227 protein-coding genes, 4 tRNA genes and 3 pseudogenes (2 of these 234 only partly in view) are annotated in these 225,082 nt (G+C 68.5%); 120 read left to right on the forward strand and 114 right to left on the reverse strand.

What is annotated here, in order from left to right; genetic code table 11:
• The 11 genes from G6N45_RS09480 to G6N45_RS09530 form a co-directional block, all read left to right on the forward strand.
• Positions 1–929: the 3' portion of an aromatic ring-hydroxylating oxygenase subunit alpha gene (locus G6N45_RS09480; protein WP_163721856.1), read on the forward strand. 427 nt of this gene lie to the left of the window's left edge; 929 of the gene's 1,356 nt are visible here — the last part of the coding sequence; its start codon lies off the left edge, out of view; the stop codon is at positions 927–929.
• Between the two features lie 63 nt (positions 930–992).
• Positions 993–2,840 carry a flavin-containing monooxygenase gene (locus G6N45_RS09485; protein WP_163721857.1) on the forward strand — a complete coding sequence of 616 codons (1,848 nt, stop codon included), beginning with the start codon at positions 993–995 and terminating at the stop codon, positions 2,838–2,840.
• On the forward strand, positions 2,833–3,756 hold the full coding sequence (locus G6N45_RS09490; protein ID WP_163721858.1) for an SDR family NAD(P)-dependent oxidoreductase: 924 nt from the start codon (positions 2,833–2,835) through the stop codon (positions 3,754–3,756). Before G6N45_RS09485 ends, G6N45_RS09490 begins: the two co-directional genes overlap by 8 nt.
• A gap of 10 nt (positions 3,757–3,766) precedes the next feature.
• Positions 3,767–4,906, forward strand: coding sequence for a CaiB/BaiF CoA transferase family protein (locus G6N45_RS09495; protein WP_163728142.1), 1,140 nt, complete (start codon positions 3,767–3,769; stop codon positions 4,904–4,906).
• Positions 4,906–6,060, forward strand: a complete 1,155-nt coding sequence (locus G6N45_RS09500; protein WP_163721859.1) for an acyl-CoA dehydrogenase family protein — start codon at positions 4,906–4,908, stop codon at positions 6,058–6,060. Before G6N45_RS09495 ends, G6N45_RS09500 begins: the two co-directional genes overlap by 1 nt.
• Positions 6,057–6,974, forward strand: coding sequence for an acyl-CoA dehydrogenase family protein (locus G6N45_RS09505; RefSeq protein WP_163721860.1), 918 nt, complete (start codon positions 6,057–6,059; stop codon positions 6,972–6,974). The genes G6N45_RS09500 and G6N45_RS09505 overlap by 4 nt, the downstream gene beginning before the upstream one ends.
• A complete protein-coding gene (locus G6N45_RS09510; RefSeq protein ID WP_163721861.1) occupies positions 6,971–8,122 on the forward strand; it encodes an acyl-CoA dehydrogenase family protein in 1,152 nt (383 codons plus the stop codon). The genes G6N45_RS09505 and G6N45_RS09510 overlap by 4 nt, the downstream gene beginning before the upstream one ends.
• Positions 8,119–9,108 carry an acyl-CoA dehydrogenase family protein gene (locus tag G6N45_RS09515; protein WP_163721862.1) on the forward strand — a complete coding sequence of 330 codons (990 nt, stop codon included), beginning with the start codon at positions 8,119–8,121 and terminating at the stop codon, positions 9,106–9,108. Before G6N45_RS09510 ends, G6N45_RS09515 begins: the two co-directional genes overlap by 4 nt.
• Positions 9,109–9,110: 2 nt before the next feature.
• The gene (locus G6N45_RS09520; protein WP_163721863.1) at positions 9,111–10,817 is read left to right on the forward strand and encodes a thiamine pyrophosphate-binding protein; all 1,707 of its coding nucleotides are present in this window, start codon (positions 9,111–9,113) and stop codon (positions 10,815–10,817) included.
• Positions 10,818–10,845: 28 nt separating this feature from the next.
• Positions 10,846–12,270 (forward strand): aldehyde dehydrogenase family protein, encoded by a 1,425-nt coding sequence (locus G6N45_RS09525; protein ID WP_163721864.1) that lies wholly within the window; start codon positions 10,846–10,848, stop codon positions 12,268–12,270.
• A gap of 67 nt (positions 12,271–12,337) precedes the next feature.
• On the forward strand, positions 12,338–13,234 hold the full coding sequence (locus tag G6N45_RS09530; protein ID WP_163721865.1) for an amidohydrolase family protein: 897 nt from the start codon (positions 12,338–12,340) through the stop codon (positions 13,232–13,234).
• 69 nt (positions 13,235–13,303) lie between these two features.
• On the opposite strand, the gene G6N45_RS09535 is transcribed toward G6N45_RS09530, so the two are convergent.
• Genes G6N45_RS09535 through G6N45_RS09550 form a run of 4 tightly spaced genes read right to left on the reverse strand, consistent with a single transcriptional unit; the run spans position 13,304 to position 15,815 of the window.
• Complete coding sequence (locus tag G6N45_RS09535; protein WP_163721866.1) at positions 13,304–13,663, reverse strand: DUF3140 domain-containing protein; 360 nt, start codon at positions 13,661–13,663, stop codon at positions 13,304–13,306.
• The gene (locus tag G6N45_RS09540; protein WP_163721867.1) at positions 13,660–13,872 is read right to left on the reverse strand and encodes a hypervirulence associated TUDOR domain-containing protein; all 213 of its coding nucleotides are present in this window, start codon (positions 13,870–13,872) and stop codon (positions 13,660–13,662) included. The genes G6N45_RS09535 and G6N45_RS09540 overlap by 4 nt, the downstream gene beginning before the upstream one ends.
• 52 nt (positions 13,873–13,924) lie before the next feature.
• Positions 13,925–14,821: a cyclopropane mycolic acid synthase family methyltransferase gene (locus G6N45_RS09545; protein ID WP_163721868.1), complete on the reverse strand. Its 897-nt coding sequence runs from the start codon at positions 14,819–14,821 to the stop codon at positions 13,925–13,927.
• 46 nt (positions 14,822–14,867) lie between these two features.
• Positions 14,868–15,815: a cyclopropane mycolic acid synthase family methyltransferase gene (locus G6N45_RS09550; RefSeq protein WP_163721869.1), complete on the reverse strand. Its 948-nt coding sequence runs from the start codon at positions 15,813–15,815 to the stop codon at positions 14,868–14,870.
• 201 nt (positions 15,816–16,016) lie between these two features.
• Here G6N45_RS09550 and G6N45_RS09555 point away from each other — a divergent pair, with 201 nt between their 5' ends.
• On the forward strand, positions 16,017–16,742 hold the full coding sequence (locus G6N45_RS09555) for a 3-keto-5-aminohexanoate cleavage protein (RefSeq protein ID WP_163721870.1): 726 nt from the start codon (positions 16,017–16,019) through the stop codon (positions 16,740–16,742).
• On the opposite strand, the gene G6N45_RS09560 is transcribed toward G6N45_RS09555, so the two are convergent.
• Positions 16,732–17,178 carry a cupin domain-containing protein gene (locus G6N45_RS09560; RefSeq protein ID WP_163721871.1) on the reverse strand — a complete coding sequence of 149 codons (447 nt, stop codon included), beginning with the start codon at positions 17,176–17,178 and terminating at the stop codon, positions 16,732–16,734. The two genes, G6N45_RS09555 and G6N45_RS09560, sit on opposite strands and share 11 nt — an antisense overlap.
• A gap of 25 nt (positions 17,179–17,203) precedes the next feature.
• On the opposite strand from G6N45_RS09560, the gene G6N45_RS09565 reads away from it, so the two are divergent.
• Both G6N45_RS09565 and G6N45_RS09570 read left to right on the forward strand, forming a co-directional pair.
• Positions 17,204–17,662, forward strand: coding sequence for a hypothetical protein (locus G6N45_RS09565; protein ID WP_163721872.1), 459 nt, complete (start codon positions 17,204–17,206; stop codon positions 17,660–17,662).
• Positions 17,659–18,255, forward strand: coding sequence for a GNAT family N-acetyltransferase (locus G6N45_RS09570; RefSeq protein WP_163728145.1), 597 nt, complete (start codon positions 17,659–17,661; stop codon positions 18,253–18,255). Before G6N45_RS09565 ends, G6N45_RS09570 begins: the two co-directional genes overlap by 4 nt.
• Positions 18,256–18,264: 9 nt before the next feature.
• On the opposite strand, the gene G6N45_RS09575 is transcribed toward G6N45_RS09570, so the two are convergent.
• Positions 18,265–18,714, reverse strand: a complete 450-nt coding sequence (locus tag G6N45_RS09575; RefSeq protein ID WP_163721873.1) for an Hsp20/alpha crystallin family protein — start codon at positions 18,712–18,714, stop codon at positions 18,265–18,267.
• Positions 18,715–18,911: 197 nt separating this feature from the next.
• On the opposite strand from G6N45_RS09575, the gene G6N45_RS09580 reads away from it, so the two are divergent.
• Positions 18,912–20,183 (forward strand): GGDEF domain-containing protein, encoded by a 1,272-nt coding sequence (locus G6N45_RS09580; protein ID WP_163721874.1) that lies wholly within the window; start codon positions 18,912–18,914, stop codon positions 20,181–20,183.
• 4 nt (positions 20,184–20,187) lie between these two features.
• Here the strand turns inward: G6N45_RS09580 and G6N45_RS09585 are convergent, their stop codons facing one another.
• Genes G6N45_RS09585 through G6N45_RS09600 form a run of 4 tightly spaced genes read right to left on the reverse strand, consistent with a single transcriptional unit; the run spans position 20,188 to position 24,369 of the window.
• The gene (locus G6N45_RS09585) at positions 20,188–20,748 is read right to left on the reverse strand and encodes an isochorismatase family protein (protein WP_163721875.1); all 561 of its coding nucleotides are present in this window, start codon (positions 20,746–20,748) and stop codon (positions 20,188–20,190) included.
• A complete protein-coding gene (locus G6N45_RS09590) occupies positions 20,745–21,599 on the reverse strand; it encodes a winged helix-turn-helix transcriptional regulator (RefSeq protein WP_163728148.1) in 855 nt (284 codons plus the stop codon). The genes G6N45_RS09585 and G6N45_RS09590 overlap by 4 nt, the downstream gene beginning before the upstream one ends.
• Before the next feature lie 26 nt (positions 21,600–21,625).
• Positions 21,626–23,155, reverse strand: a complete 1,530-nt coding sequence (locus tag G6N45_RS09595; RefSeq protein WP_163721876.1) for a carotenoid oxygenase family protein — start codon at positions 23,153–23,155, stop codon at positions 21,626–21,628.
• Positions 23,152–24,369, reverse strand: a complete 1,218-nt coding sequence (locus tag G6N45_RS09600; RefSeq protein ID WP_163721877.1) for an acetyl-CoA acetyltransferase — start codon at positions 24,367–24,369, stop codon at positions 23,152–23,154. The genes G6N45_RS09595 and G6N45_RS09600 overlap by 4 nt, the downstream gene beginning before the upstream one ends.
• Before the next feature lie 193 nt (positions 24,370–24,562).
• Here G6N45_RS09600 and G6N45_RS09605 point away from each other — a divergent pair, with 193 nt between their 5' ends.
• Positions 24,563–25,249, forward strand: coding sequence for a GAF and ANTAR domain-containing protein (locus G6N45_RS09605; RefSeq protein WP_163721878.1), 687 nt, complete (start codon positions 24,563–24,565; stop codon positions 25,247–25,249).
• A 73-nt stretch (positions 25,250–25,322) separates the two neighbouring features.
• On the opposite strand, the gene G6N45_RS09610 is transcribed toward G6N45_RS09605, so the two are convergent.
• From G6N45_RS09610 to G6N45_RS09625, 4 genes are all read right to left on the reverse strand, one after another.
• A complete protein-coding gene (locus tag G6N45_RS09610; RefSeq protein WP_163721879.1) occupies positions 25,323–26,495 on the reverse strand; it encodes a PP2C family protein-serine/threonine phosphatase in 1,173 nt (390 codons plus the stop codon).
• Entirely contained in the window at positions 26,492–27,292 is an 801-nt protein-coding gene (locus G6N45_RS09615; protein WP_163721880.1) for an alpha/beta fold hydrolase, read from the reverse strand. Before G6N45_RS09615 ends, G6N45_RS09610 begins: the two co-directional genes overlap by 4 nt.
• Positions 27,293–27,324: 32 nt before the next feature.
• Entirely contained in the window at positions 27,325–27,639 is a 315-nt protein-coding gene (locus G6N45_RS09620; protein ID WP_163728151.1) for an STAS domain-containing protein, read from the reverse strand.
• Between the two features lie 189 nt (positions 27,640–27,828).
• A tRNA-Arg gene (locus G6N45_RS09625) sits at positions 27,829–27,901 on the reverse strand.
• Positions 27,902–27,950: 49 nt separating this feature from the next.
• Between G6N45_RS09625 and G6N45_RS09630 the strand changes: the two genes are divergently transcribed.
• The 3 genes from G6N45_RS09630 to G6N45_RS09640 are packed head-to-tail and all read left to right on the forward strand — an operon-like array spanning position 27,951 to position 29,531.
• Positions 27,951–28,697: a hypothetical protein gene (locus G6N45_RS09630; RefSeq protein ID WP_179965304.1), complete on the forward strand. Its 747-nt coding sequence runs from the start codon at positions 27,951–27,953 to the stop codon at positions 28,695–28,697.
• On the forward strand, positions 28,694–29,260 hold the full coding sequence (locus G6N45_RS09635; RefSeq protein WP_163721882.1) for a cytochrome c oxidase subunit 3: 567 nt from the start codon (positions 28,694–28,696) through the stop codon (positions 29,258–29,260). The genes G6N45_RS09630 and G6N45_RS09635 overlap by 4 nt, the downstream gene beginning before the upstream one ends.
• A 1-nt stretch (position 29,261) precedes the next feature.
• The gene (locus G6N45_RS09640; protein WP_163721883.1) at positions 29,262–29,531 is read left to right on the forward strand and encodes a cytochrome C oxidase subunit IV family protein; all 270 of its coding nucleotides are present in this window, start codon (positions 29,262–29,264) and stop codon (positions 29,529–29,531) included.
• Between the two features lie 6 nt (positions 29,532–29,537).
• On the opposite strand, the gene G6N45_RS09645 is transcribed toward G6N45_RS09640, so the two are convergent.
• Positions 29,538–30,362, reverse strand: coding sequence for an LLM class F420-dependent oxidoreductase (locus G6N45_RS09645; protein WP_163721884.1), 825 nt, complete (start codon positions 30,360–30,362; stop codon positions 29,538–29,540).
• A 129-nt stretch (positions 30,363–30,491) separates the two neighbouring features.
• On the opposite strand from G6N45_RS09645, the gene G6N45_RS09650 reads away from it, so the two are divergent.
• Positions 30,492–31,589 (forward strand): glutamate--cysteine ligase 2, encoded by a 1,098-nt coding sequence (locus tag G6N45_RS09650; protein WP_163721885.1) that lies wholly within the window; start codon positions 30,492–30,494, stop codon positions 31,587–31,589.
• Here the strand turns inward: G6N45_RS09650 and G6N45_RS09655 are convergent.
• From G6N45_RS09655 to G6N45_RS09720, 13 genes are all read right to left on the reverse strand, one after another.
• Entirely contained in the window at positions 31,586–32,302 is a 717-nt protein-coding gene (locus tag G6N45_RS09655; RefSeq protein ID WP_163721886.1) for an anti-sigma factor, read from the reverse strand. The genes G6N45_RS09650 and G6N45_RS09655 overlap by 4 nt on opposite strands.
• Positions 32,299–32,907, reverse strand: coding sequence for a sigma-70 family RNA polymerase sigma factor (locus tag G6N45_RS09660; RefSeq protein WP_163721887.1), 609 nt, complete (start codon positions 32,905–32,907; stop codon positions 32,299–32,301). Before G6N45_RS09660 ends, G6N45_RS09655 begins: the two co-directional genes overlap by 4 nt.
• 16 nt (positions 32,908–32,923) lie before the next feature.
• Entirely contained in the window at positions 32,924–33,709 is a 786-nt protein-coding gene (locus tag G6N45_RS09665) for a DUF1365 domain-containing protein (protein ID WP_179965305.1), read from the reverse strand.
• Positions 33,710–33,766: 57 nt separating this feature from the next.
• Positions 33,767–34,831, reverse strand: a complete 1,065-nt coding sequence (locus G6N45_RS09670; RefSeq protein WP_163721888.1) for a poly-gamma-glutamate hydrolase family protein — start codon at positions 34,829–34,831, stop codon at positions 33,767–33,769.
• Positions 34,832–36,058 carry an Nramp family divalent metal transporter gene (locus G6N45_RS09675; protein WP_163721889.1) on the reverse strand — a complete coding sequence of 409 codons (1,227 nt, stop codon included), beginning with the start codon at positions 36,056–36,058 and terminating at the stop codon, positions 34,832–34,834.
• Between the two features lie 92 nt (positions 36,059–36,150).
• Positions 36,151–36,381, reverse strand: coding sequence for a hypothetical protein (locus tag G6N45_RS09680; protein ID WP_057148518.1), 231 nt, complete (start codon positions 36,379–36,381; stop codon positions 36,151–36,153).
• 31 nt (positions 36,382–36,412) lie between these two features.
• Complete coding sequence (locus G6N45_RS09685; RefSeq protein ID WP_057148517.1) at positions 36,413–36,661, reverse strand: hypothetical protein; 249 nt, start codon at positions 36,659–36,661, stop codon at positions 36,413–36,415.
• 25 nt (positions 36,662–36,686) lie between these two features.
• Positions 36,687–37,763: an NAD(P)H-dependent amine dehydrogenase family protein gene (locus G6N45_RS09690; RefSeq protein WP_163721890.1), complete on the reverse strand. Its 1,077-nt coding sequence runs from the start codon at positions 37,761–37,763 to the stop codon at positions 36,687–36,689.
• A gap of 9 nt (positions 37,764–37,772) precedes the next feature.
• Positions 37,773–38,564 (reverse strand): SDR family oxidoreductase, encoded by a 792-nt coding sequence (locus G6N45_RS09695; protein WP_163721891.1) that lies wholly within the window; start codon positions 38,562–38,564, stop codon positions 37,773–37,775.
• Between the two features lie 93 nt (positions 38,565–38,657).
• The gene (locus tag G6N45_RS09700) at positions 38,658–39,110 is read right to left on the reverse strand and encodes a hypothetical protein (protein WP_163721892.1); all 453 of its coding nucleotides are present in this window, start codon (positions 39,108–39,110) and stop codon (positions 38,658–38,660) included.
• An 18-nt stretch (positions 39,111–39,128) separates the two neighbouring features.
• Entirely contained in the window at positions 39,129–39,491 is a 363-nt protein-coding gene (locus G6N45_RS09705; protein ID WP_163721893.1) for a heme-binding protein, read from the reverse strand.
• A gap of 669 nt (positions 39,492–40,160) precedes the next feature.
• The gene (gene ku, locus G6N45_RS09715; RefSeq protein WP_163721895.1) at positions 40,161–41,072 is read right to left on the reverse strand and encodes a non-homologous end joining protein Ku; all 912 of its coding nucleotides are present in this window, start codon (positions 41,070–41,072) and stop codon (positions 40,161–40,163) included.
• Positions 41,072–42,007 carry a carbohydrate kinase family protein gene (locus tag G6N45_RS09720; RefSeq protein WP_163721896.1) on the reverse strand — a complete coding sequence of 312 codons (936 nt, stop codon included), beginning with the start codon at positions 42,005–42,007 and terminating at the stop codon, positions 41,072–41,074. Before G6N45_RS09720 ends, ku begins: the two co-directional genes overlap by 1 nt.
• A 41-nt stretch (positions 42,008–42,048) precedes the next feature.
• Here G6N45_RS09720 and G6N45_RS09725 point away from each other — a divergent pair, with 41 nt between their 5' ends.
• Positions 42,049–44,313 (forward strand): ATP-dependent DNA ligase, encoded by a 2,265-nt coding sequence (locus G6N45_RS09725; RefSeq protein ID WP_163721897.1) that lies wholly within the window; start codon positions 42,049–42,051, stop codon positions 44,311–44,313.
• A gap of 1 nt (position 44,314) precedes the next feature.
• Here G6N45_RS09725 and G6N45_RS09730 read toward each other — a convergent pair whose 3' ends face one another.
• On the reverse strand, positions 44,315–45,307 hold the full coding sequence (locus G6N45_RS09730) for an NAD-dependent epimerase/dehydratase family protein (RefSeq protein WP_163721898.1): 993 nt from the start codon (positions 45,305–45,307) through the stop codon (positions 44,315–44,317).
• Between the two features lie 72 nt (positions 45,308–45,379).
• On the opposite strand from G6N45_RS09730, the gene G6N45_RS09735 reads away from it, so the two are divergent.
• Positions 45,380–45,850: a MarR family winged helix-turn-helix transcriptional regulator gene (locus tag G6N45_RS09735; protein WP_246228933.1), complete on the forward strand. Its 471-nt coding sequence runs from the start codon at positions 45,380–45,382 to the stop codon at positions 45,848–45,850.
• Here G6N45_RS09735 and G6N45_RS09740 read toward each other — a convergent pair.
• The 4 genes and pseudogenes from G6N45_RS09740 to G6N45_RS09755 form a co-directional block, all read right to left on the reverse strand.
• Positions 45,847–46,826, reverse strand: a pseudogene (locus G6N45_RS09740) (NAD(P)H-quinone oxidoreductase). The gene G6N45_RS09735 and the pseudogene G6N45_RS09740 overlap by 4 nt on opposite strands.
• Before the next feature lie 31 nt (positions 46,827–46,857).
• Positions 46,858–47,415 carry a hypothetical protein gene (locus tag G6N45_RS09745; RefSeq protein ID WP_163721899.1) on the reverse strand — a complete coding sequence of 186 codons (558 nt, stop codon included), beginning with the start codon at positions 47,413–47,415 and terminating at the stop codon, positions 46,858–46,860.
• 141 nt (positions 47,416–47,556) lie between these two features.
• On the reverse strand, positions 47,557–49,044 hold the full coding sequence (locus tag G6N45_RS09750) for a serine hydrolase domain-containing protein (RefSeq protein ID WP_163721900.1): 1,488 nt from the start codon (positions 49,042–49,044) through the stop codon (positions 47,557–47,559).
• Between the two features lie 41 nt (positions 49,045–49,085).
• Entirely contained in the window at positions 49,086–49,739 is a 654-nt protein-coding gene (locus G6N45_RS09755; protein ID WP_163721901.1) for a VOC family protein, read from the reverse strand.
• Positions 49,740–49,789: 50 nt separating this feature from the next.
• Here G6N45_RS09755 and G6N45_RS09760 point away from each other — a divergent pair, with 50 nt between their 5' ends.
• Positions 49,790–50,437 (forward strand): hypothetical protein, encoded by a 648-nt coding sequence (locus G6N45_RS09760; RefSeq protein ID WP_163721902.1) that lies wholly within the window; start codon positions 49,790–49,792, stop codon positions 50,435–50,437.
• A 10-nt stretch (positions 50,438–50,447) separates the two neighbouring features.
• Here G6N45_RS09760 and rnhA read toward each other — a convergent pair whose 3' ends face one another.
• Both rnhA and G6N45_RS09770 read right to left on the reverse strand, forming a co-directional pair.
• Positions 50,448–50,903, reverse strand: coding sequence for a ribonuclease HI (gene rnhA / locus G6N45_RS09765; protein ID WP_057148486.1), 456 nt, complete (start codon positions 50,901–50,903; stop codon positions 50,448–50,450).
• Between the two features lie 80 nt (positions 50,904–50,983).
• Complete coding sequence (locus G6N45_RS09770; RefSeq protein WP_163721903.1) at positions 50,984–51,604, reverse strand: TetR/AcrR family transcriptional regulator; 621 nt, start codon at positions 51,602–51,604, stop codon at positions 50,984–50,986.
• A 71-nt stretch (positions 51,605–51,675) separates the two neighbouring features.
• On the opposite strand from G6N45_RS09770, the gene G6N45_RS09775 reads away from it, so the two are divergent.
• A complete protein-coding gene (locus G6N45_RS09775) occupies positions 51,676–52,848 on the forward strand; it encodes an aromatic ring-hydroxylating oxygenase subunit alpha (RefSeq protein ID WP_163721904.1) in 1,173 nt (390 codons plus the stop codon).
• 5 nt (positions 52,849–52,853) lie between these two features.
• On the opposite strand, the gene G6N45_RS09780 is transcribed toward G6N45_RS09775, so the two are convergent.
• From G6N45_RS09780 to G6N45_RS09790, 3 genes are read right to left on the reverse strand one after another with little or no spacing between them, the layout of a single operon-like run.
• Positions 52,854–53,156: a hypothetical protein gene (locus G6N45_RS09780; protein ID WP_163721905.1), complete on the reverse strand. Its 303-nt coding sequence runs from the start codon at positions 53,154–53,156 to the stop codon at positions 52,854–52,856.
• Positions 53,157–53,185: 29 nt separating this feature from the next.
• Entirely contained in the window at positions 53,186–54,394 is a 1,209-nt protein-coding gene (locus tag G6N45_RS09785; protein ID WP_407664314.1) for an MFS transporter, read from the reverse strand.
• A gap of 5 nt (positions 54,395–54,399) precedes the next feature.
• Complete coding sequence (locus G6N45_RS09790; RefSeq protein ID WP_246228934.1) at positions 54,400–55,062, reverse strand: ketohydroxyglutarate aldolase; 663 nt, start codon at positions 55,060–55,062, stop codon at positions 54,400–54,402.
• 86 nt (positions 55,063–55,148) lie between these two features.
• On the opposite strand from G6N45_RS09790, the gene G6N45_RS09795 reads away from it, so the two are divergent.
• A complete protein-coding gene (locus tag G6N45_RS09795; RefSeq protein WP_163721908.1) occupies positions 55,149–56,330 on the forward strand; it encodes an ROK family transcriptional regulator in 1,182 nt (393 codons plus the stop codon).
• A gap of 6 nt (positions 56,331–56,336) precedes the next feature.
• Here the strand turns inward: G6N45_RS09795 and G6N45_RS09800 are convergent, their stop codons facing one another.
• The 4 genes from G6N45_RS09800 to G6N45_RS09815 form a co-directional block, all read right to left on the reverse strand.
• Positions 56,337–57,047 (reverse strand): class I SAM-dependent DNA methyltransferase, encoded by a 711-nt coding sequence (locus G6N45_RS09800; RefSeq protein ID WP_163721909.1) that lies wholly within the window; start codon positions 57,045–57,047, stop codon positions 56,337–56,339.
• A gap of 58 nt (positions 57,048–57,105) precedes the next feature.
• Positions 57,106–57,978: an LLM class flavin-dependent oxidoreductase gene (locus G6N45_RS09805; protein WP_163721910.1), complete on the reverse strand. Its 873-nt coding sequence runs from the start codon at positions 57,976–57,978 to the stop codon at positions 57,106–57,108.
• Between the two features lie 66 nt (positions 57,979–58,044).
• The gene (locus tag G6N45_RS09810) at positions 58,045–58,758 is read right to left on the reverse strand and encodes a DUF4873 domain-containing protein (RefSeq protein ID WP_163721911.1); all 714 of its coding nucleotides are present in this window, start codon (positions 58,756–58,758) and stop codon (positions 58,045–58,047) included.
• Complete coding sequence (locus tag G6N45_RS09815; RefSeq protein ID WP_163721912.1) at positions 58,755–59,663, reverse strand: AurF N-oxygenase family protein; 909 nt, start codon at positions 59,661–59,663, stop codon at positions 58,755–58,757. Before G6N45_RS09815 ends, G6N45_RS09810 begins: the two co-directional genes overlap by 4 nt.
• Positions 59,664–59,788: 125 nt before the next feature.
• On the opposite strand from G6N45_RS09815, the gene G6N45_RS09820 reads away from it, so the two are divergent.
• The 4 genes from G6N45_RS09820 to G6N45_RS09835 all read left to right on the forward strand — a co-directional run bounded on the left by G6N45_RS09820 (position 59,789) and on the right by G6N45_RS09835 (position 62,791).
• On the forward strand, positions 59,789–60,172 hold the full coding sequence (locus G6N45_RS09820) for a phage holin family protein (protein ID WP_163721913.1): 384 nt from the start codon (positions 59,789–59,791) through the stop codon (positions 60,170–60,172).
• A 5-nt stretch (positions 60,173–60,177) separates the two neighbouring features.
• The gene (locus G6N45_RS09825; RefSeq protein WP_163721914.1) at positions 60,178–61,044 is read left to right on the forward strand and encodes an Fpg/Nei family DNA glycosylase; all 867 of its coding nucleotides are present in this window, start codon (positions 60,178–60,180) and stop codon (positions 61,042–61,044) included.
• Positions 61,045–61,170: 126 nt separating this feature from the next.
• Entirely contained in the window at positions 61,171–61,920 is a 750-nt protein-coding gene (locus tag G6N45_RS09830) for an SDR family oxidoreductase (protein ID WP_163721915.1), read from the forward strand.
• Positions 61,921–61,957: 37 nt separating this feature from the next.
• Positions 61,958–62,791, forward strand: a complete 834-nt coding sequence (locus G6N45_RS09835) for a glycoside hydrolase family 16 protein (RefSeq protein WP_057148473.1) — start codon at positions 61,958–61,960, stop codon at positions 62,789–62,791.
• Positions 62,792–62,840: 49 nt separating this feature from the next.
• Here the strand turns inward: G6N45_RS09835 and pgi are convergent, their stop codons facing one another.
• Positions 62,841–64,502 (reverse strand): glucose-6-phosphate isomerase, encoded by a 1,662-nt coding sequence (pgi, locus tag G6N45_RS09840; protein WP_163721916.1) that lies wholly within the window; start codon positions 64,500–64,502, stop codon positions 62,841–62,843.
• Positions 64,503–64,552: 50 nt separating this feature from the next.
• Between pgi and G6N45_RS09845 the strand changes: the two genes are divergently transcribed.
• Positions 64,553–66,001: an NAD-dependent succinate-semialdehyde dehydrogenase gene (locus G6N45_RS09845; RefSeq protein ID WP_163721917.1), complete on the forward strand. Its 1,449-nt coding sequence runs from the start codon at positions 64,553–64,555 to the stop codon at positions 65,999–66,001.
• A gap of 72 nt (positions 66,002–66,073) precedes the next feature.
• A complete protein-coding gene (locus G6N45_RS09850) occupies positions 66,074–68,089 on the forward strand; it encodes an acyltransferase family protein (protein WP_179965306.1) in 2,016 nt (671 codons plus the stop codon).
• Between the two features lie 55 nt (positions 68,090–68,144).
• On the opposite strand, the gene G6N45_RS09855 is transcribed toward G6N45_RS09850, so the two are convergent.
• Entirely contained in the window at positions 68,145–68,453 is a 309-nt protein-coding gene (locus tag G6N45_RS09855) for a chorismate mutase (RefSeq protein WP_170312433.1), read from the reverse strand.
• A gap of 201 nt (positions 68,454–68,654) precedes the next feature.
• On the opposite strand from G6N45_RS09855, the gene pcrA reads away from it, so the two are divergent.
• Entirely contained in the window at positions 68,655–70,970 is a 2,316-nt protein-coding gene (gene pcrA / locus G6N45_RS09860; RefSeq protein WP_163721919.1) for a DNA helicase PcrA, read from the forward strand.
• Here the strand turns inward: pcrA and G6N45_RS09865 are convergent.
• Both G6N45_RS09865 and G6N45_RS09870 read right to left on the reverse strand, forming a co-directional pair.
• Positions 70,967–71,557, reverse strand: a complete 591-nt coding sequence (locus tag G6N45_RS09865; RefSeq protein ID WP_163721920.1) for a hypothetical protein — start codon at positions 71,555–71,557, stop codon at positions 70,967–70,969. The two genes, pcrA and G6N45_RS09865, sit on opposite strands and share 4 nt — an antisense overlap.
• Positions 71,558–72,601: a M23 family metallopeptidase gene (locus G6N45_RS09870; protein ID WP_163721921.1), complete on the reverse strand. Its 1,044-nt coding sequence runs from the start codon at positions 72,599–72,601 to the stop codon at positions 71,558–71,560.
• A gap of 268 nt (positions 72,602–72,869) precedes the next feature.
• Here G6N45_RS09870 and sucC point away from each other — a divergent pair, with 268 nt between their 5' ends.
• Positions 72,870–74,033, forward strand: coding sequence for an ADP-forming succinate--CoA ligase subunit beta (gene sucC / locus G6N45_RS09875; protein ID WP_163721922.1), 1,164 nt, complete (start codon positions 72,870–72,872; stop codon positions 74,031–74,033).
• Between the two features lie 12 nt (positions 74,034–74,045).
• The gene (sucD, locus tag G6N45_RS09880; protein WP_163721923.1) at positions 74,046–74,948 is read left to right on the forward strand and encodes a succinate--CoA ligase subunit alpha; all 903 of its coding nucleotides are present in this window, start codon (positions 74,046–74,048) and stop codon (positions 74,946–74,948) included.
• Positions 74,949–75,045: 97 nt separating this feature from the next.
• On the opposite strand, the gene G6N45_RS09885 is transcribed toward sucD, so the two are convergent.
• Positions 75,046–75,228 carry a hypothetical protein gene (locus G6N45_RS09885; protein ID WP_057148463.1) on the reverse strand — a complete coding sequence of 61 codons (183 nt, stop codon included), beginning with the start codon at positions 75,226–75,228 and terminating at the stop codon, positions 75,046–75,048.
• 91 nt (positions 75,229–75,319) lie between these two features.
• Between G6N45_RS09885 and G6N45_RS09890 the strand changes: the two genes are divergently transcribed.
• Entirely contained in the window at positions 75,320–76,849 is a 1,530-nt protein-coding gene (locus tag G6N45_RS09890) for an acetyl-CoA acetyltransferase (protein WP_163721924.1), read from the forward strand.
• On the opposite strand, the gene G6N45_RS09895 is transcribed toward G6N45_RS09890, so the two are convergent.
• A complete protein-coding gene (locus tag G6N45_RS09895; RefSeq protein WP_163721925.1) occupies positions 76,846–77,421 on the reverse strand; it encodes a hypothetical protein in 576 nt (191 codons plus the stop codon). The two genes, G6N45_RS09890 and G6N45_RS09895, sit on opposite strands and share 4 nt — an antisense overlap.
• A gap of 61 nt (positions 77,422–77,482) precedes the next feature.
• Positions 77,483–78,331 (reverse strand): LLM class F420-dependent oxidoreductase, encoded by an 849-nt coding sequence (locus G6N45_RS09900; RefSeq protein WP_163721926.1) that lies wholly within the window; start codon positions 78,329–78,331, stop codon positions 77,483–77,485.
• Between the two features lie 132 nt (positions 78,332–78,463).
• Between G6N45_RS09900 and G6N45_RS09905 the strand changes: the two genes are divergently transcribed.
• From G6N45_RS09905 to G6N45_RS09965, 13 genes are all read left to right on the forward strand, one after another.
• Positions 78,464–78,991 (forward strand): hypothetical protein, encoded by a 528-nt coding sequence (locus tag G6N45_RS09905; protein WP_163721927.1) that lies wholly within the window; start codon positions 78,464–78,466, stop codon positions 78,989–78,991.
• Complete coding sequence (locus G6N45_RS09910; RefSeq protein ID WP_163721928.1) at positions 78,960–80,117, forward strand: type III PLP-dependent enzyme; 1,158 nt, start codon at positions 78,960–78,962, stop codon at positions 80,115–80,117. Before G6N45_RS09905 ends, G6N45_RS09910 begins: the two co-directional genes overlap by 32 nt.
• Positions 80,118–80,317: 200 nt before the next feature.
• On the forward strand, positions 80,318–81,886 hold the full coding sequence (locus G6N45_RS09915; RefSeq protein ID WP_246228935.1) for a glycosyltransferase: 1,569 nt from the start codon (positions 80,318–80,320) through the stop codon (positions 81,884–81,886).
• Positions 81,883–84,558, forward strand: coding sequence for a glycosyltransferase family 39 protein (locus G6N45_RS09920; protein ID WP_163721929.1), 2,676 nt, complete (start codon positions 81,883–81,885; stop codon positions 84,556–84,558). The genes G6N45_RS09915 and G6N45_RS09920 overlap by 4 nt, the downstream gene beginning before the upstream one ends.
• Positions 84,555–85,745 (forward strand): glycosyl hydrolase family 8, encoded by a 1,191-nt coding sequence (locus G6N45_RS09925; RefSeq protein ID WP_163721930.1) that lies wholly within the window; start codon positions 84,555–84,557, stop codon positions 85,743–85,745. Before G6N45_RS09920 ends, G6N45_RS09925 begins: the two co-directional genes overlap by 4 nt.
• 39 nt (positions 85,746–85,784) lie before the next feature.
• Positions 85,785–86,915 carry a dimethylsulfone monooxygenase SfnG gene (gene sfnG, locus G6N45_RS09930; protein WP_163721931.1) on the forward strand — a complete coding sequence of 377 codons (1,131 nt, stop codon included), beginning with the start codon at positions 85,785–85,787 and terminating at the stop codon, positions 86,913–86,915.
• A 143-nt stretch (positions 86,916–87,058) separates the two neighbouring features.
• Entirely contained in the window at positions 87,059–87,928 is an 870-nt protein-coding gene (locus G6N45_RS09935) for a DUF5336 domain-containing protein (protein WP_163721932.1), read from the forward strand.
• A gap of 60 nt (positions 87,929–87,988) precedes the next feature.
• Positions 87,989–89,401: a cell division protein PerM gene (locus G6N45_RS09940; protein WP_163721933.1), complete on the forward strand. Its 1,413-nt coding sequence runs from the start codon at positions 87,989–87,991 to the stop codon at positions 89,399–89,401.
• A 10-nt stretch (positions 89,402–89,411) separates the two neighbouring features.
• Positions 89,412–90,041: a phosphoribosylglycinamide formyltransferase gene (purN, locus tag G6N45_RS09945; protein ID WP_163721934.1), complete on the forward strand. Its 630-nt coding sequence runs from the start codon at positions 89,412–89,414 to the stop codon at positions 90,039–90,041.
• Positions 90,038–91,615: a bifunctional phosphoribosylaminoimidazolecarboxamide formyltransferase/IMP cyclohydrolase gene (purH, locus tag G6N45_RS09950; protein WP_163721935.1), complete on the forward strand. Its 1,578-nt coding sequence runs from the start codon at positions 90,038–90,040 to the stop codon at positions 91,613–91,615. Before purN ends, purH begins: the two co-directional genes overlap by 4 nt.
• Positions 91,616–91,737: 122 nt before the next feature.
• The gene (locus G6N45_RS09955; protein WP_163721936.1) at positions 91,738–92,661 is read left to right on the forward strand and encodes a type IV toxin-antitoxin system AbiEi family antitoxin; all 924 of its coding nucleotides are present in this window, start codon (positions 91,738–91,740) and stop codon (positions 92,659–92,661) included.
• A 101-nt stretch (positions 92,662–92,762) separates the two neighbouring features.
• Positions 92,763–94,154: a sigma 54-interacting transcriptional regulator gene (locus G6N45_RS09960; RefSeq protein WP_163721937.1), complete on the forward strand. Its 1,392-nt coding sequence runs from the start codon at positions 92,763–92,765 to the stop codon at positions 94,152–94,154.
• Complete coding sequence (locus G6N45_RS09965; RefSeq protein ID WP_163721938.1) at positions 94,147–96,168, forward strand: VWA domain-containing protein; 2,022 nt, start codon at positions 94,147–94,149, stop codon at positions 96,166–96,168. The genes G6N45_RS09960 and G6N45_RS09965 overlap by 8 nt, the downstream gene beginning before the upstream one ends.
• A gap of 13 nt (positions 96,169–96,181) precedes the next feature.
• Here G6N45_RS09965 and G6N45_RS09970 read toward each other — a convergent pair whose 3' ends face one another.
• The 7 genes from G6N45_RS09970 to G6N45_RS10000 all read right to left on the reverse strand — a co-directional run bounded on the left by G6N45_RS09970 (position 96,182) and on the right by G6N45_RS10000 (position 105,251).
• Positions 96,182–96,763: a DUF1707 SHOCT-like domain-containing protein gene (locus tag G6N45_RS09970; protein ID WP_163721939.1), complete on the reverse strand. Its 582-nt coding sequence runs from the start codon at positions 96,761–96,763 to the stop codon at positions 96,182–96,184.
• A 91-nt stretch (positions 96,764–96,854) separates the two neighbouring features.
• Positions 96,855–97,655, reverse strand: a complete 801-nt coding sequence (locus tag G6N45_RS09975) for an enoyl-CoA hydratase family protein (RefSeq protein WP_163721940.1) — start codon at positions 97,653–97,655, stop codon at positions 96,855–96,857.
• Positions 97,655–98,815, reverse strand: coding sequence for an acyl-CoA dehydrogenase family protein (locus G6N45_RS09980; RefSeq protein ID WP_163721941.1), 1,161 nt, complete (start codon positions 98,813–98,815; stop codon positions 97,655–97,657). Before G6N45_RS09980 ends, G6N45_RS09975 begins: the two co-directional genes overlap by 1 nt.
• Positions 98,812–100,776, reverse strand: a complete 1,965-nt coding sequence (locus G6N45_RS09985) for an acetyl/propionyl/methylcrotonyl-CoA carboxylase subunit alpha (RefSeq protein ID WP_163721942.1) — start codon at positions 100,774–100,776, stop codon at positions 98,812–98,814. Before G6N45_RS09985 ends, G6N45_RS09980 begins: the two co-directional genes overlap by 4 nt.
• A gap of 10 nt (positions 100,777–100,786) precedes the next feature.
• Positions 100,787–102,412: an acyl-CoA carboxylase subunit beta gene (locus G6N45_RS09990; protein WP_163721943.1), complete on the reverse strand. Its 1,626-nt coding sequence runs from the start codon at positions 102,410–102,412 to the stop codon at positions 100,787–100,789.
• Positions 102,409–103,569: an acyl-CoA dehydrogenase family protein gene (locus G6N45_RS09995; protein WP_163721944.1), complete on the reverse strand. Its 1,161-nt coding sequence runs from the start codon at positions 103,567–103,569 to the stop codon at positions 102,409–102,411. Before G6N45_RS09995 ends, G6N45_RS09990 begins: the two co-directional genes overlap by 4 nt.
• Positions 103,566–105,251, reverse strand: a complete 1,686-nt coding sequence (locus tag G6N45_RS10000; protein WP_163728169.1) for an acyclic terpene utilization AtuA family protein — start codon at positions 105,249–105,251, stop codon at positions 103,566–103,568. Before G6N45_RS10000 ends, G6N45_RS09995 begins: the two co-directional genes overlap by 4 nt.
• 263 nt (positions 105,252–105,514) lie before the next feature.
• Here G6N45_RS10000 and rpmF point away from each other — a divergent pair, with 263 nt between their 5' ends.
• From rpmF to G6N45_RS10045, 10 genes are all read left to right on the forward strand, one after another.
• The gene (gene rpmF / locus G6N45_RS10005; protein WP_048420022.1) at positions 105,515–105,688 is read left to right on the forward strand and encodes a 50S ribosomal protein L32; all 174 of its coding nucleotides are present in this window, start codon (positions 105,515–105,517) and stop codon (positions 105,686–105,688) included.
• 85 nt (positions 105,689–105,773) lie between these two features.
• Positions 105,774–106,460, forward strand: coding sequence for a response regulator transcription factor (locus G6N45_RS10010; protein ID WP_057148510.1), 687 nt, complete (start codon positions 105,774–105,776; stop codon positions 106,458–106,460).
• Positions 106,460–107,908 carry a HAMP domain-containing sensor histidine kinase gene (locus tag G6N45_RS10015; protein ID WP_163721945.1) on the forward strand — a complete coding sequence of 483 codons (1,449 nt, stop codon included), beginning with the start codon at positions 106,460–106,462 and terminating at the stop codon, positions 107,906–107,908. Before G6N45_RS10010 ends, G6N45_RS10015 begins: the two co-directional genes overlap by 1 nt.
• Positions 107,909–108,066: 158 nt before the next feature.
• Entirely contained in the window at positions 108,067–109,416 is a 1,350-nt protein-coding gene (locus G6N45_RS10020; protein WP_163721946.1) for a S1C family serine protease, read from the forward strand.
• Positions 109,417–109,445: 29 nt separating this feature from the next.
• Positions 109,446–109,991 carry a MogA/MoaB family molybdenum cofactor biosynthesis protein gene (locus G6N45_RS10025; RefSeq protein ID WP_179965359.1) on the forward strand — a complete coding sequence of 182 codons (546 nt, stop codon included), beginning with the start codon at positions 109,446–109,448 and terminating at the stop codon, positions 109,989–109,991.
• A 160-nt stretch (positions 109,992–110,151) separates the two neighbouring features.
• On the forward strand, positions 110,152–110,310 hold the full coding sequence (locus G6N45_RS27675; protein WP_170312434.1) for a hypothetical protein: 159 nt from the start codon (positions 110,152–110,154) through the stop codon (positions 110,308–110,310).
• Positions 110,311–110,702: 392 nt separating this feature from the next.
• On the forward strand, positions 110,703–111,347 hold the full coding sequence (locus G6N45_RS10030) for a porin MspA (protein WP_163721948.1): 645 nt from the start codon (positions 110,703–110,705) through the stop codon (positions 111,345–111,347).
• A gap of 85 nt (positions 111,348–111,432) precedes the next feature.
• Positions 111,433–112,074: a porin MspA gene (locus G6N45_RS10035; protein ID WP_163721949.1), complete on the forward strand. Its 642-nt coding sequence runs from the start codon at positions 111,433–111,435 to the stop codon at positions 112,072–112,074.
• Positions 112,075–112,400: 326 nt separating this feature from the next.
• Positions 112,401–113,045 (forward strand): porin MspA, encoded by a 645-nt coding sequence (locus tag G6N45_RS10040; protein ID WP_163721950.1) that lies wholly within the window; start codon positions 112,401–112,403, stop codon positions 113,043–113,045.
• A gap of 38 nt (positions 113,046–113,083) precedes the next feature.
• Positions 113,084–113,596: a hypothetical protein gene (locus tag G6N45_RS10045; RefSeq protein ID WP_246228936.1), complete on the forward strand. Its 513-nt coding sequence runs from the start codon at positions 113,084–113,086 to the stop codon at positions 113,594–113,596.
• A gap of 61 nt (positions 113,597–113,657) precedes the next feature.
• Here G6N45_RS10045 and mscL read toward each other — a convergent pair whose 3' ends face one another.
• On the reverse strand, positions 113,658–114,119 hold the full coding sequence (gene mscL, locus G6N45_RS10050) for a large-conductance mechanosensitive channel protein MscL (RefSeq protein WP_163721951.1): 462 nt from the start codon (positions 114,117–114,119) through the stop codon (positions 113,658–113,660).
• A 162-nt stretch (positions 114,120–114,281) separates the two neighbouring features.
• Between mscL and G6N45_RS10055 the strand changes: the two genes are divergently transcribed.
• Positions 114,282–114,578, forward strand: coding sequence for a hypothetical protein (locus G6N45_RS10055; protein ID WP_163721952.1), 297 nt, complete (start codon positions 114,282–114,284; stop codon positions 114,576–114,578).
• Positions 114,579–114,584: 6 nt separating this feature from the next.
• Here G6N45_RS10055 and G6N45_RS10060 read toward each other — a convergent pair whose 3' ends face one another.
• From G6N45_RS10060 to G6N45_RS10070, 3 genes are all read right to left on the reverse strand, one after another.
• Positions 114,585–115,244: an SAF domain-containing protein gene (locus G6N45_RS10060; protein ID WP_163721953.1), complete on the reverse strand. Its 660-nt coding sequence runs from the start codon at positions 115,242–115,244 to the stop codon at positions 114,585–114,587.
• Positions 115,245–115,309: 65 nt separating this feature from the next.
• Positions 115,310–115,651: an FmdB family zinc ribbon protein gene (locus G6N45_RS10065; RefSeq protein ID WP_163721954.1), complete on the reverse strand. Its 342-nt coding sequence runs from the start codon at positions 115,649–115,651 to the stop codon at positions 115,310–115,312.
• Positions 115,652–115,741: 90 nt separating this feature from the next.
• Positions 115,742–116,332 (reverse strand): 5-formyltetrahydrofolate cyclo-ligase, encoded by a 591-nt coding sequence (locus tag G6N45_RS10070; protein ID WP_163721955.1) that lies wholly within the window; start codon positions 116,330–116,332, stop codon positions 115,742–115,744.
• Between the two features lie 65 nt (positions 116,333–116,397).
• Between G6N45_RS10070 and G6N45_RS10075 the strand changes: the two genes are divergently transcribed.
• The 5 genes from G6N45_RS10075 (at position 116,398) to G6N45_RS10095 (ending at position 120,595) form a co-directional block, all read left to right on the forward strand.
• Positions 116,398–117,321 carry a UTP--glucose-1-phosphate uridylyltransferase gene (locus G6N45_RS10075; RefSeq protein WP_057148437.1) on the forward strand — a complete coding sequence of 308 codons (924 nt, stop codon included), beginning with the start codon at positions 116,398–116,400 and terminating at the stop codon, positions 117,319–117,321.
• Between the two features lie 63 nt (positions 117,322–117,384).
• The gene (gene glp / locus G6N45_RS10080) at positions 117,385–118,653 is read left to right on the forward strand and encodes a molybdotransferase-like divisome protein Glp (RefSeq protein WP_163721956.1); all 1,269 of its coding nucleotides are present in this window, start codon (positions 117,385–117,387) and stop codon (positions 118,651–118,653) included.
• A gap of 20 nt (positions 118,654–118,673) precedes the next feature.
• Positions 118,674–119,327: a GNAT family N-acetyltransferase gene (locus tag G6N45_RS10085; RefSeq protein ID WP_163728174.1), complete on the forward strand. Its 654-nt coding sequence runs from the start codon at positions 118,674–118,676 to the stop codon at positions 119,325–119,327.
• Between the two features lie 153 nt (positions 119,328–119,480).
• Positions 119,481–120,467: a divisome protein SepX/GlpR gene (gene sepX, locus G6N45_RS10090; RefSeq protein WP_163721957.1), complete on the forward strand. Its 987-nt coding sequence runs from the start codon at positions 119,481–119,483 to the stop codon at positions 120,465–120,467.
• A gap of 55 nt (positions 120,468–120,522) precedes the next feature.
• Positions 120,523–120,595, forward strand: a tRNA-Ala gene (locus G6N45_RS10095).
• 84 nt (positions 120,596–120,679) lie between these two features.
• Here G6N45_RS10095 and G6N45_RS10100 read toward each other — a convergent pair.
• A pseudogene (locus G6N45_RS10100) lies at positions 120,680–122,187 on the reverse strand (HNH endonuclease signature motif containing protein).
• 40 nt (positions 122,188–122,227) lie between these two features.
• On the reverse strand, positions 122,228–123,709 hold the full coding sequence (locus G6N45_RS10105; RefSeq protein WP_163721958.1) for an MprF family protein: 1,482 nt from the start codon (positions 123,707–123,709) through the stop codon (positions 122,228–122,230).
• Positions 123,710–123,829: 120 nt separating this feature from the next.
• On the opposite strand from G6N45_RS10105, the gene G6N45_RS10110 reads away from it, so the two are divergent.
• Positions 123,830–124,648, forward strand: coding sequence for a rhomboid-like protein (locus tag G6N45_RS10110; protein WP_163721959.1), 819 nt, complete (start codon positions 123,830–123,832; stop codon positions 124,646–124,648).
• Here G6N45_RS10110 and G6N45_RS10115 read toward each other — a convergent pair.
• The gene (locus tag G6N45_RS10115) at positions 124,582–124,998 is read right to left on the reverse strand and encodes a DUF5313 domain-containing protein (RefSeq protein WP_163721960.1); all 417 of its coding nucleotides are present in this window, start codon (positions 124,996–124,998) and stop codon (positions 124,582–124,584) included. The genes G6N45_RS10110 and G6N45_RS10115 overlap by 67 nt on opposite strands.
• Before the next feature lie 22 nt (positions 124,999–125,020).
• Positions 125,021–125,506, reverse strand: a complete 486-nt coding sequence (locus G6N45_RS10120) for a MarR family winged helix-turn-helix transcriptional regulator (protein ID WP_163721961.1) — start codon at positions 125,504–125,506, stop codon at positions 125,021–125,023.
• Positions 125,507–125,611: 105 nt separating this feature from the next.
• Between G6N45_RS10120 and G6N45_RS10125 the strand changes: the two genes are divergently transcribed.
• Together G6N45_RS10125 and G6N45_RS10130 are read left to right on the forward strand one after the other, a co-directional pair.
• Entirely contained in the window at positions 125,612–126,610 is a 999-nt protein-coding gene (locus G6N45_RS10125; protein WP_163721962.1) for an acetyltransferase Pat, read from the forward strand.
• Positions 126,607–127,449: a shikimate 5-dehydrogenase gene (locus G6N45_RS10130; RefSeq protein WP_163721965.1), complete on the forward strand. Its 843-nt coding sequence runs from the start codon at positions 126,607–126,609 to the stop codon at positions 127,447–127,449. Before G6N45_RS10125 ends, G6N45_RS10130 begins: the two co-directional genes overlap by 4 nt.
• A 4-nt stretch (positions 127,450–127,453) precedes the next feature.
• Here the strand turns inward: G6N45_RS10130 and G6N45_RS10135 are convergent, their stop codons facing one another.
• Positions 127,454–128,158 (reverse strand): envelope biogenesis lipoprotein LpqN, encoded by a 705-nt coding sequence (locus G6N45_RS10135; RefSeq protein ID WP_163721967.1) that lies wholly within the window; start codon positions 128,156–128,158, stop codon positions 127,454–127,456.
• 156 nt (positions 128,159–128,314) lie between these two features.
• On the opposite strand from G6N45_RS10135, the gene G6N45_RS10140 reads away from it, so the two are divergent.
• Genes G6N45_RS10140 through G6N45_RS10150 form a run of 3 tightly spaced genes read left to right on the forward strand, consistent with a single transcriptional unit; the run spans position 128,315 to position 131,189 of the window.
• The gene (locus G6N45_RS10140; RefSeq protein WP_163721969.1) at positions 128,315–129,793 is read left to right on the forward strand and encodes a PE-PPE domain-containing protein; all 1,479 of its coding nucleotides are present in this window, start codon (positions 128,315–128,317) and stop codon (positions 129,791–129,793) included.
• 45 nt (positions 129,794–129,838) lie between these two features.
• On the forward strand, positions 129,839–130,486 hold the full coding sequence (locus G6N45_RS10145; protein WP_163721970.1) for a DUF5642 family protein: 648 nt from the start codon (positions 129,839–129,841) through the stop codon (positions 130,484–130,486).
• Positions 130,487–130,514: 28 nt separating this feature from the next.
• Positions 130,515–131,189 carry a DUF5642 family protein gene (locus tag G6N45_RS10150; RefSeq protein ID WP_163721972.1) on the forward strand — a complete coding sequence of 225 codons (675 nt, stop codon included), beginning with the start codon at positions 130,515–130,517 and terminating at the stop codon, positions 131,187–131,189.
• Here G6N45_RS10150 and G6N45_RS10155 read toward each other — a convergent pair.
• Together G6N45_RS10155 and soxR are read right to left on the reverse strand one after the other, a co-directional pair.
• Entirely contained in the window at positions 131,174–131,782 is a 609-nt protein-coding gene (locus G6N45_RS10155) for an alpha-ketoglutarate-dependent dioxygenase AlkB (RefSeq protein ID WP_163721973.1), read from the reverse strand. The two genes, G6N45_RS10150 and G6N45_RS10155, sit on opposite strands and share 16 nt — an antisense overlap.
• Before the next feature lie 34 nt (positions 131,783–131,816).
• Entirely contained in the window at positions 131,817–132,251 is a 435-nt protein-coding gene (gene soxR / locus G6N45_RS10160) for a redox-sensitive transcriptional activator SoxR (protein WP_163721974.1), read from the reverse strand.
• A gap of 45 nt (positions 132,252–132,296) precedes the next feature.
• Here soxR and arcA point away from each other — a divergent pair, with 45 nt between their 5' ends.
• Positions 132,297–133,505 carry an arginine deiminase gene (gene arcA / locus G6N45_RS10165; RefSeq protein WP_057148421.1) on the forward strand — a complete coding sequence of 403 codons (1,209 nt, stop codon included), beginning with the start codon at positions 132,297–132,299 and terminating at the stop codon, positions 133,503–133,505.
• A 78-nt stretch (positions 133,506–133,583) separates the two neighbouring features.
• Here the strand turns inward: arcA and G6N45_RS10170 are convergent, their stop codons facing one another.
• Positions 133,584–135,134, reverse strand: coding sequence for a dolichyl-phosphate-mannose--protein mannosyltransferase (locus G6N45_RS10170; protein WP_163721985.1), 1,551 nt, complete (start codon positions 135,132–135,134; stop codon positions 133,584–133,586).
• A 24-nt stretch (positions 135,135–135,158) separates the two neighbouring features.
• On the opposite strand from G6N45_RS10170, the gene rsmI reads away from it, so the two are divergent.
• Complete coding sequence (gene rsmI / locus G6N45_RS10175; RefSeq protein WP_163721987.1) at positions 135,159–135,995, forward strand: 16S rRNA (cytidine(1402)-2'-O)-methyltransferase; 837 nt, start codon at positions 135,159–135,161, stop codon at positions 135,993–135,995.
• Here rsmI and G6N45_RS10180 read toward each other — a convergent pair.
• The 6 genes from G6N45_RS10180 to metG all read right to left on the reverse strand — a co-directional run bounded on the left by G6N45_RS10180 (position 135,951) and on the right by metG (position 143,118).
• Positions 135,951–137,207 carry an aminodeoxychorismate synthase component I gene (locus G6N45_RS10180; protein WP_163721989.1) on the reverse strand — a complete coding sequence of 419 codons (1,257 nt, stop codon included), beginning with the start codon at positions 137,205–137,207 and terminating at the stop codon, positions 135,951–135,953. The two genes, rsmI and G6N45_RS10180, sit on opposite strands and share 45 nt — an antisense overlap.
• 7 nt (positions 137,208–137,214) lie before the next feature.
• Entirely contained in the window at positions 137,215–138,123 is a 909-nt protein-coding gene (locus tag G6N45_RS10185; protein WP_163721991.1) for an RNA polymerase sigma-70 factor, read from the reverse strand.
• Positions 138,120–139,301 (reverse strand): NAD(P)/FAD-dependent oxidoreductase, encoded by a 1,182-nt coding sequence (locus G6N45_RS10190; RefSeq protein ID WP_163721993.1) that lies wholly within the window; start codon positions 139,299–139,301, stop codon positions 138,120–138,122. Before G6N45_RS10190 ends, G6N45_RS10185 begins: the two co-directional genes overlap by 4 nt.
• A gap of 101 nt (positions 139,302–139,402) precedes the next feature.
• Positions 139,403–140,305: an RNA polymerase sigma factor SigJ gene (sigJ, locus tag G6N45_RS10195; protein WP_163721995.1), complete on the reverse strand. Its 903-nt coding sequence runs from the start codon at positions 140,303–140,305 to the stop codon at positions 139,403–139,405.
• Positions 140,302–141,519 carry an NAD(P)/FAD-dependent oxidoreductase gene (locus G6N45_RS10200; protein ID WP_163721997.1) on the reverse strand — a complete coding sequence of 406 codons (1,218 nt, stop codon included), beginning with the start codon at positions 141,517–141,519 and terminating at the stop codon, positions 140,302–140,304. Before G6N45_RS10200 ends, sigJ begins: the two co-directional genes overlap by 4 nt.
• 63 nt (positions 141,520–141,582) lie before the next feature.
• Complete coding sequence (gene metG, locus G6N45_RS10205; RefSeq protein ID WP_163721999.1) at positions 141,583–143,118, reverse strand: methionine--tRNA ligase; 1,536 nt, start codon at positions 143,116–143,118, stop codon at positions 141,583–141,585.
• Between the two features lie 17 nt (positions 143,119–143,135).
• Between metG and G6N45_RS10210 the strand changes: the two genes are divergently transcribed.
• The 5 genes from G6N45_RS10210 to G6N45_RS10230 all read left to right on the forward strand — a co-directional run bounded on the left by G6N45_RS10210 (position 143,136) and on the right by G6N45_RS10230 (position 149,164).
• Positions 143,136–143,999 (forward strand): TatD family hydrolase, encoded by an 864-nt coding sequence (locus G6N45_RS10210; protein ID WP_163722001.1) that lies wholly within the window; start codon positions 143,136–143,138, stop codon positions 143,997–143,999.
• 78 nt (positions 144,000–144,077) lie between these two features.
• Positions 144,078–145,205: a resuscitation-promoting factor gene (locus G6N45_RS10215; RefSeq protein ID WP_163722008.1), complete on the forward strand. Its 1,128-nt coding sequence runs from the start codon at positions 144,078–144,080 to the stop codon at positions 145,203–145,205.
• Positions 145,202–146,146 carry a 16S rRNA (adenine(1518)-N(6)/adenine(1519)-N(6))-dimethyltransferase RsmA gene (gene rsmA, locus G6N45_RS10220; RefSeq protein ID WP_246228937.1) on the forward strand — a complete coding sequence of 315 codons (945 nt, stop codon included), beginning with the start codon at positions 145,202–145,204 and terminating at the stop codon, positions 146,144–146,146. Before G6N45_RS10215 ends, rsmA begins: the two co-directional genes overlap by 4 nt.
• 127 nt (positions 146,147–146,273) lie before the next feature.
• Positions 146,274–147,242, forward strand: a complete 969-nt coding sequence (locus G6N45_RS10225; protein WP_163722010.1) for a 4-(cytidine 5'-diphospho)-2-C-methyl-D-erythritol kinase — start codon at positions 146,274–146,276, stop codon at positions 147,240–147,242.
• 287 nt (positions 147,243–147,529) lie between these two features.
• Positions 147,530–149,164 carry a fatty acyl-AMP ligase gene (locus G6N45_RS10230; protein ID WP_163722012.1) on the forward strand — a complete coding sequence of 545 codons (1,635 nt, stop codon included), beginning with the start codon at positions 147,530–147,532 and terminating at the stop codon, positions 149,162–149,164.
• Positions 149,165–149,221: 57 nt separating this feature from the next.
• Here the strand turns inward: G6N45_RS10230 and G6N45_RS10235 are convergent, their stop codons facing one another.
• A complete protein-coding gene (locus G6N45_RS10235; protein ID WP_246228938.1) occupies positions 149,222–150,658 on the reverse strand; it encodes a lipase maturation factor family protein in 1,437 nt (478 codons plus the stop codon).
• 76 nt (positions 150,659–150,734) lie between these two features.
• Here G6N45_RS10235 and G6N45_RS10240 point away from each other — a divergent pair, with 76 nt between their 5' ends.
• From G6N45_RS10240 to G6N45_RS10260, 5 genes are all read left to right on the forward strand, one after another.
• Positions 150,735–151,691 carry an efflux ABC transporter ATPase subunit, DrrA-related gene (locus G6N45_RS10240; protein ID WP_163722014.1) on the forward strand — a complete coding sequence of 319 codons (957 nt, stop codon included), beginning with the start codon at positions 150,735–150,737 and terminating at the stop codon, positions 151,689–151,691.
• Positions 151,688–152,542 carry an ABC transporter permease gene (locus G6N45_RS10245; protein ID WP_163722015.1) on the forward strand — a complete coding sequence of 285 codons (855 nt, stop codon included), beginning with the start codon at positions 151,688–151,690 and terminating at the stop codon, positions 152,540–152,542. Before G6N45_RS10240 ends, G6N45_RS10245 begins: the two co-directional genes overlap by 4 nt.
• A 32-nt stretch (positions 152,543–152,574) precedes the next feature.
• A complete protein-coding gene (locus G6N45_RS10250; RefSeq protein ID WP_163722017.1) occupies positions 152,575–153,615 on the forward strand; it encodes an epoxyqueuosine reductase in 1,041 nt (346 codons plus the stop codon).
• A gap of 100 nt (positions 153,616–153,715) precedes the next feature.
• Positions 153,716–154,135, forward strand: coding sequence for a hypothetical protein (locus tag G6N45_RS10255; RefSeq protein ID WP_163722019.1), 420 nt, complete (start codon positions 153,716–153,718; stop codon positions 154,133–154,135).
• Positions 154,136–154,176: 41 nt separating this feature from the next.
• Positions 154,177–154,413, forward strand: coding sequence for a hypothetical protein (locus G6N45_RS10260; protein WP_163722021.1), 237 nt, complete (start codon positions 154,177–154,179; stop codon positions 154,411–154,413).
• Between the two features lie 4 nt (positions 154,414–154,417).
• Here the strand turns inward: G6N45_RS10260 and pth are convergent, their stop codons facing one another.
• From pth to G6N45_RS10315, 11 genes are all read right to left on the reverse strand, one after another.
• A complete protein-coding gene (gene pth, locus G6N45_RS10265; RefSeq protein WP_163722023.1) occupies positions 154,418–154,996 on the reverse strand; it encodes an aminoacyl-tRNA hydrolase in 579 nt (192 codons plus the stop codon).
• Positions 154,997–155,008: 12 nt separating this feature from the next.
• Entirely contained in the window at positions 155,009–155,674 is a 666-nt protein-coding gene (locus tag G6N45_RS10270) for a 50S ribosomal protein L25/general stress protein Ctc (RefSeq protein ID WP_163728180.1), read from the reverse strand.
• Positions 155,675–155,813: 139 nt separating this feature from the next.
• Positions 155,814–156,683, reverse strand: a complete 870-nt coding sequence (locus G6N45_RS10275; protein WP_163722025.1) for an oxidoreductase — start codon at positions 156,681–156,683, stop codon at positions 155,814–155,816.
• A 46-nt stretch (positions 156,684–156,729) separates the two neighbouring features.
• A complete protein-coding gene (locus G6N45_RS10280; RefSeq protein ID WP_246228939.1) occupies positions 156,730–157,404 on the reverse strand; it encodes an LpqN/LpqT family lipoprotein in 675 nt (224 codons plus the stop codon).
• The gene (arsC, locus tag G6N45_RS10285) at positions 157,401–157,742 is read right to left on the reverse strand and encodes an arsenate reductase (glutaredoxin) (protein WP_163722027.1); all 342 of its coding nucleotides are present in this window, start codon (positions 157,740–157,742) and stop codon (positions 157,401–157,403) included. The genes G6N45_RS10280 and arsC overlap by 4 nt, the downstream gene beginning before the upstream one ends.
• Positions 157,739–158,719: a ribose-phosphate diphosphokinase gene (locus G6N45_RS10290; protein ID WP_043412017.1), complete on the reverse strand. Its 981-nt coding sequence runs from the start codon at positions 158,717–158,719 to the stop codon at positions 157,739–157,741. Before G6N45_RS10290 ends, arsC begins: the two co-directional genes overlap by 4 nt.
• A 116-nt stretch (positions 158,720–158,835) precedes the next feature.
• On the reverse strand, positions 158,836–160,314 hold the full coding sequence (gene glmU / locus G6N45_RS10295; RefSeq protein ID WP_163722029.1) for a bifunctional UDP-N-acetylglucosamine diphosphorylase/glucosamine-1-phosphate N-acetyltransferase GlmU: 1,479 nt from the start codon (positions 160,312–160,314) through the stop codon (positions 158,836–158,838).
• 91 nt (positions 160,315–160,405) lie between these two features.
• A tRNA-Gln gene (locus G6N45_RS10300) sits at positions 160,406–160,477 on the reverse strand.
• Positions 160,478–160,518: 41 nt separating this feature from the next.
• Complete coding sequence (locus G6N45_RS10305) at positions 160,519–161,016, reverse strand: GreA/GreB family elongation factor (protein WP_163722032.1); 498 nt, start codon at positions 161,014–161,016, stop codon at positions 160,519–160,521.
• Positions 161,017–161,107: 91 nt separating this feature from the next.
• Positions 161,108–162,364, reverse strand: coding sequence for an NAD(P)/FAD-dependent oxidoreductase (locus G6N45_RS10310; protein ID WP_163722034.1), 1,257 nt, complete (start codon positions 162,362–162,364; stop codon positions 161,108–161,110).
• Positions 162,365–162,478: 114 nt separating this feature from the next.
• Complete coding sequence (locus tag G6N45_RS10315; RefSeq protein ID WP_163722036.1) at positions 162,479–163,987, reverse strand: PucR family transcriptional regulator; 1,509 nt, start codon at positions 163,985–163,987, stop codon at positions 162,479–162,481.
• A gap of 87 nt (positions 163,988–164,074) precedes the next feature.
• Here G6N45_RS10315 and G6N45_RS10320 point away from each other — a divergent pair, with 87 nt between their 5' ends.
• Genes G6N45_RS10320 through G6N45_RS10330 form a run of 3 tightly spaced genes read left to right on the forward strand, consistent with a single transcriptional unit; the run spans position 164,075 to position 169,362 of the window.
• Positions 164,075–164,668 (forward strand): TetR/AcrR family transcriptional regulator, encoded by a 594-nt coding sequence (locus tag G6N45_RS10320; RefSeq protein WP_043412005.1) that lies wholly within the window; start codon positions 164,075–164,077, stop codon positions 164,666–164,668.
• Between the two features lie 54 nt (positions 164,669–164,722).
• On the forward strand, positions 164,723–168,355 hold the full coding sequence (mfd, locus tag G6N45_RS10325) for a transcription-repair coupling factor (RefSeq protein ID WP_163722037.1): 3,633 nt from the start codon (positions 164,723–164,725) through the stop codon (positions 168,353–168,355).
• Positions 168,352–169,362, forward strand: a complete 1,011-nt coding sequence (locus tag G6N45_RS10330; RefSeq protein WP_163722039.1) for a nucleoside triphosphate pyrophosphohydrolase — start codon at positions 168,352–168,354, stop codon at positions 169,360–169,362. Before mfd ends, G6N45_RS10330 begins: the two co-directional genes overlap by 4 nt.
• Before the next feature lie 297 nt (positions 169,363–169,659).
• On the opposite strand, the gene efeB is transcribed toward G6N45_RS10330, so the two are convergent.
• Genes efeB through efeU form a run of 3 tightly spaced genes read right to left on the reverse strand, consistent with a single transcriptional unit; the run spans position 169,660 to position 173,010 of the window.
• A complete protein-coding gene (gene efeB / locus G6N45_RS10335) occupies positions 169,660–170,958 on the reverse strand; it encodes an iron uptake transporter deferrochelatase/peroxidase subunit (RefSeq protein ID WP_179965308.1) in 1,299 nt (432 codons plus the stop codon).
• Positions 170,939–172,090: an iron uptake system protein EfeO gene (gene efeO / locus G6N45_RS10340; RefSeq protein ID WP_246228940.1), complete on the reverse strand. Its 1,152-nt coding sequence runs from the start codon at positions 172,088–172,090 to the stop codon at positions 170,939–170,941. The genes efeB and efeO overlap by 20 nt, the downstream gene beginning before the upstream one ends.
• Positions 172,087–173,010 carry an iron uptake transporter permease EfeU gene (efeU, locus tag G6N45_RS10345; protein ID WP_163722042.1) on the reverse strand — a complete coding sequence of 308 codons (924 nt, stop codon included), beginning with the start codon at positions 173,008–173,010 and terminating at the stop codon, positions 172,087–172,089. Before efeU ends, efeO begins: the two co-directional genes overlap by 4 nt.
• 178 nt (positions 173,011–173,188) lie before the next feature.
• Here efeU and G6N45_RS10350 point away from each other — a divergent pair, with 178 nt between their 5' ends.
• The 5 genes from G6N45_RS10350 to G6N45_RS10370 all read left to right on the forward strand — a co-directional run bounded on the left by G6N45_RS10350 (position 173,189) and on the right by G6N45_RS10370 (position 177,396).
• Entirely contained in the window at positions 173,189–173,938 is a 750-nt protein-coding gene (locus tag G6N45_RS10350) for a lytic transglycosylase domain-containing protein (RefSeq protein ID WP_163722044.1), read from the forward strand.
• 68 nt (positions 173,939–174,006) lie between these two features.
• Positions 174,007–175,296, forward strand: a complete 1,290-nt coding sequence (eno, locus tag G6N45_RS10355) for a phosphopyruvate hydratase (RefSeq protein WP_163722045.1) — start codon at positions 174,007–174,009, stop codon at positions 175,294–175,296.
• A 3-nt stretch (positions 175,297–175,299) separates the two neighbouring features.
• Entirely contained in the window at positions 175,300–175,977 is a 678-nt protein-coding gene (locus G6N45_RS10360) for an FtsB family cell division protein (RefSeq protein ID WP_163722047.1), read from the forward strand.
• Positions 175,970–176,464 carry a DUF501 domain-containing protein gene (locus G6N45_RS10365; protein WP_163722049.1) on the forward strand — a complete coding sequence of 165 codons (495 nt, stop codon included), beginning with the start codon at positions 175,970–175,972 and terminating at the stop codon, positions 176,462–176,464. Before G6N45_RS10360 ends, G6N45_RS10365 begins: the two co-directional genes overlap by 8 nt.
• A complete protein-coding gene (locus tag G6N45_RS10370) occupies positions 176,452–177,396 on the forward strand; it encodes a Ppx/GppA phosphatase family protein (protein WP_163722051.1) in 945 nt (314 codons plus the stop codon). Before G6N45_RS10365 ends, G6N45_RS10370 begins: the two co-directional genes overlap by 13 nt.
• Positions 177,397–177,400: 4 nt before the next feature.
• On the opposite strand, the gene G6N45_RS10375 is transcribed toward G6N45_RS10370, so the two are convergent.
• Together G6N45_RS10375 and G6N45_RS10380 are read right to left on the reverse strand one after the other, a co-directional pair.
• Complete coding sequence (locus G6N45_RS10375) at positions 177,401–177,868, reverse strand: DUF4383 domain-containing protein (protein WP_163722052.1); 468 nt, start codon at positions 177,866–177,868, stop codon at positions 177,401–177,403.
• 84 nt (positions 177,869–177,952) lie between these two features.
• Positions 177,953–179,824, reverse strand: a complete 1,872-nt coding sequence (locus tag G6N45_RS10380; RefSeq protein WP_163722054.1) for a propionyl-CoA synthetase — start codon at positions 179,822–179,824, stop codon at positions 177,953–177,955.
• Positions 179,825–179,861: 37 nt separating this feature from the next.
• Here G6N45_RS10380 and G6N45_RS10385 point away from each other — a divergent pair, with 37 nt between their 5' ends.
• On the forward strand, positions 179,862–180,734 hold the full coding sequence (locus tag G6N45_RS10385) for an alpha/beta fold hydrolase (protein ID WP_163722056.1): 873 nt from the start codon (positions 179,862–179,864) through the stop codon (positions 180,732–180,734).
• A gap of 2 nt (positions 180,735–180,736) precedes the next feature.
• Here the strand turns inward: G6N45_RS10385 and G6N45_RS10390 are convergent, their stop codons facing one another.
• Genes G6N45_RS10390 through G6N45_RS10415 form a run of 6 tightly spaced genes read right to left on the reverse strand, consistent with a single transcriptional unit; the run spans position 180,737 to position 183,739 of the window.
• Complete coding sequence (locus tag G6N45_RS10390) at positions 180,737–180,964, reverse strand: hypothetical protein (RefSeq protein WP_163722058.1); 228 nt, start codon at positions 180,962–180,964, stop codon at positions 180,737–180,739.
• A gap of 55 nt (positions 180,965–181,019) precedes the next feature.
• Entirely contained in the window at positions 181,020–181,370 is a 351-nt protein-coding gene (locus G6N45_RS10395) for a PRC-barrel domain-containing protein (RefSeq protein WP_163722060.1), read from the reverse strand.
• Positions 181,357–181,746 carry a PRC-barrel domain-containing protein gene (locus tag G6N45_RS10400; RefSeq protein WP_163722062.1) on the reverse strand — a complete coding sequence of 130 codons (390 nt, stop codon included), beginning with the start codon at positions 181,744–181,746 and terminating at the stop codon, positions 181,357–181,359. Before G6N45_RS10400 ends, G6N45_RS10395 begins: the two co-directional genes overlap by 14 nt.
• Complete coding sequence (locus G6N45_RS10405) at positions 181,743–182,972, reverse strand: NRAMP family divalent metal transporter (RefSeq protein WP_163722063.1); 1,230 nt, start codon at positions 182,970–182,972, stop codon at positions 181,743–181,745. The genes G6N45_RS10400 and G6N45_RS10405 overlap by 4 nt, the downstream gene beginning before the upstream one ends.
• Entirely contained in the window at positions 182,972–183,436 is a 465-nt protein-coding gene (locus G6N45_RS10410; protein ID WP_163722065.1) for a hypothetical protein, read from the reverse strand. The genes G6N45_RS10405 and G6N45_RS10410 overlap by 1 nt, the downstream gene beginning before the upstream one ends.
• Positions 183,437–183,463: 27 nt before the next feature.
• Positions 183,464–183,739 (reverse strand): DUF4235 domain-containing protein, encoded by a 276-nt coding sequence (locus G6N45_RS10415; RefSeq protein WP_163722067.1) that lies wholly within the window; start codon positions 183,737–183,739, stop codon positions 183,464–183,466.
• 85 nt (positions 183,740–183,824) lie between these two features.
• Here G6N45_RS10415 and G6N45_RS10420 point away from each other — a divergent pair, with 85 nt between their 5' ends.
• Both G6N45_RS10420 and G6N45_RS10425 read left to right on the forward strand, forming a co-directional pair.
• Positions 183,825–184,325, forward strand: coding sequence for a DUF6328 family protein (locus G6N45_RS10420; protein ID WP_163722069.1), 501 nt, complete (start codon positions 183,825–183,827; stop codon positions 184,323–184,325).
• A 62-nt stretch (positions 184,326–184,387) separates the two neighbouring features.
• The gene (locus tag G6N45_RS10425) at positions 184,388–185,242 is read left to right on the forward strand and encodes an SDR family oxidoreductase (RefSeq protein WP_163722071.1); all 855 of its coding nucleotides are present in this window, start codon (positions 184,388–184,390) and stop codon (positions 185,240–185,242) included.
• A 7-nt stretch (positions 185,243–185,249) separates the two neighbouring features.
• On the opposite strand, the gene G6N45_RS10430 is transcribed toward G6N45_RS10425, so the two are convergent.
• Positions 185,250–185,816, reverse strand: a complete 567-nt coding sequence (locus tag G6N45_RS10430; protein WP_163722073.1) for a hemerythrin domain-containing protein — start codon at positions 185,814–185,816, stop codon at positions 185,250–185,252.
• A 156-nt stretch (positions 185,817–185,972) separates the two neighbouring features.
• On the opposite strand from G6N45_RS10430, the gene G6N45_RS10435 reads away from it, so the two are divergent.
• The 3 genes from G6N45_RS10435 to G6N45_RS10445 all read left to right on the forward strand — a co-directional run bounded on the left by G6N45_RS10435 (position 185,973) and on the right by G6N45_RS10445 (position 188,542).
• Positions 185,973–187,154: a zinc-dependent alcohol dehydrogenase gene (locus tag G6N45_RS10435; RefSeq protein ID WP_057147864.1), complete on the forward strand. Its 1,182-nt coding sequence runs from the start codon at positions 185,973–185,975 to the stop codon at positions 187,152–187,154.
• Positions 187,155–187,195: 41 nt separating this feature from the next.
• Positions 187,196–188,215 carry a DNA topoisomerase IB gene (locus G6N45_RS10440; protein WP_163722075.1) on the forward strand — a complete coding sequence of 340 codons (1,020 nt, stop codon included), beginning with the start codon at positions 187,196–187,198 and terminating at the stop codon, positions 188,213–188,215.
• Between the two features lie 69 nt (positions 188,216–188,284).
• On the forward strand, positions 188,285–188,542 hold the full coding sequence (locus G6N45_RS10445; RefSeq protein ID WP_057147866.1) for a DUF7218 family protein: 258 nt from the start codon (positions 188,285–188,287) through the stop codon (positions 188,540–188,542).
• Between the two features lie 7 nt (positions 188,543–188,549).
• Here G6N45_RS10445 and G6N45_RS10450 read toward each other — a convergent pair whose 3' ends face one another.
• On the reverse strand, positions 188,550–188,732 hold the full coding sequence (locus G6N45_RS10450; RefSeq protein ID WP_057147867.1) for a hypothetical protein: 183 nt from the start codon (positions 188,730–188,732) through the stop codon (positions 188,550–188,552).
• A 291-nt stretch (positions 188,733–189,023) separates the two neighbouring features.
• On the opposite strand from G6N45_RS10450, the gene G6N45_RS10455 reads away from it, so the two are divergent.
• The 6 genes from G6N45_RS10455 (at position 189,024) to G6N45_RS10480 (ending at position 195,741) form a co-directional block, all read left to right on the forward strand.
• Positions 189,024–189,647, forward strand: a complete 624-nt coding sequence (locus G6N45_RS10455; protein WP_163722077.1) for a flavodoxin family protein — start codon at positions 189,024–189,026, stop codon at positions 189,645–189,647.
• 26 nt (positions 189,648–189,673) lie between these two features.
• The gene (locus G6N45_RS10460) at positions 189,674–189,985 is read left to right on the forward strand and encodes a DUF4282 domain-containing protein (protein WP_163722079.1); all 312 of its coding nucleotides are present in this window, start codon (positions 189,674–189,676) and stop codon (positions 189,983–189,985) included.
• An 81-nt stretch (positions 189,986–190,066) separates the two neighbouring features.
• A complete protein-coding gene (locus G6N45_RS10465) occupies positions 190,067–191,755 on the forward strand; it encodes a CocE/NonD family hydrolase (protein ID WP_163722081.1) in 1,689 nt (562 codons plus the stop codon).
• 109 nt (positions 191,756–191,864) lie between these two features.
• A tRNA-Leu gene (locus tag G6N45_RS10470) sits at positions 191,865–191,938 on the forward strand.
• A gap of 486 nt (positions 191,939–192,424) precedes the next feature.
• Positions 192,425–194,641 carry a hypothetical protein gene (locus G6N45_RS10475; RefSeq protein WP_163722083.1) on the forward strand — a complete coding sequence of 739 codons (2,217 nt, stop codon included), beginning with the start codon at positions 192,425–192,427 and terminating at the stop codon, positions 194,639–194,641.
• Positions 194,641–195,741: a LamG-like jellyroll fold domain-containing protein gene (locus G6N45_RS10480; protein ID WP_163722085.1), complete on the forward strand. Its 1,101-nt coding sequence runs from the start codon at positions 194,641–194,643 to the stop codon at positions 195,739–195,741. The genes G6N45_RS10475 and G6N45_RS10480 overlap by 1 nt, the downstream gene beginning before the upstream one ends.
• Before the next feature lie 487 nt (positions 195,742–196,228).
• Here the strand turns inward: G6N45_RS10480 and G6N45_RS10485 are convergent, their stop codons facing one another.
• Entirely contained in the window at positions 196,229–199,066 is a 2,838-nt protein-coding gene (locus G6N45_RS10485; RefSeq protein WP_163722087.1) for a class III lanthionine synthetase LanKC N-terminal domain-containing protein, read from the reverse strand.
• A gap of 294 nt (positions 199,067–199,360) precedes the next feature.
• On the opposite strand from G6N45_RS10485, the gene G6N45_RS10490 reads away from it, so the two are divergent.
• On the forward strand, positions 199,361–200,524 hold the full coding sequence (locus G6N45_RS10490; RefSeq protein WP_163722089.1) for an ABC transporter substrate-binding protein: 1,164 nt from the start codon (positions 199,361–199,363) through the stop codon (positions 200,522–200,524).
• 626 nt (positions 200,525–201,150) lie between these two features.
• Positions 201,151–202,011 (forward strand): peptidoglycan recognition protein family protein, encoded by an 861-nt coding sequence (locus G6N45_RS10495; protein ID WP_163722091.1) that lies wholly within the window; start codon positions 201,151–201,153, stop codon positions 202,009–202,011.
• Positions 202,012–202,157: 146 nt separating this feature from the next.
• On the opposite strand, the gene G6N45_RS10500 is transcribed toward G6N45_RS10495, so the two are convergent.
• Positions 202,158–203,516, reverse strand: coding sequence for an alpha/beta hydrolase-fold protein (locus G6N45_RS10500; RefSeq protein WP_163722094.1), 1,359 nt, complete (start codon positions 203,514–203,516; stop codon positions 202,158–202,160).
• A gap of 345 nt (positions 203,517–203,861) precedes the next feature.
• Between G6N45_RS10500 and sodC the strand changes: the two genes are divergently transcribed.
• Entirely contained in the window at positions 203,862–204,725 is an 864-nt protein-coding gene (sodC, locus tag G6N45_RS10505) for a superoxide dismutase[Cu-Zn] (RefSeq protein ID WP_163722097.1), read from the forward strand.
• A gap of 44 nt (positions 204,726–204,769) precedes the next feature.
• Here the strand turns inward: sodC and G6N45_RS10510 are convergent, their stop codons facing one another.
• Together G6N45_RS10510 and G6N45_RS10515 are read right to left on the reverse strand one after the other, a co-directional pair.
• The gene (locus tag G6N45_RS10510; protein WP_163722098.1) at positions 204,770–206,239 is read right to left on the reverse strand and encodes a hypothetical protein; all 1,470 of its coding nucleotides are present in this window, start codon (positions 206,237–206,239) and stop codon (positions 204,770–204,772) included.
• A gap of 112 nt (positions 206,240–206,351) precedes the next feature.
• Positions 206,352–206,759 (reverse strand): helix-turn-helix transcriptional regulator, encoded by a 408-nt coding sequence (locus tag G6N45_RS10515; RefSeq protein WP_163722100.1) that lies wholly within the window; start codon positions 206,757–206,759, stop codon positions 206,352–206,354.
• A 367-nt stretch (positions 206,760–207,126) separates the two neighbouring features.
• On the opposite strand from G6N45_RS10515, the gene G6N45_RS10520 reads away from it, so the two are divergent.
• Positions 207,127–207,810 (forward strand): hypothetical protein, encoded by a 684-nt coding sequence (locus tag G6N45_RS10520; RefSeq protein WP_163722102.1) that lies wholly within the window; start codon positions 207,127–207,129, stop codon positions 207,808–207,810.
• A 480-nt stretch (positions 207,811–208,290) separates the two neighbouring features.
• On the opposite strand, the gene G6N45_RS10525 is transcribed toward G6N45_RS10520, so the two are convergent.
• Positions 208,291–208,923, reverse strand: coding sequence for a GIY-YIG nuclease family protein (locus G6N45_RS10525; RefSeq protein WP_163722104.1), 633 nt, complete (start codon positions 208,921–208,923; stop codon positions 208,291–208,293).
• Positions 208,924–209,088: 165 nt separating this feature from the next.
• Between G6N45_RS10525 and G6N45_RS10530 the strand changes: the two genes are divergently transcribed.
• Together G6N45_RS10530 and G6N45_RS10535 are read left to right on the forward strand one after the other, a co-directional pair.
• Complete coding sequence (locus G6N45_RS10530; RefSeq protein WP_246228941.1) at positions 209,089–209,799, forward strand: hypothetical protein; 711 nt, start codon at positions 209,089–209,091, stop codon at positions 209,797–209,799.
• Positions 209,796–210,182: a hypothetical protein gene (locus G6N45_RS10535; protein WP_179965309.1), complete on the forward strand. Its 387-nt coding sequence runs from the start codon at positions 209,796–209,798 to the stop codon at positions 210,180–210,182. Before G6N45_RS10530 ends, G6N45_RS10535 begins: the two co-directional genes overlap by 4 nt.
• 34 nt (positions 210,183–210,216) lie before the next feature.
• Here the strand turns inward: G6N45_RS10535 and G6N45_RS10540 are convergent, their stop codons facing one another.
• From G6N45_RS10540 to G6N45_RS10550, 3 genes are all read right to left on the reverse strand, one after another.
• Positions 210,217–211,104, reverse strand: a complete 888-nt coding sequence (locus G6N45_RS10540) for a universal stress protein (RefSeq protein WP_163722106.1) — start codon at positions 211,102–211,104, stop codon at positions 210,217–210,219.
• Positions 211,101–212,924 carry an amino acid permease gene (locus tag G6N45_RS10545; protein WP_163722108.1) on the reverse strand — a complete coding sequence of 608 codons (1,824 nt, stop codon included), beginning with the start codon at positions 212,922–212,924 and terminating at the stop codon, positions 211,101–211,103. The genes G6N45_RS10540 and G6N45_RS10545 overlap by 4 nt, the downstream gene beginning before the upstream one ends.
• Positions 212,925–213,054: 130 nt before the next feature.
• The gene (locus G6N45_RS10550; RefSeq protein ID WP_246228942.1) at positions 213,055–214,179 is read right to left on the reverse strand and encodes an AraC family transcriptional regulator; all 1,125 of its coding nucleotides are present in this window, start codon (positions 214,177–214,179) and stop codon (positions 213,055–213,057) included.
• A 3-nt stretch (positions 214,180–214,182) separates the two neighbouring features.
• On the opposite strand from G6N45_RS10550, the gene G6N45_RS10555 reads away from it, so the two are divergent.
• Together G6N45_RS10555 and G6N45_RS10560 are read left to right on the forward strand one after the other, a co-directional pair.
• Positions 214,183–214,458 carry a DUF4242 domain-containing protein gene (locus G6N45_RS10555; RefSeq protein WP_057147886.1) on the forward strand — a complete coding sequence of 92 codons (276 nt, stop codon included), beginning with the start codon at positions 214,183–214,185 and terminating at the stop codon, positions 214,456–214,458.
• Positions 214,459–214,696: 238 nt separating this feature from the next.
• A complete protein-coding gene (locus tag G6N45_RS10560; RefSeq protein WP_163722110.1) occupies positions 214,697–215,158 on the forward strand; it encodes a hypothetical protein in 462 nt (153 codons plus the stop codon).
• 166 nt (positions 215,159–215,324) lie between these two features.
• Here the strand turns inward: G6N45_RS10560 and G6N45_RS10565 are convergent, their stop codons facing one another.
• Entirely contained in the window at positions 215,325–216,185 is an 861-nt protein-coding gene (locus G6N45_RS10565) for an alpha/beta fold hydrolase (protein WP_163722112.1), read from the reverse strand.
• 148 nt (positions 216,186–216,333) lie between these two features.
• On the opposite strand from G6N45_RS10565, the gene nthB reads away from it, so the two are divergent.
• The 3 genes from nthB to G6N45_RS10580 are packed head-to-tail and all read left to right on the forward strand — an operon-like array spanning position 216,334 to position 217,921.
• Entirely contained in the window at positions 216,334–216,996 is a 663-nt protein-coding gene (nthB, locus tag G6N45_RS10570; protein WP_163722113.1) for a nitrile hydratase subunit beta, read from the forward strand.
• On the forward strand, positions 216,993–217,586 hold the full coding sequence (nthA, locus tag G6N45_RS10575) for a nitrile hydratase subunit alpha (protein WP_163722115.1): 594 nt from the start codon (positions 216,993–216,995) through the stop codon (positions 217,584–217,586). The genes nthB and nthA overlap by 4 nt, the downstream gene beginning before the upstream one ends.
• Positions 217,583–217,921 (forward strand): nitrile hydratase accessory protein, encoded by a 339-nt coding sequence (locus tag G6N45_RS10580; protein ID WP_163722117.1) that lies wholly within the window; start codon positions 217,583–217,585, stop codon positions 217,919–217,921. The genes nthA and G6N45_RS10580 overlap by 4 nt, the downstream gene beginning before the upstream one ends.
• A 28-nt stretch (positions 217,922–217,949) precedes the next feature.
• Here the strand turns inward: G6N45_RS10580 and G6N45_RS10585 are convergent, their stop codons facing one another.
• Complete coding sequence (locus G6N45_RS10585; RefSeq protein ID WP_163722119.1) at positions 217,950–218,861, reverse strand: NAD(P)H-binding protein; 912 nt, start codon at positions 218,859–218,861, stop codon at positions 217,950–217,952.
• A 51-nt stretch (positions 218,862–218,912) separates the two neighbouring features.
• Complete coding sequence (locus G6N45_RS27680) at positions 218,913–219,050, reverse strand: hypothetical protein (RefSeq protein WP_170312435.1); 138 nt, start codon at positions 219,048–219,050, stop codon at positions 218,913–218,915.
• A gap of 171 nt (positions 219,051–219,221) precedes the next feature.
• On the opposite strand from G6N45_RS27680, the gene G6N45_RS27685 reads away from it, so the two are divergent.
• From G6N45_RS27685 to G6N45_RS10600, 4 genes are all read left to right on the forward strand, one after another.
• A complete protein-coding gene (locus G6N45_RS27685; RefSeq protein WP_170312436.1) occupies positions 219,222–219,380 on the forward strand; it encodes a DUF6307 family protein in 159 nt (52 codons plus the stop codon).
• 4 nt (positions 219,381–219,384) lie between these two features.
• Positions 219,385–219,579 carry a hypothetical protein gene (locus G6N45_RS10590; RefSeq protein ID WP_057147893.1) on the forward strand — a complete coding sequence of 65 codons (195 nt, stop codon included), beginning with the start codon at positions 219,385–219,387 and terminating at the stop codon, positions 219,577–219,579.
• Between the two features lie 55 nt (positions 219,580–219,634).
• Positions 219,635–220,933, forward strand: a complete 1,299-nt coding sequence (locus G6N45_RS10595) for an HNH endonuclease signature motif containing protein (protein ID WP_163722121.1) — start codon at positions 219,635–219,637, stop codon at positions 220,931–220,933.
• Between the two features lie 90 nt (positions 220,934–221,023).
• A complete protein-coding gene (locus G6N45_RS10600) occupies positions 221,024–221,299 on the forward strand; it encodes a hypothetical protein (protein ID WP_163722123.1) in 276 nt (91 codons plus the stop codon).
• Between the two features lie 9 nt (positions 221,300–221,308).
• On the opposite strand, the gene G6N45_RS10605 is transcribed toward G6N45_RS10600, so the two are convergent.
• Together G6N45_RS10605 and G6N45_RS10610 are read right to left on the reverse strand one after the other, a co-directional pair.
• Complete coding sequence (locus G6N45_RS10605) at positions 221,309–221,578, reverse strand: hypothetical protein (protein WP_163722124.1); 270 nt, start codon at positions 221,576–221,578, stop codon at positions 221,309–221,311.
• 10 nt (positions 221,579–221,588) lie between these two features.
• A pseudogene (locus G6N45_RS10610) lies at positions 221,589–221,945 on the reverse strand (MFS transporter); the annotation flags it as partial.
• 68 nt (positions 221,946–222,013) lie between these two features.
• Between G6N45_RS10610 and G6N45_RS10615 the strand changes: the two are divergent.
• The 3 genes from G6N45_RS10615 to G6N45_RS10625 all read left to right on the forward strand — a co-directional run bounded on the left by G6N45_RS10615 (position 222,014) and on the right by G6N45_RS10625 (position 224,420).
• Positions 222,014–222,943 carry an NAD(P)/FAD-dependent oxidoreductase gene (locus tag G6N45_RS10615; protein ID WP_163722126.1) on the forward strand — a complete coding sequence of 310 codons (930 nt, stop codon included), beginning with the start codon at positions 222,014–222,016 and terminating at the stop codon, positions 222,941–222,943.
• 3 nt (positions 222,944–222,946) lie between these two features.
• Positions 222,947–223,945 (forward strand): MOSC domain-containing protein, encoded by a 999-nt coding sequence (locus G6N45_RS10620; RefSeq protein WP_163722128.1) that lies wholly within the window; start codon positions 222,947–222,949, stop codon positions 223,943–223,945.
• A 103-nt stretch (positions 223,946–224,048) separates the two neighbouring features.
• On the forward strand, positions 224,049–224,420 hold the full coding sequence (locus tag G6N45_RS10625) for a WhiB family transcriptional regulator (RefSeq protein ID WP_246228944.1): 372 nt from the start codon (positions 224,049–224,051) through the stop codon (positions 224,418–224,420).
• On the opposite strand, the gene G6N45_RS10630 is transcribed toward G6N45_RS10625, so the two are convergent.
• Complete coding sequence (locus tag G6N45_RS10630; RefSeq protein WP_156394839.1) at positions 224,389–224,586, reverse strand: hypothetical protein; 198 nt, start codon at positions 224,584–224,586, stop codon at positions 224,389–224,391. The genes G6N45_RS10625 and G6N45_RS10630 overlap by 32 nt on opposite strands.
• 37 nt (positions 224,587–224,623) lie before the next feature.
• Positions 224,624–225,082: the 3' end of a LysR family transcriptional regulator gene (locus G6N45_RS10635; RefSeq protein ID WP_163722131.1), read on the reverse strand. It continues 477 nt past the right edge of the window; 459 of the gene's 936 nt are visible here — the last part of the coding sequence; the start codon falls outside the window, past its right edge; it ends in the stop codon at positions 224,624–224,626.

The following is a 225,082-nucleotide window of genomic DNA, read 5'->3' on the forward strand; positions in this document are numbered from 1 at the left end:
CCGTCCGCGTGGACACCTGGGGCGGTTGGCTTTTCATCACCATGGACCCCGACTGCGAACCGCTGGCCGACTACCTGTTCCCGGCCGCCAAGATCCTCGACCCGTTCGGGTTGGAGAACATGCGCTACAAGTGGCGCAGATGGCTGGCCTTCGACTGCAACTGGAAGGTGGCGCTGGAGGCGTTCAACGAGACCTACCACGTGTTCACCACGCATCCGGAGTTCAACAGGTTCGGTGAGTTCAAGGGCTGGGCGAAAGCCCAAGGGCGGCACAGCAACATTGGCTACGACGCACCGAAGGGCATGGACGAGACCAAGTCCAAGATCCGGCTCGGCACCGGTGACCCGCGCGTCTCGACCGCCGAGATGCAGGTCTACACCATGGAGGAGACCAACGCGACCACCACCCAGACGCTGGTGAACGCGGCGAAGCGACTCGTCGACGAGTTGCCAGAGGGCACCCCCGCCGACAAGGTGCTCGAACACTGGCTCGCCTCGGCCCGCCGCGACGACGAGGCCCGCGGCGTGATCTGGCCGACGATCCCCGCCGACGTGCTGGGGCAGAGCGGCACCGCCTGGCAGATCTTCCCGAACTTCCAGATCGGCCAGGGTCTGACGAGCGCCCTGTGTTACAGCGCCCGGCCCGATCCGGGCTACAACCCGAACCGGTGCATCTTCGAGGTCGCCGTGTTCGAGCTGTACCCGAAAGGGCAGGAGCCGGAGACGGAATGGGTCTACACGCCCAAGGATTCGCCGGGCTGGCGCTCGGTGCTGCCGCAGGATTTCTCGAACATGGCCGCCGTGCAGCAGGGCATGAAGTCCGCAGGCTTCCCCGGTACGCTGCCCAACCCGTACCGCGAACGCAGCACCGTGAACCTGCACCACCAGCTGGCGAAGTACATGGGCACCGGCGCCCCCGAGCAGTTGTGATTTCGGCGTGAACATCTGCGCTCAGCGACGACAACCACGCCGAAATCGCCACGGAGGAGGATCGTGAAACCCTGCGGGCCCACCGACACCCCCGACGACATCGACATCGAGGCGCTGCGGCAGAAGTACGCCCAGGAGCGGGCGAAGCGCCTGCGCCCGGAAGGCTCCGGGCAGTACCTGGAACTCACCGACGACTTCGCCGACTTCTACGAGATCGATCCGTACACCCCGCTGACCGAGCGAGACCCGGTCGTCGAGACCGCCGAGGTCGTGATCCTCGGCGGCGGGTTCGCCGGGTTGCTGGCCGGGGCGTATCTGAAGAAGGCCGGCGTCGAGGGCGTGCGGGTGGTCGAGATGGCCGGCGACTTCGGCGGCGTGTGGTACTGGAACAGATTCCCCGGAATCCAGTGCGACAACGACGCGTACTGCTACATCCCGCTTCTCGAGGAGCTGGGGTTCATGCCGTCGAAGAAGTTCGCCGACGGCGCGGAGATCTTCGGTCACTGCCGCGCGATCGGCAAGCACTTCGGGCTCTACGACGGGGCGCTGTTCTCGACTCAGGTGCGCGACATGCGGTGGGACGACGACGCCGCCCGGTGGCGCATCGGCACCGACCGTGGGGACGACATCGCCGCGCGGTTCGTGGTCATGGCGCAGGGCTCCTACAACCGTCCCAAGCTGCCCGGCATCCCCGGCATCGACGACTACCGGAACGCGGGAGGGCACTTCTTCCACTCCGCGCGCTGGGACTACGACTACACCGGCGGCGGCGCCGGCGGTGGCCTGCACAAGCTCGCGGACAAACGCGTGGCTCTGGTCGGCACCGGTGCGACGGGAGTTCAACTCGTTCCGCACCTGGCCCGGGATGCCCAGCACCTCTTCGTGTTCCAGCGGACCCCCTCCTCGGTCGACGAACGCTCGAACACCCCGACCGATCCGCAGTGGGCCGCCTCGCTGCAGCCGGGCTGGCAGGAGGAGCGCAAACGCAACTTCCACAACTGGTCGCCGTTCGTCGGTGTGGTTTTCGGTGAGCCCGATCTGGTGTGTGACTTCTGGACCGAGCTGGGCCGCAACATGTCCGCGCGGATCGCGGCGAGCGAGGATCCGGCGTCGCTGGGCATCGAACAGATCATGGCGATCCGCGAAGAAGAGGACTTCAAGATCATGGAGCGCCTCCGCCGCCGCATCGACACTCTGGTCTCCGATCCCGGCACCGCGGAGGCACTCAAGCCGTACTACCGGTTCATGTGCAAGCGGCCGTGCTCGAGCGAGGAGTACCTGCCGGCGTTCAACCGCCCGAACGTGACGTTGGTCGACGTCGCCGAGTGCAAAGGGGTGCAACGGTTGACGGCGAACGGAATCGTCGCCAACGGCGTCGAATTCGACGTCGACTGCGTGATCTTCGCCAGCGGCTTCGAGATCTCCACCGAGATCAGCCGGCGCTACGCGATCGACGTCATCGAGGGCCGCGACGGGCTTTCGCTGTTCGACCACTGGCGCGACAGCTACCGGACGCTGCACGGGATGACCAGCCGGGGCTTCCCCAACATGTTCTTCACCGGCTTCATCCAGGGCGGCGTGTCGGCGAACACCACCGCGATGTTCGAGCAGCAGGCCGCTCACATCGCCTACATCCTCGCCGAGGCGCAGAACCGCGGCGCCAGAACCGTCGAGCCGAGCGAGCAAGGCCAGCAGGACTGGCTCGGAACTGTCGCAGAGCTGTCCATCGACAACTCCGCATTCGAACTGAGCTGTACGCCCGGCTATTACAACAACGAGGGCCGCGGCAGCGCCGAGGGCAACGGATCCTTCCTCGGCGACTTCTACGCGCCCGGGTTCTACGCGTTCGACGACCTGCTCGCCCAGTGGCGGGCCGCGGGCACCCTCGAAGGGCTCGAACTCCGTGGCTGAGCTGAGGTTCGACGGCCGCGTCGCGGTCGTGACCGGCGCGGGCCGCGGGCTGGGCCGGTCCTACGCGCTGATGCTGGCCGAACGCGGGGCCGCGGTCGTGGTCAACGACTCCGGCGCCGGCCTCGACGGTGAGGGTGCTGACGCCGGCCCCGCGCACCGGGGGGCACAGGAGATCATCGAGGCCGGCGGGCGCGCCGTCGCGAGCACCGACTCCGTCGCGACCCCCGGGGGCGGGCGGGCCGTCATCGACACCGCGGTGCAGCGGTTCGGCCGCGTCGACATCCTGGTGCACAACGCGGGCATCGTCCGGCGGGCACCGTTGCGGGACATGAGCTCCGGCGACTTCGACGCCGTGCTCGATGTGCACCTGCGCGGGGCGTTCCACGTGGTGCAACCCGCGTTCGGGCCGATGTGCGACGCCGGATACGGCCGCATCGTGCTGACGTCGTCGATCGGCGGCCTCTACGGCAACCACGACGTCGCCAACTACGCCGCCGCCAAGGCAGGCGTGCTCGGGTTGGCCGACGTCGCGGCGATCGAGGGCGCCGCCCACGGCGTCACGGCCAACGTCATCGTCCCTGGCGCCGTCACCCGCATGGCCGCGGGCATCGACACCGCGGCCTATCCTCCGATGGGTGCGGACCTGGTGGCCCCCGTCGTCGGCTACCTCGCTCACGAAACCTGCACTCTGAGTGGGGAGATCCTCGTGGCTCTCGCCGGCCGGGTCGCGGTCGCCGCGATCACCGAATCGCCGGGTGTCCACCGCTCGTCCTGGACCGTCGAGGACGTCGCCGAGCGGCTGCCACAGATCCGGGACATGTCGGCGCCGGTCCGGTTTCCGGTGCTGCCCGACGGGCACGCCGACCATCTGCGCCACAGCTTCGCGATGGCCGGACACGGAGCCGACCGTGGCTGACACCGGACCACTGGCCGGGCTGCGCGTCGTCGATCTCACCGCGATGGTGATGGGCCCCTACTGCACCCAGATCATGGCCGACATGGGCGCCGAGGTGATCAAGGTCGAACCGCCGCAGGGGGACAACACCCGCTACATCTCCGTCGGTCCGGTACCCGGAATGAGTGGGGTGTTCGTCAACGTCAACCGCGGCAAGCGCAGCGTCGTGCTCGATCTGCGCTCCGACGACGGCCGGGCCGCGCTGCGAGCGCTGATCGAGCGCGCCGACGTCTTCATCCACTCCATGCGCGCCAAGGCGATCGCCGCCCTCGGCTTCGGTTACGACGACGTCGCCGCGATCAATCCCGCGATCGTCTACACCAACTGCTACGGCTACGGCAGGCGTGGCCCGCACCGCGACCGGCCCGCCTACGACGACACCATCCAGGCCGAGTGCGGGCTGCCCGCGGTGCAGAAGCAACTCACCGGGCAGGCCGACTATGTCGGCACCATCATCGCCGACAAGGTGGCCGGTCTGACGGCCCTGTACGCGACGACGATGGCGCTGTTCCACCGCGAACGCACCGGGCAGGGACAGGAGGTCGAGGTCGCCATGTACGAGACCATGGCGTCCTTCATGCTGGTCGAGCACGCCAACGGCGCCATGTTCCACCCCCCGCTGGGGCCCGCCGTGTATCCCCGCACCGTCGCACCCAACCGCAGGCCCTACCGCACGAAGGACGGCTACCTCGCGGCGCTCATCTACAACGACAAACACTGGGACGCCTTCATCGGTGCCGTCCGGCCCGCCTGGGCCTCGGAGCTCTACGCGACGCTCGAGGCGCGCGCCCACCACATCGACACGGTCTACGGGCTGGTCGCCCAGACCATGGCCGAACGCACCACCGCGCAGTGGCTGGCGCTGTTCGGTGAGCTGGAAATCCCTGCCGCACGGCTGAACTCACCCGACGCCCTGTTCGACGACCCGCATCTCAACGCGGTCGGGCTGTTCGAGACCGTCGACACCCCGCAGGGTCCGGTGACGTTCCCCGGCGTGCCGACATGGTTCTCCCGCACACCGGGACGGGTGCGGGGGCCCGCGCCGGAACTGGGCGCCGACACCGCCGACGTGCTGGCCGAGCTGGGGCTGACCGCGGGCGGGCCGCGCTGATGGACTTCGACATGGGCACGCGTGCCGCCGAGCTGCGCGCGGAGTTGCGCGATCTGGTGCGCGAGCACATCCCCGAGCACTTCCTCGGCGCGTTCACCGATGATCCGGCGGATCTCGCGACGGCGCAACGGTTCTGCCGGACACTGGCCGACCGCCGTCTGCTCTGCTCGGCCTGGCCGACGGAGTTCGGGGGCGGGGGAGCGTCGGTCTGGGAGCAGACCGTGGTGCGGGAGGAGATGTGGGCCCACCACGAACCGCGCGGCGCGCAGTACATGGGTGTCAACTGGGTCGGCCCGATCATCATGCGCCACGGCACGCCCGAGCAGCAGCGCCGGCATCTGCCGCCGATCGCCGCGGGTGAGGTGATCTGGTGCCAGGGGTTCTCCGAGCCCGAGGCCGGATCGGACCTGGCGTCGCTGCGGACCTCGGCGCGGCGTGACGACGACGGATGGCTCGTGAACGGGCAGAAGATCTGGACGTCCTACGCCACGATGGCGCAGTGGTGCTTCCTGCTGGCCCGGACGTCGCGCGGCGACAAGAAACAACAGGGCCTGACGATCTTCCTGGTGCCGATGGACGATCCAGCGATCACGGTGCGACCGATCGACACGATGCTGGGGCCCCATCACCTCAACGAGGTGTTCTTCGACGACCTGCGGGTCACCGACGCCGACGTGCTCGGCGCCGTTGATGGGGGCTGGTCGATCGTGGCCGACGTGATGGCGTTCGAACGGGTCGGCATCGCCCGCTACGCGCGCTGCGAACGGCTGCTGGTGGCCGCGCCCGGCGTGCTCGGCGACCGGTGGGGCGGCCTGCCCGCCGAGCTGCGGACGCGGTGGATCCGCATGCTGAACCATTGCCGGCGGGCCAGGCTGCTGGCCTATCGGGTGGTCGAGGCGCAGAGCAGCGGCCGCATCGCCCCCACGGACGCGGCCGCCTACCGGATCGCGGTGACGACGCTCGACCAGGACAGCGCCGAGGTGCTGATGGACATCGCCGCCGAGGTGCGCCACGACGACAGCCGCGCCCGATGGTTCCTCGGCGAGGTCGACGACCACTGGCGCTACGCGCAGGCCGCCACGGTGTCGTCGGGAAGCATCGAGATGCAACGCATCCTGTTGTCGCGCGCGATGCTGGCAGGTGAGCGCCGGTGAAGCTCGACCTCGACGCCGACGCGCAGGAATTCGGTCGCCAGGCGCGCCACGCGATGGGTGCCGCCGGTGGTGACCGGCTTATCGTGCAGGCACACGCCGCGCCGCAGACCCGCGAGGCCCTGGTGGGCCCGCTGCTGGCTGCCCTCGGCGCGTGGGAGCTGGACCCGCGCGGTGACGCCGCCGATCTCGAGGCCGCGGCCGCGCTGTGCAGAAGCGCCGGCTACTGGGCCCTGCCGTATCCGATCGCCGAGCGGCTCTCCGCGTCTGCCGACCTCGACGTCGACGGGCTGATCGTCGTCGGCGGTGCGCGGCCCGCCGGTGCCGTGGCCGGCACCGAATCTCGTTGGGCTGCTGTCACTGTCGAGGGCCTTCGGTATCGGGTTACCGGCCTGGGCGACAGGCAGCCGGGTCTGGTCGTCGACCTGGAGCTGTCGCCGCTCGACGAGGCCGGCGCGGATGATGTGCCCCTGGGCCTGGTGCTGCCGTGCTGGACGCTGCTCGGGATGCTCGACCGGGCCATCGAGCTCACCGTCGCCCACGTCAGCCTCCGCACGCAGTTCGGCCGGCCGCTGTCGGCGTTCCAAGGGGTGCAGTTCCAACTCACCGACGCCGAGGTGGAACGCACGGGCCTCGACATCCTGGCCAAACACGCGCTGTGGAGCATCGCGACCGATCAGCCCGGGGCGGTGGAAGACGCCTTGGCACTGCGGATGTCGGCATTGGAAGCGGCCGACGTCGTGTTCCGGGTCTGCCACCAACTGCACGGCGCGGTCGGCTTCTGCGACGAGACCACGCTGTCGTGGCTGTCGCGGGCCAGCCGGCCCCTGCGCAGGCTGCCGTTCGGGCTCTCGGGTACTCGCGACCACCTGACCCGGACAGCGGGCGACCGCGGGCTCGCAGGATTGTTCACATGAGCCTCGACGACTTCCGCTCCGAGGTGCGGGCCTGGTGCCGCGACCACATCCCGAAAGACTGGCGCGCCGGCCAGACCGGGGTCGGCGACGACGAGTTCGTCCGCTTCCAGAAGGACTGGTTCACCACGCTGCACCGCGCGGGATACGCCGTGCCGCACTGGCCGTCGGAGTGGGGCGGCGGCATGAGCGTGGACCGGCAGGTGGTGCTGTACCAGGAGTTGGCCGCCCACGACGCGCCGCGGCTGGTACTGGCCTTCGTCGGCATCCACCACGCCGCGGCCACGCTGCTGGTCGCCGGCACCGAGGAGCAGCGCCGGCGCCACCTGCCCGCCATTCTCGACGGCGAGATCTGGGTGCAGGGTTTCTCCGAACCGGAGGCCGGATCCGACCTCGCCGCGCTGCGCACCACCGCGCGCCGCGCGGGCGAGGAGTTCATCGTCAGCGGTCAGAAGCTCTGGGCCAGTGGCGCTCTGCACGCCGACTGGTGTCTGTTGCTCGCCCGCACCGACCCCGATGCCCCCAAGCGGCACGGCATCTCGTATTTCCTGCTGGACATGACCACTCCCGGTGTCCACGTGCGGCCCATCCGCAACGCGACAGGCGACTCACATTTCTGCGAGATCTTCCTCGACGACGTCCGGATCCCCGCGGCCAACCTGATCGGCGGCGAGAACGCCGGCTGGCAGGCCGCTCAGTCCACGCTGGGCGCCGAGCGCGGGATGACGATGCTCGAACTCGCCGAGCGGCTCGGCAACGCGGGATTCCGGTGGCTGGTCGAGTCGGCCCCGCTCGACGATCCGGTGGTCGCCGACCGCCTCGCGGCCTTCGACACCGAGATCACCGGCCTGCGGGCGCTGTGCCGGCGCCTCGTCGAGAACGGTGCGAGCGGGCCGGCCGACGCGTCCATCGTCAAGCTGTACTACAGCGAGCTGTTGCAGCGGTTGACCGACTTCGGCGCGGAGGTCGGCGGTCTGCAAGCCCACACCGTGGTGGCCAAACCGCTGTCGAGCGGATGGGAATCCCGTTCGTGGGTCCTCGATTTCGTCGGCTCCTGGGAGTGGACCATTCCCGGGGGCACCAGCGAGATCCAGCGCACCATCATCGCCGAACGCGGTCTGGGCCTGCCCCGAGAACCGAGCGTGGCGTGACGACGTCCTTCGCCGACCACCACGACGACCTGCGGGCCGTGGCCGCTCGGCTGCTGGGCCGGGGCGCCGCACCGGACTGGGGTGCGCTCGTCGACGCCGGGTGGACCGGTCTGGAAGTGCCCGAACATCTCGGCGGCGCCGGTGCGACCTTCGCCGAGACCGCGATCATCTGCGAACAGATCGGACGCGCAGCCGCCACCACCGACTTCCTCGGCGGTGCCGTGCTCGCCGCCGGTGTGCTCACCGCGCTCCCGCCGACCGACGCCCGGGACCATTTGCTCGGCGCGGTCGCCGCAGGGCCGGCCCGGCTCGCCGTGGCGGTCGGCAGTTTCCGCCTCGACGGCGGAGTCGTGTCGGGCCGCGCCGACTTCGTTCCCGACGCTCTCGGCGCCGACCAGATCCTGATCCCCGTCACCGGCGGCGTCGCGGTCGTCCAGTCGACGGACGTCACCGTCACCGCGCAGCCCGTCGTCGACCAGACCCGACGCCTGGCCACCGTCACGGCCGACGGCGCCCCCGCCGACACCGTCCTGTCCGCATCGCCGGGCGCGCTCCACGACCGCGCCGCGGTCGCGATCGCGTGTGACAGCCTCGGCGTCGCACAGGAGATGCTCTCGCGCACTGTGGAGTTCGTGAAGGTGAGGCACCAGTTCGGCCGGCCTGTCGGGTCGTTCCAGGCGGTCAAGCATGCCTGCGCCGACATGCTCGTCGGCATCGAGGTGTCCCGTCAACTGGTCGCCGAGGCGGTGACCGCCCTCGCCGCCGGTGCCGACGGCGGTGTCGCGGCCGCCATGGCGAAATCCCACGCCTGCTCGACCGCCGTCGCCGTCGCCGGCAAGGCGATGCAGCTGCACGGCGGCATCGGCTACACGTGGGAAGCCGGCATCCACACCTACCTCAAACGCGCTGCACTGAACCGATCACTGTTCGGATCGACTGCAGCACAACGACGTCGCATCGCACAGAGATATCCGAAAGGGACATGACCATGGGCGTACCCGTGTACGAACGCATCCTCGACCTGTTCGAGGCCGAGGGCGTCAACACGCTGTTCGGCATTCCCGACCCCAACTTCGTGCACCTGTTCACCGAGGCCGACGCCCGCGGCTGGTCGGTTGTCGCGCCGCACCACGAACTGTCCGCGGGTTTCATGGCCGAAGCGGCGTCGCGGATGACCGGGAAGCCGGGACTGTGCATCGGCACCCTGGGACCCGGCGTCGCCAACATCGCCGGGGCGATGATGTGTGCGCTGGTCGAGAACTCGCCTGTCATCTTCCTCGGCGGCCAGCGGGCCCGCATCACCGAGCGCCGGGTACGCCGCGGCCGCATCCAGTTCGTGCAGCAGGAACGGCTTTTCGCGCCGGCGGTCAAGTTCAGCAGCTCGATCGAATACGCCGACCAGACCGACGAGATCATCCGCGAAGCCATCCGCCGCTCGCTGTGCGGTACGCCCGGACCGTGCTACATCGAATATCCGTCGCATGTGATCCTCGAGGAGCTCGACGTGCCGGATCCCCTGCCGCCGCACCGGTATCGGCTCGTCAACCAGGGGGCGGGCGAACACGAGGTGGCCAGGGCAGCGACCCTGATCCGCGAGGCCGCGAGCCCGATCCTGCTGGTCGGCCACGGCGTGCACACCTCACGCACCCAGCAGCACGTCAAAGAGCTGGCCGGCCTGATGAACTGCCCGGTCATCCAGACCTCCGGCGGCACCTCGTTCATCCCGGGACTCGAGGACCGGACGTTCCCGTACCTGTTCTCCCCGGCCGCCAACCAGGCAGTCGAGGAGTCCGACCTGTGCGTCGCGCTGGGCACCGAGCTCGGGGAACCCATGCACTACGGACGGACCCAGCACTGGGCGGCCAACGATGCCCACCGCACCTGGGTGTACGTCGAACAGGACCCGGCTGCCATCGGAGTCAACCGCCAGTTCGACGTGCCTCTGGTCGGTGATCTCCGCGGAGTCGTGCCGCAACTGGTCGACGCACTCAGAGACACCCCGCGCACACCGTCGGCCAACCTGGAGACGCTGATCCGGTCCGACGCCGAGGAACTCGCCCAGCTCGCCGAGACCGCACCCACCGGGCGGACGCCGGTGCACCCCGCGCGGTTCGTCGTCGAAGCGACGAAAGCGTTCCCCGAGGACGGGATCATGGTCCGCGACGGCGGCGCGACCGTCATCTTCGGCTGGACCTACTCGCAGGCCAAGCCGCGCGACGTGATCTGGAACCAGAACTTCGGTCACCTGGGCACCGGTCTGCCCTACGCCGTCGGCGCGTCGGTCGCCGACGGGGGCAGACGCCCGGTCATGCTGCTGACGAGCGATTCGGCGTTCCTGTTCCACATCGCCGAGTTGGAGACCGCCGCCCGGCAGAATCTCCCGCTGGTGTGCGTCGTCGGCGTCGACCACCAGTGGGGGCTCGAGGTCGGGGTGTACAAGCGCACGTTCGAGCAGCCCTCGCCGCAACCCGGCGTGCACTGGAGCAAGGACGTCCGGATGGACAAGGTCGCGGAGGGCTTCGGCTGCCACGGCGAATACGTCGAGAAGGAGGACGACATCGGACCGGCGATCGCCCGCGCCTACGCCAGCGGCAAGGTCGGTGTCGTGCACGTGTGCATCGACCCGAAGGCCAACTCCGAGGAGATGCCCAAGTACGACCGATTCCGGACCTGGTACGCCGAAGGCACCCAGTAGACACGGCCATTGAGGGAGAGTGGAAAGCATGCGCGAATATCTTCAGTTCTACATCGACGGGCACTGGGTCGACCCGATCCGGCCCAACACCCTCGACGTCGACGATCCGACCACCGAAGAGGTCTCCGGACGGATCGCCCTGGGGTCGTCGGCCGACGTCGACGTCGCGGTTCAGGCGGCCCGGCGCGCGTTCGCGACGTGGTCGCAGACCACCCGGGAGCAACGGCTCGACGTGCTCTCGGCCATCCTGACCGAGTACCAGAAGCGCGCGGGCGACCTGGCCGACGCCGTCCACGAGGAGATGGGCGCACCGGCGTCGCTGGCAGCAGGGCCCCAGGTGAATCTGGGCCTCGGGCACCTGGCCACCGCGATCGACACGCTGAAGAACTTCGAGTTCGAAGAGCAGCACGGCAGCACGCTGGTGGTCAAGGAACCGGTCGGCGTGTGCGGGCTGATCACGCCGTGGAACTGGCCCATCAACCAGATCGCCTGCAAGGTGTTCCCGGCGCTGGCCACCGGCTGCACCATGGTGCTCAAACCCTCGGAGGTCGCGCCCTACTCGGCGCAGATCTTCACCGAGATCCTCGACGCCGCAGGCGTTCCCGCCGGTGTCTACAACCTCGTCTACGGTGACGGCCCCGGCGTCGGCGCCGCGCTGTCGAGCCACCCCGACATCGACATGGTGTCGTTCACCGGTTCGACCAGGGCCGGTGTCGACGTCGCCAAGAACGCGGCGGCCACCGTCAAGCGGGTGACCCAGGAGCTCGGCGGCAAGAGCCCGAACATCGTGCTCGACGACGACACCTTCGCCCAGAGCGTCGCCGCCGGCACGTCGGTGATGATGATGAACAGCGGGCAGAGCTGCAACGCGCCGTCGCGCATGCTGGTGCCCGCTGCGCGGATGGACGAGGCGATCGCCGTGGCGCGGGAGACCGCCTCGGCCGTCAAGGTCGGCGATCCGAACGACAAGAAGGCGATCGGGCCGGTTGCGTCGCGGGCGCAGTTCGAGAAGATCCAGGGGCTGCTGCAGAAGGGCATCGACGAGGGCGCCACACTCGTCGTCGGCGGTCCCGGCCGCCCGGACGGCATGGAGACCGGTTACTACGTCAAGCCGACCGTGTTCGCCAACGTCACCAACGACATGACGATCGCGCGGGAGGAGATCTTCGGGCCCGTGCTGTGCATCCTCGGCTACGACGATCTCGACCAGGCTCTCGAGATCGCCAACGACACCGATTACGGTCTGGCAGGCTATGTTTCAGGCGCCGACCTCGACCAGGCCCGGTCGGTGGCACGGCGCATCCGCGCCGGCTCGGTCGCGATCAACCACGGGTTCGACATGAACGCGCCGTTCGGCGGCTACAAGCGCAGCGGCAACGGCCGCGAGTGGGGGCAGTTCGGCTTCGACGAATATCTCGAGATCAAAGCCGCCCTGGGCTACGCCCCCGCCTGAGGTCGCCGAATGCACGGTTTCTGACGGATTTCGGCAGGATTCCGTCAGAATCCGTACTCTCGGCGCTGTGGCGAGCGAAAAGTACACCTACGGAATCGATTTCGACCGCATCGAGGCTGTCGACATCCACACGCACGTCGAGATCGACAGCCACGGGCACCGGGCCTACGACGATGTGCTGGTCGACGCCACCGCGCGGTACTTCAAGATGCCGTCGGGCATCGTCGCGGCCGTGGACGCCGTCGCGGACCTCTACCGGCGGCACAACACCGCCGCGGTGGTGTTCACCATCGACGCCCGCCACGGTATGCGTCACGCGCCCAATTCGATCGAGGATCTGGTCGCGGGCGCGGCGCGCAACAACGACGTGCTGATCCCGTTCGGCAGCGTCGATCCGTGGCAGGGCCGCCACGCGGTGCACCGCGTGCAGGAACTCGTCCGCGATTTCGGGGTCAAGGGTTTCAAGTTCCATCCGAGCATGCAGGCCTTCGAACCCAACGACCGGTCGTACTACCCGATCTACCACGCCATCGCCGAGGCGGGCGTGCCTGCGCTGTTCCACACCGGTCAGACCGGCATGGGTGCGGGCCTGCCCGGCGGGCACGGCATCAAGCTGCGCTACTCCGACCCGATGCTGCTCGACGACGTCGCGGCTGACTTCCCTGAGCTGACGATCGTGATGGCGCACCCGGCCGTGCCGTGGGTCGACGCGCAGATCGCGATCGCCGGCCACAAATCGAACGTGTACATCGACCTGTCCGGGTGGAGCCCGAAGTATTTCCCGCCGCAGCTGGTCCACGCGATGACCCGCCAGTTGCGCACCAAGGTGCTGTTCGGGACCGACTATCCCTACATCCAGATCGACCGGTGGCGCCGCGACTTCGACACCCTCGACGTCGACCCGGCCGTGCTCCCGCTGATCTACAAGCAGAACGCGCTGCGGGTCCTAGGGGTCACTTCCTGACCGCGAGCAGACGCGAACTCGCGCGATTCGGGCCCGATCCGCAAGAGTTTGTGTCTGCTCGCGGGGAGATCAGGACTTCTTCTGAGGGTCGTGGCCCCAGTTCATCAGCGAGTACCGCCACTTGCTGTGCTCGACGTCCTTCGACGGCCCCTGTGCGCGGTGGCGCTTGACGTATCCCACGACCTTGCGCATGTGCGCGTAATCGTCGTCGGACAGGTCGGCCTTCTTCGCCTGGAGGATCTCGATGATGCGCCGCCCGCTGTGATGGCCGGTCGACTCACCGCCGGCGGACGACTTCTGCCCCACGGCCTTCGACTCGTCGGTGTCCAGCCACTTCTTGAGCTCTGACGCGGTCATGTTGACCGCGTCAGAGAACTCGGCATGGGTGTCGGTGGCGGAGTCGGCGTCGGTGTCCCCGCTGCCACTCATGATTTCTTCTTGAGCGCGTCCGGCTTGTGCACCGCGTCGCCACCGCTCTTGTCACTGACCACCCGGTACTGCGGCTCGTCCTTCGACGCGCGCACCGTCCGGCCGGCCGACTCGGTGTCAGAGGTGATCTTCTCCTCGACCGTGCCCTCCACGGTGTTGCCGTGGCTCTGCCAGGTGACCTTGTCGCCCTTGGTGAATTCCTTGCTCATGGCCGACGAATACCCGGCGGCCCGGCGATGACTCTGACCGAAATCTGACGCGTCAGGCCTTGACGAGGGTGAACTGGCCGAGCTCGCTGACGCCGCGGTTGAAGAAATCGCTGCAGCCCACCAGGTACTTCATGTAGCGCTGGTACACCTCTTCCGACGTGGCGGCCACCGCGGCGTCATGGTGGGCCTCCAGCGCCTCGGCCCACGTGTCGAGGGTGCGCACATAGTCCTGGTTGAGGAACTGCGTCTGCTCGACCGTGAACCCGGCCTGCGCGGACAGCTCGACGATGTCCTGCTCGCCGGGCACCGATCCGCCCGGGAAGATCTCCTTGGCGATGAACCGCATGAACTTCAGGTCGGTCATCGTGATCGGGATGCCCAGCTCGGGCCACTTCTTGAGCGGATGGCCGAGGATCGCCTGCAGCAGCATCCGTCCGTCGTCGGGCAGCACGCTGCCGCACATCTTGAAGAACGGTGCGTACCGCTCCTGCGGGAACGCCTCGATCGCCTCGATGCTGATGATGCGGTCGACAGGCTCGTCGAACTGCTCCCAGCCCCGCAACAGGATCCGGCGCGAACGCTCGGTGTCGAGGCCGTCGAGCAGCTCCTGGGCGAACTTGCGCTGGTTGCGGCTCAGGGTCAGCCCGACGACGTTGACGTCGTAGCGCTCGATCGCGCGCTTGAGCACCGACCCCCAGCCGCACCCGATGTCGAGCAGCGTCATCCCCGGCTCGAGGTTCAGCTTGCCCAGCGCCAGATCGATCTTGGCCATCTGTGCCTCTTCGAGCGACATGTCGTCGCGCTCGTAGTAGGCGCAGCTGTAGGTCCGGGACGGATCCTGGAACAAACCGAAGAAGTCGTCGGAGAGGTCGTAGTGCGCCTGCACCTCCTCGAAGTGGGGCGTCATGTCCTTGCCCGACCCGGGCGGACCCACCGCACTCTCAGCCATACCCCGACCGACCTCCATCCGACTCCGTCACGAAGTGCCCAAATTACTACACCGACGTCAATGCCTGCTTCTCACATGTGAACTGCGCGACGTCGGTGTAGCCGTCGCGGAACAGGTTGGCGCAGCCCTGCAAATATTTCAGGAAGCGCTCGTAGATCTCCTCGGACGTGATCTCGATGGCCTCGTCCTTCTTGTTCTCGAGGTTCGACGCCCACGTGTCGAGGGTCTTCACGTAGTGCGGCTGCAGGTGCTGCTCGCGGGTGATCGTGTAGCCGGCCTTGACAGCGTGATCGCGCACCATCGACGCCAGCGGCAAACGGCCGCCCGGGTAGATGTAATCCATGATGAACTTGATGAACCGCACGTTCGACATGGTCAGGGGCAGTCCCTTGGCCTTGATCTCCTCATCCTCGGGGATGATGATCGTGTGCAGCATCATGACGCCGTCCTCGGGCATCCAGCTGTACGTCTTCTTGAAGTAGTCGTCGTACTTGTTGAATCCGAAGTGCTCGAACGCGCCGATTGACACGATCCGGTCGACCTGGCCCTCGAACTCCTCCCAGGGCTGCAGCCGGACCTCCATGGACCGCTTGCTGGTGGAGTTGGCGAACCAGTGGTTCTCGATGTGCTCCTTCTGGTTCTCCGACAGCGTCAGGCCGATGACGTTGACGTCGTACTTCTCCACGGCGCGCATGATGGTCGCGCCCCAGCCGCAGCCGATGTCGAGCAGCGTCATGCCGGGCTCGAGCCCGAGCTTGCCCAGCGACAGGTCGATCTTGGCCATTTGGGCCTGCTCGAGGGTGTAGTCGTCCTTCTCGAAGTAGGCGCAGCTGTAGACCTGGTTCGGGTCCTGCCAGAGCTTGAAGAAGTCGTTGGAGATGTCGTAGTGGAACTGCACCTCCTTCTTGTCCGAGCCGCGCGTCTCCGACGCGGACTTCGACAGCCACTTCGACTGGGCCTCGCCCTTCGGCTGCTCGGTTTCCGTGTTCGACATTCGCCCCATCCTTCTGCGGTCATCACCGACCTGCGTGCGAGCAGGCCGGCCTCTTGGTATTCACCTGCGGCGCACGGCGCGGGTACGCTGCTGACCCGCCCGGCCACGAGAACTGGCTTCGCCGACCATACCTTTCCTCGCCGCGCGGCGGCAGGCGGCGTGCGGAGGAAATCCTTCGCGGACCGCGCGAAGATGGTGAGCATGCCCGGCTCGACGATCTATCTCAAGGCCTGTATCAACGGGGCGCGCACGCCCGACGAGCACGCCGCGCTGCCCGTGACCCCGGAGCAGCTGGCGGCCGAGGCGGTCGCCGCGCACGTCGCCGGCGCCAAGGCCGTACACCTGCATCCGAAGGATGCCGAGGGCGTCGACTCGCTGCTGGCGTCCGACGTCGAGGCCGCGGTGGCCGCGGTGCGGGACGCGGCACCGGGGCTGCCGATCGGGGTCACCACGGGCTACTGGGCGCTCCCCGACGCCGAGCAGCGCCTGCGCGTGATCGAGAGCTGGACGGTGGCGCCCGACTTCGCATCGGTGAACTGGCACGAACCGGGCTCGCGGGAGCTGGCCGAGCTGCTGCTGGGCCGCGGTATCGGCGTGGAGGCCGGCATCTTCCATGCCGAGGCGGCCCGGTCGTGGGCCGCGTCCGGGGTGGCGGCGCACTGCCTGCGGGTGATGGTCGAACTCGGAGCTGACGGTGACGTGGCCACCGCCGACGAGGTGCTCGCGCTGGTGTCCGCGGCGGAATCGCCGGCGCCGATCCTTCTGCACGGGCTCGACGACAGCTGCTGGCCGCTGCTTCGGCACGCAGGTGCTCGCGGGCTGCAGGCGCGCATCGGGATGGAGGACACCCTGGCGCTGCCCGACGGGTCCGTCACCGACGGCAACGCCGCGCTGGTGTCGGCCGCGGTCGAGCTGCTCAGTCGGTAGGTGCGCCGAGCGCGAAGTCGGCGAAGTCGAAACCGGGAACGACGACGCAGCTGACCAGGCAGGGCTGGTCGTCGCGCGGGCGGGCGCGCTGCCAGTGGCCGGGCGGCACCACGAACTGCGGGGTCTCCCCGGCCACGATGTCTGCGCCCAACACATGAGTGGCGGCGCTGTCCTGTTCGGCGCCGACCTCGAGCAGCAACGGGCCGCCTGAGTGGTACAGCCACAACTCGGCGCTGCGCACTGTGTGCCACGCCGACTGCTGACCGGGCATCAGCAGGAAGAGGATCGCCGTTCCCGCGTTGCGGCTTCCCGAGTAGTCCGGCGGCAGAGCGGACTCCGGCACCGTCAACTCGCTGCGCCACGTCTCGGTGTACCAGCCGCCCTCGGGGTGCGGGGAAAGGTCCAGCCGACGCGCCCATTCGGGAAGATCGCTCATCGGCCCACCCTAGTAGTCTTTGCCCATGTCTCGCGCCCGTCCCGGCTGGCTGGTGGCGCTGTGTGCGCTGGTGGTGGCCGTGAGCGCGTGGCTGCCGTGGCTCACGTCGTCGGCCGACGGGGGTGGCCGGGCCAATGCGATCGGAGGCGTGGCGGGCGTGATGCCGGTCCCGCCGCCGGGTTTCGGGGTGGGTCAGCTGGTCGTGCTGTTGGCGCCGTGTCTGGTGGTGGCCGGCGCGATGGCGGCGCGCGACATCTCCGCCCGGATGGCTTCGACTGTGGCGCTGGCGATTTCGGTGGTCCTGGTGGTTCTCGCGGTCTGGTACTACCGGCTCTACGTGTATCCGCCGGTATCGGCCGGCTACGGCCTCTACGTCGCAGGCGGGGTCGCGGTGGCTGCGGCTCTGCTGTCGGTGTGGACGATGCTGGCGGCATGGAGAGCGACGGGGTCGCGATCGGCGCCGGCCACCGGCGGGCTCCGGTGAGCGGCTTCGTCGAACCTGTCACGTTGGCAGGGGAGCGTTGGGTGACGCTGGAACCCGTGCGCGACGACCATCTCGCGGAGATCGAAGCGCTTGCGGCCGACGGCGAACTGGGTCGCCTCTGGTACACCGGTGCGCCGAAAGCCGGTGCGGCCGCGGAGTGGCTGCGGATGCGACTGGCATTGCAAACGCCCCAGACCGGGCTGACGTACGTGGTGCGCGGCCGCGACGGCGCGATGATCGGTTCGTCGAGCTACATGAACGTCGACGGCCCCAACCGCAGGCTCGAGATCGGGAACACCTGGTATGCCGCCGCGGCCCGGCGCACTGGCGTCAACACCGAGACCAAACTACTGATGTTGGGCCATGCGTTCGACGAGCTGGGTTGTGTCGCAGTGGAATTCAGGACGCACTTCTTCAACGCCGCCAGCCGGGCCGCGATCGAACGGTTGGGCGCCAAGTGCGACGGCATCCTGCGCAGCCATCAGCTGCTGCCGGACGGCTCGCGGCGCGACACGGTGGTGTACTCGATTCTCGACATCGAGTGGCCCGCCGTGCGGTCCAACCTGCGATTTCGGTTGGACCGCAACAGCTGAGCCGTCGGACTACTCGGCGTCGACGGTGGTCGGCGAAATGGACGCCTGGCTGCCGGAGTGGGTGATCTCCACCTTGCGGGGCTTCGCGCGCTCCGCAACGGGGATGGTCACCGTCAACACCCCGTTCTCGTAGGTTGCCGAGATCGCGCCGGCGTCGACTCCGTCGCCGAGCGCGAGCTGTCTGCGGTAACCGCCGAAGAACCGCTCGTTGGCCAGCCACTGGGCCGATTCGTCGGACCGCGCGGTGCGGTGGGCGGAGATCGTGAGCGTGCCGTTGTCGACGTTGACGTCGACCGAACCGGGGTCGACGCCGGGCAGATCGGCGGTGAGCACGTAGTGGTCGTCGATCTTGCAGAGGTCCATCGGCATGAAACGGGGAACGCGGTTCGATCCGGTCTGGCTGCTCAGCAAGCCCCGGGTCAGAGCGTCAAGGTCACTGAACGGATCAAAGCGGAGCACAGCAATCCACCTCCTACGTCACTCAGGGCCCGCCACCCTGGCGGGCGACTAAATCACTGTGCACCTGCGAGGTTAGCACTCAGTATTTGGGAGTGCCAACAACTTTGGGCGGTTTTCTTCTCCGAATTCCGGGCCCGGCCCGGGATGAGGGTCCAATGGCCCTCCCCGCGTGCAGCGAACTGCGTTAGACCGGAGTGGTGCACCGAGACGTCGTCGCGGATCTCGCGACCGGAGCCCTGCATCCGGGGTCCGACGAGACGTCCCAGCTGCGCCGTTTCATCGACAGCCTTCCTGCGATGGTCGGCTACTGGGACCACGAGCGCCGCAACGTCATCGCCAATGCCGCCTACGTCGAGTACTTCGGGATGACCCCCGGCCAGATCAGGGGTCAACACATCAGGGAAGTGCTGGGCGAGGCCGTGTATGCGCTGAACCTTCCCCACATCGACGGCGTGCTGGCCGGCCGCGAACAGCTCTTCGAGCGCACCTTGGTCGATCGGCACGGGATGACCCGGCATACGCAGGCGTCCTATGTGCCCGACATCGTCGACGGCAGGGTCTGCGGCTTCGTCGTCCAGGTCACCGACGTGACGGCCCGGGTGGAGGCGGAGAGGGCGCGCGACGAGGCCGTGCGACTGTTCGAGATCAGCATGGCCCACGCGCCGGTCGGCAAAGTGGTGGTCGACACCGCCGGCTTTGTGCTGCAGGCCAATCCGGCTGTGTGCACGTTGCTGCGCTGCACCGAGCAGGACCTCGTCGGCAGCGATTTCCGCCGGTTCGTGCACCCCGACAACCTCGACTCGGGTGAGACGGAGTTCACCGCGCTGGTGAACCGGACGGCGGCGCATCTGTCGTCGGAACGCAAGTACCTCAGGGCAGACGGCACGGCGGTGTGGCTGCAGCGGGACTTCGTGCTGGTGCCCGCAGCCCGCAACGGTCAGGACGTGGCCGTCGCCCAGTTCCAGGACGTCACCGCGCGCAGGGCGGCCGAGGCGGAGTTGGCCCGCCTGGCGGTCACCGATCAGCTGACCGGACTGCCGAACCGGCGTGCATTGGTGGAGCGCCTCGAGCGGCACCACGCAGAGTCCCCGGACCAGCCCATCGGCGTGTTGTTCATCGACCTCGACGGCTTCAAACACGTCAACGATGTGCACGGCCACGCCGTCGGCGACGCCGTGTTGTCCGCCGCAGCGCAGCGGCTCGCCGAGTTCGTCGACCCGCCGAACGGGGCCTACCGCCTCGGCGGCGACGAGTTCGTCGTCGTGACCCCCGCCGGGCCGGAGTCGGACGGGCAGCCCGCGCTACTGGCGCGTCTCACCGCGGAACTGTCCGCGCCGTATCGAACCGCCACCACGCCGGTGCGGCTGGCCGCGTCGGTGGGTTACGCGCAGGGCATCGTCGACGACGTCGAAGCGCTCCTGCGCGCCGCTGATGCCGAGATGTACCGGCACAAGGCCCGGTCACGCTGACTGCTCAGCCGAGCCCGCTGAAGTCGACCTCGTCGGTGGCGACGACGGCTGCGGTCCGGCCGGGTGCGGCCTGATGGGCCCAGTAGAGGTTGGTGTGGTCGATGACGGCCGGAACCGGGGGTGCGCCCCACGCGGTCTTGTCGCCGGCGGTGTGGGCGTCGGCCACCAGGACCACGTCGTACCCGCGGGTGAACGCCCCGTGCAGCGTACTGCGCACGCACGCATCGGTTTCCGCCCCGGTCACCACGAGTCGGCCGACCTCCCGGTCGGCCAGCGTCTGCTCCAGTGCAGTGTCCTCGAAGGCGTCGCCATAGCTCTTGTCGATGACCGGCTCTCCGTCGGCGGGCGACAGTTCGGGCACGATGTGCCAGCCGTCGCTGCCGTAGGGGAGCCCGTCGTCGTGGTGGCGGACCCAGACCACCGGGGTGTCCTCGCGTCGTGCGCGCTCGACCAGATCGGCGATGTTGGCCACCACGGCGTCTCGCCGGTAGGCGCCGTCGACGACGACGTTCTGCACGTCGACGACGAGCAGGGCGGCGGCCGAACGGTTCTCGAGCGTGGTCATGCCGTCATTATCCCGGACCCGCGCAACCGCCCGCAGCACTGATCGCACACGAGGGCCGGGTGGAACCGCCGCCCGCAGCCGCGGTGCGTCACCAGCACCGCCGGGCCTTCGGGATCCGGATACCAGCGCTGCGCCCACTCCAGCGCGCACACCAGCACCGGCAGGAACGCCCGGCCCTTCTCGGTCAGCCGGTAGCGGCCGCCGGTGTTGTGCAGGATCCCTTCGGCGGTGAACGTGGCGAGGCGGTGGGCGATCGTCCCCGGTGGGGCGCCCAGTTCCGTCTGAAGATCGGTGAACCTGTCGATGCCGACGAACGCGGCGACCAGCAGCGCGAAACCCCACCGGTCGCCGATCACGCTCATCGTCTGGGGAAACAGCGCGCCCGCTCCCAGTCGGCGGCCACCCGACCGGCGCCGGTGGTTCGTCGACGGCGTGGACCGGGCCCAGGATCCGCTCGGACCCCATTGCGCCACAACGTCTTTCTCGGTCACCGCGGCCTCGCAGGCGCGGCAGGTCAGCGTCGGCGAGAAATCGGCGCCGCACGAGGTGTGCCGCATCGCGGGCAACGGCGTGACATGCTCGGTGACCCAGGTACGCTCCCACTCCCAGATGGAGGTGAGCATCGGCCACAGCGACCGGCTCTTGGATGTCACCGGGTATTCGGCGCGGGACGGCCTGGTCTGGTATTCGCGCCGGGTCAGCAGATCCTCGGTGACCAGGGAACGCAGCCGCGCCGACAGCACGGAGTGCGACACCGGCAGCGCGTCGGTGAAATCCCCGTACCGCGTGGCGCCCAGCAGTGCCTGCTGGACGATCAGCAGCGTCCACTCGTCGCCGAGTGTTCCGAGCATCCGTGCGACGGCGTTCGGAGCGCCCGTCACAGGCCGATCGCGGCGGAAGCGGAGTCGGTCTCCCGCCAGCGGGGGAGGTCCGCTCCGGCCGCCCACGTCGAGTGCGTGCCGCTGGAGATCCGTTCCGGCAGCGCGAGGGTGCATACCGGACCGTCGCCGACGCGGGCCGCGTCGAACACCAGGCAGTAGGAGGCGTCGGCATTCATGTCCGTGGTCAGCGTGACGAGGTAGCCGTCGTCCTCGGCGCCACCGCCGGTCCGTGGCGCCATCGCGGTCTCGCTGCCGTACACGCCGTCGCCGAACGCGAAGCGCTCCTCGTCGCCGGTGTGCAGGTCGTGTTTGAGGAGGCCGTCGAACAGGAACCAGCCGGGTTTGCCCGTCGCGGCGTAGGTGTAGCGGTAGCTGCGTCCGGCGTGGTCCGGATTTATCATGCCGAATTCGCTGATGCTGTCGGTCAACTGCTCTTCGCGGACCTCGCCGGTGACGAGGTTGAACCGCCAGCGGTGCAGCCGGGCCTGCATCCGGTCCAGCGCCAGAAACCGGAAGGCGCGCTGCCACTTGTTGCCCATGCCGTTGTCGGCGGGCTCGGGATCGCCCTGGAAGAAGCCGTCGAGCACGATCTCGTCGCCGTCCTCGTAGGCGTTGGGGAAGTGCAGCACGTAGGTCGGGTCGGCTTCGAACCACATGATCTGCGAAACGTCACCCCTACGCGGGATGACCGCGAACCGCGAAGGGGTGTCGCGGTGGAACCGCGGCAGGTGCACGTTGTGCTCGAGCAGTCCGGGCTCCCAGAACAGCGGAAAGTCGTTGAGGATCACGTAGTTCTCGGTGAACGCCATGTCGTGGGGCAGCCGCGGGCCGGGCAGCTCGACGTCCACGGCGTGGACGACGTCCCCGGCGTCGCTCACCACGCCGTAGCGCAGATACGGGGCCTGCTTGCTGTAGGTGAAGTAGAGGAGTTCACCGGTGCGGGCGTCCACCTTCGGGTGCGCCGACACACCCCAGTCCGAGGGGAAGCCGCCGTTCCAGTCCTCCTTGCCCAGCGTGTCGCCGGTGCACGGGTCGATGCGGTAGAGATCGCCGCACTGGTAGTGACTCGTCAGCGCGAGGCCTCGGTGCACGATCACGTCGGTCGACGACGCGTCCTTCATCAATGTCCTTGCGCCCCAGCCGTAGTCGCGACGGGAGAGTTCGACCGGTTCGGCGATGCCCGGCCACAGCGGTCCTCCTGCCTCGTTCTCCGCGAGCAATCCGTCGGTGCGCACGAACCTGTTGCGGTAGAACGCTTTTCCGTCGCGGAAGCCGACGATGTGGAGCATGCCGTCACCGTCGAACGGGTGGTAGTTCTTCAGCGCCGGGTGCAGCGGGTTCTCGGTGTTGCGCAGATAGACGCCGTCGAGGTCGTCGGGGACGCTGCCCGCGACGACGGTCAGATCGTCGGCGTCCCACTCGGTGGTCTGCGGCCGCCAGGGTCCGGTCCGGTAGGGGTGGTCGTCGTCGGCGGGAAGTGTCGACAGGTAGGTGGCGACGATCTCCGGATGGGTGCGCAGACTCATGGGTGACTCCCGACGACGAAGGTGACCGTGGTGGCGGTGCTGCCACCGAAATTGAGGGTGCCGAACGTCTGCGCCCCGTCGACCTGATAGGCGCCGGCGGTTCCGCTGACCTGTCGGGCGGCGTCGAGCAGCATCCGGACCCCGGACGCGCCGACGGGATGGCCGCCTCCGATCAGGCCGCCGCTGGGGTTGATCGGGCACCGGCCGTCGAGGTCGATGTCGCCGCTCTCGACGGCCTTCCACGATTCGCCAGGCGGCGTCAGCCCGATGTGGTCGATGGCGAGGTACTCGCTCGGGGTGAAGCAGTCGTGCACCTCGAAACCGTCGATGTCGTCGAGGCGCTTCTGCGCGCGATGGAACGCGTCGTGCACCGCGGAGCGCACATGGGGCAGGACGTAGGGCTGACCGGCGGAGCGGTCGAGTTTCTGCTGCAGGCCCAGACCGACGGTGCGGTGACCCCAGCCGTCGATCCGGCCCAGCGGCCGCGCAGTCGGATGGTCACGCAGCCAGTCGTCGCTGACCAGGACCAAACCTGCGCCGCCGTCGGTGATCTGGCTGCAGTCGAACCGGCGCAGTCTGCCCTCGACGGTCGGGTTGCTGACGTCGTCGTCGGTCAGCGGGTCGGGGACGGCCCAGGTGCGGGTCTGCGCGTTCGGGTTGACGCGCGCGTTGGCGAGGTTGCGTGCCGCGATCGCCCGCAGGTGGGTCTCGTCGAGGCCGTAGCGCCGGTCGTATTCGGCCGCGACCGCCTCGAACATATGCGGCCACATGTATTTCGCGTCGGCGCCTTCGTGGCCCGTCCACGCCGCGGTGCCCAGGATGGAGGTCGCTGCGTCGCCGGGCACCGTCTTCTCCAGCTCCACCCCGATCACCAGCGCGGTGCGGTAGGCGCCCGAGCGCAGGTCGGCCATCGCGGCGAGCGTCGCGACGCTGCCCGACGCGCATGCGGCCTCGTGCCGGGTCGCGGGCACGTCCCAGAGACCGTCGCACACGGTGGCCGGCATCGCGCCGAGGTGGCCCTGCCGGGCGAACAGTTCACCGAAGGCGTTGGCGACGTGCACGACGCCGATGTGGGCGGCGTCCAGCCTGGCTGCGGCCAGCGTCGCGTCGACGACCTCGGCCGTCAGCCCCGAGAAATCCAGCCCCTCCCGATCGAAGTTGCGGGCGAAGTCGCTCTGGTACCCGCCGAGAATCCACACACCGGGCGTGCTCATCTCCGGCACGCTACTACAACTAACGGAGTGACTGAAGCAAGTGCGGTCCCGCCGGCTTCAGGTCTGAACCGACGAGACCTAACAGGGGCCTTGGTCGACCGAGGCACCTGTCTGCGGGCCTGCATTGCCCGCAAGTCAGCAGGGCAAACCCCCGCCGGTGTACGTTCACCTCGATGAGGGAACTATCTCGGTCATGACGGAGCCGACAAATCAAGAGCTCGCTCAGCGAATGGCTGAGCTGGCCCGGGCGGCGGCGGCGCCGCGCAGCGTCGACGACGTGTTGAACGACGTCACGCGCGAAGTGATGGAGTTGATCCCGACCACCGACGCGTGCGGTGTGCTGTTCGTGGGCAAGGCGGGCCGGTTCGAATCAGTCGCGGGGACCTCCGAGTTGCCCCACGAACTCGACCGGCTGCAGATGACCTTTCAGGAAGGTCCGTGCCTGGAGGCCGCGCTCGACGAGCCCATCGTGCGGGCCGACGACTTCGCCGCCGAGCAGCGGTGGCCGCGGTACTCGGCCGCGGCAGCCGAGCTCGGCGTGCGCAGCGGCCTGTCGTTCAAGCTCTACACCAGCTCGCAGACTGCCGGTGCGCTGAACCTCTTCGCGCTCAAGCCGAACGCCTTCGAGGGCAAGGACGAGAACATCGGGGCGATCCTGGCCGCCCATGCCGCGGCGGCGATCATGGCCAGTCGGCAGAACGAGCAGCTGCAGTCGGCGCTGTCCACTCGCGACCGCATCGGGCAGGCCAAGGGCATCATCATGGAGCGCTACAACGTCGACGACGTGGCGGCGTTCGACATGCTGCGCAGGCTGTCGCAGGACAGCAACACCAAGCTGACCGACATCGCGCAGCGGGTCATCGACACCCGCGGTAAATGACGCGCCGAACGTACGGTTTGTGACGCCGCCACTCGCGCGATGCGTCAGAAAGCGGACACTCGGCGCTGCGACCTCACAGGTGCTCAGGCGCGTGAGGTGGCACGCCGAAGGCAAGCAGCGCGGTGTCATCCTCGACGCCTGACCCCATGCCCTCCAGAAGCGTGCTCACCGCCTCGACGATCGAGGCTGCGGACGCCGGTGAATGTGCCTTGGCGAAACTGAGCAAGGCCCCGTCGTCGTCGTAGCGCTCACGACCCGTGCCGGTGCTCGCTTCGGTCAACCCGTCGGTGTAGAGCACCAGGGTGTCCCCAGGCCCCAAGTGAAATCGACTCGCCACGAAGTGCGGCGTCACCGTCATGCCGACGGCCTGACCTCCGACGGTGTCTGCGTAGTGAGCGCTGCCGTCACTGGCGAGCAGTAGCGGTGGCGGGTGGCCGCCGCTGGCCAGTTCGACGTCGAAACCGTCGCCCTGCTTGGTCAGATTGCCGTATATCAGGGTGCACAGCCTGCTTCCTCGGACGTCCACCTTCTGCTCGAGCACCGAGTTCAGATTGTGGAGCACCCGAACGGGATTCTGGTCCGATACTGCGGCAGATCGGAGCACGTACCTCGCCAGCCCGGTGATGACGGCAGCGTCGACGCCCTTCCCGACGACGTCTCCCAAGAAGAACCCCCATGTCGCGCTGGACAAGGGGAACAGGTCGTAGAAGTCGCCTCCGATGTCGTCGACCGATGCCGCGTAGTAGTAGTCGGCGGCGTCCAGTCCAGTCGGCGGTGCGAGGACCGGCGGCAGCAGCGAACGGCGCAAGGTGTCGGCGAACAGCGCGACACGCGCCCTGTCCGCTTCGGCCTGCTTGCGCTGAGCCAAGAGTTCGCGTTCGTATGAGCGTCGGTCCGTCGCGTCGACCGCAGTGACTCGGACCAGTTCCGCGCTCCCGTCGGCGCCGGTCCTGATGTTGGCGGTGAGGAACATCGGCAGACGATTCCCGCTGGGGCCAACGAAATCGACTGTCACACCGGCGAGTTCACCGCTCATACGGAGTAGGGGACCGAAGTGCGTGTCGTAGTGGATGCGACTGCCCGGTGTCAGCAGGTCACCGATCGACTTGCCGTCCAGCGCACCCGGCTTGACGCCGAGCCATCGGATCAACCTGTTGTTGGCGCGGATGATGCGACCGTCGATGTGGGTGACCAGGTGACCCGACGGGGCGTTGTCCCAGAAGTCTTCGGCCTCGGAGGCGGTCACGTCGCTCGAACGAAGTCCGCGATGGCCGCCGCGGTGGCGTCGGGGTCACTGACGTGGGGGCAGTGCCCCGTCGCGTCCAAGGTCGTCAGTTGACTGCCGGGGATGTGTTGGTGCACGTAGGCACCGACGGCGCGGGGTGCGATCGCGTCGTGGAGGCACTCGATGATCATGGTGGGCAGCGAGATCTGGGCGAGATCGTCGCGGTTGTCGGAGAGGAACGTGGCTCGGGCGAACACGCGCGCGTGGTCGGGGTTGGTCCGGCAGAACGATGCTTCAAGCTCCTCGTGCAGGTCGGGGCGGTCGGGGTTGCCCATGATGACCGGCGCCATGGCATGTGACCAGCCAAGATAGTTCAACTCGAGTGACTCGAGGAGTTCGTCGATGTCGCCTTTTGAGAAACCGCCGCGATAGTCGCCGTCGTCGACGTAGCGCGGCGAGGGCGTTAGCATCACCAGCTTGGCGAACCGAGATGGGTCTTTGATGGAGGCCAGCGCGCCGATCATCGCCGCGACGGAGTGGCCCACGATGTTGACATCACTGAGATCGAGGTCGTGCAGGATCTCGACGACGTCATCGGCATAGCCGTTCAACGACGAGTATTTGTCGGGATCCCAGGCAGCGGGATCGGATGCCCCACAGCCGACATGATCGAAGAGAACCAGTGTGAAATCGTTCTTCAGCCGCTCGACGACGGGACGCCACAGATTCTGATCGCAGCCGAAACCGTGGGCGAGAAGCAGAACGGGCGCGTCATCGACACCGGTGATCGTGACGTTGTTCCTGGTGCGGCTGTTCACGGCTGACTCCTAGAACCGAACCGTCGGCGCCGTCAGCGGAAGTCCGAGAGCGCGTCGGACAGGGTGGCGTGGAGGCTGAGTTCTCGGTCCAGGCCCATCAGCTTCATGGGCCGGCTCGTTCCCCGGCCATCGGCGACGACGCCGAACCGCTTCTCGGATCGGCGAGCGCTCTGATGTCCCTCGAGCAGGACCGTCATGCCCGCCGAGGCCAGGAAATCGACGTTCGAGAGGTCGACGATGAGGCCGTACGGCGCGGCGGCGAGATGGCTTGCGATCGCGTCGGCGAGCACCGGCGCGGTGGTGAGGTCGACCTCGCCACGGGCGGCCAGCACGACGACGCCGTCCATGGGGATGGCGTCGAGTGCGAAGAGGCGGTCGGAGGGAAGAGCGGTATGCCCGTCGGCTTGTGTGGTTTCGTCAGACACAACTATCACCTGATGCGGTTCCTCATGGGTTGCTGGTGCAGTAGTGCGAGGGCTGAACACGTACACCTGACGGCGAATCTACTAGTTCGGCTCGACAAGTTCGACGTGAAGTGCCCCCGGCAGGATTCGAACCTGCGACACCGGCTTTAGGAGAGCCGTGCTCTATCCCCTGAGCTACGGGGGCGACGGTGGGAGCTTACCGGGCTGCGGCGCTCCACCTCACCCCGCCGCATATGGCAAAAATGTCAAAACATCGGTCGGCCGCCGGTAGCGTGCCGACCGTGGAGCTGACACTGCAACGCATCGGCGCCTGGTCGGGCAGCATCATGATCCTCCTCTACGGCGCCAGCTTCTCCGGCGTCGCGCAGCTCTTCCCGCCGCTGTCGCCCGCAGCGCCGGCTGACGAGATCGCCGCGTTCTTCGTCGACCACAAGCTCTGGATCCGGTTCGGCGTGTCCGGCGCGCTGCTCAGCGCTGCGCTGGCACTGCCGTTCCTGGCGGCGATCGTGCTGCGCATCCGGCGCGCCGAAGGCGGCTGGGGCATGCTCTCGATGACCCAGCTGATGGCCGCCACCGTGTTCGTGCCTGCGCTGCTCTTCCCGCAGTTCTTTCTCGGCGTCGCCGCCTACCGCCCCGCGGAACGGTCGGCCGAACTCACCCAGGCCCTCAACGACGTGTTCTGGCTGTGGTTCATCGGGATCGTCGGCACGATCATCGTCCAGAACATCACCCTCGCGATCGCCGCGTTCACCGACACGGCGGAGACGCCGACGTTCCCGCGGTGGTACGGCTACCTCAATCTGTGGGTGGCGACGCTGTCGCTGCCCGGCTGCGTCGTGGTGGTCTTCAACGACGGGCCGCTGGCGTGGAACGGTGTTTTCGCGTTCTACATCCCCGGGCTGGTGCTCGTCGTGTGGCTCTTCGCCACGACGGCGGTCATGCTCAAGTCCATCACTGCCGAGCAGGCCGTCTCGGCGTGACGACGACCGTGCGGCGGGTGCCCGGCGAAAGCGGCACCTGGGTCTTCCTGTTCGGCGACATGGCTGTCTTCGGCGCCTTCTTCGTCACCTTCCTGGTCGAACGTGCCAGTGCACCAGAGGTTTTCGACGCCGCACGGACGACACTTCACATCGGCGTCGGAGTCGTCAACACCCTCGTTCTGCTCACCAGCTCGCTGCTGGTGGTGCTCGCGCTCAATGCGGTGCGCGCCGGGCACCGCGCCGTGGCGACCCGCGCCGTCGTAGCGGCCATCGCCTGCGGCATCGGATTCGTCGCGCTGAAGGTCACCGAGTACGTCGCCCTCGCCGCGGCGGGACACGGACCGGGCGCCAACCACTTCTACCTCTACTACTTCATCCTGACCGGTCTGCACCTGTTCCACGTCTGCCTCGGGCTGGGCGCGCTGACCTTCGTCCTCACGCAGACCCGACGAGCCGAGCGCAGCGCCACCCGGACCGCGCTGGTCGAAGGCGCGGCGTGCTTCTGGCATCTGGTGGACCTGCTGTGGATCTTCCTGTTCGCACTGCTGTATCTGGTGAGCTGACATGTCCGCCCTGAGGCTGCTGAAGAACCGCGCCGGCGTCAGCTGGTTGATCCTGGTCGCCGCGACACTCGTGTCCTGGGCGGTGGGCGCCGAGCACGGCACCGGCTCAGCGGTGGGCGTCGTGGTGCTCGGCATCGCCGCGATCAAGGTGCGTCTGGTCGGGCTCGACTTCATGGAGTTGCGGCACGCCCCCATCGCGCTGCGGGCAGCGTTCGAGGGCTACTGCGTGGGCATGTGGGCGCTGCTCTCGGCGCTCTATCTCTGGCTGTAGCGGGGGCTACCCCAGTGCCGCGATGACGTGGCCGAACGCCTCGGCGTGCCGGTCCTGGACGATGACGTAGCCGATGCCGTACCGCTCCCGGTAACCGCGGATCCGCTCGGCCATGTCCGCGGTCGATCCCGACAGCACGCCGGGGTGGCGCAGCAGCTCCTCGTCGGACAAGCCCGGCAGGAAATGGCGCGGGATCGTCAGGTCGGGCATCCCCGATCCGTCCAGCGGCATCGCGGTGATCGCGATGTTCAGTTCGAGTGCGTCGAAGCGGTCGCCGGCGGCGTCGCGCACGAACGCGATGCGGTCGGCCAGCGGGTCCTCCCCGGCGCCGGGCGCGCGGTCGCCCCCGGTGAGGCCGACGATGTCGGCCGCCTGTGCCGCAAGGCGCAGCACCCGGTCACCGTTACCGGCGATCATGATCGGCACGTCGGGCAGGTGCTCGGCCATGTATTCGCACGTCTGCCGGAGGTGGTCGACGCGGGCACCCGCGGTCGGGAACGGAATGCCGGCCGCCTCGAACTCCTCCTTCATGTACCCGGTGCCCAGGCCGAGGTCGAACCGGCCGCCCGACAGGTCGCGCAGCGCGGCGACGTCGCGCGCCAGCAGCGCAGGCCGGTAGAACGCCGCGTTGAGCACGAAGGTGCCCACCCGCAGCGTCGAGGTCGCCATCGCGATCGCCGTCATCACCGGGAACGGCGCCGGTCCACCGAGGTGGTCGGGCACGTGCAGCACGTCGTAACCGAGATCTTCGGCCCGACGGGCGGATTCGGTCAGCTTCTCCCGTGAGGTGCCGCGCATGACGCCGATACCGAATCGAAACTTCGTGGCCACGATCCGATCGTAGGGACAGGTTTGGATCAGAGACCGCGCGGGCATGAACGCTGCAGTCTTTTCCGCGAAGATCCGGCCCGTCGTCGAAACAATCCGACGGGCCGGATCAAAATTTTTCAAGGCCGCATGATGGCAGACATCCCCACGCTCGGCGTCGAAGAGGAGTTCCTCCTCGTCGATCCGGGATCCGGCGCGCCCGTGGGCCGCAACCGGGAGGTCGCCGGCCATGCCGCCGAGCAGGGCGTCGACCTGCAGCTGGAGCTGACCAGCTGTCAGGTGGAGACCGCGACGGAGGTGGTCGACACCACCGATGGCCTGCGTGATCAGCTGTTCCATCTGCGGCGCACTGCCGCGGACGCCGCACAGCGCGCGGGCGCGCGTCTGCTCGCGGTGGGGCTGCCCCCGACCTTGCCGCGGGAGTTCCCGATCACCGACAAGCCGCGCTACCGCGACATCGGCGAACGCTTCGGCATGATCGCCCACGAGCAGGGCATCTGCGGATGCCACGTGCACGTCGCGGTGCCCGATCGCGATGCGGCGGTCGCGGTCGCCAACCGGTTGCGGCCGTGGCTGCCGATGCTGCTTGCACTGACCGCGAACTCGGCGATCTACCGCAACGCCGACACCGGCCACTCGAGCTGGCGCAGCGTGCTGTGGGCGCGGTGGCCCAGCGCCGGTCCGCCGCCGCACTTCGACTCCGCCGACGAGTACGACGCCGCGGTGCAGATGCTGTGCCACACCGACGTGATCCGGGATGACGGCATGGTCTATTGGGACGTGCGGCCGTCGGCGGATTTCCCGACGGTCGAGGTCCGGGTCGCCGACGTGCCGGCGACGGTGGCGGAGACCGTGCTGTTCGCCTCTCTGGTGCGGGGTGCGGTGATGACGGCGCTCGCCGACGAGGAGCGCGGCGAACCGATGCCGCCGCTTCCGCCGTGGGTGCTCAAGGCCGCCTATTGGAAAGCGGCCCGCGACGGGTTCGACGGTGCAGGCGTCGACCTGGACGACCAGACGACGGTGCCGATGCGGGCGCTGCTCGAGCGGCTGGTCGAGCGGGTGCGGCCCGCGCTCGAGGCGGCCGGCGACCACGAGTTCGTCAGGTACGGCCTCACCGCCGTTGCCGAGCGCGGCAACGGTGCGATGCGGCAACGACAGGCCTGGCGACGACGTCACGACGTCGCCGACGTGCTCGCCGAGGCGGCCGCGGCGACGCTGGAGACCAGCTAGACCAGGGGCAGTTCAGCGAAGGCGGGGCTGGTCGGCTCCGTTGAGCCGCCGGGCGGCTCGACGGTGAACGCCAGGGAGCGCGACGACCCGAGGTCCGGCAGCACGGCCGTCGTTGACGGTGCCACCGCCTTGGCGTCCATGGTGCCCGCCGAGTGCGGACCGTCCGCGGCGACCAGCCACATCTGGTAGACGGTTCCCGGCTTGGGCGGCGGCACGTTGTTCATCACGAGCACGCCGGAGTCCCGCTCGCGGGAGAACACGACGGTCGCGGTGCCCCCTCCGGGAATCTCACCGGACACCGTGCGCACATCGGGGGCGGCGAACACCTGGTCGGCGGTCGACGTCGAAGCGCTCGGGCGCAGCGCGAGACCGACTCCGAGCGTTCCGAGGCCGACGGCCACCACGGCCGCGGCGGCCAGCATGGACGTCGTCCAGCGCCGACGCTTCGGGGTGCCGGGGCGCAGGGTGCGCACCGGGTCGCCGGCGATCTGCGCGAGCACCTGCGCGCGCAGTTCGGCGGGCGGCTCGACCGAGGTCGCCTCGGCGATCACCGCCATGGTCTCCCGCACGGCGCGGACTTCGGAGCTGAACGCCTCGGCGACCCCCGTTGGTGCGTCGCGCAGTCGGCGGTCGATGTCATCGACCTCGGCGTCACTGAGCGCATGCAGCGCGTAGGGCGTCGCGAGCGACATCAGATCTTCTGGGCTGGTCATGTCACCCCCAGGCATCGGCGAAGGCCGCGGATGGCGTCACGCATCCGCGACTTGATGGTGGCAAGGTTGGTCGCAAGTCGCTCCGAAACCTGCACATAGGTCAGACCGTCGTAATACGCGAGTTGGATGCACTCGCGCTGGGTGTCGGTCAGGGAGCCCAGGCAGTCGGCGACCTGACGTCGTTCGTCATCGAGGATCACCTCGTCGGCGACGTGATCGGCAGGCGGTTCGACATTCGCGGCGCCGTAGCGGGACTCGCGGGTGCTCGCCGCCTGTTCGGACCGCACCCGGTCCACCGCGCGGCGGTGCGCCAACGTCATCAGCCACGCCAGCGGAGAGCCGGCGGCCGGATCGTAAGTGTGGGCGTTGCGCCACACCTGCAGGTAGACGTCCTGAGTCGTCTCTTCGCTGTACCCCGGATCCCGCAGCACGCGGGTGACCAGACCGAACACCCGGGATCGGGTCTGGTCGTAGAACGCGGCGAAGGCGTCCACATCCTGGCGGGCCACCTGGCGCAGCAATGCGTCGAGTTCGGCGGTCACGAGCGGTAGCCTAGCGGCTGCCGTCAGCCTGGCCTCGGAAGCGACGTCGAGCGTACTGGTCATCCGGTGTCACCGGCCCTCATGAGTGATACACCTTCTCCCGCTCCAGGCTGGGATGGGGCACCACCGGGACGCGGCGTAACCGCAGCAGGGTGCCCTGCACCCGCATGCTCAACGCATTGCTCAGCGGGGCCAGCGGGGCGACCAACTGCATGGCGACGATCTGGGGGATCCCCGCGGACTTGCGGTGCCCGCGCAGCGTCGCGACGAACGCCGGATGGTGGTCACGGTGCAGTGAGATCCGCACGTCGAGGTTGTCGTCGGGCTGCGGCGCACTCACCAGGTAGTGGCCGTCGACGTCGTTGAACGGGGAGGCGTAGAGCTTCTTGGTCACCATCGCGGGCCGGTCGGCGGACGGCGGAAGCAGGTACGCGTGGCGGCCGCCGCAGCTGTTCTGCACCTCGGCGATCACGTAGCGCAGCAACCCGGACGCGTCGTGGCACCAGTACAGGGTCAGCGGATTGAACACGAACCCGAGCACGCGCGGCTGCAGCAACGCGGTGATGCGGCCGCCGCCCAGGTCGATGTCCTTGTCGGCAAGGAACGCGTCGACGCGGCCGCGCAAGGTGTCGTTCGGCGCCTCCCACAGGTGATCGGCGGGGTCGAAGGTCGCGAACGGCCGGAGCCAGCGCGGCAACCGCGGCATCCGGTCGAGGTCGACGAACCAGCTGTAGCTGCGGTGCTCGAAGTAGTGGTGCACCGGCGCGCGACGCAAATGGGTGATGCGGGTGCGGTAGAGCGCTGAGGCTCCGCTTTCGCCGCGGGCGAGCGCGCCCGGCCGATCAGCTGCACACTGTTGAGTCACATCCTGTATTCGGAGCGGTGAGGGATGTGGATTGTTCCGCGGCGCCTGGATGGCGACTCAGCGAAGGTCCCACGAGCGGGCCGCGGTGGCCAGCCCCTGTACCAGCGCCGACGTCGCAGGCGCCAGACCGTCGTCGCCGGGCAGGCCGCTGCGCGGGCTGATGCCCCGCACCCGGGACGACAGCTCGAGCTGGGCGCCGCCGCCGCACACCCGGTTGACCGGATTGTCCGGGTGCAGACCGCGCAGCTCGCGCGGGATCGCGTCCAGGTCGGTGATGATCTGGTAGCCCGGAACGGTGACGTGCGCGGCCAGGTGCCGGGCGAGTTCGCGGTGCTGCCCACCGGCGAGCAGATGGGTGCTGCGGCCCACCCGACCGTAGCCGTGCAGCGACACGGCCACCTCGACGTGGGCCAGGAAAGCGGCCAGCCGCTCGGACTGGGCGGGGTCGTAGCGCGCCGACGCCAGGTGGTGCGGGTAGCGGTCGGGGTGCGCGACGACATAGAGCGAGGCACCCGCCGCGTCGGCGGCCCGGCGGGCGATGACGTCGGTCATCTGCTCCAGTCCGCCGCCGTGGATGGCCAGGAAGCCGAACCGCGACCGCAGCTCGCAGTCCTCGGTCACCCCGGGCGTCTGCAACAGCTCGGAAAGAGATTGTGGCGCAATCGAATCCGGTTGATTGCGGCGCTGCGGCCAGTGGGCGGGATCCCAGCGTTCCAGAAACTCGATCCACCGGGTCGGCAGGCCGTGGTGGCGGGCCCCTTCGAGGATCCGCTCGAGATAGCCGGGGCGTGGCGGGCCCGGCTCGATGCGGTGGTCGACGTAGACCCACGCCGTCTGCCTGCCGTGACGGGTCTGCACGGTCATCTCGTCGCGCCGGTAGCGCACCGGGACGCCTTCGGCACTGTCCAGCTTCGCCAGGTCGTGATCCGACAGCCGCCACAGCACGCCGTGCACCACCGCGCCGGGCACCGGTTCCACGGTGGCCACCCCGCGCTCGTTGATCAGCCAGTCGTGGTCGACGAGCGTGGCCGGCTGCGGGTCGGCGGCCTCGGGACAGCGCTGCGCCATCTGGCGTACGGACAGGTTCGACCCGTACGCGAAGTAGCTGTGCCGCCGAACCATTCAGCTCGTCACTGTCAGATAGATCAGCACCACATTGAGCAGACTAATGAGCCCGGCGACGACCCAGCCCAGGACCGTGGTCGTTCTGTTGTTGACGTCGCTGCCCATCAGCGCCTCGTCACCGGTCAGCCGGATCAGCGGGATCAGCGCGAACGGGATGCCGAACGACAACACCACCTGGGACAGCACCAGCGCGCGGCTGGGGTCGACGCCGGCCGCCAGCACGACCAGCGCCGGCAGCAGGGTGATCAGCCGCCGGGCCAGCAGGGGCACCGAGCGGCGCAACAGACCCTGCATGATCATCGCGCCGGCGTACGCGCCGACCGACGAGGACGCGAGTCCGGACGCCAGCAGTCCGATCGCGAACAGCAGGGCGACGGTGGGCCCGAGGGTGCTGCGCACCGCGTCGTGCGCGCCCTCGATCGAATCGGTGTTGTCCACCCCCTGCAGCGTGGTCGCCGCAACGAGCAGCATCGACAGATTCACGGCGCCGGCGACGAGCATCGCGATTCCGACGTCCCATCGGGTGGCGCGCAGCAGAGCCGTCCGCATCGGGCCGGCCGGGGGATGACCGTGCCGGTCGCGGGTCAGTCCCGAATGCAGGTAGACGGCGTGGGGCATCACGGTGGCGCCGAGCATCGCGGCCGCCAGCAGGATGCTCTCCGGTCCGTCGAAGCGCGGCACGAGGCCCGCGGCGGCCTGTCCGAGGGCAGGCGGGGCCGCGATCAGGCTGGTGAAGAAGCCGATCGCGATGACCAGCAGCAGGCCGGTGATGACCCGCTCGAAGACGTTCTGGCCGCGGCGATCCCTGATCAGCAACAGGATCAGCGACACCGCGCCGGTGATGACGCCGCCGACCAACAGCGGCAGGTCGAACAGGAGGTACAGCGCGATGGCCCCGCCGACCACTTCGGCGAGATCGGTTGCCATGGCGACCAGTTCGGCTTGCAGCCAGTAGGTCAGCCGGGTTCCCCTGCCCATCCGGGCTCCGACGGCCTCGGGCAGCGACCGGCCGGTGACGAGTCCCAGTTTGGCCGAGAGGTACTGCACGAGGCACGCCATCACGTTGGCGACCACGATCACCCAGACGAGCAGGTAGCCGAACTGTGCACCGGCGCTGACGTTGGCGGCGACGTTGCCGGGATCGACGTAGGCGATGGCCGCGACGAACGCGGGTCCGAGCAGGAGCCAAAGGGGCCGTGGCCGGGCATCGACGTCGGAAGCCACCACTCTCCTTTTCTGTCCGAGTGCTCGAAGAGAAAAGTTAGGGTAGCCGAAATCTCCCGATCAAGGCAAGGCGTGCGCTGAGGGTGCGCAGATCATGGGAAGAAGCCGAACGCGCCGAAGGGGTAGTAATCCCCGCCCTGCCAGCCGCCCCAATTCCAGGGCGGCGGCGTTGCGGTGAGTTGCGTGCTGCCGTTGGTCTCGCACCACGTGACGGTCTTGCCGACGTCAGTGCACTTGGGTGTCGCGCCGGCAACGGCCGAACTGCCGAGCGTCACGACAACGCCGGCGACCGCGACCAGGGAGCAGCGCACGAGCCGTCTCATCATGTCTCCGATCGCCGTTCCCGTTCGTCCGTCAGAGGACCATGGGGCCGTAGCCCCATGGGAAGCCGCCCTCCCAGGGCTCTGCGTACACGCCGGGACGCGAGTCGATCTGCGCGTTGCCGGGTGACTGGCAATCGGTGTTCGAGCCGCCCTGGAAACCGCCACCCTGGCCGGTCTCGACACAGGACGGTTGGGCCAGTGCCGCAGGCGCGGCGGCGATCGCGACAGAGGCGCCGCCGGCGACGAGGAGAGCAGCGAGGGTACTCAGGCGAGCCTTCATCTTCACGGGTTCCTTCCCAGCGTGGTCACGGCTTAGCGTACAGACCTTTGCCAGTTATGGGCGGTAAGTCGAGAGCGGTGACGATCCCGGGTGCGGCGTCGATGACGGCCGGAATCGCGTTCACCACACGGGCTGCCGTGGCCACCAGGCCGGCGTGGTTGTGGTCGCCGTTGGGGCTGTGCAGGCACAGATCCAGGGCGTAGGAGGGTTCGCCGGTGATCTCGATCCGGTACGAACCGCCCGGTTGGGCCGGCTGCGGCCAGTCAGGGCACAGGTCGTCGCGCAACCGGGTGACGTGTTCGAGGACGACGGCGACCTCGCCGTCCTTCATCCCGCGGACTTCGAAACGGATTGCGGCAGTAGTGCCTTCGGCGATGTGTCCGGAGGCGATGTCGAAGTCCTCTGGAGCCGGCACCCGTACGTGGGTCTCGGTCACCTCGTCGAGTTCGAGGCCGAGACCGGCGGCGAGCTGACGCACCACCGATCCCCACGCCAGGCTCAGGACGCCGGGCATCAGCAGCATCGGCGTCTCGTCGAGGCTGCCGCCGAACCCCATCACGTCGAACATCACCGTCGCGCTGTCGTAGGTGTCGTAGTTGATGATCTCCATGCAGCGGATCTGCTCGACGCTCTGACAGGTGCCCGCCAGTGCCATCGGCAGCAGGTCGTTGGCGAAGCCCGGATCGATGCCGTTCACGAAGACGCTCGCATTGCCGGCCTTCGCGGCCTCCTCGATCGGTGCCACCATCTCGTCGGGCAGCACCCCCCACGGGTACTGGAGGAACACGGCGCTGCTGCCGACGACGTTGACCCCGGCGCTCAGGATCCGGCGGTAGTCCTCGAGTGCGTCGGGCAACCGGTTGTCGGCCATCGCGGTGTAGACCGCGCACTCCGGTCCGGTGGCGAGCACGGCGTCCAGATCGGTGGTGGCCAGCACGCCCGTCGAATCCCGCAGTCCCGCAAGCTCGGCGGCGTCCTTGCCGGCCTTCGCCTCCGACGACACCCACACCGCGGTGAGCTCGAACCGAGGGTCGGTGATCAGTTGGGTCAGCGCATGCCTGCCGACGTTTCCGGTTCCGATGGCGGCGACTCGAATCGTCATGGGTGTCCTCTACAGATCGGGGATGGGCAGATCGAGGTTGGGATAGGTGATGCCGCCGTCGACTTCGAGCGTCTTACCGGTGAGGTAGCCGCCGGCGGGGGAGGCGAGATACACCGCGGCCGCGGCGATGTCGAGGGGGTCGCCGAGCCGGCGCATCGGGGTGGCCTGCTCCATCGGGGTGCGCAGGGCATCGTTGCTGGCCACGATGTCCAGCGCGGAGGTCAGGATCGAACCGGGGGCGATGGCATTGACCCGGATGCGCGGCGCGAGGTCGAGCGCCGAGAGCCGGGTGTAGTGCGCCAGCGCCGCCTTGGCGGTGCCGTAGGCGGCGAACCCGCGGCCGGCCAACCGCCCCATCGTCGAGGTGATGTTGATGATGCTGCCGCCGCCGGAGTGCTCGATCATCAGCGGCGCCGCGGCGACGGTGAGCGCGTGGGCGGTGGCGACATTGAACGCGAACGCGTCGCGCATGTCCTTCGCCGAGGTGTTCAGCAGGGCGTTCGGCATCGTGCCGCCGACGTTGTTGACGACGATGTCTAGTCTGCCGAACGCCTCCACCGCCTCGGCGGCGAGCGCGGCGGTGTCCTCGGAGCGGGCGAGGTCGGCGACGACGATGTGCGCGCGCCGTCCGGTCGCGCCGACCTGCTCGGCGACCTCCTCGAGTTGGGCCTGCGTCCGTGCGGCGATCAGCACGTCAGCGCCCGCTTCGGCGAACGCGAGCGCCATCGCGGCGCCGAGACCCCGGCCCGCCCCCGTCACCACTGCCACCTGATCGTCGAGCCGGAACCTGTCCAGAATCACGGCCGTCACGCTAGCAAGCCCGCGGCACTGCCGTGGGCGGTTTCTGGAACACGTTCTATTTTGTCGATCAGGTGGGTACGAGCCGGTCCTGCGTCATCGTCGGCGGACGAGCAACGAGATGCACGACTGCATGACGGCGAAGATGAACGCTGTGCTGATGCCGAACAGCATGACGCCGTTGACCGCCTCCAGCGCGCTGATCATCCGCAACCGGGACGGCAGCACCAGTCCCGGGATGTCGAGGGTGATCATGGTTCCCAGTGAATAGACCGATGCGTCGGCGAACGAGTCGAATGCGCCGAGCGACCGGTATGCCGACGCCCAGAGCACCCCCTCGAGCCCGTGCATCAGGGCCAGGGCCACGGCGACGAATCCGATGCTCCCGATCACGGCAGGAATCGCCTTCTGCGGAACCAGCGTGTGCTTCTCGATGCGGGCGCGGATCCGCGATTCCATGCCGAACGCCATCATCACCACCACGGTGGTGTGGAGGGTGATGGTGAGCACGATGAGCGACAGGCCCACGATCCAGCTCGCCACATTCATCGCGCGCGCCTGACAGGCTTATTTGCAGCGGTCCAGGAAGTCGACCGCGGGTTGCTTGATGCCTTGCATCTCAGCTCGCACCTGCGGGTTGGCGTCCAGGTACGCCTGCACCTTGGGTTGCATCTCCTCCCGCGACTGGCCTTCGAGCGTTGCGAAGAAGTCGTTCACCGGTGGATGGGTGAACAGATAGGCCGACGTGGCCGCGGCGACTCCGGCCCGCACTCCCGCCCAGTCCGCGGGAGTGCAGTTCGGCGGCTTGGGTGACGGTGGTTGAGCAGTTGCCACCGCGGCTCCACCGAAGAGCATCGCGCCGGCCAGTGCGCCGGCGCCCACGGCGCTCATCACGGCATGTGGCCGAATTCCTCTGGGGGACAACATCATGAATTCTTCTCCTTCAAAAGAGTGACTGTCTCGGACGCCCGGACGGACATTCCGCGAGTGGCCTCAGCGTCGTCCACCACGCCGACCACCACCGCCGCCCGGTCGGGGTGCTGGTCCGGGGCGCCCCGCACCCGGAGGCCCGGGACGCCCGACCCCGGGAGGTCCGGGAGGCCCGATTCCGGGAGGCCCGATACCCGGAGGCCCGGGAATCGGGACGTCGAGGTCGAGGTCGACGTCGACGAGGTCCGGGACCCAGACCGGTAACCACGGATCGACGTACACGGCAGGGGGCGGAGGAAATTCGCAGATCACCGTCGTGAAGTTCCAGTACATGCCCGGTGGGCACGGCGGCGGTGGTGGTGGTGGTTGGGCGTGACCAGCCGCCGGTGAGGCGAGTTCCATCAGCGGCAGACATGCCAACACGACGGCCGATACGGCGCTGCGCCGCAGCCAAGAATTCATGGGGCCTCTTCTCTGGAGTGGGCTCTTCCGCTCCCTCGGTTGCCGACCCGTGGGCAGGCTCGCCGGTCGCGCCGGAGCGGGAGAGCAGCAGAACCGCTGAGAGCAGTTCATCTGCTTCGACGGCACCTCGGATAGTGCCGATGGGTGTGCTGCCGGGGGCCTTTGGTCCCTCGGCGCAGGTCCTACGGCTGGGTGCCGCTGGCGCTGCTACTTCTTGGCGGCAGCCTTCTTGGCCGCGGTCTTCTTCGCCGGGGCCTTCTTGGCGGCTTTCTTGGCCGCCGCCTTCTTCGCGGGCGCCTTCTTGGCAGGCTCCTTGGAGCCGCCCTGCTCCTTGCGCGCCTTCACGCTGGCCTCGAGCCTGGCCAGGAGGTCCGACACGTCCTCGGTGTCGTCGAGTTCGGTCGGCTGTTCCTCGGTGGTGAACGCTTCGCCGCCCTCGAGCTTGGCCTGGATCAACTCCTGCAGATGTTCCTGGTAGTCGTCGTGATAGCGGTCGGGGTTGAAGTCGTCGGTCATCGAGTCGACGACCTGGCTGGCCATTTTCAACTCGGCGGGTTTGATCTCGACCTCTTTGTCCAGCACCGGGAAATCGGGGTCACGGATCTCGTCGGGCCACAACAGTGTGTGGATCATCATCACGTCGCGCTTGCTGAAGTCCTTGACGCGCAGTGCGGCCAGCCGGGTCTTGTTGCGCAGCGCGAAGTTCACGATCGCCACGCGATCGGTCTCCATGAGCGTCTTCGCCAGCAGCACATACGATTTCGACGACTTACCCTCGGGTTCCAGGAAGTAGCTGCGGTCGAACATCAGCGGGTCGAGGTCGCCGGCGGGCACGAACTCGAGCACCTCGATCTCGCGGCTGCGCTCCTCGGGCAGCGTCGCGATGTCGTCGTCGCTGATGATCACGGTCTGGCCGTCGTCAGAGTCGTAGGCCCGTGCGATGTCGCGGTATTCGACCTCTTCGCCGTCGAGTTCGCAGACGCGTTTGTAGCGGATACGGCCGTTGTCCTTGGCGTGCACCTGGTGGAACTTGATGTCGTGATCCTGGGTGGCGCTGTAGACCTTCACCGGCACGTTGACCAGGCCGAAGGCGATCGAACCCTTCCAAATGGATCGCATCAGCCCAGTATGTCCGATGATTCGGCCGCATGGCGGAGGCTGGCGCGGTCGGGAAGGTCCGCGCCGGAACGGGTCACGGTCACCGCTGCGGTGAGCGTCGCGGCCCGGACCGCGGTGGTGAGCGCGTCGGTGCCGATGGCGCGCAGTCGCGAGCGCCGCTGCGCGCCGAGCAGATCGAGCGACCACAACGCGTCGATCAACCCGGTCATGAACGCGTCTCCCGCGCCCACGGTGTCCACCACCTGCACATTTCCTGCAGGTACCCGGACTTTCCCTGCGCGACACATCGCCACTGCGCCGTCGGCGCCCTCGGTCACCACCACCACCGACGGACCGGCTCCGAGCCAGGCCGAGGCGACCTCCTCGGGTGTTCGAACCGGCTCCAGCCAGCGCAGGTCCTCGTCGCTGACCTTGACGACATCGGCCCGTTCCAGCAGCCGGTCGACGCGCGACCGCGCGGCATCCGGGTCGTCGATCAGGGCGGGGCGGATGTTCGGGTCGAAGGTGATGGTCGCCGACGGGCGGTACGCCTCGACCAGGGCCGCGGTGGCGAGGCAGCCGGGCTCGAGGACCGTCGCGATCGACCCGGTGTGCAGGACTGCCGGGGTCGCCGCCTCGGGCGTACCGCTGAGCTGCCAGTCGATGTCGAAGGTGTAGGTCGCCGTGCCCGCGGGGTCCAGCATCGCGCGCGCCGTCGGCGTGCGCTCGGCGGACAGGCTGCCCGAAACCAACTGCACGCCAGATGCTTCGACGTAATCCCGGATCCGCTGTCCGCGGGTGTCGGTCGCGATGTGGGTCAGGAAATCGACCGGCCGGCCGAGCCGGCCCAGCCCGACCGCGACATTGAGTGGACTACCGCCGACATACTCTCCGGTGACGTTGCCGTCGCGCTCGACGATGTCGATCAGCGCCTCGCCGATGACCAGTGCCCGCATCGTGTCGACGCTACCGGCTGAGGAACGGGTAATACCGTGATGTGGTGGATTGTGTGGGCCGGGTGAAGCTGACCAACCCGGACAAGGTGCTGTACCCGGCGACGGGCACCACCAAGGCGGAGATCTTCGACTACTACGTCGAGGTGGCAGCCGCGATGCTGCCGCACATTGCCGAGCGCGCGGTGACGCGTAAACGCTGGCCCAACGGCGTGGCCGAGGGCTCCTTCTTCGAGAAACAGCTGGCCTCGTCGGCGCCGGAGTGGCTGGACCGCGGCACGATCGCGCACAAGTCGGGCACCACCACCTATCCGGTCATCGACACGGTCGAAGGGCTGGCCTGGATCGCGCAGCAGGCCGCGCTCGAAGTGCATGTACCGCAATGGCGGTTCGTGGACCAGAAGGTGGGGCCGGCGACGCGCATCGTGTTCGATCTCGACCCCGGCGAGGGGGTGTCGATGCGGCAGCTGTGCCAGGTGGCCCACGAAGTGCGCGATCTGATCGCCGACATCGGCCTGCAGACGTTCCCGCTGACGAGCGGTAGCAAGGGGCTGCATCTGTATGTGCCGCTCGATGACCCGATCAGTTCGCGGGGTGCGTCCGTGCTCGCCAAACGTGTGGCCGTGCAACTCGAGCAGACGATGCCCACGAAGGTCACCGCGACGATGACCAAGAGTCTGCGCGAGGGGAAGGTCTTCCTCGACTGGAGCCAGAACAACGGGAACAAGACGACCATCGCGCCGTATTCGCTTCGGGGGCGGGAACATCCGACCGTGGCGGCGCCGCGGACCTGGGACGAGATCACCGATCCCGACCTGCGCCACCTGACCTTCGACGAGGTGCTCGACCGGCTGGACCGTGACGGGGACCTGCTGGCCGACCTCGATCCGGCGCTGCCCGCCCCCGACCGGCTCACCACCTACCGCGGGATGCGCGACACCGCGAAGACCCCGGAGCCCGTGCCTGCCGACGCCCCGCGGGTAGGGAACAATGACAAGTTCGTCATCCAGGAACACCATGCGCGCCGGCTGCACTACGACTTCCGGCTGGAACGCGACGGTGTCCTGGTCAGCTGGGCGGTGCCGAAGAACCTGCCCGACACCCCCTCGGAGAACCACCTCGCCGTGCACACCGAGGACCATCCGATGGAGTATCTGACGTTCGCCGGCGAGATCCCGAAGGGCGAGTACGGCGGCGGCGAGGTCTACATCTGGGACACCGGCACCTACGAGACCGAGAAGTTCAACGACAACCCGCCCGACGGTCCCGGCCGCGGCGGCGAGGTGATCGTCACGCTGCACGGCGACAAGATCGAGGGCCGCTACGCGCTGATCCAGACCGACGGCAAGAACTGGCTGGCGCACCGGATGAAGGACCAGAAGCGCGCCGCGTTCGCCGAACTGCTCCCGATGCTGACCACCGAGGGATCGGTCGAGCGACTCACCGAGAAGCAGTGGGCGTTCGAGGGCAAGTGGGACGGATACCGGGTTCTGGTCGAGGCGGACCACGGCACACTGGCCGTGCGGTCCCGCCGGGGCCGCGACGTGACCGGCGAGTATCCCCAATTCCAAGCGCTGGCAGCCGATCTGGCCGAGCATCACGTCATCCTCGACGGGGAGGCGGTGGCTCTGGACGAGTCCGGAGTGCCCAGTTTTCGCGAGATGCAGAACCGCAAGCGGTCCACGCGGGTCGAGTTCTGGGCCTTCGACATCGTCTTCCTCGACGGCCGATCGCTGATGCGGGCCAAGTACTCCGACCGCAGGCGGCTGCTCGAGGCGCTCGCCGACCAGGGCGGGATCATCGTGCCCCCGCAGATCGACGGTGACGGCCCCGACGCGCTGGCCTACGCCGAGGAGCAGCGCTGGGAAGGGGTGGTCGCCAAGAAGCGGGATTCCACCTACCAGCCGGGGCGCCGGTCCGCCGCATGGATCAAGGACAAGCTGTGGAACACCCAGGAGGTGGTCATCGGAGGCTGGCGTGAGGGCAACGGCGGGCGCACCAGCGGACTGGGCGCCCTGCTGCTCGGCATCCCGACCGAGGATGGTCTGCAGTTCGTCGGCCGGGTCGGCACCGGTTTCACCGAGAAGGAGCTGGCTGCGCTGCGCACAACGCTCGCTCCACTGCACACCGACGAATCACCCTTCGCCACAGAGCTTCCCAGACCGGACGCCAAGGGCGTCACCTTCGTCCGCCCCGAACTGGTCGGGGAGGTCCGGTACAGCGAGCGCACCGGTGACGACCGGCTGCGTCAGGCCAGCTGGCGGGGCCTGCGGCCGGACAAGACGCCCGACGAGGTGGTGTGGGAATAGTTCAGCGTGGCAGGGAGTCCGCCATCTCCGCGAGTCCGTCGGCCAGGTTGACAGACGGAGTGTAACCGAGATCGGTTCTTGCAGCGGTGATGTCGTAGCTGCGGTCACGGCCCATGAACGTGGTGATCCAATTCGTCAGGATCGGTGGTTCAGGCCGGCGCAACAGCCGCGCCCCTGTTTCAAGGAGCGCCCCGAGGGGGGCCGCCAACGCGAACGGAACACTGCGGGCCGCGCTCACGTCGACCCCCTGGGTGGCCAGTAGCGGGGTGAAGAGATCCCGCGCCGGCATGGGCGTGCCGTCCGTGATGTAGTACGCGCGACCGGCACCGCCGTGGGTGAGTGCGAGGCGGACGGCCTCGGCGAGGTTGTCGACGTGGACGAAGTCGACCGTGTGCCTGCCGTTGTCGATCCAGCTGAACCGGCCGGCTTCCACCGCTGCGACGAACTGGTCCAGGGTGGACATGCCCCCACCCCAGATGAACGGTGGCCGAAGCGCCACCGTCGTCATCGTCGGTGTGACCGCGCTGAGCAGGATGCGCTCGGTGGCGAGCTTGATGCGGCTGTAGGCGATATTGGGCCGACCTTCATCGGTGTGCTCGTCGACGACCAGCGCGCGCTGGGTGCCGCTGGCCACGCTGGCGGCGCTGATCAAGACGAACCTCTTCACTCCAGAGGACGCGGCGACCTGGTGGAGGGCGACACTGGGCCCGAGGTTGGCCCGGCGGAAGACATCATCAGGACCCCAGAACGCCATGTAGGCGGCGCCATGCACGACGGCATCAACGCCGCGCATTGCCGACGTCCAGTGCGGTGGGGGATCACTGTTGACCAGTTCCGACAGGTCACCGAGAACTGGCTCGGCCCCGGCCCGACCGACGAGTTCGGCGGCGCTGTCCGTGCGGGCGAGCGCACGCACGTCGTGACCCGCGCCGACCAGCCGCCTGACCAGGTGCTGCCCGACGAATCCACTGCCACCCGTGACGAAAACTTGCATCTGCTCCTCGATTCATTCTACGCCAAATCATTTGATGTCAAACTATATCTACACTGATAGTATGCCGTCAACGTGAAAGAGGCGATGGGTGGGCGCGCTGCGTCAGGTGCATCGGCGCAGCGCGCGGGGCGCCTGGCCGATGCGTTCGGACGCGCAGGCAAATCGGTTGTGCGGGCCTTCGACGACCGCCTGGGGGAGCACGGCGTCTCGACTCCTAGATCCAAATTGCTCGCCGAAGTGGCCCGGATGCAACCGGTCCGGCTCGCGGATCTCGCCCGGGAGGTCGGAATCAGCCAGGGCACTGCGTCGACTCTGGTGGAGGCGCTCGTCCGCGACGGACTGGTCGCCCGCGGCGTCGACGACAACGACCGCCGCGCAATACGCCTGACGACCACGCCCGAGGGCGAGGCGCAAGCGCGAAACTGGCTCCGCGACTACGTCGTCGTCGCGGGGGAGATCTTCAGCTGCCTCACAACCGAGGAACAACGTCAGCTGACCCGACTGCTCGATCGGATTGCCGAGTCTCTGGACCCTCCGGCTTAGCTGTTGTCGAGGATGACTTTGCCGACGGTGCCCCTGGACTCCATCAGTCGGTGGGCGCGCGCGGCTTCTTCGATGGGGAGAACAGTGTCGACCACGACGTGGATGGCGCCGCTTTCGAAGAGAGGCAGGACGTCTCGCGTCACCCCTGCGATGATCTCGGCCTTCTGATGAGCTGGCCGCGCTCGGAGCATCGTCGCCGTGACACTGGCGCGCTTGGACATCAGCAATCCGAGGTCCAGCGGCGCCGGTGCCGTGCTGCCGCCGATGATCACGAGGTGCCCATCAGGTGCAAGGCACTCGATGTTGCGTGCAGATAATCCGAACCGACCACATCCAGGATGGCGTCGACTCCACGGCCGCTCGTCGCGGCCGATGTCGCGGCGACGAAGTCCTCGCAGCGATAGTTGATCGCGACGTCTGCCCCCATGTCGAGGCCCGCACGCGTCTTCGTCGCGCTGCCGGCAGTGGTGATCACACGTGCTCCTATCGCGGAGGCCCATTGGATCGCGAAGGTGCCGATGCCACCCCCGGCGCCGTGGATCAGGACGGTCTGACCGCGGGTGAGTCGGGCGACCATGGCCAGGTTGGAGTAGACGGTGGCGGCGACCTCGGGAACGGCGGCCGCCTCGATGTCGTTGAGGCCGGTAGGAATTCGCATGACTTGCGTGGCGGGCACGGCGACCTCGTCGGCGTAGCCGCCGCCGTCGAGCAGCGCGCAGACCTTGTCGCCCACCGACCAGATGGTGACGTCGGCTCCGACGTCGGTGATCGTGCCCGAGCACTCCAAACCCAACGGGCGCGGCGCCCCGGCCGGCACGGGATAGTGGCCCCGGCGCTGCATGAGGTCGGCGTTGTTGACGCCGGCGGCCGACACCGTGATCACCACCTCCTGCGGGCGGGGACGCACCCGATCCACTGAGCGCCACCGCAGCACCTCGGGAGGGCCAGGGTGGTCGAACAACACTGCTGAGGTCATCACAGTTCCGTTCTCTCCGCCGGGGCGCCAGTCATGCGGTCAGGGCGGAGCGTGCCGTAGCCCAGCGTGCGATGCTCTGCGCATACCTGGGTGTTTCGATCCGGCAATGCCGTCCCGACGCGTCTTGGCGAGCGTGCGCGGCCTCGGCGAATGCCTGTCCGTGCTCGGCGATGAACTGCAAGAAGCCCTCGGTGGGGTGGGATGTCACCGTGTTGGTGTAGCGGCAGCGGTCGCCGCCCAGTCGCTCCATCCGCAGTTCCCAGATGACCTGCGTGGTCGTCCACCCCGAGGGTGTGAGAACGTCCGACAGCGACACCATCTTGCAGTAGTGCGGCTCTGCCACCTCGAACCGGTACTGCTGAATCACCAGGCCCGTGCCGATCATCTCGATGTTGATGGACATCGGCGTCCCGTCGTCATCCACGGTGTAGCCGGCGGCCTTGTGATCGCCTGGCGCGCAGCGCTGATACTCGTGTGTCGGGAGGGTCTTCAACCACTGGGCGATATCGACATCGTCGAACTTCGCCGTGACATCGGCGGTGACCACCGCGTGGGAGAGGACCAGATCCTCGCGAACTGCGTTCTCCATCAATCACTCCTGTCGTAGAAGATTCGCTGCGTGGCGTCAAGCTTGTCTGCGAAGGAGCTGAGCTCACAATGACGCTGCCCCGACCCAGCCGGTAGTGCTAGCCCCCATGTGACCCCGCTGCGGGGGCGGCGACGGTTGCGACTAGCTGCCGTAGAGGTGCAGGGCGCGGGCCGCCGTGGTGGCGATGTCGCCGCTCAGTGCGACGATCGGCGGGCCACCGGGTTGATGGATCACATTGGACAGCACGATCACATACGTGTTCGACCCTGGATCCAGCCACAGCGACGTCCCGGTGAAGCCGGTGTGGCCGAAGCTCCCCACCGGAAAGACCGTGCCCCGCGGGCGGGAGTGGGCCGTGTCGATATCCCAGCCGAAGCCGCGCAGATCCTGCCCCGCTATCGCCGGATAGCTCAGATCCAGAGCATCTTTCACGTTCGCCGCCTCGATCTGGCCCGGGTGGTGTCCGGGCTGCTGCGGGGTCGTCATCAGCTCGGCGGCGGGCTGTGTCAGGGGAAAACCACTCGGGCGGCCGGCGAGCCGATCGAGCAGGGCCTGCGCGTAGAGGCCGACGTCACCCACCGTGGAGAACACGCCGGCGCTGCCAGTCGCGCCACCCATCCGCCGTGCCGTCGGGTCGTGGACGGTGCCGCGAAGCAGGTAGCCGTGGTCCGGGTTGAGGCCCGGGGTGTCGCCGTCGTGGGCGGTGGGTGCGATGCGGGTCAGCAGATCGGTGCTCCACGTGCCCGCCGGACACTCGCGCGCCGTGGGTGCATTCGGGTCGATGACCACGGCGGTACCCCGAATGGTGTGCGGGCCACAGGCTTTGGCGGCGGGGAGGTAGCGGGTGTCCCGCATGCCCAGGGGGGTGAAGATGTTGTCCCTGGCGTACACGTCCACCGACTGACCCATGAGCTTCTCGACGATCGCGCCCAGAAGAATGAAGTTGATGTCGGAGTAGTGGAACAGCTGCCCCGGCTCGAACACCACCCACGCGCCCAGCGCACGGCGCATGCCGTCGGCCTTGTCGGCCCGGTCCAGTCCCCACGGCCCGTCCAGGCTCAGATCCCCGGCGATGCCCGACGTGTGAGTCAGCAACATGCGCAGTGTCACGCTTGCCCGGCGGGGGTCGTCATGGGGATTGAAATCCGGGAGGTAGGTCTGCACAGGATCGTCGAGTCCGATGCGGCCCTGTTCGGACAGCTGCATGACGGCCGGCGCCGTCGCGATGCTCTTCGTCAGCGACGCCAGGTCGAACATCGTGTCCTCGGTCATCGGCTCAGCAGCTGCCGGTGATCCGTTCAGTCCTGGTTCGCCGGCGAGCTTGCGATCACCGAAGGCCGTGCGGAACACGATCTTTCCGCCGTGCCCGATCTGGACGACCGCACCGGGCAGCCGGTGCGCGGCGATCGCGTCGGTGACGAGTTCGGCAATCGGCGCGAGTTCGGGGGTGGGAGCCACCGGCGGTGGTGAGGTGGCCGACGGTGGGCTCGGCAGGGTCGCGGCGGGGGTCGACGTACTGCTCACCGCCGGCGGCGGCGCTGCCGGTCGGCAGGACGGCACAGCGGCGACCGTGAGCAGCACCGCCGCCGCGATGCGGACCCGAGCGTTGCGCGAACCCGGCACCGTCACCCTGTCGACGGTAGCCGCACGCCGTCCGGAGCCGGCGGAAGTCAGCGACCGGGTTCCGGCGAGATCATCGCCGTCCGAACCGACATCCCGAAGTCGTGGTGGCGCAGCGTCGTGATGCGGCGGCCCGGCTGCACTGCCTGCTTGACCGGCGTGGTGCGCTGACCGAGCAACGCGGCGGTGGCGTCGATGTCGGCGACGACGTAGGTGATGCCCCACAGCGTCGCGGGACCTGTGCCCGCGGTTCCCGGCGTTCCGACGACCTCGATCACCACCTCGGCGAAGCGGAAGAAGATCTGGCGGATCGGTCGTCCGCCGAGTTCGGTGTCACGTTCCCGGCGCGGCTCCACGCCGAGCGATACCAGTGCCCCGACCGTGCGGTGAAGGTCGGGGGACAGCACGACGACGTGATCGATCGCGATGACACCGTTCGGATGCGCTGCGGGCGCGGGCGCGTCCGCCTGCGAGATCGCCGTCGGTATCCCGTCGACGTCGTGCAGCCGGCTTTCGGAGGGCAGGCCGCGTAGGGCCCACCCGATGATGCCGGTGCCGCGAGTGCGGCCGACCAGCCGGACGCGCACGCCGCCGACCCGGCAGACGTCGACGTCTGGGCCGCCATCGGGATCGACGCTGAAACCGGCCCGCGCCCACGCCTCCGCGGGATCTGCGATGTGCAACGACTCGACGCCCACGCTCACGGCAATGCTCCGATCCACGGCTGTCGGTGCCCGCGCCTAGTTTCGGGGGTATGGGAGACACCGGTTCGGTGGCCGACGTCGTGGCCACGCCTGAACTGCTCGAGCGGATGCTGCACCAGAAACCGCCCTGCTGGCCGTGGGCCGCTTTCGCGTCGGTGCTCTTCCAGCAGTGGGCGGTGCTCGAGGGACGCAAGGTGAACCAGGTTCTCGGCGCCCCGATCGGCCCGCCGACGGGCCGGTTGAAGACCCGCGTCGAGGCCGCGGCCTTCGTCGCACACCACGTGCGCGCCGTCGACGAGATCGTCAGGGAGGCGGATGCGTTCCTGCGTTCCGCGACGTTCCTGGCGGTGTTCGGGGCGCCGGAGGACGAGACGACCGCCGACGCTGCGGGCATCGTGCGGGCAGGTCGCCGCCTGGGCGGCTACTACCAGGGTTTGCTCGAGCTCGCCGAGAACTGCCGGCGGCAGGCGCTGCGCGACGACGACGCGCCCCTGCTCGCCGACTGCATCCGGTTCGTCAACCAACCCCTGCAGGACTTCTGCGGGTTGGTCAACGACGTCCTGGAACGGTTGGAACACCTGCAGAAGCGGGTGCTGTCGGGCCGTCGTCCCCGGCCACACACCCCGGTGCCCTTGCCGGTCACCACCGACGACGAGCTGATCTGGTCGATCCTGGACCGCCTGCAGACGCTCGACTGACGCGGCGATGTCAGGCAAGGGCGCCCAGCGCGGCCTGCATGCCGCGGGTCGCCAGCACGTCCGCCAGTTCGTTGTCCCCGACGCCCGAGTGTCCCTTCACCCAGAACCACTCGACCCGGTGCCGCGCACAGGCGAGCTGCAGCCGCTGCCACAAATCGACGTTCTTCACCGGCTGCTTGGCCGCGGTCATCCAGCCGTTGCGTTCCCAGCCGACCACCCACTTGGTGATGCCGTTACGGACGTAGGTGCTGTCGGTGAAGAGATGCACCGACATCGGCCGGGTGAGCGCCTCGAGCGCCATGATCGGCGCCGTCAGCTCCATCCGGTTGTTGCTCGTCTGGCCCGGTTCGCCACCGCACATCTCGCGGACGTGCTCGCGATGACGCAGCACCGCGCCCCAGCCGCCCGGGCCGGGGTTGGGGCGGCACCCACCGTCGGTGTGGATCACCACGGGCTCGGAGGTCATGCGCCGAGAATAGGCATCGGCTCGAACGGCCGGCTCGGCGACTCGCCGAGACGTACGGTCCCGGGCTGCCGATGTCGTGTTCAGCGCCCCGAAGAGGTCGGCGCCTCGGCACGCGCACGCACCGCCGGGGCCACCCAGTCGCGCAGGTAGGCGCGCAACCCGTCGCCCCGACGCGCCGGTCCGCCGGGATCGACGATGAACGACTGCAGGGTCCGGAGCATGAACTCCACGAGCCCGTCCAGCTTGTCGCCATCGAAACCTTCTGCGGCCCAATCGATGTCGTACCTCTGCAGGATGGAGCGGCCGAAGCCGATCGCCACGTCGGACGTCACCCCCGCGGTGAAGGCCGACGCCTTGCCGGGTTCCACGACCAGGCGCAGATACCTGTCGTGTGAGAGCTGTTCGAGCGTGTACGCGATTCCCTCGACCACGGCCTGGGTCGGATCGCTGATGGCGCCGAGCTGCCGGGCGAGTCGATCGAGGAACGCGTCGATCGACGACAGGGCCGTCGCGGCCAGCAGTGCCTCCTGGGTGGGGAAGTAGCGGTACACCGTCTGCCGGGTGATGCCCAGGGACTGCGCGACGGTCGAGATGGTGACGGGCTGGCCGTCGTCGATCGCCCGGCGAGCCGCATCCAGGATGCGGCCGGCGGCCTCCTCGTCGTCGCGCGGGATGTCACCCGACCACCCGTGCCTGCGCATGCTCTCGATCGTCGCACGGCGCCGTCCGGATCTTGACAATACATTCAGTTTGAGTTGTATGGTCAGAAGTCATGACCTTCCTCCCCGGCCTTCCCGCGCCCTGCGACGACGACTCTCTGACCGAGCGGGCGCTCAGGCATGCACTCGACGGCACCACCGACATGGCCGACCGTGAACTTCGCGTGCCACTGCACTACTACCGGGATCCGAAGATCACCGACGTGGAGGAATCGCAGATCCTGCGACGCGTCCCGCTGGCCATCGTGCCGTCGGCGCAACTGCCGCAACCGAACGACTTCGTCGTCCGGTCGGTGCTCGGGACCTCACTGTTGGTCACCCGCGACGGCGCGGGCACCAGTCGCGTTCTGTTGAACTATTGCCGCCACCGAGGTGCCATGCCCGCCTGCGGTGCGGGCAATGCGTCGCGCTTCGTCTGCCCGTACCACGCATGGACGTACAGGAACACCGGTGAGCTGTTCATGGTGCCGGGCAGGGCGGGCTTCGACTCGATGAACCGGAAGGACTACGGACTGGTCGAACTACCGTCGCTGGAGAAGCACGGGTTCATCTGGGCGGTGCTGACCGCTGACGCGGCGATCGACGTCGACGCGCACCTCGGCCCCGTCGGCGCCGAACTCGCACGGTGGGACTACCCGTCCTACGGCTTCCACGCCGAGCGGGAATTCCAGTCCGACGTCTCGTGGAAGGGGGCGCTGGAGGCTTTCGCCGAGGGCTACCACTTTCCGTTCGTGCACGGGCAGAGCCTGATCGGTCAGAACACCCTTGCCGACACCGCGATCTACGACGAGTACGGCAGGCACCACCGCATCGGCTTCCCGTTCACGTGGATCATGAACCTCGAGGGCGATACCGCCGCCCCGCGGGATCCATCGGCGAACATGGGGGTGATCTATTGGATCTATCCCAACCTGATCCTCGCCAACAGCCCTGTGGGCGTGGAGATCATCGACATCCTGCCCGTCGGCGAACCGACCCGCTGCACCGTCAGGCACAGTTGGATGGCCCGCGTCCCCGCCCATAACGACGAGATGCGTGCTGCGTACGACGCCGTCTACGACGGGGTGCACGCCGCGGTCCGCGACGAGGACTTCGCGATGCTGCCGCAGTGCGGACAGGGCGTGCGCCACGGCCAGCACGACCATATGATCATCGGCCGCAACGAAATCGCCGTTCAGCACATGATCAAGGTCTTCGCCGACGAATTGGGCGTCGCGCTGTCCTGAGCGCGTCAGTCCTTGTCGTCGTCCTTCTCGTCCCTCTCGTCCTTGTCCCGGTCCTTGCCCTTGTCATCCTTCTGGTCGTCGTCGGACCGATCGGAATCCTCGTCGGAATCCTTGTCGGTGTCCTTGTCGGTGTCCTTGTCCGACGACGCGCCGCCGAGCTCGAGCACCGCCCAGTGGCTCGGCGAGAGCAGCACCGACCACTTGCCTTTCTCGCGGCCCAACTTGAGGACACCGTCGTCGAGCTCCCAGACGGTGTCATCGTCGTGCGTGGATTCCTGCCCGTCGCTGTACGTGAGTTTGAATGCCATGGGCGCTGAATGCCCGAACGGCGTTCGTGTTAACCGCGCGACCTTCGCTGCAGCAGCGCCGACACCGTCAGCACCGCGATGCCGGCGACAGCGAGAACGGCCCCGGCCGCGGCAGGCGCCGTGTAGCCCAGGCCCGCGGCGATCACCAGACCGCCCACCCACGCGCCGGTCGCATTGCCGATGTTCAGCGCCGAATGGTTCAGGGCCGCGGCGAGTGTCTGCGCTCCGTGCGCGACATCCATCAGCCGCGTCTGCAACGCCGGCCCCACCGCCGAGCCCGACGCCCCGACGACGAAGAGGACGAGCGAGGCGGTCCACGGATTGTGCGCCGCCGCGACGAACAGCGTCAGCGCCACGGCGAGCGCGCCGAGGGACAGGTACAGCGCCCGCAGCACCGAACGGTCGGCCAGGCGGCCGCCGGCGAGGTTTCCGAAGAACATTCCGAGGCCGAACACCATGAGCGCCAACGGGATCAAGGGCCGGGGCAGGCACGCGACGTCGGTCATCGTCGTCGCGATGTAGGTGTAGACGGCGAACATGCCGCCGAAGCCGATCATGCCGACGAGCAGCGCCAGCCACACCTGAGTGCGGCGCAGAGCGCCCAACTCGGTCAGCGGACTCGTGGACTGCATCGTCGTCAACTGGACGGGAAGCCAGCACCACAGCGCGGTCAGCGTGACCGCACCGATGCCGACAACGAGGCCGAAAGCCGCCCGCCAGCCCAGAGATTGGCCCAGCCACGAGGCCATCGGCACGCCGAGCACCGTCGCAATGGTCAACCCGGACATCACGTGCGCGACCGCCTTGGCCCGGTTCTGCGGCCCCATCAGATGGGCGGCCGCGAGTGCGGCCACGCCGAAGAACGCGCCGTGCGGCAGCCCCGCGGCGAAGCGGGCCATGATCAGCGTCTCGTAGGAGGGTGCCAGCATGCTGGCGAGGTTGCCGAGGGTGAACACCGCGATGAGCCCGAGCAGGAGCTTGCGCCGCGCCATCCGTGCCGTCAGCGCGGCGATGGCCGGGGCGCCCACCACAACGCCCAGCGCGTAGGCCGAGATGATGTGGCCGGCGCTCGGCTCGGAGATGCCGAAGCTCGTCGCGATGTCGGGCAACAGGCCCATGGAGACGAATTCGGTGGTGCCGATGCCGAAGCCGCCGAGGGCGAGCGCCACCACGGCGAGCCACCGCACCACCGGATCGGGTGCGACAACGGCCACCGGGCCGACGGGACGTTCCTGCACGACGGTCACAGTGCGCGCTCCAATCGAACGGTCGGCGTACTCAACGTGAGGGACACCGCGGCGAGGCGTCTGATCCGGTCCCAGTCGCGACGCCGCACTGCATCGCGGGGCACCAGCCAGTCGGCGATCACGCACCCGACGTTGGGCGCGGCGAGGTATCCGGACAGGTCGGCGGGGGTGAGACCGCCGGCGGCCGCGAAGCGGGCACCGGGAGCGAAGGCGGCCAGCGCCTGGAGGTGGCGCAGTCCGCCGAGGGCAGCCGCCGGATGCAGCACCATGTCGGTGTAGCCCTCGCCGTGCACCTCGATGGCGTCGAGCACGGTGGCGACACTCGGCAGGTGGGGCAGCTCGGTGGCGCGCATCGCGGCCCTCAACGCGGGGTCCGCGGTGGTCGCGGCCAAAAATTCCGCGCCCGCGGCGCGGGCGAGCGCAGGCTGCTCGGCGTCGGTCAGGGCGCCTGCCCCGACGACGATGTGCGGCGCCTCCGACCGGATGCGCTCTATCGCCTCCCATGCGGCCGGTGCGTCGAGGGCGATCTGCACCAGCGGCAGCCCTGCCTCGGCGATGGCGCCGGCGGCGCGTACGGCAGCGCGCGGACCCCCACCGCTGCGCATGCTGATCACGGGCATCACCGGAGCGACGTCCAACAACGATCTCGGCTCTCTCACCCTGATCACGATAGGTGCGTATTCGGTACTTCTCAACGTGACTTTTGTACTTTCAGTTCAGAAGTCTGCCGGGTTACGCTGATCGGATGACCCGGTTGCGTACCGCCCCGGTCATCGCTGTGGATGACCTGTATGCCCTCATCAGGGACAAGCGCGCGATCAGCCGCGCCGAGATCGGGGCGCTCACAGGAATGTCACGGACCGCGGTGGCGGCGCGGGTGAGGGAACTCACGGCGCGCGGGCTGGTGGTCGAGCAGGAGCAGGCGGCGTCGTCGGGCGGGCGGCCCGCCACGCTCGTGTCGTTCAATGCCGAGGCCGGTATCGTGCTGACCGCTGCGATCGGCGGTAGTCGCGCGCGGCTCGCGGTGTGCGACCTCGCCGGTGAGATCCGCGCCGCCGCCGACATCGACGAGGAGCCCGGCTTCGGTCCCGGCGACCTCATGCCGACGGTGGCCGCCAGGCTCGCGGCGCTGCTCGACGAGTCCGGTCACCGCGGCAAGCGGATTTTCGGCATCGGGATCAGCCTGCCCGGCACCGTGGATCCGCAGCGTGGCTGCAGTCTCGATTCGCCGGTGTTGACCGGATGGGACGGTGTGCCTCTCGCGCCCTACTTCGCTGCGCTCGGCGGGGCGCCGGTGGTACTGGAGAACGACGCGAATGCGTTCGCCCTCGCGGAGTGGCGTGCCGGCGCCGGCCGCGCGCTGGACGACGTCCTGGTGATCAAGGCGTCTACGGGTCTTGGGGCCGGCATCGTGGCCGGCGGTGCGTTGCAGCGTGGGGCGCTCGGGGCGGCAGGGGAGTTCGGGCACGACAAGACGGCGGCCGCCGGCGCGCTGCCGTGCCGGTGCGGTGACGTCGGCTGCCTGGAGGCGGTCGCCGGTGGCTGGGCGCTGGTGCGTGCACTGAACGACGAGGGTAGGTCGGTACGCAGTCTGCGTGAGGTCGTCGAGCTGGCGCACGGCGGAGATCCGCTGGCGCGCAGGCTTATTCGTGAAAGTGGGCGGCATGTCGGCGAGGTGCTGGCAGGCGCGGTCAATCTGCTCAACCCCGCAGCGCTGGTGGTGGCAGGTGACGTCGCAGGCGCCTACGACATCTTCGTCGCCGGGTTGCGGGAGACGTTGTACGGCAACGCCACCGCGCTGGCCACCCGAAGTCTGCAGATCGTGCCTTCGCACCTGGGCGACCGTGCCGGTGTCATCGGGACGGCCATGATGGTGCTCGACGACGTCCTGGCTCGAGGTGTGGCCGGGGCGCCGGCCACGGGGTGACGATGGTCAGTGCGGAGCGTGCCCGAGGAACGTGTGCACGATGTTGCGCTGCCATCCCGGCACCGTCAGGCTGTGCACATCGACGAAGCCGTTGCGTTGCAGTCGATTCCGGAACTCCTCAGCACCGTCGAACCTGTTGACGCTGGTGCGCAGGTACCGGTAGAGGCCGGCGTCCCCGGAGCGCAGCCGCCCGGCCGGAATGATGATCGCCGCGCACACGGCGTTCCAGATCACCCCGGCGAGCCGCGAATCCCGTACGGAGTACTCGTGGGCCGCGAAGACGCCGCCCGGCCGCAACAGTGCCCGCAGCGCCTGCAGCACCGGGTCGGGGTCGGGCAGATTGCGCACCAGGTATGCGGCGAGGATGCCGTCGAAGGGCCCGCTCACCCCGGCCTCGGCGAGTCCCTCGGCGCGGCTGTGGACGAAGCGCACCGACTCCGGCCACTGCTTCGCCCGGGCCTGCGCCAGCATCCCCGCCGATCCGTCGACGCCGATGATCTCGGCCTGCGGCGCGACCTGCAGCAGGGCCGCGGTCGAGAGACCGGTGCCACAGCCGATGTCGAGCAGTCGCAGGCCCCGGCCCTGGTCGGGGATCTGCATGCGCTCCGCCGACAGCCGGAGATGCTCGTTGTATCCCGGGTTTGCGCCGACCAGGCCGTCGTAGGCGCCGGCGCCCGCGTCGAACGCATCCGGAACGTCATACACGCCGCGTGTCATCGGCCGAACATTACCCAGTTTGCGGCGTGAACATGCAGGACAGACGCTGACGGCAACGTCATACCTTCGCGATCACGTTCTCGGCGAACATCTCCAGGTTGCGGACCTTGGTGTCCAGCGGTTCGGTGTCCGGTCCGGTGATGTACGGGATCCGGAACCCGACGATGACGTCGGTGACGCCCTTGTCCTCCAGGCGCTTGATGCCGTCGGGGGTGTAGGCATCGATCGAGATCACATGGATTTGGTAATCCGGGTCGTCGGAGGTGCCCTGTTCCTCGCGGAACCGGGACAGCTTGGCCAGCAGCGCGTCGAGCTCTTCGGGATCGCCGCCCCCGTGCATCCAGCCGTCGTTGCGCGCGGCGCGGCGCAGCGCGGCGTCGGCGTGCCCGCCGATGAGGATCGGGATCGGCCGGCTCGGCGCGGGCGTCATCTTGGTCTTGGGGATGTCGTAGAACTCGCCGTGGTATTCGAAGTACTCCCCGGTGGTGAGGCCCTTGATGATGTCGATGCACTCGTCCATCCGCTTGCCGCGCCGGGCGAACGGCACGTTCAGCAGCTCGTAGTCCTCCGGCCACGGGCTGGTGCCGACGCCGAGGCCCAACCGGTTGTCGAACAGCGCGGCCAGCGAGCCCGCCTGCTTGGCCACCAGGGCCGGCGGCCGGATCGGCAGCTTCAGCACGAAGTGGTTGAAGTGCAGCGTCGTCGTCACGGCGCACAGCGCAGCGGTCAGCACGAAGGATTCGATGAAGGCCTTGCCGTCGAGGAACTCGCGGCTGCCGTCCGGTGTGTACGGATAGGTCGAGTCGGATTCGAACGGGTAGGCGACGCTGTCCGGGATGGTCATCGCGTGGTAACCGGCCGCCTCCGCGGCCTTCGCCAGAGGTATGTAGTACGTCGGGTCGGTCATCGCCTCTGCAAAGGTGAACCGCACATCGCCTCCTGCTCGTCGGTGACCGAATACTAGAACGTGTTCCAGTCCGGCGGGGCGGCGATGGTCTTACAGGAGTGGAACGTCGACGTGCGTCTCGGCCAGGGCGAACGGCGGCGATCCGGTGCCCGCCACGCTGTACCCCGCCTGCGGTGTTCGCTCGGTCAGTCGAGCGCGCGCCGCGCGATCGCCCACCGCCACGTGCACCTCGTGGGGCAGCAACACGGCGGGTAGGTCGGCGAAAACCGTGCCGCGCCAGTGGTATCGACCGTCGATCGGCTCCATCCGGCCGGTCAGCCGAACCCGGGCCGCGTGGTCGCGCCCATCGACGGTGACGGTGGCCGGCCCGTCGTAGATCTCGGCGTCGTCCTCGATCGCGGACTGCACGTCGAACGCCGACGGGATCTTCGCCCCCACGGCGCGCCAGTAGCGGCCACTGCGGTGGCCCGGGCGTCGTCGCCGGTCGTTGAACATGCGCTGGGTGCCCGCGCGAACCTCGATCCGTGAGCCGTCGGTACGGCTCAGGTGCTGCAGGCACTTGGCGATGTAGCTCTTCTGCGCGGCAGTGTCCGGGCCGGTGAGCAGGAAGTAGTTGGGGACGCCGTGCACGGCGACCCCGAGGTAGGGCTCGAGCGTGCCGGCCGACGGCGGGGCCGAGGCGGGCAGCGTGCCGTCGGTCGAGATCAGTACCCGCGCCGAGCGCCCGCCGACGGTCCAGGTGTGGACCTGCTCGTCGAACTGGGCGTCCACCGCACCGCTGACGTACATCACCGTCTCGGTCACAGGAAGCCGCTGCGCTTCCAGACCCGCCGGGCGATCGGACCCATCAAGCCGACCTCGGTGAGGAACGCCGCGAGCGGAGCGAAGCCCGACACCTGAACCTCGTGGCGGTGCGCACTGCTGCGCGCGATGCGCCGGGCCTGCCGCGCGTCGAGGCCCACGCGCGCGTACTGGACGCGGTTGGTGAACAGATGCCGGAAGAACAGGCCCCCGGCGCCGTGGATGTTGGCCGCCCACAGTCTCGACAGCCGTCCCATGTGAGGGGTGCGCTTGCGCAGCCCGTCGCGGGCGAACTGGATGTGACGGGCTTCCTCGGTGACGTGGATGCGCATCAGTCGTTGCACGAGTGGCTGGAGTTCCGGGTCGTCCATCATCTGCCGCTGCAGCGAGTCGAAGATCTCCTCGCCGACCAGCGCGGCCACCCACAGCAGGGAGCCCTGAAAGGCGAACGGCAGCGCGTTGATGATGATGCGCTGATAGCGCTTGGGCCGCACCGGCTTTGCACCGATCCGATCGATCGCCTTGCCGAACATCACCATGTGACGGGTTTCGTCACCGAGTTCGGTCAGCTCGTAGTGCGTGGCGCGGGCGGTGGGGTCCTGATGCATCATCTTGCGCAGCAGCGCCTGGTTGAGGATGTTCTCGAACCAGATGCCCGCCGACAGGGTGTTGGCCAGTTCCTGGCGCGACAGCTCGATCTGCTGTTGCCGGGTCATGCTGTCCCACAACGGCGTTCCGTACAGCGACACCGTCTTGGGCGGCAGGAAGAACTTGTCGGGATCCAGGGGCGCATCCCAGTCGATGTCGACGACGGGTGCGAAGGACTTCTTGACCGATCCCTTGAGCAGGCGGTCGGCGAATGCGTCGCGCGTCGGGGCGGCGGTATGGGAGGTGGCTGGAGCGGACATCGCGAGCGTCCCTTCGTCGTGGTGCCCTCGACGGTAGGGAGCCGTGCCGCAACATGTCAATACCCTCGGTACCGCATACTTGCGGTACTGGTCGGATCGCGGGAGTGCGGGGCATGATGAAACGCGTGACGCCGTTTCTGCTGCGCGCCGCGCTCACCGGGGTGGCGCTGTGGGTCGTGACGCTGATCGTCCCCGGCATCGCCTTCGTCGGCGGCGACTCCACCGCGGCGCGGGTCGGGATCATCTTCGTGGTGGCGGTGATATTCGGGCTGGTCAACGCCGTCATCAAGCCCGTCGTGCAGCTCATCTCGATCCCGCTCTACATCCTCACGCTCGGGCTGTTCCACATCGTGATCAACGCGCTCATGCTGTGGATCACGTCGTGGATCACCGAGCACACCACCCACTGGGGCCTGTTCATCGACGACTTCTGGTGGACGGCGATCTGGGCCGCGATCGTGCTGAGTGTCGTGAGTTGGCTGCTCTCGCTGATCGTCAGGGCAGACTGAGAGGTATGCCCGAACTGCCCGAGGTGGAAGCCCTGGCCGATCATCTGCGCCGGCACGCGGTCGGCCGAACCGTCGGCCGCGTCGACGTGGCCGCGCTCTCGGTGCTCAAGACGTTCGACCCGCCGCTGACGGCACTGCACGGTCGGGAGGTCACCGGGGCGAACCGGTGGGGCAAGTACCTGGGCTTGCAGGCCGGCGACCTGCACCTGATCACGCACCTGTCCCGCGCGGGGTGGTTGCGCTGGTCGGACAAACTCGCCGCGACCCCGCTCAAGCCGGGCAAGGGGCCCATCGCCCTGCGCGTGCACCTCGGCACGCCCGGTGAGGCTCCGGTGGGCTTCGACCTCACCGAGGCCGGCACCCAGAAGCGGCTGGCGGTGTGGCTGGTGACCGATCCGATGGCCGTCCCGCAGATCGCGTCGCTGGGCCCGGACGCGCTGTCCCTGACCGCCGACGGGCTGGCCGACGCGTTGCGGGGCAACTCCGGGCGCATCAAGACCGTCATCACCGACCAGAAGGTGATCGCGGGGATCGGCAACGCCTACAGCGACGAGATCCTGCACGTGGCCAAGTTGTCCCCGTTCGCGACGGCCAACAAACTGACCAACGCGCAGCTCGCCGCCTTGCACGCCGCGATGACCGACGTGCTGACCGATGCCGTCACGCGGTCGGTCGGTCAGCAGGCCGCCACGCTCAAGGGGGAGAAGCGCTCGGGTCTGCGGGTGCACGCCCGCACCGGCCTGCCGTGCCCGGTGTGCGGCGACACCGTGCGCGAGGTGTCGTTCGCCGACAAGTCCTTCCAGTACTGCCCGACGTGTCAGACCGGCGGCAAGGTGCTGGCCGACCGTCGGCTGTCCAAGCTTCTCAAGTAGCGCCCCACCCTCGCCCAAACCAACGTTTGGGCGCGAATTGGGCGCCTTTTCGCGCCCAAACGTTGGTTTGGGCGGGGTGAGCTGACTGATTTCGGCCGAGTTGTCTAACTCGGTTATCCTGCCCGGGTGACTCGGCAGAAGATCCTCATCACCGGCGCCAGTTCGGGACTCGGGGCGGGCATGGCCCGCCAGTTCGCCGCCAGGGGTCGCGACCTGGCGCTGTGCGCCCGCCGGGTCGACAACCTCGACGAGCTCAAGGCCGAGCTGGTCGCGCGTCACCCGGGGATCACGGTCGCGGTGGCCGCGCTCGACGTCAACGACCACGAGCAGGTGCCCAAGGTGTTCGCCGAGCTCTCCGACGAGCTCGGGGGACTGGACTGCGTGATCGTCAACGCCGGCATCGGCAAGGGCTATCCGCTCGGTGGCGGCAAGCTGTGGGCCAACAAGGCCACGATCGAGACGAATCTGGTTGCCGCACTGGTGCAGATCGAGACCGCGATGGAGATGTTCAAGGCGGCAGGCCGGGGCCACCTGGTCCTGGTGTCGTCGGTGCTCGGCAACGTCGGCGTGCCCGGTCACAAGGCCGCCTACGCGGCCAGCAAGGCGGGTGTGACGTCGCTGGGCGAGTCGCTGCGTGCCGAGTACCCGTCCGGCCCGATCAAGATCACCGTGCTCGAGCCCGGCTACATCGAATCCGAGATGACCGCGAAGTCGAACACCACCATGCTGATGGTCGACAACGAGACCGGCGTCAAGGCCATGGTGGACGCGATCGAGAAGGAGAAGGGCCGCGCCGTCGTGCCTGCCTGGCCGTGGTGGCCGCTGGTCGAACTCATGAAGGTGCTGCCGCCCAGATTCACCAAGCGCTTCGCCTGACCGAGCCGCCCACAGCGGCGGATGCTTTCATGTACCGATGCCCAACATCGATCGGCGCAGCATGATGGTGATGACCGGGATCGGACTGCTCGGAGCGGCCCTCCCCAGCACCCCGGCACAGGCCACACCCTGGCCTGGCCCGCCCCCCGCCGCGCCCCCGCCGGCCGGAAAATACCTGTTCGAGGACCACTTCGACGGCCCGGCAGGGTCGGCTCCCGACCGCTCGAAGTGGGAGATCGCCACCGCGCGGGAGTCGATGGAGGACCCGACGTACTGGGAACTGCCCGGCAACGTCGGCCAATACCGCGACGACCGTCGCAACGTCTACCTCGACGGCAAGTCCAACCTCGTCTTCCACGCGGCCAAGGACGGCGACACGTACTACAGCGGCAAGGTGTTCGGCACGTTCCGGGGCGGCATCGGACACAACTGGGAAGCCCGCATCAAGCTCAACTGCCTGACCCCGGGGTGCTGGCCGGCGTGGTACCTGGCCAACAACAGCCCGGTCAACGGCGGCGAGGTCGACATCATGGAGTGGTACGGCAACGGCTCGTGGGCGCCGGGAACGGCCGTGCACGCCAAGCTCAACGGCGGCGAGCACGTCAGCCAGACCATCACCGTCGACAGCGCCTGGCACACCTGGCGGGTGCAGTGGGATGACGCCGGCATGCGGTTCTGGAGGGATTACACCGACGGCGCGGCGCCGTACTTCGACGTCCCGGCGCATGCGCTGCCGGACTGGCAGTTCAACGAGCCGGGGTACACGCTGTTCCCGATCATGGACCTCGCCGTGGCCGGGTCCGGCGGCGGCGACCCGCGGGGCGGCACCTACCCCGCGGACATGCTGATCGACTACGTCCGCGTCTGGTGAGTGATTTCGGCGTGTTGGTCGTCGCCCAGCGACGACAACCACGCCGAAATCACGCCGAGCGGCCCCGTTCGGCTCGGTAACGGCGGACCAGCGCGTCGGTCGACGAGTCCGACTGCTCGGCCGGTGAGCCGTCGTCGGTGAGCACCGGCAGCAGCGCCTTGGCCTGCGTCTTACCCAGCTCGACACCCCACTGGTCGAAGGAGTCGATGCCCCAGACGACGCCCTCGGTGAACACCTGGTGCTCGTAGAGCGCGATCAGCTGGCCCACCACCGACGGGGTCAACTTGGTCGCCAGGATCGACGTGCTGGGCCGGTTGCCCGGCATCACCTTGTGCGGCACCACGTCTGCCGGCGTCCCCTCCTCGGCGATCTCGTCGGCGGTCTTGCCGAACGCCAGCACCTGCGTCTGCGCGAAGAAGTTGCTCATCAACAGGTCGTGCATGCTGCCGGTGCCGTCGGCCGTCGGCAGGTCGTCGGTCGGCTCGCTGAACCCGATGAAGTCCGCCGGGATGAGCCGGGTGCCCTGATGCAGCAGCTGATAGAAAGCGTGCTGGCCGTTGGTGCCCGGTTCGCCCCAGAAGATCTCACCGGTGCCCGACGCCACCGGGGTGCCGTCGGCGCGCACCGACTTCCCGTTGGACTCCATCGTCAGCTGCTGCAGATAGGCCGCGAACCGCGACAGGTCGTTCGAATAGGGCAGTACGGCACGGGTTTCCGCGCCGAAGAAGTTGTTGTACCAGAGCCCTATCATGCCCAGCAGCACTGGGGCGTTGGCCTCCAGCGGGGCGGTGCGGAAGTGCTCGTCGACCAGATGGAAGCCCGCGAGGAACTCGGCGAAGCGCTCCTTGCCGATCGCGGCCATGACCGCGAGCCCGATGGCCGAGTCCACGGAGTAGCGCCCGCCCACCCAGTCCCAGAAGCCGAACATGTTCTCGGTGTCGATGCCGAAGTCGTCGACCAGCTTCGCATTCGTCGACACCGCCACGAAGTGTTTGCTCACCGCCTCCTGTCCGGCACTGTCTCCCAGTCCGTCAACCAGCCAGCGCCGGGCCGCGGTCGCGTTGGTCAATGTCTCCAGCGTCGAGAACGTCTTCGATGCGACGACGAAAAGTGTTGCGGCAGGGTCGAGTCCGTCGAGCTTGGCGACGAGATCCGCGGGGTCGACGTTGGACACGAAGCGCGCCGAGACGCCCGCGTCGGCGTAGTGGCGCAGCGCCTGGTACACCATCACCGGCCCGAGGTCGGAGCCGCCGATGCCGATGTTCACCACCGTCGTGATGCGCTCGCCCGTCGCGCCGCGCCACTCGCCGCTGCGCAGCCGATCGGTGAAATCACCCATCCGGTCCAGCACCTCGTGCACGTCGGTGACGACGTCCTGGCCGTCGACGCTCAACGTCGCGGCGCGGGGCAGCCGCAGCGCGGTGTGCAGCACCGCGCGGTCCTCCGAGGTGTTGATGTGCTCACCGGAGAACATGGCGTCGCGTCGCTCGGGCAGTCCCGCCGCCCGCGCCAGGTCGAGCAGCAGGGTCAGCGTCTCGCGGGTGACGCGATGCTTGCTGTAGTCGATGTAGAGGTCGCCGACGGTCAGCGCCAGCTCCGTCCCGCGGTCGGGGTCCTGCGCGAAGAGCGCGCGAAGATCGGTGTCGCCGATCTCCTCGTGGTGCCGGGACAGTGCCTGCCAGGCCGGTGTGGCCGTGATGTCGGAACCCATGGAAAGAACCCTAGTGCGGCCAACTTGACCGAGGGTGTAAGACGTGGGGTATGGATACCGCCACCCTGTTGAAGTCTGTGCCCACCGGTCTGTGGATCGGCGGAGAGGAGCGGAAGGGGTCGTCGACGTTCGACGTGCTCGACCCCAGCGACGACCAGGTGATCACGTCGGTGGCCGATGCCACCGCCGACGACGCGCGCGCTGCGCTCGACGCCGCCTGCGCCGTGCAGGCCGAATGGGCCGGCACCGCACCGCGTAAGCGCGGGGAGATCCTGCGCTCGGTGTTCGAGACCATCACCGACAAGGCCGACGACATCGCGGCGCTGATGACGCTCGAGATGGGCAAGGTCGTCGCCGAGAGCAAGGGCGAGGTGACCTACGGCGCCGAGTTCTTCCGCTGGTTCGCCGAGGAGGCGGTCCGCATCGACGGCCGCTACACCCCCAGCCCGGCGGGCACCGGCCGCATCCTGGTGACCAAGCAGGCCGTCGGGCCCTGCTACGCGATCACGCCGTGGAACTTCCCGCTGGCGATGGGCACCCGCAAGATGGGCCCGGCCTTCGCGGCAGGCTGCACGATGATCGTCAAGCCCGCCCAGGAGACGCCGCTGACGATGCTGCTGCTGGCCAAGCTCATGGACGAGGCCGGCCTGCCCAAGGGTGTGCTCTCGATCCTGCCGACCAGCAACCCCGGCGGCGTGACCGAGGCGCTGATCAACGACGGCCGGCTGCGCAAGCTGACCTTCACCGGCTCCACCGGGGTGGGCAAGGCCCTGGTCAAGCAGTCGGCCGACAAGCTGCTGCGGACATCGATGGAGCTCGGCGGCAACGCGCCGTTCATCGTGTTCGACGACGCGGACGTCGACGCGGCGGTCGAGGGCGCCGTGCTGGCCAAGATGCGCAACGGCGGTGAGGCGTGCACCGCGGCCAACCGGTTCCACGTCGCCAACGCCGTCCGCGAGGAGTTCACCGAGAAGCTGGTCAAGCGGATGAGCGAGTTCACCCTCGGCAAGGGCCTCGACCCGTCGTCCACGCTGGGGCCGTTGATCAACGCCAAGCAGGTCGCCACCGTCGAGGACCTGGTCTCCGACGCGGTGTCGCGCGGCGCGACCGTCGCAGTCGGCGGCGTCGCCCCCGGCGGCCCCGGCAACTTCTATCCCGCCACCGTGCTCACCGACGTCCCCGCCGACGCGCGGATCCTCAAGGAGGAGGTGTTCGGTCCCGTCGCGCCGATCGCCGGTTTCGACACCGAGAACGAGGGCGTTGCCGCGGCCAACGACACCGAGTACGGGCTCGCCGCCTACGTGTACACGCAGTCGCTGGACCGGGCGCTGCGGGTCGCCGAGGGCATCGAGTCCGGCATGGTCGGCGTCAACCGCGGCGTGATCTCCGACGCGGCCGCACCGTTCGGCGGGATCAAGGAATCCGGCTTCGGTCGCGAGGGCGGCACCGAGGGCATCGACGAGTACCTCGACACGAAATACATTGCCCTGACGAAGTAGCGCGCGCCTTCCCGATCCGGCGGCGGGCAGTACATAAGCTTCCTTGCTCGACAGCAAGGAGGGCCGCAGGACGTGACAGCCGTGAGTGCTGCGCCGATCCGGGTGGGCCCACGCCGTTATGTCGGGCCGGGACAAGCCATTCCGGCGCTCGACGGAGTGCGCGCGATCGCCGTCGCGCTGGTGCTCGCCGACCACGGCGGGATCCCGGGGCTGCCCGGAGGATTCCTCGGAGTCGACGTCTTCTTCGTGCTCAGCGGGTTCCTGATCACCTCACTGCTGCTCGACGAGACCGCGCGCACCGGCCGGATCGGGCTCAAAGGGTTCTGGGTCCGGCGGGCGCGCCGGCTGCTGCCCGCGCTCGTCGTGATGGTCCTGGCCGTGGTGGCCGTCCGCGACCTGTTCGCCCCCGAGTCGACTGCGGGCCTGCGCGACGAGGCCGTCGCGACGTTCTTCTGGATGTCGAACTGGGCGTTCGTCGCTGCGCGGACCGACTACTTCTCTCAGGGCGCACCGCCGTCGCCGCTGCAGCACACCTGGTCACTCGGTGTCGAGGAGCAGTACTACCTGCTGTGGCCGTTGCTGCTCGCCGCGGTGCTCGCCGGCCTGGCCGCGCTGGCCTACCGCCGGGGTGTGCCGGTGTCGACGCGGATGGTCCGCGCGGTGGTGTTCACGCTCGCGGCGCTCGGTGCGCTGGGTTCGGCGGCCGCGGCGATCCTGCTGTCCTCCGACGACTCGCTCAACCGGGTGTACTTCGGCACCGACACCCGGGTGCAGGCGCTGCTGGTGGGCGCGGCGGCCGCGGCGCTGCTGGTGCGCGACTGGCGCGCCATGACCGCCGGTCTGGTGACGCTGCGCTCCCGGTGGGCCCGCTGGCTGGCGTGGCTGGCGCCGGTGCTCGGGCTGGTGGTGCTCGCCACGGCGGCGCATCTCGCGACGGGTTCGGCCGCGGAATTCCGCGGCGGGCTGCTGATCGTCGTCGCGCTGGCCGCCGTCCTGGTGATCGCGCCGGTCGCGCTCGACCAGACCGGTCCCGTCGCGCGCATGCTGTCGACGGGTCCGCTGGTGGGTCTCGGCGCGATCTCCTACGGCGTGTACCTGTGGCACTGGCCGATCTTCCTGGTGCTCAACGGCGAACGCACCGGCTCGGAGGGATGGAAGCTGTTCGCGCTGCGGTGCGCGGCGACGGTCGCGGTGGCCGCGGTGTCGTGGTGGCTGATCGAGCAGCCGATTCGGGACTGGCGGCCGACGTCGGTGCCGATGTTGCGGCTGGCGGCGGCGACGGCTGCCACGGCGGCGGTGGTGACGACGACCGTGCTGCCCGCCGGCGTGCCGTTCCCCAAGCCCGGCCCGGGTCCGCTGATCGACTCCGCGGCGTTGATCGGGCCCGAGGTGCCCGTCGCGGTCACCCGCCCCGCGCGGCAGCGCGCCCCCGGCGACGTCCGGGTGGCCGTGTTCGGGGATTCGATCGCGTGGACGATGATGCGGTACCTGCCGGCCACGCCGGGCGTGGAGTTCGCCGACTTCACCACGATCGGCTGCGGCATCGCCCGCGGCGGGCCCTACACCTACGTCGGGCAGGATCTGCCGCAGAAGCCGGAGTGCGACTCCTGGCCGGCGCGCTGGGCCCAGCGGATCGGTTACGAGAAGCCCGACGTGGTGCTGCTGATCGTCGGGCGCTGGGAGGTGGTCGACCGGATGAACGAGGGCCGGTGGACGCACATCGGGGAGCCGGGGTACGACGCGTACCTGCGGGGTGAGCTGACCCGTGCGCTGGACATCCTTGGCTCGACGGGCGCCCGCATCGTCGTCACGACCGAGCCCTACAACCGGCGCGCGGAGAAGGCCGACGGCAGCCTCTACCCCGAGGACCAGCCGAAGCGGGTGGACGCGTGGAACGCGTTGCTGCGCAGCGTCGTCGAGCCACGGCGCAACGTCTCGGTGCTCGACCTGAACCGCAAGCTCAGCCCCAACGGCTACTACCAGACCAAGGTCGACGGCCTGCGGGTGCGCAGCGACGGCGTGCACCCCACGCCCGAAGCGGTCGAGTGGCTGACGCCCTGGCTGGTCGACGCCGTCAAATCCAGGTGATTTCGGCGTGCTTATCGACGCTCAGCGACGACAACCACGCCGAAATCGCAGGAACTCAGTGGCCGAGGCGGCCGCGGCCCAGGCGCAGCAGCAGCATCGCGAGGTTCTTGCCCTCGGCGCCGAGCACGCTGTAGCGCTCGATGACCTTCATCTCGCGGCTGTGCACCAGGCGGGTGCCGCCGGAGGCCATCCGGGCCTTGCCGATCATCTGCGAGACCTCGGTGCGCCGCTTGACGGCGTCCAGGATGGTCGCGTCGAGGCGATCGATCTCCTGGCGCAGCTCGTCGATGTCGGGCGTCTGTGCGGTGTCGGTCGTCATGTCGTCGTTCTCCGGATTCTCGTTGTGTGACGGGTCTGGTCTCATCCGGTATCGGGCCTCACACAAGAGACGAGCCCCGGATCCGGAAGCGGACCGCGGGGCTGAAGGGAAGCAGCTAGACCACGGGCACCGCTGGCCGGTACCCGTAGAAAAATCGCCACTGCTGACAAAGCACTCAACGAGTGTGCCATCACCGGCCGTGCCAGCGCAAAGAGTGTCACCGTCCAGCGGTAGGTTTGGGGCAGTATGTCGATCGTCAGCACCGAAACAGATGAGCTCCTCGACGGGCTCAACCCCCAGCAGCGCCAGGCCGTCCTGCACGAGGGCACGCCGCTGCTCATCGTCGCCGGAGCAGGCTCCGGCAAGACCGCCGTGCTCACCCGCCGCATCGCCTACCTGCTCGCCGCCCGCGAGGTCGGCGTCGGCCAGGTCCTCGCGATCACGTTCACCAACAAGGCCGCCGCCGAGATGCGCGAGCGCGTCGCGCACCTGGTCGGTCCGCGGGCCCGCAACATGTGGGTCTCGACGTTCCACTCGACGTGCGTGCGGATCCTGCGCAACCAGGCCTCGCTGCTGCCGGGGTTGAACTCGAACTTCTCGATCTACGACGCCGACGACTCCCGCCGCCTGCTGCTGATGATCGGCAAGGACATGGGCCTCGACACCAAGAAGTTCTCCCCGCGACTGCTCTCCAACGGGATCTCGAACCTGAAGAACGAGCTGATCGGTCCGGAGCAGGCCGCCGCCGAGGCATCGGAGGCCGCCGAGGACCTGGCCCGCGTCATCGCCGAGGTGTACGGCGAATACCAGCGCCGGCTGCGTGCGGCCAACGCACTCGATTTCGACGACCTGATCGGCGAGACGGTCGCCGTGCTGCAGGCCTTCCCGCAGATCGCGCAGTACTACCGGCGCCGGTTCCGGCACATCCTGGTCGACGAGTACCAGGACACCAACCACGCGCAGTACGTGCTGGTGCGCGAGCTCGTGGGGACCGAAACGGTTGACGGGCTGGCGCCTGCCGAACTGTGCGTCGTCGGTGACGCCGACCAGTCGATCTACGCGTTCCGCGGCGCCACCATTCGCAACATCGAGGATTTCGAGCGCGACTATCCCAGCGCCACGACGATTCTGCTCGAACAGAACTACCGCTCGACGCAGACCATCCTCAACGCGGCCAACGCCGTGATCGCCCGCAACGCCGGGCGGCGGGAGAAGCGGCTGTGGACCGACGCAGGCGAGGGTGAGCTCATCGTCGGCTACGTCGCCGACAACGAGCACGACGAGGCACGGTTCGTCGCCCAGGAGATCGACGCGCTGGCCGATGGTGACGGCGAGTTCACGTACAACGACGTCGCGGTCTTCTACCGCACCAACAACTCCTCGCGCGCCCTCGAAGAAGTGTTCATCCGGGCCGGGATCCCGTACAAGGTCGTCGGCGGCGTTCGCTTCTACGAGCGCCGGGAGATCCGCGACATCGTCGCCTACCTGCGGGTGCTCGACAATCCCGGTGATTCGGTCAGCATGCGGCGCATCCTCAACACCCCGCGCCGCGGCATCGGCGACCGTGCCGAGGCGTGCGTGGCGGTGTACGCCGAGAACACCGGTGCGAGTTTCAACGACGCCCTGGTGGCCGCGGCCGAGGGCAGGGTCCCGATGCTCAACACCCGCGCGGAGAAGGCGATCGCCGGGTTCGTCGCGATGCTCGACGAGTTGCGCGGTGGTCTCGACGGCGAACTGGGCGAGCTGGTCGCGTCGGTGCTGGACCGCACCGGCTACCGCGCCGAGCTCGAATCGTCCACCGACCCTCAGGACCTGGCCCGGCTCGACAACCTCAACGAATTGGTCAGCGTCGCACACGAATTCAGCATCGACCTGGCCAACGCGCGTGCCCTGGCCGACGAGGACGGCGCCGAGCCGCAGGACGAAGATGTCCCGGACACCGGGGTGCTGGCCTCGTTCCTGGAGCGGGTGTCGCTGGTGGCCGACGCCGACGACATCCCGGAGCACGGCTCGGGTGTGGTGACGATGATGACCTTGCACACCGCCAAGGGCCTGGAGTTTCCGGTGGTGTTCGTGACCGGGTGGGAGGACGGCATGTTCCCGCACATGCGCGCCCTCGGCGATCCGGTCGAGCTGTCCGAGGAACGCCGGCTGGCCTACGTCGGCATCACGCGGGCCCGCCAGCGGCTGTACCTCAGCCGGGCGAAGGTGCGGTCCTCGTGGGGGCAGCCGATGCTCAACCCCGAATCCCGCTTCCTGCGCGAGATCCCGCAGGAGCTGATCCACTGGCGCCGCGTCGAGCAGCCCGCGTCGGCGTTCTCCGCGCCGGTGAGTGGCGCCGGCCGGTTCGGCACCCCGCGACCGTCCCCGAGCCGCCCCGTGGCCGGGAAACGCCCGCTGCTCGTGCTCGAACCCGGCGATCGGGTCACCCACGACAAGTACGGGCTGGGTCGCGTGGAGGAGGTGTCGGGCATGGGGGAGTCGGCGATGTCGCTGATCGATTTCGGCAGTGCCGGGCGGGTCAAGCTCATGCACAACCACGCACCGGTGGCCAAGCTCTAACCCGACCGCGCCCAGCGCCCGGTGTCGGGCAGCAGCGCCAGCACGATCGACGCGAGCGGTAGCACCGGCATCGCGTAGACGAGCGCGGGCAGCGCGGCGCCGGCGATGAACAGGCCTGTGAAGATCAGCAGCGCCACCAATGCACCGACGACGATCAGCAGCCGGCCCATCCGCCGGCGCAACAGCAGCGCGATCAGCCCGCCGATGGTGGCTGCGGCAGAGATCGCGGTGAGGAAGCCGATGGCCACGCAGAACAGCGGATCGGTCGCCGACCAACCGGTGATGAGGTCCGTCGCGATGACTGCGGTCGCCCACCCCGACAGGATGCTCACGACGGCGGTCGCGATGGCCGTTCTGGGATGGCCGTGCGGGGACCAGGGCGGGCCGACGGCGACGGGCTGCGCGCGGGGTAGGTAGCCGGTCGCGGGCTCGTCGGCCGCCGGGAACTCACCGGTGGGATGACGCCGGATGATGGACGTCTGCGGCTCGGCGGGCGACTGCAGCGGCTGTGACGGGGTGTTCAGCGGCGCCCGGCGCAGAATCCGGGTGTCGTCCGAATCGGGTGAATCAGTGGAGTCGCTGGCCACTCAGCCAACGTAGCTGCCGGGGGACAGCCCCCGCTTGGCCAGCCATCCGACGGGATCGACCCGGTCGGTGCCGCCGAGGAGCACCTCGAAGTGCAGGTGCGGACCGGTGGAGTTGCCCCGGTTGCCCATCGTGGCGATCTGATCGCCGGCCATCACGCGCTCTCCGACACTGACCAGCCATGTGTTGACGTGGCCGTAGAGGGTGACGGTGCCATCGGCGTGCTTGATCTTGACCCAGGCGCCGTAGCCCGCGGTCGGGCCGACGTCGACGACGACGCCGTCCGCGGCGGCCAGAATCGGGGTACCGATCGAGTTGGCGATGTCGATGCCGCCGTGCAGTACGCCCCAGCGGTATCCGAAGCCGGACGTCCACACGCCGCGGGTGGGCATGACGAACTGAGGACGGGCCAGCCGTGCCTCGCGCTCGGCGCGCTCCTGCGCGAACGCCGCGGCCTTGGTGATCTCCTCGGCGTGGATGGCGGAGTTGGCGGCGGGCGCGACGGTGACCACCTGCATGCCGTCGACGGAGCCGGTGATGACCCCCGCGCCACCGGTTGTCGTCGAGTCGGAGGCGAGCACTGTCGCCGTGGGCTGCTTCTGGGCGGCGTTGGTCACGGTGTAGGCGCCGGCGGCGGTGGCGCCGACGGCCATCGCGGCGACCATCAGGCGGCCTTTGACCGGAACCTCGGCCTTGCGGTGCAGACCCTTGCGGCCGCGCATGTCGATGACGTCGGTCATGGCCGTGCCGTCGCTGAGGTCGGTGTGGCTGTCGCGGTGGGCCCGGGTGGACGACGGCCGCGCCTCGGTGCGCGCCGCGCGGAACTCGGCGGGGACCAGTCGCAGCGGCTCCAGGTCGTCGGTGTCGAGCAGGTCGTCGAGCTCAGGGGCGCGGATGACCTCGGTGTCCCGGTCGAAGGCGCCGTAGGGGAGATCGTCCAGATCGCCCAGCTCGCCGAACTCGTCGAACGGGATGATGTCGGTGACTTCGGTCGGACCAGGTGCCGCGAGGGCCTCGGAGATTCGAGGCGAACGATGCTGAGGCAACCTGATGAGTCCTTAATCCGTCGGAGGCCGTCGTGATCAGACCGTTATCTAGACCACAGGACGTTAACCAAAATCCAATGCAGGTGGCAACCCGAGACTTTAGCGCACGCGAGAATGTGACCTGAATCACTATTCAGGTCCCGGTGAGATCGACCACATGACAGGTGGGCGGTGACGATCGTCAGCACTCGTGTCGATAAAGTTCCCCCGGAGCCCGTCGGGCACACATTTTTCCAGCCGCAGACAGACAGGGAAGTTCTGGGAGTCCATGGATCTCTTCGAGTACCAGGCGAAAGAACTGTTCGCCAAGCACAACGTTCCCACCACCCCCGGACGAGTGACCGACTCCGCGGAGGACGCCAAGGCCATCGCCGAGGAGATCGGCAAGCCGGTCATGGTGAAAGCCCAGGTCAAGGTCGGTGGCCGCGGTAAAGCCGGCGGCGTGAAGTACGCCGCCACGCCTGACGACGCCTTCACTCACGCCCAGAACATCCTCGGTCTCGACATCAAGGGCCACGTCGTCAAGAAGTTGCTGGTGGCCGAGGCCAGCGACATCGCCGAGGAGTACTACATCTCCTTCCTACTCGACCGGGCCAACCGCACCTACCTCGCGATGTGCTCGGTCGAAGGCGGCGTGGAGATCGAAGAGGTCGCCGCCACCAAGCCCGAGCGGCTGGCCCGGATCGCCGTCGACGCGACCAAGGGCGTGGACGAGGCCTTCGCCCGTGAGATCGCCGAGAAGGGCCACCTGCCCGCCGAGGTACTCGACGCGGCCGCGGTGACGATCGCAAAGCTGTGGGAGGTCTTCGTCGGCGAGGACGCCACGCTGGTCGAGGTGAACCCGCTGGTGCGCACGCCGGACGACCAGATCCTGGCCCTCGACGGCAAGGTCACCCTGGACGCCAACGCCGACTTCCGCCATCCCGAGCACGCGGAGTTCGAGGACAAGGACGCGACGGATCCGCTCGAGCTCAAGGCCAAGGAGAACGACCTCAACTACGTCAAGCTCGACGGGCAGGTCGGCATCATCGGCAACGGTGCGGGTCTGGTGATGTCCACCCTCGACGTGGTCGCCTACGCCGGGGAGAAGCACGGTGGCGTGAAGCCCGCGAACTTCCTCGACATCGGCGGCGGCGCGTCGGCCGAGGTGATGGCCAACGGCCTTGACGTGATCCTGCACGACAGCCAGGTCAAGAGCGTGTTCGTCAACGTGTTCGGTGGCATCACCGCGTGCGACGCGGTGGCCAACGGAATCGTCAAGGCGCTGCAGATCCTGGGCGACGAGGCCAACAAGCCGCTCGTCGTGCGGCTCGACGGCAACAACGTCGACGAGGGCAGGCGCATCCTCGCCGAGGCCAACCATCCGCTGGTCATCCAGGCGGACACCATGGACTCCGGCGCCGACAAGGCCGCCGAGCTGGCGAACAAGTAAGGGACACAACAGATGTCGATCTTTTTGAACAAGGACAGCAAGGTCATCGTCCAGGGCATCACCGGCGGCGAGGGCACCAAGCACACCAAGCTCATGCTCAAGGCGGGCACTCAGATCGTGGGTGGCGTCAACGCGCGCAAGGCGGGCACGACCGTCACGCACGAGAACTCCGACGGCCAGGAGGTCGAGCTGCCGGTGTTCGGCAGCGTCGCCGAGGCGATGAAGGAGACCGGCGCTGATGTGTCGATCGCCTTCGTGCCGCCGGCCTTCTCGAAGGACGCGATCATCGAGGCCATCGACGCCGAGATCCCGCTGCTGGTGGTCATCACCGAGGGAGTCCCGGTGCAGGACACCGCGTATGCGTGGGCCTACAACCTCGCCAAGGGCGAGAAGACCCGCATCATCGGCCCCAACTGCCCGGGCATCATCACCCCCGGCGAGTCGCTTGTCGGCATCACGCCGAACAACATCACCGGCAAGGGCCCGATCGGTCTGGTGTCGAAGTCGGGCACGCTGACCTACCAGATGATGTACGAACTGCGCGATCTCGGCTTCTCCACCGCGATCGGCATCGGTGGCGACCCGGTCATCGGCACCACGCACATCGATGCGATCGAGGCGTTCGAGAAGGATCCCGAGACCAAGGTCATCGTGATGATCGGCGAGATCGGCGGCGACGCCGAGGAGCGTGCGGCCGACTACATCAAGGCCAACGTGTCCAAGCCGGTCGTCGGCTACGTCGCGGGCTTCACCGCCCCCGAGGGCAAGACGATGGGCCACGCCGGCGCGATCGTGTCCGGGTCGTCGGGCACCGCCGCCGCCAAGAAGGAGGCGCTCGAGGCCGCGGGCGTCAAGGTCGGCAAGACGCCGTCGGAGACCGCGGCGCTGGCCCGGGAGATCTTCGAGAACCTGTAGTTTCTTGGGCGCGAGCGCGCGTGTTTGTGCAGCGACATGCCGTCGCGACCGTACAAATGCGCGCGCTCGTCGCTTATCAGCGTGCGCTCGCGGTACGTCAGCCGTAGTCCCGCAGGGTCATGACCAGGCCGACGCACGTGGCGATCGCGGCCGCGACGTAGATCAGCGCCGATATCCAGGCGGTGTGCACCGACGCGGCGACCCAGCAGGACAGAAATGCCGCCGCGAGCAGGCACGCGCCGTAGAACACGGTCCGTTGAGGATGATCACCGCGCGCCATGCACGCGGAGTACCCGCTGCGGCCACCCCGCGCGGCGAACTGGAACCCGTTCTATTAGCCTGACGAATTAACAGATGTCAGGAGGTTCGTCATGCCGGTTGACCCGCGCACTCCGATACTCGTCGGTGTCGGCCAGTTCACCGAACGGATCGACGACCCCGACTACCGCGGCATGTCGGCCGTGGGGCTCGCGACCGCGGCCGCGCGGGCCGCGCTCGACGACACCGGAGCCGACGCCAGTGTGCTGGCCGCCGCGGTCGACACGGTGTTCGGGCTGCGGCAGTTCGAGATCTCCGGGCCGATGCCGGCGACGCTGGGCAAGTCGAACAACTACCCGCGGTCGGTGATGAAGCGCCTCGGTGGCGATCCCGCCCGTGTGGTGCTGGAGCCCGTGGGCGGGCAGGGTCCGCAGAAGCTGGTGACCGAGGCCGGCAACGCGATCGTCGCCGGCGAGGCCGACATCGTGATGATCATGGGCTCAGAGCCCGGCTCGACGGCCAAGTACTTCGCCGATCGCGACGACAAGCCGGACTTCACCGAGACCATCGAGGGCCAGCTCGAGGACCGCGGCCACCAGATCTTCAAGTACGTCGACGAATACACCGTGCAGCACGGTCTCACCGGGGCGCCGGTGCAGTACGGTCTGCTCGACAACGCGCGCCGCGCACGGCTCGGTCTCGGCGTCGACGAATACCGTCACGCGATGGCGGAGCTGTTCGCGCCGATGTCGAAAGTGGCTGCCAAGAACCCCTTCTCGTCGTCTCCGGTGGAACGGTCGGTCGAGGAGATCGAGACCGTCACCGACGAGAACCGGATGATCTGCGATCCCTACCCCCGGTATCTGGTCGCTCGCGACACCGTGAACCAGGGCGCGGCGCTCGTGCTGATGTCGGTGGAGGCGGCACGTAGGCACGGTGTGCCGCAGGAGAAGTGGGTGTTCGTCCACGGGCACTCCGATCTCGCCGAACAGGCGCTGCTGAGCCGGGTCGACCTCGGTGCCAGCCCCGCCGCCGTGCACGCGGCCCATGAGGCGTTGCGGGTCGCCGGCCTCGGCGTCGACGACATCGCGACCTTCGATCTGTACAGCTGCTTCCCGTTCCCGGTGTTCGTGATCTGCGAGGCCCTGGGACTCTCCGGCGACGATCCCCGCGGGCTGACGCTGACCGGTGGCCTGCCGTACTTCGGCGGCCCCGGCAACAGCTATTCGGTGCACGGAATCGCCGAGACCGCCATCCAGATGCGGGACAAGCCGGGCCGATTCGGCTTCGTCGGCGCCAACGGCGGCATCATGAGCAAGTATTCGGTCGGCGTCTACTCGACCGAGCCCGTCCAGTGGCGGTCGTCGCGCAGTGCGGAGTTGACGGCCCAGGTGGCCGAGTTGCCGACGGTGCCGGTGACGAAGCAGCCGGCAGGCGCAGGAGTGGTCGAAACCTATTCGGTGCGCTATGACTGGCCGGTGCGCACCGGCGTCATCGTCGGGCGGCTCGAGGCCGACGGATCGCGGTTCATGGCGACCACCGAGGACTGCGACCTCGTCACGCTGATGTCCGAGGGGGACCCACTGGGCGCGAAGATCGTTGTCACACCGACGGATAACGGCAACCGGGCGGTGCTGCGCTAGAACAGCGTCGTCGCCGTCGAGGTGAGGACGAAGCCGTGCTCACCGACCCGACAGGCGGTCGTGCCCTCGTCGTCGACACCGCACTCGATGCCCTCGTGATCGATTCTGCGCAGCGCGGGAAGTAAGGCGGCTTCAGTAGACGGGTCCGGGGTGTCGGTCGGGTTCAGCGGCGATGCGGATGGCTCGATGGTCGCGGGTTGGTCGGTGGCAACGTCGATCTCCCACGTGCCCGGGCCCTTGTCCGGCCGCGGCCCTTCGCAGGTGAGCGTTCGAATGGCCGAATCGTCGAGCGAGTTCATGTCGTTGCTGTAGCACTCCTGGCCGTCCGGCGTCCTGAACTGCACCCCGCGGAAGTACGGATAGCTCTGGAAGAACTGCTTCGTGTCGACCGGTGTCAGCATCGACAGATCGGGAAAGCCCGGAGGCAGTGCGGCGGCCGATGAACTCGGGGCCGGCGTGGTGGTGTCTGCGCGGCTGTCTGCTGTCCCGCCACAGCCCGAGAGCGCGAGGGCGCAGACGAGCATCGCCGATGAGTGTCGGACGTGGGCAGTGCGCATCATCGCGATCGGCATGAGGCCTCCAACCGGTGTCCTTCACCAGCCTAAGGCGCGCCGAAGGCCTCGGCGCACCGAATCAGACGAGCGCGCTGACCTTGCCGGCGAGCCGTTCGACGTAGGCGGCGACGTCCTCAGGGCTGCGGTCGGGCAGCCCGAAGAGCACCTCGGTGACGCCGAGCTCGCGCCAGCGCGCCAGCTTGTCGGGGTCGGGCTTGAAGTCCAGCGCGACGATCTGCGGTGCGCCGTCGCGCCCGGCGCTCGCCCAGGTGTCCTGCAGCAGCTTGACCGGGGCGTCGATGTCGAAGTCCCGGGGTGTGGTGATCCAGCCGTCGGCCGACTTCGCGATCCACTTGAAGTTCTTCTCGGTACCGGCGGCGCCGACGAGCACCGGGATGTGGGACTGCACGGGCTTGGGCCACGCCCATGACGGACCGAACGAGACGAACTCGCCGTCGTACTCGGCCTCTTCCTGGGTCCACAGCGCGCGCATGGCTTCCAGATACTCGCGCAGCATCGTCCGCCGGCGGCCGGGCGGCACGTTGTGGTCGGTGAGTTCGTCGGTGTTCCAACCGAATCCAACGCCCAAGGACACGCGGCCGCCGGAGAGGTGGTCCAGCGTCGCGATCGACTTGGCCAGCGTGATCGGGTCGTGTTCGACCGGCAGCGCCACCGCGGTGGAGAGCCGTACCCGCGACGTCACGGCCGCGGCGGTGCCGAGTGACACCCAGGGATCGAGGGTGCGCATGTAGCGGTCGTCGGGCAGGGACTCGTCCCCGGTGGTCGGGTGGGCGGCCTGCCGCTTGATCGGGATGTGGGTGTGTTCGGGCACGTAGAACGTGGAAAAGCCGTGCTGGTCAGCCAGCGTGGCCGCCGCGGCCGGAGTGATTCCGCGATCGGAGGTGAACAGCACCAACCCAAAGTCCATACGGAGAATTAGAACGTGTTCCAATCTGCATCCGCAAGGGGGGTGGTCTGCGTAGCCCCGGGCCGTCCTCGCTGGTAGTCACGTAGCGCGCTACTCACGACCCGGGGGAGTCTGCGCGGAACAGTTCACCGCATGGACGGATCGACGGCGAGACGGGTGCGAATCCGGGAGTGGGTGCGCCGGTATCTGCCGTGTGAGGTCGCGGGGACCGTCGGCGAGTTCGGTGCCGCCGCGCTGGTCTACGTCGCGACGGACTCGTTGGGCGCCGCCGCGGTGGCGGCGTCGGTCGGCGCCTCCGGTGGCTACTACGCCGTGGCCTATCTGAGCGCGCTGCGTTGGAGCTACCGTGACCAGGCGCATCGGCCGGCACTCGCCCGCCTCCTCATGGCCAATCTGCTCGCGCTGCGCAGCGTGGCGATCGAATTCGGGCCCGCCGAGGTGATCGACAGCATCGCCGTGCGCCCACTGGGCTTCTACCTCGGACCGGCCTTGTTCGGCAACGTCGCGGCCGGCTGGATCTTCGGCAAGCTCGTCTCCGACGTGGCGTTCTACACCTGTGCGGTGTTCAGCTACGAACGCTTCAAACTGCTTGTCGCCCAAAGCGTTCCCAGCATCGAGGAGGGTGATCATGAATCCGCGACGACGATCTCGGCTGCGTGAGGACCTGCGCGTCAACGCGGCACGGTGGGCGCAGCTGGCCGCGACCCACGGAACGCCGCTGCTGGTCCTCGAACCACACCTGGTGGCGCGGCGGCTACGGCAGCTGCAGACCGCGCTGACGGGGTTCGAGGTGCACTACGCGGTCAAGGCGCTGCCGCATCCGGTGGTGCTGTCGACGATCGCCATCTGCGGAGGCGGGTTCGACGTCGCGACGCGCGGAGAGGTGGACCTGCTGGGCCGCCTCGGCCTGCCGATGCACCGCAGCATCCACACCAACCCGATCAAGAAGCCGGCCGACATCGACCACGCCCACGCCGCCGGTGTACGCACCTTCGTGGTCGAGAACGCAGCCGAGGTCCAGAAGTTCCGGGGACGGCCCTCCGACATCGAGCTGCTGGTGCGGCTGGCGTTCCGCAACCCGACGGCGAAATCGGATCTTTCATCGAAGTTCGGCGTGGTGCCCGCGGAGGCCGAGTTGCTGGTCAAGCACGTCCTGGCGGCCGGCGTTCGGTTCGCGGGTTTCAGCTTCCATGTGGGCAGCCAGAGCAGTTCGGTCGAACCGTACCGCCGCGCGCTGCAACACACGCTCGGTCTCGTCGACCACGTCCAGGACACGCTGGGTGTGCCGGCCCGCGTCATCGACATCGGCGGCGGCTTCCCCGTCAGCTATCGCGAGGACGAGCCCCCGATCGGAGCGGTCGGGGCGATCGTGGATGAGGTGCTGGGACCGCGCCGAGAGGAGTTCACCCTGCTGTGTGAGCCCGGCCGCTTCCTGGTCGCGGACTGCATGACGTTGCTGTCGAGCGTCGTGGGCACCGCGGAGCGCGACGGGCAGGTGTGGCACTACCTCGATGACGGGCTGTACGGCAGCTACTCGAACGTCATGACCGAGGACGTCCACCCGCCGATCCTCGCGCTCGAGGAACTGCGCCGCACCGACGCGGCACTGGACGCGGTGACACTGGCCGGTCCCACCTGCGACAGTGCCGATGTCATCGCACGGAACTACCCGATGCCTGCGCTGGGCATCGGCGATCTCGTCGTCAGCCCGATGATGGGCGCCTACACCACGGTGACGGCGTCCCGGTTCAACGGCATCGAGCCCACGCCGATCGTGATGGGGTGACATCGGTCTCATTCGGGCAAATCAGCAAATTCTCGTAACGGCTGCCTGCCGGGCGACGACAGACCACGCAAGAGCGATTTCGTCGTGAACGAAAGCCGCCGGTTCAGAGGTGTCGCCGTGCCGGGGCTATCCGCTGTGACATCAGACCGAATGAATGACGTGGTCGTTGATGTCGCCACACACATTGAGGCTTTCAATTCATGCCCCGCATCACTCGCGGTGGCGTTGCGCTGGGCGTTGCCCTGGTGTTCTTCGCCGCCTTGCTCGTTTTCGGTGGTCGTCTGCTCGGTGGTGAGAGCCATTCCGGCGCACCGCCGTCGGTGCCGTCGGCGGACACCGCCGACGTGGCCGCCGCGCCCCAGGCCCCTGCAACGGACACCGCGGCCGTCGGCTCCTCCGGCGGCGAGCTGCCCCAGGCCCAGGGGGTACAGGCGGCGTCGGCGCTCGAGGCGCCGACCGCTCCGCCACCGGCTCCCCGCGCCGAATCGCCGGGATGGCCGCAGATCGTCCTCTACGCCTTGCTGAGCGTGATCTCGGTGCTGCTGTTCGTCGTCGCCGCCACCACGCTGTGGTGGATGTTGCACGCGTGGCGCAGCCCCGAAGCCTTGGCCGCCACCGGCTTCCGACGCCGCTCCGCGGGCCGGCCACGGTCTTTCTCGCTGCTGCTGCCCGCCCGCCACGAGCAGGACGTCCTCGGGGACACCATCGACGCCCTCGCTCGGCTCGATCACCCGCTCTACGAGGTGATCGTCATCATTGGACACGACGATCCGGAGACCGAGCAGGTCGCGCGTGCCGCGGCGGCGCGCCATCCCCGGACGGTGCGTGTCGTCATCGACGACAACATCCCGAAGAACAAGCCGAAAGCGCTCAACACCGCGCTGCCCGCCTGCCAGGGACAGTACGTCGGTGTGTTCGACGCCGAGGACGAGGTGCACCCGGGTCTGTTGCGGCTCGTCGAGGCGCGATTCGAGGAATCCGGCGCCGACGTCGTGCAGGCCGGGGTGCAGTTGATGAACGTCAGATCCAGTTGGTGGTCGTTGCGAAACTGCCTGGAGTACTACTTCTGGTTCCGGTCCCGGCTGCACTTCCACGCCGATCAGCGCTTCATTCCCCTCGGCGGCAACACGGTCTTCGCCCGCACCTCGCTGCTGCGCTCGGTCGGTGGGTGGGATCGCGACTGTCTCGCCGAGGACTGCGAGATCGGGGTGCGGCTGTCGACGCGCGGCGCGCGCGTCGCGGTCGCCTACGACCCCGAAGTGGTGACGCGCGAAGAGACGCCGGGCACCGTCCGCGCGCTCGTCAAACAACGCACCCGGTGGGACCAGGGCTTCATGCAGGTGTACCGAAAAGGGGAGTGGCGCAAGCTGCCCACCCGGCGGCAGCGACTGCTGGCCCGCTACACGCTCGCGATGCCGTTCCTGCAGGCCGCCACCGGCGCGCTGGTGCCGGTCGCGATCGTGTGCATGTTCATCCTGAAGGTGCCCGTGCCGGTGACGCTCCTGACGTTCCTGCCGCTGGCTCCCACGCTGGTCACCGTCGCGGTCGAGGCGGCCGCGCTGGGCGAATTCGGCGACGAGTTCGGGATCCGGATCACCTGGTGGGACCACCTGCGTCTGGTGCTCGGCGCGTTCCCCTACCAAATGCTGCTGGCCGCTGCGGCCGTGCGTTCGGTGTGGCGTGAGAGCCGTGGCGAGGGCGGCTGGGAGAAGACAGAGCACGCGAACGCGCACCGAACGATCGATTCGCGGAAGGAGGCGGCGGCGTGACCAGACTCGCCCGCACCAATCCGTCCGTCCCCGTCGTCTCGGCGCTGCTGGCGCTGACAGCCGTCCTGCGGCTGATCAACATCGCCGGATCTCCCATCCGGCTCGACGACGAAGGCACCTACGTCGCACAGGCTTTCGCGGTCTCGCAGTGGGGTGAGCTCGCGCACTACACGTACTGGTACGACCATCCGCCCGGCGGCTGGCTGCAACTCGCTGCGTGGATGACGCTGACCGGTCCGGGATTCGGGCCCAACGCCGTCACGGCCGGCCGCTACCTGATGGTGCTCGCCGCAGTGATCAGCGCGGGACTGCTGTGGCTGCTGGCCCGCCGGGTGGGCCTGCCCCGATGGGCTGCCGCGACGGCCGTCGCCGTGCTCGCGGTGTCACCGCTGGCGATCTCGCTGGGCCGGTCGGTCTACCTCGACAACCTCGCGATCGCATGGGTGCTGGGCGCGCTCGTGCTGATCTGCTCGCCGCGGCACCGCCTGTCGGCGATGTTCGGTGCCGCACTGTGCTTCGGAGTCGCGGTGCTGACCAAGGAGACGATGCTGCTGTTCGTGCCGGTGGTCGCCTGGCTGGTGTGGCTGAAGACGTCTCCGGCCACCCGCCGCTACGCTTTGGCCGTCTTCGGTGCCGTGTGCGCGCTCGTGGTGGGCACTTACGTGTTGATGGCACTCGTCCGCGGGGAGCTGGTCCCGGGTCCCGGGCACGTCAGCCTGTGGGAGGGCGTGAAATTCCAGCTGTGGCAACGTGAGTCGAGCGGATCGCTGACCGATCCGCAATCTCTCAAGCGGCACACCATCGACGAGTGGCTGCGCCTCGATCCGGTCCTGCCGCTGCTCGCCGCGCCGGTGGCGGTCGGCGGACTGCTCGTCGAACGGCTGCGACCGTATGCCGTCGGACTGTTGATCCTGGTGCTCGCCGTCGTGCGGCCGGGGTACCTGCCGGTGCCGTTCGTGATCTCGGCCATCCCGCTGATCGCGCTGCTGACAGCGGGACTCGGGGCGGCGGTCGTCGACCAGGTGCGGCGGATGTCGCGCCAACCGTCGGCACGCGCCCATCGGCTCCGCACGACCGCCACCCTGGTCGTCGCCTTCCTCGGCGCCCTCACCGCCACCCTGTGGGTCGCCGGCTACCGCGACACCCTGGGCACGGATGAGGATGCGTCGATGCGTCAGGCGCAGCAGTGGATCTCGGACAATGTCACCTCGCGCGACCGGCTCATCGTCGACGACGCGATGTGGGTGGATCTGGTTCGGGACGGCAGGGATCGGCGCAACGTGGTCTGGTCCTACAAGGTCGACACCGATGAGCAGGTGCAGGAATGGGCCCCGAGAGGCTGGGCCGACTACGAATGGGTGGTGTCGACGCCGTCGATGCGCGCCAACATGCCCGACAGCGGTGTGCTCAAGGATGCGATGTCGCACGCGCGCCCCGCCGCGACGTTCGGGGAACGCGGCAACCGGGTCGACGTCCTGCGGGTCAGCGGCGACGCGTCGTCGTCGACCACGGCCGCGACTCCGGCGTTCGGGGTTCAGGTCGCGGCCCGGATGGACGGCGCGTCGGACCCCGATGCGCTGGCGACCCTGCAGTCCGGCACCGTCGATCAACGGGTCGTCGCCACCCTGGCAGTGCTGGCGGCGACGCAGCCCGTTGCGCTGCAGAGCATTTCGTCGGTGGCTGCAGAGGATGTCGCGGGCGCGCCGCGCCGCGAGTTCCGGTTGACCGGGCCGTCCGAGCGCCTGCAGGCGTTCGCGACGTTCCTGCACCGCCAGAAGAGTCCGTTCGGCGCCGAGTCGATCGCGCTGACGGATACCGACCTCACCGTCCGCTTCCCGCCGGGCCCGTCGGACGTCGGCCTGCGGGGAGAGCCGCCGCAGGCCGCGAACGGCACTGCGGCCGTGCGCATCTCGGATGTACGCCGGGACGTGCCCGCGGACCGGCTGGAGTTCGTCCGCCTCGACGGCGGCCCTGGCGCCTCGTTGCCGCTGACGGCGACGGAACCCTCCGACTATCGGCAGATGCCGGCCGGGACGTACGTGATGACCACTGTCGCACAGCGCAGCGGGGTCCCGGTCATGCGCCAGGCGTTCACCGTGGAACCGGGCGGAACCTACACGTTGGCGATGTTCTCGGCCGGCGAAGAGGGCGAGGTGGCAGCACAACTCGTGCCGGACACCGCGCCAGGCCAACCCCCGCCGGGCCAGGTCGTGCGCCTGCTGCAGGCCTCAGGGGCTTCGGGTCCGGTCAAGCTCGCGCTCAACGCCGCCGGCGGCGAGCCGACCGTGCTGGCCGACAACGCGTCCTACGGCTTGATCACCGGCTACGGTCCGCAACCCGCGGGAAGCTACGACGCGGTGATCACCGCCGATGGCCGCGAGTGGCATCAACCCGTCGACGTGCCTGCCGACGCGCCCACCACGCTGGTGCTCGCCGACGGCAGGGACGGTCCCACGCTGTATCAGACCCGCGACGTCGCCGCTGCCGCGCCGCCGTTGGACCCGCCCGCCCTCGCGCTGCCCCCGGGGGAGCCCGAGCCCGACAAACTGTCGGCGAAACCGGTGACCGATGACGACCCGCGCCAGCAGGTGATCCCGATCGCGCTGTGCGCGTGGTTCGTCGCGGGCGCCGCCGTCGCGCTCACGCGCTATCAGAGGAGGCAAGGACGATGACGAATCGACTGCGCACCATGGCCGTTCAGGCGGTGGCCGTGATCGCCGTCGCCGGTGCCGGTTGGGGTGTGGCGCACGCCGCCGACCCTCGCGTCTCCGCCGACGACATCGCAGGCATGCGCGAACACGCCGCACGGGAGGCCGGTGACCGCTTCCTCGACGAGTACGTGGACGCCGACGGCCGCGTGGTGCGGCGAGACGAAGGCGGCGACACGGTCAGCGAGGGCCAGGCCTACGGCATGCTGATCAGCGCCGCCCTCGGCGACCAGGACCGGTTCCGGCTGATCTGGAACTGGACCGAAACCCACCTGCGCCGCCCCGACGGACTGCTGTCGTGGCGCTGGGCCGACGGCCAGGTGCGCGACGCCAACAGCGCCGCGGATGCGGACCTCGACGCGGCGCGCTCGCTGGTGCTGGCCGGCGAACGCTTCGGCGCCACGGATCTCGCCGGCGACGGACGGGAGCTCGGGAAGGCGATCCTCGCGGCGGAAACCGTGCCCGTCGGCGCGACCGTGCCGCCGCCGGCCGACGTGGCGCCCGCCGGGCACTGGGTGGCCGGCGCGGGACTGACGACCGTCGCGGGGAACTGGGCGAGCGCGCCGCCGCACGCCGTCGACCCCGGATACTTCAGCCCGCGGGCCGAACGGGCCCTGTTGCACGCTTCGGCCGATCCACGCTGGGCGGAGGTCAGCCGCACCCAGCGGGTGTTGAGCTGGCAACTGGTCGGGCCGGGGACCCTGCCGCCGGACTGGGCGACCGTCGATGCCTCCGGCCACGCGGTGCCAACCGGTTCACCGGCAGGCGGGGGCGTGCAGTTCGGGCTCGACGCCGCACGGCTGCCGATCCGCTTCGCCGAATCGTGCGACCCCGAGGACCGCGCGCTGGCGGCGTCCCTGCGGCCCCTGCTGTCCGGCGGGCAGGACCTCCCTGCGGTGCGCAACCTGGACGGGTCCGCGGCGGCTCAGTGGCAGCACCCGGTGACCCTCGTTGCCGGCGCCGCCACCGATCACGCCGCCGGAGACGAGGACGCGGCTTCCGCTCGTCTGGACCGGGCGGCCGCTCTTCAACAGCGGTACCCGACCTATTTCGGGGCGGCGTGGGTTGCGCTCGGGCGCCTCATGCTCGACACCACCCTGCTGGGCGACTGCCCGGACGGTGGCTCGCGTTTCCTTCACCGCGATCCATAACGATGACCGGGGAGCGGCCGCCCGCTTCGATGGCCAAGCATGACGACCGAACGCATCGCCGACAACGTCACGTTCGCCTACTGGGTGCCCAACGTCAGCGGCGGCCTCGTGACCAGCGACATCGAGCAGCGCACCGACTGGAACTACGAGTACAACGCCAAGCTGGCGCAGACCGCCGAGAACAACGGTTTCGAGTACGCCCTGTCCCAGGTGCGCTACGAAGCCAGCTACGGCGCCGAGTACCAGCACGAGTCCACCAGCTTCAGCCTCGCGCTGCTGCTGGCCACCCAGCGGTTGAAGGTCATCGCGGCCGTCCACCCGGGGCTCTGGCAGCCGGCGGTGCTGGCCAAGCTCGGCGCCACGGCCGATCAGCTCTCCGGCGGCCGGTTCGCCGTCAACGTGGTCTCCGGCTGGTTCAAAGACGAGTTCACCCACCTCGGTGAGCCGTGGCTCGAACACGACGAACGATATCGTCGCAGCGCCGAGTTCCTGCAGGTGCTGCGCAAGATCTGGACCGAGGACGACGTGGATTTCCGCGGCGACTTCTACCGCATCCACGACTTCACGCTCAAGCCCAAACCGGTCAACACGCCCGAGCGGCCCAACCCGGAGATCTTCCAGGGCGGCAACTCGACCGCCGCCCGGCGCAACGGCGGCCGCTACGCGGACTGGTACTTCTCCAACGGCAAGGACTTCGACGGCGTCACCGAGCAGATCGTCGACGTTCGGGACCACGCAAGGGACGCCGGCCGCGAGGTGAAGTTCGGCCTCAACGCCTTCATCATCGCCAGGGACACCGAGAAGGAGGCGAAAGAAGTCCTGCGCGAGATCATCGCGAAGGCGAACCGGCCCGCCGTCGAGGGTTTCGGCGCCGCCGTGCAGCAGGCCGGCAACGCGACCCCCGACAAGCGCGGCATGTGGGCGGATTCGACCTTCGAAGATCTGGTGCAGTACAACGACGGATTCCGGACGAAGTTGATCGGCACGCCCGAGCAGATCGCCGAACGCATCGCGGCGTATCGCAAGCGTGGCGTCGACCTGATCCTGGGCGGATTCCTGCATTTCCACGAGGAGATCGAGTACTTCGGCTCCCGGGTGTTGCCGCTGGTCCGCGACATCGAGGCCGCCGAGCGGGACTCCATCGACCCGGCTGTGCTCGTCTCCGCGTAGCCGCGTCCGCGGCTGCGCGGGCGTGACAGGCCCACCCCTGTGTGCGCTAGCGTGGGTCAACGAATCGCTCAGGCGGTCCGTCGGGATCGCAGTCGCCTGCGTCGACGTCGTCGATGCGGTGCCCGCACAGCACAGGAGAGGTCATGTCGTACCCCCAAGGCGCGCCCGGAGGCCCCGGATACCCGCCCGCCCAGCAGCCCACGACGCAGTTCTCCGCGCCGACACAGCAGTTCGCGAAGATCGGCGAGTCCGACCCGGCCGCCGGCGGCCCGAGCAAGCTCCCCGGCTACCTGAGCGCCGCCGTCGCCGCGCTCGGACTGCTCGTCTACCTGTCGTACTTCGCCCCGCAGTTCACGGTGACGTCGTCGGACTTCCCGGGTCTCGGGGAGCTCAGCGGAAGCTCGGTGGGGCTGGGCTTCGCCGTCATCGCCGCCGTGGTGGCCGCCCTGTTCGCCGGTGTCGGCCTGCTGCCCCGTCAGCGCAACTACGTCGCCGTCGCCGCGGTGGCCGCCGTGCTGGGCTTCCTGCTGGTCATCTCGGAGGTCGTGAACAAGCCCAGCGGCACGACCGTCGACTGGGGCCTGTACCTGCTGATCGCGTTCACGCTGTTGCAGGCCGCGGTCGCCGTGGTGGTGCTGCTGTTCGACTCCGGTGTCATCACCCCGCCGGTGTCCCGGCCCAAGTACGAGCAGCCCCAGTACGGCCAGTACCCCGGGTCCTACTACGGTCAGCACCCCGGGCAGCCGCAGCACGGCGGTCCGGGCGCCGGCCAGCAGCAGCGGCCGGGCTACCCGACGCCCTACGGTGGCTACCCGAGTGCGGGGCCCTCGACCGGTGGCTTCCCCGCGGCCTCGCCGTCCTCGGGTGCGCAGTCCGGCGCGCAATCCGGTCAGCCGACTCCGCCCACCGGCTACCCGACCTATGGCCAGCCGCCGTCGAGCAACACGCCGACGACGCAGGTGCCCACGCAACACCAGTCGTCACCGTCCTCCCAGCCCGGTCAGTCGTCGTAATCTCAAGCCGCGCGTGCGCGACTGTCGCGTGCCCGAGCGTCTTCGAGGAGCGGCCCACCCGTGAACAATCCCCCGCGCGCGGGTGGTGCACCAGGACCAGCCGGGACACGCCAGGCGCGTGAACTGCTCCGGGTGGCGTTCGGGCCGTCCCTGGTCGCGCTCGTCGTCATCGCCGCGGTGGTGCTGTCCCAGCTGCTGATCGCCAACAGCGACATGACCGGCGCGCTCGGCGCCATCGCCAGCATGTGGCTGGGCGTGCACCAGGTGCCGGTGTCCATCGCGGGCAGCGCCCTCGGGGTGATGCCGCTGTTGCCGGTGATGGCGATGGTCTACGGCACGGCGCGCACCACCGCGGCCGCGGTGACCAGCACGTCTTGGTTCGTCACCCGGTGGGTGGTGGCCTCGGCGCTGGGTGGGCCGGTGCTGATCGCGGCGGTCTGTCTGGCCGTCATCCACGACGCCGCCTCGGTGCTCACCGAGCTGCAGACCCCAGACGCGTCACGGGCGTTCGCCAGCGTGGTCACCGTGCACGCGATCGGCGCCGCGCTGGGCGTCGGGTCTCGGATGGGGCGGCGTCTGCTGCGCTCCACACCGCTGCCCTCCTGGCTTCCCGACGCCTTCCGCGCGGCGGGCGCCGGTGTGCTGGCCCTGATGGCGCTGTCTGCCGCGGTGGTGTCGGGCTCGCTGATCGTGCACTGGTCGACGATGCACGACCTGTACTCCATCACCGATTCGATGTTCGGGCAGCTCAGCCTGACCGTGCTGTCTCTGCTCTACCTGCCAAACGTCGTGGTTGGCGCCGCCGCGGTGGCCGTCGGCTCGAGCGCTCACATCGGGCTGGCGACGTTCAGCGCGTTCACCGTGCTGGGTGGGGACATGCCGGCACTTCCGGTGCTCGCCGCCGTCCCGACGCCGCCGCTGGGCCCGGTGTGGGTGGCGCTGCTGATCGTGGCCGCGGTGGCCGCGGTGGCCCTGGGCCAGCAGTGTGCGCGCCGCCCGCTGCCGCCGCTGCAGGCGCTGGCGAAGGTCGTGGTGGCCGCGCTCGTCGGCGCCGCGGCGATGGCGCTGCTGGGCTATGCGGGCGGCGGTGCGCTCGGCAACTTCGGCGACGTCGGCGTCGACCAGACCACGTTCGGTCCGGCGGTGTTCGTCTGGTTCGCGGGTATCGGGGCGCTGACGGTGGCGATGTCGGGCGGTTTCCAACCGCGTGTGCGCCGTCCCGCGCCGGTGGTCGAGGAACCCGAGCCCGAACACGAACCCGAGCCCGAGCCGGAGCCGACTTCCGAGGACGCCGATCCCGACACCGAGACCATCGCGCCGGAGGTCACCGCCGTCGTCGACGAACCGGCACCGGAGTTCGCGGAGAGGGTGCCCCCCGAACCGCTGCCGGACGACCTCGAGGTGGAGGATCCCGAGGACCACTTCATGGCCGACGACGACATGCGCGGCGGCCGCGACGGCACCACCCACTAGGCTTCCTGCCGTGCAGCCAGAGGTCCGGGTTCCCCCGAGCGCGCCGGCGCGACTCGTGGTGCTCGCCTCCGGCACGGGCTCGCTGCTCGCTTCGCTGCTCAACGCCGCGGTCGACGACTATCCGGCCCGCGTGGTCGCCGTCGGCACCGACCGCGACTGTGCCGCGCTGCAGATCGCCGAGGCGGCCTCGGTGCCCACCTTCACCGTGCCGCTGCGCGGCTACCCGGACCGGACCGCGTGGGACGCTGCGATCACCGAGGCGACGGCCGCGCACGACCCCGATCTGGTGGTGTCGGCAGGATTCATGAAAATCCTTGGCCCGGAATTCCTTTCGCGTTTCCCGGGGCGGGTGGTCAACACCCATCCCGCGCTGCTGCCCGCGTTTCCCGGTGCGCACGCCGTCGCCGACGCACTGGCCTACGGGGTCCGGGTCACCGGGTGCACCGTGCATCTCGTCGACGCCGGAACCGACACCGGCCCGATCGTCGCGCAGCAGGCCGTGCCCGTGCTCGACGGCGACGACGAGGCGACGCTGCACGAACGGATCAAGGTGATCGAACGAGAACTTCTGGTGGATGTCCTGGCGGCGCTGGCCACCCGCGGCGTCACCTGGACGGGACGAAAGGCGACCATAGGATGACCGAAAACGACGGCCGGCGGCGCATTCGTCGCGCCCTGATCAGCGTGTACGACAAGACGGGTCTGGTGCCGCTGGCGCAGGGCCTGCACGAGGCCGGGGTCAGCATCGTGTCCACCGGTTCGACGGCGAAAACCATTGCCGACGCGGGTGTTCCGGTCACGCCGGTGGAGGAGGTCACCGGCTTTCCTGAGGTGCTCGACGGCCGGGTGAAGACCCTGCATCCGCGGGTGCACGCCGGGCTGCTGGCCGATCAGCGCAAGCCCGAACACGTCTCCGCGCTTTCCGATCTCGGTGTCGAACCGTTCGAACTCGTTGTGGTGAACCTCTATCCGTTCACCCAGACCGTCAACTCCGGCGCCGGGGTCGACGAGTGCGTCGAGCAGATCGACATCGGCGGTCCGTCGATGGTGCGGGCTGCGGCGAAGAACCATCCCAGCGTCGCGGTGGTCGTCGAACCGCTCGGCTACGACGGCGTGCTGGCCGCGGTGCGCGCCGGCGGCTTCACCCTTGCCGAGCGGAAGAAGCTGGCGGCGTTGGCTTTCCGGCACACCGCCGAGTACGACGTGGCGGTGGCGTCCTGGATGGAGTCGGTGCTGGCTCCCGAGGACGAGGGCGCATCGGCGGCCCTGCCGCCGTGGTTCGGTGCGACGTTCCGGCGCACCGCCGTGCTCCGCTACGGCGAGAACCCGCACCAGCAGGCGGCGCTGTACAGCGACGACGGCGGCTGGCCGGGGCTGGCGCAGGCCGAGCAGCTGCACGGCAAGGAGATGTCCTACAACAACTACACCGACGCGGATGCGGCGTGGCGCGCCGCGTTCGATCACGAGGACATCTGCGTGGCGATCATCAAGCACGCCAACCCGTGCGGCATCGCGGTGTCGTCGGTGTCGGTGGCCGACGCGCACCGCAAGGCCCACGAATGTGACCCGCTGTCGGCGTTCGGCGGCGTCATCGCCACCAACACCGAGGTCAGCGTCGAGATGGCCGAGACCGTGGCGGGCATCTTCACCGAGGTGATCGTCGCGCCCGCCTACGAGGCGGGCGCGGTGGAGGTGCTGCGCGGTAAGAAGAACATCCGCATCCTGGTCGCGTCGGAGCCGCAGCCTGGCGGCACCGAGTTCCGCCAGGTCAGCGGCGGCCTGCTGATGCAGCAGCGCGACGCGGTGGACGCGCAGGGCGACGACCCCGCGAACTGGACGCTGGCCACCGGCACGCCCGCCGACCCCGCCGTGCTGGCCGACCTGGTGTTCGCATGGCGCACCTGCAGGGCGGTCAAGTCCAACGCGATCGTCGTCGCCAAGGACGGCGCAACGGTCGGCGTCGGCATGGGGCAGGTCAACCGCGTCGACGCGGCGCGGCTGGCCGTCGAGCGGGCCGGCGATCGGACCCGTGGCGCCGTGGCGGCCTCCGATGCGTTCTTCCCGTTCCCCGACGGGCTCGAGACGCTGATCCGGGCCGGCGTGACGGCCGTGGTGCATCCCGGTGGTTCGGTGCGCGACGACGAGGTGACGGCGGCCGCCGCCGAGGCCGGGGTGACGCTGTACCTGACCGGAGCGCGCCACTTCGCGCACTAGGTCTCCGCGCAGCGTCGGCCGGGCAACGTCGACTGTTGGCTCGAGGGACGTTATCCACAGCGCGGCGTGCCACAAGGCCACAGTGGCCGAAAAGTGTCGTGCGGCGCTGCCATCGTCGGCGCATGGGAGACACGGACTGGCCATTTCTCGGCACCGAGGCCCGGCGTGACGGAGAAGTGAGCAGACGCGCGCTGCGCCGCCACCAGCGGATCTACCGCGATGTGTATCTGCCGGTGGGCACGGAGCTCACTCCGGTTAGGCGCGCGGCGGCCGCCTGGCTGTGGTCCGGCCGGGCGGCCACGGTCGCCGGGCTGTCGGCGTCGGCGCTACACGGTTCCCGTTGGATCGACGGCTCGTCGCCGGCCGAACTCATCCGGCCCCAGGCGTGTGCGGTCGACGGCATCGTCATCCACCGGGACGCGTTGGTTGACGGCGAGGTCTGCGTCGTCCGAGGCATACCGACGACGACGCCGGCACGAACCGCGTTCGACCTGGGCAGGCGAGACTCTCTGGTGGCGGCGGTCATGCGGGTCGACGCCCTCGCCAACGCCACCCGGCTGACGCCGCCGGACATCGCGGCCTTGGTGCCGCGTCACCGTGGGGCGCGTGGGCTGGTTCAACTGCGCACCGTGCTCGACCTCATGGATTCCGGTGCGGAATCACCGCGCGAGACGAGGACACGCCTGCTGCTCCTCGCGGCCGGCTTTCCTCGGCCGCGCACGCAGGTCATGGTGTGCGACGAGCACGGCTACTTCATCGGCCGCATCGACATGGGCTGGCCCGGACGGAAGGTCGGGATCGAATACGACGGGCCTCAGCACTGGACCGATCCGGCCGTGCGCGCCCGGGATATCGACCGCCTCGCCGAACTGCAGGGCCAGGGCTGGACGATCATCCGAGTCAGCCGCGACATCCTGCGGTACCGTCCCGAGGTGTTCCTGCAGCGGGTGCGTGACGCGATGCGCGCGGCGGGGTGGCCGGAGCACGGCCGAGTCCGCCTCGACGCTCGCCTCGACACATGGAGCGGCTGCCGAGTGTTCGATTGAGGCCCGCTCAAGGGCGAAAAGTGTGCACCAACCCGACGCTCGGCGGTGACGTTCGCCCGGCATCCGATGCCGTTGCTCGACAGCAGTCGTAGCGTGGAGTGGTGACATCACCTAACGACCTTCCCCGTACCGTCGGTGAGCTGCGCGCCTCCGGGCACCGCGAGCGCAGCGTCAAGGCCGAGATCCGGGAGAACCTGCTGGCCGCGCTGAGCTCGGGCGCCACCGCGGAACAGATCTGGCCGGGCATCCTGGGGTTCGAGGACACCGTCATCCCGCAGCTGGAGCGTGCGCTGATCGCCGGCCACGACATCGTCCTGCTCGGCGAGCGCGGTCAGGGCAAGACCCGGCTGCTGCGCGCGCTGAGCGGCCTGCTCGACGAATGGACCCCGGTCATCGCGGGCGCCGAACTCGGCGAGCATCCCTACAGCCCGATCACCCCGGAGTCGATCCGGCGGGCCGCCGACTCGGGCGAGGACCTGCCGATCAGCTGGCGCCACCGCAGCGAGCGCTACACCGAGAAGCTGGCGACGCCGGACACCAGCGTGGCCGACCTGGTGGGCGACATCGACCCGATCAAGGTGGCCGAGGGCCGCAGCCTCGGTGACCCCGAGACCATCGCCTATGGGCTGATCCCGCGGGCACACCGCGGCATCGTCGCGGTCAACGAGCTGCCCGACCTGGCCGAGCGCATCCAGGTCTCGATGCTCAACGTGATGGAGGAGCGCGACATCCAGGTCCGCGGCTACACGCTCCGGCTGCCGCTCGACGTCCTCGTCGTCGCCAGCGCCAACCCCGAGGACTACACCAACCGAGGACGCATCATCACCCCGCTCAAGGACCGGTTCGGCGCCGAGATCCGCACGCACTACCCGCTCGAACTCGACGCCGAGGTCGGCGTGATCTCCCAGGAGGCCCACCTGGCGGCCGAGGTCCCGGCCTACCTGCTGGCCATTCTGGCCCGGTTCGCGCGGGCACTGCGCGAATCCACTGCGATCGACCAGCGTTCCGGCGTCTCGGCGCGCTTCGCGATCGCCGCCGCGGAGACCGTCGCCGCGTCCGCGCGGCACCGCGCCGCGCTGCTCGGCGAACAGGATCCGGTGGCGCGCGTCGTCGACCTCGGAACCGTGATCGACGTGCTGCGGGGCAAGCTGGAATTCGAGTCCGGCGAGGAGGGGCGCGAGCAGGCGGTGCTCGAGCACCTGCTGCGGCGCGCGACCGCCGAGACGGCCCAGCGGCTGCTCGGTGGCATCGACGTCGGCCCGATCGTCACCGCGGTGGAGAACGGTTCGCCCGTGACGACGGGAGAGCGGGTGTCCGCCCGCGAGGTGCTCGCCGCCCTTCCCGAAGTGTCCGCGGTCGCCGAGATCCAGCGCCGCCTCGAGGCGTCCTCGGAAGGTCAGCGTGCCGCCGCGATCGAGTTGGCCCTCGAGGCGCTCTATCTGGCCAAACGGATCGACAAGGTGACTGGAGAAGGCGAAACCGTCTATGGCTAAACACGGCCACTTCTCGCGTTACTCGCGATACACCGGCGGGCCGGATCCGCTGGCTCCGCCGGTGGATCTGCGCGAGGCGCTGGAGGCCATCGGCCAGGATGTGATGGAAGGCACCTCGCCGCGGCGGGCGCTGTCCGAGCTGCTGCGGCGCGGGTCGAAGAACATGCCCGGCGCCGACAAGCTGGCCGCCGAGGCCAACCGGCGGCGTCGTGAGCTGCTGCAGAACAACAACCTCGACGGCACGCTGGCCGACATCAAGAAGCTGCTCGACGAGGCGGTGCTCGCCGAACGCAAGGAGCTGGCCCGCGCGCTCGACGACGACGCGAGATTCGGTGAATTGCAACTGGATTCGCTCTCGCCGTCGCCGGCCAAGGCGGTGCAGGAGCTGTCCGAGTACGAGTGGCGCTCGCCGGAGGCGCGCGAGAAGTACGACCAGATCAAGGATCTGCTCGGGCGCGAGATGCTCGACCAGCGATTCGCCGGCATGAAGGAGGCGCTGGAGAACGCGACCGACGAGGACCGCCAGCGCGTCAACGACATGCTCGACGACCTCAACGAGCTGCTGGACAAACACGCCAAAGGTGAAGACAGCCAGCAGGACTTCGAGAACTTCATGGCCAAGCACGGCGAATTCTTCCCGGAGAACCCGCGCAACATCGACGAGCTGCTCGACTCACTGGCCAAGCGGGCCGCCGCCGCGCAGCGCTTCCGCAACAGCCTGTCGGAGCAGCAGCGTGCCGAGCTGGACTCGTTGGCGCAGCAGGCTTTCGGCTCTCCGTCGTTGATGAACGCGCTGAACCGGTTGGACGCCCACCTGCAGGCGGCGCGGCCGGGGGAGGACTGGGACGGCTCGCAACGGTTCTCCGGCGACGATCCGCTGGGCATGGGGGAGGGCGCGCAGGCGCTGGCCGACATCGCCGAACTCGAGCAGCTCGCCGAGCAGCTCTCCCAGAGCTACTCGGGCGCCACGATGGACGACGTCGACCTCGACATGCTCGCCCGCCAGCTCGGCGACGAGGCCGCCGTCAACGCGCGCACCCTGGCCGAGCTGGAACGTGCGCTGATGAACCAAGGGTTCCTCGACCGCGGTGCCGACGGGCAGTGGCGCCTGTCGCCCAAAGCCATGCGTCAGCTCGGTCAGACCGCGTTACGCGATGTGGCGCAGCAACTCTCGGGCCGGCACGGCGAACGGGACACCCGACGGGCCGGCGCGGCGGGTGAGTTGACCGGCGCGACGCGGCCCTGGCAGTTCGGCGACACCGAGCCCTGGAACGTCACCCGCACGCTGACCAACGCGGTGCTGCGGGAGGCTGGCGGGCAGGAGCGAAGCGACCGGGGATTCAGGCCGGGGACGTCCAAGGGCGGCAGCAGCCCGAACATCCAGATCAGCGTCGACGACGTCGAGATCTCCGAAACCGAGACCCGCACCCAGGCCGCGGTCGCCCTGCTCGTCGACACGTCGTTCTCGATGGTGATGGAGAACCGCTGGTTACCGATGAAGCGCACCGCACTGGCCCTCAACCACCTCGTCAGCACACGGTTCCGGTCCGACGCGCTGCAGATCGTCGCGTTCGGCCGCTATGCGCGCACCGTGACCGCCGCCGAACTGACCGGTCTGGAAGGCGTCTACGAACAGGGCACCAACCTGCATCACGCACTGGCGCTGGCGAGTCGGCACCTCCGGCGGCACCCCAACGCTCAGCCGGTCGTCCTCGTCGTCACCGACGGCGAGCCGACCGCGCACCTCGAGGACTTCGACCGCAACGGAAGTCCTGCAGTGTTCTTCGATTACCCGCCGCATCCGCGCACCATCGCCCACACCGTGAAGGGCTTCGACGAGGTGGCGCGGCTCGGTGCGCAGGTGACGATCTTCCGGCTGGGCAGCGATCCGGGGTTGGCGCGGTTCATCGACCAGGTGGCCCGGCGGGTGGGCGGCCGGGTCGTGGTGCCCGATCTGGACGGTCTGGGCGCAGCGGTGGTCGGCGACTACCTCGGGTCGAAGCGGCGCCGGTAGGCAGATCTAGCGCTCAGGTGGTGGACTTGCGCTTCTTGCGCTTGACCGCGACGCTGCCCCACAGCGCGAAGCCGGAGATCCGCACACAGGGCGCACCGGGGCATCCCTCGCCCTCGACGTCCTGGTCGAAGCTGCCCATCACCGCGATGCCGCGCAGGTCGACGTTGACCTCCGGCGGCACCAGGATGGTCTGCCCGCCCATGATCGAGTAGCACCGGATCTCGACGTCGTGCGCGGTGAAGTCGGCATAACGCAGATCGACGACCCCGCCGCCCCACAGAGCGAACGTGGTCAGCCGGTTGGGGACGTTCCAGCGGCCGCGGCGTTCGTAGCCGCTCAGGATCGCCAGCAGGGTGCTCGACGGCGCGGGCCTGCAGGTGCCGCTGCGGCCGCGGGTGACGGCACCGGGAAGGTCGGCGGACAAGCGGTCCAACTCGTCGTAGGTCTGCGCCGCGTACGCCCTGGCCAGCCGATTCTCATACTCGGTCAGCCCGAGCTTGCCCGACGCTGCGGCATCGGTGAGCAGCTGCGCCACCTGGATGCGGTCGGTGTCCGCAGCACGCATGGACCTGCTCCGCGACGCAGGGGTACTCATCGTGACCTTTTGCTGTTCGCGCATCCGCACATCGCCACCAGGCTACGACGATCGTCGGCACATGCAAGCGCCTTGGCCAAACTGTGAGGTGTCAGCCGACCCAGCGCGGAGGACGCTTCTCCAGGAACGCGAGCATGCCTTCGCGGGCCTCGTCGGAGACGAACAGCGCGGCCGAGCGCTGCGTCAACTCGTCGGCCCGCCGATCGAAGTCGGCGAGGACGGCCGCGGTGGTGAGCGCCTTCGATTCGGCCAGGCCCTGCGGCGAGCCCAGCGCGACCGCCGCAGCCAGTTCGGCCACGGCCGCATCGACATCGTCGGTGGCGACGGTCACCAAGCCGATCTGCGCGGCGACGTCGGCGCCGAACTTCTCGCCGGTGAGGAAGTAGCGGCCCGCGGCGCGGGCGGTCACCTTCGGCAGCAGGGTCAGCGAGATGATCGACGGTGCCACCCCGATCCGTGCCTCGGTGAGCGCGAAGGTGCTCGCCGCGCCCGCCACCACGATGTCGCAGGCCCCGACCAGGCCGAGCCCGCCGGCCCTGACGTGCCCGTCGATCGCGCCGATCACCGGCATCGGGGACCCCAGAAGCCGGCGCAGCAGCCGCGTCATCTCCCGGGCCCGGTCCAGCGCCAGCTCGGACGGATCGCGGCCCGCGGCCTCGCTGAGGTCGGCGCCGGCGCAGAACGTGCCCCCGGTGTGCCCGAGCACCACCACCCGCACGTCCGGGTCGTGGGTGGCCCGGTCCAGTGCGGCGTGCAGTTCCTCGACCAGCGCGGTGGACAGCGCGTTGCGGTTGTGCGGCGAGTCGAGGACGAGCCGCGCGACCGCGCCGTCGCGCGCATAGGAGACGAACGGCGGGCAGGAGCGGAGGGACCCGGGGGTTGGTTCAGCCATCAGTACGACCGGGGGAGCCCGAGCGAGGTCTGGGCGATGAAGTTGAGCACCATCTCGCGGCTGACGGGGGCGATGCGGGCCAGCCGCGACGCCACCAGCACCGACGCGATGCCGTACTCCTTGGTCAGCCCGTTGCCGCCGAGGCACTGCACGGCCTGGTCGACAGCGCGCACCGAAGCCTCACCCGCCGCGTACTTGGCCATGTTCGCCGCCTCGGCGGCACCCAGGTCGTCGCCGGAGTCGTACAGGCCGGCAGCCTTCTGCATCATCAGCTTGGCCAGCTCGATCTCGATGTGGTTCTGCGCCAACGGATGCGACAGGCCCTGATGGGCGCCGATCGGTGTCTTCCACACCTGCCGGGTCTTGACATAGTCGACCGCCTTGTCGATCGCGAAGCGGCCCATGCCGACCGCGCTCGCGGCGCCCATGATGCGTTCGGGGTTCAGCCCGGCGAACAGCTGGGCGATGGCGGCGTCCTCCGACCCGACCAGCGCGTCGGCGGGCAGCCGGACCTCGTCGAGGAACACCTGGAACTGGAACTCGGGGCTGACGATCTCCATCGGGATCTTGGTGTAGCTGAACCCCGGGGTGTCGGTCGGCACCACGAACAGCGCCGGTTTCAGATTGCCGGTCTTGTGATCGGCAGTGCGGCCGACGACCAGCACCGCCTGCGCCTGGTCGACGCCGGAGATGTAGACCTTCTGCCCGGACAGGATCCAGTCGCTGCCGTCGCGGCGCGCCGTGGTGGTGATGCGATGGGAGTTGGAGCCGGCGTCGGGTTCGGTGATCGCGAACGCCATCGTGATCGTGCCGTCGGCGATGCCCGGCAGCCAGCGCTTCTTCTGCTCCTCGGTGCCGTACTTGGCGACGATGGTGCCGTTGATCGCGGGAGACACCACCATCATCAGCAGTGCCGAGCCCGCCGCGGCCATCTCCTCCATGACCAGGCTCAACTCGTACATGCCGGCGCCGCCGCCGCCGTACTCCTCGGGCAGGTTCACCCCGATGAAGCCGAGCCGGCCGGCCTCGGCCCACAACTCGTCGGTGTGCTGCCCGGCCCGCGCCTTCTCCAGGTAGTAGTCCTGCCCGTAGTTGGCGGCCATCGCGGCGACCGCCTTGCGCAGGGCCTGCTGTTCCTCGGTCTCGATGAATCCGGTCATGGGGCCTCTCCTGAATCGACGCGCGCCAGCACGGCGCCTACTTCCACTTGCGTTCCGGCGGTGACGTTGAGTTCGGCCAGCACACCGTCGGCCGGCGCGGCGATGGTGTGTTCCATCTTCATCGCCTCGAGCCAGACCAGCGGCTGGCCCGCGGTGACGGTGTCGCCGACCGCGGCGCCGACCCGCAGCACCGAGCCGGGCATGGGTGCCAGCAGCGAGCCGTGCGCCACGGCGTCGTCGGGGTCCGGATAGCGCGGTAACGCGACGAGATGCACCGAGGCTGACGGTGAGTCGACGAACACGTCGTCGCCGTACCGGGCGACACGAAAGGGCAGGTCGACCGCACCCACGGTCAGCACCACCTGCTCGGGCGTCGCGGACACCAGTGCGACGTCGTCGCGCCCGGTGATCCGCACGCCGTCACGGGTGAAGCGGTAGGCCACCTCGTGGGCCTGGCCGTCGTCGTCGGCGTAGCTCTTGGTCTGCCCGGCCGACGCGAGGTTGCGCCAACCGCTGGGCACACCCGCGAAAATGGTTGCGATGCAACGGTTGTGCGCCGCATCGGCCAGGGCGGCGGCGATGGCCGACAGGGTCACCGTCGCGGCGTCGCCGACGGGCGCGGCGAGCGCGTCGAGTCCGTGGGTGTCGAAGAACGCCGTGTCGGTGGCACCGGCGAGGAACTCCGGGTGGCGCAGCACGTTGACCAGCAGGTCGCGGTTGGTGCGTACGCCGTGCAGCCGGGTGCGGGTCAGGGCGTCGGCGAGCAGCGCCGCGGCCTGTGTCCGGGTGGGCGCCCAGGAGATCACCTTGGCGATCATCGGGTCGTAGAACACCGAGATCACCGAGCCGTCGGCGACCCCGGAATCGAGGCGCACCCCGGCCCGGCCGGCCGGGCCGAAGCGGGTGACCGCCGTCGGGACGTCGAAGCGGTGCACGGTGCCCGCCTGCGGCTGCCAGTTCTTGGCGGGATCCTCGGCGTAGAGCCTCGCCTCGATCGACGCGCCGGTCGAGGCCGGTGGCTCGGGATCGAGCGGGGCGCCGTCGGCGACGGACATCTGCAGTTCCACCAGATCCAGACCGGAGGTGAGTTCGGTGACCGGATGCTCGACCTGCAGACGGGTGTTCATCTCCAGGAAGAAGAACTCGCCGCGATCATCGGCCATGAACTCGACCGTGCCCGCGCCGGTGTAGCCGATCGCCGTGGCGGCCAGCCGCGCCGCCTCGAAGAGCTTGTCGCGCATGCCCGCAACGCGTTCCACCAGCGGTGAGGGCGCCTCTTCGATGATCTTCTGGTGGCGGCGCTGGATCGAGCACTCCCGTTCGCCGACGGCCCACACGGTGCCGTGGGCGTCGGCCATCACCTGCACCTCGACGTGGTGCCCGGCGTCGAGGTAGCGCTCACAGAACACGGTCGGGTCGCCGAACGCCGACTGCGCCTCCCGGCGGGCGGCCTCGACCTGTGCGGGCAGGTCGGCGAGGTCGCGCACGACGCGCATGCCGCGGCCGCCACCGCCCGCCGACGCCTTGATCAGGACCGGCAGCATGTCGGCGGTCACGGCGTCCGGGTCGAGTTCGTCCAGCACCGGGACGCCGGCGGCGGCCATCATCTTCTTGGCTTCGATCTTCGAGCCCATGGCCGCGACGGCCGTCACCGGCGGGCCGATCCACGTCAGGCCGGCGTCGATCACGGCCGCCGCGAAATCGGGGTTCTCCGAGAGGAAGCCGTAGCCGGGGTGGATCGCGTCGGCCCCGGCGGCCTGCGCGGCCGCGATCAGCTGACCGGCGTCGAGGTAGCCGCGGGTGCCGTCGAGCCGGACCCGGGCGTCGGCCTCGGCGACGTGTGGCGCGGCGGCGTCGGGGTCGGTGTACACCGCGACCGTGCCGATCCCGAGGCGTCGGCAGGTGGCGAACACGCGCCGCGCGATCTCCCCGCGGTTGGCGACCAGGACTCGAGTGATCATGCTCCTGCCCTCACATCCGGAAGACGCCGAAGTTCGACGTCCCCTCGATCGGTCCGTTCGCGATAGCGGACAAGCACATTCCGAGCACCGTGCGGGTGTCGCGCGGATCGATGACGCCGTCGTCGTAGAGCCGGCCGGACAGGAACATCGGCAGCGATTCGGCGTCGATCTGCGCTTCGACGGCGGCGCGCAGCGCGGCGTCGGCGGCCTCGTCCACCTGCTGGCCGCGGGCCTCGGCGGCGGCCCGGCTGACGATCGACAGCACGCCCGCCAACTGGGTGCCGCCCATGACCGCGGATTTCGCGCTGGGCCAGGCGAACAGGAAGCGGGGGTCGTAGGCGCGTCCGCACATGCCGTAGTGCCCGGCGCCGTAGGAGGCCCCGATGAGCAGCGACAGGTGCGGAACGGTCGAGTTGGAGACGGCGTTGATCATCATCGAGCCGTGCTTGATCATGCCGCCTTCCTCGTAGTCCTTGCCCACCATGTAGCCGGTGGTGTTGTGCAGGAACAGCAGTGGCGTGTCCGAGCGGTTGGCGAGCTGGATGAACTGGGTCGCCTTCTGCGACTCCTCGCTGAACAGCACGCCGCGGGCGTTGGCGAGGATGCCCAGCGGATACCCGTGCAGCGTCGCCCATCCGGTCACCAGCGAGCCGCCGTAGAGCGGTTTGAACTCGTCGAACTCCGAGCCGTCGACGATGCGCGCGATCACGTCGCGCGGATCGAACGGGATGCGCAGATCCGGTGGCACGATGCCGAGCAGTTCTGCTTCGTCGAAGCGCGGCGCGGTGAACGGTTTCGGCGCCGGGCCCTGTTTGCGCCAGTTCAGCCGTGCGACGATGCGTCGGCCGATGCGCATCGCGTCGAGTTCGTCGACGGCGAAGTAGTCCGCCAGGCCCGAGGTGCGGGCGTGCATCTCGGCGCCGCCGAGTGACTCGTCGTCGGACTCCTCCCCGGTGGCCATCTTGACCAGCGGCGGCCCGGCGAGGAACACCTTGGAGCGTTCCTTGATCATCACGACGTGGTCGGACATCCCGGGGATGTAGGCCCCACCGGCGGTGGAGTTGCCGAACACCAGCGCGATGGTCGGGATGCCCGCGGCCGACAGCCGGGTGAGATCGCGGAACATCTGTCCGCCAGGGATGAAGATCTCTTTCTGGGTGGGCAGATCCGCGCCGCCGGACTCGACGAGCGAGATCACCGGCAGCCGGTTCTGCAACGCGATCTGGTTGGCGCGCAGGATCTTCCGCAGCGTCCACGGGTTGCTGGTGCCGCCCTTGACGGTGGGGTCGTTGGCGACGATCAGGCATTCGACGCCGCTGACGGCGCCGATACCCACGACGACGCTCGCGCCGACCGTGAAGTCGGTGCCCCACGCGGCGAGCGGGCTCAGTTCCAGGAACGGCGAATCCGGGTCGACCAGGGCCTCGATGCGTTCGCGCGCGGTCATCTTGCCGCGGGCATGGTGGCGGCTGACGTACTTCTCTCCGCCGCCGGCCAGTGCCTTGGCGTGTTCGGCCTCGAGTTCGGCCAGTTTGGCCGACATCGCCTCGGCCGCCTCGCGATACGAGGTCGACCGGACGTCGATCGTCGAGGACAGGGCCGATGCGCGATCCGCTGCGCTTCTCGCTGACGTCATGGCTGGAAGCCCAGCGTCTTGGCGGCCAGCGCGGTCAGGATCTCGGTGGTGCCGCCACCGATGCCGAGGATGCGCATGTCCCGGTACTGCCGCTCGATCTCGGACTCGGCCATGTAGCCCATGCCGCCGAACAGCTGCACCGCCTGGTTCGCCACCCATTCGCCGGCCTCGACCGCGGTGTTCTTGGCGAAGCACACCTCGGTGATCAGATTGGTCTCGCCCGCGAGCTGACGTTCGACGATGCTGCGGGTGTAGACGCGGGCCACGTCGATGCGGCGCGCCATCTCGGACAGCGTGTTCTGCACCGATTGCCGGGCAATCAGCGGCTTGCCGAAGGTCTCGCGGTTGCGGCACCAGTCGACGGTGAGGTCCAGGCACCGCTGGGCACTCGAATAGGCTTGCGCGGCAAGGCCGACGCGCTCGGAGACGAACGCCGCGGCGATCTGAAGGAACCCGGTGTTCTCGGTGCCGACGAGGTTGGTGACCGGCACGCGGACGTCCGTGTAGGACAGTTCGGCGGTGTCCGACGACCGCCAGCCCATCTTGTCGAGCTTGCGGCTCACTTGTAACCCAGGCGAGCATCCGGGGCCGTCTTTGTCGACGACGATCAGGGAGACGCCGGCCGCGCCAGGTCCGCCGGTGCGGGCCGCGGTGACGACGTAGTCGGCCCGTACCCCAGAGGTGATGTAGGTCTTGGCGCCGTTGAGGACGAACTCGTCACCCTCACGGACCGCTCGGGTGGTGAGGTGCCCGACGTCGGAGCCGCCACCGGGTTCGGTGATCGCCAGCGAGCCGATCTTCTCGCCGCGCAGGGTGGGACGCACGTACTCCTCGATCAGCCGCTCGTCTCCGGAGGCGATCATGTGCGGCACCGCGATGCCGCAGGTGAACAGCGATGCGAACACGCCCCCGGGCGCGCCCGACTGGTGCATCTCCTCGCAGATGACCACGGCGTCGGCGCCGTCACCGCCCTCACCGCCGACCGCCTCGGGGAAGCCTGCGCCGAGCAGGCCGGCGGCCGCGGCCTTGCGGTGCAGGTCGCGGGGGAGTTCGCCGACCCGCTCCCACTCCTTGACGTGGGGCAGTACTTCGCGTTCGGCGAAGGCGCGCACGGTCTTTCGGAGGTCTTCCCGTTCCGGCGTGGTCCAGGTGTTCACGGCAGCAACTCCTCGGGGATGTCGATCGTTCGGCTGCGCAGCCATTCGCCCAGCCCTTTGGCCTGCGGGTCGAAGCGCGCCTGATAGGCGACGCCCTGGCCCAGGATGTCCTCGATGACGAAGTTCACCGCGCGCAGGTTGGGCAGCAGATGCCGGGTCACCGGCAGCTCCGCCGCCTCGGGCAGCAGCTCGCGCAACCGGTCCACGGTCATCGCGTGCGCGAGCCAGCGCCACTGGTCGTGGGTGCGGACCCACACGCCGACGTTCGCGCTACCGCCCTTGTCGCCGCTTCGCGCGCCCGCGATGGTGCCCAGCGGCACCCGCCGCGTCGGGCCGAACGCGCCGGGCTCCGGCGGTGCGGCGTCCTGCGCCGGCTCGAGCCCCCGGGTGTCGGCCGCCGGTGGGATGTCGACCTTGGTGCCGTCGGCGTGCACGGCGACGTGACGCACCGCCTCCACAGGCACGTAGCCGGCAGTGAACACGCCGTACACCTGACCATCGCCGGGCGGTGCGGTGCTCGTGAAGCCGGGATAGCTCGCCAGTGCCAGTTCGACGGCGGCCGAGGAGAATTGGCGCCCGACCGTGGCGGCGTCGGCGTCGCGTGCGACGCACCGCAGCAGGGCGCTGGCGGTCTGCTCGGTGTCGGCGTCGGGATGGTCGGTGCGGGCCAGCGACCACTGCAACTCCGCGGGGCGCACCGTGAGGCTCTCCTCGAGCTGACGGCGCACGAGCGCGGCTTTGGCGTCGATGTCGAGCCCGGTCAGCACGAAGGTCATCTCGTTGCGGAAGCCGCCCAGGCTGTTGAGGCTGACCTTGAGGGTCGGCGGCGGCGGTTCGCCGGTGACGCCGCTGATGCGGACGCGGTCGGGTCCGTCGTCGGACAGCTCGATGCTGTCGACGCGCAGCGTGGCGTCGGGGTTGGCGTACCGGGCGCCACCGATCTCGTAGAGCAGTTGCGCGGTCACGGTGCCGATCGTGACGGCGCCGCCGGTGCCGGGATGTTTGGTGATGACCGAGGAGCCGTCGGCGTGGATCTCCGCGATCGGGAAGCCCGGGCGGGTCATCTCGGCGATCTCGCGGAAGAAGGAGTAGTTGCCGCCGGTGGCCTGGGTGCCGCATTCGATGACGTGCCCGGCGGCGACGGCCCCGGCGATGCGGTCGTAGTCGGCGCGGCCCCAGCCGAAGTGCGCCGCGGCGGGCCCGACGATGACGGACGCGTCGGTCACCCGGCCGGTCACCACGACGTCGGCGCCCGAACCGAGGCAGTCCACGATGCCCCACGCGCCGAGGTAGGCGTTGGCGGTCAGCGGCCGGCCCAGGCCCAACTCCTCGGCCCGCGGGAGCAGGTCGTCGCCTTCGACGTACGCGACCGACACGGACAGGCCGAGCCGGTCGGCCAGCGCGCGCACGTCCCGGGCGAGGCCTGCGGGGTTCAGGCCGCCGGCGTTCGCGACGATGCGCACCCCGCGATCCTGCGCGATGCCGAGGCACTCCTCGAGTTGGCGCAGGAAGGTCTTGGCGTAGCCGCGGTCGGGGTTCTTCATCCGGTCCCTGCCGAGGATGAGCATCGTCAGCTCGGCGAGGTAATCGCCGGTCAGGACGTCGAGGTCACCGCCGGTGAGCATCTCGCGCATCGCCGAAAGACGGTCGCCGTAGAACCCGGAACAGTTGCCGATGCGCACGGGAGCGCGATCCGACACCGTCGTCACGCACTCTCCCGTCGTCGGAGCCGACCTGATCGACCAACCAACCGGTAGGTTAGCGGTTACCGGCGGTAGCACGTCAACCCCTCACCGCCCTCGAGTGTGTCGCGCCGCCGGCGCTGTCGCCGGAGTTTGGAGCCCGTCCAGCTCACCGGCTATCCTGGTGACCAATTGCCAGGGCTCGGCAGGTCCGCCGCCCGCAGGCAGTGTCCCGGACACCCCGATAGATGGAGAGCTCGATAATGGCTGTGCCGAAGCGCAGGATGTCGCGCGCGAACACCCGTAGCCGGCGCGCGCAGTGGAAGGCCACCCGCACCGAACTCGTCGGCGTCACCGTCGCAGGTCAGCAGCACAAGGTGCCGCGGCGTCTGCTCAAGGCGGCCCGGCTCGGCCTGATCGACCTCGACCGCCGCTAACCGCGACGCCGCGTAGCGCAAACGCTCAGGGTCATCGCGGCGCGCCTCTCAGGACCTTCTCAGACACGGGGTTGAGACTGTGGCGGTGCGGATACTTGTCGTCGACGACGATCGCGCGGTGCGCGAATCCCTGCGCCGCTCCCTCTCCTTCAACGGATACTCGGTCGAACTGGCGCAGGACGGCCGTGAGGCGCTCGATCGGATCGCCAGCGACCGCCCCGATGCGGTGGTCCTCGATGTGATGATGCCGCGCCTCGACGGGCTCGAGGTGTGCCGTCAGCTTCGCAGCACCGGCGATGACCTGCCGATACTGGTGCTGACGGCCCGTGACTCGGTGTCCGAGCGGGTCGCCGGACTCGACGCGGGCGCCGACGACTACCTGCCAAAGCCGTTCGCGCTCGAGGAGTTGCTGGCTCGCATGCGGGCGCTGCTGCGCCGCACCGGCCCCGAGGACGCGAGCGAGTCGGCCGCGATGACCTTCGCCGATCTGTCCCTCGACCCGGTCACCCGCGAGGTCACCCGCGGCGAGCGGTCCATCAGCCTCACCCGCACCGAGTTCGCTTTGCTGGAGATGCTGATCGCCAACCCGCGACGGGTGCTGACGCGCAGTCGCATTCTCGAAGAGGTGTGGGGCTTCGACTTCCCGACATCGGGCAACGCACTCGAGGTCTACGTCGGCTACCTGCGACGCAAGACCGAGGCGGAGGGGGAGCCGCGCCTCATCCACACCGTGCGCGGTGTGGGTTACGTGCTGCGCGAGACCCCACCCTGATGCAGCCGCACCCGGATGCCGCGTGGCCGGGTCAGCCGCCACCGCTGCAACCGGCGGGCAGCTCGGTGTCCCTGCGATGGCGGGTGATGCTCCTGGCGATGTCGATGGTGCTGATGGCAGTGGTGCTGATGGGCGTGGCCGTCTACGCGGTGGTCTCGCGGGCGCTCTACGACGACATCGACACGCAGTTGATGGGGCGTGCGCAACTGCTGATGGACAGCGGGGCGTTGCAGATCGATCCTGGCAAGGCCATCGAGGGAACGGCCTACTCGGAGATGAACGCGATGCTGGTGATTCCCGGCCGTGCGGGGTACCAGACCTCGAACAAAGTCCCGATCGGAGCGCCCGAGAAAGACGTGATCGCCGGCGATCTCGCGATGTCGCGGCGCACCGTCAGTCATCAGCGGGTGCTTGCCCTGCATTTCACGAACGGGTCCTCGCTGCTGCTCTCGAAGAGCCTCGCCCCGACCGGGGAGGTGCTCAAGCGCACCAGCAACGTTCTTCTCGTGGTCGGTGGCATCGGGGTGGCGATCGCCGCGATTGCCGGCGGGATGGTGGCCAGCGCCGGACTGCGACCCGTCGGCCGGCTCACCCAGGCAGCCGAACGCGTGGCTCGCACCGACGATCTCCGGCCGATACCGGTGGTCGGGCACGACGAACTCGCCCGACTCACCGAGGCTTTCAACATGATGCTGCGTGCCCTGGCCGAATCTCGGGAGAGGCAGGCCAGATTGGTCACCGACGCAGGTCATGAACTGCGCACCCCGCTGACGTCGCTGCGCACCAACGTCGAACTGCTGATGGCTTCGATGAAGCCGGGCGCCCCGCGAATCCCGGAAGAGGAGATGGCCGACCTGAAGACCGATGTGATGGGGCAGATCGAGGAGTTGTCCACTCTGGTCGGCGATCTCGTCGATCTGACCCGCGAGGACGCCGGCCGGGTGGTGCACGAGACGGTGGAGATGGCCGAGATCATCGACCGCTCACTGGAGCGGGTTCGGCGGCGCCGCAACGACATCGAGTTCGACGTCTCGATCACGCCGTGGCAGGTCTACGGCGACGCCGGGGGGCTGGGCCGCGCGGTACTCAACCTGCTCGACAACGCGGCCAAGTGGAGTCCTGCAGGCGGCCGCGTCGGCGTGCGGCTTTCGCAGATCGACCCGGGACACGCCGCGCTCGTCGTCTCCGACATGGGTCCCGGAATCCCGCCGCACGAACGCGATCTGGTGTTCGAGCGGTTCTACCGGTCCGATGCGGCGCGGGCGATGCCGGGGTCCGGCCTGGGCCTGGCCATCGTCGCGCAGGTGATCTCCAAGCACGGCGGCACCCTGACCGTGACCGACACCGTGCCGGGCGGTCAGCCGCCGGGCACCTCGATGCACGTCGTGCTGCCCGGACGCCCATCGCCGCCCTCCGACGCGACACGCGGGGACCGATCCTCGCGGTGACGCGCGCCGCCAGCCACGATGGTGAATGCATGACAGGCGGAACTCTGTGGGTGTACCGATCGATCTCTCAGGGCATTCTCAGTACGTCTGGGCACTGTAGGACCCACCCCGTTCGTTGTAGACACAACAGACCTACTCGAGGAAGACACCGCAGCGACATGACCAACCACCCGAGGTACTCACCGGCTCCGCAGCCGGGTCACCAGCCCGGAATGCAGGGCCAGGTGCCGCAAGGACAGGTCGGCCCGCAGCGCTCCGGATCCTATGAGCAGCAGAGCGGCTGGGACTGGCGGTACGCGACCGAGCAGCAGCGGCAGGCCTACCGGTCGCCGTACGACCCCTACCCGGGCGCGCCCATGCCGGGCCAGTACCCGCAGCCCGGTATGCCGCCCGCCGCCCCGCAACCGCGAAAGCGTTCGCGCGCAGCCGGATTGGCGGTAGGCGCGGTGGCCATCGCCATCGTCTCCGCGGGCGTCGGTGGCGGCGTCGCGACACTGGTACACCCCGACCACCGGGTGGGCATCAGCGCGTCGGGCGCGGCGCCGAGCGTGCCCGCCGCCAGCGTGCCTGCGGGTTCGGTCGAGCAGGTCGCCGCGAAGGTGGTGCCCAGCGTCGTCAAGCTCGAGGTGAACGAGGGCCGGCAGTCCGAGGAGGGATCCGGGGTCATCCTGTCCACCGACGGGCTCATCCTGACCAACAACCACGTGGTCGCCGCCGCGGCCGGAACGCCCGGCGGTCCCGCCGGTCCGGAGACCAAGGTGACGTTCTCCGACGGCAAGACCGCGGCGTTCGACATCGTGGGCACCGATCCCGGCAGCGACATCGCGGTGGTGCGCGCCAAGAATGTCTCGGGGCTGACACCGATTGCGATCGGGTCGTCGGCGAGTCTGCGCGTCGGGCAGGACGTCGTCGCGATCGGATCGCCCCTCGGGCTGGAGGGCACCGTCACCACGGGCATCATCAGCGCGCTCAACCGTCCGGTCGCCGCAGGGGGCGACGCGCAGAACCAGAACACGGTGCTCGACGCCATTCAGACCGACGCCGCGATCAACCCCGGCAACTCCGGCGGGGCGCTGGTCAACATGAACGGCGAACTGGTCGGCATCAACTCGGCGATCGCCACGATGGGCGCCGACGCCGGCGCCGCGCAGGGCGGCTCGATCGGTCTGGGCTTCGCGATCCCGGTCGACCAGGCCAAGCGGATCGCCGACGAGCTGATCCAGACCGGCAGCGCGTCGCGCGCATCGCTGGGCGTGCAGGTCGGCAACAACGCCGGCGGCGACGGAGCCAAGATCGTCGAGGTCACCGCCGGCGGTGCGGCGTCGGCGGCGGGGCTGCCCGCCGGTGTCGTGGTGACGAAGCTCGACGACCGGGTCATCGACAGCGCCGACGCGCTCGTCGCCGCCGTCCGCTCCAAGGCACCGGGGGACAAGGTGTCGCTGACCTTCCTGGATCAGGCCGGTAAGCCGCAAACCGTCGACGTCACGCTCGGCAAGGCGGCCCAGTGAGGACGGCGCCGGGTCGCTCCCGACCGACCCTGCTGGTGGCTGCGCCGTTGTCCGTGCCGGGTTATACGGTTGACCCCATGGAACAGCCGCACACGTTGCTCGGCCGGGCGCTCGTCGTCGTCGTCGACGACCGCACCGCCCACGGGGACGAAGAGGATCACAGCGGGCCGCTGGTCAGCGAGTTGCTCGGCGAGGCCGGCTTCGTCGTCGACGGCGTGATCGTGGTGTCCTCCGACGAGGTCGAGATCCGCAATGCGCTCAACACCGCGGTGATCGGCGGCGTCGACCTGGTGGTGTCGGTCGGCGGGACCGGGGTCACGCCGCGCGACGTCACCCCCGAGGCCACCCGCGACCTGCTCGACCGCGAGCTGCTGGGGATCGCCGAGGCGGTGCGTGCGTCCGGGCTCGCGGCCGGCACGGCCGACGCCGGTCTGTCCCGCGGACTCGCCGGTATCTCGGGCAGCACGCTGGTGGTGAACCTCGCGGGTTCGCGCGCCGCGGTGCGCGACGGCATGGCCACCCTCGGACCGCTCGCCGCGCACATCATCGCGCAGCTATCCAGTTTGGAGATCTAAGCGCCGTGGACTGGCAGCGGCTGGTCCCAACGCGGGCCGGCAGGGCATCCCCGCCGGCCCGCGTCGTCGTGTCGGCGGCACGCGCGCAACCTGCACTGTTACAGGCAGGTGAACAGACGTCGTCATCGGACTGTGATCTTCGTCACACAGGATCGGATCGATGACTGAACCGACCCGCCCGACGCGCGATACAGTTAACAAGATCTTCGGGAATCCCTTGCCTGAGACCCCTATTGACGAACGCGACCCGCAATCGCCGGACGATGATTCCGAGCGCGACCGCTGGTTGCGGGACAACGTCCCACCGCATCACGGCTGACCTGTAGGTTCGTCACAGGCCCATTTCAGGAAACTGCTGTAACAGCGGCCACACCAGACGCGAAGACCTTCATGCGGGGTCAAGATCAGCGACGGTTTTCATCGGCCCGTCCCCGTCGTCGCGAGGAGGGGGCCTTGGACCTGCGGGGAATCGTCAGCAAACGTCGCATGCGTTGTGCCCTCCATGACACCACCGGGGCGTACGCGTTGCCGGTCGGATGCCTCCTCGTTATGTTCCTCGTGTCATCGAGATGAGTGATTCGTAAGAACGACATGTGGAGTTTTTAATTCCATTCACATGAAGTTCTTGCGAGGTGTGTGGTGTAGCAGTACGGCCAGGCACGGGCTATCGGTGCCCCGGCAGGGGACCCGTTCTACTGAGCAAGGGAGAACATGAAGGCAATCAGTCGGGTGCTGATCGCGATGGTTGCGGCCATCGCGGCGATGTTCGTGAGCACTGGCACCTCTCACGCAGGGCTGGACAATGAGCTGAGCCTGGTCGACGGCCAGGGTCGGACGCTGACGATCCAGCAGTGGGACACGTTCCTCAACGGCGTGTTCCCGCTCGACCGCAACCGGCTGACCCGCGAGTGGTTCCACTCGGGCAAGGCCATGTACAACGTGGCCGGCGAGGGCGCCGACGACTTCGAGGGCACGCTGGAGCTGGGTTACCAGATCGGCTTCCCGTGGTCGCTGGGCGTGGGCATCAACTTCAGCTACACCACCCCCAACATCGCGTTCGACGCCCAGGACTTCGTCAGCCCCGAGTTCGGCGTCGATCTCTTCCCCGGCATCTCCACGCCGCCGTTGTTCCCGGGCGCGTCGATCTCGGCTGATCTGGGCAACGGCCCGGGCATCCAGGAGGTCGCCACCTTCACCGTGGACGTGGCCGGCCCGAGCGGTGCTGTCGCGGTGTCCAATGCGCACGGTACGGTGACCGGCGCGGCCGGTGGCGTGCTGCTACGCCCCTACGCGCGGCTGATCTCCTCGTCGGGTGACAGCGTCACCACGTATGGCGAGCCGTGGAACATGAACTGATCCGTACGGCATCCACGAGGTTCGTAGTGCCGGTCGGTGAGACCGGCACTACGTTCTCCTCATCCCACTCTTTCGAAGGATCACCATGAAGACAATCACTCGGGTGCTGATCGCGATGGTTGCGGCCGTCGCGGCGATGTTCGTGAGCACTGGCACCTCTCACGCAGGGCTGGACAATGAGCTGAGCCTGGTCGACGGCCAGGGTCGGACGCTGACGATCCAGCAGTGGGACACGTTCCTCAACGGCGTGTTCCCGCTCGACCGCAACCGGCTGACCCGCGAGTGGTTCCACTCGGGCAAGGCCATGTACAACGTGGCCGGCGAGGGCGCCGACGACTTCGAGGGCACGCTGGAGCTGGGTTACCAGATCGGCTTCCCGTGGTCGCTGGGCGTGGGCATCAACTTCAGCTACACCACCCCCAACATCGCGTTCGACGGAGTGGATTTTGTCACGCCTACCAGTGTCGACCTTATTCCCGCCATCTCCACGCCGCCGTTGTTCCCCGGAGTGTCGATCTCGGCTGATCTGGGCAACGGCCCGGGCATCCAGGAAGTCGCGACGTTCACCGTGGACGTGGCGGGTCCCAGCGGTGCTGTCGCGGTGTCCAATGCTCATGGCACGGTGACCGGTGCGGCCGGCGGTGTGCTGCTGCGTCCGTACGCGCGGTTGATCTCGTCGTCGGGTGACAGCGTCACCACCTACGGCGAACCGTGGAACATGAACTGACACAACCTCTTCGATACGAGAACGGCCTCTGACTCCGGTCAGGGGCCGTTTCTCGTTGCGCCTCCCTCACGCATCACCATGGGCACATGGTGCGCGCTCCCTGTGTCCAGGCTGTCAATCGGTTACGAAAGTGCTTGTGAGGCAAGCGGTACGCCGCTACCCCTGCTTATGTTCCTTCTGTCAACGATGAGCGAATCGTGAGAACGACATGTGGGTTCTCTCATTTTCCCCACATGTGGCTCCTGCGAGATGCGGTGACAGATCGCCAGGCATGAACAACTCGGTTCCCCGACCCGGGGTCGCCGTTTCACAAAGCAAGGGGAGACATGAAAGCAATCAGTCGGGTGCTGCTTGCGATGGTTGCGGCCATCGCGGCGTTGTTCATGAGCGCTGGCACCTCTCATGCAGGGTTGGACAATGAGCTGAGCCTGGTCGACGGCAAGGGCCGCACGCTGACCATCCAGCAGTGGGACACCTTCCTCAACGGGGTGTTCCCCCTCGACCGCAACCGGTTGACCCGCGAGTGGTTCCACTCCGGCAAGGCGGTGTACAACGTCGCCGGTGACGGCGCCAAGGACTTCGCGGGCACCCTGGAGCTGGGCTACCAGATCGGGTTCCCGTGGTCACTGGGTGTGGGGATAAACTTCAGCTACACCACTCCGAACATCGCGCTCGACGCGCAGGACTTCTTCAGTCCCGTGACGGGATTTGACCCCATCCCCGGCATCTCGACCCCACCTCTGTTCCCCGGCGTGTCGATCTCCGCCGACCTCGGCAACGGCCCCGGCATTCAGGAAGTCGCCACGTTCTCGGTGGACGTCGAAGGCGACCACGGCGCGGTGGCGGTCTCCAACGCGCACGGCACCGTGACCGGTGCGGCCGGCGGTGTGCTGTTGCGGCCCTACGCCCGGCTCATCTCCAAGGACGGTGACAGCGTCACCACCTATGGCGAGCCGTGGAACATGAACTGACGGACGGGTCAGCCACAGGAAACCCCAAGGTGAAAGGGATGATTCTCAACAGCGGACTAGCTGCGCGCGAGTCGCTGAACACTGGTAATCTTGCGCCAGGAAGCTTCACCCACATCAGAGAGAAGGGACGGCCGGTGGCCGAGTACGGTACTTCCGTTTCCGCGCGGTTGGCGAAGCCGATCGCAATGGGGCTGAGCGGTCTTGCCGCTGCCGCCGCCCTCATGACGATCGGTGTCGGCACTGCCAGCGCCGATGACATGTCCGCTGATCCCTCGACGCCGGGCAACGGCCGCGAGGCCGACGGCGCGGTCCGCTCGCCCGACGTGTCCAACGGCTCGTCCGGTGTCTTCGCCCAGGGCGAGGTGCGCACGTCCGGCTTCGGCGAGGCGCTCGCCTCCCAGGGCGGAGAGGTTCGCACCTCGACGCGTGGCGTCCCCGGCACGAAGGCATGGGTGTTCTCCGGCGCGGCCGGCGACATCAGCGCCTGCGTGTACGACGGCCCGTGGTGCGCGAACTGGATGGCGATCCCGTTCGACATCAACAACCCCTGATCAACGTTCAGACAAGGAAGCCCCCGGCGAGAGCCGGGGGCTTTCTTGGTTGTCCGAACCGTCACTCGCGGTCGGCGCTGGTGTGCGCGGCGGTATCCGGGCTCGGTCCGGTCCCGGGCCCGCTCACGTGCTTGCCCGACGAGTCGCCGGTGTTGTCCCGCAGCAGATTGCGGATCTCGGTGAGGATGGCCAGTTCGGTGTCCTGCGCCTGCTCGACTTCGCCTCGCTCCCGAAGCTTCTTGTAGGGCAGCACGATCACGAAGTAGACGACCGCCGCGACGATGACGAAGTTGATGAGCGCCGAGAGCACCGCATTGAAGTCGACGAATTGGTCTCCGCCGAGCGGAATCTTGAGGATCCCGTACTCCTTGTCGGGGCTGGCGCCGATGCGGTCGATCAGCGGTTGGATGACGCTCTTGGTGAAGGCCGTCACGAGTGCGGTGAACGCGGTGCCGATGACCACCGCGACCGAAAGGTCGATCACGTTGCCGCGGGCGAGGAACTCCTTGAAACCCTTCAGCATCGAAAGGTCCTCTCAGTTGAAGTGTGCTGCTGTCAGGGAGCTACGTTAGCCGTTTCTGCCAGCCGCCGTTGAGATACTGCCACCGGAATTATTGGCTTGACCTGCGGGTTTGACCTATCAGATCGAACGAGATCGCCGACATCTGAAAAGCGGGACAGCGAAATGACGAACTTCACCTTCACCGCCGCCGCAGCTGCCGCGCTGACCGCAGCAACGCTCGGACTGGCCGCGCCCGCCCTGGCCGCACCGACTGTCGTGACCGCCGAGGACACGATCACTCAACTCGAGGCCGAGGGCAACCGTGTCGTGGTGACCCGGCAGTCGAGCACGCCGCTCGACGAGGCGACCGTGGTCAACCTGACGACCGGCCCCGACATCTGGAAGAGGGTGTGGGACAACAACTTCGACGATCAGCACCTGACCCGCACCGGCAACGTCATCTACCTCACGGTGAAGTGAGCGCGCTCAGTGCAGCGTCAGGGTGACGGCCTGTACCAGGGCGGCCCCGGCTACCGTCTTCGCCGCCGCAGCCGGCAAGGCCACCAGCACAACGCGATTGCCGCCCTGCGCGGCGATCCCGGTGGCTTTCGCCGACACCAGCACCACGACGGCGTCGGTCGCCATCACCCGCGCCTGGGACTCGGCGTCGGCGGAGGCGGGTGCGGACACCACATCGACGATGTCACCGGGGCGGAGAAGATCGAGCAGCGCGGCATCGGCGAGGGGCAGTGCGACGATGCGCGCATCCGGGCCCGCGGCGGACTCGGCCAGCCGCGGGCCGAGTAGGCGCACATCGGTCAGCGTCTCACCCCGGCGGGCGGGGCCTGCCAGCGTGCTTCCGACCACCGTGTCGACACTTCGCTGTGCGCCATCGGGAACCGTTGTCGCCGACAGAGTTTCGAGACGGACGTCTTCGGCGGTCAGTTCGGCGCCGGGCGACAGATCCCGGTTGGCGACCACGACCTCGACCCGATCGGCACGCGGGTCATCGCGCCACGCTGCCGCAGCCGCGAGGAACACGAGCGCGCCGGCCAAGACGCGGCGGGCGGCCACCGTGCGCGTCCAGTCGGGCCGGAGGACACGGGCCAGCCGGTGCAGCGGCGTGGGATTCAGCGATGCGGCCACACGGCCACGCTAAGGCCGGTGTGCCGTCGCGGTCAGCAGCGTTTCCGGCGCCTGTGGATAACGGGTCAGCTGGACGCGGCGGCGGCCGGCGCGGCGGGGGTACTCGACGAACTGGACGAGCTCGAGCTGTCCGACGACGTCGACGAAGACGAGGACGAGGACGATGACGACTCCGCGCTGGTGCTGGACTTGCCGTTGGAGCTCGAGGACGTGCTCGGACTCTTGCTGGCCTCGCGGCTGTCGGTTCGGTAGAAACCGCTGCCCTTGAAGACCACGCCGACCTTGCCGAACACCTTGCGCAAGCGGCCGGTGCACTGCGGGCACTCGGTCAGCGAGTCGTCGGTGAAGGCCTGCACCACGTCGAACTTGTTGTCGCACTCGGTGCACGCATACGAATAGGTGGGCACAGAAACCTCCGAGGTCGCATAACTACTTAGCACTCTACCGGCTCAAGTGCTAGAACCGCCAGCGGGCTCCGGTCATTCCCCGGCCATGATTCACCGCGGTCGATCCACCGCGACCACGCCGCGCTCCGGCGTGACGGCGTGCGTCATCGGAACGTCGTGGGGGTCGGCCGGCAGCTGCGCGACGAGCTCCTCGTCGCGCACGACCGCGATCAGCGCGGCGGCGGGGTCCGCGAGCCGCAGCGTGCGGTCGTAGAACCCGGCGCCACGGCCCAGACGCGCCCCGCGCACATCGACGGCGAGTGCGGGCACCAGCACCACGGTCGCGTCGGTCATCGCCTCGGGCGGTAGGTGTGGAGGTGGCGGCTCCTGCAGACCGAATGGCGCCGCCACCAGCGTGTCCGGCCGGTACCGCCCCCACTGCAGCGGCCGCGGCCCCTCGACCGGGTCCTCGCGGGCCACGGGGAGCAGCACGGTCACGTCGCGCAGGACGAGCTCGTCGAGCAGGCCCCGCGAACCCGGTTCGGTCCCGACGGGTACGTAGGCGCACACGGTCGCGCCGGACGGGATCCACGCGAGCAGATGGCGCGTCAGCGCCGCCGCTTCGGCGGCACGCGACGCGGGCGTCGACGCCCGGCGCGCGGCCAGGATTCTGGCACGTACCTGTGATTTCGTCTGTTGCACTGCGTAGCCTTCCGCGTGCCGGGTAAGGAGAGAGCAACTGAACCCGAGAGGTTAGTGTGTGAACGATGAATCGGCCTGAAGTTCCCATTCCGCACACCGCGGTGGTTCCCGCTGCGGGGCTGGGAACGCGTTTCCTGCCTGCCACCAAGACTGTGCCCAAGGAGCTGCTGCCGGTCGTCGACACGCCCGGCATCGAGCTGGTGGCCGCCGAGGCCGCCGAGGCCGGCGCCGAGCGGTTGATCATCATCACCTCCGAAGGCAAGGACAGCGTCGTCGCCCACTTCGTCGAGGACCTGGTACTCGAGGGCACCCTCGAGGCCCGCGGCAAGAAGACCATGCTGGAGAAGGTGCGCCGGGCGCCCGAGTTGATCAAGGTCGAATCTGTCGTACAGGCCGAGCCGCTCGGTCTCGGGCATGCGATCAGCTGCGTGGAGGCCAGCCTCGCCCCCGACGAGGACGCGATCGCGGTGCTGCTGCCCGATGATCTCGTTCTGCCCACCGGGGTACTGGAGGTCATGTCGAAGGTGCGCGCCAAGCGCGGCGGGTCGGTGCTGTGCGCCATCGAGGTCGACCGCGAGGACATCAGTGCCTACGGCGTGTTCGACGTCGAGACCGTGCCCGACGCCGCCAATCCCAACGTCTTGCGGGTCAAGGGCATGGTCGAGAAGCCCAAAGCGGAGGATGCGCCGTCGCCGTACGCGGCGGCCGGGCGCTATGTGCTCGACCGGGCCATCTTCGACGCGCTGAGGCGGACGCCGCGCGGCGCCGGCGGCGAGATCCAGCTGACCGACGCGATCGCCCTGCTGATCGAGGAGGGCCATCCGGTGCACGTGGTGGTCCACCGCGGATCTCGACACGATCTGGGAAATCCCGGAGGCTACCTGAAGGCTGCGGTTGACTTTGCGTTGGAGCGAGACGACTACGGGCCCGAATTACGCCGCTGGTTGGTCGAGCGGCTGGGGCTCGGTCCGGACACGACCGAGCACTAGCGGCCACCGATCGCGCGCGTCTTCTGCGGAGCGCGTAGGCGCTCAACAGAAGAAAGGCATGCTGTGCGTTCGGTGGAGGAGCAGCAGGCTCGGGTAGCCGCGGCCGCGGTGGCTCCGCGGCCGGTTCGGGTGGCGATCGCCGAGGCCCAGGGATTGATGTGTGCCGAGGAAGTGGTCACCGAGCGACCGCTTCCCGGATTCGACCAGGCCGCGATCGACGGCTACGCGGTGCGCAGCGTCGACGTCCTGGGCATCAACGGCGGCGCCGACGGCGAGGACGGCGAGGAGCCCGAGAACCGGGACATCAGCCTGCCGGTGATGGGGCTGATCGAGGCAGGCTCGCGGACCCCGAGCCGGCTGCAGCCGCGGCAGGCGGCGCGCGTGCAGACCGGCGCCCCGATGCCGACCCTGGCTGATGCCGTGCTGCCGCTGCGGTGGACCGACGGCGGCGAATCCCGGGTGCGGGTGCTGCGCGGCGTCCGGTCGGGCGCCTACGTGCGTCGCACCGGCGACGATGTGCAACCCGGTGACGTCGCCGTGCGGGCCGGCGCCATCATCGGTCCGGCGCAGGTCGGCCTATTGGCCGCGGTGGGCCGGGAGCGGGTGCTGGTCCATCCGCGCCCGCGGCTGTCGGTGATGTGCGTGGGGGGCGAGCTCGTGGACATCTCCCGCACACCCGGCAACGGTCAGGTCTACGACGTCAACTCCTACGCGCTGGCCGCCGCCGGGCGCGACGCCGGCGCCGAGGTCAATCGCGTCGGCATCGTGCCGACCGATCCTGCTCAGCTGCGTGAAGTGGTCGAAGGTCAGCTCAGCCGGTCGGAGGCCGTCGTCATCGCGGGTGCGGTTGGAGGCGCGGCCGCCGAAGGGGTGCGCGCGGTGCTGTCCCAGTTGGGCGACATGGAGGTGACCCGCATCGCCATGCACCCCGGTTCGGTGCAGGGCTTCGGTCAACTCGGTCCCGACGGTGTCCCGGTGTTCCTGCTGCCGGCCAATCCGGTCAGCGCGCTGGTGGTGTTCGAGGTGATGGTGCGTCCGCTTCTGCGGCTCTCCCTCGGCAAGCGCCAACCCATGCGGCGCATCGTGCAGGCGCGCGCACTGTCGCCGATCACCTCGGTGGTGGGTCGCAAGGGCTATCTGCGGGGACAGCTGATGCGTGACCAGGACACCGGTGAGTACCTGGTGCAGGCGCTCGGCGGCGCGCCCGGCGCGTCGTCGCATCTACTGGCGACGCTCGCCGAGGCAAACTGCCTGGTGGTCGTTCCCGGCGACGCTGAACAGATCCGCACCGGCGAGGTCGTCGACGTCGCATTCCTGGCTCAGCGCGGCTGAGCGCGAACTGCAGCACCGTGATGAATCTCCTGGGGTCCCGTTCCCAGCACCCGGGCTGGCCGCAGCCCGTCGGTCCGCTGCGGGTGGCGGCGGGCGTGGTACGGCTGCGTCCGGTTCGGTTGCGCGACGCCGCGCAGTGGAGCCGGATCCGGCTGGCCGACCGGGATCACCTCGAACCCTGGGAACCCTCGACCGATCTGGATTGGCAGCTGCGCCACGCCGTTTCGTCGTGGCCGTCGGTCTGTTCGGGGCTGCGTGCCGAGGCCCGCAAGGGCCGCATGCTGCCGTACGTGATCGAGGTCGACGGGCAGTTCGCCGGCCAGCTCACGATCGGCAACGTGACCCACGGCGCGCTGCGATCGGCCTGGATCGGCTACTGGGTGGCCAGCGAGTTGATCGGGGGCGGCATCGCCACCGCGGCGCTGGCGCTCGGCCTGGACCACTGTTTCGGCCCGGTGATGCTGCATCGCGTCGAAGCGACGGTGCGCCCGGAGAACGCGCCGAGCCGTGCGGTCCTGGCAAAGGCCGGCTTCCGTGAGGAGGGCCTGTTGAAGCGCTACCTCGAGGTCGATGGTGCGTGGCGGGATCACTTGCTGGTGGCCGTGACGATCGAGGAGATCAACGGGTCGGTGACGTCGGCGCTGGTGCGCGCGGGCCACGCGTCGTGGGCGTGATCGCCGCTTTGCGGCGCCCGCTGTTGCAGATGTGACACGTGTGACGTTTGGTGCTTGTATTCAGCGAATTACAGGTGTGTAATTGTCACGGCGCGCCGCTCACGGATGCGCTGGTCGAACAGACCTAGCCTGATGGGGAAAGGAGCAGGCGCCATGCCAAGCATCCCCCAATCTCTCCTCTGGATCTCCCTTGTCGTGCTCTGGCTCTTCGTGCTGGTGCCGATGCTCATCAGCAAGCGCGATGCGGTGCGCCGCACCAGCGACGTCGCGCTGGCCACGCGTGTGCTCAACAGTGGCGCCGGCGCCCGGTTGCGCCGTCGCGGCGGCCCGGCCGCGGGTCACCGCAGCGATCCCGACTGGCAGCCGTCCGGGGACGGTGGCGACGTCGCCGACGAGGAGCCGGGCCGTTCGGTGGTGATGGTGGCCACCGCCACCCGCGACGCCGACGAGCCCGACTACCTCGACGTGGACGTCGTCGAGGATTCCGGCGCCCTGCCCGCCTCCGGGGAGGCCGCTGACGAGCCCGTCGTGGTTGCCGAATCCGCCCAGCCCACACTCGATTTCGACACCGAGGACGACCTCGACGATGCCGAGGAGCTCTCGTCGGCCGATGACGACGACGATGTCGACGACTACGCCTACGACGACGACCAGTCGGACGGGGACGAACCCGAGGACGGGGATCTCCGCGTCGCGGACTCTCTCACCGAGGCGCGCCGGCGTCGTCGCGAGTCGGCCACCGCCGCCGCGGTCACGGCCCGCAAGTACCGGTTCCGGGCACGCACACTGGCTGTGATGGCGGTGCTGATCCTCGCCAGCGGCGTGGCCGCGTTCACCTGGTCGGCGACGATGTGGTGGACCTGCGGCACTATCGGTGCGATCACCTTGCTCTACCTGGCCTACCTGCGCCGGCAGACCCGTATCGAAGAGCAGGTACGCCGCAGGCGGGCGCAGCGGCTCGCGCGCTCACGCCTCGGCGTGGAGAACACCGGCGACCGTGAGTTCGATGTGGTCCCAGCCCGGCTGCGCCGGCCCGGTGCCGCGGTCCTCGAGATCGACGACGAGGATCCTGAGTTCGAGCACCTCGATCGCGTCCGGTTCTCACGCCACTACGACCTGCCGCGAGCGGCCGGACAGTAGCCGCCGAGGCGATTTCGGCGGCCGACCCGGGGCTGGTAGCCTGCTACCGGTATCAGGGGCTATGGCGCAGTTGGTAGCGCGACTCGTTCGCATCGAGTAGGTCTGGGGTTCGATTCCCCATAGCTCCACTTTTCGCAGAGCCCGCTTCGACCATTGGTTGGGCGGGCTTTGTGTTTTCCGGGGCAGGCTGCGGGGTGCGCCGGCCCGGGCCGTCAGGCCGCTTGGTGGTCGGGTGGTGCGGGTCCGCCGGGTTCGTCGGCGTGGTCGTTGGTGGTGGCCGTACCGGGTTCGGGCTCGGCGATGTCGTTCCCGTCGGTGGATTCGCCTGGCGCAGCGGTGTTGTCGGGTTCATCGGGTGGGCGCAGGAGGGCTTCGGGGCGGTGGTAGGTGTTGACTCTCGTTTGGCCGGTGTCCAGGTGTGGTGGTGGGGTCCATTCGACTTCGGTGCGGGTGTTCATCGTGGTGGTCCAGCCGCCGTCTTTGACGCTGCGGTTGTCCGGTGGGCAGGCCAGGCCGAGGTCGTTGATGTTGGTGTTGCCGCCATCAGCCCAGTCGGTGGTCACATGATGGACCTGGGCGCCGTAGGCGCCGACGGTGCAGGACGGTTTGGTGCAGCCCCCGTCGCGGGCGATGAGCATGATCCGCTGCGCCGGAGAGGCGACCCGTCGGCTGCGGAACAAATCCAGCGCCGACCCGGTCGCCCCGTCGAACACGGCCAAATAATGGTTGGCGTGTCCGGCCATCCGGATGACGTCTTTGATGGGCAGGCGGGTGCCGCCGCCGGTGACGCCGATCCCGGCCCGGGATTCGAGGTCTTGCAGGGTGGTGCGGATGATCACCGCCACCGGTAACCGTTCAAGTGACCCACCTCGCCGCTCATCAGGGCGATCCGTCCGATGGCGAGCAGCGCGTCGTGTTGGCGTTGGGCCAGGCTGCGGTGATCGTTGTCGATCTGGGCCTGGGTGGGGGTGCCCGAGGTGCAGGGTTCGGGGTCGGCGGGGTTGCACATACCCGGGGCGGCGTATTTGGCGAACAGGACCTCGAACACCGCCCACGCCTCGGGCGTCAACCGGGCGGCCAGGTCGGTCATCGCATCGCGGCGCTGCTTGCCCTTCGTCACCCCACGCGTGCGGGCACGCTCGGTGTCATCGGGTGCGGGGCCGTCCTGATCGAGCAGAAACAACGTCAGATCGGCGGCGTTCTCGACGTCTTTGGGTCCGGCCCCGACCGCGGTGCGCACCAGGTCGACCTCGAACTGCTCCCGGGTCACCGCATCGACGAAACCGGGGAGTTTGTCGACGGCTTTGCGGATCACCTCGACATGCTCGGCGTTGATCAACCCCTGTTCCTGGGCGACCGCGACGGCCGGCAGGATCGGGGGCAGCGGCGGCCCGGTCACCGGCTGGCGCAGCGCCAGCAGGGCGGCGTCGCCCAGGCGGCGGTGCGCCTCGGCGGTGGTGATGCGCCACCGGATCGCCAGCACGTCTTTCCAGTTCTTGGCGCCCATCTGCTGCGGGGTGGTCTCGACCTGCAGCCGGGCCAGCAGCCGGTGCCGCAGCGCGGGCAGCCGGCACCACACGGTCTCCAGCTCGTCGAGCACCTCGACCAGCTCGGTGCCGGTGGCCAGGTCCGAGTCGCAGCCGGCCAGGGTGTCGACGGCATCCACCAGCGCCGCCACTGCGGCCTGCAGATCCGTCCCCGACATACTTCGAACATACATTCGACCACCGACAGAAACGGGCGAGGGGAACGCCCGCCCATCACCGGCCGTATCGATGGAGCCCCGGAATCCCAGACTGGCCGACGCCCGACGGGACATCGAACCGACCGTCAGCCTCGGTGCCGCCCGCCGCGCCGCCCACCCTGCGGAGCGCACCGCGGCCCTGGTGCGGCAGCGCGAGCCGGCGACGGCGAGGCAGGAACTCCAGCGTCAGCAGCACCGTGAGCGCGGGTACCAGCTGACGCATCGACAGCACGGCATAGCGCTGCGCGCCGAGCGTCCGGTACTTCCTGAGGTAGCGGTACAGCGACTCCAGGCTGATGAGCCCGTCGCCCAGATGGATCAGCCAGAACAACAGGCTCTGCACCGGTCCGCGGTTCTTGTTCTCGAAGATCTCGGGGAAGGCTGCGAAGGCCAGCGAAACGCGCCGCGCGCCATGGCTTCTCGCCCAGTCGATCATGTCGACGCTGAGGCGTTCGTCGATGCCGTTGGGCGCATCGGGCGCCCGCCAGGACACGTCGAGTGACACGTCGTTGCCGCCTCCGGCCGTCGCATAGCGCGCGAACGCCTGCACCCGACCGTCTCGGGCGCGTCCGACGATGAGCTGCATCCCGGGGTGACGGCCTTCCAGAGCGCCGTCCAGGATCATCGAGAAGCCGCGTTCGCGCTGCGCTGTGCGATGCGAGGTGAAGAGGACCTCGGCCAACTCGGCACGCTGCACTTCGTCGAGGTCCTGCTCGGACACCACTTCGGTGGTGATGCCGGCGTTGTGGGTGCGCTGCACCGCCTGGCGCAGGTTCCGTCGCGCCCGTCCGGCCAGGCTGAAACTCGCCACGTCGATGACGACGTCGCGTCCGATCGGGATCGCCCGCATCGATCTCCCGACGACCGACGCGTCCCACCGCCCCAGCTGCCGCTCACTGCACCCGAGCACCGCGATCCGCCAACCGCGCGACCGGCACATCGCGACGAAACTCGCGACCACGGAACCGAACTCGCGCTCGTCACCGATGGGGTCCCCACTGACCACCGCAAGACCCATTCGAGTCCGGTACGCGACGGCCGCGCGCCTGTTGTCACTGAAGTGGTAGCTCTTGAGCGAGTGCATCGCGAACGGGGCCAACGCATCGCCATGGGTCGCGTCGACCAGCCTCCAAATCTCGGGCAGGGCCTCGGGCTGCGGCCGGGAGCGGGTGGGCCACATCAGGACGAGCCCTGAAGCCGCGATGACGACGTTGCCCGCGCCGGGGGAGAGCAGCACGTGCAGCGCCATCCCGCCGAGCACCGCCGCACCGGCGAGCGCAGCGTGGCGGCCGGTCACCGGACGGCCCAGGAAGATGCCACGCGCGATGAACACCGTCGCCGCCAGAACTGTCACCGACCACACCAGCCGGCCGTCCTGCCATCCGAGGTGGTGGCGGTCGTGTGCCACCGCGACGGCCAGCCAGGTGGCGGCCGCGAGCAGGGCGCCCGCTCCGACGCTGCGCCCCACCGCTGTGGGCACGGCGAACTCAGCCGACATCCCGCCTCCTCCGTTCTCCAGCGTCGCGCCTGCTCGTCCTCGGCCGTAGGGCCGAACGTCCCATCCGTCACCGGGTTCGACCATCCGCCGACCGGCGCGTCCTGGGTACCCTTGAAGCCAATGGTCTCCCGTGTTCTCGCCCCGCTGTGGCGTGTGCGCATCACCGTCGCCTACGCGTCGGCGCTGTTCGCGATCGCGTCGCTGCTGGTGGCGCTCGGTCCCCGGGCACAGCACCGCGTCGTCGCGCTGATGAGCACGAACCTGCACAATCTGGCTGAGGGGCGTCTGGCCACGCTGCTGGCCAGTGCCTTCGTGACCGCCGAGGGGCAGACCTACCTGCTGCTGCCCGGGCTGGTCTGTCTGCTCGCCCTGGCCGAGCTTCTCTGGCGCAGCAGGCGGCTGGTCCAGGTGTTCCTGCTCGGACATGTCGGGGCCACGCTGATCGTCGCCGCGGGTCTCGCCTTCGCCGTCAAGGTCGGCTGGGTGCCGGTCGCGGTCAGTCATGCCGACGACGTGGGTCTGAGCTACGGGGCCGTCGCGGTGCTCGGCACCCTGACGGCGGCGATACCGGGCGGGTGGCGCCTGGCGTGGACGGCCGGCTGGCTGACGGTCGCCACGGTGGTCGTCGTGCTGGGCGGCGGGTTCACCGCGGCCGGACACGCCGTCGCGCTAGTGCTCGGCATGGCGCTGTCGATGCGCGTGCCGGCCGGGTGGTCCACCAGTGCGCACTGGACGGTGTTCCGCGGCGTGCTGCTGGCGACCGGCGCCGCCTTCGGATTGCTGCTGTTCGTCGGTGTGGCGCTGCCGAGCGCGCTCGTCGCCGTACCCGCCGGTCTCGCGGCGGCCTTTGCGGCGTGGTCGGTGACGCATACTCAGAACGGGCTGCTGTTCTGCTGCCACTCGGCGGACTCGGGGCGGGCACCGAAGCGGCGCGCGTAGTCCTCGTGCATCTGCGCCTGCTTCTTCCGCTTGATCACGTCGACCAGGTTCGGATCCAGGCCGTGTACGGAGAGCCGGTGCCGGCGCCAGGGCTTGTTCAGGGCCAGAGCCATCAGCACCGCCCAGAAGTAGATCGGTGCCGTCATCTCCAGGTGCATGTAGAGGTTGACCGGGATGAGCCAGAACGGCGCCAGGACGAAGATCGGCGGAATCGAGTAGCGGATCATGTGCCGACGGACGGCGCCCTCTCCTGCGAGGTCCTCGGCCACCCAGCGCTGCATCGAGGTGGGCAGGCGGCGCCCGTAGATGTAGGTGAGGTACTGCCAGAGATTCGGCTTGTCGGCTGACATGGACGGCTCCTTGTGGGTGGGTTCAGGACTGTAGGGCGCCGGCCGCCAGCGCGGCCGTGTTCAGGCGAGTCAGCGCCTCGCGCAGCTGGTGCAGTTCGGCGAGGTCGACGCCCAGGCGCGCGACGACCGCGGGCGGAATCTCGAGGGCCCGTTCACGCAGCGCGACGCCCCGGTCGGTGAGTTCGACGTCGGTCGCGCGCTCGTCGGTGGCACTGCGCGTGCGGGTGATCAGGCCGAGCGCCTCCAAGCGTTTGAGCATCGGTGACAGGGTGGCCGACTCCATCTGCAGCGCGGTCGCGATCTGCTTCACCGACAGTGGTGCCCGGCCCTCGCCGGGCTGCTTGCGGTGATCCCACAGCGACAGCATCACCAGGTACTGCGGGTGGGTCAGACCCAGCGGCTCGAGCAGCGGCCGGTAGATCGCGAGCACCGCGCGGTTGGTGGCCGCCAAGGCGAAACAGACCTGCTGTTCCAGGGCCAGGGGATCCAGTTCGGCGGCGACGGTCACAGACCTATAGTGCGCTAATAGTTAGGGCACTAGCAATATGGTCGTTGTCACAGTGCGACCGGCATCTCCTTGCCGGGAATCGGCGCGCACCCGTAGCCTCGAAACGTGTCCGGTGTGACCGCCGTCCGTGCCGATGATCTCGCCACCCTCGACGTGTTCGCCGAGGTGCACGTGGAAGCGCTGGTGCCGCTGGCCGAACAGCTGCGGCCGTTGTCGGCGGCCGCCGGTCAGGTCCTCATGCAGCAGGGTGAGCTCGCGGTCAGCTTTCTGTTGATTGCGTCCGGTCACGCCGAGGTCAGCCATGTCGGCGCCGACGGTCACGACACCGTCGTCGATCTCACGCCGGGGCTCATCGTCGGCGAGATCGCGCTGCTCCGGGACGCCCCGCGTACCGCCACCGTCGTGGCCACCGTCCCGCTGACCGGCTGGGTCGGCGGCCGGGAAGCCTTCGCCACCATGCTGGAGATCCCCGGCATGATGGACAAACTGGTGCGCACGGCGCGCCAGCGGCTCGCCGCGTTCATCACGCCGATCCCGGTGATCATGCGCGACGGCAGCGTCCTGTATCTGCGGCCGGTGCTGCCGGGCGACAGCGAACGCACCACCGAGGGCCCGGTCGAGTTCTCCAGCGAGACCCTCTACCGCCGCTTCCAATCCGTCCGGTCCCCGACGAAATCGCTGATGGCCTACCTGTTCGAGGTCGACTATCTGGATCACTTCGTCTTCGTGCTGACCGACGGCGTGGACGGACCCGTGGTGGCGGACGCCCGGTTCGTGCGCGACGCGAACCACCCCGAGGAAGCCGAGATAGCGTTCATCGTCGGCGACGCCTACCAGGGCCGCGGCATCGGCACGTTCCTGATGCGTGCCATCTCGGTGGCCGCCCACGACGACGGCGTCCAGCGCTTCACCGCGCGGGTGCTGTCGGACAACCATCCGATGCGCTCGATCCTCGACCATTTCGGTGCGTGCTGGCACCGGGATGACCTGGGTGTCGTCACCACCGAGATCGACGTGCCGAAACCCGCTGAGCTGCCGTTCGATTCGGAGTTGGTGCGACAGATCCGCGATGTCGCGCGACAGGTGATCCGGGCCGTCGGATGACGCAGGGGCACCGCAGGCCGCCGCTGAACAAGGACACCCGCGTGTGCATCTCGCTGGCCGGGCGGCCGAGCAACATCGGCACCCGGTTCCACAACCACCTCTACGAGGTGCTCGGTCTGGACTTCCTCTACAAGGCGTTCACCACCACCGACATCGTCGCCGCCATCGGCGGTGTTCGAGCGCTCGGCATCCGCGGGTGCTCGGTGTCGATGCCGTTCAAGGAGGACGTGCTGAGCCTCGTCGACGAAATCGAGCCCTCCGCGCAGACGCTGCGCTCGGTGAACACGATCGTCAACGATGACGGCCGGCTGACCGCATCGAACACGGATTACCTTGCCGTGCAACACCTCGTCGACGACAACGGGCTCTCGTCGGAGCACTCGGTGCTGATCCGCGGCAGCGGCGGCATGGCCAGCGCGGTCGGAGCGGCCTTCGCCGACCGTGGTTTCGCCGGTGGCACCATCGTCGCGCGCAACGAACGGGCCGGTCGCGCACTTTCGCAGCGGTTGGGATACGAGTTCCTGCCCGACGCCGGTGGGCCGTGCGCGCGCACCGCCGACATCATCGTCAACGTCACCCCGATCGGGATGGCCGGCGGCGCCGAGGAGCGCGATCTCGCGTTCGACGACAGCGCAATTCGCCACGCGCGCACCGTCTTCGACGTGGTGGCTCTGCCCTCGGAGACGCCGCTGATCGCCGCTGCGCGCGCAGCCGGAGTGGACGTCATCACCGGGGCGCAGGTGATCGCGCTGCAGGCCGCCGAACAGTTCGAGCGCTATACCGGGGTACGCCCCAGCGCCGAGCAGATCGCCGAGGCGTCGGCGATCTCACGGGCGTGAACGATCAGGGCGTGATCTTGGCCTGCTCGTCGATCGTCGACGTCGCGTCCATCAACGGGTACGCCTGGTCCTCGGTGCCGTCGGCGTTGAGCTGCAACACGTACAGCGCGTCCTGGCCGGGGATCACCACGGTCTTCTGCGCCACCATCCGGGTCACCCCGTCCTTGGTGTAGGTCCCGCCGATCACCGTCGCCTCGAACCCGCTGAGCTTGTTCGGCTGCCCGCCTCCGGGTCCCTGGAACCCCGGCAGATTGCGGATGTCGCCCGGCGCGGCTTCGAGCACCTTCGCCGGGTCGACGTTCCCGGTCAGCTTGACCACCTTCGTGATCACCGTCGGCGGATCGGTCGCCATCGCCGGATCGGCGGTGAACGCCAAACCCATGTAGGCCCCCTCCGGCGTGTTCGGGCCCATGTCCTCCCACCCCTTCGGCGGCGGGATGTCGATGGTCGGCGAGCCGGGCTCGCCCGGACTCACCGGCGTCTCGACGATGTTGTTCTCCCGGATGTAGTCGGCGAGCGTCGGGGCGGGGGCGGCCGCCTGGGCCGACGTGGTCGGCGCGGGGCTCGAAGCCGCCGCCGAGGCGGACGACGACGCGGAGGAAGACGTGCTCGACTCCGTGGTGGCGCTGTCCGATCCGCAGCCGGACAATCCGACTCCGAACGTGACGGCTGCGATGGCGATGATGCCGGCCCGCAGAGGGATGGTCATGTCGTCTCCTGTCGGCCCCCGATTGGCAGCGAGAGCATAACCGGCCGGACGCGAGAACTCACCGATTCGCCTCGGGCGGTTTGCCGAAAAGGTCCCGGATCGGCGCCCCGAGTAGCAGGATCCCCAGTACCGACGCAAAGGGTTGGGGGTCGGACCATGAACGCTGTCGTTCGCTCGCTGTCCGCGCTCGTTCTGGTGACTGGTGTCGCTGTGCTCGCCGTGTCGTCGACACTGGTGTCTGCCGCGGTGACCCTGACCGCCACCACGACCGCGCTCGTGATGGGGGGCAGCTTCCATCCTCTGATGGAACCCCGGGACTCGCCGGCCTTCGTCGCGGCCTACCTCGACAACGCGGTCGACCAGCATCTGGATCCGGCGTTCGCTGCCGCCGGCCCGGTGACCAACGCGGTCGCCGTCTACGGCCCCGAGGACTTCTTCCCGATCGGACGGCTGACCTTCGACAAATCCGTTGCTGCCGGGCGGGCCAATCTGGACCGGTGCATCGCGGCGGCGCCGGACTGTGTCTTCAATCCCGACGTCGGTTCGGTCGCTCCTCGAGTCGACGACACATTCCTGGTGTTCGGTTATTCGCAGAGCGCCGTGATCGCCTCGCTGACCAAGCGCGACCTCATCGAGGCGTACCGGCCGGGCGATCCGAGCCTGTCGTTCATGTTGGTCGCCAACCCGATGCGGCCCAACGGCGGCATCCTGATGCGCTTCGCGGGGTGGCCGACCATCCCGATCCTGGGGGTGTCCTTCGACGGCGCGTCACCGACCGACAGCGCCGACCTGGGCGACGGCCAATACGCCTATCCCACCGTGGACATCGTCCGGCAGTACGACGCCCTGGGCGGCGACTTCCCGCTTCGCCCACTCAACCTGCTCGCGACGCTGAACGCGCTGGTGGGCTACGGACTGCAGCACGGTGAGACGGTCGACGTGCCGTTCGGTGACGCCACCTATCAGGGCCGCGAAGGCGACACCACCTACTACATGATCACCGCCGACATCGTCCCCCTGCTCGAACCGCTGGCACCGTTCATTCCGGCGCCGATCCTGCGCGCCGTCGACGCACCCCTGCGCGTGCTGATCGAGAACGCCTACGACCGCGACATCGGGCCCGGCACTCCCACCCGCGCGCGGTGGTGGCCGGTTCATCACGTTGCCCGCCTCGCCCGCGACCTGCTGCGGTCGGTCCCGGTGGCCGTGGACAATCTCGTCGAGGGCTTCGGGGGACGCCGCATCCTCGGTACCAACGCGCCGGGCCCGTTCGGCGTCGGCAAACCCGACCTCCCGCCTGCCTCCGAGGTTGCGTCCGAGTCGGTGGACACCGAGACCACACCACAACGCGAACACGTCGCTCAAAAACGACTTTCGCGACAGGAAGAGACCGACAAGGTTATGCGCACCGAGATGCCCGACGACGTGGAGTCGGCGTCGCCGGAGCCCGACCTGGAACGCGAGGACACCACGAACGCTACCGAGCCGCAGAAGGCAAACGACACCGACCACAGCGATCCCGCACCGGCGGCGGACACGGCCGACCCCGCACCGGCGGCGGACACGGCCGACCCCGCACCGGCGGCGGACACGGCCGACCCCGCGCCGGCGGCGGACACGGCCGACGCCGCCTGAGTGTTGGTCGGCCGGACAGGGCCACCACCGTGATATCAACAGCGCGTGAGGCTCTTCGCCCTCGCTGCGGTGGCCGTGTGGTGCGCAGCATGCAGCACACCCGGACCGCCGCCGCCCACGACCAACCCGGCCACGCCGACGGCGACGGTGGTCAACCCTGCCCGGGTCGACCGCAGCCGGTCAGCGCTGCCCGAGGGCTACGAGGTGCGCGCCTACAGCGGCCTTCCCGCCCCCGGGGCGCTGTGGGGCCTGCGCGATCCCGCCGACTCCGACCCGCCCCAGTGCGCGACGCTGGCCTTGCCTGCCGCCGACGCCGCGACGGCGAAAGGCTGGTCAGCGTCCGGGGCGGGCGGTATCGCGTACGCCGTGGTGGCGGCCGCACCGGGCGGGCCGGCGCCGCCTGCCGACTGTGCGCAGTGGACGGTGTCCTCGGGTCCGACGACGGCCAGCGTGCGCGAGGTGCCCGCCCCGCCCGTCGACGCGGCCCGGACCGTGGGCATGCGCACCGACGCCACCACAGTGGTCGAGGGCGGCACCGAAACCCGTTCGCACGCCGACACGTTCATCGCCTACCTCGGTGACTACATCTGTGTCGTCGCACTCGTCACCGACCCGGGGTCTCCGCATCCCGCACTCGAGCCGGGGTTCGCGTCGCACCTGCTGACCGAAACGGTGTCGGCGCTGCGCGGCTGACCGTCGGCGCGCGGGTACATTGGCGGCGATGTCGAACTCGAAGCGGTTGATGCTCCTGTTCTGCGCGGGACTGCTGGCCGCCTGCAGCAGCCAGGCATCGGAGGACTACTCGCACGCCGACATCACCCGGGTGAAGAACCTCTCGACCGAGTTCTCGGCGCCCTACACGGTCAAGAGCGCGGGTCCGGCCGCCATCGATCCCCGGCTGCTCGGGCCCCAAAAGCTGCCTCCGGGAGTGGCTTTCGATCCCGCCGAGTGCGGCGAGACCGCCCAGCAGCAGAACGTGCCTGCGGACGTGAAGGGCAACATGGCGGCGCTGACCGCCGAGGGCGACGGCGTGCGCTACGTCGCGATCGCGCTGGAGACCTCCGAGCGGGTGCCTGTGCCCACACCCAGCGACAAGTGCGCGAAGGTGACCTTCACCGGGGCAGGGGTCCGGGGGCTCGTGGAGGTCGTGGAGGCTCCGCAGATCGAGGGCGTGCACACCGTGGGCACCCACCGGGTCCTGCAGACGGTCACCGCCCAAGGCCCCCGCACCGGTGAGATCTACAACTACGTCGCCGACTTCGGGACCTTCATCGTGATCGTCACAGCCAACCCGCTCGTGCAGGCCGACACACCGGTCGCCCACGTCGACACCGGGCGCGCCCGCGACCTCGTCACCCGCGCCGTCGACCTCGTCAAGGGTCAGCGCACGTCGTAAGGACGGAACTGGATGCTGATGCGCGGTCCGACTGCACGGGTGGTCTTGGGGACAGCGTGCTCCCACGTGCGCTGGCATGAGCCGCCCATCACCAACAGATCGCCGTGTCCGTGCCGCAGCCGCAGCGACGGGCCGCCGCCGCGCGGGCGCAACGCGAAAACCCTTGTGGCGCCCAGCCCGACGATGGCCACCATGGTGTCCTCGGTGCGGCTGCGGCCGACGTTGTCGCCGTGCCAGGCGACACTGTCGGAACCGTCGCGGTAGAGGCACAGGCCCGCGGTGAGGAACGGCTCGCCCAGTTCGCCTGCGTAGGCGTCGTTCAGGCGGCGGCGCAGCTGCTTGAGCCGCGGGTGCGGGGGTGGCTCGTCGACCAGGTGGTGGAAACTCACCAGGCGGGGGACGTCGAGCACCCGGTCGTACATCTGCCTGCGCTCGGCCCGCCACGGGATGGTGTCGCGCAGTTCGGCGAACAGGCAGTCGTCGGCGACGCCGTCCTGGGACAACCAGCCCGACCGCACCTCCAGCCACGCGCCGTCACCCAGCTCCCGCCGGTCCGCCTGGTCGAACAGAGAGCTCTGCACCGCCTGCTCCATGGCAGGCAGTCTATCGCACAGACGTTCGATGGCGTCAGAGGCGGGCTGCGCCGGGGCCGTGCTCGGCGAGCACGTCGTCGGGGTTCGCCAGCGCGCAGGTCTTCAGGCTGAGGCACCCGCAGCCGATGCACCCGGTCAGGTTGTCGCGGAGCCGCTCGAGATGCACGATGCGCTCGTCGAGGTCCGCCCGCCAGCCGGCCGACAGCCGAGCCCAGTCCTTGCTCGTCGGTATCCGATCGTCCGGGAGCGTCGCCAGCGCCTCCCGGATGCGGGCCAGCGGGATGCCCAGGCGTTGAGACATCCGGATGAACGCGACGCGGCGCAGGGTCTCGCGGGCGTACCGGCGCTGGTTCCCGCTCGTGCGCCTGCTGGAGATCAGCCCTTCGCGTTCGTAGAAGTGCAGTGCCGACACAGCGACGCCACTGCGAACCGACATCTCGCTCGGGGTGAGCTCGTTCACCCTGTCCATACGTGAACCCTAGTTGAGGTCGGTTTTGCGGCTACGGTGCTAGGTGTGACGGACGCGGCGCTGGGATGCAACTCGGAGGTCGGCACGCTGCGGACGGTGATCCTGCACCGTCCGGGGGCCGAGCTGAAGAGACTGACGCCACGCAACAACGACACGCTGCTGTTCGACGGGCTGCCGTGGGTGAGCAGGGCGCAGGAGGAACACGATGCGTTCGCCGCGCTGCTGCGGTCCCGGGGGGTCGAGGTGCTGCTGCTCGGCGATCTGCTGACCGAGGCGCTCGCCCACAGCGGGGCCGCGCGCATGCACGGGATATCCGCCGCGGTCGACGCGCGTCGGCTGGGTGTGCCGCTGGCGCAGGAACTCTCGACGTATCTGCGCACCCTGGACGCGGGCGCGCTCGCGCACGTGCTGATGGCCGGGATGACGTTCGACGAGCTGCCGTTCGGCGAGAACGAGCTGTCGCTGGTGCGACGCATGCACCACGGCGGGGACTTCGTCATCGACCCGCTGCCCAACCTGCTGTTCACCCGCGACTCGTCGTTCTGGATCGGGCCGCGGGTGGCCATCACGTCGCTGGCCATGCATGCGCGGGTGCGTGAGACGTCGCTGACCGATCTGATCTACGCGCACCATCCCCGGTTCCTCGGAGTGCGCCGCGCCTACGAATCGCGGTCGGCTCCCGTCGAGGGCGGGGACGTGCTGCTGCTCGCGCCCGGCGTGGTCGCGGTCGGGGTGGGGGAGCGGACGACGCCGGCGGGTGCGGAGGCACTGGCCCGCAGCCTCTTCGACGACGGCCTCGCCCACACCGTGCTGGCGGTGCCCATCGCGCAGGAGCGCGCGCAGATGCATCTGGACACCGTGTGCACGATGGTCGACACCGACGCGGTGGTGATGTATCCGAACATCGTCGACTCGCTGACCGCGTTCCCGATCCGCCGGTCCGCGGGCGGGGTGCGGATCGATCGCGCCGCCCCGTTTGTCGACGCCGCCGCCGATGCGATGGGCATCGGCAAGCTGCGGGTCATCGACACCGGCCTCGATCCGGTGACCGCCGAACGCGAGCAGTGGGACGACGGCAACAACACGCTGGCGGTCGCGCCGGGTGTGGTGGTGGCCTACGAGCGCAACACCGAAACGAATGCGCGACTCGAGGATTCGGGCATCGAAGTGCTCGCGATCTCGGCCTCGGAGTTGGGCACCGGCCGCGGCGGCCCGCGCTGCATGTCGTGCCCCGCAGCCCGCGATCCGCTCTAGTCGCGAGCGTGCATCCCTTGTAGCGCGCATCCGCACCGCGCTACCGCCCGTGCACGTTCGCGGCCGCGGCAAAAGGGGCTAGCGCCAGGACGGCAGCCAGATCTGCATGTTCCAGGTGCCCTGCGAGATCGGCAGGCCCGTCAGGATCGGGTACATCCACGCGAAGTTCGTGATCACCAGCGCCACATAGCAGCTCACCACCAGAAGGCCGAGCGTGCGGCGTTCGGCGTTCTGTCGCGGGGCGTGCAGGATGTCGCCGAGGATCATCGCGATCATCATCACCAGGAACGGCGCCATGGTCGCCGCGTAGAAGAAGTACATCTGCCGGTCGATGTCGGCGAACCACGGCAGGAAGCCGGCGCTGTAGCCGACCAGCAGCACCGCATAGCGCCAGTCGCGCTTGACGAACGCCTTCCACAGCGCCCAACCGAGCACCGGAACCGCGACGAACCACATCGCCGGGGTGCCGACCAGCATGACCGCCTTGACGCAGGACTGCGCGCCGCAGCCGGGCACATCCTGGTTGTCGATCGCGTACAGCACCGGGCGCAGCGACATCGGCCACGTCCACGGCTTGGACTCCCACGGGTGGTGGTTGCCGTCGGCGTTGGTCAGGCCGGAGTGGAACCGGTACGCCGCGTAGGTGTAGTGCCACAGCGAGCGCAGCGCGTCGGGGATCGGCAGCACACTGTCCGGTCCGATCGATCGGCCGACCTCGTAGCGGTTCACCCCGGTCTCCGATGCGAACCACATCGCGTACGAGCCCAGGTACACCCCGAACGGAATCAACACCATCGCGTACAGCGACGGCCCCACGTCGCGGCGCACCGCACCCAGCCACGGCCGCGGCACCCGGTACTGCTTGCGGGCCGCAACGTCGAACGCGACGCTCATCACGCCGAAGAACAGCACGAAGTACAGACCCGACCACTTGGTGGCGCATGCCAGCCCGAGCAGGAGGCCTGCCCCGAACCGCCACCAGCGCACCCCCAGCCGCGGACCCCACGGCGTCTCGGCGATCCGGCCGTCCAGCAGCGCGACGTGCATGCGCTCGCGCACCTGGTCCCGGTCGACGATCAGGCAGCCGAACGCCGCGACCACGAAGAACACCAGGAAGATGTCCAGCAGCGCGGTCCGCGCGATCACGAAGCTGACGCCGTCGGCGATCAGCAGCAGCCCGGCGATGCCGCCGACCAGGGTGGAGCGGCTGATCCGGCGGGTGATCCGCACGACGAGGAGCACCAGCACGACGCCGCACAGCGCGCCGGTGAAGCGCCAGCCCACCCCGTTGTAGCCGAACAGCGCCTCGCCCAGGGCGATCATCTGTTTGCCGACCGGCGGGTGCACCACCAGCCCGTAGCCGGGGTTGTCCTCGACGCCGTGGTTGTGCAGCATCTGCCAGGCCTGCGGCGCGTAGTGCTTCTCGTCGAAGACCGGCGTGCCCGCGTCGGTGGGCGAACCCAGGTTGAGGAAGCGGGTCACCGCGGCCAGCGCGGTGACGACAGCGGTCATCGCCCAGCCCTGCAACCGGTCGAGTGGGCCGAAGTCGGCGACCGGAACCAGGGGTCCCGGGGAGATGACGGGGACCGCGCGCTGTTCGACGACGAGCTCGTCGGGCGGGGCTGTCACGCCTGCGATCGTAGGCTGTGGGGCATGGCCGCTGGACGACTGCTCATCGGCGCCACGCCGCTGGGTCAGCCGTCGGACGCGTCGACCCGGCTGATCAGGGCGCTGGCCACCGCCGACGTGATCGCCGCCGAGGACACCCGCCGGGTGCGCACGCTCGCCAATGCCCTCGAGGTGCGACCGGTCGGCAGGATCGTCAGCCTCTTCGACCAGAACGAGGCGTCACGCGTGCCCGCGCTGCTCGACGACATCCGCGGGGGCGCGACGGTGCTGCTGGTCAGCGACGCCGGAATGCCGCTGATCAGCGATCCCGGCTACCGGATGGTCGCGGCGTGTGTCGAGGCCGAGCTGCCGGTCCAGTGCCTGCCGGGACCGTCGGCGGTGACGACGGCGCTGGCGGTGGCCGGGCTGCCGTCGGAGAGGTTCTGCTTCGAGGGCTTCGCGCCCCGCAAGCAGTCGGCGCGCACCACGTGGTTGCAGACGCTGGCGGCCGAGCCCCGCACGTGTGTGTTCTTCGAATCGCCGCGCCGGCTCGGCGACTGTCTGTGCGACGCGGTGACGGTGCTGGGAGGCGAGCGTCGCGCGGTGGTGTGCCGGGAGCTGACCAAGACGCACGAGGAGATCGTGCGCGGGACACTCGGCGAGCTGGCGGAGTGGGCCACCGGACCCGTGCTGGGGGAGATCACCGTGGTGCTCGCGGGCGCGACGCCCGTCGCTGATCCCGACAGCCTGGTGGCCGAGGTGAACCGGCTGGTCGCGGACGGTCTGCGGGTCAAGGATGCGTGCGCGCAGGTGGTCGCGGCGCATCGCGGTGCGCCGTCACGCCGGGAGCTCTACGACGCGGTGCTGCGCTCCCGGGACTGACGACGCCATGATCGGGGCCGCCTTGTGCAGGCACTCCTCCCATTCGCGCACCGGGTCGGAGTCCGCGGTGATGCCGCCGCCGACGCCGAGGACGGCGCTGCCCGACGGGGTGAACTCGACGGTGCGGATCGCGACGTTCATTTCGCAGCCGGCTGCGGGGGAGGCCAGACCGATGGTGCCGCAGTACACGCCGCGGCGGTGCGGCTCCCACTGCCGGAGCAGCTCGCGCGCCCGCTGCTTGGGGGTGCCGGTCACCGAGGCCGGCGGGAATGTCGCGTCCAGCAGCGCCCGGGTGGGGACGTCGGTGCCCACCCGCGCCGTCACCGTCGACACCAGATGCCACACCCCGGGGGCCGGGCGAACCGCGAGGAGTTCGGGCACCGTCACCGATCCGGTCTGCGCGACGCGGCCGAGGTCGTTGCGCACCAGGTCGACGATCATGATGTTCTCGGCCACGTCCTTGACCGACGCGCGCAGTGCGGCCGGGTCCGCGTGTCGCGGCAGGGTGCCCTTGATCGGGCTCGACGTGACGGCGTCGCCGTGCCTGCGCAGGAACAGCTCGGGAGACAGCGACGCCACCGCGCCCCAGGTGCCTGCGAGGAACGCCGCGCGGGCCGGGGCGGTCCGCGCCACCGCGTCGACGAAGAAGTCGACGGGCGCGCCGTCGAGCGTGCCGGTGAACTGGGTGCAGACGCACGCCTGGTAGATCTCGCCGGCGGCGATGGCCTCGAGGCAGTCCCGCACGCCGCGCTGATGCGCCGACCTGTCGGCCTCGCCCCACGCGATCGCGGCGCCCCGCACGCTCCCCGGCTCCCGCAGCGCCTCGGTGACCCAGCCGGAAAGCGGTGCACCGGAAAGGCTTTCATGCCACCAGGTGCCGTCGGAGGCGCACCGCAGCACGCAGTCCGACCAACCGCCGGCCGCCTCGGGCAGCCGCGGTCCGTGACCGTCTGCTCCCGGGTCGGGGTAGGACAGGTAGCCGAACCACCCGCCGCCGACCGCGCCGTCCGCGCGTGCCGCGGGAGGCACGTCGAACACCCCGGCGGGCGCCACCGCCGACAGCGTCACCGACGGGGCGATCACCGCCCGCGAGCCGAACCAGTCACCGATCAGCGCAGCCGGGGGTGCGAGGCCGCGCCGCGGCGCCGCGGCGGCCAGCGCACCGAGGACCGTCGGGGCGCTGCCAAGCTCGCCGAGTCGGTCGATGCGCACCGGGCCATTATCGGCCGATGCGTCGCGGCACGGTCACCGTGGCGAGTTTCTCCGGATTGCGCATCGCGTAGAAGTTCGCGATCTTGCCGTCGATCACCTCGATCAGCACGACGCCCTCGAGATGCTCGCCGGTGTAGAGGACCAGTGCGGGTGCGCTGTTGTAGATCGCGGGCTCCACGCGGCCTCCGGCGCCGCCGAGCCGCACCAGGCCGATCACCAGCCGCGCCACCCGCTCTGCGCCCGACACCGGTCGGCGGGCCGCGCTCACCTTGCCGTCGCTGTCGGCGGTCCAGACCACGTCGGGGGCGAGCATCGCCATCAGCCCGTCGAGGTCGCCGGTCGCGGCGGCGGTGAAGAACCGCGTGGTGAGCTCGGCGGAGAACTGCGGGTCGACGGGCTCGAACCGCTTGCGCCGGGACTGCACGTGCTCGCGGGCGCGGTGGGCCATCTGCCGGACGGCCGCGGTCGACTTCCCGATCGTCGCGGCGATCTCGTCGTGGTCGAACCCGAACACCTCGCGCAGCACGAAGACGGCACGCTCGTCGGGGCTCAGCGTCTCCAGCACCACCAGCATCGCCATCGACACCGACTCGGCGAGCAGCACGTCGGCCGACGGGTCGGCGTCGGTGAGCAGCGGTTCGGGCAGCCACGGCCCGACGTAGGTCTCCTTGCGCCGCGACTGCGCGCGCAGCGCATTCAGTGCCTGCCGGGTGACGAGCTGGGCCAGGTAGGCCTTGGTGTCGATGACGGTGGCCAGCTGCACCTGCGCCCACCGAAGGTAGCTTTCCTGTAGCACGTCGTCGGATTCGGTTGCGCTGCCCAGGATTTCGTAGGCGATCGTGAACAGCAGCGGCCGCAGCGCGGTGAAGCGCTCGGCGTGGTCGTCGCAGGCGGGCGGTACCCCCACGTCGCTCATCGGACTCCGATCGCGTCGTCGGCGGCGGGTGCGGTGCTGCGGGCGGGGCCCGTGCGTGAGCGGTAGGAGCCGGGCTCGGCGCCTTCGCCGGCCATCCACTTCACCGTCCACCGGCACACCTGCTCCTTGATCAGCGCACCGGCGCGACCGCCGACGTAGAGCGCGATCGGGGTGTCGTCGGCGCGCTGGACCTGCAGGGTGCCCGCGCGCCTGCCGAGGCTGATGCACTGCGCGGTCATAGGCACCGACACTGTGACGGGAGATGCGCCCGCGATACGGGCGAGCACGGTGTCGGCCGCCAGCACGCCCATCGGCAGGCTGGCCTGGCAGCTCATCCGGTAGGGCCGGCGCGACGGCGCGGCGGAGTCGCCGGCGGCGACGATGCGGTCGTCGTCGACGCTGGTGTACGTCTCGTCGGTGACGACGCGGCCCACCCCGTCGGTGGTCAGTCCACTGGCGGCGGCCAGCCCGGGAACCCCGAAGCCGGCGGCCCACACCGTCACCGCGCTCGCGATGATCCGTCCGTCGGCGAGGGCGACGTGGTCGGGCCCGACCGCGGTGACGGTGGCGGCGTCGCCGTCGACGAGCACCACGCCGAGCTTGTGCAGTCGCTTGGTCACCGAGCGGCGGCCCGGCCGGCTCAGCGACGGTCCGACGACGGTGCTCACCAGTGTCACCGGGCGGCCGGCCTCGGCGAGTTCGGCCGCGGCTTCGATGCCGGTCAGGCCACCGCCGACGACGACGATCGGTGCGGGCAGCGCGACGTCGGCCAGCCGCGCCTTCAGGCGCGTCGCCGGCTCCCACTCGCTCAGCGAGTAGCCGAATTCCGCGGCGCCCGGCACCGACGCCGGCACCGCGCCGGTGCTGCCGGCCGCGTAGACGAGGTAGTCGTAGTCCAGCGTGGCGCCGGAGGCCAGCACGACCCGCCGCGCGGCGGCGTCGATCCGCTCGACACTGTCCACCAGCAGGTGCACGCGCTCGCCCAGCACCTCGGCGTAGTCGACCGCTGCGTCGTGGTTGTCCGCGACCAGTTGGTGCAGACGAATCCGCTCCACGAAGTGCGGTCGGGGGTTGACCAGTGTCACCGCCAGATCGTCACGTGACGTCAGCCGGTTGGCGGCCATCACGCCGGCGTAGCCGCCGCCGATCACGAGGACGCGGAACTGTCGTGCGGTCATTGTGTCTCCTCGGGGTCATCCGGCTCACCGATGAGCCGGTCTGACCTCAAGACACCTCGCACACGTGGAGTGTGACAGCCCACCGACGAATGTGGTGTACGTCACTGCCGGCTGACGGTTCGCGGGATGAACGCGGTCAGTTTGTCCGGGTTGCGCATCGCGTAGAAATTGGTGATGCGGCCGTCGGCGATCTCGATCAGAAAGACTCCCTCGAACACGTTGCCTTGATAGACCGCGACAGCGGGGGTGAAGTTGCAGGTGGTGATCTCGAAGCGGACGTCGGCCATGTCACGGACGTACTCGAAGAACCGCCTCAAGACCGACGCGACCTTCCTCGCGCCCACGATCGGGCGTCGGGCGGCGGCAGCCTTGCCACCGCTGTCGGCGGTCCACGTGACGTCCGGCGCGAGAAGTGACACCAGGCCTTCGACGTCGCCGGTCCGCGCCGCGGTCAGGAACCGGTCGGTGATCTGCGCCGTCCATGCCGTGTCGACGGGGCCGAACCTCCGGCGGCGTGCGTGCACGTGTCCACGGGCCCGGTGCGCCATCTGGCGCACCGTCGCCACACTCCTGCCGACCGCAGCGGCGATCTCGTCGTAGTCGAATCCGAACACCTCGCGCAGCACGAACACCGCACGCTCGTCGGGCGTGAGCGTCTCGAGCAGAACCAGCATCGCCATCGACACCGACTCCGCCAGAACCAGATCCGCGGCGGCGTCGCGGTCGTCGAGCAGCAGCGGCTCCGGCAACCACGGTCCGACGTAGTCCTCACGGCGGCGGGTTCTGGTACGCAGCGCGTTGAGGGCCTCCCGGGTCACCAGCTGGGCCAGGTATGCCTTCGTGTCCCGCACCACCGCGAGATCGACGTCGGCCCACCGCAGATAGCTGTCCTGCAGCACGTCGTCGGATTCGGTCGCCGAGCCCAGGATCTCGTAGGCGATCGTGAACAACAGCGGCCGGAGGTGGGTGAAGCGGTCGGCGTGTTCGCCGGGTGAGGCGCTCACCCTTCGGTGGCCATCTTCGCGGCCGGCACCGGCTGTTCGGGACGCGGACCACCCGTGAACCAGAACGCCGAGTCCGGCCTGCGGGCCGCGCGCCGAATACCCCACAGCGTCCCCCGGCAGATGGCCTCTTTCACGATGGCGCCGACGCGACCGCCGAAGTAGACGTTGATCGCCGAGTCGTCCTTGCGCGCCACCTGTAGGACGCCCGCGCGCCGGCCGAGGCTGAGGCACGAACCCGCGTAGCCGTACTCGAAGACCGCCGGCACGCTGCCGGCGATCCGGCTCAGCACGGTGTCGGCGGCCTGCGGGCCGAGTTGCCCCGCAGTGGCGCAGCACATCCGCAGCGGTGCTCCCGAGGGGGCGGCGCAGTCGCCAGCGGCCACGATGTGTGGATCGTCCACGCTGGTGAGCGTCTCATCGGTGAGCAACCGGCCGATCGAGTCGGTGCGCAGTCCGCTGGCGGCGGCCAGGTCCGGAACACCGAAACCTGCGGCCCAGATCGTCACGGCGCTCGGCCGCACGGCGCCGTCGGCGAACACGACGGCATCGGATCGAACCTCGGCGACCACATCCTCGTGTCGGACGACCACGCCGAGCCTCGCCAGGGTCCTGGCGACGGAGCGCCGGCCCGGCTCCGACAGCGTCGGCGCCAGTCGTCCGCCACAGACCAGCGTGACGCGGCGCCCCTGCTCGGCGAGCTCGGCGGCCACCTCGATTCCGGTCAGTCCACCGCCGACGACGGTCACCGGGGCGTCCGTGTGCAATTCGTCGAGCCTGTCGCGCAGTTGCTGCGCGGACTCGAATTCCGCGATCGCGTGCGCGAACTCGGCGACACCCGGCACCGACGACGGTGTTGCCACCGTGCTGCCGACCGCATAGATGAGGTAGTCGTACTGCAGCGATCCGCCCGATGCGAGCCGAACGCAGCGGACGTCGGCGTCGATCCGGGTCGCGGTGTCGACGACCAGGTTGATGTCCTCGCCGAGCAGCGTCCCATAGTCGACGCTGGCGTCGTAGCCGCCGGTCAGCATCTGGTGCAGCCGGATCCGCTCGATGAACTTGGGGCGCGGGTTCACCAACGTGACGTCGGGAACCTGCCCCGCTGGGCGCAGTCGCAGGCGATTGGCCGCGAGTGTTCCTGAGTAGCCGCCGCCGATGACGACGACCCTAGGTGCAGCGGGCCGCGAGGTGAGTTCTGTGTTGCTTTCGGTCATGCCCTCGAGACACCGGTCGGCACGCGGTCATGACAGGCAGTGACGCGCATCACACCAAGGCGGTCATTCTGTCTGGTAGCGCGGGAAGACCCCGGTCGGCGCGGGCAGCGCGACGCCGGGCGTCAGACGGACCGGCACCGCGGTGAAGGCTCGCTGGTCAGCGGGCTGGCCCAGCAGGTCGAGCAGCCGGGCCGTCGACTCCGGCATCACAGGCTGGCTGAGCAGCGCCGCGATGCGGACCACCTCGAGCGTCGTGTACAGCACGGTCGCGAACCGCTGCGGGTCGGTCTTGCGCAGCACCCACGGCTCCTGCGCGGAGAAGTAGCGGTTGGCGGCCCCGAGCACCGACCACACCGCCTCGAGTGCCAGGTGCATCGCCGTCGCCGCGTAATGCCCGCGCACCCGGTCGAGCAGCCCGTCCGCGGCCGCGAGCATCTGGCGGTCCTCCGGCGTGAAGTCGCCGGGCTGCGGGACCACGCCGTCGAGGTTCTTGGCGATCATCGACAGCGAGCGCTGCGCCAGGTTGCCGAACTCGTTGGCCAGATCGGCGTTGATCCGGGCGATGATGCCGTCCTCGCTGTAGCTGCCGTCCTGGCCGAACGGGACCTCGCGCAGCAGGAAGTAGCGCACCTGGTCGACGCCGAACGTGTCGACGAGGTCGTTGGGGTCGACGACGTTGCCGACCGACTTGCTCATCTTCTCGCCGCGGTTGAACAGGAAGCCGTGCGCGAAGACCTTCTTCGGCAAGGCGATGCCGGCCGACATCAGGAACGCCGGCCAGTACACCGTGTGGAACCGGATGATGTCCTTGCCGATCATGTGCAGGTCGGCGGGCCAATACCTGCGGTACAGCTCGGAGTCGGTGTCCGGGAAACCCACACCGGTCAGATAGTTGGTCAGCGCGTCGACCCAGACGTACATGACGTGGTCGGGATGGCCGGGCACCGGGACACCCCAGTCGAACGTCGTCCGGGAGATCGACAGATCGCGCAGGCCGCCCGAGACGAAGCTGACCACCTCGTTGCGCCGCACCTCCGGCTCGATGAACTCCGGATGCTCGGCGTAGAACGCCAGCAGCCGGTCGGCGTACGCGGAGAGCCGGAAGAAGTAGGTCTGCTCCTCGGTCCACGTCACCGGGGTGCCGGTCTCCATGGCGACGCGGACACCGTCCTCGCCGACCGCGGTCTCGTTCTCGGCGAAGAACCGCTCGTCGCGCACCGAGTACCAACCCGAGTAGTTGTCGAGATACACGTCGCCCGCGTCCACCATCCGCCGCCAGATCTCCTCCGACGCCGTGAAGTGGTCGGCGTCGGAGGTCCGGATGAAGCGATCGAACGACACGTTGAGCTTGCGCTGCAGCCGCTCGAAGACGTCGGAGTTGCGCCGCGCCAGCTCGATCGTCGGCACTCCCTCACGGGCGGCGGTCTCGGCCATCTTCAGCCCGTGCACGTCGGTGCCGGTCAGAAAGCGGACATCGAAGCCGTCCAGCCGCTTGAAGCGCGCGATGGCGTCTGTCGCGATGTATTCGTATGCGTGGCCGACGTGCGGGTCGCCGTTGGGATAGGCGATCGCCGTGGTGATGTAGTAGGGCTCGCTCATTTGTGCTTCACCCTAAGGTGTGGACGGTGAGCTCCTCCTCCCGACAGCGGCGCGAGCCGCCACCCGTCCCCGAGCCGCTGGCGCCGCTGATCGACGCTCACACCCACCTCGACGCCTGCGGGGCGCGCACCGCCGACGATGTGTCGGCCATACTCGACCGCGCCGCCTCGGCGGGAGTGCGCGCCGTGGTCACCATCGCCGACGACCTGGACGCCGCGCGGTGGGCCGCCGGCGCGACCGAATGGGACCCGCGCGTCTACGCCGCGGTCGCGCTGCACCCCACCCGCGCCGATGCGCTCACCGAGGAAGCCCGCGCGGAGCTCGAACGGCTCGCGGAGCACCCGCGGGTCGTCGCGATCGGGGAGACGGGTCTCGATCTGTACTGGCCCGGGCGTCTGGAGGGGTGCGCGGAGCCGGCCGCGCAGCGCGACGCGTTCGCGTGGCACATCGATCTCGCCAAGCGCTGCGGGAAGCCGCTGATGATCCACAACCGCGACGCCGATGCCGAGATGCTGGACGTCTTGCGCGCCGAAGGCGCCCCGGAGACTGTGATCTTCCACTGTTTTTCCTCCGGTCCGGACATGGCGCGCGCGTGCGTCGATGCGGGCTGGCTGCTCAGCCTGTCGGGCACGGTGAGCTTCAAGAACGCCCGTGAGCTGCGCGAAGCCGCCACGCTGATTCCCGCCGACCAGCTTCTGGTCGAGACCGACGCCCCGTTTCTGACCCCGCACCCCTTCCGCGGCGCGCCGAACGAGCCCTACTGCCTCCCTTACACTGCTCGAGCGTTGGCCGACGTGGTCGGCCGGGCGCCGGAACTGATCGCCGAGCAGACCTCGGCGGCGGCGGAGCGAGCGTACGGCCTGCAGAGTTGCCGCCCGTAGGCCTTTTCGTTACCGTCTTGTGATAATCCACGCGCGTACAGAAGCTGCGCGCGTCCTGAAGTTGGGGTCGACGACGTCGTGAATGCCATCACCAAACTTCATCAGACGCGTTCGCCGATCCTGCGAGCGCTGGTCGGTGCGACTTTGCTGGCGCTGATCTTCGCGGGCGGAACGGCCGTCGTGTCCCACAAAACGGTGACACTGACTGTGGACGGCGCGTCGATGACGGTGCCGACTATGAAGAGTCGCGTGATCGACGTCGTCAAGGAGAACGGCTTCGACATCACCGAACGCGACGACCTGTTCCCGGCCGCCGACACCCCCGTGCACCAGGCCGACACGATCGTCCTGCGCCGCAGCCGGCCGCTCGAGATCTCCACCGACGGCGGCGGCACCGAGCAGGTTTGGACAACCGCGTCCACGGTGCAGGAGGCGTTGGCTCAGCTCCGGATGACCGACAAAGCGCCGCTGGCGGCAAGCCGCGGCAGCCGCGTCCCGCTGGGCGGAATGGCGCTACCGGTGGTGAGTCCCAGGACCGTTCAGCTCGACGACGCGGGCGTCACGCGGACCGTCCGGCTGGCCGCGCCCAACGTCGCGGCCCTGCTCGATGCCGCAGGTGCACCCCTTCAGCAAAGCGACACCGTGAACCCAGCACCGTCGGCTCCCATCGTCGATGGCATGCGGATCACGGTCACCCGGGTCCGGATCGACAAGGTCACGGAGCGCCTGCCGCTCGCCCCGAACAACCAGCGCATCTCCGACGTGACGCTGAACATGAGCCGCCAGATCGTCGAAGACCCCGGTATGCCGGGCACGCAGGACGTCACTTTCGCGGTCGCGCGGGTCAACGGCGTCGAAACAGGCAGGCTGCCAGTAGCCAATGTCGTGGTCGTTCGCGCCAGGGACGGGGTGTTGCGGATCGGCGCGAAGCCGGGCACCGAGGTGCCCCCGGTGTCCAACCCCGGCCAATGGGACGCGCTTGCGCGTTGCGAAGCCGGAGGTAATTGGGGCATCAACACCGGTAACGGTTTTTTCGGTGGCGTCCAATTTGATCAAAATACCTGGGAGCGCAACGGTGGTCTGAGGTATGCTCAGCGGGCTGATCTGGCAACGAGAGAAGAGCAGATCGCAATAGCTGAAGTGACCAGGGCGCGCCAAGGGTGGGGAGCGTGGCCGGTCTGTAGTGGGAGGATCGGTGCGTCGTGACAATTCGACTGCTCGGGCGAACTGAGATTCGCCACCTGGCAAAGTCCATCGACTTCCGGCCACGCAAGTCTTTCGGCCAGAACTTCGTGCACGACGCCAACACCGTGCGCCGCATCGTGTCCGCGTCGGGGGTGAACCGGAACGATCACGTGCTCGAGGTCGGTCCCGGCCTCGGGTCGCTGACGCTGGCGCTGCTCGATCGCGGCTCCCGCGTGACGGCCGTCGAGATCGACCCCGTGCTGGCCGAGCAGCTACCCACCACGGTCGCCGATCACTCGCACAGCGAGATCAATCGGCTGCAGGTGCTCAACCGCGACATCCTGACCTTCCAGCGCGAGGAGCTCACCGACGAGCCCACCGCGCTGGTCGCGAACCTGCCCTACAACGTTGCTGTTCCCGCACTGCTGCACCTGCTCGCCGAGTTCCCCTCCATTCGCACCGTCATGGTGATGGTGCAGGCCGAGGTCGCGGAGCGGCTGGCGGCCGAGCCGGGCGGCAAGGACTACGGCATCCCCAGCGTCAAGGCGCGTTTCTTCGGCAACGTGCGCCGCTACGGCATGGTCTCGCCGACGGTGTTCTGGCCGATCCCGCGCGTCTACTCCGGTCTGGTGCGCATCGACCGCTACGAAACCTCCCCGTGGCCGACCGACCCTGAGTTCCGCCAGCAGGTCTTCGAGCTCATCGACGTCGCGTTCGCGCAGCGCCGGAAGACGGCACGAAACGCGTTCGCCGAGTGGGCGGGCTCGGGCAACGAGTCGGCCAGCCGGCTGCTCGCCGCGAGCATCGACCCGTCCCGCCGTGGCGAGACGCTCGGCATCGCGGACTTCGTCCGGCTGCTGCAGCGCAACGCCGATTGGCACGTCATCCCCAAGCCCGCCCCGGCGGTGACCGTCGAGCCCACCGCCGACGGGCTCGACGCCCACATCACGTCGTCGTCGTAGGCCCCGGCCCTTCCGCGTGCAATGCCGCCAGTGTGCGTTCCCGTACGTGTCATGCGGCGAGTCGCGGACGACACGGCACAGCTGTGACCGGTTCACCCGCGCCGCGCCGCGGCGTTAGGGTCGTGCGGTGTCCGCGCGCGACGGAAATACGGCTTCGGAGTGGGTTCCCACCGGTTCGGTGACCGTCCGCGTGCCCGGCAAGGTGAACCTGTACCTCGAGGTCGGCGACCGCCGTGCGGACGGCTACCACGAGCTGGCCACCGTGTTCCACGCCGTGTCGCTGCTCGACGAGGTGACGGTGAGCACCTCGGACGTGCTGACGCTCGCGGTGGCCGGTGAAGGCGCGGACTCGCTGCCCACCGACGAGCGCAATCTCGCCTGGCGGGCCGCCGAACTGATGGCCGAGCACGTCGGCCGCGCTCCGGATGTCGCGATCTCCATCGACAAGACCATTCCGGTGGCCGGCGGTATGGCAGGCGGCAGCGCCGACGCCGCCGCCGTGCTGGTGGCGATGAACGAACTGTGGGAGCTCGGGGTGCCCCGCCGGGATCTGCACGCGCTGTCCGCGCAGCTGGGCTCCGATGTGCCGTTCGCTCTGCACGGTGGCACCGCGCTCGGTACCGGACGCGGCGAGGAATTGGCAACAGTGTTGACTCGCAACACCTTTCACTGGGTTCTTGCTTTCTCCGACGGCGGCCTGTCGACGGCGAAGGTGTTCGCCGAGATCGACCGGCTACGCGAGGCGCAGGAGCGCACGCTGCCGCCCCGGCTGGAGTCGGCCGAGCCGGTGCTGGCCGCGTTGGCGTCAGGCGATCCGGCCGAGCTGGCGCCGTTGCTCGGCAACGATCTGCAGCCCGCCGCGCTGACACTCGACCCGTCGCTGCGCCGCACGCTGCGTGCCGGGGTCGAGGCGGGCGCGCTGGCCGGCGTGGTGTCCGGATCGGGGCCGACGTGTGCGTTCCTGTGCACGTCGGCCGGGTCGGCCGTCGACGTCGGCACCGAACTCGCCGGCGCCGGAGTGTGCCGGACCGTGCGGGTGGCGAGCGGGCCGGTGCACGGCGCTCGAGTGGTGCCGAGCCCGTCGGCGTCGGTGTGAACGAGAGCTGTGACAAACGCCTCAAAACACGCGCGCGTTTGGCAGTTACTTAAGAGTTGCCTAAGATGATCGACGGTGAGAGCTAGCGGTCGAGAAGTGGACGCGAAATCCTCCGTCGTTACCGACGGTGGGCGTCCGAACAGGTCCGGCCGCGAGGCGGCGACATCACCGATTCGAGACGAAACCGCTGCCCAAACGTGTGCGCGCCTCCATGCGAAGGCCGCTCAACAGGCGGAACATGGCAAACGCGCATGTGCACAGGGGCAGATGTCGGCGAGGAGGTCGTCGTGAGCAAGTTCACCGAGAAGATGTACCGGAATGCCCGCAGCACCACCCGGGGCATGGTCACCGGCGAACCCCATGAGCCGGTGCGGCACACCTGGGGCGAGGTGCACGAGCGGGCTCGCCGCATCGCCGGTGGACTCGCGGCGGCAGGCGTCGGACGCGGGGACGCGGTCGGCGTGCTCGCCGGACTTCCCGTCGAGATCGCTCCGACGGCCCAGGGCCTGTGGATGCGCGGCGCCTCGCTGACCATGCTGCACCAGCCCACCCCGCGCACCGACCTCGTGATGTGGGCCGAGGACACGATGAACGTCATCGGCATGATCGAGGCCAAGGCCGTCATCGTCTCCGAGCCGTTCCTGGTGGCGACCCCCGTGCTGGAGGAGAAGGGCATCACGGTCCTGACCGTCGAGGACCTGCTGTCTGCGGATCCGATCGATCCGATCGAGGTCGGCGAGGACGACCTGGCGCTGATGCAATTGACGAGCGGGTCTACTGGATCGCCCAAGGCTGTGCAGATCACGCACCGCAACATCCACTCCAACGCCGAGGCGATGTTCATCGGCGCCCAGTACGACGTCGAGACCGACGTGATGGTGAGCTGGCTGCCCTGCTTCCACGACATGGGCATGGTCGGCTTCCTGACCATCCCGATGTACTTCGGCGCCGAGCTGGTCAAGGTCACCCCGCTGGACTTCCTGCGCGACACGCTGCTGTGGGCCAAGCTCATCGACAAGTACAAGGGCACGATGACCGCCGCCCCGAACTTCGCCTACGCGCTGTTCGCCAAGCGGCTGCGCCGTCAGGCCAAGCCCGGTGAGTTCGATCTGTCGACGCTGCGGTTCGCGCTGTCGGGCGCCGAGCCCGTCGACCCCGCCGACGTCGAGGATCTGATCGAGGCGGGCAAGCCGTTCGGCCTGAACCCCGGCGCGATCCTGCCGGCCTACGGCATGGCCGAGACCACGCTGGCGGTGTCGTTCTCCCCGTGCAACGCGGGCCTGGTGGTCGACGAGGTCGACGCCGATCTGCTGGCCGCGCTGCGCCGCGCCGTGCCCGCCACCAAGGGCAACACCAAGCGGCTGGCCGACCTGGGCCCGCTGCTCACCGACCTCGAGGCCCGCGTCATCGACGACCATGGCAACGTCATGCCGCCGCGCGGCGTCGGTGTCATCGAATTGCGCGGTGAGTGCGTGACCCCGGGTTACATGACGATGGGCGGCTTCATCCCGGCGCAGGACGAGCACGGCTGGTACGACACCGGTGACCTCGGCTACATGACCGAGGACGGTCACGTCGTGGTGTGCGGACGCGTCAAGGACGTCATCATCATGGCCGGCCGCAACATCTATCCGACCGACATCGAACGGGCGGCGGGCCGGGTCGAGGGCGTGCGGCCGGGTTGTGCGGTCGCCGTCCGCCTGGACGCCGGGCACTCGCGGGAGACCTTCGCGGTCGCCGTCGAGTCCAACGCCTGGCAGGACCCCGCCGAGGTGCGCCGTATCGAGCACCAGGTGGCCCACGAGGTGGTCGCCGAGGTCGAGATGCGGCCGCGCAACGTCGTCGTGCTCGGGCCGGGCAGCATCCCGAAGACGTCGTCGGGCAAGCTGCGCCGCTCGACCTCCGTCTCGCTGGTCACGTAACCCTTTCTTCCGCGAGCGAGCGCGTCTGCACGCGACACGCCGCGCCGCGCCGGCATTTCACGCACGCTCGCGGCCGACGGGCGGCAGGTAGTCGCCGACGAGCTCGCGGTCCCACCACCGCCGGTGCTCGCGCAGTTCCCGCCACGACGTGAACCGGTACTCGTAGAGCCGCGCGCGCAGGTAGCGCGGCGGCGCGTCGGGGAACGGGTTGTGGCCGAGCAGCCGCAGCGTGGCGGGATCGCCTCGCAGCAGCCGGGCCATCAGCGGTCTGAACCAGTCCTGCGCGTATGTCGGTGACAGCGCGGCGAACCACATCAGCCAGTCCAGCCGCAGGTGGTAGGGCGCCCACTGGCGCGGCATCCGGCGGGGATCGCCCGGCTTGCCCTTGAAGCCGTACTCCTTCCACACCGCGTCCGCCGTGGGCCGGGCCGCGTCGGTGCCCTCGATCACCACCTCGTAGCGGACGCGGCCGACCGTGCCGAACGCCCCGTAGGTGTTCACCAGCCGCAGCGCGTTGAACGAGGCGTTCATCTTCTGCGTCCGGCCGACCATGTTGGCCACCGGCCAGTAACTCAGCACCACGGTCGACACCGTGCCCGCGATCACCAGGACGGTGAACCACACCGGTGTCGCCACCTGTGCGGGGGTCGCGGGCACGGGCAGCACCGTGGCGAACGCGGCCCGGTCCACCGCGCTGAACGCGAGGATGATCGTCAGCCAGTTCAGCCAGGCGAAGTTCCCGGACGCCACCAGCCACAGCTGCGTGACGATGACGACCGCCGCCGCGATCGACGCCACCGGTTGCGGAGCGAACAACCCGAACGGCACCAGCAGCTGGGCGACGTGGTTGCCGGCCACCTCGATGCGGTGCAGCGGCCGGGGCAGGTGATGGAAGAACCAGCTCAGCGGCCCCGGCATCGGCTGCGTCTCGTGGTGGTAGTCCAGGCAGCTGAGGTCACGCCAGCACGGGTCGCCACGCATCTTGATCAGCCCGGCGCCGAACTCGACGCGGAACAGCAGCCAGCGCAGCAACCACAGCGTCAGCAGCGGCGGTGCGGTCTCGTCGTTGCCCAGCAGCATCATCAGGAAGCCCGCCTCGAGCAGCAGCGACTCCCAGCCGAACCCGTACCAGCGCTGGCCCACGTTGACGATCGACAGGTAACCCGCCCACAGCGTCAGCCACGCCAGCGTCGCCACCCACAGCGGGACCACGTCGTCGACCCCGGCGACGATCGCGCCGGCCAGCGCCGCGCCGGCCCAGCAGACCACGGCGAAGAAGCGGTCGGAGTAATGGAGGTGAAAGATGCTCGGCGCTGCCCGGAACGGCACCCGCTCGAGGAAGCGCGGTATCGGGAGCATGCCGTCGCGGCCGAGGAGCGCGCGGAACTGGCGGCCCGCGCCGATGAACGCGATCAGGTACACCGCCGCCACGCCGCGCTGCAGCACCTCCCGGGCCAGCCAGTATCCCGGCGCGGTGAACCAGTCCGCATGCACGGTTCCAGTCAACGCCGTCGCCTGCCGCGGCAAAAGCATTGGCCGGATGTCGGTCGGCGCGGATACCGTCGGTGCCATGAACCCGGCCATCGAAGCGATCGACCTCGTCAAGCGGTTCGGTGACCACACCGCGGTCGACGGGGTCAGCTTCGCCGTCCCGCCGGGCAGCGTGCTGGGTCTGCTGGGGCCCAACGGTGCGGGTAAGACGACGACGGTGCGGATGATGACGACGCTCACCGCGCCCACCAGCGGCACCGCGCGGGTGGCGGGATACGACGTGCGGGCCGAGCCGGACCAGGTGCGCCGCCACATGGGGCTGACCGGTCAGGTCGCCACCGTCGACGAACTGCTGACGGGCCGGGAGAACGTCCGGATGATCGGCGGCCTCTACGGTATCCGGCGCCGAGCGCTGGACAAGCTGGGAGATCAACTGCTGCAGCAGTTCTCGCTGACCGAGGCGGGTGACCGGGTGGTCAAGTCCTACTCGGGCGGCATGCGGCGCCGGCTGGATCTCGCGGTCAGTCTGCTCGCCTCGCCGCCGGTGCTGTTCCTCGACGAGCCGACCACGGGCCTCGACCCGCGCAGCCGCAGCGAGTTGTGGGAGGTGCTGCGTGCGCTGGTGGCCGACGGCACCACGCTGCTGCTGACCACGCAGTATCTCGAGGAGGCCGATCAGCTCGCCGACAACATCGTGGTGATCGACCAGGGCCGCATCATCGCCGAGGGTTCCCCGCTACAGCTCAAGCAGCAGGCCGGCCGGGCCAGCCTGGTGGTCACCGTCGGCGACGCCACCGATCTGCCCGCGGCGCAGGACCTGCTGCGCCGCACCGGGGCCGAGGTCTTCGTCGACGCCGCCGCGCGCCGGCTCACCGCGTCGGCCGACGGACTGGACGACATGATCGCCGTGGCGGGCTGGTTCCGCGACAGCGGCATCGGCGTCGACGACATCGGGTTGTCCCGGCCCAGCCTCGACGACGTGTTCCTGACCCTGACCGGCCACCGTACCGACGAATCCGAGGAGATCGACGCATGACCGCGCTGGACACCGAACACCCGGCGGCCGTGCGGGTCGACCGGGTGCCGACGCGCCCCACGAACCTGGCGCAGCAGTCATGGATCATGGTCAAGCGCAACATGATCCACACCAAGCGGATGCCCGAGATGCTCAGCGACGTGACGGCGCAGCCCATCATGTTCGTGCTGCTGTTCGCGTTCGTGTTCGGCGCGTCGATCACCAACACCGGGGGCGCCTCCTACCGTGAGTTCCTGCTGCCGGGCATCCAGGCGCAGACCATCGTGTTCTCGGCGTTCGTGGTGGCCTCGGGCATCACCGCCGACGTCGAGAAGGGGATCATCGACCGGTTCCGCTCGCTGCCGATCTCCCGGTCGTCGGTGCTGATCGGGCGCAGCATCGCCAGCCTGCTCCATTCGTCGCTGGGTGTGGTGGTGATGGCCCTGACGGGGCTGGCGATCGGCTGGCGCATCCGCGGCAGCGTCGCCGAGGCGGTGCTGGCGTTCGCCCTGATCCTGGTGTTCGGCTTCGGGATGATCTGGTTCGGCATCCTGGTCGGTTCGCTTATGCGCACCGTCGAGGCGGTCAACGGCGTGATGTTCACCGTGCTGTTCCCGGTGACGTTCCTGGCCAACACCTTCGTGCCGACCGAGCCGATGCCGCACTGGCTGCGCGTGATCGCCGAGTGGAATCCGGTGTCGTCGCTGGCGCAGGCGATGCGCGAACTGTGGGGCAACGGGGGGCCGGCGGCCCCCGATGCACAACTGCCCCTGCACCATCCGGTGCTGTCGACGATTCTGTGGTCGCTCGCGCTCACCGCTGTCTTCGCCCCGTTCGCGCTGGCCGCCTACCGGCGCCGCACGTCGGGATAGCGCCCAGCTGAGTATTGTGTACCATACTCAGCATGGCGCAGAAGTTGCCCCCGCGGCTGGTCGACCACCCCACGGTACGGAAGGTGCAGGCGCATCCGTCGCGCCCGCCCGGCGTGATCGACGCGGGTTGGTTGCGCGCGGTCTGCCGGGAGGCGGGCGTCGACGACGTCGGATTCGCCCGCGTCGCCGATCCGGCGCTGGCGTCTGAGGTCGAGCATGTGCAGGCGGCGCTGCCCGGCGCGGTCAGCTACCTCTCGCTGGTCGTGAAGATGAACCGCGACAATGTGCGGTCCACCGCACGCAGCGTCGCCAATCAGGAGTTCCACCGCAGCGGCGAGATCATGAACGAGGCCGCGCACCGCATCACGCGCATCATTCAGGACGCCGGGTACCGTGTGGTCAATCCGTCGGCGACGTTCCCGATGGAGATGGACCGCTACCCGGGCCGTATCTGGGTGGTGGCGCACAAGCCGGTCGCGGTCGCCGCGGGCATGGGTGTGATGGGCATCCACCGCAACGTCATCCATCCGCGGTTCGGCAACTTCATCCTGCTGGGCACGATCCTGGTGGCCGCCGACATCTCCGAATACGATGTGCCACTGGACTATTCGCCCTGCCTGGAATGCAAGCTCTGTGTCGCGGCCTGCCCGGTCGGGGCGATCAAGAAGAACGGCGACTTCGACTTCGTCGCGTGCTCGGTACACAACTACCGCGAGTTCATGGGCGGGTTCACCGACTGGGTGCAGACCGTCGCCGACAGCGAGGACGCCGAGGACTTCAGATCCCGGATCAGCGACTCGGAGAACGCGTCGATGTGGCAGAGCCTGTCGTTCAAGGCGAACTACAAGGCGGCCTACTGCCTGGCGGTGTGCCCGGCAGGGGAGGAGGTCATCGAGTCCTACCTCGACGACCGCAAGGGCTTCATGGATCTGGTCCTCAAACCGTTGCAGGACAAGGTGGAGACGCTCTACGTGCTCCCGGGTTCGGAGGCAGAGGCGCACGCCACCAAGCGGTACCCGCACAAGCCGGTGAAGCGGGTCGACAGCGGAATCCGGGGCGTGCGCGGCCGGTGACCTATCGCGGCGAACAGCCACGGGATTCCCGGCGCAGAGGTTAGATGAGGCGGACCCTCAGCCAGATGCTGCGCCGAGGTAGCCCGCTGGAGGAGGAACGATGGTGTGGATCCGCGGCGTGTCGGCCGGACTGCTGTGCGCGGTCGCGCTGGCCGCGCCGGCGTGGGCGGGCGGACCTGGAGGAGCGGTGGACACCGGTGTGGTGTCCAGGGCCGTCGGATCGGGAGTGCGTGACGGAATGCTGATCGGCTTCACGGCCACCGGTCCCACCAACGAATCGGCCGCATCGGCGGTGATCGCCGCTTGCCAGGCTGCCGGGGCCGACCAGTGCAGCAGCGACGAACAGACCAACGACGTGTTCTGCATCGTCTCTGTCGGGGCCGACGACGGCAGCGGCATCGTGTCGGGTGGCGCGGGCCCGACCCCCGAGGCGGCACGCGGGGACGCCTTCCGCCATGTCGGCGAGGCCAATCTGGCACTCGACCCGAGCGCCCGCATCCTCGCGTCGTCCTGCCCGTGACCCCGGGTGTGCACGCTCTCGAGCACGGAAGTGGAGTGACCATGACCAGTCCGACGAAGTACACGCTGGCGGCAGTGATCGCGAGTGCCGTTGGCGCCGTCCTTCTCTCGGCCCCGACGGCGTCGGCGCAGGCGACCTGCCAGGAGGCCGGCGGCCTGGTCCGGTGCGAGACCAACGGCAGCGTCTCGATCAAGACGGTGCCGGGAACACGAGCACCCAACGTGGCCGACCAGATCCCCCGCAACAACAACAGGTCGGGCATCGTCCTGACCTGGTAGCCGGTCAGGCCCAGGCGTGCACCACGTTCTGGGCCGGCTCGAGACCCTGGCCGATCAACAGCTCGACGGCATCGGCGGCCTGTTCGCAGATGGTCGCGATCTCCGGGCGTTCCCGGGAGTTGAACGGTTCCAGCACGAACGACGCCCCCGACTGCCGTCCCGGCGGCTTGCCGATGCCGACGCGGACGCGGTGAAAGTCGTTGCTGCTCAGCGCCGATGCGACCGACCGCAGGCCGTTGTGGCCGGCCACGCCGCCGCCGTACTTCAGCCGGATCCGGCCGAACTCGATGTCGAGTTCGTCGTGGACGATGATTACGTCCTGCGGGGGCACCGAGTAGAACTTGGCCAGCGGGCCGACCTGACGCCCGGACTCGTTCATGTAGACGCGCGGTTTGGCCAGCACCACCGGGCGGCCTGCCAGCCGCCCGGTGGCCACGTCGGCCCCGGACTTCTTGTGCACCTTGAACGTTTCGCCGATGCGGCCGGCGAGGATGCCGACGACGAGGAAGCCGAGGTTGTGCCGGGTGAGCGCGTACTGCGGGCCCGGGTTGCCCAGGCCGACCACCAACTGGGGTTCGGCCACGACTGCGGCGTCCTACTCGGCGTCGGCGGCGGGCTCGCCCTCGCCGGCCTCGGCGTCGGCCTCGGCAGCCTCGGCGGCCTGCTCCTCGATCGACTCGCCGCCACCCTCGGACTCGAGCTCCTCCTCGGTCGGCGCGGACACGACGTTGACCACGAGCAGCTCGGGGTCGGACACCAGCGTCACGCCCTCGGGCAGCTCGACGTCGCTCGCGAGGATCTGGGTGCCTTCCCCGACGCCCTCGACCGACAGGGTGAGCTGCTCGGGGATCGACTGCACGTCGGCCTCGATCTCGATGGTGTTGGCCTCCTGAGTGACCAGCGTGCCGGGGGCGGCGTCGCCCTCGACGGCGATGTTGACTTCGACGGTCACCTTCTCGCCGCGGCGCACGACCAGCAGGTCGGCGTGCTGGATGTTGCGGCGGATCGGGTGGATCTCGAGCGACTTGGTCAGCGCGAGCTGCTCCTTGCCGGCGATGTCGAGCGTGAGCACGGCGTTGGTGCCGGCGTTACGCAGCACGGCGGCGAAGTCGTGCCCGTCGAGCTCGAGGTGCTGGGGCTCGGTGCCGTGGCCGTAGAGGACGACGGGAACGCGGCCCTCGCGGCGGGCGCGCCGGGAGGCGCCCTTGCCGGTCGTGCTGCGGACCTGGGCGGTCAGATTGTTCGGGGCGTTGCGCGCCATGTTCGGTACTCCTGTGCCGGTGGTGTCGGGCACGGCCAGGGTCACACGAACTGCAGATGCTCAGTTCCCGTCGATAACGGCGGCCCTGTCAGGTACCACCCTCGCCGTGATGCGCCGCCAAGGGTAGCCCAGCACCGGCCTACAGCGGAAATTCGACCCCGGTGAGCTGCTCGGACAGCGTCCACAACGCCGCAGCCTTGGCGCGGTTGCGCGCCAGCGGCGTGCGCCAGTGGGTTCCGGTGTGGCCGCGCATCACGAACCGGGGCCCGACGTACGTGTCGCCGGGCAGGTCCTGCGTGGCCGCGTAGAGCGTCTGGCGGGCGCCGAAGTCGGCGTCGGTGGCGAAGATCTGGTTTCCGGCGTCCCAGATCCGGCTGCCGAACCGGTTGCCGGTCTGACCCTGCAGGTTGGTCGCCGAGTAGCCGGGGTGCGCGGCCAGCGCACGCACCGGTGAGCCGGCCGCGGTCAGCTTGCGCTGCAGTTCGCCGGTGAACAGCAGATTCGCCAGCTTCGACTGCGCGTAGGCGGGCCACGCCAGGTAGGGCCGGGACTTCCAGTTGAGGTCGTTCACGCTGAGGTAGCCGAAGACGTGCATGAACGACGACACCGTCACCACCCGGTCGGTGAGCCTCGGCAGCAGCAGGTTCGTCAGCGCGAAGTGGCCGAGGTGGTTGGTGCCGATCTGGCTCTCGAAGCCGTCGACGGTCAGCGCGTACGGCACCGCCATGATGCCCGCGTTGTTGATCAGCACGTCCACCCCGGACACCCCGTCGGCGAACGTGCGGATCGACGACAGGTCCTGCAGGTCGAGCTTGCGCACCTCGACGTCGCCGGCCATGCCCTCCGCGGCGGCGTTGCCCTTGTCCGTGTTGCGCACGGCGAGGATGGTGCGCGCGCCGACGCGCGCCAGCTCGCGGGCGGTGACCAGACCCAGGCCGCTGTTGGCGCCGGTGACGATCACGGTGCGGCCGGCGAAGGAGGGCAGGTCCGCGGCGGTCCACTGGCTCATGGCAACCACCCTAGAGTTGCGCCGTTCGGCGGTGTCGGGGTGGGCGTCAGCGTGCGGTGGGCTTGGGCACGGTGACCGAGAAGCCGTCGATGATCGCCTCGATGTCACCGGACTGCTCGGCGGCCTTGTCGGCGAAGCCGGTGACGGTGAACTGGATCAGGTAGCGCTGCGACTTCGGGGGCGCGCCCGTGGCGATGACGATCCGGTTGTAGCTGTGCATCCGGGCGCCGTTGAGGTCGTAGCTGCCCTCGATCATCGACGACGGAAACCCGTCGAACGGGTCGGTCGACGCGCCCAGTTGCCGGAAGTTCTCACTCATCTGGGCATCGACGTTGGCGTGCGTGAGCGCCTCGGCGACGTCGAAGTTGCCGGTGAGCTCGAACACCATCAGCATCGCCGTCGGGTAGGTGTCGCCCTTGGCGATCATCCGGGTCCCCGGTGCGAGGTTGGTGTTCTGATAGGGCTGCCAGCCCGGCGGCGACGGCATCGTCACCGTGATGTCGGTCAGCTTGTCGGGTGCGACGGGCTGGCCGGCGACGCCGGCCTGTTCGAGGAACGCGGCGATCGGCACCGGCGCGGCGCCGGGCGCCGCGGAGGTCGGCGCGGCGGAACTCGGCGCGCTCGTCGTCGACCACACCGCCCGGTAATCGGGCGCTTCGGGAGCGCAGCCGACCGCGGTCAGCATCACCGCGGCAGCTGCGGCCACCCGGCGAACCGTCACAGAATCTCGCGAACGTTGTCGATCGGGCGCGCCAGCCTGGTGCCCTTCGGCGTCACGACGAACGGCCGCTCGATCAGGATCGGGTGCTGGGCCATCGCGTCGAGCAGTTCGTCGTCCGAGGCCGACGCCAGCCCGAGCTCGGCGTAGAGCGGCTCGCGGGTGCGCACGGCCGTCCGCACATCGATGCCGGCCTCGGCGATCATCGTGGCGAGCTCGGACCGCGACGGCGGGTTCTTCAGGTAGAGCACGATCTCGGGGTCGACACCGTTGTCGCGCAACAGGTCCAGCGTCTTGCGCGACGTCGAACAACGCGGATTGTGCAGGATGCGCGCGCTCATGCCGATCCGTCGAAAAGCCCTGTCACCGAACCGTTTTCGAACACCGCGCGAATGGTGTTGGCCAGCAGCGGCGCGATCGAGAGGACCGTCAGTTGCGGGAACATCTTGTCCTCGCCGATCGGCAGCGTGTTGGTGACGATGACCTCGCGCGCTCCGCTCTCGGCGAGCCGTTCGCGGGCCGGGTCGGACAGCACGCCGTGCGTCGCGGCGATCACGACGTCGGCCGCGCCGTCCTGTTTGAGCAGACGGACCGCTCCGGCGATGGTTCCGCCGGTGTCGATCATGTCGTCGGTCAGGATGCAGGTCTTGCCCCGCACGTCACCGACCACGCGGTTGGACTTCACCTGGTTGGGCACCAGCGGATCGCGGGTCTTGTGGATGAAGGCCAGCGGTACGCCGCCCAGGGAGTCGGCCCACTTCTCGGCGACGCGCACACGCCCGGAGTCGGGGGAGACGACCACCATGTCGTGGTCGGCGTAGTTCTCGGCGATGTAGCCGGTCAGCAGCTTCTGCGCCCGCATGTGGTCGACGGGGCCGTCGAAGAAGCCCTGGATCTGGTCGGTGTGCAGGTCGACCGTCACGATGCGGTCCACACCGGCGGTCTTGAGCAGGTCGGCGACCAGTCGGGCCGAGATGGGCTCGCGGCCGCGGTGCTTCTTGTCCTGCCGGGCGTACGGGTAGAACGGCAGGATCGCGGTGATGCGCTTGGCGCTGCCACGCTTGAGCGCGTCGATCATGATCAGCTGTTCCATCAGCCACTGGTTCAGCGGCCAGGGATGGCTCTGCAGAACGAAGGCGTCGCAGCCGCGCACCGATTCGTCGAAGCGGACGAAGATCTCGCCGTTGGCGAAGTCGCGCGCCGTCTGCGCGGTGACGGGAACGTCGAGTTCCTTGGCGACCTGCTCGGCCAGTTCGGGGTGCGCCCGACCCGAGAAGAGCATCAGATTCTTGCGGTTGTCGGTCCAGTCGTGGCTCACAGCGCTGCCCTCGGCTTCTCGTCATCGATGGGGGATCGATTCCCGAGCCATCGTACGTAGCGGTGACTCGCGCACGCTGGCGGGTTACCAGAATGCCAATAAACGGCGACGAAACGCTACTCGCCGGTAGCTTCGGCGGCCGCCTGATCCGCTGCGGCTGCTTCGGCCCGCTTTGCTGCCGCCGCAGCGGAAGCCGCGGCGCTGCCCGGGCGTTTGCGCTCCACCCAGCCCTCGATGGTGCGTTGCGGGCCGGCCGAGACGGCCAGCGCGCCGGGCGGTACATCGTCGCGTACGACGGTGCCGGCTCCGGTGTAGGCGCCGTCGCCGATCGTCACCGGGGCGACGAACATGGTGTCCGATCCGGTCCGGACGTGGGAGCCGATCGTGGTGCGGCTCTTGGTCTCGCCGTTGTAGTTGACGAAGACGCTGGACGCCCCGATGTTGCTGTGGTCGCCGATGTCGGCGTCGCCGACGTAGGTCAGGTGCGGCACCTTGGTGCCGGTGCCGATGGTGGCGTTCTTCGCCTCCACGAACGCCCCCAGCTTGCCTGCCTCGCCGAGCACGGTGCCTGGCCGCAGGTAGGTGAACGGGCCGACGGCGGCGTCGTCGCCGATCACGGCGAGCTGTCCGTGGGTGCGGACCACGGACGCGCGGTCGCCCACCTCGACGTCGGTCAGCGTGGTGTCGGGCCCGATCTCACAGCCCGCGCCGATCTCGGTGGTGCCGAGCAGCTGGGTGCCGGGCCGCACGACGGTGTCGCGACCGATGGTGACGTCGACGTCGATCCATGTCGTCGCCGGGTCGACGATCGTCACCCCGGCACGCAGGTGCGCCGCGACGATGCGCCGGTTCAGCTCGGCGCCCAGGGCTGCGAGCTGCACGCGGTCGTTGACGCCGGCCACCAGCGCGGGGTCGTCGACGTGCTGGCCCAGTACCGGGTGGCCGTCGCCGCGCACGATTGCGAACACGTCGGTGAGGTAGAGCTCCTGCTGGGCGTTGTCGGCGCGCAGCCGGCTCAGCGCCGAGCGCAGCACGCGGGCGTCGAATGCGTACACCCCGGCGTTGACCTCGGTGATCGCCTGCTGCGCGGGGCTGGCGTCGGCCTGCTCGACGATGCCGATCACCTCGCCGTCCTGGGTGCGCAGGATCCGGCCGTAGCCGGTGGGGTCGGCGGTCGTGGTGGTCAGCACCGTGGCCGCGGCCGCGCCCGCGGTATGGGTGGCGATCAGCGCGGAGAGGGTGTCGGCATCGAGCAGCGGGACATCGCCGGAAGTCACGACCACCACGCCGGTGAAGTCGTCGGGCAGCGCCGTCAGCCCGCATCCGACCGCGTGCCCGGTGCCCCGCTGCTCCTCCTGGACGGCGATCTCCACGCGGCGCCCGAGGGCCGCGCCGATCTCCAGCGCCGCCGGGGCAACCCGCTCGCGGTCGCGGCCCACGACCACGACCAGGTGCGTCGGCGCCACGGCGGCGACCGAGTGCACGGCGTGGGCGAGCATGCTGCGGCCGCCGAGGGTGTGCAGCACCTTCGGGGTGTCGGACTTCATCCGGGTGCCCGACCCTGCCGCCAGAATCAGGACGGCTGCGTCTGCCATAGGTGTCGTCCTTCCCTGCGCGAGTGGGCGTGTCTGCACACCGCCACACCGTCCTCGGTGGCACTGTGCGCACGCTCGCCGCGAGTGAGTGCTCCGTCGCCAGGACTCGAACCTGAACTATCTGAACCAAAATCAGAGGTGCTGCCGATTACACCACGACGGATCGGTGACGTAATACGCGTGCGACTCTAGCTCAACCTCTGATCAGGCCCCCGGGTGCGCGAACGCGCGCGAACCCGCGCTGCCGGGCCGGTGGGCGCCGAACGGGACGGCCGCCAGGAGGGTCACCCGCTGACGGCGTCCGGTCGGCAGCCGGTAGCTGCACTGCCGGCCGGGTGTCGCCCCGAGGAGAGCGCTGCCCAACGGCGAGTAGACCGTGTAGACCTCGAGTTCGTCGTCGGTGGTGCCGCGGGTGCCGAGCAGGAACGTCTCGGTGTCCCCGGTGTCGTCGAACCGGACCGTGAGAACCATGCCGGGCTCGGCGACGCCGTCATCGGGCGGGATGCGGGTATGGCCTGCCCTGCTGAGCAGTTCGTGGATCTCGCGGATGCGGTGCTTGCGGGCCAGCCATGCGTCGACGACCTGGTCGGTGCGGGATTCGTGGTCCGCCGCGTGCGGCACGGTGAGCAGGCCGGCCAGTTCCTCCTCCAGGGCAGTGCGCGTGTGCGGCGTCATCCAGACGTGGTCGTTGCTGGTGAGCATGGTTATGTCCTTCCGGTGTGGTGATCGTCGTCAGGGGCGGGTCGGATCGGCGCCGCCCCTGACGACCGGGAACCCTCGTGAGAGGGAAGATTCAGCGTCGTCGCAGCGGATCGAACGCCCGCGCCGCTTCGGGCTGCTTGCCCGTGACGATCTGCTCCGCGAGGAGACGGCCGCTGGCGGGGCCGTGCGCGAGACCCCACATCCCTTGCCCGCCCGCGATATACACGCCGCGGTCGACCTGCCCGATCAGCGGCATGCCGTCGTCGGTCACCGGCCGGGAACCGACCCATTCGTCACGGCGTTCGTGCCAGCGCACTCCGTCGAGCAGCGGGGAGGCGGACGCGACGATCGCCTCGATGCGGCGTCGGAACAGCTGCTCCTCGGGGCGACGGAACTCCATGGTCCCGGCGACGCGGAGTCCGGTGCGGTACGGCGTGCACGCCACCCGCGCTTCCGGCAGATAGATCGGGCCGGGTAGCGGTCGCTCGACCGGCACCGTGAAGGAATAGCCGCGGCCCGCGTGCAGTCCTACCCGGACCCGACGGCCCATCAGGGCGGGTAGCCAGGCGCCCGTGGCCGCCACCGCGGCATCGGCGTGCAGCGGTTCGCCGGCGAGCACCTCGACGCTCACCCCGCCGGCCACGGGAAGCACACGCCTCACCTCCGCGGTGCGGATCACGGCGCCGCGCTCGACGACCGCGCGCGCCAGCGCGCGGGTGAACCGGCCCGGGTCGACGAAGCGCTGGCCGGACACGTTGACCACGCTGGTGATCCGCGCCGACGCCAAAGGCACGTACGCGCGCAGCGCCGCGCCGGCCAGAACCTCGACGGTCGGCTTGTCCGCCGCCGGAAGTCGGTCGAGACCGCTCCGGAAGCTCGCCGCACGATCGGCGTCGCGGAACGCGACCGCGATGGACGTATCGGTCACCGGGGCGTCCACGCCGTTGGCCACCAGCACATCGAAGGTCTCGAGCGCCTCGTCGTTGAGCACCGCATTGGCGCGAACCGCGCGGCGCCAGGCGCCGGGACGGCAGTGGGCGGCGAAACGCATCAAGAATCGCGCGAGGGTGGGGTCCGCGCGCAGCGGGATGTGCAAGGCGGCCGCCGGATCGGCAATCGCGCGCAGCCCCTCGCGCAGCACGGATGGCGAGTTCAGCGGCGCCGTCAGCGCCGGCGAAACCCAGCCGGCGTTACCCCACGATGCTCCTGCTGCGACCCCGGTGCGGTCGACGACTGTCACGTCGACGCCACGGTCCTGCAAGAACCACGCCGTCGAGAGCCCGACGATCCCCGCGCCCACGACGACCACAGACCGGGGACCGCCGTCCATCCCTGACCTGCCCGACATCACACCCTCCTTCTCCGGCGACCCACGACTCCATGGTCGGGTCCCGCGGAGACGCGGGTGTTGTGCTGCGAGAACAAGCCCTGGGGTCGAAAATGTCGCGCCCCGACAAGAAGGTCAGTCGCGGACGGCCAGTTCGATCATCATGGCGAACCGCTTGTCGGCATCGTCGAGCTGCAGATCGGTCAGCTCACCCATGCGGCGAAGGCGGTACCGCACGGTGTTCTCGTGGATGCCGAGTCGCAGCCCGGTGCGGACGGGGTCGCCACGTTCCTGCAGCCACACGCGCAGGGTGGCCACATACGCCGTGCCGTGCGCGGCATCGTGCGCCCTCAACTCGGCGACGGCCCCGCGGTGCGGACGACGGCCCGCGCCGGCTGCCGTCTCGAGGCGTTGCAGCACGACGTCGTTCCACGACTCGTCGTAGGCCGGAGGATCCGCGACACCGGTGCCCTCGTGCAGTGCCAGGCACTCGTCGGCCTCGCTGCGCGCCACCGCGAGATCGGTGGCGGTCGCCGGCGCGCTGATGCCCGCGTGCACCGTCAGCTGGCGGGGCAGCGCCGTGACCAGCGCGGTCACCCAGGCTCGGGCGACCGCTGCCTCGTCGGCGGCGAGCACGGTGTAGACCGTGGTGTCGGCCAGCGCGCTGCGCGACGGCCGTGACCAGCCGAAACCGGCGGTCGCGAGCTCGAACGTCTGCAGCAGCGCCGCGTGCCGTTCGCCGCCGTCGTGGGCGCGCAGCGCGACGACCCGCAACGCCGTGGGCGGCAGTCCCAGACGGCTGGCCAGGGTCGCCGAGTCCGCCGGCCCCTCGAGCAGCCGGATCACCAGTTCGGACTCGACCTGACGTTCCAGATCGGCGCTGGCGCGGGAGCGCAGCAGGTGCAGTGCGACGGTGTGCGCCCCGTCGGCGAGCGCCCTTCGCTGATCGCCGGCGAGCGCGCGGGGCGTGGCGACCCACACCGAGCCAAGCAGTTCGCGGCCGGCGCGCGCCGCGACGACCATGCGGCCGGTCAGCCCGGCGCTCACGTCGGCAGGCACGAACAGTGGCTCATCGGACACCGACAGGTGGGCGAACACGCCGGCCGCCTCGAGGCGGGCGCGCACCCCCGCAGGCGCCTGGCGGGCGAGGATCGTTGCCGCACGCGCCGGGTCGGCGTCTTGCTGGCCGCGCGAGAACGCCAGCACCCGTGACTGCCGGTCCTCGATGACGACCGCGCCGCCGACTGCCCCGGACAGGCTGTCGGCGAGGGCGAACAGGTCCGTCGGCCCCCGGCCCGAATCCGTCTCCCGCCCTTCCAGGACGAGCCCGTAGACGACCGCGGCGAACTCGCTCCACGACATCGCGGAGTCGACGACCACCACCGCGATGCCCCCGGTGTCGGTGACGGTGGGGTCCGCGGCGCGGGTGAGCACGACGACGGCACCCGCGGACGTCGCCCATTGCAGCGCCTCGGCCTGGGTGAGGGCGCCGACGGCGAGCAGCACGTCGCCCGGCATCGTGCGGCCGTCGACGACCTCCGGCAGCACGACGCTGCGCAGCTCGGTCGACCGGTCCGCCGAGCCGGCCTGCCAGCGGGCGCCGTATCCGCCGAGGACGTTGATCAGCCGATCCAGCGTGATCACGGAGCTCGAGGGTACGCCGGGGCGCTGCGGTTTAGGCTGGGACGCGTGGCCGCAGCCGAGAAGGAAGTCCGCGCCCCCCGTGCTCGGATGACCGGCAGCGAGCGCAGGCAGCAGCTGATCGAGATCGCCAAGTCGCTGTTCGCCGAGCGTGGTTTCGACGGCACGTCGATCGAGGAGATCGCGCTGCGGGCCAACGTCTCCAAACCCGTGGTCTACGAGCATTTCGGCGGCAAGGAGGGCCTCTACGCCGTCGTCGTCGACCGCGAGATGTCCGCGTTGCTCGACGGCATCACCGCGTCGCTGACCAACAACCGGTCCCGGGTGCGGGTCGAGCGGGTGGCGCTGGCGCTGCTGACCTACGTCGAGGAGCACACCGACGGCTTCCGCATCCTGATCCGGGACTCGCCGGCCAGCATCACCTCTGGCACCTACTCGACGCTGCTGAACGACGCCGTCAGCCAGGTCTCCTCGATCCTGGCCGGGGACTTCTCCCGCCGCGGCCTGGATCCCGACCTCGCGCCGCTCTACGCACAGGCGCTCGTCGGTTCGGTGTCGATGTCGGCGCAGTGGTGGCTCGACACCCGCGAACCGAAGAAGGAAGTGGTGGCCGCGCATCTGGTGAACCTGATGTGGAACGGCCTGACCCATCTCGAGGCCGACCCCCACCTGCAGGACGAGTAGCGGCCCACCCGGCCGAACGTCCACCCCCCGACCGGGGCCTACGATGGAGGCATCATGACCGCATCGGGGACCCTTCATGTCCACACCCCGATCGCGGGCCTCGTCGAGTTGGCGCTGCGCGACCCTTCCCTGCAGGAAGTCGTTCGCCGTGCCGCCGACCGGCCCGCCGATCTCGATCTCGTCGGCCCTGCCAGCGCCCGGCTCTTCGTGGCCGCCGCGCTCGCGCAGGCCGGCCCGCTGCTCGCCGTCACCGCGACGGGGCGCGAAGCCGACGACCTGACCGCCGAGCTGAAGGGGGTGTTCGGCGACGCGGTCGCGATGTTCCCATCGTGGGAGACGTTGCCGCACGAGCGGTTGTCGCCCGGCGTCGACACCGTCGGCGCGCGAATGATGCTGCTGCGCCGCCTCACCCATCCCGACGACGACCGGCTGGGGCCGCCGCTGCGCATCGTGGTGACCACCGCGCGGTCCCTGCTGCAGCCGATGGCTCCCGACCTCGCCGACATCGAGCCCGTCACGCTCACCATCGGTGTCGACGCAGACTTCGACACCACCGTCGCGCGCCTGGTCGACCTCGCCTACACCCGCGTCGACATGGTCGGCAAACGGGGTGAGTTCGCCGTGCGCGGCGGCATCCTCGACGTGTTCCCGCCCACGGCCGAGCATCCGGTGCGGGTCGAGTTCTGGGGCGACGAGGTGTCCGAGATGCGGATGTTCTCGGTCGCCGACCAGCGGTCGATCCCCGAGATCGACGTCGCCACCGTGATCGCGGTGCCGTGCCGCGAGGTGTTGCTCACCGCCGATGTGCGAGAACGCGCACAAGCGCTGGCCGCCGAGCATCCGGTGCTGGAGAACAGCGTGCCCGGCAGCATCCCCGACATGCTGGCCAAGCTGAGCGAGGGCATCCCGGTCGACGGCATGGAGGCGCTGCTGCCGCTGTTGCGCCCGGCCGACCTGGTGACGCTGCCGTCGCATCTGCCCGCCGGGACGCCGCTGCTGATCTGCGATCCGGAGAAGGTCCGCAGCCGCGCCGCCGATCTGATCAAGACGGGACGGGAGTTCCTCGAGGCGTCCTGGTCGACGGCCGCGGTCGGTGGCGACGTCCCCATCGACCTCGAGGCGCTCGGCGCGTCGGGATTCGTCGGCTTCGACGATGCCCGCGACGCGGCCCGGGCGGGCGGCCGTCCGTGGTGGACGCTGAGCCAGCTCACCGCGGAAGCCGGCTTCGCCCTCGACATTCGGCCGGCGCCCTCGGCGCGAGGTCAGCAACACAGTCTCGACGAGATCTTCGCGATGCTGCGCGCCCACGTCGCCACCGGTGGCTACGGCGTCGTCGTCACTCCCGGCACGGGCACCTGCATGCGGGTGGTCGAGCAGCTCGGCGAAGCCGACACGCCCGCAGCGGTTCTCGAGGCCGGCGCGGCACCACGGGAAGGCGTGGTGGGGGTGGTGAAGGGCCCGCTGCACGACGGCGTCGTGATCCCCGGCGCCAACCTGGTGGTGATCACCGAGACCGATCTGACGGGCAACCGTGCCGCCGCCACCGAGGGCAGGAGACTCGCGGCCAAGCGGCGCAACGTCGTCGACCCGCTCGCGCTGACGGCAGGCGATCTCGTTGTGCACGATCAGCACGGCATCGGCCGGTTCGTCGAGATGACCGAACGGGTGGTGGGCGGCGCCCGCCGGGAGTACCTCGTGCTTGAGTACGCCTCGGCCAAGCGGGGCGGCGGCACCGACAAGCTGTACGTGCCGATGGACTCGCTCGACCAGCTGTCTCGCTACGTCGGCGGTGAGGCGCCGACCTTGAGCCGGCTCGGCGGCAGCGACTGGGCGAACACGAAAACCAAAGCGCGCCGGGCTGTTCGGGAGATCGCGGCGGAACTGGTCACGCTGTACGCCAAGCGGCAGGCCTCACCGGGGCACGCGTTCGCGTCGGACAGCCCCTGGCAGACCGAGATGGAGGACGCGTTCGGGTTCACCGAGACCGTCGACCAGCTGACCGCGATCACCGAGGTCAAGTCCGACATGGAGAAACCCGTTCCGATGGACCGGGTGATCTGTGGCGACGTCGGCTACGGCAAGACCGAGATCGCGGTGCGCGCGGCGTTCAAAGCAGTCCAGGACGGCAAGCAGGTCGCGGTGCTGGTGCCGACGACGCTGCTCGCCGATCAGCACCTGCAGACGTTCACCGCCCGCATGGCCGGGTTCCCGGTCACCGTGAAAGGCTTGTCGCGCTTCACCTCTCCGTCGGAATCAAAGGCCGTGCTGGAGGGGATGAAGGACGGCTCGGTCGACATCGTGATCGGCACGCACCGGCTGCTGCAGACCGGGGTGACGTGGAAAGACCTGGGCCTGGTGATCGTCGACGAGGAGCAGCGCTTCGGCGTCGAACACAAGGAGCACATCAAGTCGATGCGCACCCACGTCGACGTGCTGACGATGAGCGCCACCCCGATCCCGCGCACGCTGGAGATGAGCCTGGCCGGGATCCGGGAGATGTCGACGATCCTGACCCCGCCCGAGGAGCGGTACCCGGTGCTGACCTACGTCGGCCCGCACGACGACAAACAGGTCGCTGCCGCGCTGCGGCGCGAGATGCTGCGCGACGGGCAGGCGTTCTACATCCACAACCGGGTGCGCTCCATCGACCAGGCCGCCGCACGCGTGCGTCAGCTGGTGCCCGAGGCGCGGGTCGTGGTGGCGCACGGGCAGATGCCCGAGGAACAGCTGGAGAGGACCGTCGAGGGGTTCTGGAACCGGGAGTTCGACGTCCTGGTGTGCACCACGATCGTCGAGACCGGTCTGGACATCTCCAACGCCAACACGTTGATCGTGGAGCGCGCCGACACGTTCGGCTTGTCGCAGCTACACCAGCTGCGCGGCCGGGTGGGGCGCTCCCGAGAGCGCGGATACGCGTACTTCCTCTATCCGCCCGAGGTCCCGCTGACCGAGACGGCCTATGACCGGCTCGCGACGATCGCGCAGAACAACGAACTCGGCGCGGGCATGGCCGTCGCGATGAAGGACCTCGAGATCCGCGGCGCGGGGAATGTGCTCGGTGCCGAGCAGTCCGGCCACGTCGCGGGGGTGGGTTTCGATCTGTACGTGCGGCTGGTGGGCGAGGCCGTCGAAGCATATCGAGCTGCCGCCGACGGGAAAACCGTTGCCACACCGGAAGAACCGAAGGACGTCCGAATCGACCTGCCGGTCGACGCGCACCTGCCGCCCGACTACATCGGCAGCGACCGGCTGCGGCTGGAGGCCTACCGGCGGCTGGCCGCCGCGCAGGACGACGCTGCGGTCGACGCGGTGATCGAGGAGCTCATCGACCGGTACGGCCCGCTGCCTGAGCCGGCTCAGCGCCTGATCGCGGTGGCGCGTCTGCGCCTGCTCGCACGGGCGCACGGGGTGACCGAGGTCGGCGCGCCGTCGGCATCGACCGTGCGCATCTCGCCGCTGACGCTGCCCGATTCGGCACAGCTGCGGCTCAAGCGGCTCTACTCGGGTGCCACGTACCGCGCCACCACCTCGACCGTGCAGGTGCCGATTCCGCGGGCCGGCAGCGGCGTGGGGGCGCCCCGAATCCGCGATCTCGAGCTCGTCGCGTTCGTCGCGGGTCTGCTTCTCGCCATCGACGGGAATCCACAGGCCCAAATTGATATAACCAAGTTCGGAGGTGGCTCATGACGGTTGTCCTGGTGGACCCGCGCCGCCCCTCGCTGGTGCCCGTCGAGGCGATCGAGCTGCTCTCCGGTGACGTGCAGTACACCGAGGAGATGCCGATCAAGGTGCCGTGGTCGCTGCCGTCGGCGCGGCCCGCCTACGAGGGCGACCCCGCCCCCGTGCTGCTGTCCTCCGACCGCGACCACCCCTCGGTGGCCGCTCGGCTGGCCGCCGGGGAGCGGGTGATCGCCGCGCCGGATTCCGCGCCCGGTGAGCATCTGGTCGACGCCGTGGCGATGATGGACAAACTGCGCACCGCGGGCCCGTGGGAGAGCGAGCAGACCCACGACTCGTTGCGGCGGTATCTGCTGGAGGAGACCTACGAGCTGTTCGACGCGGTGCACGGCGGCGATCTGACCGAGCTGCGCGACGAGCTGGGCGACGTGCTGCTGCAGGTGCTGTTCCACGCCCGGATCGCCGAGGACGCCCCGGAGAACGCCTTCGGCATCGACGACGTCGCCGACGCGCTGGTTCGCAAGCTCGGCAATCGGGTGCCCGCGGTGCTCGCCGGCGAGTCGATCTCGCTGGAAGATCAACTGGCACAGTGGGAAGCGCGCAAGGCGCTGGAGAAATCCGCACGCGAGTCCATCATGGACGACATTCCGACGGGCCAGCCCGCGCTGGCGCTGGCGCAGAAGGTGCTCGCCCGCGCCGAGGGCGCCGGCTTCCCGCAGGAGCTGGTGCCCGATGCCCTCACCTGGATCACCGTGACCGCCGACTTCGACGCCGAGAATGCTCTGCGCTCAGCGGTATTGGAATTCATGGCCGATGTGCGCGCCGCCGAGCGGTCCGCGGCCGCGGCGCAGCGGGGCGACGACGTCGCCGAGGAGCTCGACGACAGCCCGCACGCGGTGATCTCCGCCGACGAGTGGCGCGCACACTGGCCGCACGAGATCGTCGACGACGAGGACGCGGACGCCGAGCCCGAGGACGACGCCGAAACCGACGAACCGGCGGATAAAGCCGAGTAGTTGACGCCATTTCGTCGTGTTCGATCACGCTGTGGGGTCGACGTCGATCCTGCTCTCGTGACCAGCACGGGGGCGAGAGCGCCAAGATGCTCAGCAGTAACAGGAATGCACCTCCTGCAGCGCTGCTCTCCCATTGTGCATGCACTACGTGCACGTGTGTGACATACGAGGTCAATCCTCGAGCATCCAACTCTCGCCGCGCACGAGAGGCGCCCGAGATCGACGAAATGGCGGCGTGCTCTCGCGATTGTTCGCCCGTTTGTTGGTTTGGGCGAAAAGGGGCCGATCGCCCGGAGGTCATTCGAACAGCGTCGAGCCCCAGAACGTCGAGGTGTCGCCCTCACGGATACCCGGCGGGCACGCGAACAGCGCGGAGCTCGTCGGCGTGATGTATTCGTTCAGGGCATCCCTGCGCGACAACGCGTTCTGCATCGGGATGAACTGCGTGAGCGGGTCGCGGACGAACGCGATGAAGAACAGCCCGGCGTCGAGGTGGCCGAAGCCGTCCGAGCCGTCGGTGAAGTTGTAGCCACGGCGCAGTATCTCGATGCCGCCGAGGTTCTCCTTCGACGCCAGCCGCACGTGCGCCATCTCGTCGATCAGCGGCTTGTCCTTCCTGTCTTTGAGCGAGAAGTTCAGCTCGTCGAACTCGTCGGACTGGCCCATCGGCGCGCCGCTGCCCTTCTGCCGGCCGATGACCCGTTCCTGCTCGAGGAGCGTGGTGCGGTCCCACTGCTCGATCCGCATCCGGATGCGCCGCGCCACCAGATAGGTGCCGCCGGTCAGCCAGGCCGGGCCGTCTCCGTCGCCGACCCACACGAAGCGGTTCAGCTTGTCTGTCTCGTCGGAACGGAGATTCGCCGTTCCGTCCTTGAAGCCGAACAGGTTTCGGGGGGTGGTCTGTTCGCGGGTGGTCGAGGACGTGCGGCCGAACCCCAACTGGGAGTAGCGCACCGCGACGGTGCCGAAGCCGATGCGGGCAAGGTTGCGGATCGCGTGGACGGCGACCTGCGGGTCGTTGGCGCAGGCCTGCACGACGATGTCGCCGCCGCTGCGGGCCGGTTCGATCTTCTCGTTCGGGAACTTCGGCAGGTCGACCAGCTGCGCGGGCTTCTTGTCCGCGATGCGGAACCGGTCGACGCCGTCCTTGACGAAGAACGACGGGCCGAACCCGATCGTGAGCGTCAGCTGCGACGGCGGAAGGCCGAGCGCCTCGCCGGTGTCCGTCGGTGGGGCATAAGGGTTCTGGCCGGTGGCCCCGTTCTTGAACGCCTCCTGGCCCTGCGTCATCCGCTCGGCCATCTCGGTCCAGTCGGCCAGCATCTTGATGACGTCGTCGCGGCTGTTCGTCGTCACGTCGAACGTCGCGAAGTGCATCCGGTCCTGGGCCTCGGTGACGATGCCGGCCTGGTGCTCACCGCGGAACGGGACCGCGGTGTCCAGGTGCACGGCGGGCTGGGCTGCGGTCGCGCGTCCGGCCAGCGCTCCGGTGCCGGCCGCGCCGACCACCGCGGCGCCGACTCCGGCCGCGCCGAACAGCTTTCGCCTACTCAGCGCCTGCCGTGGGGGCGCAGGCTCATTGGGGTGCGATGACACCCTGCACCTGACTCACCTCTTTGCCCAGCGCGTCGATCGCGCGCGAGAGCTCCTGGCGTTCGGGTTCGGTGACGCTGTCGTAGCTGGCGAATCCGTCGCCCTGACGGTACTTTTCGAGCAGCTTCTCGGCTTCGGCGAACCGCTGGTCGACGCGCTTGCCCAGATCGGCGTTGCGCTCATCGAGGATCGGCCGCACCGACGCCACCGCGGTCTGGCTGCCCTGCAGGTTGGCGTTGAAGTCCCACAGGTCGGTGTGGCTGAAGATGTCCTCTTCGCCGCTGATCTTGCTGGTGGCGATCTCGTCGAGCAGACCCTGTGCGCCACCGGCGATCTGGGTGGAGTCGATCGTGTAATCGGGCGCCTTCACGCCGGCGTCGAGTTCCTTGACGTCGGCGACCAGCTGGTCGGCGATCGCGTTGGTGTCGGGCTGCAGCCCGCTGACCCACAGGTCCTTCTCCAGCCGGTGGAACCCGGTCCACTTCTGGCCCGGCTCGAGGTCCGCCTCGCGCAGGTCGATGCGCGGGTCGAGGTCGTCGGGGAACGACTCGGCGACGGGCTCGATGCGCTCGTAGTAGGTCCGCGCGGTCGGATACTGCGCCTTGGCGGCCTCGATGTCGCCGGCCTTGATTGCGGCGACGAAGGACTCGACGGCCGGGATCAACGCGTCGCTCTGGCTGTTGACGTAGCGCTTGTAGCTGTCGGCGGCTTCTTTGAACTTGCCCTCGGTGTCCACCTCGACGGCGTCGCCGGTGACGGTGAAGTCATTGCGGATGCCGTCGCCGATCATGCCGGGCTTGCAGGCCGTCTGATAGGTGCCGGGCTGCGAGAGCTGGACGATCAGCTTGCGCTGCAGGCCGGGGGAGATGTTTTCCACCTCGCCCATCACGCGCTCGCCCTCGCCGTAGACGTAGAACTCGGTGACCTTGTTGCCGTTGTTCGTGATCACGAATGTGTTGGCCCCGGTGGATCCGGCGGTGCCGGACAGCCGGCACGACGTGTCGGAGGCGTCGACGGTGATCTGGGCGGGTGCTTCGGAGCCCTCGGCGGCACCTGCGGACTCCTCTTTGGCCTGGCAACCGCTCAACGCCAGGGCGGACAGGGCCGCGGTGAGCACGACGGGGTGAACCTTCACGTGGTGGACCTTTCGGGATCGGGTTGGGGAGCGGGTTGGGCCGGGCGGGCCGGCGCCGGGGTGGGACGCAGGAACAGGGCGAGGACGACGGCGAGGTAGGCCAGCCAGCTGACCAGCTGGAGCACGGTCGGCGTCGGGCTGACGTTGAAGACGCCCTGGATGACTTCGCCGTACCAGGAGGACCAGTTGAACCAGGTGGTGAGGTCGAAGGCCTTGGTGGCCAGGCCGGGGAGCCAGCCGACCGTCTGCAGCGCGCCGATGCCGTAGGAGAGGATGCCGGCGGCGACGACGATCAGGAAGACGCCGGTGTAGGTAAAGAATTTGGCGAGGTTGATGCTGAGCGCGCCGCGGTACATGCCGTAGGCGATGACCCCGGCGATCAGCACGCCGGCGACGAGTCCGACCAGCGGCCAGTTCGTCGTCGCCTCGGCGTATCCGACCATGAACAGCGCGGTCTCCACGCCTTCGCGGCCGACCGCGAAGAACGCCAGCAGCGCGACGGCCAGCGGGCCGGTCTCCAGTGCCCGGGCCATGTCGCTGCGCAGTTCGCCGGACATGCCTGCAGCGGCTCTGCGCATCCAGAGCACCATGGTGGTGACGATGACGACGGCGATCAGGGAGGCCACCCCGGCGATGGCTTCGGCGGCCAGCCCGGTGATGGTGTTCTCGCCGAACTGGATGACCAGGAACACGGTCAGCGTCACCGCGACCGCGGCGCCCACGCCCAGCCACACCCATTTCAGCGCGTCGCGGCGCTCCGACTTGACCAGGAAGGCGACCAGAATGGACACCACGATGGCCGCTTCCAGGCCTTCGCGCAGGCCGATCAGGCCGCTGCCGAACAGCTGGGAGCTGAGGTTGGGCGATGCCGCCAGGGTGGTCGAGGACATGCTGACCGGCAGGTCGGTGATGATGCTCATCGAATCGTCCTCGCTACGTCTGTGGCACCTAGCCTTGCCTAAGCAAAGCAAGGTGTGGCTCACCTTGCTTGGCGTTGCGTTAAGTGAATGTACACCGCCCCTGCGCGGCCCGGGATGAGTCTTAAGTCCTTTGGTGCGTGGCAGCATGGCTAGGAACCAGAGTGGGTTGAGGAGTCCGGTGACACGGGTGCGTTGGCTGCAGGCGGTGGCCGTGATCGGCGCGACAGCGCTGCTCCTGGCCGCAAGCTGCTCTTGGCAGCTCGGCAGCCCGATACCCGACGGGGTGCCGCCGCCGGCCGGGGACCCGGTGCCGCAGATCGACACCTATGCGCGGGGCCGACCCGCCGACGCGCTGCACGTATGGGCCGCCCAACGCGCCCCGGCGCTGGGTATTCCGGTGACGGCGCTGGAGGCGTACGCCTACGCGGCACGGGTCGCCGAGGTGGAGAATCCCGACTGCCACCTGAAGTGGACGACGCTGGCGGGCATCGGCCAGGTGGAGAGCCATCACGGCACCTACCGCGGCGCCAGGATCGGGCGCAACGGCGACGTGACACCGCCGATCCGGGGCGTGCTGCTCGACGGCACCGGCGGCAACCTGGAGATCCTCGACAACGACTCGGTCAGCCACGACCCGGCCGTGGAGGACAAGGGCGACGAGCCGTTCGCCCGGGCCATGGGCCCGATGCAGTTCATCCCCGAGACGTGGCGGCTCTACGGCGTCGACGCCAACAATGACGGCCAGATCAGCGCCGACAACATCGACGATGCGGCGCTCTCTGCTGCCGGCTATCTGTGCTGGAGCGGGAAGGATCTGGCGACGCCGCGCGGCTGGATGGACGCACTGCGCGCCTACAACCACTCCGACCAGTACGCCCGCACAGTGCGCGACTGGGCCACCGCCTACGCCGGCGGACACCCGCTGTAGGGCACGCCGCGAACGGCCACCCTCTAGGCTCAGTGCTGATCGTTCGTCCGAAGACCAAGGAGGCAGTCGTGCCCATCATCGAGCAGGTCGGAGCCCGCGAGATTCTCGACTCCCGGGGCAACCCGACGGTGGAGGTCGAGGTGGGTCTGCTGGACGGCACCGTCGCCCGCGCCGCCGTCCCTTCTGGCGCCTCCACCGGAGAGCACGAGGCCGTGGAGCTGCGCGACGGCGGGTCGCGCTACCTCGGTAAGGGTGTCCAGAAGGCCGTGGAGGCGGTGCTCGACGAGATCGCCCCGGCGGTGATCGGGTTGGGCGCCGACGAGCAGCGCCTCGTCGACCAGGCTCTGGTGGACCTCGACGGCACCCCCGACAAGTCTCGGCTGGGCGCCAACGCGATCCTCGGCGTCTCGCTGGCGGTGGCCAAGGCGGCCGCGGACAGCGCCGCTCTGCCCCTCTTCCGGTACGTGGGCGGTCCGAACGCGCACATCTTGCCGGTGCCGATGATGAACATCATCAACGGAGGCGCGCACGCCGACACCGGTGTCGACATCCAGGAGTTCATGATCGCCCCGATCGGCGCGCCGAGTTTCAAGGAGGCGCTGCGCTGGGGCGCGGAGGTCTACCACGCACTCAAGTCGGTGCTCAAGAAGCAGGGCCTGTCCACCGGGCTGGGCGACGAGGGCGGGTTCGCGCCGGACCTCCCCGGCACCAAGGCCGCCCTGGATCTGATCGGCTCGGCGATCGAGGCCGCGGGCTTGAAGATCGGCAGCGATGTCGCGCTGGCGCTCGACGCCGCGGCCACCGAATTCCACACCGACGGGTCTGGATACGCCTTCGAGAAGCAGACCCGCACCGCGGAGCAGATGGCGGCCTTCTACGAGGAACTGATCGGCGCCTACCCGCTGGTGTCGATCGAGGACCCGCTCTCTGAGGACGACTGGGACGGCTGGGTGGCGCTGACCACCGCGATCGGCGACCGGGTCCAGATCGTGGGTGACGACCTGTTCGTCACCAACCCCGAACGGCTCGAGGACGGTATCGAGCGGGGCGCCGCCAACGCGCTGCTGGTCAAGGTGAACCAGATCGGCACGCTGACCGAGACGCTCGACGCGGTGTCGCTGGCCCACAACGCCGGCTACAAGACGATGATGAGCCACCGCAGCGGCGAGACCGAGGACACCACGATCGCCGATCTCGCGGTGGCGGTCGGCAGTGGTCAGATCAAGACCGGTGCGCCGGCCCGCAGCGAGCGCGTCGCCAAGTACAACCAGCTGCTGCGTATCGAGGAAGAACTCGGCGACGCCGCCCGCTACGCCGGCGACCTGGCGTTCCCGCGATTCGAAGGCGGAGCGAAATAGCCTGTGCCCGAAGCGAAACGGCCCGATCCCCGGCGGCGCACGTCCCGGCCCGGTAAGCCGGGTAAGCCGGGCGACGCCGGGCGGGCCAAGCCGCGCGGCACATCGGTCCGGCGCGAGCGCACACCCGCCGAACTGCCCGCGCCGGCACCCGACGCCGGTCAGGAGCTCGAGCTGCATCCGGCGGGGACGTCGATCCGCGAGTCGATCGCGGCGTCGATGGAGGCGGCAGCCGATCAGCGGTTCGGGTCGACGGCGCGGCGCGCGGCCATCCTGGCGGCGGTGGTGTGTGTGCTGACGCTGACGATCGCGGGTCCGGTGCGCACCTACTTCGGGCAGCGCACCGAGATGAAGCAGCTTCAGGCGTCGGAGGCCCAATTGCGGGACCAGATCGCCGATCTCGAGGCGCAGAAGGCCAAGCTGGCCGACCCGGTGTTCATCGCGGCCCAGGCGCGGGAGCGGCTGGGCTTCGTGATGCCGGGGGAGATTCCTTACCAGGTGCAACTGCCGCCCGGGGCGACGCAGCCCGGCACGGCGCCGGAGGGTCAGGCACCGGTCGCCGGCACCGACCCCTGGTACACCGCCCTGTGGCACACCATCGCCGATGCGCCGCACGGTCTTTCGCCGACAGCGCCGCCGGCTGCGCCGCCCGCGCCACCACCACCTCCGCCGCCCGGTGGTTGAGCCCGAGGATCTCGAGATCGTCGCGCGGCAGTTGGGCCGGGAGCCGCGCGGCGTGCTCGAGATCGCCTACCGCTGCCCCGGCGGCGATCCCGCCGTGGTGAAGACGGCGCCGAAACTGCCGGACGGCACGCCGTTTCCGACGCTGTACTACCTCACCCATCCGGTGCTGACGGCCGCGGCCAGTCGGCTCGAGTCCTCAGGACTGATGCGGGAGATGACGGAGCGGCTGGAGCGCGATCCCGAGCTGGCGGCCGCCTACCGGCAGGCCCACGAGTCGTATCTGGCCGAGCGCGACGCGATCGAATCCCTGCACACCACGTTCTCCGGCGGCGGCATGCCCGACCGGGTCAAGTGCCTGCACGTGGTGATCGCGCATGCGTTGGCGAAAGGCCCGGGCGTCAACCCGTTCGGTGACGAGGCGTTGGCGATTCTGGCGACCGAGCCGGCGATGGCCGGCATTCTCGATCCGGAGGTGTGGACGACGTGAGAGTGGCCGCCGTGGACTGCGGGACCAATTCGATCCGGCTGCTGATCGCCGATGTCGCCGAGGGCCGGCTGGTCGACGTGCATCGCGAGATGCGGATCGTGCGCCTGGGCCAGGGGGTGGACGCGACCGGGGAATTCGCTCCCGACGCGCTGGCCCGGACCCGCGCGGCGCTGAGCGCCTATGCGGTGTTGATGCTCGACCACGAGGTGACAGCCGTGCGGATGGTCGCGACGTCCGCGGCGCGCGACGTCATCAACCGCGACGAGTTCTTCGCGATGACCTCCGAGGTGCTCGGCGCGGTGGTGCCGGGCGCGGTCGCCGAGGTCATCACCGGTGCGCAGGAGGCGGAGCTCTCGTTCCGCGGGGCCGTGGGTGAATTGGACTCGGCGAGTGCACCTTTCGTGGTCGTCGACCTCGGCGGAGGCTCGACCGAGGTGGTGCTCGGCTCAGGTGACGTCACATCGTCGTTTTCCGCGGACATCGGCTGTGTGCGCCTGACCGAACGCTGCCTGCACTCCGATCCGCCCACTGCCGACGAGATCGCCGCCGCGCGCGCCGTGGTGCGCGATGCGCTCGGCGAAGCACTGCGGGTGGTGCCGGTCGAGCAGGCCCACACGTGGGTCGGGGTGGCGGGCACGATGACCACGCTGGCCGCCTTGGCGCGCCGGATGACGACCTACGATTCCGACGCGATCCACTTGTCGTCGGTCGGCTTCGACGAGCTGCTGCCCGTGTGCGCCGACCTGCTGGCGATGACGCGTGCGCAGCGCGCGGTGCTGGGCCCCATGCACGAGGGCCGCGTCGACGTCATCGGCGGTGGCGCGCTGATCGTGCAGGAGTTGGCGGAGATGCTGGGACAGCGCGCCGGGATCGACACGCTGGTGGTCAGCGAGCACGACATCCTCGACGGGATCGCGCTGTCGATCGTGTGACGGCTCAGTGGCTGGCCGCCCGCCGCATCCGCGGCCTGCGCTTGGTGGGGTCATGCTGCCCGGCGAGGGTCACCGCGAGCAGCACCATCACGGCGCCCAGGCCCGCATGCAGCCAGTTGTCGGCACCGTTGAGCGGCAGCACGTGGGCGTCGCTGCCGCGCTCGACGAGCAGGCCGTAGAGCCACAGCGCGAGGTAGAGCAGCCCGCCGACCAGGAGATAGGCGCGTGCTGCGGCATAGGTGCGGGCGCCCGCGAACCCGGCGACGCCGACCACGATGTGCACGACGTTGAGCAGGGCCGACACCGCGAAGGTGCCGAACAGGAGCGCGCCGGGGCGTTGACCGGCCCAGCTGAGCTGATCGACGCCGGAGGTCGCCCCGGGGACGAAGCCCAGCACACCGATCAGCGTCAGCGCGACGGCGACGATCAGCGCGGCACCCTGGACCGCCATGTATTTCGGGGCGTTGGCCATCCCGTCTCCCTTCACGTCGTCTTTATTGACGTGCGTGCTGGAGAGGTACCCATCGCGGCGCCCGGATAACACCCGGGCGGGCCCTCAGGGCCGCAGGATCGGGGCGAGCTTGTCGAGCACGGTCGGGTCCTCGATGGTCGAGGGCACGGGTTCGTCGCGGCCGGTTGCCAGCCCGCGCATGGTCTTGCGCAGGATCTTGCCCGACCGGGTCTTGGGCAGGGCGGGCACGACGTCGACGAGCCGGAACGCCGCCACCGCACCGATCTCGTCGCGCACCAGCTGGATCAGCTCGTCGGCCAGCCCCTCGGTCGACGCGCCTGTCTTGACCACCACCAGCCCGCGCGGCGCCTGACCTTTGATCTCGTCGGGCACCCCGATCACCGCGCATTCGGCGACGGCCGGGTGGGTGGCCAGCACCTCCTCGATCGAGCCGGTGGACAGCCGGTGCCCGGCGACGTTGATGACGTCGTCGATGCGGCCCATCACGAACAGGTAGCCGTCCTCGTCGAAGTGGCCGCCGTCTCCGGTGAGGTAGTAGCCGGGGTGCTCCATCAGATAGGACGCCTCGTAGCGGGCGTCGGCGTTCCACAGCGTCGGCAGCGTGCCCGGGGGCAGCGGCAGCCGGATGCAGATGGCGCCCTCCTGGCCGGGGCCGCAGCCGTAGCCGTCCTCGTGCAGGATGCGGACGTCATAGCCGGGCATCGGCACCGTCGGCGACCCCGCCTTGATCGGAAGGGGTTCGGCGCCCACCGGATTGGCGGCGATCGCCCAGCCGGTCTCGGTCTGCCACCAATGGTCGATCACGGGGACGCCGAGCTTGTCCGACGCCCAGTGGTAGGTGTCCGGGTCGAGGCGCTCGCCGGCGAGGAACAGGTATTTCAGCGACGAGCGGTCGTAGTCGGCCAGGTACTTGCCCTCGGGGTCCTCCTTGCGGATGGCCCGGATCGCCGTCGGCGCGGTGAACAGTGCCTTGACGCCGTGCTCGGAGATCACCCGCCAGAACGCGCCCGGGTCCGGGGTGCCGACGGGCTTGCCTTCGTAGAGCACCGTCGTCGCGCCGAGAAGCAGCGGCGCGTAGACGATGTAGGAGTGGCCGACCACCCAGCCCACGTCGGAGGCGGCCCAGAACACCTCGCCGGGGGCGATGTCGTAGATATGCCGCATGCTCCACAGCAGCGCGACGGCGTGTCCGCCGTTGTCGCGCACGATGCCCTTGGGCTTGCCGGTGGTCCCGGAGGTGTAGAGCACATACAGCGGGTCGGTCGCGGCGACCGGAACGGGGTCGACGGGGCCGGCCGTGGCCATCACGTCGGACCAGTCCAGATCGCGGCCCTCGACGAGCTCGCAGCGGTGCCGATCCCGTTGCACCACAACGCAATGGCGCGGGGGATGGCTCGTCATGCCGATCGCGGCGTCGAGCATCGGCTTGTACTCGACGACGCGCGCGGGTTCGATGCCGCAGGACGCGGAGACGATCACGGTCGGCTGCACGTCGTCGATGCGGACGGCCAGTTCGTGCGGTGCGAACCCGCCGAAGACGACCGAGTGCACGGCTCCGAGCCGGGCGCAGGCCAGCATCGCGATCACGGCCTCGGGAATCATCGGCATGTAGATGACCACCCGGTCGCCCTTGTCGACGCCGAGGGCGCGCAGGGCGCCTGCGAAGCGTGCGGTCTCGTCGAGCAGTTCGCGGTAGGTGTAGGTGCGCTTGGTGTCGGTGACCGCGGAGTCGTAGATCAGCGCGGGCTGCTCGCCCCGGCCCGACTCGACGTGGCGGTCCAGCGCGTTGGCGCAGGTGTTGAGTTCGGCGTCGGGGTACCAGCGGTAGAACGGCGGGTGACTGTCGTCGAGGATGCGCTGCGGCGCTCGTGACCAGGTCACGGCGGTGGCGGCGTCGGCCCAGAAGGCCTCGGGGTCGGTGATGCTGGTGTCGAAGAGGTCGCGATACCCGGGCATATCAGCACCGTAAACCCTTCCAGTTAGTCTCAGAGGCATGACGAACCAACCCCCGCCGATCGGAGGGGTCCGCCGAAGCCATGTGACTGCCCGAGGGGTGCGTTTCCACGTCACCGAGGCCGGGCCCGAGGACGGCAGGCCGGTGCTCGCCCTGCACGGCTGGCCGCAGCACCACTGGGCCTACCGCGACCTGCTGGCAGACCCTCCGCCGGGTCTGCGGATCATCGCCCCGGACCTGCCCGGTTACGGCTGGTCGGGCCCGGCGCCGCACAAGTGGGCCAAAGAGGATGTGGTCAGCGATCTCGTGGCGTTGAAGGACGCCATGGGTCTGGAGCGCGTGCTGCTCGTCGGCCATGACTGGGGCGGTTACATCGGGCATCTGCTGGCCTTGCGGGTGCCCGAGCGGATCGACGGCTACCTGGCGCTCAACATCGCGCACCCGTGGGTATCGGCCAAGACGCTGGCTCCGCACCTGTGGCGGTTCCTGCTCTACCAGCCGTTCGTGGCGTCCATCGGGGTGCCGCTGCAGCGCTACACGTCGTACCTGGAGCGCGTGATCTTCGGTGTGGCCGCGCCGAACATCGACCGCCAGACGGCCCGGGTGTACGCCGACGCGTTCCGCGATCCGATGGTCGCGCGCACCGCACGCGACACCTACCGCACGTTTCTGCTCCGCGAGGTACGTGACGGCGCCCGCAACCCGGAGCGGCGTCGGTCCACGGTGCTGACGCGGGCATTGTTCGGCAGGAATGACACCGGCATCCACCCGTCGTTGGCCGCGGCCGAGACGGCCCGCGCCGACGACTACACGCTGGAGTTGGTGGACGGGGGACACTTCATCCTCGACGAGCAGCCGGACGTGGTGCGCGCCAAGCTGATCCAGCTCGTGAACGAGGTGCCTGCGCGATAGCGTCAGCGGCCGACCAGGCCCGCTGCGCGGGCGCGGGCGACGGTGTCCTCCCACGCGCATTCGCCCGCGGCCAGGACGACGAGCGCGGTGAGCAGAGCCAGCGTGGACACAATCCACGACAGCACGGGAGAGGCCGAGCCCGGGGTGGCCAGCAGCATCACCGCCAGACTCGCGGGCAGCGCGAGGACGGCTGCGCACCCGAGCAGTCGAGTGTCGATGGTGGGAGACATGCTTCAACGGTGCGGCGCCGAGCTAAGAGGTTGCTCACCGGTGCCTGTGGAAAGGCTATGAGAATCTCGGGTCACTGCGCAGCACGGGGGAGTACCCGACTGCGCCGCCACGCAGCCGTACCTCTTTGCCCTCGATCCGGTCGACGTCGCTCCAGAGCGACAGGAACGTTCCGCGGTGCCGGAACCGCAGCAGAGCGGCCAGCAGGCTGGGCTGCTGGACGTTGGAGCGCTCGTAGCCCAGGAACGACGACGACGTACGCGGACTGACGATCAGTCCGAACACCTCGGGCATCGCGGGATGGTCGTTCGGATCACCGCCGATGCAGAGTCGGACGTCGATGACGGTGCCCAGCCGTGCGCCGTCGGCGGCGCGGACCGTCGAACCGAGGAGTTCACTGAGCTGCACGTCGGCCCCCCGGAATGCGGGCGATGACGTGGTCGCGCAGCCAGCGCTCGACCCACAGGTTGTCCAGCGTCTCGGGATGGGCGTCGATATGCAGCACGGTGCCCACGGCGCTGACCAGCCGCCACGGGATCGCCTCCAACCGCGACCGCGGGGGTTGCCCACCCAGGATTCGCGTCGCCAGCACCTGTCCGGTCAGGATCGCCGTGACGCGCGCCGCCGTCCGGCCGTCCGTGGCGTCGACCTCGAGGTCGTCGACGATGCCGACCGGGGCATCGTCGGTGCCGAGCAGCTGACGGTCCAGCAGGTGCAGCCGTGCGTCGACGAGAAGCCCGCCCGACCTCGGCGCTTCCGGGAGAGGGCTGCGCGGCCGGCTCACTGGCCCGCTCCGGTGACGACCATGAGAGGAATCGCGGCCAGGGCTGCAGCGAGGATGATCACGAGATAGACCGACGCCGCGATGTTGAGCGCAGCGCCGTTGGTTCGATGACCCATGTAGCCCGGATCATTCGCGACGATCAGGATCGGCAGATACGTCAGCGGCAGCGCGATCGCGGAGAACACCACCGAGTACTCGGTGACCATGATCGGGTCGACACCGGTGAAAAGGACTGCCGCACAGGAAATGAGAGCGACGATGAGCACCGCATGAAAACGGGCGGCGTCGGCGGGCCTGCGGAATTTCCCCCACGCCCACCCGAAGTACTGAGCCAGCGTGTAGCCCGACGACAGCGTCGTCTCCAGCGCGGCGCCGAACGTCGCCGCCACGATGCCGACGATGGCGAACGCCAGTAGAAGCTTCCCGCCGGCGGCCACCACCGGCAGGACGATCTGCGACAGCGACGTCACCTCTATCTGCGCCGGCAGCAGCACGACTGTCGCGCACCCGGCGATCGCGAGTGAGAGCACCCCGCCCAGAGGGAATCCGACCAGTACGTTGAGCCGCGACCTGCCGAGATCACTGACCGTCCACCGCTCCTCCACGGCTCCGGAGGAGAAGAAGAACACCTCGTAGGGCGTCATCGCCGCGCCGAACAACGCGACCGCGTAGTACCAGTAGGTCGCTGCCGACTCATTCTCCGGGATCACGGGAGCGAGCATCTGGTGGGAGAGATCGGCCCAACCCGGTTGCAGCGCAAAGAGGCTCACGGCGAAGACGGTCAGGCACAACCCGAGCAGGCCGGTGACGTTCTCCATGATCGAGAAGCGGACCCGCCAGATCACCAGCCAGACCGCGAACGCGGCGACCGGCACCCACAGCAGCGGTCCCACGTCGGAGGCCAACTGCAAAGCCAATGCGACGCCGCCGATCTCGGCGGTGACGGTCATCAGGTTGATGAAGAACGAGGCGCTCAGGTTCAGCGCCGCCACGCGCGGTCCCAGACGCTCCCGGATGATCTCGAACGTCGCTCGTCCGCTGACCGCCGCCACGCGGCCGGCCATCTGCGCGAAGAGGCAGATGCCGACCACGCCCACCGGGACGACCCAGGCAAGCGCGAGGCCGAAGCGGGACCCGACAAGCGCGTTGGTCACCAGGTCACCGATGTCGAGGAAGCCACCGATTGCGGTGAGGATGCCGAGTGCGACTGCAAAGATGTTGCGCATCAGCGGTACTCGCGTTCCAGCGTGTCCACACGAGTGAGTAGACGCTGTCGCAGTTCTCTGACGTCCGGTTGCCCCGCGGACGTGCGGACCGCCATGGCCGCAGTGTTGAGATCGTCGATCAGCGATGTCATCATGCTCGTCAGCTCAGCCTGGCGACGAAGGTCAGCGGCGCTGTCCGGCGTCAACGTCGCGACACCCTTGAAGGCTTTGGTGATCTCATCCCGCGCATCGGCGAGCTGCACGCAGGCTAGTTGGCGCGTGGAGCGGCGCTCGAGCCACAGCTGTATGGACACCGCCCCCGAGCGCGCAGCCGACTGGGTCTCCTCTTTGGCCGTAGCCAGCCGGCCCGGAATCCCGTCGCGCTGCGAAGGGCAACTCGTCAGGACGAGGAACAGGGTCGCGGCGAGCAGGGCGATGACTGCCACCGCGCGCGGAACGCGGCGGGATCTCGTGCGGGTCGGCATCATCGCCGGGCGTACGGTCCAGCTAGATCAGCCGGGCGGAGGCTCGTTGGTGAGGGCCTGATAGCTGCGGGCGCCGGCCCGCTGAAGACTGGCCCGGACCAACCCGACGATCAAGCCCTGGAGGGCGCCGACGACCAGCACCGACGACGTCGAATAGCTCAGGTCCTTGGGGTCTGGTGGTTCCGGATCATTCTGGCCCACCCGCTTCCAGATCTGACCGAAGATCTGGCCGGCCAACAAGCCGCCACCGACGCCGGTGGCGACAGACAGCGGGGTGTACAACTTCCTGGACAGTTTGCTCATGACGGGCCTCCTGCCCGGAAACATACCCTTGCCTGCCGTCGCCAAACGCGGTGCATCGTCCGGTGGCGGGTGGGAAGATCGGGACGTGGATGCCGATCATCCCTCCGACGATCAGGCGTGGGACCAGCGCGAGCGTCGGGAGACGGGAACCGAACGGCTGGACCGTAATTGGGCCAGCCTGCTGCAGGAGCTGCGTGTCGTGCAGACCGGGGTGCAGCTGTTGACCGGATTTCTGCTGACCTTGCCGTTCCAGCAGCGCTTCACGATGCTCGACGACACCATGCAGGTGGTCTACCTGGCGACGGTGAGCGCGTCGGTGCTCTCCACCGCGCTGCTGATCGCCCCCGTCGGGATGCACCGGGTGCTGTTCCGGCGCCACCGGCTCGGCTCGCTCGTGTCCGCGGCACATCGCTGCGCGTACGCGGGTCTGCTGCTGCTCGGCGTGGCCGTCACGGGCATGACGGTCATCATCTTCGACGCGGTCGCCGGCCTCACGCCGGCGCTGGTCGCCGGCGCGTGCGCACTGCTGTTGTTCGCCGGATTCTGGTTCGTGCTTCCGCTGGGCATGCGCGGCGCCGACCCGTAGTTTCACGTCCCCGCCGCGGGGTACGTCGACGCCCTGACTGCCCACGAGCCGGAGGAGTTCCGATGACCGACGACGTGACACCCGACGCGGTGATTCCCTACCCGGGCGAGACGGCCGACATGGCCGACAAGCCGCGCGACGAGATGGCCGACTACGTCGGCACCGGGCTGCTTTCGGGCAGACGCGCGCTGATCACCGGCGGTGATTCCGGCATCGGGCGGGCCGTCGCCGTCGCCTTCGCCAAGGAGGGGGCTGACGTCGCGATCGCGTACCTGGACGAGAAGGACGACGCCGAGCACACCCTGTCACTGATCGAGGCGGCCGGCCGGCGCGGCATCGGGCTGCCCGGTGACCTCGCCGACGCGGCACACTGCAGGTCTGTCGTGGACGATACGGTGAATCAGCTTGGCGGGCTGGACATCGTCGTCAACAACGTGGCGTTCCAGTCGCCGGTGTCGGATCTCACCGAGATCAGCGACGAGCAGTGGCGGCGCACGTTCGCGGTCAACATCGACAGCTTCTTCCACGTGACCAAGGCGGCGCTGGCGCACCTGCCCGACGGGTCGGCGATCATCAACACCGGCAGCATCAACGGACTGCGCGGCAACAAGTCTCTGATCGACTATTCGGCGACCAAGGGTGCGGTGATCGCACTGACGTATTCGCTGGCGCAGTCGCTGGCCGAGCGCAACATTCGCGTGAACTGCGTCGCACCCGGCCCGGTGTGGACACCGCTGATCCCGGCCACCATGCCGTCCGACAAGGTCGAGTCGTTCGGCGAACAGGTCCCGATGGGCCGCGCGGCGCAACCCGACGAGATCGCGCCGTCGTACGTCTTCTTCGCCGCCAACCGGATGTCGTCCTACTACAGCGGCGAGGTGCTGGCCCCGATCGGGGGCGAAACGCTGCCCGGCTGAGCGTGTTTCACGATCTGAACGCGCCGAGTGCGTCGCGCGCCCGGTCCAGCACCGACGCGAAGGGTCCCGCCGCGAAGTTCGCGGCCGCGGACTCCACACCGGGGTGCGGATGGGTCGGCGCGATGCGTTCGGCGGCGGCAACGGCGTCGGCCAATTTGGCGAGTTCGTCGTCGCTGACCGCATCCTCCAGCGCGGTGAACTCCAGCTTCTCTTCGTTGTCGGCGTGCGTGAGCACCGCCCCCTGGAGGTGGATGAGAGCCTTGCTGAACTCGGCGCTGTCGATCGGCAACTTCTCGATGTCGCGCAGCAGCACCTTCGCGTCGTGCTCCTCGGCCAACCGCGCGTCGACGATCTCCTGGCCGCCGTCGACCTTGCGCCGCACCCGGGGGTGCACCACCATCTCCTCGGCCGTCTCGTGCACCGCGAGCATGGTCCGGAGGCGGGTGAACGCATCCTGCCGGGTGTCGGCGTCTGCGGCGTCCAGCGTCTCGATGAACAGGGCTTTGATGGTCTCGTGCTGGGTCTTGAGGTAGTCGACGACGTCGCGGGCCGAGGAGATACTCGGAGCAGACACTTGAACCTCCTGCTGCTCTTGGTGTTTGGGCTGAGCGAGACGCCACGGTGCGGCTCGCGTGGTGTGTTCGGTACCCGCCGGCGCGACGGCGAAAACGTGGCCTCGCCGTGGCCGGTCGGCGTTTGAACCGGTCGCCCGCGGGTATCGATGCCGGTCATGAAGGCTGTCACCTGGCACGGCAGGCGCGATGTGCGCGTCGACACCGTGGACGATCCGAAGCTCGAGGAACCGACGGACGCGATCATCGAGGTCACGTCGACGAACATCTGCGGGTCCGACCTGCACCTGTACGAGGTGCTCGGGGCGTTCATGCATCCGGGCGACATCCTCGGTCACGAGGCGATGGGTGTCGTGCGGGAGGTGGGTTCCGGGGTCACCGATCTTGCCGTCGGTGACCGCGTCGTGGTGCCCTTCCAGATCTCCTGCGGGCACTGCTTCATGTGTGACGAACAGCTCTACACGCAGTGCGAGACCACGCAGGTGCGCGAGCAGGGCATGGGCGCGGCGCTGTTCGGATACTCCGAACTCTACGGTCAGGTGCCGGGCGGGCAGGCGCAGTACCTGCGGGTGCCGCAGGCGCAGTTCACTCACATCAAAGTGCCTGAGGGGCCTCCGGATTCACGCTTCGTCTATCTCTCCGACGTGCTGCCGACGGCCTGGCAGGGGGTGGCGTACGCCGGTATCCCCGACGGCGGCTCGGTCACCGTGCTGGGTCTGGGACCGATCGGCGACATGGCAGCCCGGATCGCGCAGCACCTCGGTCACCGGGTGATCGCCGTCGACCGGGTGTCGGAGCGACTGGCCCGGGCGACGGCGCGCGGCATCCAGACCATCGATCTGCGCGAGCTGACGGGATCGGTCGGCGACGCGGTCCGCGATCTGACCGACGGGCGGGGCACCGATTCGGTGATCGACGCGGTCGGCATGGAGGCGCACGGCTCACCCATCGCGCAGGCGGCTCAGACCGCGACGGCGTTCCTGCCCGACTTCATCGCGAAGCCGTTCATGCAGAAGGCCGGGGTGGACCGCCTCGACGCGCTGTACTCGGCCATCGACTGCGTGCGCCGGGGCGGGACGATCTCGCTGAGCGGCGTCTACGGCGGGATGGCCGATCCGATGCCGATGCTGACGCTGTTCGACAAGCAGGTGCAGCTTCGGATGGGGCAGGCCAACGTCAAGAAGTGGGTCGACGACATCATGCCGTTGCTGACCGACTCCGACCCGCTGGGCGTCGACACGTTCGCCACTCACGTACTGCCCCTCGACCAGGCCCCGCATGCCTACGAGATCTTCCAGAAGAAGCAGGATGGCGCCGTGAAGGTCATGCTGCAGCCCTGAGCTCGGCGTGACGGCGCGAACGTGAGAAGGAACGCGGAAGGATGCGGCTAGCGCGCAGCAGGCTCGACACACCCGGAATCGTGCGCAAGCGGCGAGGCAAGGGCTTCGCCTACTACGGGCCGGACGGCGAACTGTTGGCCGATCCGGACACCGCGCAGCGGATCAAGGATCTGGTCATCCCGCCGGCGTGGAAGAACGTGTGGATCAGCCCGCGGCCCAACGGACACATCCAGGCGGTGGGCACCGACGCCGCAGGTCGGCGGCAGTACCTGTATCACGAGCGGTGGCAGCAGGAGCGGGCCGAGGAGAAGTTCGACCGGGTCCTCGAGCTGTCCACGCGGCTGCCGGAGTGGCGCGCGCAGATCGCCAGCGACCTCGCCGGCAATCGGCTGACCCGCGACCGGGTACTGGCGCTCGCCCTGCAACTCGTCGACCGCGGGTACTTCCGAGCCGGTGGCGAGCAATCCGCCGAGGAATACGAACACTACGGGCTGGCGACCCTGCTCTGCGAGCACGTGACGGTGAAGAAGAACGCCGTGGAATTCGACTATCCGGCCAAGAGTGGGGTGCAGCGCACCGTCGAGATCGACGATCCGCAAGTGGTGCGCGCAGTCCGGTCGCTGATGCGGCGCACAGAACGCACCGGACGACTTCTGGTGTGCCGCAATGGGTCCAGCGGGTGGGTCGAGGTGAAGGCCGACGACCTCAATGCGCGTTTCAAGGAGATCGTCGGTGAGGAGTTCACCGTCAAGGATCTGCGCACCTGGCACGGCACCGTGCTGGCGGCGGCGGCGTTCGCCGACGCCAAGCCGCCCACCTCCAAGACCTCGGCCAAGCGCGAGACCTCGGCGGTGATGAAGGAGGTCTCCTCGGAGCTGGGCAACACCCCGGCGGTGGCGCGGACGTCGTACGTCGACCCCAGGGTGGTCGTGGGGTACGAACGCGGAATGACGATCGCCTCGGCGACGCGGCGCGCGGAGAAGATCGATGAGCCCGACCGCGCGCAAGAGCTGTTGGAGAAGGCGACACGCCAGCTCATCCGCCGGGTGGCCCGCGGATAGCGGTGTGTTTGGCCGCCCGCCGGGGCGGAAAACCTATCGGGAGCTATCCAGGTTCTAGGAGGTAGTTCTATGCCGAGCACATCGATCAAGAACGAGAAGATGTACGAGGATCTCCGGCGCGAGGGGAACTCGAAGGAGAAGGCAGCGCGCATCTCCAACGCGGCAGCCGCACGCGGTAAGTCGTCGGTGGGCCGAAAAGGCGGGCAGTCAGGCTCTTACGACGACTGGAGTGTCGGGGAGCTCAAGCAGCGCGCCAAGGAACTCGGGCTGTCGGGATACTCGCGGCTGACCAAGGACAAACTCATTTCCGAGCTTCGCAACCACTGACGCGACGTCAGTCCTGCTTCGCGCGCGCCTCGGCGCCGGATTCCTGGGTGTCGATGTCGTCGTCGGACCCGGCGCGACCCACGTAGGGACCCTCAGCCTGATCGTCGTCGCCCTCGCTGGCGCGTGAGCCGGCCACCTTGGGGTCGGAATCGACGTCGGACTCGGCCTTCTCGGAATGGGGGTTGCTCATCGGTGCCTCCTGTTGCGGGTCGGGGACGGCATGCCCGAACGGCCCGGATCTAAACCCTGCGCAGGTTTGGTACCGGCGCCGCCGGATACGTGGCTGGGATGAGCAGACGCGTTGCCGTCGAGCAGGTCGACCCTCGCCGAATTGCCAAGGGAGACGTCATCAAAGACCCGCGGCCGACCGGTGGCTGACCGTGGGGGAGGTCACGAACTGGTGACGCGCAGAATCGGTGACTGAGTTGTGAACTGTGCCGCGCGGCCGTTTGTGCGTGAGCGGCCCGGGTAACGCTCAGGCATGGCCGAAAGCAACGAGCAACTGCGCGCTGTGGGGCTGATCTGCAGCTTGAAGCCGAGCCCGGCGGAGTCCAGCAGCGCCCTGATCGTCGATCACGTCTTCGAGACCCTGCGCGCCCAGGGTGTCCAGTGCGAGGCGGTGCGCTGCGTGGACTACAACATCGCTCCCGGCGTCGAGGCCGACATGGGCGACAGCGACCAGTGGCCGCAGATCCGGCAGAAGGTCCTGGACGCGGACATCCTGCTGCTCAGTACGCCCACGTGGGTGGGGCACGCGTCCTCGGTCGCGCAGCGCGTGCTCGAGCGGCTGGACGCCGAGCTGTCGAACAAGGACGACCAGGGCCGCCCGGCGATGGCCGGGAAGGTGGCCATCGTCGCCGTCGTCGGAAACGAAGACGGTGCGCACAAGATCACCGCTGATCTGTTCCAGTCGCTCAACGACGTCGGCTTCACCATCCCGTCGCAAGGCTCCACCTACTGGAACGGGCCGGCGATGGGATCGACCGATTACAAGGACCTCGACGAGGTGCCCGAAGGGACCGCGTCGACCAACGCCACTGTGGCGCGCAACGCGGCACACCTCGCGCGCGCGTTGCGGCACGCCGAATACCCGCCCTACGAGTGACGCCCAGAGCTCGAGGAGGAGCGCACATGCCGGATACATCGCACGATCCCGTCGACCACGCCCGCACCTACCGGCAGCACGCCGGCGAGACGATGAAGGCGGGCATGAACGCGCCCGGCCTGATCGGTGTCGGCCTAGGAGTGCTGTCGTTGGTGGTGGGCCTGTTCTCGTTCGCCAACGGATCCCGCACCACCGGGGTCGTCGCCGTCATCCTCGCCCTGGTGCTCGCCGGTGCAGGATTCGCCTGGTTGGCGTCGCGGCACCGCAGGGTGCAAGAGAAGCAGGTGGATTGGCACCAGGACAATCCTGACGCGCCGTATGAGCCGCCGACGAGCTGAGGATCGGGGCTAATGGCCGCCTAGGCCCGTGCAGGCGTTGTAACGTACGGAACGTCTGCCGCGCCTGCATCGAGGAGCACTGTGGCCGCTACCGACGCACCCGCTCGCGACCGCCCGTGGCGCCGTCCAGGCTCCCTGCGATATGCGCTCAGTCGGCTGCGCGGGATCGTCCGGCCGCCTGTCGACGTCTACAGTCCGGCGCCAGGGTCGGTCACCGTTCACCACGACGTGGCGGTGACCACGCGCGACGGCACCGTGCTGCGCGTCAACGTCTACCTCCCGCCGCGGGATGACCGGTATCCCGTGGTGCTGTGTGCGCACCCGTACGGGAAGGACAACCATCCCCGGAAACGGACACGGCTTCCCGGCTACCGCATTCCTTTTCAGTACCGAGCCCTGAGACAACCGGCCGGCGTTCGATTCTCGGCGTTGACCGGGTGGGAGGCGCCCGACCCGGCCTGGTGGACCGCCCGGGGATTCGCGGTGGTGAACTGCGACCTGCGCGGTGCCGGAACCTCCGACGGCGTGGGCTCGGTGCTGTCGGATCAGGAGGGCGAAGACGTCTACGACCTGATCGAATGGGCGGCGGAGCAGTCGTGGAGCACCGGCGCGGTCGGCATGCTCGGGGTGTCCTACCTTGCGATCTCGCAGTGGAAGGCGGCCGCGCTGCGACCGCCGCATCTGCGCGCGATCGTCCCCTGGGAAGGGTTCACCGACGCCTACCGCGACCTGATGCGCCCCGGCGGTATTCAGGAGATCGGTTTCGTCAAGCTGTGGAGTCGCGAGCTGCGCAACATCCGCCTCACGTATCAGGTGGGGGAGGAGACCGCGAAACACCCTCTGCGCGACGAGTTCTGGCGCTCGCTGGTCCCGGACCTCGAGCGCATCGAGGTCCCCGCCTTGATCTGCGGCAGCTTCTCCGACAACAACCTGCATACTCGCGGGTCGATTCGCGCCTTCGAGAACATCTCCGCACCCACCCGTCATCTGTTCACGCACCGCGAAGGCAAATGGGCCACCTTCTATTCGGAGGAATCGCTGCGCACTCAGGTGGACTTCCTGGACCGCCACCTGCGCGGCGGCGAGGCCGCGCCGCCGCCCCGCGTGCGACTCGAGGTCCGCGAGAGTCGGGACCAGGTCGTGGAGGTGCGCAACGAGTCCAGCTGGCCGCTGGAGCGGACGACGTGGACGCCGCTGTACCTGACTGACGACGGCTTGAGCGCCGGACCGGCACCGGCGGACGGCTCGATGAGCTTCGACGTCCGATCACATGGACTCAGATTCGGGTGGACGGTGCCCCGCGATGTGGAGTTGACCGGCCCAATGGCGTTGCGGCTGTTCGTGAGTGCCGACACCGACGATGTGGACCTGTTCGTCGGCGTCGAGAAATGGCGCGGCGACACCTACGTTCCGTTCGAGGGCTCCTACGGCTTCGGCCGCGACCGGGTGAGCACCGGCTGGCTGCGCGCGTCGATGCGGGCACTCGATCAGGAACAGTCCCGACCGTTCGCGCCGGTGCACACGTTCACCGAGTGTCAGCCGTTGCGCACCGGAGAGATAGTCGACGTCGACATCGCGCTGGGGCCGTCGGCCACGGTCTTCCGCCGTCGGGAACAACTCCGGCTGGTGATCGCCGGGCGCTGGCTGTGGCCTCGCAACCCGCTCACCGGACAGTTCCCCGGCGCCTACGAGCGACGGTCCCGGGGCACCGCGACTGTGCACTGGGGCCCGGAGCGGCAGGCGCGACTGCTCGTGCCGTTGATCTGCTGAACGCGGAGGTCGCGCGCCGCCGAACGTGCGTCCTCGGCGATCTTCCGGGCTCTGCGCCGCCGTGAGCGCACGTTCGACGGCACGCGCGGATGTCTAGGATCGGACGACGGCCCCCATAGCCCAATTGGCAGAGGCAGCGGACTTAAAATCCGCACAGTGTCGGTTCGAGTCCGACTGGGGGCACCGAGAAGGCGTTGGTAGCTGCGTTTTCGGGCAAGATGGATCGGTTCGCAACCCCACTCACCCGGCTTCACCCCTGGCGTTCGGCCGGCTACCGGCGGCAAGGTCGACGCGCTGGCTCTCGCGTGACGAGTCAAAGGCCCGGGGTTGGGCATTGTCGGTGCCCGAGTGCTGGCCTCGGTTCTCAAGCGAAGAGCATCGGGTGGTGAGGTGGGTTGGACCGTGACGGAGGGCGGCAAACTAGGTGGCGCCGTCGTGCGGCACAGTCAACGCGGCCGTCTGCGCTCGCGACTGAGCCTTCCTCGACAATACCGCCGCTGTTCATCGAAGGGTTGGCGCGGAGGATAGTTCGTGCGCGGCGCGGAATCCGACGAGCAGATTAGTTCGTCCATTTCATCTCGCCAATCCCGTCCTTGTCGAGGCCGAGGCGGATAGCGTCGACTTCGATAGGGGAGGCTCGTTGTGGCGCGTACGGATCTCACATCAGGCATGAACACCAACGACAATTCCGTATACACGACGAGCAGCATTGCGCCCGCGGACGGCAGTTTGGTCCTCGCCTTCGTACTGAGTTCCAACACCGGCTTCGGGGGCGCCGGCGTCCCGTCTGCAACAGGCAGCGGACTGACCTGGGACAGAGTCGACACTGCCATCACCGGCCAATTTCGCCTTACCTGCTTCAGGGCAATGCGAATTGGCGTACCGGCAAGCGGGACGGTCCGATTCGAGTTCCGCGACGGCGCAGGAGCGCTCCAAGCCCAGGATCTGTGTGCCTGGTCGATCTTCGAATACAGCAACGTCGACCTGGGCGGAACGAACGGGTCAGGCGCACTCGTCGTTCATCCGCAAGCGGCCGCGACGGCCGCAACCAAGTTGACTGCACCATTGCCGGTGGCGAATCAAGCCAACGTCGAAGTCGGCGGTATAGCACTCGCACTTCAACCGGGCCAGGCAGCACATCCGGTGACGCCTGGCGCGGGCTTCGCCGAGATCCACGAGCAATCGCCGAATCAAGGACTCCTCGGAAAATCAGCAACGCTGCAGACTCAAGACCGAACAGGTGGGGCGCCGTCGATCGACTGGTCGTGGACCGGCGCAGAAAGCGCCGTGGCGATTGTGCTCGAAGTCAAAACGATGGCACCGATTATTCCGGTGACACCTGAGTCGGTCGCTTACGAGCAGGACAACGAATTCATCCGCGCATTCGAGCCGATCCTGTACTTTGCGCCCGGCGAGCGCTTCTTCCCTGCCGACGCAAAGCGGTATCTCGAACGCTGCGCGTTGTGGAACAGCGTCGACCCTTTCACGTCGCGCGATTCCTGGCATCCCCCTGGCGGACCGGTCGGACCGATCGTGGATTCCGGAAAGATTTCCGCGAAAGATGGCGAGGCCGGAACGTTCCTCGGTCAGCAGGGTCCGGGCGGATCACTGCCGTTTCTGGTTCCGGATCCAAAAGACGAACGATTTCTCGATATCTCTGGTTGGGGGCAGCCACCCGGTCCGGCCAATAATTTCCAGTTCGCCGATCTGGACCGGATAGAACAGCTTTACAACTCGCCGACGGCAGATCCGCTGCTGAAGGAGAGCCGGTTCTGGTATCACGCCGAAGTTTTTGACAAGGTACGGCTGCGCGGGCTCATGGCTGCGGACAACAGTCCCGCAAATTTCCGAGATATTTTCAACGCTCAGTTCGGAGGCCCGTCAGACTTCAAACTGATTTGCTATTACTTGTTCTTCCCGGGTCATGACGAACCGCTCGAGAATTGTGCGCCGGACGACCATGCCGAGAAGTTCTGCAGTTATGCCGGCGAATGGGCATGCATTGCCCTCCTCATACAGGGCAAAACAACGGTAAGTACCGGCGGGCCACCTGTGGTCGCGTACGCGCCGACCGCGATCGGGCTCACCGGCCGCAATGTGGGCGACACCGGCTTTCGCGGGGGCGAGGAGCGGGTGAACATGAGCGTGCTGGACTTCCACACACTGAATGTCGTCAGGCCCGCCATGCAGCAGGGCCAGACCATTCAACGAGCACATCCGCGACTCTTCGTCGCGAAGGGAACGCACAGTATCTACGCGGCGGGATCTGCCGTCCCGGTACAGGTTCCATTCTTCGCTCCGGAGGACCCCGCGTTCTCTTTCTGCGGCGCAACGGAAACACTCGGCAAGAGCTACGAGGACCTCAAGGATGAACAAGAGGGCGCGCTCGACGACGTCTGGGTCGACGATCCGGAAGTCTTCTGGACGAAATTCGTCATCAACATCGTTTGGGCGGCGATTGAGTGGATCGCCGGCGGCGGTGGTGGCTTCGACGGACGTGCAACGGGCACCTCCAACCAGTTCGATCACCCACCGAAGGACGAGCCAGGAGCCGCCTCGTTCGGGATGATCGTGCATCCTGCCGGCGTCGCCCCGCCAAACGGTGCTTTGACCGTCGACAAGTTCCCCTGGCAGTCGACCTTGTCGAACGAAGCCGCGCTCGAGCACAAGGTCGGGGGTCGCCTGTACTCATTGCGAGTCAATCGAACAGACGCGAACGCCAAGGTCCGTCAAGTCTTTTGGCCCGGCATTCAAGGCCACATCGGCTATACCGGCCGGTGGGGACAGCGGGTGACCAACGATCCGCGGACTCGCCGCGCCGGACTGAAGTTTCCGGAGTTCTGGGTGCAGTTCATCAACGCGTTCGCCAAGGGGAAGAGTCAGTAATGTCCGTGGACACGCAGTGGGAGCTGATCTGCCATCACACATACAAATGGGCTGGCACCGCCACGGATCTGTCGGTGTACGACAGCCACGGCACGACCACCGGACTTGAACCTTCGAACTTCCGGCAGGACGGCGCGACGCCCGGTTCAGGCGCATGGAGGTTCCACGCAACCACACGCGACGGGATCTTGATTCAACCGAATGCCGGATGGGGGCCGCTTGTCGGCGTCCGCGTCGAGTTCACGGCTCGCGTCAACACGGTTGGTTTCGCCGTGGTCGGGGCCACCCTGATCGACGCGGATAACTCCTTTCACATCGGCGAATACCAGCGCCATATCGGCGCAAAGTTTCGCGGAGATCCCGTCGTATACGGACCGTCCTGGGACTGGGTCGTCTCCGGCTTCCAGATGAAAAACGGCCAGTGGGTGAGGTTCGTCTGGGAGCACGATGGTCTGACTGAGATGCGGCTGACCATCGAAGGAGCGGAGATCGTCCGGCACCTCGTCCTGTCAGGGGTTCCCGCAGTGGGCCCGAAGGGGATCAGCATCGGCAACAGGCTCGACGGTAAACGACCCTGGACCGGTGACATCGATGAGGTAAAGGTCTGGCGCCTCAATCCCCACCGAGTGCGCAACCAGTTTCTCGGCCGTTCGATCGACAAGGAAACCGCGGATTGCTGGGCGCGTTACGTCGAAAGCATGCGGGCAGCGTTCGCGAAGTATCCCGATTGCGCGAGACAACTGACCGCGGGGATGCGCGACGCTGTGAATCGCTCTGTGCGTGAGATCGCGGCCCAGGGTCCGGAGACTCGCCAACGAACAAGTGAGCTCGCTGGTCGCTATGCCGAGTTGTGGGCCACCAATGACATCGACGGCACGGAGATGCGCCAAGCCATTTCCGACTTGGTCACCTGGCTGCGGCTTATCGGTGTGCAACCCGACGAAGACGAACGCACGAAAGAGCTCAAATCATCGCGGTGTTGGAAGCTGATCACGGGCGAACTTGCGGGACTCGAATGCGACCCGAAGATCACGGCCATGATCGAAATGTTTGCCGACGCCGGTGAATGTGGATCCCAACGTAATCAAGGGACCGCGTAGCCAACCCGTCTCAAGCTGTTGGGGCAGCTTTTAGAGGCCCTGATCCAGTCGACGAGCATCTCGGCCGGGTAGACGCCGCCGATCCGCGACCGGGGCGCTCCGAGGCCGTACCGGAGGCGTCCTCCAATCCAGCCGGTGTCGGTTCGAGCCGACTGGGCACGCCGCCGCGGTAAGCCCGCGCGTGCTTAACGCTTACCGAATCATCACCAGGCAATTGTGCGTGTTGTGTGTACCGCAGCCTTTCTTGCTTCCTGGACAAGTATCGCGGGTACTGCCCCTGGTGTCGATTGTAGTGATACAGAGCCAACTACAAATGAAGGCCGTACCAAAGAAACCGGCCGATGCAGCCGACACATTGCTACCGCTGAGCCTGCGAAGAGCGTCCTCGTCCTGCGACGCCAATGCCGCTAACTCGGCCGGGGTTAGCTCCAGGTCGTCGAGCGCGTTCTGCCAATCGTTGCGAAGCGTGTCCCGGTAAGCCTCGTCTTTACTCAGCCTGTCGAGAAGCTCGCGTAGCGTTTTCTCTGACACTTTCATTCCCTCCCCACTCTCGGGCGTTCCCCGCACCTGGAAGGCGGCCGAGAATCGGGTCGGGCGCATCCGCTGGATTCGCTATGCGGAGCAGAAAACTGCCAACACCAGCGTATCCAATCATGAGGTCCGGCGATACTGTTCGACCGTCTTGCATGAAGTATTTCCCGGGCTGATCTGGAACGCGATAATTGGCGAGACTGTAGGCAAATTCGTATGCAAGTTTCCGCCACTGCGGCTGACCTGATGCTTGATAGCAATCCAGCATCAGGTGTCCGGCTCCGCTGATGCCGTGGCAGATTCCCGATGACGTGTCGGCGCAACTCTGGGCAATGACTGCCCGGGCGGCGGCCTGCGCCGTCGATTGATAGCTCGGGTCGGGAACCAGGCGGTCTAACCGCAAGAAGAATTGGCCGATACCCCCGGCGCCGTGGCACTGCGCTTGCATTCGTGGGCGGTCCTCGCCGACACTCACCGGCCATGCAATCGCGACGCCGTCGACTGCCTGCCGTCCGGTTGCCGGAATACCTTGGCTCTTGAGCAGTTCGGCCACTGCTTGGGTTGTACGGAGGTACCGTTCATCGCCCGTGCGGTCTGCCAACTGCGCTAGAGCCAAGCCGATCCCGGCCGAGCCATGAAGGAGACCAAGATAAGGAGCGACCGGACCGCCCGGAAAGGCGGAGAGCACTTCCCAATAGCATCCGTTGACATCGTCGAGCGGCAGGGCCGTGGTCAATAGGTGATCTCCGATGGTTCGGGCGTCACGCATGAACTCGGCTTCTCCTGTGACGGCGTGACATGCCAGCGATCCCAGCATGGTGCCCGCGCTGCCATACATGAGGTCCACCGTGGGACAGGTCGCTCCGCGTAAGCGTCGTAGCCGCATGATGGCGGCATCGATGTACCCGGGTTGTTCGAGCAGATCGGCCAGACGGAGGAGGAAATATGCAATACCCGCTTCTCCGTTGTGAAACCCGTGTTGCGACCTGCCACGACCCCACACGGGTCCGCTTAGCCACCTCGCCGCTCCTCTCGCAGCGGACAAGTAGCGCTCATCCCCGGTTGCTCTACCCAACTCTGCGAGAAAGAGGCCCACACCCGCAGCGCCGCCATATAGGTCAGGGCCGCGTTCCGTACGCTCACTTCGATCGAATCGCCGCTCCCAGCAAAGCCCTCCTGCCTCCTCTACGGCGTTGCGGCACAAGGCGTCACCTACTTCGCGGGCTAGGGCGAGCGCCGTCGCGGAGTTGATGGGCGGTGGTGGCTGGGGAGCAGCAGTACTGATGGACCTCTCGATGGTGACGTCCGGTGCGCCTTGTGGAGCGGCGCGGGCGAGCGCCGCCTGTGCCGCCCGCATCGACTGGTATCGCTCAGATGGCGCCCAGGCGACGGCTCGGTCGATGACCTCGGCCACCGCGGGGGGCAGCAAGGCGTTCAGCTCCCTGACTGGCTTACGCCGGAACGGCTCAAGGAAGTCGTCTTGTGCGGACAGCGATTCAATCGAGACCTCGCCGGCTGCGAGGTAGTGCAGCACCGCGCCCCACGCGAAGACGTCATCGGTGGGTGCAGGCGTCTGCATAAGGTATTGCTCGGGCGGATAGAAGGGCGGCGATCCAATGCTTAGCGGTGGCGAGTTGGTGCGCCGGCGTTCGTACGCAATGCCGAAGTCGATGAGGCGGTAGCCGCCTTCAGGTGTCTCGACCACGTTAGCGGGCTTGAAATCTCGGAAGATGATGTCGTTCTCGTGTAAGTGGGCCAGCGCATCGGCGGTTGCCAGGCCTACTGCGATGACATCGGACAGTTCGAGGCGGTTACGAATCGGGTCGTGCTCGGTGATCACCCGGTCGAGGGAGGTTCCCTCCACGTACTCGATCACGAGATAGCTGTCGCCATCTTGTTCGAAGCTGTCGAACCAGCACGGGAGCGCCGGGTCGCCCGTAAGCCGGGTGAGGATGTGTTGTTCATTGACGGCCCAGTCGCGTGCGTCACGGCCGTATGCATCGAGTCCTACGTCATGCCAGTATTCCTTGACCAAACACAGGCGAGCCGGCCGAACGCCGACATCCACGGCACGAAAGACTCCACCCCGAGCGCTCTGTCCCAGCGCGTCGACGATCAGATAGCGGTCATGCAGAAGCCGGCTGCGCGGCGGAGGCGTGATCCTCACACCGGCGGCCTCGAACGGATCGATGATTCCGTCGGGTGGACGTCGGTAGAACGTGAGGCGAACGTCCTCCATCAGGCGGCCATCCGGATCCAACAGGTCGTAGCCACCGTCCGCGTGCTCGGCTGTGATGGATTCGGGCAGTAGCCGGAAGGAGCCGTAACGGTAGTGCACCAGGCTGCCTTGCCTGAGCGGGCGGTCGGACGGCACCCGTGGGCCGGCTCGGCCGTGCGTAGCGCGATCCAGCGCGACAGCTAATCGAACCGCCTCGGCGTCGTCGGTGGGATAGACGGTGATGAACTTCCCGATCTGAGTGGCGCCGAAGGCGCCGGAGTTCATGGCCGCCAGCAGATTCCGTGAGGAGACGACCTTGAACCGAGTGCCTGAGGCAACGAGTACGTCCAGCGCGCGGTCGAGGACCTCCACGGCGGACACCGGTGTCGCAGAGATATGCAGTTTCCAACCCTGGTCGGGCCATGCGCCGATACCGAAGGACTGGGAGCTGAATACGTCCTCGTGGACCATCCAAGGCACCCGGCGCTCGAGCAGCACATGCACGGGATCTTGGTCGAGTTGAATACCGTGCCAGCCTGCCACTTCTGGATGCCAAGCTCGGTGATCGAGCGCCACAGGCAATGATATGCACGACGACGGAACCCGCGGGTGCCATCAAGCGGTACCGGCGCCAAATCGTCTTCAACGATCCCGCATTCCTCGCCCGGGACGCAGCCAAACGCTCTGCCGGACCGTGCGAGCATCGTCGCAAGGTTGTCATCAACACCAGGCCGGGGAGCTACAGATTCAGAAGGCTTGAGCGTAGTGCCTTGGTAATCGTGACCAATGGCCCTTCGCGAAGTGGGCCCGCCGGCATGCAATGGATGACGTATCAGCAGCAGTCGGGGAAGAACGCAGGAAGAGGTCCCCATGACAACTACCGCCCCGACACTGTCGGAGAAGGAATCAAATACGGTTCCGTTGCGATGGGACGAGGTGTACTACACGAACTGTCCGCTGGTGTCGGCCAGCAACGTCGATCAGGAACTGGGCTGGACGCGTGAGGAATACAAGAAGATCGGCGTCACTTACGACTTCCTGCGCTCACGCCGCGAGAACAACTGGTATCCCCATTACGTCCACAATCTCGACAACTTGATCCGCTTCGGCGGTTTGTTCCCGCCGATTCATGTTCACGCCGACATCCGCAGAACGAAGCTGCTCGGCGCTACCCACGCGCCCCATGAGGGTGGGTGCATGCTGGTGCGCTCCCGCGACGACATCTACCGGATGACCGATCTGCGGGGCAAGAAGATCGGGCTGACCAAGAGCATGAACACCATCAAGAACGACTGGTGGCGCATCCAGGAAGAACAGGGCATCGAGCTGATGCTGCGCCTGAACGGCATGACCCGCGACGACGTCGAGATCGTCGAGTTTGCCTACGCCGATGACTGGTATGACGACCCGGAGATGCTCGATCCGATGAACAACCCCTCGGAGTTGTGGCTCAAGCGTGATCACAAGCGCGATCTGGCGTTTCGCCCGCTGGAACCTGCGCTGGAGAAGGGTGAAGTCGATGCGATCTACACCCAGAGCAAGCCGTTCCAGCACCTGCAGGAAGCCACCGGCAAGTTCAAGTCCATCGAGGACTTGTCGCTCTACCCGGACTGGACGCTGCAGGTGGCCAACATTCCGGCGGTGATTACGTGCACCGCGGAAATGGCCGAACAGCATCCTGAGCTGGTGGTCACGTTCATGAAGGGCATGATCAAGGTTGGCCGGTGGGCCAACGAGAACAAGCGCGCCGCGGCGGCGATCCTGGACAAGCAGACGTTCTACCTCGACGTCGAGGACACCTATCAGGGCATCAAGCACATCGACATGGTGCCCAACCTCTCGCCGCAGAATTTGGCGTCCATCGGGATCGGCAAGGACTTCATGCTCAGCCACGGCTACATCCACAACGACTTCGACGTCCACGAATGGGCCGCACCGCAGTTTGCCGAGCAGGCCGTCAAAGAGCTGATCGAAGAACGCTGGGAGAAACTCGGAGCAGAGCGGCTCGGCCTCGACCACGCGCGACTCGGTTGAGCACAACCGATGACGACCGCAGAAGAAATCGTTCGCAGCGCCAAGGCCTCAAGGAAAAGCTTGCTCAGCGCGATGCGGCGGCGGAGGTCGCCGAAGCGAAGGCCGTCCTCGTGTCTGTACGCCAGCCAGAAGAATGGCAGCGCGGCGCGTTGACCTAGCCAACGCGTGTAGCGGGCGGCTAGCTCCCGTGGCCGTAGACGTCGCCGTACTGCCGTTCGACCCATATCACGTGGAAAACGTCGTTGAAACGGACTCTGACCATGGGCATCTTCCCGTGGTATCTGGCCGCCACGAACTTGTCTTGGTCAGAGAACTTCGGCGGTGACTCCAAGCGCCAATGGCTTCGGATTCGCCTGGGGTAGCGCCTTTTTCGCCGATCCAACGTCTCACCAGGCCCCCACACGGCTGGGCGGTTCCCACCGCGTGTCCGGGGAGCGGACCGGTCCGTTGAGCTCGATGACTCGGAACCTGCTGCGGCACCGCGTTCGCGCAGCCAGGGGTGGCTTGCGCTTCGGGATGCACTCACCAATACGCCGGGATGAGGACTAGCGTCGGAAGTGCGAAGAGGTATTCCTCTGGCGCACACACGTCGTTTCTGGTCACCTGGTGTCGGCGAAAGGGTTCCCGTGCCCCAGACAGGACCGTGGACCGGCGATCCGGTCTGGCTTGCGGACGTACTGCGCGCCGAAGGTGTCCGGCTCGTCGCGTTTCCCGGCTGGCGCGACCGCGGCCACGCAGACTTCAAGGACATTCGCGGCGTGATGGCACACCACACGGGATCAGACAATGCCAGCGCCGCCTCCATCGCTAACGGCAGGGCTGATCTGCCCGGACCGTTGTCGCAGCTGCACATCGCGCGGGACGGCACGGTGACCGTGGTCGCGGTCGGCGTCGCGTGGCACGCCGGCGTCGGCATGTATCCGTGGCTGCCGACCAATATGGGTAACTGGCACATGATCGGGATCGAGTGCGCCAACAGCGGAACAAGTCCCACAGCGCCGCACCGCACAAACTGGCCCGATGCGCAGTACGACGCGCTGGTTCGTAGCTGCGCCGCGATACACCGCCGCCTGGCGCAGAACTCCAGCCGCACGATCGGACACAAGGAGTACGCGGGCCGCGCACAAGGTAAATGGGATCCGGGCGCCATCACCATGGACATCCTGCGCGGGGACATCGAATCCCGCATCGGCGCCGTGTCCAAACCGGCCCCGAGACCGAGACCGCCTGTGCCGGTCGGTGCGTACGCCGACATCCTGCTCTTCCGCGGTTCCGAAGGGCCGCAGGTCGCCCAGCTGCAGCGCCACCTCAAGTACGCCTACGAGGCGTACGCCGGACATCTGGTGATCGACGGCGTGTACGGCCCGCAAACCGAGGCCGCCGTCAAGGAGTTTCAACGCCGCACCCACGGCTTGAAGGTCGACGGCATCGTCGGCCCTGCCACCGCTGCCGCGTTGAACCTGTGGGTGGGGCCACCCGCCGCCTAATCGACTCCGAGACGTCCCGGCACAGCGTCCGGTAGCCGAGTCGCTACCGGCGCGACGTTGACGGGTCTCGAAAAGGTTGAGCGACAGCATGAGTGATGATGCTCAGCGGCGACGGCCGGGACGCCGCCGCCATGCGCGTGGTCGAGTCACACCTGCGGCGCCGCCACGGTTGACGCGGGGCGCAGCCGAGCGATGATGCCGTCGAGGTCACGAATGAACATTTCGGGCCGGAAGACGTGACCGCCGGGCACCTCATGCGCTTCATGCGCAATGCCGGCGTCGGTGAGGCGTTTGCGGAATTCCCGTTGGCCGGCAAGCACCTGGGTCTCGTTCACGCTGTCGAACCAGTTGAGCGGGTCTGGACTCGTGCCGGCGACAAGGAAGATCCGCTTGTTTCGGTAACTCTCGATACGTTCGACCGGATTGTCGGCGCTGACCCTGGCCTGGTCCCAGAACGGCGCGCCGTAGACGGTGCCGCCGGCCAAGTCCAACACCGCCGAGGTGATGTTCGCCCAGTGCACGACCAACCCGAAGTCGCGGCGCAGACTCGCCGGGCCGGAGTGGGCACTCACCGAGGCGAAATGACCGTAGTACTTGGCTGCGTACTTCAGGGCTCCGAAGCCACCCATCGAAAACCCAGACACGGCGCGGCCGTCGTACTCGGCGTAGGTACGGAAATTCGCCTCGATCCAGGGAAGCAACTGGGCGATGTGGAAGGTCTCCCAGTTCCGCGGGCCGACGAACGAAGCGACCGGGTTGGAGTACCAGCCTGCGTGCCCGCCGTCGGGCATCACCACGATGATCGGCTTTCCGGCCGTCAGGTCGCGAATACCCAGGAAGTCGAACTGGCGGAAGTCCTCGGCGCCGCCGTGCAACATGTAGAGGACCGGATAGGTCTGTCCGCTGGTCCGGTAACCGTCGGGAAGCAGAACGTTGACGCCGGGATTCCAGCCGATCGCGGAAGTCTGGAAGCGGTAGTACCACAGGCGAGGGTCGTTCTCGTTGCGGTCGACGATCGTCAGCCCGAACCCGTCGCTGCGCCCGACGAACAGGGCCAGTACCTGCCCAGCATTGATTCGGCTGGGATCGGCGATGCCGTTGACGCTCGCGATCAGCGGATACAGCGAGGCGTCCCCATAGAAGCGCGATGCCAACGCCGCCGTTGTGTCCCCCGCGGCAACCGTATACATCTTGATGTCCGGGATGACCAGCCGTTGCCCCGCATCGATGGCGGCGTGATCGGAGACCCCGCTCGCAGTGGCGATCAGTCGCGATAATTCCTCGTCGCCATAGAAGCGCACAGCCAACGCCGACAGTGTGTCGCCCGCGACAACCGTGTATCTCGCGAAGTCGGGGAGGATCAGCCGCCGTTGGACCTCGACGGCGCCGGGATTGGAGATCCCGCTGGCGGTGGCGATCAGCCGATACAGTTCCGCGTCGCCATAGAAGCGCAACGCCAGTGCCCAGAGCGTTTCCCCGGCGGCAACCGTGTGTGTTCTGACCATCCGTCTCACCCCTCAGTAGCCACGGGTTCCACCCTCGATTGTGCGCGCCTTCGTGGTGGTGTGGGGACGGGTTGGTTGACCTGATCCGAGCGGGTCGGTGCGTGCGCCGTGAGTAGGTGGGGTCGCGGAAAGCAGCGGTCTCGCCCGTGCCAGATGGTGTGGCCGTGGACGCGGAACGGCTTGGTCCAGACCATCAGAGCTGTTGCAGCAGGATGCTTCCCGGCCCGCCGAGCTACTGTGGGCGCCAGGTCAACGCGTCAACGCGGATGACGCGACGTCCCCCGTTGAAATCCCTCGATCATCGACATCCTGGTACATACCGCAATTTGGGGGTATCCCGGCGGAATGTGGAAGCGAACTACTGCGGCCGCAGCGCTGCTCTCGGCGCCGGTGATCGTGTTGGCCGGCTGCGATTCCAATCAGTCAGGCAATGGTGAGGCGAGCAGTTCGTCCACAACGACATCGGCTCAAGCAGGGGCTCAGACCGTCAAGGCAGAGCTGAACACACCCGATGGCAAATCGGTGGCCACCGCGACGATCGACTTCACGGGCGGGTATGCGACGGTGACCGTCGAGACCGCGGCCGCGGGGATCCTGTCCCCGGGCAGCCACGGGATGCACATTCACTCGGTCGGCAAGTGCGAAGCAAACTCGGTCGCCCCGACCGGCGGCGCAGCCGGCGACTTCAACTCCGCAGGCGGTCATCTTCAGGTTGGTGGCCGCACCGACCATCCGGCGAGCGGCGACCTCACACCGCTGTTCGTCCGTGCCGATGGGTCGGGGAAGGTCGTCGCGACCACCGACGCCTTCACCGCTGACGATCTCAAAGGCCCGGAGGGAAGTGCGCTGATCATCCACGCAGGGCCGGACAATTTCGCCAATATCCCCCAGCGCTACACGCGCGACGGTGTGCCAGGCCCAGACGCGGAGACTCTCGCGACAGGCGACTCCGGTGCCCGAGTCGCGTGCGCTGTCCTGGCCCCCGCGAGCGACGCCAGTACGTCGACGTCTGTCTCCACCAGCACTTCGACCATCACGGAGACAACCGCTGCTCCGGTGGCACCCGGCGCCACCAGCTCGACGGCGACATCACCATCACCGGTGACGACCACCCCGTCAACCACCGCGACGACGCCCCCGCCGACACCGTCGACCTCCGTCGTGACCACGACGACGTCTCCACCCGTCACCCCGCCTCCCGGCGGTTGAGCGTATTCGCACCGCCGCCTTCTTGATCCCGCGACCTACGAGCTTCAGGCGCTATCCCGCATATCCGTACCGACGACGCGCAGACGCGGCGGGCCCGCACTCGAGCGTCGCGACCGAATGTCAACGAACCCTGCTTCACGTACGACGCCCAACGGACCGGGTCCGGTGAACCGGGCAAGGCCACATGCCTGGAGCGCATAGCCCGCCTTGGCCTGGCGGAAGCCGACCGTGACCCCGAGGCCGGTCAGGCTGATCATGCCGAAAAGCCCGAGAGCGGCAGCTGTGAACAGTGCCCACACCGACACGCTGCGGATGAACGTGCTGACGCAGGGGGAGTCCAACGGGAAACCCAGATGAGAACGCACATGATTGGTGACAGCTTCAGCGATCGCGGGCAACGATGCCGCCTCAGCCGCCAGTGTCATCGAAATCTGCTGCAAGAAAGCATGATCGATCGGCAGATCTATCCGTGGCATTGCGGCAGGAGCGCCCAGTGTGGTTCTCAGCCACGGAAACTGCGTAGCGAGGTACGCCGGTGTCAACGAGTGCTGCAATAGGGCGCTCATCAGTTGGGTGTCTCTGGCGTCGAGGCGCCTCAGGCCGGGTGTCGCGTCCCATCCGTTCAGTTGCTGCTGCCACTGCATCAGCCATTGAAGCTGGAACCATGTCAGCAGAACGAACCACTGCAGTGTGCCGACGGGCGCGAACGCCGTTGTCGCCGAGACGAGCGGGACCGTCACAGGAACCTCGGTAACAGGAACGGGCGCAACAGTACTGGATTCGAAAGCGGGCAGCGCCGGCTGAACCAGCGTAGCGGCGACACTCTTCACGGCGGAGAAGACACTGGCCGCTGACGCGAGATCGTCAGCGGGCGTTGGGAGGCTCACAGTGATCGTGCTGTCCGCAGGTGTGGTGGTCCCAGCCGCGGAGTCGTCTGTCATCTCGGCTGTTGCGATCACGGTCTCCGACGCGATGGACTCCGAGGGCGAAACTGCCTCGGGAGTCGATGAATTGGGATCGGTCGCAGAGCCGTTGTCTCGCGCGGGTGGGTTCGCGTCGGTAGTCGGGTTGTCTTCGACTGGGACGGGCAGCGTGTCGGGCGTGGTGATCGACGGGTCTGGAGGGGGATCGACCTCGGCAGCGGGTCCGTTGTCCTGGGCAGGTGGGTTCGAGTCGGTTATCGGGTTGTCTTGGTCCTCGATGACCGGAGTGTCGGTCGTCGCGCTCGACGAGTTCGGAGACTCCGAGGACGGGGGATCCGCAGGCGTCAGGGCCGACTCATCGGTTGGCGGACGCTTGTCCGAACCATCGGCATCGTCGGCTTCTCCGACCGTGGTCTCTGTCTGTGACGTCAACGACGAGCGCTGCGCCTCCTGTGGTGACGTGCTGTCGGAGCGGTCAGCAATCGAATAGCTGTGCCGGGTGCTAGGGCCGGTGACGTCCGACGTGTCGGCTCCGGCGTTGGCGTTGGCGATAGCGCCTCCACCAGCCATGACCATGAGGATCAGAAACACTGCGCCACCCACGGCCTCATACCGCCAGTCCGGCAAGGTGGGTCCACTGAGCCACCGGCCACGCGCCCTCATCGTTCTGTCCAGACCTTCTCGTGGTTCTCGGAGGGCCCAATCAAGCCGATGGATGGTCGGCGAGGCGCTCCCTGCGTCGCAATTCGTCGACTTTCTCGACGATATCGCGCTGCGCCTCAGGTGACAGTCCGATCGCCCGTGCCGCCACACGGCGTACACCGTCGTCGCGCAGGCCCGCCAGCAGAGTCGACTCTTGGTCGAGCTTGGCGTAACAGGAGTCGTCGGTGAAGAAATCGGATTTGATCCGGAAGAAGTTGGCCAACGCCGCCATTGTCGCGCCGGACGGATTCGTCCGGTTTCCCGATCTCAGCTGCGACAGGTAGGGGGCCGACATCGTCATGCCCTCTGTCTTGAGCGCCGCGACCACTTCGGCGGAGGTGTGCGGTCCGCGCCCTGGCGGATACACCGTGTCGAAAAGTCTGTTCAACCGCGCTGCGAATGTAGTCATATCCGCTCCTGCCTCTGAGCCTTCGAGCGGCGTGCTGCGGCCCAGAATTCAGAATAGGACCTGGTGCAGCTACGACCAACTGCGCGACTGCCGTCGCGATCCCATCGCGGCACGGACGCGTCGAGTGAGCGCGCTTTCAGGGCGAACCGAAGCCGTACCGGCAAAGCGCAGAAACGCTGTTGCAGGCAAATAGCTGTTCCAGCGAAGTGTCTTCTCAAAGTCACCGGAGACATTCCGTCCATTCTTTTGAATTCGCAAAGATGTTCGGTCGAGTGCGCCTGATATACAGAATTTCTGAGCCGGCCGTGGGGATGCGGTTTCCGCCTGCTGGGCAGTCCCGACTCCGCTCCGCGACGAATACGGGTTCGTGGGACAGTCCGGGATCCAGCACGCGTTGAGGGCGAGCGTTGCAGCGCTGAACATGGTGGTGGCCCTCGCCGGGATCCTCGTCGTGGTCACTCTGAACGTTCGGCTGGAGCGGGGTGCCGGTCCGCCGGTCCTGCCCGACATCTACTACCTCACCGAGAAGATGCCGGTCGGCCAGAGCACGGTGCCCGCGTTGGCCGGCGCGCAATGGGGCACCATCATCGGTGCGCCGCAAGGTGGTCCGGCCCCCGTCAGGCCGCCGGAGTGCGGCGTGTTCCTGTCCGAACGCGAGGCTACGCAGAAGGTGCTGGCGCTGCGCTCCGCCAACGGTGCGGCGATCGGTGTCGAACTGGCCCTGACCCTCCACCCCGTCGACGTGGACAGCCTCGTCCAGACGTGCGCGACGTTCTCTGTGACCACGCCGGCCCTGCGTTCCACGACCCGCCTGGTGGCCGCCCAGTTCGGTCCGATCCCGCCCGAGGCGATCGGCGTGGAGATGCACACGATGACCATGACGGACACGCAGTCTCTCGCCTGGCGCATCGCCATGATCGTGGGCACTCACCGAGGGGTACTGGTGACCGCGGAGTACACGCCCGGTCCGTGCGGCGTCTTCGATCCCGCCCTCGCGGCGAAGCTGCCGGCTCTGTACCGGGCGCAGGTGGCGCGGCTGGACAAGATCTGAATCGCCGGAACAACTCTTCTTGCGTGGCCATGCCACCCCATTGGCGACGCAGTCAGTTGAGCGGTGGGTGTTGGCGCTACCGTTCCGTCGGCAATCGGCGGGCCGACGACCCGCCGGCGGAACTCTCGTCACAGCCAGGCACGCGACGACGGTGAGCCCCAGCAGCAGTCCAGCGGCCCCGAGCGCAGGACCCTGCTCCGCGGCAAGGCCGAGTACGAAGCCGCCGGCGATGACAGCCAGACTGGTGACGATTCTCGTATAGCTGAGGACTACCGCCACGTGCTCTGGGTCGGCGTGATCGAAAAGCCAGTCGTACGCTGCCGGCCACACGGCTTGATTCGCCAACGCAGAGAGAAGCCCCGGCAACAGTTGCCAACGCTGCGACACGATGCCGGTGCGACGGGGCGGCGAAATGCGGCTCAGCCCGGAATCCGGTTCGGACGCACAGCCGCGGTTGGTAGCCGGAGCTGAGTCACACCCTCATGACCACTCTGCGAGCACCCGCATCTTGCCCGCCTTGATCCCCGCGTCCCGACGCAGTTTCTTCAACTCCGGTGCGAAGGCATTGCGCTCGTTGTCCTGAAAGTTCAGCGGCAGATCCAGCGCCTTGATCAGTTTTGCTTCGAGATACCACGGCTCCGGATGCGACACCCAGGACACCGCGGCGTTCTCGGCCATCCATCCGGTCAGGATGGCCTCACCGCCGGCGAAGGTCTGCCGCTTGCCGGAACCGATCCGACGCAGCGAAAAGCCCAGTTCGTCGCCGAGCAGCACCCCCAACGATTTGCGCAGTGTCGAACCATCGGCCCCGGCATTGCCCGCGCCGAAGTGGTAGCGAATGCGTTTGCGGAGATCCTGGGGAGTCTGGGGCTTGCCGTCGGCCCGTGGCGGGCCCGGGGCTGCGCCCACATAGAGCAGTGTCCAGCCGTCACGCTGTTCGCAGCCGGAGGCATCGATGCTGCCGGGGATGTCCCGGAACCACCACCCGTGTGCGCCCGCCTTGGCGGGCACCGGGTCGGCCTCGGAGAACACCTGGTCGCGCGTATAGCGCTGTGCAGCAAGGAAGTTGGAAACAGTGTCCGCGGTCCGCTTGTCGGACATCCTGCCAGCCATACGTCACAGCGTAGTCGCTCGAGTGGATGCCACGAGCAGCGTGGAAGGCGCGACTCAGCGTGACAGGTGGAATCACGCAGTCACCAGTTCACCGTTACGTCGGCGCGCCAGGGTTGCGATCCGCCCGCGCCGCGAGATGATACGGATGTGGTTGATGATGCCAGTGTGACTTCCGCGGTCCCGACGTCCGAGACAGTCGACGAGTCCGTCGCGGCCGCCACGGCCGAACAGCGGACGTGGTCAATGCCGAAGTCCCCGATCACCCGCGAGAAAGCCGACGCGGCCGGCCGCGCGGCGCTGCATGCAGTGAGGGGTCTCGCCGGGTTCGTGGTGAGCTTCGCCCGAACACTGGCCCGTGCGGTCGCCGGGGCCGGTCGCCTGATCGCAGCAGTGCCTCCCGCCGTGCAGCTCTTCTCCGGCGCCGGCGTACTGATGCTGCTGGGCATCGTCGGTGCCATCACACTCGGCAACACTGCCGGGCTGCTCTGCACCGTCGTCGTCATCCCGGTGTGCGCCGGCGTCCTCGGCGCTCTGGGGCACCGCTGGTACAGCGGCCTCGCCGCGGAAGCGATCCCGCGAGCCGACACGCAACGCCCGGAGCCGACCACCGCGGACCTGCAGCGGTCGGTCCACTACGTCGACCGGAAACTGGCGGTGGCCCTCACGTCTCTCGGCACCGAACGTCACCAGCAGGCGGTGATAGCGCTCTTTCAGGCCAAGACGGCCGTCGAGCTCACGCTGGGCACAGAGCAGGACGCCACGAGCTGCAGCGACCTGTCGTTTCGTCCCGACGATTACGCGGTGCGGCCACGGATCCGAGCCGGGACAGAGCCGACGCCCGCTCTGCACGAGAGCAACTCGCTGGCGGCGTCGTGACCGGAGCAGCCATCACGGGCCGGGTCGCGCTCATCGAAGACGACCACACGCTGGTCATCAATCGCGGCAGCGAGGCCGGGGTGCGGCCGGGAATGGTCTTCGTGGTGAGTTCCGGCGCCGGCCCGGTGGTGACGGATCCCGAAACCGGCAGGGAATTGGGGAGATTGAGCCGGGAGAAGCTGCGGGTGCGGGTCTTCGACGCGCAACCTCTGTTCGCCCGTGCACACACTTTCGTCGCGACCGGTGACTTCTACGGTCTGCTCGGAATCCCGTTCATGGCGCCGCCCCGCGAGGACGCCGTGACCGTGGACGTGGGTGACACCGTGGAACTGCTTCGCGAGCCGGCCGACGGACGGGCCGAACGGAACGGAACGGACCGGTAGGACGCTGGTGCACGCCAGCCCGAGAAGCCCTGCCTCAGGCGGTCTCTCGCCGAGGCACGATCATCGTCGGCACCGGGGCGTGCCGCAGGATCCGAGCGGCGGCCGAACCCAGGAACACCTGAGCTGTGGGTCCAGCCGCGCCCGAGCCGAGCACCAGGATGTCGCCGGCCGCCCATGGAACAGCATCCACCGCATCACGCCATGTCGCCCCGGCACCGATCACGACCTCGGCGTCGAAGGTATCGATGCCGGAACGGACCTTCTCCAGTTGAGCCGTGATCTCCTCGTGGGTCCGTTTGGCCCACTGTTTGACGACGAGATCTTCGGCACCCGTTTCGATGGCGCCGCTGAACATCGTCACCGGTCGCACGGTGAACGACGCGATACGTAGTCGCGCCGACCACCGCTGCGCCAACTCCGCACTCGCGGCGATTAATCCGACCGCGTCGGCCTGCCCGCCGTAGGCGGCGGTCAGACGCTCGATCCTGCCGCGCTGCGCGGGATAGCTCCGTGGTGCGATCGCCACCGGGATAGCCGCGGTGTGCACCAGACGATCGGTGACGCTGCCCAGCGCGACCCTGCCGAGCAGGCCCGTCGACGATGAGCCCACCACGACGACGTCGGCGCTCCATTCGGCTGCGAGCTCGGTCAGTCCTTCGGGGACCGATGCGGCCTGGTGCACCACCTGCCACACGTCCAGGTCGTCGGGAAGCTGGTCGACCATGTGTTTGAGGGACTTCTGGGCTTGCGCGCCAACATAGTCGAGGTACTCGTTCTCGACGGGGTCCAGCTTCGGAGGCCACGGCCGCTCGACGATCGCCACCGCGATGATCCGGTCGCCCGTGCAGCGGGACAACTGGGCCGCCAGATGCAGCGGCGCGGATGCCTGACCGCTGGCGTTGACGCCCGCGACGATCGTCATCGGGGAACCTGGTTGCCCACCGCCGCCTTCGCGACGACGTGCGTCACCGGCACCTTGAATTGAGACCGGGCGCGGTCCACGACATCGAAGCGCTGCCAGATCGACAGTTCCGGCGGCAGCGTCGCGATCACGATCTGGTCAGGGTCGAACGTCTCGACGGCGCTATCCAGCGCCCGCAGAGGTCGGTAGTCGCCCAATTCACCTCGTGCATCCAGGTTTTCGCTGCGCAGCGCCGAGAGTGTGGCGTCGAGCCTGGCCTGTGCCGCCTCCTGGGTGGCCTCGGTGACGTCGCGTGGACCGTGGGTGGCCGCCGCCCCTGTGTCGACAGGGCTGGCAGGCACCACCACCAGGTACTGCGCGTCGCGGTCGGCGCCGATGCGGGACAGCTCCTCGAGCAGCTCGCGCGAGTCGAGGGTCTGATTCGCGAGCACGAGAACCCGGTGCGCGGCGCCGGTCGGCGTCTCGACAGGTTCCTGGGGACGTTTCTTCACGAACCACTTGTTCACGGCGAACAGCACGATCACCACCGCCCACGACAGCAGGCTGAGCACCAGTTGCCACCGCAGGGCCTTGTCGATGAACATCTGGACGAGGATCGCGACGATGCCCAGGGCGGTCAGGATGGACAGCACCGGGAACAGCCACATCTTCACGCGGAGTTCGGAATCGGGGGTGCGGTAGCGCAGCACGATCTGCGAGATCGCTATGAGCAGGTACACGAAGAGGATGATCGCGCCACTCGAGTTGAGCAGGAACGCGAAGATGGTGTCGGGCGACACAGCAGCGGCGATCACGCACAGGAACCCGATCACCGACGACGCCAGGATCGCGTTCGCCGGCACGCCGCGGCGGGTCACCTTCACCAAGGCGGGCGGGGCCTCCCGCCGCGCCGCCAGCACGAACAGCATCCGCGACGCGGTGTACATCCCCGAGTTCAGGCAGCTCAGCACCGCCGTCAACACCACCGCGTTCATCACGTGGTCTGCGTAGGGGATCCCCATCTCGGTGAAAGCGGCGACGAACGGCGACGCCGACACGGCGTCGTCGTTCCACGGCAGGATGGTGACCAACAGGAACACCGCGCCGACGTAGAAGATCAGGATGCGCAGGATCACGGAGTTGGCGGCCTTGGCCACCGCGCGTTCCGGGTCCGAGGACTCCGCCGCGGCGATCGTCGCTATTTCGGCGCCGACCATCGAGAAGATGACGGTCACGATGCCGACCGTGATGGCGCCCCATCCGAATGGGGTGAAACCGCCGTGACCGGTCAAGTTGGAGAAGTCCGCCGATTTGCCCGGCCACAGCCCGAAGACGAACGCTGCGCCGAGTGCGATGAACGCAATGATCGCGGCCACCTTGATCCCGGCGAACCAGAATTCGAACTCGCCGTAGGACGCGACGGAGAACAGATTGGTCGCCGTCATCAGAACCATGAACACCAGCGCGGACAGCCAGAGCGGGACGTCGATCCAGTACTGGATGATCTTGGCGCCGGCGATCGCCTCGAAGCCGACCACGATCACCCAGAAATACCAGTACAGCCAGCCCACAGAGAAGCCCGCCCAATGACCCAGCGCGTTACGCGAATAGTCCGCGAACGATCCGGTGGAGGGATTGGCCACCGCCATCTCGGCCAGCATCCGCATCACCATGATGATCAGCACGCCGGCCATGCCGTAAGTCAGGAAGGCGCCGGGGCCGGTGCCGCCGATGACGACGCCGGAGCCGACGAACAGACCGGCTCCGATCACACCGCCGATCGCGATCATCGTGAGTTGGCGCTGGTTGAGCGCCTTCTTCAGAGTGGGTGTCGCGCTCACAGGACCTCCAACGCCGATGGGAACCCAAACCCTCAACCTACGCCCATGTGATCGGTGTCACATAACTTCGGGACTGCTCAGTCAACTGCGCCGCGGGCCGCCTGCTGCTCGTCCTGCCCCGGATGCGTCGTCACATGCTGCGCCGCTGCGAGGTTCGCCATACGCCCGGCGGGCTGTCGTGGCTTCGCCGGAAGGCGCGACTGAATGCTTCCTCGGACTCATAGCCGATGCGGCGCGCGATAGCGGCGATGCTGAGTTGGGTGGTGCTGAGCAGATCGTCGGCCAGGTGCATCCGCCACTCGGTGAGGTATCGGATCGGCGAACGGCCGAGCACATCGCGGAAGCGCTGGTCGAGCACCGAGCGAGATACGCCGACGGTGCCGGCCAGTTCGGCGACGGACCACTTGTGCTCCGGCGCGGTATGCATCCGAGCCATGGCTGGTGCCAGCACGTCGTCGTGGAGGGCAGCGATCCACCCGTGTTCGGCCATCGGCGCCGTCGCGAGGTGCAGGCGCAGCACCTCGGTGAGCAACAGTTCGGGCAGCTTCGTCGAGGACGGCGGCGCGGGAAGTGAATCAGTGGTGACGGCAAGCGCGTAATTGATGCTGGAGGCGACCCAGCGTCCTGCCGGACCCTCCGGAACGCGTACCACGAACACCGGGGGCAACGCCCGCAGTGCCGGGTCGAACAACGGATCATCGGAGTGGAGATGACCGCAGACGAGATCGGTGCGCTCACCGCCGGAGCCGTGGGAGAGCACCGGCATGGTCGTCCAGGGCGGCGGCCCACTCATTAGGGTCAGCAGCGAGACCGTGTCGGCCGGCGTGCACCCACCCATCAGATAATCGTCACCGTAGGGCAAGACGATCACGTCACCCGCTGCAGCCCAGTGCTTTTCACCATCGATGAGTGAGATCCAGCACCTGCCGGCAGCGACGATGTGGAAAAGGATCATCCGGTCCGCGCCCGGTCGCAACAGTTTGGTGATCTCGGTCAACGGGGATGCGAACGACCAACCCTCGGTGAGTTCGGCCCGAAAGAAGATCGCGCCGTCCAGGCGCAGCCTTTCCAGGGCGTCCCGTAGGGGGGCGGGATGGGTCGGTCCGAGACCGGTCACGAGACTACCGACACAGGATTCGGCGTTCCGGCAAGGAGTTCCGGGTTCTCGGTCATTGGCACTGGTCGAGCGGTCATTGATGCTGATGATGTCACGAATCGAGCCCAGTTCAGGGACAAAGAACCACGAGGAAGCCAAGCCATGTCGAAGTACGTCATCGAACGATCAATGCCCGGTGCAGGGCAGCTCTCGCCTGCGGAGCTTCGCGCCGCCTCCATGGTGTCCAACGAAGCCATCGCGACGTTGTCCCCGCGCGTGAAGTGGCAGCAGAGCTATGTCACCGAGGACAAGATCTTCTGCATCTACATCGCCGACAGTCCTGAGGACATCAGCGAACACGCACGTCTGGCCGGGCTACCCGTCGACGCCGTGCACCAGATCGGTTCAGTCATCGACCCTTCGACCGGAGAGCAGTAGACATGTTCCCAACACCCTCTACCAGATGCAGTAGCGCGCTCGGTGCCCCAAAGCAGTGCGGACAACTCATCTCGACGCAGCAGAGCGCGTTCAGGCAGTGGCAATACATGTCCGTTACCTACGGTTCGAACAGTTCTGGAGCGCAAGCCGCCGATCGGGCACAGGTGATCGCACTCGCTCGCGCAGACGCCGCCGGCTGCTACGGCTGACCCACACTCACCACAGAATGAAGAACCACATGACCACGAAGTCCCAGGGCCGACCCACTCGGATGCGTTTCGCCGCGGCCGCCATATTGGCCGTCGGCTCACTCGCAGCCGGGGTGCTCGGTCCGGCTGCACCTGCACCTGCACCTGCACATGCCGCAGGCACCTTCCTCGCCCTTGCCTACCAGCAGTCCTACGGATTCGGCGGCCGACTCGTCTACCGCGACGCTCACGGTGTAGGGCAGAGTCCCGTCTTCGACACTGCGAGGATCAACGCGCTCAACGACTGCCAGAGGAACGGCGGCCAAACCGGTGGAGGTCAATGCCAGGTGCGCGTCGTCGCCAACAGCGAGTGTGCCGCCGTCGCCGCCTCCAACGGAGCAGCCGGATGGAAGATCGCCACCGCGACGTCCTACAACCAGCAACTGGCAGAACAGATCGCGCTGGCCAACAACGGCGGCGGACTCATCGTCGTGTCGGCATGCCCCAGTTAGCGGCCTCTGCTGCGGCGCACTTCCACGGTGACGACCCGACGGCGGGCTTGCTGCCGCTCCACGGGTACGCCGCTGCCGCTGACACGGTCGTCTGCGAGGCTCTCGCCGCCCGCCACTCCTAAGCGGAGCGACGGATCGCCCGGGCGCCCAAGGTCGATGGAGTAAGTCAGCGGCGTAGCGCCTGGAAGATCTCCGTCCAGTGCAGGTGAGCCACGAAGTGGCCGCCGGAGCGAGTGTTCAGCGTGGCTTTCGGAATGCGGTGCGCCAATTCGGCGGGCCATCCGGGATTCAAGAACACGTCGTCAGCACCGGCCCATACGTCGACCGGCACGTCGACGTCCTCAGGGGCGAAACCCCACGGCTGCATCGCGGCGAGGTAGTCGTCGACGTGGCCCTCGGGTTGCCGCATCGCTTCGGCTGTCCTGCGCCCGAAGGTTGCAAATCCTTCATCCCGAATCACGGCGCCGTCGGCGGACGGAAGTTCCCTCGCGGTCAGGCGGCCATACACACCCGGGGCGAATCGCGCCACGGTTCCCATCGACCAAAGGCACTGCCGGGCAAGCCAAGGCGTCCGCTGCGACAGTCGGATGTAGAAACGGTCGACCAGCGGCATTTCCTCGAACCGTCCCGGCTCTGTGAGCGGCAAGCCGCCGGCGATGACCGCGACCCGACGCACTCGCGGTTCCAGTGCGAAGCCGAGTGCCAGCGCGTACTGGCCGCCCATCGACCAGCCCATCGCAGCGAAGTCGTCGAAGCCCAGATGGTCACGCAACTCCGTGACATCCTCGGCCCACTGCACGACCGAGCGACCGGGTCTGGAATCCGACGTCGCGATTCCGGGTCGGTCGACGGCGATCAGGCGAACGCCGCATTCGCCTGCGCTTGCGGCCCCGGCGAGGACGTCGAGGCGGCAGGCCAATCCGCCGTGAGCGTAGACGACCGGGAAGCCGTCGACCGCGCCGTATTCGGCGTAGCCGAGCACACGCTTGTCGGCAAGGACGAGCGTTCTATCGGACGCGGCCAGCATCGGGACGTTGTAGCACAGGTCAACTGACCACCGGGGCGTTACGAGACGTCGGCTCCCATCGATGTTCAGGCCGTCGATTGTGCCGTCCTCTGCTGCTCGGCACGCTGCCGGAGTTAGGCTTTGACCGGTTCGGCGAAGGGATGACGTCGTGGACGGAATCGCTGACATGGGGGGCGCCGAGGGCTGGGGCCGTGTTCCCCGCCCGATCGCCGATGAGCCCACCTTCCCGGAGAAGTGGCAGGGCCGCGCGTTCGCCATGGCGCTGCTGGCGACACAGGCTGCGGGCTGGAATCTCGACGCTTTTCGGCATGCACTCGAGCGGCTCACCCGTTCGGCCTACCTCGATGACGGCTATTTCGGCAGGTGGCTCAACGGTGCGGAACTGATACTCACCGACAGCGGCCTGCTGGCGGAGTCGGCGGTGCGGGCCCGCGCTGCGAACCTTCGCGGCGCTCAGGCGCCCGAACCCTCAGATCCGGTCCCCGCGAGGCCGAAGCGTCAACCGTCTGCCCCCGGGCAGCTACGCACCGTCCCCGTGCCGCCGGCATTCGCGCTGGGCGCCGGCGTCCGAACCAAGAAGGCGTCCTCGCCGGGACACACCCGACTCCCGCGCTACGTACGCGGACACGTCGGGGTGGTCACGGCAATCCAGCCGGCGCACGTCTTCCCCGACACGAACGCCCATTTCCGTGGCAAGAACCCCCAGCACGTCTACACCGTGGGCTTCGACTCTCGGGAACTCTGGGGAGCCGATGCGGAGCGATTCACCGTATCGATCGAGCTTTTCGAGACCTACCTGGAGTCGCCGTGACCGACACCGATGCCTCCTCTGTTCCTCCGGCACTACGGGCGGAGGCGCTCGAACAGCTGCTCACCGAGCGCGGACTCATCGACCCGAACATCGTGGACGGAATCGTCGCCACCTACACGACCAGGGTCGGCCCGCTCAACGGCGCAACGGTGATCTCCACGGCGTGGACGGATCCAAGGTACCGCCGGTGGCTCCTGCAGGACGCCACCGAGGCCATCCGGTACTTCGGGTTCCTCGGCGCCCAAACCGAATACGTCGTCGTGGTCGAGAACACCGCGACGCAGCATCACGTCGTGGTCTGCACTCTGTGTTCGTGTTACCCGTGGCAACTTCTTGGCCTGCCACCGAGTTGGTACAAGGACCCTGCCTATCGGTCCCGGATGGTCAAGGAACCGCGGACTGTCCTCGCCGAGATGGGACTCGACCTGTCGGAGGCTGTGCAGATCACCGTGCACGACTCGAGTAGCGAGGTGCGCTACCTCGTTCTGCCCGAACGGCCACCGGGCACCGAGGGCTTGAGCCGTGACCAACTGGTGCCGTTGATCACCCGGGAGGCGATGGTGGGGGTGGCGAAAGTGCAGGCTCCGTGACCGCCCCGCTCGACGTCGATGGACCGACCGCGCCGCCCCGGCGCAACGGTGAGTTGGTGTTCGAGTATCCCTGGGAAGGAAGAGTTTTCGGCTTGGTCCTCGGTCTGTGCGAGGCCGGTTCGTTCACGTGGCCGCAGTTCCGGGAAGCGCTGATCGCGCGCCTCGGCCAGTGGCAGGCGCAGCCGGCGGAGACGTCGTCGTTCACGTACTACGACCACTGGTTGGCCGCCCTCACCGATGTCCTGGCTGCCGAAGGGGTGCTCAGCGAGGGAGACATCGCCGAGCGCGCCGCCGCCTTGGCTCAGCGTCCCGCCGGCCATGACCATCGGCACTGAAGCATCAGCTCGATCGTGTACGGCCTGCTCACGAGAACAGGTCGGGATGCTCCCTGATGTACTGGCCGGGGCTCAGGGCGGACCCTCCGGTGAGCCTCGCGAAGTCGTCCGTGGCCCGGTCATATCGCCCGGCGCGGTGCAGCAGCGCCATGGTCTCCAGGTGCTGCTGAAGGTGCGCGGGCAGCCCGAGCGGTGCCAGCACGTCCCTGACCCACGTCTCGTGCGGGATATCGGAGCCGTGTATCGGCCGGCCCAGGCCGACGGCATATTCCGCGGCCAGGCCATCGATGTCGAGGGCGGCCGGGCCGGTGAGTTCGTAGATGTTGCCGACATGGGACTTCGGATCGGTGAGCACAACGCTGACCGCTCGGGCGACGTCGCCGGCCGCGATCGGCGAGGTACGTCCCGACCCGAACGGCAGCAGGAGCAGATCGTGGTCGCGCAGGGCCGGTGCGGCGAACCGGGTGAAGAGCGGGTTGTCGAGAAAGGCGGTCGGCCGAACATGGGTCACCGGGAGGCCTGACCAGTTCAAGACGAGCTCGGCGAGATAATGCAGACGGTGCTGGTCGGATTCGGAATCGCTGGTGAGCGTCATCTGCGACACCGTCATCTGGGACATGTTCACCAGCACTTCGAGCCGTCCGTAGTCGCGGGCGGCGGCTGCCATCACCGCCGTCGCCTCGAGGTACTGGGACGAGACGCTCATCGAGAAGAACACGCGGTCAGCGCCCGTCAGCGCACCGACGACGTCCTGCGGCCGCGTGAGATCGCCGACCACCACGTCGACGTCGCGTTCACGCAGTCGCGCGGCTCTGTCATCCTCGCGGTGGACGAAGGCGCGGACGTGGCGCCCGTCGCGGCGCAGTCGCTCGATGACATAGCGGCTCACTCCGCCGGTGCCACCTCCAGCGCCGGTGACCAAGTAGACGGGCTCTGGCATCGTGACTCCTGTCGACTCTGCTCAGCGTCCGCCGACGAGAGGCAGTAGACGTCAGTGCTTTTTGTTGTCGAACAACGTCTCCGTCGTCGACTTCTTCGCCTCCGCTTTGGCGTTCTTGGCGGCGCGTTTCTCCTTGATCGACTTGCCGGAACTCTTGGACATGGCTTGCCGGGGAGATTTGTCGGACATGAGAGCCCCTTGATCCGCGGGGGCCTAGGTGGTCCCGATGACTCGACCGTACTCCTCGACGGACCCCGCGCCGAGCACTACCGACCCGCTCCGGCTGGAATGCGCGTACGCTCATGATCATCGGGCGGCTCGGTCACCGAGCGAAACAGGCCCGACTGAAAAGGAATTCCCATGGCATCGCCAGCGTCGATCCGTTCACCGTACGACCTTCGCGTCGATCTCGTCGCAGACACCATCACCGAACACTCCAAGCTGAAGAGTGATGCTGCGCGCGAACTCGCGGTTCGAATCCTGCACACGCTCAACGGTATTCCCGAGAAGGTGCGCTGATCGGATGACCGTCAAGGTCACTCTGCCCGACGAGCAATTCGACACCTACATGCGGTTCGGCGACACCTACCTCGAGCATGCCGACGGCAGTCTCGAGGTGTTCCGAACAGGGGCCAGATCTCTCAGCTATGCCTCGACGGAATGGATCGGTGTCGAGGGTGATCAGAAGCGCTCGAAGGCGAAGCTGTTTCGGCGCTGACTTCTGCGCGAGCTGATCGACCGGACTTGTCGGACCCCTCTGCCAGGATGGTGGCATGTCCTCGCCTGCAACGTCTTTGGTCGCCTCTAGGCGCATCGACGAGCGGCTGGACGTGTTGTTCGAGGAACTGGCGGAGCTGACCGGCCAGCGCAACGCGATCGATGGCCGCATCGTGTCGATCGTCGCCGAGATCGACCGCGACGGGTTGTGGGCCGCCGCCGGTGCGCGGTCGGTGGAGAACCTGGTGGCGTGGAAGACCGGGGTGTCTGCAACCCGAGCCAAAGCGGTCGCGGCCGTGGCCCACCGCCTCGAAGAGTTCCCCCGCTGCGTCGCGGGGTTGCGCGAGGGTCGGTTGTCGCTGGATCAGGTCGGCGCCATCGCCGCGCGGGCCGGGAAGGGCTCCGACGAGCACTACGCCGAGCTGGCCCGCACGGCCACGGTCAACCAGCTGCGCACCGCCCTCAAACTCGAACCCAAGCCCACACCCGAACCCGAGCCCCAGCCCGATGCCGAGCCCGAGCCCGATGCCGAGACGGCAACAGAGCCCGAGCCGGAGCCGGTGTGCTCGATCACCCAGACCTCCGATGAGCAGTACACCTATTGGCGTATCCGGCTGCCGCATGTGGAATCGGCGATGTTCGAGGCGGCCCTGCAGTCTCACCGTGATGCGCTGATCGCAGACTGGACACCGGACCACGACGACGCCCCGGCAGGTCAGCGACCGCCGATGCCCACCGCCGGCGATGCGTTCCTGCGGCTGGTCGAGGCCGGTTGGGACGCCGACGCGGCCGCACGCCCGCACGGACAGCGCACCACCGTCGTCGTGCACGTCGACATCACAGACAAAGTCGCGGCGCTGCATCTGGGGCCGCTGCTCTCCGACGCCGACCGCCAATATCTTTCCTGCGACGCCACCTGCGAGGTGTGGTTCTCCCGCGACGGCCGTGCCATCGGCGCGGGCCGAGCCACGCGGACAGTGAATCGCCGGCTACGCCGCTTGCTGGAGTACCGGGACCGCACCTGCGTGGTACCGGGGTGTGGAGCCACCCTTGGTCTGCACGCCCACCACCTCGTGCATTGGGAGGACGGCGGACCCACCGAACTGTGGAATCTCGCGCTGGTCTGCCCCTACCACCACCGCGCTCACCACCGCGGGATAATCACCATCACCGGACCCGCGGACCGGCTCGTGGTCACCGACCGCGCCGGCCGAGCCCTGACCAACAGGTCGCTGGCCCGCCCACCCGACACAGCGCCACCCGACGTCGCACCCTGCCCCGGACCGACCGGGGAACGCGCCCAATGGTGGTGGTACCAACCCTTCCAACCAAAGCCGCCACCCTCGGTCAACTAGCCGGAAGAGTTCTGGCAACTGTTAGCCAATTCGCGAAGACTCCGCAGGGTGGCGCACGGGCAGTCGTTGAGTGAGCTAGCGTCTGGCGCCATGAGCAAATTGGCTATGGTGACTATCGGCTTTGCCGGGCTGCTGGCCTGCGCTCCGGTCGCCCACGCGGTCACCCCGGTGGCGCCCGTCCCGCTGCAGCAGAGTTCTGACTGCGATCCGAACTATTCGGGTGCTTGCGTGCCGATTGCCAGCGACGTCGACTGCGCCGGTGGCAGCGGCAACGGCCCCGCCTACGTCCAGGGTCCCGTAACCGTCGCCGGCAGCGACGTCTACGGCCTCGACCGGGACGGCAACGGCACGGCCTGCGAATCGTAGACGGAACGATCAGGGCGAGCGGGGGAGCTGCGCGCCCTCGGCGCGGACCGAACCGCGGCGCCTCGGTGCCTCTTCCACCGCCAGTGGAGTCGCGATGTCCTCCAACGACTTTCCTTCGGCGTCCACCGCCAGGAACCAGGCGACCAGCCCACCGGCGATCATCACCGCCGCACCCAGCAGGTAGCCCAGGAACAGCCGGAACGGCTCGGAGCCGCCCCCCCACGCTGAGGTCCATCGCCTTGAGGAACACGAACGTGCCCAGCGTGCCGAGTACCGCACCGGCGCAATAGGTTCCGTTCACCGCGATGTCGACGCGGCCCCGGTAGCGCGCCGGGATCAGCTCGTCGATCGCCGAGTTGATGGCCGCGTCCTCGCCACCGATCCCCATGCCGGCGATGAACCGGGTGACGTACAGGAACGCCACCCAGCCCGCTCCGTTACCCAACGTCAGCGCTGTCAGCGCGCTGCCGAGAAGATAGACACCGAGCGTCACCATGAACAGATTGCGGCGCCCCAACTTGTCCGACAGCCGTCCGAAGAACAACGCCCCGACCACCTCGCCGGCCAGATAGACCGTCGCGAGGAGGCCGACCGCGGCGGATGAAAGACCAAGCGGGACTTCCCACCGGGATGCGGTCGGAAACACCGAATTCCTTCGTCGGCGTCAGCAGGGGCGCTCACAGAAAGGGCCGGCACGTGACTACGGTTGCGGGCATGGTCTCACCATGCGTCGCCGTCGTCGGAGCGGGACTGTCCGGCGCGGCGTGCGCGCAGGCGCTGCGCGAGCGCGGCATCGCCGTCGAGATGCTCGAGCGGGGCCGAGCGCCCGGCGGTCGGATGGCGTCGCCGACCGTGCAGGGCCGCCGCGTCGACGTGGGCGCCGCGTACTTCACGATCAAGGACGCCGGGTTCTCGGCCGTCGCCGACGGCTGGGTCGAGCGCGGGCTGGCCCATCCCTGGACCGACACCTTCGACGTGCTCTCACCCGAAGGGCGCGACGCTACTTCCGGGCCGGTCCGCTTTGCCACCTCCGGTGGACTGCGGTCTCTGGTGCGCGACCTGGTGCCCGAGGGCATCCGGTTCGAGACGGAGATCGCGACGCTCGACGAACTGGACCACGACGCGGTGGTGCTGGCGATGCCCGACCCGCAGGCGGCACGGCTGGCCCCCGAGGCCTGCGCGTGGGTGGACTACGAACCCGTGATCGCCGTCGCGGCCGGCTGGGCGCAGCGCTGCTGGTCGCTGGCCGACGCCGCCTTCGTCAACGACGACCCCGACGTGTCGTTCGTCGCCGACGACGGCTCCCGGCGCGGCGACGGCGCGGCCGTGCTGGTCGCGCACACCACCGCGGCGCGGGCGCGCCTGCACCTCGACCAGCCTGCCGACGCGGTGGCGCCCGTGCTGTCGGCGCTGCGCCGGCTGCTCGACGTCACCGCGGAACCGTCGTGGACACACGTGCACCGCTGGACATTCGCCAAACCCGCAGGCACGCACGGCGACGCCGAGTTCGCACTGATCACCGGTGACCGCCTGCTGGGTGTGTGCGGCGACGCGTGGTGCCCGTCGGGTGCGCCGCGCGTGGAGTCGGCGTGGATGTCGGGCCGGCGACTCGGTGCCGCGGTCGCGGATGCGGTGGAAGGATAGAAAATGAATGTCGTTGAGCTGTGGCGCTTTCCAGTCAAGTGGATGGGCGGTACCCGGGTCGACGCGCTGCGCATCGACCGGCGCGGCGGGCACGCCGACCGGCTGTGGGCGGTGCGCGATGTGGAGAAGGGTGTGACGGCCTCGGCGCGGCGGATCCCTGTGCTGCTGCAGTGCTCGGCCCGGTACGCCACCGAGCCCGCCGAGGATGCCGGGCCCGGCAACGTCCCCGCCGTCGTCATCACGATGCCGGACGGCCGGGAGTTCGACGGAGCCGACCCGGCAGCCGATACGGTGCTCAGCGAACTGGTGGGCCGCGAGGTGCGTCTGGTGGCGCTGCCGGCGCCGAAGGACACCAGCGCGCACCGCATGTCGCTGCAGGCCTCGCTGGGGAACTTCTCCGCCGATCAGGTCCGCCGCGATTTCGGGCTCGGCGCCACCGACGAGCTGCCGGACACGTCGGTCTTCTCCACTCGCCAAATGGTCACGCTGGCACGCTATTCCACGCCGCCGGGGACGTTCGTCGACCTCAGCCCGGTGCATGTGCTCAGCACCGCGAGCCTGCGCAGCCTGTCGGCCGACGGGAATCCGTACGACGTCCGCCGCTTCCGGCCCAACGTGCTCGTCGACATCGACATCGACCTGGACATCGATGAAGCCGACGGGTTCCCCGAATCGGCGTGGGTGGGCGGCCAGGTGCGTCTCGGCACCGTCGTGCTGTCGGTGACCAACCCGACCATCAGGTGTGTGGTGCCCACCCGCCCCCAACCAGGGATCGACCTCGACACCTCGCTGACGCGCCGGCTGGCCGAGCGCACGGACCGCTTCCTCGGGATCTATGCCGACGTCGCGACGCCCGGCATGGTGCGGGTGGGTGACGAGGTGAGCGCTCGCCCGGCGGCGTCTCCCGGCGCGGTGCAGCGCGTGGCCGCCGCCGCCGGCAAGACGGCCACCCGAGGCCTGCAGAAGGTGCTGGAGGCGACGGTGCTGCGCACCAGGAGCTGACGGGCCGCCCGCGGCGGTGTAACGGCGACCGCAACCCGGCCGACGTCACCTGTGACCGCTGTGTCGCAAGGTGCTGCCGAGGCGGATGAACGGAGGCCGGACGGTGAGTCGTCGAGATACCACCCTGTCGTCGTTCGCGCGGGCACAGTGCCTGCGCCTACCCCCGCCGCAAGAAGACGCGTGGAGCTGGCAGCTGCGCGGCAGCTGCCGGGGACATCCGGCGGAGACCTTCTTCCCCGACTGCTATTCGAGGTCCGAGCAACGTAAGCGGGAGAATGCGGCCAAGCTGATCTGCCGGCAGTGCCCGGTGCTCGAGCAATGCCGCGACCACGCGCTGCGCACGCCCGAGACCCACGGCGTGTGGGGGGCGATGACCGCAGGCGAGCGCGCGCGAGCCCTGCTGCGGCGGAACGAGTACCGACCCGCGAATCAGACCGCGGTCGTCAGTCGTGCTGGAGTCGACCATCCGGCGTGACGTGGAAGGTGCCGTCTTCGTGCGCACCAGGTAGGTCCGGCATCTCGTGGCGGCCACCGGCGGACCGGCGGCGCGACGACCACACCAACGCGCCCACCGTGGACACGCCTGCGACGACAACCGTGCGCCAGAGCAGTTCCCGCGGTGACGTCGTGCTGTCGGCCATGCGCCGAGGATGCCCAGGACCGCGCGGATGTAATCCGCTAATCGCTTCCGGTGTGCCGAAGATGGTCCGGCTGGCTCACCCACCCCGGCGGCACGTCGACCGACAACGCGAGGTGCACGAAGCGCCCGACCGCCGCCGCCGTCGCGCGGATCGGGCACCACTGCAGGGTGTAGGGCAGAAAACGGGGCGGGGACAGGGGCCGAAGCACCACACCGGCACTGCTCCCGGCCACGGCGGCGGTGGTGAGGACCCAGTCGATCTCGGTCTGGTCCGGCCACCGGTAGGCGGACAGATCGGTGTCGGCGAACTCGACGCTCGGCGGCCGGATTCCGGCGGCGTCGAGCACCTCCTGCAACGCCAGCGACCATGCGGGGAACAGCGCCTCGCTGTGCATCCCCAGCGTCTCGGTCGCCAGGTCCGGCAGGTCCAGCGTCTCGCGGTCGGCGAGCCGATGGTCCTCCCTCAGCGCGATCATCACCGGTTCGGCGCAGAACAC

This window comes from Mycolicibacterium psychrotolerans (assembly GCF_010729305.1).
GTDB classification, from domain to species: domain Bacteria; phylum Actinomycetota; class Actinomycetes; order Mycobacteriales; family Mycobacteriaceae; genus Mycobacterium; species Mycobacterium psychrotolerans.

Bases quoted from the DNA above. Each gene is read 5' to 3' on its own strand.
- G6N45_RS09500 (WP_163721859.1), top strand. From the start codon at position 4,906: ATGGACTTCGACATGGGCACGCGTGCCGCCGAGCTGCGCGCGGAGTTG.
- G6N45_RS09510 (WP_163721861.1), top strand. From the start codon at position 6,971: ATGAGCCTCGACGACTTCCGCTCCGAGGTGCGGGCCTGGTGCCGCGAC.
- G6N45_RS09520 (WP_163721863.1), top strand. From the start codon at position 9,111: ATGGGCGTACCCGTGTACGAACGCATCCTCGACCTGTTCGAGGCCGAG.
- G6N45_RS09525 (WP_163721864.1), top strand. From the start codon at position 10,846: ATGCGCGAATATCTTCAGTTCTACATCGACGGGCACTGGGTCGACCCG.
- G6N45_RS09535 (WP_163721866.1), bottom strand. From the start codon at position 13,663: ATGAGTGGCAGCGGGGACACCGACGCCGACTCCGCCACCGACACCCAT.
- G6N45_RS09540 (WP_163721867.1), bottom strand. From the start codon at position 13,872: ATGAGCAAGGAATTCACCAAGGGCGACAAGGTCACCTGGCAGAGCCAC.
- G6N45_RS09545 (WP_163721868.1), bottom strand. From the start codon at position 14,821: ATGGCTGAGAGTGCGGTGGGTCCGCCCGGGTCGGGCAAGGACATGACG.
- G6N45_RS09550 (WP_163721869.1), bottom strand. From the start codon at position 15,815: ATGTCGAACACGGAAACCGAGCAGCCGAAGGGCGAGGCCCAGTCGAAG.
- G6N45_RS09555 (WP_163721870.1), top strand. From the start codon at position 16,017: ATGCCCGGCTCGACGATCTATCTCAAGGCCTGTATCAACGGGGCGCGC.
- G6N45_RS09560 (WP_163721871.1), bottom strand. From the start codon at position 17,178: ATGAGCGATCTTCCCGAATGGGCGCGTCGGCTGGACCTTTCCCCGCAC.
- G6N45_RS09565 (WP_163721872.1), top strand. From the start codon at position 17,204: ATGTCTCGCGCCCGTCCCGGCTGGCTGGTGGCGCTGTGTGCGCTGGTG.
- G6N45_RS09585 (WP_163721875.1), bottom strand. From the start codon at position 20,748: ATGACCACGCTCGAGAACCGTTCGGCCGCCGCCCTGCTCGTCGTCGAC.
- G6N45_RS09590 (WP_163728148.1), bottom strand. From the start codon at position 21,599: ATGCTCGGAACACTCGGCGACGAGTGGACGCTGCTGATCGTCCAGCAG.
- G6N45_RS09595 (WP_163721876.1), bottom strand. From the start codon at position 23,155: ATGAGTCTGCGCACCCATCCGGAGATCGTCGCCACCTACCTGTCGACA.
- G6N45_RS09600 (WP_163721877.1), bottom strand. From the start codon at position 24,369: ATGAGCACGCCCGGTGTGTGGATTCTCGGCGGGTACCAGAGCGACTTC.
- G6N45_RS09605 (WP_163721878.1), top strand. From the start codon at position 24,563: ATGACGGAGCCGACAAATCAAGAGCTCGCTCAGCGAATGGCTGAGCTG.
- G6N45_RS09620 (WP_163728151.1), bottom strand. From the start codon at position 27,639: ATGGACGGCGTCGTCGTGCTGGCCGCCCGTGGCGAGGTCGACCTCACC.
- G6N45_RS09630 (WP_179965304.1), top strand. From the start codon at position 27,951: ATGGCAAAAATGTCAAAACATCGGTCGGCCGCCGGTAGCGTGCCGACC.
- G6N45_RS09640 (WP_163721883.1), top strand. From the start codon at position 29,262: ATGTCCGCCCTGAGGCTGCTGAAGAACCGCGCCGGCGTCAGCTGGTTG.
- G6N45_RS09650 (WP_163721885.1), top strand. From the start codon at position 30,492: ATGGCAGACATCCCCACGCTCGGCGTCGAAGAGGAGTTCCTCCTCGTC.
- G6N45_RS09655 (WP_163721886.1), bottom strand. From the start codon at position 32,302: ATGACCAGCCCAGAAGATCTGATGTCGCTCGCGACGCCCTACGCGCTG.
- G6N45_RS09660 (WP_163721887.1), bottom strand. From the start codon at position 32,907: ATGACCAGTACGCTCGACGTCGCTTCCGAGGCCAGGCTGACGGCAGCC.
- G6N45_RS09670 (WP_163721888.1), bottom strand. From the start codon at position 34,831: ATGGTTCGGCGGCACAGCTACTTCGCGTACGGGTCGAACCTGTCCGTA.
- G6N45_RS09680 (WP_057148518.1), bottom strand. From the start codon at position 36,381: ATGAGACGGCTCGTGCGCTGCTCCCTGGTCGCGGTCGCCGGCGTTGTC.
- G6N45_RS09685 (WP_057148517.1), bottom strand. From the start codon at position 36,661: ATGAAGGCTCGCCTGAGTACCCTCGCTGCTCTCCTCGTCGCCGGCGGC.
- G6N45_RS09690 (WP_163721890.1), bottom strand. From the start codon at position 37,763: ATGACGATTCGAGTCGCCGCCATCGGAACCGGAAACGTCGGCAGGCAT.
- G6N45_RS09700 (WP_163721892.1), bottom strand. From the start codon at position 39,110: ATGAATGTGGCGAGCTGGATCGTGGGCCTGTCGCTCATCGTGCTCACC.
- G6N45_RS09705 (WP_163721893.1), bottom strand. From the start codon at position 39,491: ATGATGTTGTCCCCCAGAGGAATTCGGCCACATGCCGTGATGAGCGCC.
- ku (WP_163721895.1), bottom strand. From the start codon at position 41,072: ATGCGATCCATTTGGAAGGGTTCGATCGCCTTCGGCCTGGTCAACGTG.
- G6N45_RS09720 (WP_163721896.1), bottom strand. From the start codon at position 42,007: ATGCGGGCACTGGTCATCGGCGAGGCGCTGATCGACATCGTCGAGCGC.
- G6N45_RS09730 (WP_163721898.1), bottom strand. From the start codon at position 45,307: ATGCAAGTTTTCGTCACGGGTGGCAGTGGATTCGTCGGGCAGCACCTG.
- G6N45_RS09745 (WP_163721899.1), bottom strand. From the start codon at position 47,415: ATGGAGAACGCAGTTCGCGAGGATCTGGTCCTCTCCCACGCGGTGGTC.
- G6N45_RS09760 (WP_163721902.1), top strand. From the start codon at position 49,790: ATGGGAGACACCGGTTCGGTGGCCGACGTCGTGGCCACGCCTGAACTG.
- rnhA (WP_057148486.1), bottom strand. From the start codon at position 50,903: ATGACCTCCGAGCCCGTGGTGATCCACACCGACGGTGGGTGCCGCCCC.
- G6N45_RS09770 (WP_163721903.1), bottom strand. From the start codon at position 51,604: ATGCGCAGGCACGGGTGGTCGGGTGACATCCCGCGCGACGACGAGGAG.
- G6N45_RS09775 (WP_163721904.1), top strand. From the start codon at position 51,676: ATGACCTTCCTCCCCGGCCTTCCCGCGCCCTGCGACGACGACTCTCTG.
- G6N45_RS09780 (WP_163721905.1), bottom strand. From the start codon at position 53,156: ATGGCATTCAAACTCACGTACAGCGACGGGCAGGAATCCACGCACGAC.
- G6N45_RS09795 (WP_163721908.1), top strand. From the start codon at position 55,149: ATGACCCGGTTGCGTACCGCCCCGGTCATCGCTGTGGATGACCTGTAT.
- G6N45_RS09800 (WP_163721909.1), bottom strand. From the start codon at position 57,047: ATGACACGCGGCGTGTATGACGTTCCGGATGCGTTCGACGCGGGCGCC.
- G6N45_RS09815 (WP_163721912.1), bottom strand. From the start codon at position 59,663: ATGTCCGCTCCAGCCACCTCCCATACCGCCGCCCCGACGCGCGACGCA.
- G6N45_RS09825 (WP_163721914.1), top strand. From the start codon at position 60,178: ATGCCCGAACTGCCCGAGGTGGAAGCCCTGGCCGATCATCTGCGCCGG.
- G6N45_RS09835 (WP_057148473.1), top strand. From the start codon at position 61,958: ATGCCCAACATCGATCGGCGCAGCATGATGGTGATGACCGGGATCGGA.
- pgi (WP_163721916.1), bottom strand. From the start codon at position 64,502: ATGGGTTCCGACATCACGGCCACACCGGCCTGGCAGGCACTGTCCCGG.
- G6N45_RS09845 (WP_163721917.1), top strand. From the start codon at position 64,553: ATGGATACCGCCACCCTGTTGAAGTCTGTGCCCACCGGTCTGTGGATC.
- G6N45_RS09855 (WP_170312433.1), bottom strand. From the start codon at position 68,453: ATGAGACCAGACCCGTCACACAACGAGAATCCGGAGAACGACGACATG.
- pcrA (WP_163721919.1), top strand. From the start codon at position 68,655: ATGTCGATCGTCAGCACCGAAACAGATGAGCTCCTCGACGGGCTCAAC.
- sucC (WP_163721922.1), top strand. From the start codon at position 72,870: ATGGATCTCTTCGAGTACCAGGCGAAAGAACTGTTCGCCAAGCACAAC.
- sucD (WP_163721923.1), top strand. From the start codon at position 74,046: ATGTCGATCTTTTTGAACAAGGACAGCAAGGTCATCGTCCAGGGCATC.
- G6N45_RS09885 (WP_057148463.1), bottom strand. From the start codon at position 75,228: ATGGCGCGCGGTGATCATCCTCAACGGACCGTGTTCTACGGCGCGTGC.
- G6N45_RS09890 (WP_163721924.1), top strand. From the start codon at position 75,320: ATGCCGGTTGACCCGCGCACTCCGATACTCGTCGGTGTCGGCCAGTTC.
- G6N45_RS09895 (WP_163721925.1), bottom strand. From the start codon at position 77,421: ATGCCGATCGCGATGATGCGCACTGCCCACGTCCGACACTCATCGGCG.
- G6N45_RS09900 (WP_163721926.1), bottom strand. From the start codon at position 78,331: ATGGACTTTGGGTTGGTGCTGTTCACCTCCGATCGCGGAATCACTCCG.
- G6N45_RS09905 (WP_163721927.1), top strand. From the start codon at position 78,464: ATGGACGGATCGACGGCGAGACGGGTGCGAATCCGGGAGTGGGTGCGC.
- G6N45_RS09910 (WP_163721928.1), top strand. From the start codon at position 78,960: ATGAATCCGCGACGACGATCTCGGCTGCGTGAGGACCTGCGCGTCAAC.
- G6N45_RS09915 (WP_246228935.1), top strand. From the start codon at position 80,318: ATGCCCCGCATCACTCGCGGTGGCGTTGCGCTGGGCGTTGCCCTGGTG.
- G6N45_RS09925 (WP_163721930.1), top strand. From the start codon at position 84,555: ATGACGAATCGACTGCGCACCATGGCCGTTCAGGCGGTGGCCGTGATC.
- sfnG (WP_163721931.1), top strand. From the start codon at position 85,785: ATGACGACCGAACGCATCGCCGACAACGTCACGTTCGCCTACTGGGTG.
- G6N45_RS09935 (WP_163721932.1), top strand. From the start codon at position 87,059: ATGTCGTACCCCCAAGGCGCGCCCGGAGGCCCCGGATACCCGCCCGCC.
- purH (WP_163721935.1), top strand. From the start codon at position 90,038: ATGACCGAAAACGACGGCCGGCGGCGCATTCGTCGCGCCCTGATCAGC.
- G6N45_RS09955 (WP_163721936.1), top strand. From the start codon at position 91,738: ATGGGAGACACGGACTGGCCATTTCTCGGCACCGAGGCCCGGCGTGAC.
- G6N45_RS09965 (WP_163721938.1), top strand. From the start codon at position 94,147: ATGGCTAAACACGGCCACTTCTCGCGTTACTCGCGATACACCGGCGGG.
- G6N45_RS09970 (WP_163721939.1), bottom strand. From the start codon at position 96,763: ATGAGTACCCCTGCGTCGCGGAGCAGGTCCATGCGTGCTGCGGACACC.
- G6N45_RS09975 (WP_163721940.1), bottom strand. From the start codon at position 97,655: ATGGCTGAACCAACCCCCGGGTCCCTCCGCTCCTGCCCGCCGTTCGTC.
- G6N45_RS09980 (WP_163721941.1), bottom strand. From the start codon at position 98,815: ATGACCGGATTCATCGAGACCGAGGAACAGCAGGCCCTGCGCAAGGCG.
- G6N45_RS09985 (WP_163721942.1), bottom strand. From the start codon at position 100,776: ATGATCACTCGAGTCCTGGTCGCCAACCGCGGGGAGATCGCGCGGCGC.
- G6N45_RS09990 (WP_163721943.1), bottom strand. From the start codon at position 102,412: ATGACGTCAGCGAGAAGCGCAGCGGATCGCGCATCGGCCCTGTCCTCG.
- rpmF (WP_048420022.1), top strand. From the start codon at position 105,515: ATGGCTGTGCCGAAGCGCAGGATGTCGCGCGCGAACACCCGTAGCCGG.
- G6N45_RS10015 (WP_163721945.1), top strand. From the start codon at position 106,460: ATGCAGCCGCACCCGGATGCCGCGTGGCCGGGTCAGCCGCCACCGCTG.
- G6N45_RS10020 (WP_163721946.1), top strand. From the start codon at position 108,067: ATGACCAACCACCCGAGGTACTCACCGGCTCCGCAGCCGGGTCACCAG.
- G6N45_RS27675 (WP_170312434.1), top strand. From the start codon at position 110,152: ATGACTGAACCGACCCGCCCGACGCGCGATACAGTTAACAAGATCTTC.
- G6N45_RS10030 (WP_163721948.1), top strand. From the start codon at position 110,703: ATGAAGGCAATCAGTCGGGTGCTGATCGCGATGGTTGCGGCCATCGCG.
- G6N45_RS10035 (WP_163721949.1), top strand. From the start codon at position 111,433: ATGAAGACAATCACTCGGGTGCTGATCGCGATGGTTGCGGCCGTCGCG.
- G6N45_RS10040 (WP_163721950.1), top strand. From the start codon at position 112,401: ATGAAAGCAATCAGTCGGGTGCTGCTTGCGATGGTTGCGGCCATCGCG.
- G6N45_RS10045 (WP_246228936.1), top strand. From the start codon at position 113,084: ATGATTCTCAACAGCGGACTAGCTGCGCGCGAGTCGCTGAACACTGGT.
- mscL (WP_163721951.1), bottom strand. From the start codon at position 114,119: ATGCTGAAGGGTTTCAAGGAGTTCCTCGCCCGCGGCAACGTGATCGAC.
- G6N45_RS10055 (WP_163721952.1), top strand. From the start codon at position 114,282: ATGACGAACTTCACCTTCACCGCCGCCGCAGCTGCCGCGCTGACCGCA.
- G6N45_RS10075 (WP_057148437.1), top strand. From the start codon at position 116,398: ATGAATCGGCCTGAAGTTCCCATTCCGCACACCGCGGTGGTTCCCGCT.
- G6N45_RS10085 (WP_163728174.1), top strand. From the start codon at position 118,674: ATGAATCTCCTGGGGTCCCGTTCCCAGCACCCGGGCTGGCCGCAGCCC.
- sepX (WP_163721957.1), top strand. From the start codon at position 119,481: ATGCCAAGCATCCCCCAATCTCTCCTCTGGATCTCCCTTGTCGTGCTC.
- G6N45_RS10105 (WP_163721958.1), bottom strand. From the start codon at position 123,709: ATGTCGGCTGAGTTCGCCGTGCCCACAGCGGTGGGGCGCAGCGTCGGA.
- G6N45_RS10110 (WP_163721959.1), top strand. From the start codon at position 123,830: ATGGTCTCCCGTGTTCTCGCCCCGCTGTGGCGTGTGCGCATCACCGTC.
- G6N45_RS10115 (WP_163721960.1), bottom strand. From the start codon at position 124,998: ATGTCAGCCGACAAGCCGAATCTCTGGCAGTACCTCACCTACATCTAC.
- G6N45_RS10130 (WP_163721965.1), top strand. From the start codon at position 126,607: ATGACGCAGGGGCACCGCAGGCCGCCGCTGAACAAGGACACCCGCGTG.
- G6N45_RS10135 (WP_163721967.1), bottom strand. From the start codon at position 128,158: ATGACCATCCCTCTGCGGGCCGGCATCATCGCCATCGCAGCCGTCACG.
- G6N45_RS10140 (WP_163721969.1), top strand. From the start codon at position 128,315: ATGAACGCTGTCGTTCGCTCGCTGTCCGCGCTCGTTCTGGTGACTGGT.
- G6N45_RS10150 (WP_163721972.1), top strand. From the start codon at position 130,515: ATGTCGAACTCGAAGCGGTTGATGCTCCTGTTCTGCGCGGGACTGCTG.
- G6N45_RS10155 (WP_163721973.1), bottom strand. From the start codon at position 131,782: ATGGAGCAGGCGGTGCAGAGCTCTCTGTTCGACCAGGCGGACCGGCGG.
- soxR (WP_163721974.1), bottom strand. From the start codon at position 132,251: ATGGACAGGGTGAACGAGCTCACCCCGAGCGAGATGTCGGTTCGCAGT.
- rsmI (WP_163721987.1), top strand. From the start codon at position 135,159: ATGGCCGCTGGACGACTGCTCATCGGCGCCACGCCGCTGGGTCAGCCG.
- G6N45_RS10185 (WP_163721991.1), bottom strand. From the start codon at position 138,123: ATGAGCGACGTGGGGGTACCGCCCGCCTGCGACGACCACGCCGAGCGC.
- G6N45_RS10190 (WP_163721993.1), bottom strand. From the start codon at position 139,301: ATGACCGCACGACAGTTCCGCGTCCTCGTGATCGGCGGCGGCTACGCC.
- G6N45_RS10200 (WP_163721997.1), bottom strand. From the start codon at position 141,519: ATGACCGAAAGCAACACAGAACTCACCTCGCGGCCCGCTGCACCTAGG.
- metG (WP_163721999.1), bottom strand. From the start codon at position 143,118: ATGAGCGAGCCCTACTACATCACCACGGCGATCGCCTATCCCAACGGC.
- G6N45_RS10240 (WP_163722014.1), top strand. From the start codon at position 150,735: ATGAACCCGGCCATCGAAGCGATCGACCTCGTCAAGCGGTTCGGTGAC.
- G6N45_RS10245 (WP_163722015.1), top strand. From the start codon at position 151,688: ATGACCGCGCTGGACACCGAACACCCGGCGGCCGTGCGGGTCGACCGG.
- G6N45_RS10250 (WP_163722017.1), top strand. From the start codon at position 152,575: ATGGCGCAGAAGTTGCCCCCGCGGCTGGTCGACCACCCCACGGTACGG.
- G6N45_RS10255 (WP_163722019.1), top strand. From the start codon at position 153,716: ATGGTGTGGATCCGCGGCGTGTCGGCCGGACTGCTGTGCGCGGTCGCG.
- G6N45_RS10260 (WP_163722021.1), top strand. From the start codon at position 154,177: ATGACCAGTCCGACGAAGTACACGCTGGCGGCAGTGATCGCGAGTGCC.
- G6N45_RS10270 (WP_163728180.1), bottom strand. From the start codon at position 155,674: ATGGCGCGCAACGCCCCGAACAATCTGACCGCCCAGGTCCGCAGCACG.
- G6N45_RS10275 (WP_163722025.1), bottom strand. From the start codon at position 156,683: ATGAGCCAGTGGACCGCCGCGGACCTGCCCTCCTTCGCCGGCCGCACC.
- arsC (WP_163722027.1), bottom strand. From the start codon at position 157,742: ATGAGCGCGCGCATCCTGCACAATCCGCGTTGTTCGACGTCGCGCAAG.
- glmU (WP_163722029.1), bottom strand. From the start codon at position 160,314: ATGGCAGACGCAGCCGTCCTGATTCTGGCGGCAGGGTCGGGCACCCGG.
- G6N45_RS10305 (WP_163722032.1), bottom strand. From the start codon at position 161,016: ATGCTCACCAGCAACGACCACGTCTGGATGACGCCGCACACGCGCACT.
- G6N45_RS10310 (WP_163722034.1), bottom strand. From the start codon at position 162,364: ATGTCGGGCAGGTCAGGGATGGACGGCGGTCCCCGGTCTGTGGTCGTC.
- G6N45_RS10320 (WP_043412005.1), top strand. From the start codon at position 164,075: ATGACCGGCAGCGAGCGCAGGCAGCAGCTGATCGAGATCGCCAAGTCG.
- mfd (WP_163722037.1), top strand. From the start codon at position 164,723: ATGACCGCATCGGGGACCCTTCATGTCCACACCCCGATCGCGGGCCTC.
- G6N45_RS10330 (WP_163722039.1), top strand. From the start codon at position 168,352: ATGACGGTTGTCCTGGTGGACCCGCGCCGCCCCTCGCTGGTGCCCGTC.
- efeU (WP_163722042.1), bottom strand. From the start codon at position 173,010: ATGAGCATCATCACCGACCTGCCGGTCAGCATGTCCTCGACCACCCTG.
- G6N45_RS10375 (WP_163722052.1), bottom strand. From the start codon at position 177,868: ATGGCCAACGCCCCGAAATACATGGCGGTCCAGGGTGCCGCGCTGATC.
- G6N45_RS10380 (WP_163722054.1), bottom strand. From the start codon at position 179,824: ATGCCCGGGTATCGCGACCTCTTCGACACCAGCATCACCGACCCCGAG.
- G6N45_RS10385 (WP_163722056.1), top strand. From the start codon at position 179,862: ATGACGAACCAACCCCCGCCGATCGGAGGGGTCCGCCGAAGCCATGTG.
- G6N45_RS10390 (WP_163722058.1), bottom strand. From the start codon at position 180,964: ATGTCTCCCACCATCGACACTCGACTGCTCGGGTGCGCAGCCGTCCTC.
- G6N45_RS10405 (WP_163722063.1), bottom strand. From the start codon at position 182,972: ATGCGCAACATCTTTGCAGTCGCACTCGGCATCCTCACCGCAATCGGT.
- G6N45_RS10410 (WP_163722065.1), bottom strand. From the start codon at position 183,436: ATGCCGACCCGCACGAGATCCCGCCGCGTTCCGCGCGCGGTGGCAGTC.
- G6N45_RS10415 (WP_163722067.1), bottom strand. From the start codon at position 183,739: ATGAGCAAACTGTCCAGGAAGTTGTACACCCCGCTGTCTGTCGCCACC.
- G6N45_RS10425 (WP_163722071.1), top strand. From the start codon at position 184,388: ATGACCGACGACGTGACACCCGACGCGGTGATTCCCTACCCGGGCGAG.
- G6N45_RS10435 (WP_057147864.1), top strand. From the start codon at position 185,973: ATGAAGGCTGTCACCTGGCACGGCAGGCGCGATGTGCGCGTCGACACC.
- G6N45_RS10440 (WP_163722075.1), top strand. From the start codon at position 187,196: ATGCGGCTAGCGCGCAGCAGGCTCGACACACCCGGAATCGTGCGCAAG.
- G6N45_RS10445 (WP_057147866.1), top strand. From the start codon at position 188,285: ATGCCGAGCACATCGATCAAGAACGAGAAGATGTACGAGGATCTCCGG.
- G6N45_RS10450 (WP_057147867.1), bottom strand. From the start codon at position 188,732: ATGAGCAACCCCCATTCCGAGAAGGCCGAGTCCGACGTCGATTCCGAC.
- G6N45_RS10455 (WP_163722077.1), top strand. From the start codon at position 189,024: ATGGCCGAAAGCAACGAGCAACTGCGCGCTGTGGGGCTGATCTGCAGC.
- G6N45_RS10460 (WP_163722079.1), top strand. From the start codon at position 189,674: ATGCCGGATACATCGCACGATCCCGTCGACCACGCCCGCACCTACCGG.
- G6N45_RS10475 (WP_163722083.1), top strand. From the start codon at position 192,425: ATGAACACCAACGACAATTCCGTATACACGACGAGCAGCATTGCGCCC.
- G6N45_RS10480 (WP_163722085.1), top strand. From the start codon at position 194,641: ATGTCCGTGGACACGCAGTGGGAGCTGATCTGCCATCACACATACAAA.
- G6N45_RS10490 (WP_163722089.1), top strand. From the start codon at position 199,361: ATGACAACTACCGCCCCGACACTGTCGGAGAAGGAATCAAATACGGTT.
- G6N45_RS10500 (WP_163722094.1), bottom strand. From the start codon at position 203,516: ATGGTCAGAACACACACGGTTGCCGCCGGGGAAACGCTCTGGGCACTG.
- sodC (WP_163722097.1), top strand. From the start codon at position 203,862: ATGTGGAAGCGAACTACTGCGGCCGCAGCGCTGCTCTCGGCGCCGGTG.
- G6N45_RS10515 (WP_163722100.1), bottom strand. From the start codon at position 206,759: ATGACTACATTCGCAGCGCGGTTGAACAGACTTTTCGACACGGTGTAT.
- G6N45_RS10525 (WP_163722104.1), bottom strand. From the start codon at position 208,923: ATGGCTGGCAGGATGTCCGACAAGCGGACCGCGGACACTGTTTCCAAC.
- G6N45_RS10540 (WP_163722106.1), bottom strand. From the start codon at position 211,104: ATGACGATCGTCGCGGGCGTCAACGCCAGCGGTCAGGCATCCGCGCCG.
- G6N45_RS10555 (WP_057147886.1), top strand. From the start codon at position 214,183: ATGTCGAAGTACGTCATCGAACGATCAATGCCCGGTGCAGGGCAGCTC.
- G6N45_RS10560 (WP_163722110.1), top strand. From the start codon at position 214,697: ATGACCACGAAGTCCCAGGGCCGACCCACTCGGATGCGTTTCGCCGCG.
- G6N45_RS10565 (WP_163722112.1), bottom strand. From the start codon at position 216,185: ATGCTGGCCGCGTCCGATAGAACGCTCGTCCTTGCCGACAAGCGTGTG.
- G6N45_RS10585 (WP_163722119.1), bottom strand. From the start codon at position 218,861: ATGCCAGAGCCCGTCTACTTGGTCACCGGCGCTGGAGGTGGCACCGGC.
- G6N45_RS27680 (WP_170312435.1), bottom strand. From the start codon at position 219,050: ATGTCCGACAAATCTCCCCGGCAAGCCATGTCCAAGAGTTCCGGCAAG.
- G6N45_RS27685 (WP_170312436.1), top strand. From the start codon at position 219,222: ATGGCATCGCCAGCGTCGATCCGTTCACCGTACGACCTTCGCGTCGAT.
- G6N45_RS10590 (WP_057147893.1), top strand. From the start codon at position 219,385: ATGACCGTCAAGGTCACTCTGCCCGACGAGCAATTCGACACCTACATG.
- G6N45_RS10595 (WP_163722121.1), top strand. From the start codon at position 219,635: ATGTCCTCGCCTGCAACGTCTTTGGTCGCCTCTAGGCGCATCGACGAG.
- G6N45_RS10600 (WP_163722123.1), top strand. From the start codon at position 221,024: ATGAGCAAATTGGCTATGGTGACTATCGGCTTTGCCGGGCTGCTGGCC.
- G6N45_RS10615 (WP_163722126.1), top strand. From the start codon at position 222,014: ATGGTCTCACCATGCGTCGCCGTCGTCGGAGCGGGACTGTCCGGCGCG.
- G6N45_RS10620 (WP_163722128.1), top strand. From the start codon at position 222,947: ATGAATGTCGTTGAGCTGTGGCGCTTTCCAGTCAAGTGGATGGGCGGT.
- G6N45_RS10630 (WP_156394839.1), bottom strand. From the start codon at position 224,586: ATGGCCGACAGCACGACGTCACCGCGGGAACTGCTCTGGCGCACGGTT.